The following is a 226,841-nucleotide window of genomic DNA, read 5'->3' on the forward strand; positions in this document are numbered from 1 at the left end:
GGCGCGTCGATCGTCGCCCGTGGCCCGCTCGAGAAATTCCCGTTCGAACACGAGCCGGACGCCGGCGTGTTCCACATCGTCGCGCCGTTCACCGGCGGCCGCTTCGAACCGACGCCGTACCCGCCGCGCAAGCTCGCGAACGGCACGCCGAGCGTCTGGCCGGCGCTCGACGGGATCGACGGCGTATTCGAACTCGCGCAGAACAAGCTGCGCTTCGACATCCACCGCGCACACTACAAGCGCGTCGCGCTGACGAAGGTCGCCGGCCGCATCGACGATCTCGGCAATCCGAGCCACTCGCCGCTCATCATCGACGGCCATGCGCAGGGCCCGCTCGCCGACCTGATCGACTACGCGGACAACAGCTCGCTCGGCACGATGAGCGGACATATCGGCCAGCGGATCGACGCGCAGGGGCCCGCGTCGCTCGGGCTCAAGATCACGATTCCGCAGCACGTCGCGCATCCGCACACGCACGTCGAAGGCGCGCTCGCATTCGGCGGCAACACGCTGACGACCAGCGGCGTGCCGCCGCTGTCCGCACTGCGCGGCAGCGTCCGGTTCACCGAGGCCGGCGCGTCGCTGCACGAACTCTCGGGGCGCTTCCTCGGCGGCCCGGTGCGCGCGAACGGCAACTTCCAGTCGCACGGGCCGTACACGGTGGACGTCGACGGCCGGCTCGCACTCGACGCCGCACGCGGCCTGAACCTGCACGGCCCGGCCGCCGCGCTGCTCGAGCACGTGGTCGGCGACGCGCCGTACAAGGTCGCCGTGCGCGGCGCGCCGGGCCGCCTGCCCGACATCAGCGCGCATTCCGACCTGACCGGCGTCGCGCTGAATTTCCCCGCGCCGTTCGCGAAGGCGGCCGGCACGCCGATGCCGTTCAGCTTCACGCTGCAGCCGGCGCCGCAGACGGACGGCAAGCGCCTCGAACACGCCGACCTGACGCTCGGCCCCGTGTCCGCGACCTACCTGCTCGACGCGACGCGCGGCCAGCCGCTGCGCGCGGTGCGCGGCGCGATGGGCATCCACCGGATGCCCGACATGCCGCAGGACGGCGTGAGCGCGGCCGTGGACGTCAACGAACTGGACGCCGACGCCTGGCTCGCGCTGGCCCATACGCTGAAGCCCGACACGCCGCGCTCGGCGGAGCCGCAGGCCGCGACGCGCGTCGATTTCGCGAGCTTCGTGCCGAAACGTTTCGCGCTCCACTTCGGCACGCTGAAGCTGCTCAAGCGCAACTGGGAAAACGTGATCATCGGCGCGTCGCACGTCGACGAGCTGTGGCAGGCGAACATCGCGTCGAACCAGGTGTCGGGCTACCTGTCGTGGGCGCCGGGCGGCGGCCACAACGGCGCGGGCGTGTTGAACGCGCGGCTCGCGAAGCTCGTGATCCCGGACAGCGCACAGCACGATCTCGTCGGCCGCGCGATGAACCTGCCGACGCCGACCGACCGCCCGATGCCGTCCATCGACCTGATCGTCGACCAGGTCGTCGCGCGCAACCACGACATCGGCCGCCTCGTCGTCAACGCGCGCAATATCGACGAAGCCGGCACGCCGGTCTGGCAGCTCGACAAGCTGGAGCTGTCGAACCCGGACGCGAAGCTGACGGCGACCGGCAACTGGCGCACGTCGCGCCGCGCGCTCGCCCGCGGCGCCGACGAGAGCGACGCACCGCGCCGCACCGTGTTCGACTTCAAGCTCGACATCGGCAACGCGGGCGCGCTGCTCGACCGCGTCGGCCTGCCGCGCACGCTGGCGGCCGGCCACGGCTCGGTGACCGGCAAGGTCGGCTGGCGCGGCGGCCCGACCGGGCTCGACTTCCCGTCGCTCGGCGGCCAGATCGCGATCGATCTCGAACACGGCCAGATCCTGAAGGTCGACCCGGGCGCGGCGAAGCTGCTCGGCGTGCTGAGCCTGCAGAGCCTCGCGCGCTTCCTGACGCTGAATTTCCGCGACGTGATCGGCAAGGGGCTGCCGTTCGACAAGATCACCGGCACCGGCCAGATCTCGAACGGGATCGCCCGCACCGACGACTTCTCGATGATGACGGGGCCCGCGAACGTCTCCGTGCGCGGCGCGGTCGATCTCGGCGCCGAGACGCAGGATCTGCATGCGCACGTCGCACCGAAGATCAGCGCGGGCGCCGCCGCGATCGGGGCAGCCATCATCAACCCGCTGCTCGGCGTCGGCGTGCTGGCCGCGAACTACGCGCTGTCGGAGACGCTGTCGCACGCGTTCGCGCTCGACTACGCGATCACCGGCTCGTGGGCGCACCCGCACATCGAGCGGGTGCGGGGCGATCAGGGTAAGATGAATCACGGTCCGGCCGATGCGGCGAATCACTGAGCCGCGAGTCGAATCGCGCGCGGTGCCGGGCCGCACCCCATTTATGACGCAACCGATCCTGCGATGACCGACCAGACCCGTTCCGCCACGCCCTTCCAGGTCGCCGCGCTGCAGATGGTGAGCACGCCGGACGTCGCGCGCAATCTCGCCGAAGCCCGCCGCCTGATCGCGGAAGCCGCCGGCGAAGGCGCGCAACTCGTGCTGCTGCCCGAGTATTTCTGCTTCATGGGCCACCGCGACACCGACAAGCTCGCGCTCGCCGAGCCCTACCAGGACGGCCCGATCCAGCGCTTCCTCGCGGACGCCGCGCGTCGCCACGGCGTCTGGGTGATCGGCGGCACGCTGCCGCTGAAGGCGCCGGAACCCGATCGCGTGCTCAACACGACGCTCGTGTTCGATCCGTCCGGCAACGAAGCCGCGCGCTACGACAAGATCCACCTGTTCAACTTCGAGAAAGGCGACGAGTCGTTCGACGAGGCGCGCACGATCCGCGCGGGCGATACGGTCGTCGCGTTCGACGCGCCGTTCGGGCGGGTCGGCCTGTCGGTCTGTTACGATCTCCGCTTTCCGGAGCTGTATCGCAGGATGGGCGATTGCACGCTGATCGTCGTCCCGTCGGCGTTTACGTATACAACGGGCCGCGCGCACTGGGAAACGCTGCTGCGCGCGCGGGCCGTCGAGAACCAGTGCTACGTGCTCGCGGCCGCGCAAGGCGGCAAGCACGAGAACGGCCGGCGTACCTGGGGCCACAGCATGCTGATCGACCCGTGGGGCGAGATCGTCGCGGTCCGCGACGTGGGCGCGAGCGTCGTGCTCGGCGCGATCGATCCGCAGCGCATCGCGGACGTGCGCCAGAGCCTGCCCGCGTGGCGGCACCGCGTGCTGACCTGAATCCGCCGCGCCGCTTGAAACGCCGCGCGGCCAACCCATCTGCCCAGAAGCACCCGACAACTTTTTGAGAAACCCCGATATCCGCATGAACATCATCGAACCCGGCATCCGCAACCTCGCGCTGGCGAAGGACATCCTGCTCACGCCGTACGGCCTCGACGAAAGCCTGCTCACGCGCACGATCGCCGACATCTTCACGCATCGCGTCGACTACGCGGACCTGTACTTCCAGGCGACCCGCAGCGAAGCGTGGAGCCTCGAGGAAGGCATCGTCAAATCGGGCAGCTTCAGCATCGACCAGGGCGTCGGCGTGCGCGCGGTCGCGGGCGACCGCACCGCGTTCGCGTATTCCGACGACCTGTCGCCGGAAGCGATCGCGCAAGCCGCGGCGGCCACCAAGGCAATCGCGGCGGCCGGCGGCGGCCGCCAGAAGATCAAGGCGGCATCGTCGCTGAAGGGCATCTCGGGCCGCGACCTTTACCTGCCGTCCGATCCGCTCGCGTCGCTCGACGCGACGGCCAAGGTCAAGCTGCTCGAGCGCATCGAGCAGATGGCACGCGGCCGCGACCCGCGCATCACGCAGGTGATGGCAGGCCTCGCCGGCGAATACGACGTCGTGCTGGTCGCCCGCAGCGACGGTGCGCTCGCGGCCGACATCCGCCCGCTCGTGCGCGTGTCGGTCACGGTGATCGCCGAGCAGAACGGCCGCCGCGAGATCGGCTCCGGCGGCGGCGGCGGCCGCTTCGACTACGGCTACTTCACCGACGACGTGCTGTCGCGCTACGTCGACGACGCCGTGCATGCGGCGCTCGTGAACCTCGACGCGCGCCCCGCGCCGGCCGGCGCGATGACGGTCGTGCTCGGGCCGGGCTGGCCGGGCGTGCTGCTGCACGAGGCGATCGGTCACGGCCTCGAGGGCGACTTCAACCGCAAGGGCTCGTCGGCATTCGCGGGCCGGATCGGCGAGCGCGTCGCCGCGAAGGGCGTGACCGTCGTCGACGACGGCACGCTGCCGAACCGCCGCGGCTCGCTGAACATCGACGACGAAGGCAACCCGACGCAGTGCACGACGCTGATCGAGGACGGCATCCTGAAGGGCTACATCCAGGACACGCTGAACGCGCGCCTGATGAAGATGCCGGTTACCGGCAACGCGCGCCGCGAGTCGTACGCGGCGCTGCCGATGCCGCGCATGACGAACACGTACATGCTGAACGGCGACAAGGATCCGCAGGAAATCATCGCATCGGTGAAGAACGGCCTGTACGCGGTGAACTTCGGCGGCGGCCAGGTCGACATCACGAACGGCAAGTTCGTGTTCTCGGCGTCCGAGGCGTACATGATCGAGAACGGCAAGATCACCTACCCGGTGAAGGGCGCGACGCTGATCGGCAGCGGCCCGGAATCGCTGAAGGACGTGAGCATGATCGGCAACGACATGTCGCTCGACTCGGGTGTCGGCGTGTGCGGCAAGGAAGGTCAGAGCGTGCCGGTCGGCGTCGGCCAGCCGACCCTGCGGATCGACAAGATGACGGTCGGCGGTACGGCATAACCGCATCGCGGCGCAGACATTCCGCGCATTTTGAAGAAAACGCGCGGAATGTCCGCATTTTCGGCGTGTCCCGGTTGCCAGCCGACCGGCGACCGGGTATAAATTCCGAATCAACTTTTTTGACGAACCGAATCTCCGTCATGTCCGCCAAGTTTTACTTTTACTTTTTTTGGTATCTCAGACCGCTGGCGGATCGAGAGGGTTGATGGCGCGTAAAGCGCAACCGAAATTCCCGAAAAAACCGCCGGCGAACCCGGCGGTTTTTTTTCGCCCTTCGCCACCCGGTCGCCGCCGCAGCGGTCCCGCGGCCCCGACCGACACCACTGAATTGCTTGAATTGATGAATCTGCCGCACGCGCACTCGCACTGACCGAACCGCGCCCGGAACCAAGGAGAAACAGCATGCCCCCGCACAACACCGACGACGTCCGCATTCGCGAACTCAAGGAACTGACGCCGCCCGCCCACCTGATCCGCGAATTCGCGTGCTCCGAAGCCGCGTCCGAGCTGATCTACAACTCGCGCCAGTCGATGCACCGCATCCTGCACGGGATGGACGACCGGCTGATCGTCGTGATCGGGCCGTGCTCGATCCACGACACGAAGGCGGCGATCGAATACGCGGGCCGGCTGGTGAAGGAGCGCGAGCGCTTCAAGGGCGAACTGGAAATCGTGATGCGCGTGTACTTCGAGAAGCCGCGCACGACGGTGGGCTGGAAGGGCCTCATCAACGATCCGCACCTCGACAACAGCTTCAAGATCAACGAAGGGCTGCGCACCGCGCGCGAGCTGCTGCTGCAGATCAACGAGATGGGGCTGCCGGCCGCGACCGAATACCTCGACATGATCAGCCCGCAGTACATCGCCGACCTGATCTCGTGGGGCGCGATCGGCGCGCGCACGACGGAATCGCAGGTGCACCGCGAGCTCGCGTCGGGGCTATCGTGCCCGGTCGGCTTCAAGAACGGCACCGACGGCAACGTGAAGATCGCGGTCGATGCGATCAAGGCCGCGTCGCAGCCGCACCATTTCCTGTCGGTGACGAAGGGCGGCCATTCGGCGATCGTGTCGACGGCGGGCAACGAGGACTGCCACGTGATCCTGCGCGGCGGCAAGGCGCCGAACTACGACGCGGACAGCGTGAACGCCGCGTGCGCGGACATCGGCAAGGCCGGCCTCGCCGCGCGCCTGATGATCGACGCGAGCCACGCGAACAGCTCGAAGAAGCACGAGAACCAGATCCCCGTCTGTGCCGACATCGGCCGCCAGATCGCGGCCGGCGACGCCCGCATCGTCGGCGTGATGATCGAGTCGCACCTCGTCGAGGGGCGCCAGGACCTGAAGGAAGGCTGCGAGCTGACCTACGGCCAGAGCATCACCGACGCGTGCATCGCATGGGACGACAGCGTGAAGGTGCTCGAAGGCCTCGCGGAATCGGTGAAGGCGCGCCGCGTCACGCGCGGCAGCGGGAACTGACGGACGCAAACAGGCTGGCCGCATGACCCCGCCTGTCGGCGGGTTGGCCGTGCGGCCAGCGTGCGGTCGTCATTTCGCTCTGCTAGACTAGCTAACGTTATCTAGCTAACCAGGGGAGCGACGATGCCGACCGTCAACATGCACGATGCCAAGTCGCGGCTCTCAAGCCTCGTCGAAGCGCTTGAATTGGGGCGCGAGTCCGAAATCGTGATCGCCCGCAATGGTCATCCAGTTGCGCGGATCGTTCCTTACGCGGCGCCGAAGCGAATCGGTGCCGCTCGTCAATTGCTTGCCGGGCTGAACATCCCGACAACCGTCGAGGCATTCAATGCCGGTGACGAATCGATCGCGGCCGACTTCGATGCCAGTTCGGAACAGGGGCTCGCACCGTGAAACTGCTGCTCGATACGCACATCGCACTCTGGGCGGCTGAAGGCGCACCTCAACTTTCGGCGACCGCCGCCGCGTTGATCGAGCATCCCGAGAACACGCTGTACGTCAGCGCCGCGTCCATCTGGGAAATCGCGATCAAATACCGCAAAGGCAATCTGCCCGTTCACCCACGTGATGCACGCTCGGCATTTCGGCTCGCCGGTTTTGCGGAGTTACCGATCAGCAGCGATCACGTCGAAGGTGTCGCCGCGTTGCCCGATTTTCCAGATCACGCCGATCCGTTCGACCGCGTAATGGTCGCGCAGGCGCTCCATGAAGGCATGCCGCTCGTCAGTGCCGATCCGAAAGTGTGGCGCTATCACGCGACGCTGATGCTGCGCGCCTGACGCCCTATGCGCTCAACAAAAAGCCCGGCTCGCGCCGGTTTTTTTCATTGGCCGGAGCCCCTCCACCCGCGCATCACTCGAGCGCGCCCGAACCGAAGATCTCGGTATTCACGCGTTCCGGCGCGACGCCCAGCGCGACGAGCGCGTCACGCTGCGCCTTCATGAACCCGATCGGGCCGCAGATGTAGTAGTCGGCGTCCGGCACCAGCGCGTATTGCTGCATGCGTTCCGGCGTGAGGCGTCCTTCCAGGTCGTGGTCGATGCCGGCGCGATCGTTCGGGCCAACCAGCTCGTACACTACCGTGCGCTTGACATTCGCATGGTCGCGCACCGTATCGTTCAGCCAGTCGCGGAACGCGTGCACCGCGCCCGAGCGGCAGGCATGGACGAACCGCACCTCGCGCCGGCTGCCCTCGGCGATCAGCGTCGACGCCATCGACATCATCGGCGTGATACCGACGCCGCCGGAGATCAGCACCACCGGCGTCTCGACGCCACGCTTCAGCGAGAAGTCGCCCATCGGCGCGGTCACTTCGACGATCGCGCCCTCTTCCACGCCGTCGTGCATCAGCGTCGACACCTTGCCGGCCGGAATGACTTCCGGCGTGCCGGCTTCACGCTTCACCGAGATGCGCAGCCACTTGCCGTGCGGCGCGTCGGACAGGCTGTACTGGCGCGGCTGATCGACGCCGAGGTCGCCGACGAAGCGCTTCACCGTGATGTACTGGCCGGGCTCGAACATCGGCGCCGCGCCGCCGTCGGCCGGCGTCAGGTAGAACGACGTGATCTCGTCGCTTTCGCGCACCTTGCGCTCGACCTTGAACGGACGGAACCCGCTCCACGCCGCGCCCGCGTACAGGTCGGCCTCGACGCCGATCAGGATCTGCGCGAGCTGGCCGTACGCGACGCGCCACGCCTCGAGGGTTTCGGCATCGACCGCGTCGCCCAGCACTTCGACGATCGACGCGAGCAGGTTCTCGCCGACGATCGGGTAATGCTCGGGGCGGATGTTCAGGCTCGCGTGCTTGTGCGCGATCCGGGTCACGGCGCCGCCCAGCGCGCCGAGGTTGTCGATGTTCGCCGCATACGCGTAGACGGCCTTCGCGAGCGTTTCCGGCTGGCTGCCCGTCTTCTGGTGCGTCTGGTTGAACAGGTTCTTCAGCTCCGGATGGCGCGCGAACATGCGCTGGTAGAAGTGCTTCGTGATCGTCGCGCCGTGCACGGCGAGGACAGGGGCAGTGGCCTTCACGCGAGCCATCTGGTCAGCGGTGATGTGGGTCATGTTCGTTCTCCGTTAAACATGCACACACAATACATCTTTAAAAATCGATGCTCCCCGGGCAAATTGTCGCAGTGCGTCAAAGGGGCAAACCGTCAGCGGACGCGGCCGCGCTCCCACAGCACGTCCGATCCGCCGTCGGTGCGGTTCAGCACGCGGGCCAGCACGAACAGCAGGTCCGACAGCCGGTTCACGTAGCGCCGCGGCGCGTCGTTGAGCGTCTCGGTGCGCCCGAGCGCGACGATCGAACGCTCCGCGCGGCGGCATACGGTTCGGCACACGTGCGCGAGCGACGCCTCGCGCGAGCCGGCCGGCAGGATGAATTCCTTCAGCGGCGGCAGCGTCGCGTTGTAGTCGGCGAGCCAGCGGTCGAGACGCGCGAGATGCGTGTCGTCGAGCACGGTATGGCCGGGAATGCACAGTTCGCCGCCGAGATCGAACAGGTCGTGCTGGATCGTCACGAGCGCCGTGCGGATCTCGTCCGGCAGCGTTTCGGCGAGCAGCACGCCGAGGTTCGAGTTCAGTTCGTCGACGTCGCCGATCGCGGCGATCCGCGTGTCGTCCTTGCCGATACGCCGGCCGTCGCCGAGCCCGGTGGTGCCATCGTCGCCCGTGCGCGTGGCGATCTTGCTCAAGCGGTTGCCCATGCGAATGTCCTCTCGTGCGTGGCCGCGACGCGGCCCGGTTGCGTTCGAACGCGATTATCGCAGCCCGCGGAGGCGGGCGCAGCGGGCGTTACAGCGTAGAATGGGCCGAAACCCTGCAGCACGGGAGCCGGGCCGGTGCCAACGCACTCACCCGGATCGACAAGGAGACGTACGTGAATCACCCTGCCCAGCCGGCCGCCACGCGCCGCCCCCTTCCCCCTGCCATGCTCGATGCGCTGCGCGCCGCCTTCGGCGAGCGCGTGTCGACCGCTGACGCCGTCCGCGCCCACCACGGCCGTGACGAATCGCCGTTCGACCCGCAACTGCCCGACGCCGTCGTGTTCGCGCACAGCGCGGACGACGTGCGCGAAGTCGTGTCGCTGTGCTCGCTGTACAGCGTCCCGCTGATCCCGTACGGCGCCGGCTCGTCGCTCGAGGGCCATCTGCTCGCGGTGCGCGGCGGCGTGTCGCTCGACCTGTCGGAAATGAACCGCGTGCTGTCGATCAACGCCGAAGACCTGACCGTGACGGTGGAACCGGGCATCACGCGCAAGGCGCTCAACGAAGCGCTGCGCGACACCGGCCTGTTCTTCCCGATCGACCCGGGCGCCGACGCGAGCATCGGCGGGATGACCGCCACGCGCGCGTCGGGCACCAACGCCGTGCGCTACGGCACGATGCGCGAGAACGTGCTCGGCCTGACCGCCGTGCTCGCCGACGGCCGCGTGGTAAAAACCGGCTCGCGCGCCCGCAAGTCGTCGGCCGGCTACGACCTCACGCGCCTGTTCGTCGGCTCCGAAGGCACGCTCGGCGTGATCACCGAGATCACGCTGCGCCTGCATCCGCTGCCCGAAGCCGTATCCGCCGCGATCTGCACGTTCCCGTCGATGGGCGACGCGGTGCGCACCGTGATCGAGACGATCCAGATCGGCGTGCCGATCGCGCGCGTCGAATTCGTCGACGCGCTCGCGGTGCGCTCGATCAACCGCCATTCGAACCTGACGCTCGCCGAAGCGCCGACGCTGTTCTTCGAATTCCACGGCACCGAGGCCGGCGTGAAGGAGCAGGCCGAGCTCGTGCAGGCGCTCGCCGGCCAGAACAACGGCCAGGGCTTCGAATGGGCGACCCGCCCCGAGGATCGCAGCCGTCTGTGGGCCGCCCGCCACAACGCGTATTTCGCGATGCTGCAGTTGAAACCCGGCTGCCGCGCGGTGACGACCGACGTGTGCGTGCCGATCTCGCAGCTCGCCGCGTGCGTCGAGGAAACCGAGGTCGACCTGCGCGCGTCGTCGCTGCCCTGCCCGATCGTCGGCCACGTCGGCGACGGCAATTTCCACGTCGCGATCCTGATCGATCCCGACAAGCCCGAGGAAATCGCCGAAGCCGAGCACATCAACGACCGGATCGTCGAACGCGCGCTGCGCCTCGGCGGCACCTGCACGGGCGAGCACGGCGTCGGGCTGCACAAGATGCGCTTCCTGCCGAAGGAGCACGGCGACAACGCGATCGACACGATGCGGGCGATCAAGCTCGCGCTCGATCCGCGCAACCTGATGAATCCGGGCAAGATTTTCACGTGCTGACACGGTGGCGCGATACCGCGCCGCCTGCTGCAGGAGACCCCATGAACGCTCCCGTCGAACTGTCGAGCGCGGCACGCGCGCAGCGCCAGCGCGAAGTCGTGCAGGCGCTGATGGCCGTGCTGCCGACGCACTGCCTGCTGTACCGCGACGAAGACACCGCGCCGTACGAATGCGACGGCCTGTCCGCGTACCGCCGCCTGCCGCTCGCGGTCGCGCTGCCCGAAACGGAATCGCAGGTGCAGCGGATCGTGCAGATCTGCCGCCGCATGGAAGTGCCGATCGTGCCGCGCGGCGCGGGCACGAGCCTGTCGGGCGGCGCGCTGCCGATCGCGCTCGGCGTCGTGCTGTCGCTGGCGCGCTTCACGCGCATCGTCGAAGTCGATCCTTACGCCCGCACGGCGACCGTGCAGCCCGGCGTGCGCAACCTTGCGATCTCGGAAGCCGCCGCGCCGTACGGCCTGTATTACGCGCCCGATCCGTCGTCGCAGATCGCGTGCACGATCGGCGGCAACGTCGCGGAGAATTCCGGCGGCGTCCACTGCCTGAAATACGGGCTGACCGTGCACAACGTGATGCGCGTGCGCGCGGTGACGATCGACGGCGAGATCGTCGAATTCGGCTCGCTCGCGCTCGACATGCCGGGCCTCGACCTGCTCGCCGTGATGATCGGCAGCGAAGGGATGTTCGCGATCGTCACCGAGGTCACGGTGAAACTGATCCCGAAACCGCAAACGGCCCAGCTCGTGATGGCGAGCTTCGACGACGTCGTCAAGGGCGGCGAGGCCGTCGCGGCGATCATCGCGTCGGGCATCATCCCGGCCGGGCTCGAAATGATGGACAAGCCGGCCACGCAGGCCGTCGAGTCCTTCACGCATGCCGGCTACGACCTCGACGCGAAGGCGATCCTGCTGTGCGAATCGGACGGTACGCCGGAAGAAGTCGCCGAAGAGATCGTGCGGATGACGGCCGTGCTGCGCGAGCATGGCGCGACACGCATTCAGGTATCGCGCAACGAGAGCGAGCGGCTGCGCTACTGGTCGGGCCGCAAGAACGCGTTCCCGGCCGCCGGCCGGATTTCGCCCGACTATTACTGCATGGACGGCACCGTGCCGCGCCGCGCGATCGGCCCGCTGCTCGCGCGTATCGAACAGCTCGAAACGCGCTACGGGCTGCGCTGCATCAACGTGTTCCATGCGGGCGACGGCAACATGCATCCGCTGATCCTGTACAACGCGAACGATCCGGACGAACTGCACCGCGCCGAGCAGTTCGGCGCGGAAATCCTCGAATGCTGCGTGGAATTCGGCGGCAGCGTGACGGGCGAGCACGGCGTCGGCATCGAGAAGCTCAATTCGATGTGCGTACAGTTCTCGCCGCAGGAGCGCGATGCGTTCTTCGCGGTCAAGCGCGCGTTCGATCCGGCGGGGCTGCTGAACCCGGACAAGGGCATCCCGACCCGCGCGCGCTGCGCCGAGTACGGTCGCCAGCACGTGCGCGGCGGGCTGCTGCCGCACCCCGACCTGCCGCGCTTCTGAGCCTCACCCTCGGTACGCGGCCCGTGCCGGCGGGCGGGTCGCGGCGGCGGGACGCGCCCGCGCGGCCCGCTCGCGCGACGGCGCAAGCTTGCGGCCTGCAATACGGGGCTTAGGGATAGTCGCGATGTGGATTCACGCCACCCCGGTACAATCGACCGAACAACAAGTCGAGGCAGCAACAGAACATGGAAGAGGACGACATCGTCGCCGGATGGGCCGAGCGTGTCCGCGCCGCCAGTGCCGACGGCCGGCCGCTGCGGATTCGCGGCGGCGGCACCAAGGACTGGTACGGCCAGGCGCTCGAGGGCGAAATACTCGACACGCGCGCGTTTCAGGGCGTGGTGTCGTACGACCCGGCCGAACTCGTCGTCACGGTCCGCGCGGGCACGCCGCTCGCGCAGCTTGAAACCGTCCTCGCCGAGTGCGGCCAGATGCTGCCGTTCGAGCCGCCGCATTTCGGCCGTGCGGCCACCGTCGGCGGCTGCGTCGCGGCCGGCCTGGCGGGCCCGCGACGCGCCACCTGCGGCGCGCCGCGCGATTTCGTGCTCGGCGTCACGCTGATGAACGGCCGCGGCGAAAAGCTGCGGTTCGGCGGTCAGGTCGTGAAGAACGTCGCCGGCTACGACGTGTCGCGGCTGATGGCCGGCGCGCTCGGCACGCTCGGGCTGATGCTCGACCTGTCGATCAAGGTGCTGCCGATGCCCGTCGCCGAAGTCACGCTGAAGTTCGAGATGACCGCGACCGACGCGGTGCGCAAGCTCAACGAATGGGGCGGCCATCCGCTGCCCGTCAGCGCGAGCGGCTGGCGCAACGGCACGCTCGTGCTGCGCCTGTCGGGCGCCGAAGCGGCCGTGAAAGCCGCGAAGACGCTGCTCGGCGGCGAAGTCGTCGACGCGGTCGAAGCCGAGCGCTTCTGGGCCGGCCTGCGCGAGCATACCGACCCGTTCTTCAACGGCATCCCGCCCGGCTACGCGCTGTGGCGCCTCGCGCTGCCGTCGATCACCGAACCGATGCACCTGCCCGGCACCCAGCTGATGGAATGGGGGGGCGCGCAGCGCTGGTGGATCACCGACGCCGACGCGCAGACCGTGCGAATGAGCGCGAAGCAGGCCGGCGGCCACGCGACGCTGTTCCGCGCGGGCGACGCGTACGACCGCAGCGCGGGCGTGTTCACGCCGCTCCCCGCCCCGATGATGAAAATCCACCGCGGGCTGAAGGCCGCGTTCGATCCCGCGCGCATCTTCAACCGCGGCCGGCTCTACCCGGACCTCTGAGCGATGCAAACGAACCTCGCCGATTTCATCCGCAATACGCCCGACGGCGACGAAGCCGACGCGATATTGCGCAAGTGCGTGCATTGCGGGTTCTGCACCGCGACCTGCCCGACCTACCAGTTGCTCGGCGACGAACTCGACGGCCCGCGCGGCCGGATCTACCTGATCAAGCAGATGGTCGAAGGCGCACCCGTCACGCGCAGCACGCAGCAGCACCTCGACCGTTGCCTCACGTGCCGCAGCTGCGAGACGACCTGCCCGTCCGGCGTCCAGTACGGCCGGCTCGTCGAGATCGGCCGCAAGCACGTCGAGGCGCAGGTGCAGCGCCCGGCGCAGCAGCGTCTCGTGCGCCGCCTGCTCGCGAGCCTGGTGCCGAACGAGGCGCTGTTCTCGCCGGTGATGCGGCTCGGCCAGCACGTGCGGCCGCTGCTGCCGAAGCGGCTGCGCGACAAGGTGCCGCCGCGCACGCGGCTGCTCGAATGGCCGCACCTCACGCATACGCGCAAGATGCTGATGCTCGGCGGCTGCGTGCAGCCGTCGATGCTGCCGAACATCAACATCGCGACCGCGCGCGTGCTGGACGCGCTCGGCATCGAGACGGTCGTCTCGCCCGACGCGGGCTGCTGCGGCGCGATCCGCCTGCACCTGAACTATCACGACGAAGCGCTCGACGACGCGCGCCGCAACATCGACGCGTGGTGGCCCCATGTCGAACAGGGTATCGAGGCGATCGTGATGAACGCGTCGGGCTGCGGCGCGACGGTGCTCGAATACGCGCACCTGCTGCGCGACGACCCGGCCTACGCGGAGAAAGCGCAGCGCATCGTGTCGCTCACGCGCGACATCTCCGACGTGCTGCTCGCGTTCGAGGCCGAGCTCGCGACGCTCGCGCGGCGGCGCGCGATCCATACGGTCGCGTACCACCCGCCGTGCACGCTGCAGCACGGCCAGCAATCGCGCGGCAAGGTCGAACGCCTGCTCGAGACGCTCGGCATCGACGTGCGGCTGCCGGCGGACAGCCATCTGTGCTGCGGGTCGGCCGGCACCTATTCGCTGACGCAGCCGTCGCTGTCGTACCGGTTGCGCAAGCAGAAGCTGCTGAAGCTGCAGGCGCTCGAACCGCAGATGATCGTCTCCGGCAACATCGGCTGCATCGCGCACCTGCAAAGCGGCACGCAGATTCCGGTCAGCCACTGGATCCAGCTCGTCGAGCATCTGCTGTACGGCTAGCGCGTGCGCATACGAATGACGGGGGACGCTGGGCGTCGCGCACGGCGTCCGTATAATGGGCGAATCGATGCGTCGCGTGCCGCGGCGCATCCGCACCATGCCCGCTTCCGTGCCTGCTTTCGTGCCCGTCATGTCCGATCTCGCCGCCCGTCTCGCCTCCGTTCATCGCCGCATCGCCGACGCCGCCCGCGCGGCCGGCCGCGATCCCGCCACCGTGTCGCTGCTCGCCGTGTCCAAGACGTTTCCCGCCGACGACGTGCGCGCCGCGCATGCGGCCGGGCAGCGTGCGTTCGGCGAAAACTACGTGCAGGAATCGATCGACAAGATCGACGCGCTCGCCGACCTGCGTGCGGACCTCGAATGGCATTTCATCGGGCCGCTGCAATCGAACAAGACGCGCCCCGTTGCCGAACGCTTCGACTGGGTCCATTCGGTCGACCGGCTGAAGATCGCGCAGCGCCTGTCGGAACAGCGCCCCGCGCACCTGCCGCCGCTCAACGTGTGCGTGCAGGTGAACATCAGCGGCGAGGCGTCGAAGAGCGGCGTTGCGCCGGCCGACGTGGCCGAGGTTGCGCGCGCGGTCGCCGCGCTGCCGTCGCTGCGGCTGCGCGGGCTGATGGCGATTCCCGAACCGGCCGGCGACACCGACGCGCAACGCGCGCCGCATCGTGCGCTGCGCGCGCTGTTCGACACGTTGCGCGCCGACGGCCTGCCGCTCGACACGTTGTCGATGGGCATGTCCGCCGATCTCGACGCGGCCGTGCTCGAAGGCGCGACGATCGTGCGCGTCGGCACCGCGATCTTCGGCGCGCGCGATTACTCGCACTGAACGCCACGCCCTTTTACGCCTTTCCGTTCACTCACTCGCTCAATCCGACATCATGAAAATCGCATTCATCGGCGGCGGCAACATGGCCGCGGCCCTGATCGGCGGCCTGATCAAGCGCGGCGTCGCCGCTGACGGCCTGTATGCCATCGACGTCAACGAAGAGGTGCGCACGCGCGCCGCCCAGCAGTTCGGCGTGCGCACCGGCGCGGCCATCGACGCGACGCTCGCCGACTACGACGCGGTCGTGCTCGCGGTGAAGCCGCAGGTACTGAAGGACGTCGCGCAGGCGCTCGCGCCGCACCTGAAGACGCAGCTCGTGATCAGCATCGCGGCCGGAATCCGCGGCAGCGATCTCGCGCGCTGGCTCGGCGACTACGCACGCGTCGTACGCACGATGCCGAACACGCCCGCGCTCGTCGGCATGGGCGTGACGGGCCTAGCGGCGCTGCCGGGCGTCGACGCGGCGGGCCGCGAACTCGCGTCGAACGTGCTGGGTGCAGTCGGTGAAATCGTGTGGTTCGACGACGAGTCGAAGCTCGACGCCGTCACGGCCATTTCGGGCAGCGGCCCGGCCTACGTGTTCTATTTCATCGAAGCGTTGCAGGAAGCCGCGCGCCAGCTCGGCATGAACGACGAACAGGGCCGTGCGCTCGCGGTCGCGACGTTCACGGGCGCCGCGCAACTCGCCGCGCAATCGGGCGAGCCGGCAAGCGTGCTGCGCGAGCGCGTGACGTCGAAGGGCGGCACGACGGCCGCCGCGCTCGCGTCGTTCGACGCGCAACACGTGAAGGATGCGATCGTGCGCGGTGCACTCGCGGCCGAAGCGCGCGCGAAGGAAATGGGCGACGAGCTCGGCCGCGCGTAAACGCGCCGGCGGTGCCGGCCCGGCGCGCGCTGCATGCGTTGGGCGCCCCGCCCCGTCATGCTGATGTGCATGAACAACAAAAAAGCGGCCCAGGCCGCTTTTTTGTTGGTACCGCGTTCCGCACCGCCTACCGCCTGCGGTGAGACCGCGACATTCAGCTCCCCGCGAGCAGGTAATGCACGGCGATCCCGGCGAACAGCACGCCGCCGAGCCAGTTGTTGTGCCGGAATGCCGCGAAGCACGGCATCCGCTCGCGGTCCTTGATCAGCGTGTAGTGATACAGCGCGCAACCGACCGCCGCCGCCCAGCCCGCCCAGTATGCGAGGCCGAAGCCGAGCGTCACGCCGATCCACACGTAGATGCCGAGCGTCACCGCGTAGCACAGCATCACGGCCGCGACGTCGAAGCGGCCGAACGTCAGCGCGGACGTGCGGATGCCGATCTTGATGTCGTCGTCGCGATCGACCATCGCGTATTCGGTGTCGTACGCGACCGACCAGAAAATGTTCGCGACCAGCATCACCCACGCGATCGTCGGCACCGTGTCCTGCACGGCCGCGAACGCCATCGGGATGCCGAAGCCGAATGCGATGCCCAGATAGGCCTGCGGAATCGCGAAGAAGCGCTTCATGAACGGATACGAGCCCGCGACGAACAGCGCGACGACGGACAGCTGCTTCGTCAGCGTGTTGAGCGGCAGGATCAGCAGGAACGAGATGAAGGCGAGCCCGACCGCGATCGCGATGGCTTCCCATGCACGGATCTTGCCCGACGTCAGCGGCCGGTCGGCCGTGCGCTTCACGTGGCGGTCGAAGTCGCGGTCGGCGTAGTCGTTCATCGCGCAACCGGCCGAGCGCATCAGCAGCGTGCCGAGCGAGAAGATCACGAGCAGCGGCCAGCGCGGATGGCCGTCGGACGCGATCCACAGCGCGTTGAGCGTCGGCCACAGCAGCAGCAGGCTGCCGATCGGCTTGTCCATCCGGACGAGCCGCAGATACAGGGGAAAGCGGGCAAGCATGGCGAAGCACCGGGAAGATAACCCCGGCATTTTAGAGCCGAGCGGTGCTTCGCGTCATGTCGGCGCCGCCCGCGGGCGATCGCGGCCGGACGCCGGCGCGCTGCCCGCGCCCGCTGCTCATGGCCGAGCCGCAACGCGCATCAATCAAGGGACAGAGCCGACGCACGCACGGATCCGCGCCGGGCGCCGGACTGGGTTCGGCCCGGCGGCGATGGATCAATCAGGGCCGGAGTCACGATGCGCAGGCTTCGGCCAGCCTGCCGCGCGTTGCGCGCCTATGCGAGCAGCGACCGCAGCATCCACGCGGTTTTTTCATGAATCTGCAGACGCTGCGTCAGCAGGTCGGCGGTCGGCTCGTCGCTCGCCGCATCGGCAAGCGGAAAGATCGCACGCGCGGTGCGCACGACGGCCTCGTGCCCTTCGACGAGCTGGCGGATCATGTCTTCCGCAGCCGGCACGCCCTTCGCTTCCGGCACCGACGACAGTTTCGCGAAATCGCCGAAGGTGCCCGGCGCGACGACGCCGAGCGTGCGAATGCGCTCGGCCACCGAATCGACCGCGAGCCACAGTTCGTTGTACTGCTCCTCGAACATCAGGTGCAGCGTGTTGAACATCGGCCCCGTGACGTTCCAGTGGAAATTGTGGGTCTTCAGGTACAGCGTGAACGTGTCGGCAAGCAGGTGCGACAGGCCCTCCGCGATCTTCTTGCGGTCCTTGTCGCTGATGCCGATGTTGATCTGGGCAGCTTGAGCTTTCCTGGCCATGTTCGGACTCCTTATTCAATGAAGCAGGGCAATGAAAGTGAATCGGGACTACCTGCCTATTGATACCACACCTGCCGCACGCGCGTGGCGAGCGAAACGCCGCGCTCAGGCGGCCGCGATCGCGTGCAGCGCCTGCGACACCAGTTCGGCCGCACCGCCGATGACGATGGCGGATCCGACAACGTATCGCGCGACCTCGCCCGGCGTCGCCAGGGCAGCACGCATGTTCTGCATCATTTGCGTCATGATCGTCACTCCTTCAACAAAACCCAGGGTCGGGAGAAACGGCCGGCCGGACGACCGGCCGTTTCCCGTTACTGCCTCACCGCACTACCGCGCGGCGACGCTTACGCGAGGTCGAAGCGGTCCAGGTTCATCACCTTGTTCCAGGCCGCGACGAAGTCGTGCGCGAACTTCTCCTTCGCATCCGCGCTGCCGTACACCTCGGCCAGCGCGCGCAGTTGCGCATGCGAGCCGAAGATCAGGTCGACGCGCGAGCCCGTCCACTTGACCTGGCCCGTTGCCCGATCGCGCCCTTCGAACACGTCGTTCGCGGCCGACACCGGCTTCCATTCCGTGCCCATGTCGAGCAGGTTCACGAAGAAGTCGTTCGTCAGCGCTTCCGGACGGTCGGTGAACACGCCCCGCTTCGCATCGCCGGCGTTCGCCCCCAGCACGCGCAGGCCACCGACGAGCACCGTCATCTCGGGCGCGGTCAGCGTCAGCAGTTGCGCCTTGTCGACCAGCAGCGCCTCGGCCGGCGTCTTGTACGCGCTCTTCAGGTAGTTGCGGAACCCGTCCGCCACCGGCTCGAGCACGGCCATCGCCTCGACATCGGTCTCTTCCTGCGACGCATCCGCACGGCCCGGTGCGAACGGCACCGTCACGGCGATACCCGCATTCTTCGCGGCCTGCTCGACGCCGGCCGCACCGGCCAGCACGATCAGGTCGGCGAGCGACACCTTCTTGCCGCCCGTCTGCGCATCGTTGAACGCCTTCTGCACGCCCTCGAGCGTCTCGAGCACCTTCGCGAGCTCAGCCGGACGGTTCACTTCCCAGTCCTTCTGCGGCGCCAGGCGGATCCGCGCACCGTTCGCGCCGCCGCGCTTGTCCGACCCGCGGAACGTCGCAGCCGACGCCCAGGCGGTCGACACGAGCTGCGACACCGACAGGCCCGTGGCCAGCACCTTCGCCTTCAGCGCCGCGACGTCGGCGTCGTCGATCAGCGGGTGATCGACGGCCGGGATCGGGTCCTGCCACAGCAGGTGTTCCGCCGGCACGTCCGGACCGAGATAGCGGGAACGCGGGCCCATGTCGCGGTGCGTGAGCTTGAACCACGCGCGTGCGAACGCGTCGGCGAACTCGGCCGGGTTCTCGTAGAAACGGCGCGAAATCTTCTCGTAGGCCGGATCGAAACGCAGCGACAGGTCGGTCGTCAACATCGTCGGGCGATGCTTCTTCGACGGGTCGAATGCATCCGGAATGACTTCGCCTGCGTCCTTCGCGACCCACTGGTGCGCGCCGGCCGGGCTCTTCGTGAGCTCCCACTCGTAGCTGAACAGGTGCTTGAAGAAGTCGTTGCTCCACTGCGTCGGCGTCGAGGTCCACGTGACTTCGAGGCCGCTCGTGATGGCATCCTTGCCCTTGCCCGTGCCGAACGTGCTCTTCCAGCCGAGCCCCTGCTCCTCGAGGCCCGCGGCTTCCGGCTCGGGGCCGACGTTCGACGCCGGACCGGCGCCGTGCGTCTTGCCGAACGTGTGGCCGCCCGCGATCAGCGCGACCGTCTCTTCGTCGTTCATCGCCATGCGCGCGAACGTCTCGCGGATGTCATGCGCGGCGGCGACCGGGTCGGGGTTGCCGTCCGGGCCTTCCGGGTTCACGTAGATGAGGCCCATCTGCACCGCGGCGAGCGGGCTTTCGAGCTCGCGCTTGCCGGAGTAGCGGCTGTTCGGGCCGCCGCTCAGTTCCAGCCAGATCTTTTCCGAACCCCAGTACACGTCGTCCGGTTCCCACGTATCGACGCGGCCGCCGGCGTAGCCGAAGGTCTTGAAGCCCATCGATTCGAGCGCGACGTTGCCGGTCAGGATCAGCAGGTCGGCCCACGAGATGTTGCGGCCGTACTTCTGCTTGATCGGCCACAGCAGGCGGCGCGCCTTGTCGAGACTGACGTTGTCCGGCCAGCTGTTGAGCGGCGCGAAGCGCTGCTGCCCGCCGCCCGCGCCGCCGCGGCCGTCGGCCGTGCGGTACGTGCCGGCGCTGTGCCAGGCCATGCGGACGAACAGGCCGCCATAGTGGCCGAAGTCGGCCGGCCACCAGTCCTGCGACGCCGTCATCAACGCGTGCAGGTCCTTCTTCACCGCCTCGAGGTCAAGCTGCTTGAACGCTTCGGCGTAGTCGAAATCCGGGTCCATCGGATCGGACAGCGCCGAATGCCGATGCAGGACGTTCAGGTTCAGCTGATTCGGCCACCAGTCCTTGTTCGTCGTGCCGCCACCAGCGGTGTGGTTGAACGGGCACTTCGTTTCGTTCGACATGCTTTTTCTCCTTGTCTTGCTCATAGGCCCCCACGTGCCAGGCGCGGTTCGTGGAGCATTGCGGGGGGATGAAACGGAACAGGCGGTTCCTCCTGTCGTACTACGGGACGTCGTGCGCGGCCTGCGACCCGCGTTCCCGCTGCGACGCGCCGCAGGCGGCGCGCTCGGGAACGCGGCTGCCGGCGGTCGTCGTGCCGGCGCGGCGGGCGGCTTTTCGGGTATCGGACATGCAATGCTCCCTCATGGCTCGGCGGCAGTTAGTCGGGGGCACACAGGACCGGCGTGCAGCGGCACTCATCCGCCATACACACGGTCCGCCAGGTACGCGAACGCAATCGGACGCAGGCTGCGAACCGCCGCCCTGGCGCGATGTACGACCGCGTCGCGCGACGGGATGTTCCGCTGCGCGTGCTGCAATACCGACCGCATCATGACATCCTCCTTTGACGCTTGCATTCAACGTGCCGACCGGTCGTCGACCTCACGCCGATCCATGGAGAAGATTCTATCTTCATCTATCGAATAATTGAATTTGATAAATTTCATCTATTCGATAGAGAAAAATAAACGGGGTCGCAAGACCCCGTTCATCATGCTGCCACACGCGCATGCGACGGCGTGCTCAGTTCATCGTCGCCGGCATGTCGAGCTTCGCGACACCCGGCAGCTCGCACGCGGAAATCGCGTCGCTGATTGCGTCGATCGCGGGCATCCGCGTGAAGCTCTTGCGCCACACGAGCACCACGCGGCGGTCGGGCACCGGCTCGTTGAACGGCACGTATGACAGCAGTTCGGCATCGGGGCCGTTCGCGCGCGGGCCGACCTCGGCGACCGACATCCGCGGCAGCACGGTGATGCCGACACCGCTTGCGACCATGTGGCGGATCGTCTCGAGCGACGAGCCCTCGAAGGTCTTCTGGATGCCGTCGGCCGTCTGCGAGAAGCGCATCAGCTCCGGGCACACGCCGAGCACGTGATCGCGGAAGCAGTGGCCGTTGCCGAGCAGCAGCATGGTTTCCTGCTTGAGATCCTCGGCATCGATTTCCTCGCGCTTCTCCCACGGATGGCCGGCGGGCAGCGCGACGACGAACGGTTCGTCGTACAGCGGGCGCACCATCAGGCCGGTTTCCGGAAACGGCAGCGCCATGATCGCCGCGTCGATTTCGCCCTGCTTGAGCAGTTCGAGCAGCTTCAGCGTGTAGTTTTCCTGCAGCATCAGCGGCATCTGCGGGACCCGCTGGATCATCTGCTTGACGAGCGTCGGCAGCAGATAGGGCCCGATCGTGTAGATCACCCCGAGGCGGAACGGGCCGACCAGCGGATCCTTGCCCTGCTTCGCGATCTCCTTGATCGCGAAGGTCTGCTCGAGCACGCGCTGCGCCTGCGTGACGATCTGGTCACCGATCGGCGTGACGCTCACTTCGCTCGCGCCGCGTTCGAAAATCTGCACGTTGAGCTCGTCTTCGAGCTTCTTGATCGCCACCGACAGCGTCGGCTGGCTCACGAAGCATGCTTCGGCCGCGCGGCCGAAATGCCGTTCGCGCGCGACCGCGACGATGTATTTCAATTCAGTCAGCGTCATTGTGGGTCAATCAGAGATATACAAGCGATAGGTTTAATTTATACACCCTGTGACACCGGTTCGCCAAGTTTCTCTGCATCGGAATGCGTCAAACGGCGGTTTTAAATCCGGCCCCGACCCGCGGATCAGGCCTTCAGATACTGCTCCCGCGCACCGAGCCAGCGCGCGAGATGCTGCGTGACGACCTCCGGATACGCGGCAATCAGCCGCGACGCGGCTTCCCGGGCCGGCTCGATCAGCCAGCCGTCGGTCTCGAGGTTCGCGAAGCGCAGCATTGCCGCACCCGACTGGCGTGCACCGAGGAATTCGCCGGGGCCGCGGATCTCGAGATCGCGCCGCGCGATCTCGAAGCCGTCGGTCGTCTCGCGCATCGTCTTCAGCCGCTCGCGGCCGGTGAGCGACAGCGGCCCCGTGTACAGCAGCACGCATACCGACGCCGCGGTGCCGCGCCCGACCCGGCCGCGCAGCTGGTGCAGCTGCGCGAGGCCGAAGCGCTCGGCGTGCTCGATCACCATCAGCGACGCGTTCGGCACGTCGACGCCGACCTCGATCACGGTCGTCGCGACGAGCAGCTGCACGTCGTTGCGCGTGAACGCTTCCATCACGGCCGCCTTGTCGGCCGGCGACAGCCGGCCGTGCACGAGCCCGACCTTCAGCTCCGGGAGCGCGGCGGCCAGCGTCTCGTAGGTCTCGACGGCCGTCTGCAACTGCAGCGTCTCGCTCTCCTCGATCAGCGGGCACACCCAGTACACCTGGCGCCCGGTCAGCGCGGCCTCGCGCACGCGGGCGATCACCTCCTCGCGCCGCGCATCGCCGACGAGGCGCGTCAGCACGGGCGTGCGGCCCGGCGGCAGCTCGTCGATCGTCGAGACTTCGAGATCGGCGTAATACGTCATCGCGAGCGTGCGCGGAATCGGCGTGGCCGACATCATCAACTGGTGCGGCTGGAAGTCGCGCGCGCCGTTGGCCGCATTCGCGGCCTTCGCACGCAGCGCGAGCCGCTGCTCGACGCCGAAACGGTGCTGTTCGTCGACGATCACAAGGCCGAGCCGCGCGAATTCGACCGTGTCCTGGATGATCGCGTGCGTGCCGATCACGAGCTGCGCGGTGCCGAGCGCGGCCGCCTCGATCGCCGCGCGCTTCTCCTTCGCCTTCAGGCTGCCCGCGAGCCACGCGACCGTGACGCCGAGCGGCTCGAGCCACGCGCGCAGCTTGCGCGCGTGCTGTTCCGCGAGGATTTCGGTGGGCGCCATCAGCGCGGCCTGGTAGCCGGCATCGATCGCCTGTGTGGCGGCCAGCGCCGCGACGACCGTCTTGCCGCTGCCGACGTCGCCCTGCAGCAGGCGCTGCATCGGGTGCGCAAGGGTAAGATCGTTCGCGATTTCGTCGACGACGCGCGCCTGCGCGCCCGTCAGCGTGAACGGCAGCGCGGCATAGAGCCGGGTCGTCAACGCATCGGCATCGCTCGCCGCGCGGCGCGGCATCGCGGGCGCCGCACGCGTGCGGCGCTCCTCGTGCGCGCGCTTGAGCGACAACTGCTGCGCGAGCAGTTCCTCGAACTTGATGCGCGTCCACGCCGGATGCGAGCCGTCCATCAGCGCGGCTTCGTCTGAATCGACGCGCGGGTGGTGCAGGATGCGCACCGCCTGCTCGAGCGTCGGCACGTCGAGCGGCTTCAGATAGTCGCGCTGGATCTCGGGCGGCAGCAGCTCGGGCAGCGGCGTGCGCTCGACCGCGTTCTCGATCGCCTTGCGCAGATACGCCTGCGACACGCCGGCCGTGCTCGGATAGACGGGCGTGAGCACTTGCGGCAGCGGCGCATCCGCTTCGACCACGCGCACCGCCGGATGCACCATCTCCATCCCGAAGAAGCCGCCGCGCACGTCGCCGCGCACGCGCAGCCGCTGGCCGACGGCCATCTGCTTGACCTGCGAGCCGTAGAAATTCAGGAAGCGCAGCACGAGCTGCTCGCCGTCGTCGTCCTGGATCTTCACGACCAGCTGGCGGCGCGGCCGGTACGCGACCTCGTTGTCGAACACGACACCTTCGGTCTGCGCGATGCCGCCCGGCAGCAGCTCGCCGATCGGCGTGAGCGTGGTTTCGTCCTCGTAGCGCATCGGCAGATGCAGCACGAGATCGATCGAGCGCGTGAGGCCGAGCTTCGCGAGCTTGTCGACGGTCTTCACGGGTTTATCGGCGGCGGGCTTCTTCTTGCGCTTCGCGCCGGCCGCGCCTGCCGCGTCGCTGTCAGCCGCGCCATCGGCATCGGGCGCCGCGGCGGCCGGCTGCGCGAGCCTGCCGTCGGCGCCGCGCTTCGGGCCGGCACGGCGCGGTGCGGCGCGCTCGGCGGAATCACGCTCGCCCGCGCGTGGCGCGGGCGGCGCGACATCTTCCGCGTCGAACGGATCGGCGGAATCGGCAACGGCTGCGAGGGAACGGCGTGGTGACACAGGCATCGGATCGTCTGGGTGCTTCGCAAGGCAAGTACAATAGCGGCTTTCACGTCGTCCGAACGAACGACGCCGGCCAGGCCGCGCATCCCGCCATCATAGCGGCTCGCGCGCCCGATTTACGCGTTTCCGCCCTGCCGGCGACGCCCGCCGGCCGCTTCGAACCAGCCCGCATGTTCACGCTTTCCGATTTCGATTTCAATCTGCCGCCCGAGCTGATTGCACAAACCGCGCTGCCCGATCGCACCGCGAGCCGCCTGCTCGAGGTCGACGGCACCGTCGCGCCCGCCCGCCTGGTCGACCGCCATTTCACCGCGCTGCCGTCGTGCATCGCGGCCGGCGACCTGCTCGTCTTCAACGATACCAAGGTGCTGAAGGCGCGTTTCTTCGGCCAGAAGGCCAGCGGCGGCAAGATCGAGGTGCTGATCGAGCGCGTGACCGGCACGCACACGGCGCTCGCGCAAATCCGCGCGAGCAAGTCGCCGGGCGCCGGCACGACGCTGCGGCTCGCCGATGCGTTCGACGTGACGGTGGGCGAGCGCGTCGATCCGTTCTTCACGCTGACCTTCCCCGCGCCGTGCCTCGACCTGATCGAGCAGTACGGCCGCCTGCCGCTGCCGCCCTATATCGAGCACGATCCGGATGCGACCGACGAGACGCGCTACCAGACCGTCTACGCGAGCAACCCGGGCGCGGTCGCCGCTCCCACGGCCGGGCTGCACTTCGACCAGCCGATGCTCGACCGGCTCGACGCGATGGGCGTCGAGCGCGCGACGCTGACGCTGCACGTCGGCGCCGGCACGTTCCAGCCGGTGCGCGTCGACAACATCGCCGAGCACAAGATGCACAGCGAGTGGTACGACCTGCCGCAGTCGCTCGTCGACAAGATCGCCGCGACCCGTGCGCGCGGCGGCAACGTGATCGCGGTCGGCACGACGTCGATGCGCGCGCTCGAAGCCGCGGCGCGCACGGCCGACGAAGCGGGCCGCCCGCTCGCGGCCACGCAGGCCGAGACCGACATCTTCATCACGCCCGGCTATCGTTTCCGCGTGGTCGACCGGCTCGTCACGAACTTCCACCTGCCGAAGTCGACGCTGCTGATGCTGGTGTCCGCGTTCGCGGGCGTCGAGACGATCCGCGCCGCGTACCGGCACGCGATCGCCGAGCGCTACCGCTTCTTCAGCTACGGCGACGCGATGCTGCTCACGCGGCGCGACGCGCCGGAGGCACCGGGCGCGTAAGCGCGGCACGGAGGCCGGCCGCCGTACCGAACGGCCAGGTTCCGCTTTCACGTTGTGCGTGCGATGCTCGCACGCACCCGCTTTCCCCGCCGCCGGATTCCCGGCGGCGTTTCCAACATGCGCCGGACTTGCGATCCAGAGTTAGCGCTTTAGCGGTTACTCTGGTCCCATGCAGAGCAGCCCGGTAGCAAGGAGCATCCCACGATGACCGAAGGTTCATCCCACGATACGCACGCTGATACGCACGCCCCCGTGCAGGACCGCCCGGCGAACGGGCTCGAATTCGAACTGCTGACGACCGACGGCCATGCGCGCCGCGGCCGCGTGAAGCTCAACCACGGCGTGGTCGAGACGCCGATCTTCATGCCGGTCGGCACGTACGGTACCGTGAAGGCGATCCAGCCGCGCGAGCTGCACGAGATCAAGGCCCAGATCATCCTCGGCAACACGTTCCACCTGTGGCTGCGCCCGGGCCTCGACACGATCGACGCGCACGGCGGCCTGCACGCCTTCATGGGCTGGAACAAGCCGATCCTGACCGACTCGGGCGGCTTCCAGGTGTTCTCGCTCGGCGACCTGCGCAAGATCACCGAGGACGGCGTGACGTTCGCGTCGCCGATCAACGGCGACAAGCTGTTCCTGTCGCCGGAAGTGTCGATGCAGATCCAGAAGGTGCTGAACTCCGACGTCGTGATGCAGTTCGACGAGTGCACGCCGTACGCGACCAACGGCGTGCCGACCACGCACAAGGAAGCGGCCGACTCGATGCGCATGTCGCTGCGCTGGGCGAAGCGCTCGCTCGACGAGTTCAACCGGCTCGGCAACCCGAACGCGCTGTTCGGGATCGTCCAGGGCGGGATGTTCGAGGATCTGCGCGACGAATCGCTCGCGGGCCTCGCGGAACTCGGCTTCCACGGCCTCGCGATCGGCGGGCTGTCGGTGGGCGAGCCGAAGGAAGACATGATGCGCGTGCTGCGCCACGTCGGCCCGAAGCTGCCGGCCAACAAGCCGCACTACCTGATGGGCGTGGGCACGCCGGAGGACCTGGTCGAGGGCGTCGCCAACGGCGTCGACATGTTCGACTGCGTGATGCCGACCCGCAACGCGCGCAACGGCTGGCTGTTCACGCGCTTCGGCGACGTGAAGATCCGCAACGCGACGCACAAGAACTCGCTGAAGCCGCTCGACGCGAGCTGCACGTGCTACACGTGCCAGAACTTCTCGCGCGGCTACCTGCATCACCTGCACCGCGTGGGCGAGATCCTCGGCGCCCAGCTCAACACGATCCACAACCTGCACTACTACCTGCAGCTGATGAGCGAGATCCGCGAAGCGATCGAGACCCACACGTTCGACGCGTTCCGCCAGCGCTTCGCGGAGGATCGCGCCAGAGGGGTCGACTGACGGGCGGTCGAGCCGCCCTTGATAAGACAAGCACTAAACGGATCGAAAATCTTTTGGGACTCGTCCTAAACAAGCGCGTCCCAACTGCCGCTCGGAACCGACAAACATTACAATCGCCTTTCCATTCAAGTCGCAACGGTACCGGTTCACGCTTTAACAGCTTGATCCGAAAGCGCATTTGCCGAGCCGTTTGCGCATGGGGCCGGTGGTAGAATAACCGGCTTATTTTTCGATCTTCCCCTACGGAGAGACCAACGTGCCGTTCATTTCCAACGCGTTCGCCCAAGGTGCCGGTGGCGCCGAATCGAGCCTGATGAGCTTCCTGCCGCTCATCCTGATGTTTGCCGTGCTCTACTTCATCATGATCCGTCCGCAGATGAAGCGTCAGAAGGAGCACCGCAACATGCTCGCGGCCATGGCCAAGGGCGACGAAGTCGTCACGAGCGGCGGCCTCGTGGGCAAGGTGACGAAGGTCACCGAAGGCTACATCGGCGTCGAAATCGCCGAAGGCACCGAAATCACCGTGCAGAAGGCCGCGGTCACGACCATTCTGCCGAAGGGCACGATCAAGTCGCTGTAAGCCCTTCACCGAGCGTCCGGCTCCCCGCGCCGTGCCCGCCTGAGAGAGCGGGCCGCCGCGGCGCCGGACGCGACGCTTTCACGCCAACCACCCGTTCGGCTCCCTCATGAATCGTTATCCACTCTGGAAATATGTCGTGATGGTCGTGGCGCTCGCCATCGGCCTTCTGTACACATTGCCCAACTTCTTCGGCGAATCGCCGGCGGTGCAGGTGTCGAGCGGCAAGGCCACGGTCAAGCTCGACTCGACCACGCTGACCCAGGTCGAATCGGCGCTCGCCTCCGCGCAGATCACGCCGGACGACGTCACCTTCGAGAACACGGCGACCAACGCGAACATCCGCGTGCGCCTGAAGGACACCGATACGCAGCTGCGCGTCAAGGACCTGCTGCAGAAGTCGCTGAACACCGACCCGAACGATCCGCAGTACGTCGTCGCGCTGAACCTGCAGAGCGCGTCGCCGCGCTGGCTGACCTCCCTGCACGCGCTGCCGATGTATCTCGGCCTCGACCTGCGTGGCGGCGTCCACTTCCTGCTCCAGGTCGACATGACGGGCGCGCTGACGAAGAAGCTCGATTCCGACGCGTCCGACGCGCGCACGCTGCTGCGCGACAAGAACATCCGCGACGGCGGCGTGAGCCGCGTCGACCAGTCCGTGGTCGTCAACTTCAGCGATGCGCAGACGGCGGAAGACGCCCGCAAGCTGCTCGCGCAGTCGATCACCGAACTGCAATGGGCGACCCAGCCCGGCGGCGGCGGCACGCAGGTCGTCGGCACGTTCACGCCGGCCGTGCAGAAGTCCGTCGAGGACGCCGCGCTCAAGCAGAACCTGACGACGCTCCACAACCGCGTGAACGAACTCGGCGTGTCCGAGCCGATTCTGCAGCAGCAAGGTAGCGACCGCATCGTCGTCGAACTGCCGGGCGTGCAGGACACCGCGAAGGCGAAGGACATCATCGGCCGCACCGCGACGCTCGAAGCGCGCCTCGCCGATCCGATCAACACGCACCCGAACCCGAACGACCCGGTGCCGCCGGGTGAAGAGCTGTTCACCCAGGGCAACCAGGCGCCGGTGCTGCTGAAGAAGGACGTGATCTTCACGGGCGACCGCATCATCGATGCCTCGGCCGGCTTCGACGATCACCAGCGTCCGTCGGTCAACATCCGCCTCGATTCGGCGGGTGGCCGCTCGGTGCGCGCGGTCTCGCGCGAGAACATCGGCAAGCCGATGGCGATGGTGCTGTTCGAGAAGGGCAAGGGCGAAGTGCTGACGGTCGCGACGATCCAGTCGGAACTCGGCGACCGCTTCCAGATCACGGGCCAGCCGACGCCGCAGGCCGCGGCCGACCTCGCGCTGCTGCTGCGCGCCGGTTCGCTCGCAGCGCCGATGGACATCATCGAGGAACGCACGATCGGCCCGAGCCTCGGCGCCGACAACATCAAGATGGGCATCCACTCGGTGATCTGGGGCTTCTGCGCGATCGCCGTGTTCATGATCGCGTACTACATGCTGTTCGGCGTGATCTCGGTGATCGGCCTGTCGGTGAACCTGCTGCTGCTCGTCGCCGTGCTGTCGCTGATGCAGGCGACGCTGACGCTGCCCGGTATCGCCGCGATCGCGCTCGCGCTCGGCATGGCGATCGACGCGAACGTGCTGATCAACGAGCGGGTGCGTGAAGAACTGCGCGCCGGCCAGCCGCCGCAGACCGCGATCCAGGCCGGCTACGCGCATGCGTGGGCGACGATTCTCGACTCGAACGTCACGACGCTGATCGCTGGCCTCGCGCTGCTCGCATTCGGCTCGGGCCCGGTTCGCGCGTTCGCGATCGTGCACTGCCTCGGTATCCTGACGTCGATGTTCTCCGCGGTGTTCTTCTCGCGCGGGATCGTCAACCTCTGGTACGGTGGCCGCAAGAAGCTGAAGTCGCTCGCGATCGGCCAGGTGTGGAAGCCGGAAGGCGCCGCTGCCGCCGCGTCGTTCACCGACGCCGACGAATCGACCGACACCGCACGCGCCGCGAAGCTCGCCGCCCCCGCGAAGGGCAACGCGCCGCGCGCCGGCAAGCCGCAGCTGCGCAACCGCGCGCAGCAGGGCGTGTCGCCGAAGAAACCGGGCTCGACCCAATAAGGCCCCGGAGAAGACCATGGAATTTTTCCGCATCCGTAAAGACATTCCGTTCATGCGGCACGCGCTGGTGTTCAACGTGATCTCGCTGGTCACGTTCCTCGCCGCCGTGTTCTTCCTGTTCCATCGCGGGCTGCACCTGTCCGTCGAATTCACCGGCGGGACGGTGATCGAGGTGCAGTACCAGCAGGCCGCTGAACTCGAACCGGTGCGTGCGACGCTCGGCAAGCTCGGCTATGCCGACGCGCAGGTGCAGAACTTCGGCACCTCGCGCAACGTGCTGATCCGCCTGCAGCTGAAGGAAGGCCTCACGTCCGCGCAGCAGAGCGACCAGGTGATGGGCGCGCTGAAGGCGCAGAACCCGGACGTCACGCTGCAGCGCGTCGAGTTCGTCGGCCCGCAGGTCGGCCGGGAGCTCGCGACCGACGGCCTGCTCGCGCTCGCCTGCGTCGTGATCGGCATCGTGATCTACCTGTCGTTCCGCTTCGAGTGGAAGTACGCGGTGGCCGGCATCATCGCCAACCTGCACGACATCGTGATCATTCTCGGCTTCTTCGCGTTCTTCCAGTGGGAGTTCTCGCTGGCGGTGCTCGCGGCGATCCTCGCGGTGCTCGGCTACTCGGTCAACGAGTCGGTCGTCATCTTCGACCGGATCCGCGAAACGTTCCGCCGCGAACGCAAGATGAACGTGCAGGAAGTGATCAACCACGCGATCACGACCACGATGTCGCGTACGATCATCACGCACACGTCGACCGAAATGATGGTGCTGTCGATGTTCTTCTTCGGCGGCCCGACGCTGCACTACTTCGCACTCGCGCTGACGGTCGGCATCATGTTCGGCATTTACTCGTCGGTGTTCGTCGCGGGCTCGCTCGCGATGTGGCTCGGCATCAAGCGCGAAGACCTGATCAAGGAAAAGAAGTCCGCGCACGATCCGGACGATCCGAACGCAGGCGCGCAGGTTTAAGCGCCACGCTGCTTCGGCACTGACGCAGAGCCGGCCCGGTTGGGCCGGCTTTTTTCATGCCCGCGCCACTGCCGCGCAGCGCGCCGCCCGCTCGCCCTGCCCCGTCACGCGGGTCGGCTACAATCGTGACCGTCCCGTCGCGCCGCCTGCCGGCCGTGCGTCAGCGGGACAGCGCCTTCGCCCTCCGTTCAAACGTGCGGTCCCGATGATGCCTCCCACGCGTATCGCTCTTCGCGTTGCCGTTTGCGCCGCCGTCACGGCCGCGCTCCTGCCGTGCGCGTCATCCGTCGGTGCGCAGCAGCCGGCGTCCACCCCGCCCGCTTCTGCCGCTTCTGCCGCTTCGCCCGCCGCCGCCCAGCAGCCCTCGCCCTGCCCGCCCGACTGGGAGCCGCAGATCTGCGAGCTCAAGGCAGCGGTGGAAATCCTGAAGCGGCAGCACCTGACCGACGTCGACATCGGCGCACTGCTCGACGCAACGACCCACGCGGGAATCAAGACGCTGCCGTACGCGCGTTTCTTCGACGCGAAGGAGGAGCAGGAGCGGCGCGACGACGAACGGCGTGCGCGCGACGGCACGCCCGGCATCGGCATCGTGTTCGAGACGCGGCCCGACGGGCTGCACGTCGTCGACGTGATTCCCGACGCGCCCGCGGAAAAAGCCGGCGTGCGCCCCGACGATCTCGTCGTCGCGATGAACGATACGAGCGTCGTCGGCATCGACCCCGCCGACCTGACCGGACTCGCCAAGGGCGATGCTGGCGTGCCGCTGAAGCTCACGGTCCAGCGTGGCCCGTCGCACGCGGTGCTCAGCTTCGCGCCCGTGCGGACGATCCTCAAGCCCCATCCGGCGATCGCGAAGCGGCTCGACGGCGACATCCTGTACACGCGGCTGTCGAGCTTCCCCGAACCGGCGGTCGGCGACTACATCGACGCGGTGCAGGCCGCGCGCCGCACGGGGCCGGCGGTGAAAGGCGTGATCCTCGACCTGCGCATCAACGGCGGCGGCGCGCTCAATGCGGCGATCGGCATCACCGCGCTGTTCGCGGGCCGCGACCGCACCGCGATGGTGACGGTCGAGCGCGGCGACGCCAACCGCCGCCGCTACACGACCAACTGGCCCGATTACGCATTACCGGTCATGCACGGCCAGGATCCGCTCGCGCCGTTGCAGGCGGACGACTGGTGGCGCACCGTGCCGCTCGTCGTGCTCGTCGACGGACAGAGCGCGTCGGCCGCCGAAGCGACCGCGGCGGCGCTGAAGGATCTCGGCCGCGCGAAGCTGCTCGGCATGCCGACCTACGGGAAGGGGCTTGCGCAGACGGGCGTCGACCTGATCGACGGCACGCGCCTGAATTTCACGTATGCGCGCAACCTGCGGCCGAACGGCTGCCCGATGGACGGCTACGGCGTCGTGCCGGACTGGCTCGTGCCGCCGCGCCGCGACTCGGACGTCGACGGCGTGCTGCTGTGGTACCGGGAAGCCGATCTCGCCCGCGCGCCGTATGCGGACCGGCTGGCGCCCGATCCGTTCGCGAAGGTGCGCAAGGAACGGCAGACGCTGCGCGAGCGGCGGGCGCTCGCGAAGATCGATACCGCGAAGAGCGCGGCGCTGCCGCAGCGCGAATTCGGCACGGCCACCGACTGGCAGCTCGCTCAGGCGCTCGCGGCGCTCGCCGGGCGCCCGGTGCGGACGGTCGAAGCCAGGCCGCAGCTGATGCCCGCGCAACCCGTGTGCGAGCGCGCCGGCAACTGATACGCGCCGCCCATCCCGTTACCGGAACCCGAACCGCTTGCGCAGCACGACCAGCGCCACGAGGCTCAGCACGGCCGCGAACATCAGGTAGAAGCTCGGCGCGGTCTTCATCCCGGTCGCCTTGATCAGCCACGCGATGATGAACGGCCCGAAGCCGCCGAAGATCGTCACCGCGACGTTGTACGCGAGCGACATCCCGGTCGTGCGCGTCTGCACCGGAAACACTTCGGACAGCAAACCCGGCAACGCCGCGAAGTAGCCCGTCATCAGGAACGCGAGCAGCACCTGCAGCGCGATCAGCGTGCCGAAGCCCGGATGGGCGACCAGGTACGCGAACGCCGGGTAGATCAGCACGAGGATGCCGACGGCCGGCGCGATCATCACGCGCACGCGGCCGTAGGTGTCCGACCAGTGGCCGACGAGCGGCGCGAACGCCATCTGGATCACGCCGACCACCAGGATCGCCGCGAACGCGGCCGACGGCGCGAGGCCGAGCTGCTTCACGCCGTAGGTCGGCATGAACAGCACGAGATAAGTCGCGACGGTGCCGAGCACGACCACGCCCATTGCGGCGACGAGGCGCGCCTTGTGCGACGCGAACGTGTCGCGCAGCGGGTTCGCGGTGCCTTCCGCCGCGAGGAATTCGGGCGTCTCGTCGACCTTCGTGCGGATGTAGTACGCGACCGGCCCGAGGAGCAGGCCGAAGAAGAACGGCACGCGCCAGCCCCACGACGCCATCTGCGCGGCCGTGAGCTGCGCGTTCAGCACGGTGCCGAAGCCGGCGGCGAGCAGCGTCGTGAGCCCCTGGCTCGCGACCTGCCAGCTCGCGAAGAAGCCGCGCCGGCCCGGCACGTGCTCGGCGAGGAACGCGGTCGCGCTGCCGAACTCGCCGCCGGCCGAGAAGCCCTGCATCAGCCGCGCGGCGACGAGGATCACCGGCGCCGCGACGCCGATCGTCTCGTACGTCGGCAGCACCGCGATGATCAGCGTGCCGCCCATCATCAGCAGGATCGACAGCGTGAGCGCGGCCTTGCGGCCCGCGCGGTCGGCATACGCGCCGAGCACGATCGCGCCGAGCGGGCGCATGAAGAACGACACGCCGAACGTGCCGAGCGTGAGCAGCAGCGACACGGTGTCGTTGCCGGCCGGGAAGAACAGCTTCGAGATCGTCACCGCGAAGAAACCGTAGACGACGAGGTCGAACCACTCGAGCGCATTGCCGATCGACGCGGCGACCACCGCGCGCCACACGCGCGGCGACGAGGCAATGGAGCTGGACTGCGTGACGGCATGCATCGGCGATCTCCTTGTCGTTGTACGTTCTGTTCGGGGCGGCCGCTCGCGCGCCGTCGGCCTGCCCGGCGCCGCATCCGGCGCTCGGGCGATTATAGGCGCGCAAATAAAAACCGCCGCGCCCCTGACGGGAACGCGGCGGCGGGCTCGCGACGGGCCGGCGCGAAGGCCGGCCCGGCCGGCGGGCTTACTGCTGCTTGAGCGCTTCGGCCGTGATCAGCAGCTTCGTCTTCATCTTGAAGCCGTACTGCTTGCCGTAGTCGAGGCCGAAATCGCTGCGGTCGAATTCGCCGACGGCATCGACGCCGCACACTTCACGCTTGAGCATCGGGTGCGGCATGCACTTGAACGAGTCGATCTTCAGCGTGACCGGCTTCGTGACGCCATGCAGCGTCAGGTTGCCGACCACCGATACCGGCTTGTCGCCGTCGAACTTGATCGCGCCCTTGTAGTTCGCCTGCGGGAACTTGGCGACGTCGAAGAACTCGGCCGTCTGCAGATGCTCGTCGAGCTTCGTGCTGCCGGTGTGGATCGACGCGATGTCGGTCGTCACGTCGACCGTCCCCGTCTTCGCCGCGCGGTCGAGCGTCACAGTGCCGCTCGACTTGTCGAACTTGCCGCGCCAGACCGACAGGCCGCCCATGTGGTCAGCCTCGAAGCTCGGGTACGTGTGGCTCGGGTCGAACTGGTACGTGACGCTTTCGGCGAATGCCGAGAACGACAGCGACGCTGCCAGCGCGCCTGCGGCGATGATCAGTTGCTTTTTCAAACCTTTTCTCCTTGGAACGGCGCCGCGCCCTCGCGCGGCATTCGGGTGAGGCGACAATCCGCCGCTTACTTGGTGGCGACGAGATGGAACTTGATCTGCACTTCGTCCGCGACGACCGACGTGTCCTTCCACTCGCCGGTGCCGACGTTGAACGCCGAGCGCTTGATCGGCAGCACGCCGTCGAAGGTCTGCGTCGCGCCGCTCTGCGTGACCGTGACGGGCACCGTGACGTTCTCGGACTTGCCCTTGATCGTCAGCTTGCCGGTCACGTTGTACTTGTTGCCGCCCGCCGGCGCGATCGCCGACGACACGAACGTGGCCTGCGGATACGCCTTCGCGTCGAACCAGTCCTTGCCGGCAACCTGGTCGTTGTACATCTTGTCGCCGAGGTCATAGCTGGCGACGTCGATCGTCATCTGGGCGCTGCCCTGCGCGGCTTTCGCCGGGTCGAACTTCACCTGCGCGGAAAACTTCTTGAACGTGCCTTCGGTCGGCACGTTCATCTGCTTCGACACGGCGGACACCTTGCTCTTCGCGAGATCGACATCGGCGAGCGCCGCGCCCGACGCGACAAGTGACACCGCGGCGAACGCGGTCAGCATGGAGCGGGAGAAAGATACTTTCATGGGATCCTTCATTTGGCAAAGGGAAGCATCCGCGACAGCAGGCCGTCGCGGTCCAACAACTGGTGCTTGAGCGCCGCGACCACGTGCAGCGAAACGAGCGCAAGCAGAATGTAATTCAATGACACGTGAAGCGTCTTGAAGGTTTCCTTCAGCACCGGATCGGGGTCGATCAGCCGCGGCAGCGGCACGATGCCGAGGTAGACCACCGGGATGTTCGACGCCGAGCTGTACAGGTAGCCCGTCACCGGAATCACGATCATCAGCAGGTACAGCAGGATGTGCACGCCGTGCGACGCCGCGCGCTGCCACGCCGGCGTGCCGCCCGGCAGCGCCGGCGGCACGTGGGTCGCCCGCCACAGCACGCGGACGACGACCAGCGCGAATATCGTCACGCCCATCCACTTGTGCCACGAGAAGTACTTCAGCTTGGTCGGCGTGAAGCCGGGGATGTCGGTCATCACCCAGCCCATCGCGAACGCGCAGACGATCAGCAGCGCGATCAGCCAGTGCAGCGCGATCGCCGTCTGCGTATAGCGTACCGGCGTGGCCGGCAGCGATTTCGATGCCATCTTGGATTCCTCAGTTCAGCGAACGGCCGCGCCGGAAATTCGTCCGACGCTTGTCAAGGGCGCCATGCTACCGCAACCTTTTGACGCGCGCGGACTCTGAAGACAGGCCCGCCAGCCGGCTGACAGCTTCCTGTCATGTTACCGATCGGTCACCGAACCCGCGATCGTTGACACGCCGAAAAAGGCCTTTTGGTAAGATTGGCGCGGGTTCCGGCCCCGTCGACGCGTTTCCCCAGCCGTCGCACCACTGCCTTTTCCATGCAACGAAACGACCTGATTGCCTGCCACGAGTGCGACGCACTGTTGCACAAACCGCGCCTGAGCGGACGTGAAATCGCGCGCTGCCCGCGCTGCGACGCGCTGCTCTATCGCAACAGCACCGCGCAGATCGAGCGGATCTGCGCGCTCGCGCTCGCGGCGCTGATCACGTTCACGATCGCGCAGGCGTTCCCGATCCTCGAAATGGACGTGAACGGCAACCGCGTGCAGACCACGCTGATCGGCGCGATCGATTCGCTGTGGCACCAGGACATGGCGATCGTCGGCGTGATGGTGTTCTGCTCGACCGTGCTGTTCCCGCTCGTCGAGATGGCCGCGCTGCTGTACCTGCTGCTGCCGATCCGGCGCGGCGTCGTACCGCCCGGCTTCAACCTGGTGCTGCGCGCGATCGAGCTCGTGCGGCCGTGGGGCATGATCGAGGTGTTCATGCTCGGCATCCTCGTGACGATCGTGAAGATGGTGAGTCTTGCAAGAGTGGTTCCCGAGGCCGCGCTGTTCGCGTTCGCCGCGCTCACGCTGATGATCGCCGTCGTGCTGATGTTCGATCCGCGCACGCTGTGGGACATCGCCGACGACCTGCGCGCGGGCCGCTCGCCCGGGCAGCCCGACGATGCCGCCCCGCTGCCGGAAGCCGCCCGCCGATGACGATCCCGACCGCCGCCCGCGAGGGCTACGCCAGCTGCCACGCATGCGGCCTCGTGCAGACGCTCGACCATCCGCACGCACACTGCGCGCGCTGCGGCAGCGCCCTTCACTTCCGCACGCCGAACAGCGTGATGCGCACATGGGCGCTGCTGCTCGCCGCCGCGATCCTCTACATTCCCGCGAACCTGCTGCCGATCATGCGCACCGCATCGATCGTCGGTTCGCAGGAAGACACGATCATGAGCGGCGTGATCTATTTCTGGGTTTCCGGCGACTGGCCGCTTGCCGTCGTCGTGTTCGTCGCAAGCATCCTCGTGCCGATGCTCAAGCTCGGCGTGCTGCTGATCCTCGTGATCAGCGCGCAGCGCCGCGCCGCCTGGCGCCCGCTGCAGCGCACGCGCCTGTTCCGGATCGTCGAACGCATCGGCCGCTGGTCGATGCTCGACATCTTCGTCGTGACGCTGACCGTCGCGCTCGTCCATTTTCGTTCGCTCGCCATCATCACGGCCGGCCCCGGCGCGCTCGCGTTCGGTTCCGTCGTGATCCTGACGATGCTCGCATCGATGCAGTTCGATCCCCGCCTGATCTGGGATCCAGTCGAAACCTCAGGGAATCACCATGAATAGTCCACAAGGCCCGCAGCACGACGCGCCCCGGCCGCCCGATCCGACGATCTCGACGAAAAGCGGCTGGCTGCCTTCGCTCGTCTGGCTCGTGCCGCTGATCGCCGCGCTGATCGGCATCGGCCTCGTGATCAAGTCCGTGCGCGAGCGCGGCCCGGAAATCACGATCAGCTTCCACAGCGCCGAAGGGCTCGAGCCCGGCAAGACCCAGGTCAAGTACAAGGACGTCGAGATCGGCATGGTCAAGACGATCAAGCTGTCGAAGGACCTGTCGCGCGTGCTCGTCCAGGTGCAGCTCAAGAAGGAGGCGGAGGATTTCGCGGTCAAGGGCTCGCGCTTCTGGATCGTGCGGCCGCGCGTCGGCGCGACCGGCGTGTCGGGACTCGGCACGCTGCTGTCGGGCGCGTACATCGGCGTCGACGCCGGGCGCTCGGAGGATACGCTGACCGACTTCACGGGCCTCGAGACGCCGCCCGCCGTCACGGGCGACCAGAAAGGCACGCAGTACGTGCTGCGCGGCGATTCGCTCGGCTCGATCGACATCGGCTCGCCGGTCTACTACCGCCGCGTGCAGGTCGGCCAGGTGGTCGGCTTCTCGCTCGACAAGGACGGCACGGGCGTCACGTTCAACGTATTCGTCAATGCTCCGTACGACCAATACGTCGGCGTGAATTCGCGCTGGTGGCAGGCAAGCGGCGTGGACCTGCGGCTCGACTCGAGCGGCCTGAAGCTGAATACGCAGTCGCTCGCGACGGTGATCCTCGGCGGCATCGCGTTCCAGACGCCGCCGAACCAGGGCTCCGGCGCGACGGCGCCGAACAACACGACGTTCCGCCTCGCGTCCGACGAGGGCGAAGCGATGCGCGACCCGGACGGCCAGCCGCTGCAGGTCGTGATGAACTTCAACCAGTCGCTGCGCGGGCTCGCGGTCGGCGCGACGGTCGACTTCCGCGGCATCGTGCTCGGCGAAGTGACGAATATCGGCATCGACTTCGATCCGAAGACGAAGAACTTCCTGATGCCGGTGACGATGAACGTGTATCCGGAACGCCTCGGCCGCCGCTTCCGTGAAGCGATCGAGAGCAAGGGCGAACCGGCCCGCCGCGAGATCGTCGAGCGGCTCGTCCAGCACGGGCTGCGCGGCCAGCTGCGCACCGGCAACCTGCTGACGAGCCAGCTGTACGTCGCGCTCGACTTCTTCCCGAAGGCGCCGGCCGTGAAGATCGACACGGCGCGCCAGCCGCTCGAGCTGCCGACCGTGCCGAACACGCTCGACGAGCTGCAGCTGCAGGTCGCCGACATCGCGAAGAAGCTCGACAAGGTGCCGTTCGACCAGATCGGCGCGAACCTGAACAGCGCGCTCGCGAACGCCGACAAGCTGTTCAAGCAGCTCGACACGCAGGTCGCGCCGGAAGCGCGCGACACGCTGTCGGCCGCGAAGCAGACCTTCTCGACCGCCGAAGCGACGCTGCAGCAGGATTCGCCGCTGCAGTCCGACGTGCGCGGCGCGCTGAAGGAGCTCACGCGCACGCTGCAATCGCTGAACGCGCTCGCCGACTATCTGGAGCGCCACCCCGAATCGCTGCTCAAGGGCAAGCCAGGAGATAAACAATGACGACCACACGCGTGAACGGTTTCGCGAGCGGCGCGGCGGCGGCTGTCGCCGCCCTCGCGCTCGCCGCGTGCAGCTCGCCGCCCGCGCGGTTCTACACGCTAAGCCCGCCCGATGCCGCGGCGCCGCTGCGCACCGCGCCGGCCAACCCGGCGTTCCTGATCGAGGTGCCGGCCGTGGGCGTGCCCGAGCAGGTCGCGAAGAACCAGCTGGTCGTGCAGAAGAACGCCGCGCAGGTCGACGTGCTCGAGCAGGAACGCTGGGCGTCGCCGCCCGCCGACGAGATCCGCCGCGCGCTGTCGGACGATCTCGCCGCGCAGCTCGGCACGATCGACGTCGCGAATTCCGCGACTCCGCCCGGCGTGCCCGTGTACCGGATCAGCGTGAACGTGCAGCGCTTCGAGTCGTGGCCCGGCAAACGCGCGGCGGTCGACGCCGTGTGGAGCGTGCGCTCGCTCGCCACGCAGGCCGTGATGACCTGCCGCACGAGCGTCGCGCAACCGGTCGCCGACGGCTACGACGCGCTCGTCGCCGGCCACCGGCGCGCGCTCGACGTGATCGCCACGCAAGCCGCGGCCGGCGTGCGCGCGATGGCCGCGCGCCGCGGCACGGCGACTGCCGCGGCGCCCGCTGCCGGCAGCAAGACGGCCGCCGCGCCGGTCGTGCCGTGCCCGACCAACCCGACCTCCGGCGGCGACGCCGGCGCGACGGGCAAGTCCGGCGCGTAAGCAGGCGGCGCGCAGGCGAGCGCTGAATGGCGTCTCGCCTGCGCGGTTTCGAGCGGCGGGATCGGGATCTTCGACGCGGCGCTGGCCGCCGTCGGCGTTGCGGCGCCGCCCGCCTCCCGTCACGCTCATCGGCCAAACGGCCAATTTGCACTGTTTGTCAAAGTCGGCCGGAACCGGCGCCATGCCACACGGTCCGCTTGCGTTTTCCGGCCCGATTGACGATCCTACGCACTTTCCGGCTCGCGCCGTTCGTCGTGCGCGCCAGCCAGCGGCGCCGGGCCGCGTTCGGCCCGACCGCCGTGCCTCCCGGCGCCTGCACGCGATCGGCGTGCACCGCAGCGGGGCAGCCGCATCGCGGGTCGCCGCGCCTCGTCCGGCAACCGGCCCCGTCTCACCCGTTCTCCCCGGCGCCGCGCCGTTTCCCCGGCCGGCAATCCGAACCCGCCCGCCGAGGGCTTTCGTTATTCCGTTTATGCTTCGTTCCCTGACGACCCTGATCAAGAAGTGGCGCGCGTCGCGCAATGCCGGTCACCAGCTCGATGCGCTGCTCGCGCACGCCGACGCCGAGGCGTCGTACGCCGAGCGCAGCGAATGGCTGATCGAGCTCGCGCACTGGCTGCGCCGCACCGGCGCGATGCAGGCCGCCCAGGACGCGCCGGCCGATCGCGACGCCGATGCGCGCGCGTATCCGGCCCATGCGCGGCTGCGCTACCTGTTCCACGTGCTCGATCGCAATCCCGCGTGGAAAACCCACGCCGCGCGTATCCTGCGCGGCATCCTGCGCGAGTGCGACGGCATCTCGCTCCTGTGCGACGCCGGCATGCCCGTGCACTCGGGCTTCTTCGGCGCGCTGTTCGAGCGGATCGACTCGTCGCTGATCCCGCCCGCGCCGAACCGCCGCGAGCTGTCGGCGCTCTTCACGCTGATGTTCCCGACGCCGGAAGACGCGCAGTGGATCGACGCGTTGCCCGACGATCTCCTCACGCGCCTCGCCGAACTGCTTTCGTTCGACGTCACCGACGAAGAGCGCCACGAGCCGGGCTCGTTCTCGCGCGACCTGCTGGCCGCGCTGCACAACCTGACCTGCCAGATCAGCTCGACCGGCCTGTCGCAGACGGTGCGCAGCCGGCTCTCCGACGACGATGCGCGCAAGCCGCTCGAAACGCAGCCGTTCTACCGCCTCACGCGCGCGATGCTCGCGGTCGAGACCGCGCACGCGGCCGTCGAGGACGGCGGCGACCCGAGCAAATTGCTGCACGAGGTGAACTACCTGCGCGTGCTGCTCGACGAATGCCGGATCGCCGTCGACGACGTGTTCTCGCACCTGTACCGCAACGGCGTATCGGTCGACATCGTGTTCCAGGTCGAACGGATGCGCATGCGCATCGTGCGCGCCGAGATGCTGCTGAACGCGTGGATGGCGCGCGACGACCTGCACGGCATGGCGCACCTGACGGCCGAGCTCGTCGACGCGAACCACAACAGCCAGAGCGTGTCGCACCTCGTGCGCAGCAACTTCTCGCTGTTCGCGCGCAAGCTCGTCGAGACCAACGCGGACACCGGCGAGCACTACATCTCGCGCGGCCGCGCCGAGTACCTGAAGATGCTGCGGATGGCCGCGGGCGGCGGGCTCGTCACGGTCGTGACCGTGTGCGTGAAGTTCGCGATCACGGGCGCGCACCTGCAGTCGATGCTCGAAGGGCTGCTCGCGGGCGTCAACTACGCGGCCAGTTTCATGCTGATGCACTTCCTGCACTTCACGCTCGCGACCAAGCAGCCCGCGATGACCGCGCCGACCCTCGCGCGCGAGCTCGACGACACCGGCCACGAGGAAGGCGTGAAGGCGTTCGTCGCGTCGGTGATCGCGCTGATCCGCACGCAGGCCGCCGCGATTTCCGGCAACGTACTCGTCGTGCTGCCGGTGTGCCTGCTGGTGCAGCTGTTCGCGAGCAACGTGATGCACGCGAACCTGATCTCGCCGGAGAAGGCGCACACGACCCTGCACTCGTTCTCGCTGCTCGGCCCGACGCCGCTCTACGCGGCGCTGACCGGCGTGCTGCTGTGGGCGTCGAGCCTGCTCGCGGGCTGGGCCGACAACTGGTTCGTGCTGCACCGGGTCGGCGACGCGCTCACGTACAACCGCCGGCTGCGCCTCACGCTCGGCAAGGCCGGTGCCGCGAAGCTCGCGCACTTCTGCCGGTCGAACGTGGCCGGCGTGGTCGCGAACGTCGGGCTCGGCCTGATGCTCGGCCTCGTTCCGGCGATCGTCACCGTGTTCATGTTCCCGTTCGAGGTGCGCCACGTGACGCTGTCGGCCGGCTCGATCGGCATCGCGCTCGGCGTGCTGGGCAAGGATGCGCTCGGCACGCCCGAGCTGTGGTGGGCCGGCGCCGGCGTGCTCAGCATGGCGATCCTCAACGTGCTCGTGAGCTTCGCGCTGGCGTTCACGATGGCCGTGCGCTCGCGCAGCCTGCGCCGGACCAAGGTGCGCGCGCTCGTCGGCGCGATCGTCCGCACCGTGCTGTCGAATCCGCTCGCGCTGTTCTGGCCGGGCAGCGGCCCAGCCGCGCGCGCCGGCCAGCCGGGCTCGCACTGAGCCTGCGGCGGCATGGCGGTGCCCGTCCGGGCGCCGCCGCGCGGCCTGCCGGCCCGCCTGCGCGGCGCCCCGGCCCGCGCCGCGGCACCGAAAGGCGACGCAACGGCGGCCCCGGCCGCCCGCGCCGCGTACAATAGTGGACTTTTGCACGTCCTCACCCGCCTTATGTCCTCGCCCACCCTGTACGAATTCTTCGCCCCCTGCCCGCGCGGCCTCGAAGCGGCGCTTGCCGCCGAGCTGGCCGAAATCGCCGGCCGCCACCTGAACGGCGCGCCGTTCACCGCGGGCGCGCAGGTGCCGGGCGGCGTCCACTTCAGCGGCGGCTGGGCCGCCGGCATGGCCGCGAACCTCCATTCGCGGATCGCGAGCCGGGTCCTGCTGAAGATCGCGCACCGCGCGTACCGCAACGAGCAGGACGTCTACGCGCTCGCGCTCGAGCAGCCGTGGGAGCGCTGGTTCGCGGCGACGCAGACGCTGCGCGTCGACATCACCGCGATCAAGTCCCCGCTGAAGAGCCTCGAATTCGCGACGTTGCGCGTGAAGGACGCGATCTGCGACCGGATGCGCGACAAGACCGGCGCGCGCCCGAGCATCGACACCGGGGCGCCGGACGTGCGCGTGTTCGCCTTCCTGACGGCGGGCGAGTGCACGCTGTATCTCGACACGTCGGGCGAGCCGCTGTTCAAGCGCGGCTGGCGTCTCGACAAGGGCGCGGCGCCGCTGCGCGAGAACCTCGCGGCCGGCATCCTGCGCCTGACGGGCTGGACGCCCGGCACGGCGCTGTACGACCCGATGTGCGGCAGCGGCACGTTCCTCGCGGAAGCCGCGCAGATCGCACTCGGCGTGGCGCCGGGCGTCGAGCGCCGGTTCGGCTTCGAGAAGCTCAAGCAGTACGACATCACCGCGTGGCAGGGGCTGAAGGTCCCGGCGCTGGACGCGAAGCGCGCGGCGCGCGGCAAACGCGGCGAAGCGCTCGGCGTGTACGGCAGCGACATCTCGGGCGACATGCTCGAGAAGGCGCGCGCGAACCTCGAGCGTGCGGGCGTGCCGTCGGTATGGCTCAAGCAGGTCGACGCGCGCGGGATGACGCCGCCGTGCGACGGCCCGGGCATCATCCTCGCGAACCCGCCGTACGGCGAGCGGATCGAGGTGCGCGGCCGCAGCGCGCGCGGCGAGGTGCGCGAGACGGGCCGCAACCGCGGCAACGACGACGCGTTCCGCCGCACCCACACCGACGCACCCGACAGCGAGTTCTTCAACGCGCTCGGCGATGCGCTGAAGCAGCGCTTCACCGGCTGGCAGGCGTTCCTGCTGACGTCCGACCGTTCGCTGCCGGGCCAGCTGCGGCTGCGCGAGTCGGCGAAGACGCCGCTGTTCAACGGCGCGCTCGAATGCCGGCTGTTCCGCTTCGACCTGATCGCCGGCAGCGTGAAGGCGCGCCCGGCCACGCCGGAAGGCGACGCGTAACCTGCATCATGATCGCCGCGGGGCCGCCGGTGCGGCCTTGCTGCGGCACCTGGAACGCCGCCGTTACCGCACCCGCGGCAACGGCGGCGTTTCGTTTCAATGCGTCGAGCACGTCCGGCGCCCCATCGTGAAGGGCAGTGCCTGCCCCGTCCCGAGCAGCGTCTTCAGGCTCGACCGCACGACCGGCCATCCGCCGCGAATCCCGCGATCCATCTCCGAGCCCGGCACCAGCCCGTCGTGCGTGACGGTCCGCTTTACCACGCCCTCGTGCGGCTCGACGAGACCGGTCACGCGCGACGCCTCCCCCTCCCCTGACGACGGCGTACGCCACGTGACGACCAGCCAGTGCGGCGGATCGTTCTCGCCCCCTTCGCCAACGATGTCGACCCGCGACGGATCGTCGTAGTCCCGATGCTCCCGGCGCTAGCCCGTCGCACAGTTCGGACAGCGTCTGCCCGCTTTTCGCGTGCAGCAAATCGAGCACCCGGCGGCGCGTGGCGTCGGCCAGCGCCTTGAAAACGAGATCCATGCCACTCCCGGGTCAATGGCCTTGTTACGCAACCACGCAGTTGCATGTCAGGGGTGACAACTCTACTGACAATACGGTGTCAGCAGGCCGCGATCACACTGCAATCCCGGCGCAATGCAAGGCTGGTTTCCGCACCGAACCCGAACAACAAACAACCCAACAAGGAGCTCGTCATGACGTCTGCAACCGCCAATGCCACGCTGGAGCGCGCGATCGCGTGGTTCGACATTCCGTCCCTCGATTTCGACCGGGCGATCCGCTTTTACGAAACCGTGCTGCAGACGACGCTGCAGCGCGCCGTCATCGGCGGCGTGCCGATGGCCACGTTCGACCGCGACGCCTCGAGCACGGGCGGCAGCATCGTGTTCGACCCGCAGCAGCTGAAGCCGAGCGCGAACGGCGTGCTCGTCTACCTGAACGCCGGCGAATCGGTCGTCGCGGCGCTCGAACGCGCGAAGCGCGCGGGCGGCGTCGTGCAGGGCTCGGTCGTCGAGCTGCCGAACAACTACGGCTACGTCGGCTACCTGATCGACACCGAAGGCAACCGCGTCGGCCTGCACGCGCCGAAATGCCACTGAACGCGGGGGCCGTCGGGCCGGCGCGGCGCTATCATCGCGAAGTCTCCACTGCCGTTGGAATCGAGGTGCCGTCATGACGCGCCGTGCCGACCGCCTGTTCCAGATCGCCGAGCTGCTGCGCGGCCGTCGTCTCACGACCGCGCAGCAACTGGCCGACTGGCTGTCGGTGTCGCCGCGCACCGTCTATCGCGACGTGCGCGACCTGCAACTGTCAGGGGTGCCGATCGAAGGCGAAGCCGGCATCGGCTACCGGCTGAACCGCAACGCGAGCCTGCCGCCGCTCACGTTCACGGCCGAGGAACTGGCCGCGCTCGCCACCGGCGCACGCATGCTCGAGACCTGGGGCGGTGCGCGCTTCGCGAGCGGGGCGCGCTCGGCGCTCGCGAAGATCGCATCGGCGATGCCGGCCGACAAGCGCACGGCGCTCGACCGCCTGCCCGTGTTCGCGCCGTCGTTCCACATCGACGAGACGTTTTGCGCGAAAGTCGACGCGATCCACCAGGCCATCGACACGCGCCACGTCGTCAGCTTCGGCTACCGCGACCGGCTCGGCGCGCATTCGCAACGCCGCGTGTGGCCGCTCGGGCTCGTCTACTGGGGCGGGCGCTGGACGATCGGCGCGTGGTGCGAGCTGCGCGACGATTTCCGCACCTTCGACATCGCGCGAATGGGCGACATCACCGTGCACGAGCAGTTTCCGGACATGGAAGGGCGGCGGATCGCCGACTACATGCGGATCGCGGAAGCGCCGATGCGCTGACGCAGCACGACGGCGGGCGCGTTGCGCGCCGCCGCTGTCCCTGTTCCGGGCCGCCAAGCGGCGCCCCGCCAACCCTACCCGCCGAACACCACCGTCCGCTTCGGCCGCTCGTCGACGTGCAGCGAAAACACGTCGGGGCGCGCGTAATGCCCGACCACGTCGAAGTCGTAGCGCGCCCGCACGAGTTCGTCGGTATCGATGCGTGCGGTCACGAGCCCGGCTTCGCCGATCAGCGGCTCCGTCAGCAGGTCGCCGAGCGGCCCGACGATCACGCTGCCGCCGCGAATCAGCGGCCGCTCCGGATCCCAGCCCGGCACGTCGATGCCGAGCGCGCGAGGCGACGGCTGCACCTGGCATGCGCTGACGACGAAGCAGCGCCCTTCGTGCGCGATATGCCGCATCGAGCTCTGCCAGACGTCGCGCTCGTCGACGGTCGGCGCGCACCAGATCTGCACGCCCTTCGCGTACATCGCGCAGCGCAGCAGCGGCATGTGGTTCTCCCAGCAGATCGCGGCGCCCGCGCGGCCCGCGGCCGTGTCGACGACCGGCAGCGTCGAGCCGTCGCCCTGCCCCCAGACCAGCCGCTCGGTGCCGGTCGGCATCAGCTTGCGGTGCTTCGCGACGAGCCCGTCGCGCGGATCGAAGAACAGCGCCGTGCAGTACAGCGTGCTGCCGCCGCGCTCGATCACGCCGACCACGAGGCTCGCGCCCGTGCGCTGCGACAGCGCCGCCAGCTCGTCGGTTTCCGGCCCCGGCACGTCGATCGCCTGCGCGGCGTAACGCGCATACGCGTCGCGGCCTTCGGGCAACCGGTAACCGAGCCGCGTGCCGAAGATCTCGCCTTTCGGATAGCCGCCTAGCACGGCCTCGGGCAGCACGACGAGCGACGCGCCGCTGTCGCGGATCGCGGTTTCGTAGCCGAGGATCGTGTCGAGCGTGGCGCGCGTGCCGGCGGGCGATGCGCCGATCTGCAGCGCGGCGATGACTGACGTGGACATGAAGGCGTCTCCGGTGAATGGGGTAACGCCATCTTTATCGATAAGATGTCATCGATCAAATCGATAGAACGATAAGTGTCATGAATGCAGATGATATCGCCGGCCTCGACCTGAACCTGCTGAAGGTGTTCGAGGCGCTGTACGAGGAAGGCGGCGCGAGCCGCGCGGCGCTGCGGCTCGGCCTCACGCAGTCGGCGGTGAGCGCGGCGCTCGCGCGGCTGCGTGTGATCTACGCCGATCCACTGTTCGTGCGCACCGGCCGCGGGCTCGCGCCGACGCCGCGCGCGGACGAACTCAAGCCGATCCTGTCCGACGCGCTCGACCGCTGCCGCGAAAGCCTCGCGATCGCGGCCGACGGCGGCGACCGCATCGGCCGCACGATCTCGATCGGGCTGTCGGACGACTTCGAGATCGCGCTCGGCCGCGCGCTGATCGACGCCGTCGCGCGGGAAGCCGCCGGCATCCGGCTGATCTTCCGGCAGACGCACAGCGGCATCGCCGGCGACGCGCTGCTGCGCCACGGTGTCGACCTTGCCATCGCATCCGGCGGCTTCTCGGCGAACGGGCTCAGCCGGCGCGCGGTCGCGACCGGCGGCTATGCGTGCCTGATCGACCCGGCCGCCAGCCCGAAGCCGCCGCGCACGCTGACGCTCGCCGATTTCCTGCGGCGCGACCACCTGCTCGTGTCGTCGGGCGGCGTGATCGGGATCGTCGACGAGGCGCTGGCGACGCTCGGCCACAAGCGGCGCGTCGCGGCGTCGACCACGCATTTCGCCGCGTTGCCGTACCTGCTCGCCGGTTCCGACGCCGTCGCGACGATTCCCGCGCATGCGGCGCGCGCGATCGCGCAATCCACCCCGCTGCGCGCGCTCGCCTGCCCGGTCGACTTGCCGCACTACCCGGTCGAAATCGGCTGGCGCACGAGCACGCAGCGCGACCCGGCGATCGTGCGCGTACGCGACACGATCGCCGCGTGCGTCGCCCATCGCGTCGCGCCGTGAAATCGGCAACCCAGACGAATTGAAAGGGTCTGATTCGTTTAGCGCAGCGACCGGCAGCGTTCGGGCGCAACCGGTAAAATGCCGAACCATGAAACCCGAAATCTGGACCCCGCATGTGACGGTCGCCGCGCTCGTCGAGCACGCCGGCCGCTTTCTCATGATCGAGGAAGAAACCTCGTCGGGCCTGCGCATCAACCAGCCGGCAGGCCATCTCGAAGCCGGCGAAACGCTGGCCGACGCCGTGATCCGAGAAACGCTCGAGGAAACCGCGCACCCGTTCACGCCCGACGCGCTCGTCGGCGTCTATCTCGCGCACTACGACCGCCCCGGCACCGCCGGCGCGACCTACCTGCGCTTCACGTTCTGCGGCACGGCCAGCGAGCCGATCGCAGGCCACGTGCTCGACGACGGCATCGTCCGCACGCTGTGGATGACCGCCGACGAGCTGCGCGCGTGCGGCGAGCGCCATCGCTCGCCCGCGGTGATGCGCTGCGTCGACGATTACCTCGCCGGGCGGCGCATTCCGCTCGATTTCGTGCACACGCATTCGGTCGCGCCGCGCCCCGAAGCATTCGAACGTCAGGCGGTCAACAAATGAGCAAGCGCCGTGTAGTGGTGGGTATGTCGGGCGGCGTCGATTCGTCGGTGACCGCATGGCTGCTGAAGGAACAGGGTTACGACGTGGTCGGCCTGTTCATGAAGAACTGGGAAGACGACGACGACGGCGAATACTGCTCGACGCGCCAGGACTGGATCGACGTCGTGTCGGTGGCCGACCTGATCGGCATCGACGTGGAAGCCGTCAACTTCGCGGCCGAATACAAGGACCGCGTGTTCGCCGAATTCCTGCGCGAATACTCGGCCGGCCGCACGCCGAACCCCGACGTGCTGTGCAACGCCGAGATCAAGTTCAAGGCGTTCCTCGATCACGCGATGTCGCTCGACGCGGAAATGATCGCGACCGGCCACTATGCGCGCGTGCGCGAGCGTGACGGGCGTTTCGAACTGCTGAAGGCCTTCGATCATACGAAAGACCAGTCGTACTTCCTGCACCGGCTGAACCAGGCGCAGCTGTCGAAGACGATGTTCCCGCTCGGCGAGATCCCGAAGACGAAGGTGCGCGAGATCGCCGCGCAGATCGGGCTGCCGAACGCGAAGAAGAAGGATTCGACCGGCATCTGCTTCATCGGCGAACGGCCGTTCCGCGATTTCCTGAACCGCTATCTGCCGACGAAACCCGGCCCGATGAAGACGCCGGACGGCAAGGTCGTCGGCGAGCATATCGGCCTCGCGTTCTACACGTTCGGCCAGCGCAAGGGCATCGGCCTCGGCGGCAGCAAGACCGGCAACGGCGATCCGTGGTTCGTCGCCGCGAAGGACATCGCGTCGAACACGCTGTACGTCGTGCAGGGCCACGATCATCCGTGGCTGCTGGCGCGCGAGCTGGTCGCCGGCAACGTGAGCTGGGTCGCCGGCGAACCGCCGGCCGAAGGTTTCGCGTGCGGTGCGAAGACGCGCTACCGGCAGGCCGACGCGGCGTGCGCATTCGGCGCCGCCACGCCCGGCCCGGCAGGCGAAGCGCGCTTCTCGCTTGCGTTCGACGACGCGCAGTGGGCCGTCACGCCCGGCCAGTCGGCCGTGCTGTACGACGGCGAGATCTGCCTCGGCGGCGGGATCATCGAATCCGCGCTGTCCGGCAACGTGCAGTCGAACGAAGCACCGGCCCTCGCGCTCGCCCGCTGACGCACTGCCGCCGGCGCCGCCGCGCAAGCGGGCGCCGGCCGGACGCGGCCCCGCCGCTCATCGCATGTTCCGTACCGACGCGTCGTAGCGCTCGCGCGCCGCGTCCAGCTCGGGAAAATGGCGCTCGGCCCAGCGGTCGAGCGCCACGAGCGTCTCCACGAGCGACCCCGCCACCGCCGTCAACCGGTACTCGACGTGTGCGCGCCGCGCCGCCACCGCGATGCGTTCGATCAGCCCGTTGCGCTCCAGCTCGCGCAGCGTCTGCGTCAGCACCTTCTGGGAAATCCCGCCGATACGCTTGAGCAGCTCGCCATTGCGCAGCGGCCGCTCGGCCAGCGCCGGCAGGATCAGCAGCGACCATTTGCCGGCGACCAGCGCGAGCGCATCGCGCGCCGAGCAGTCCGCCGCATAGACGTCGCCGGGAAATGCCATGGTTACCTCCGGGTGCGTGATTGCGCGGCCCCACCGCCGCCGGCCATCATCGTCGCACACTCCCGGAGCCCGCCATGCATGCGCTGATCGTCGTCGCCCATCCCGAACCGCAGTCGTTCAACGCCACCCTCGCCGGCGCGGCGGCCGACGCCTGGCGCGCGGGCGGCCATACCGCGACGGTCGCGAACCTGTACGCAGACGCGTTCGACCCGCGCGAAGCGCCGCACCATTACGCAGACCGGCTCGACACCGCCCGCTTCGACGCGCAGCGCGAGCAGCGCCATCACTGGGAACGCGGCACGCTCGCGCCCGAGATCGTGCATCACGGCGGCCTGCTGAAGCAAGCCGATGCGCTGATCCTGCAGTTCCCGCTGTGGTGGTTCGGCGCGCCCGCGATCCTGAAGGGCTGGATGGATCGCGTCTTCGTCTACGGCGGCCTTTACAGCAGCCGGCAGCGCCACGATCGCGGCGTGCTGCAAGGGCGGCGCGCGTTGCTGAGCGTCACGACCGGCTCGTCGGCCGCCGCCTGCGCGCCCGATGGCCGTGAAGGCGATACCCGTCTGCTGTTGTGGCCGATCATGTACGCGCTGCGCTACGTCGGCTTCGACGTGCTCGAACCGCACCTGATCCACGACGTCCGCGGCGGCCTCGCGGGCGATGCCGCGCGGCGGCAGGACGCGCGCCTCGCACGCTGCCTCGTCGACTACCGCACGCGGCTGCGCGACTGGCCCGCGTGGCCGCGCGTGCCGTTCAACCGCGACGAGGACTTCGACGACGACGCCCGGCTGAAGCCCGGCACCCCGGCGTACAGCCCGTTCATCCGCCCGGCCGAGGCCGGCCGGTAGCCGCCGGCTCGGCAACGCGAGCTTCACGACACCCGTAGTAGACTCTCGACCATCGTGGGCGCCGGCGGCGGCGGGTACGGCACGGGCAGCATGCCCGCCGGGCCTGCGCGATGCCTCGGGCGCCGACCTGCCGGCCGCCGCGCGATCCTGGCGACGTGACGGCCATCCAGACAATTACGATGGAGTCCCCATGTTTTCCCGACGCTATATCGCGATGTGGTGCGCGGTCCTGCTGTTCGTGGCCGTCGCGGCGCTCGCCGCCCGGCACACGATCGCGTGGCTGTGGCTCGTGATCCCGGCCGCCCTCGTCGCGCTCGGCCTGTACGACCTGAAGCAGGACCGCCACGCGATCCTGCGCAACTACCCGCTCTGGGGCCACTTCCGCTTCCTGTTCGAATTCATCCGACCTGAAATCCGCCAGTATTTCGTCGAGGACGACACCGACGAGAAGCCGTTCTCGCGCGCGCAGCGCAGCCTCGTCTACCAGCGCGCGAAGAACGTCGCCGACAACCGCCCGTACGGCACCGAGCTGAACGTGAAGGCCGTCGCGCACGAATGGATCAGCCACTCGCTCGCGCCGACGAAGCTGCCGAACCACGATTTCCGCATCCGCGTCGGCGCGAACCGTGCGCAACCGTACGACATTTCGATCTTCAACATCTCGGCGATGAGCTTCGGCTCGCTGTCCGCGAACGCGATTCGCTCGCTGAACCTCGGCGCGAAGAAAGGCGGTTTCGCGCACGACACGGGCGAAGGCTCGCTGTCGAAGTACCACCGCGAGAACGGCGGCGACATCATCTGGGAAATCGCGTCCGGCTACTTCGGCTGCCGCAACGACGACGGCACCTTCAACCCCGACAAGTTCGCGAAGCAGGCCGCCGATCCGCAGGTCAAGATGATCGAGGTGAAGCTGTCGCAGGGCGCGAAGCCCGGCCACGGCGGCGTGCTGCCGGCCGCGAAGATCACGCCGGAAATCGCCGAGACGCGCGGCGTGCCGATGGGCAAGGACTGCATCTCGCCCGCGACGCACTCGGAGTTCTCGACGCCGCGCGGGCTGCTCGAATTCGTCGAACGGCTGCGCACGCTGTCGGGCGGCAAGCCGACCGGCTTCAAGCTGTGCATCGGCCATCCGTGGGAATTCTTCGGGATCGCGAAGGCGATGCTCGAGACCGGCATCGTGCCGGACTTCATCGTCGTCGACGGCGCGGAAGGCGGCACGGGCGCGGCGCCGCTCGAATTCACCGACCACGTCGGCGTGCCGCTGCAGGAAGGGCTGCTGCTCGTGCACAACACGCTCGTCGGGATCGGCGTGCGCGATCGCGTGAAGCTCGGCGCGAGCGGCAAGATCATCACCGCGTTCGACATCGCGCGTACGCTCGCGATCGGCGCGGACTGGGTGAACTCGGCGCGCGGCTTCATGTTCGCGGTCGGCTGTATCCAGGCGCAGCACTGCCACACCGATCGCTGCCCGACCGGCGTCGCGACGCAGGACCCGGTGCGCCAGCGAGCGCTCGTCGTGCCCGACAAGGCCGAGCGCGTGTACAACTTCCACCGCAATACGCTGCATGCGTTGCAGGAACTCGTGCAGGCGGCCGGCCTCGCGCATCCGTCCGAGCTGCGCGCGCATCACATCGTGCAGCGGGTCGCGCCGCATGAAGTGCGGCTGATGTCGCAGTTGCTGAAGTACCTGAAGCCCGGCGCGCTGCTCGACGGCCAGACCTGCGGCTTCTCCCTGTACGACAAGTGGTGGCCGATTGCGCGCAGCGATTCGTTCACGCTCGGCGAAGCCGTGTACGCGTCGATCGAATGACGCGGGCCACCGCCCCCGCTACGGGGCGGCCCGGTAAAAAGAAAAGCGCCCCGCGGGGCGCTTTGCTTTTGTCTGCCGAATGCGTGAAACGCGTGAATGCGTCGCGTGCGGCTCAGTTTTGCGGCAGCGTATCGGCGAACGACGGCCGCTGCAGCAGCTTCGCGAAGTGCTTGTCGAGGTTCGGGTGGCGATCGCGCCAGTTGAGCTCCGGCATCCGGAAGTCGAGATAGCCGAGCGCGCAGCCGAGTGCGATGTCGGCGAGCGTGTAATGATTACCGACGCACCACGTCTTGCCGCCGAGGCCCTGCGACATCGCGACGAGGCCGTCGTCGATCTTGCGTTGCTGGCGCGCGATCCAGCCAGCGCTGCGCTGCGCCTCGTCACGCATCGTATGTTCGAGGCGAATCGCGACCGCCGCGTCGATCACGCCGTCGCCCAGCGCTTCCCAGCACCGCACCTCGAGGCGCTCGCGGCCCGACGGCGGAATCAGCTTGCCGACCGGCGACAGCGTATCGACGTATTCGCAGATCACGCGGGAATCGAACACCGCGGCACCATCCTCCATCACGAGGCACGGGACCTTGCCGAGCGGATTCGATGCATGAATATCCGTCTCCGGCGCCCACACGTTCTCGAGCTCCAGCTTGTAGTCGATCTTCTTTTCAGCCAGCACGATCCGCGCCTTGCGGACGTACGGGCTGCTGAGCGAACCGATTAATTTCATCATCTGCCTTTTTAAGGGAACCGCCGAGAGTATACGTTGTCGCCGATCATAACCGGCCGGCGTCGCGCGACAGAAAATCGCCCGGACGGCCTGTGGATGGTTTGCAACAACCGCCGCGCGGGCCTTCCGGAGCGGCTTCCCGCCCCCTCTCTCACGCACGGCGTCCCGCGGCGCTACAATCGCACGAATGAACGCGCCCCTCGATACCGCCATCGCCGTCGACGTCTACCGCCAGCGCCGTGAACGCGTGCTTGCCGCACTGCGTGCCGCCGGCGGCGGCGTCGCCATCGTCCCCACCGCGCCGGAAGTGCCGCGCAACCGCGATACGGACTATCCGTACCGGTTCGACAGCTACTTCCACTACCTGACGGGCTTCAGCGAACCGGATGCCGTGCTCGTGCTGAACGCGGCCGCACCGCACGGCGCGCCGGAGTCGATCCTGTTCTGCCGCGGCAAGAATGCCGACCGCGAAATCTGGGAAGGCTTCCATTACGGGCCCGAAGCCGCGCGCGACGCGTTCGGCTTCGACGCGGCGTTCGCGGTCGACGTAATCGATACCGAGATGCCGCGGCTGCTCGCCGACGCGGGCACCGTGCACTACCGGTTCGGCGCATCGGCCGACTTCGAGCGCCGGCTCGCGGGCTGGCTCGACGCGGTACGCGCGCTGGCGCGCACGGGCGTCGCCGCGCCGGACGCGATGCTCGACCTCACGCCGCTGCTCGACGACATGCGGCTCGTGAAGGACGAGCACGAGCTCGCGATCATGATGCGCGCCGCGCACATCTCCGCCCTGGCGCACCGCCGCGCGATGCAGGCGTGCCGCCCCGGTATCCGCGAATACGAACTCGAGGCCGAATTGCTGTATGTGTTCCGCAAGCACGGCGCGCAGTCGCCCGCGTACGGCTCGATCGTCGCGGCCGGCGCGAACGCGTGCGTACTGCACTACCCGGCCGGCAACGCGGCCGCGAAGGACGGCGACCTGATCCTGATCGACGCCGCGTGCGAACTCGACGGCTATGCGTCGGACATCACGCGCACATTCCCGGCCAACGGGCGTTTCTCGCCCGCGCAGCGCACGCTGTACGACATCGTGCTCGCCGCGCAGCAGGCCGCGATCGACGCGACGCGCGCCGGCGTGCCGTTCGAGGCGCCGCACGACGCCGCCGTGCGCGTGCTCGCGCAGGGGCTGCTCGACACCGGCATCCTCCCGAAAACGCGCTTCTCGACCGTCGACGACGTGATCGCCGAGCGCGCCTACGCACGCTTCTACATGCATCGCACCGGCCACTGGATCGGCATGGACGTGCACGATTGCGGCGATTACCGCGAGCGGCTCGCCGAGCGTGACGGCAACGGCGCGCTGCCGTGGCGCACGCTGAAAGCCGGCATGACGCTGACGATCGAGCCCGGCCTGTACGTGCGCGCCGCCGACGACGTGCCGCCCGAGTACTGGAACATCGGCATCCGCATCGAGGACGACGCGATCGTGCGCGAGCACGGCTGCGAGCTGATCACGCGCGGCGTGCCCGTCGCGGCGGACGAGATCGAAGCGCTGATGCGCGCGGGCGCATGACCGGCCGCCGCCGACCGTTACCTCCGTTTCACGAATCAAGATGACGACCGCCTCCTCCCCGGCCACGCCGGACTACGATCTCGCCATCGTCGGCGCGGGCCCCGTCGGGCTCGCGCTCGCCGGCTGGCTCGCGCGCCGCAGCGCCACGCAGCACGCATCGATCGCACTGATCGACGCACGCGAACCGGCCGCGAGCGCGAACGATCCGCGCGCGATCGCCGTGTCGCACGGCAGCCGCGTGCTGCTCGACACGCTCGCGTGGCCCGCCGACGCGACGCCGATCGAACATATCCACGTGTCGCAGCGCGGCCATTTCGGCCGCACGCTGATCGACCGCGACGAACACGACGTCGCCGCGCTCGGCTATGTCGTGCGTTACGGCTCGCTCGTGCAGGCGCTCGCGGGCGCCGTGCGCGGCACGCGCGTCGACTGGCTCACGTCGACCACCGCGCGTGCGCCGCAGCAGGATGCCGACGGCGTCACGCTGACGCTCGACGGCCCGCAGGGCGAGCGCACGCTGCGCGCACGCGTCGTCATCAATGCCGAAGGCGGGCTGTTCCACGAACAGCAGGCCGACGCCGGCAAACATCGCCGCGACTACGGGCAGACCGCGATCGTCGGCACGGTCACGGTATCCGCGCCGCGCCCGAACGTCGCGTGGGAACGCTTCACGCACGAAGGCCCGCTCGCGCTGCTGCCGCTCGGCGGGCCACGCCAGGCCGAGTACGCGCTCGTCTGGTGCTGCACGCCCGACGAAGCGGCGCGCCGCGCCGCGCTGCCCGACGATGCGTTCCTGCACGAGCTCGGCCGCGCATTCGGCGAACGCATGGGCGCCTTCGTCGCGATCGCGGGCCGCGCCTCGTTCCCGCTCGGCCTGACCGCCGCGCAATCGCTCGTCAACGGCCGCGTCGCGATCGTCGGCAATGCCGCGCAGACCCTGCACCCCGTCGCGGGCCAGGGGCTCAACCTCGGGCTGCGCGATGCGCATACGCTCGTCGACACGCTGTCCGCGCAAGGCTTCGAAGCCACCGCGCTCGCCACCTTCAACGCGCGCCGCGCACTCGACCGGCGCTTCACGATCGGCGCGACCGACACGCTGGCACGCCTGTTCACGATCGACTCCGGCCCGCTCCCGCTGCTGCGCGGCGCGGCGCTCACCGCGCTCGAGTTCGTGCCGCCGCTCAAGAAGGTGATCGCGCGCCAGATGATGTTCGGCCAGCGCAACTGACGCGCGGCGCGCCCAGTCGCGCCGCTCAAACCGGGTCAAATCGGCGGGGCATGGGAATACGGTAAAATGCGCGTTTCCCTCTGCCCTTTCCCTGCCCGCGCCCGCCGCGGGCGGTGCCATTGCGATGCCCGTTATCGGCCCTCACGTATTGCGTAACAACCTGTTCGTCGCCCCGATGGCCGGCGTGACGGATCGTCCGTTCCGCCAGCTCTGCAAGCGGCTGGGCGCCGGTTACGCCGTGTCCGAGATGGTCGCGTCCAACGCGCAGCTGTGGAAGAGCGCGAAGACGATGCGGCGCGCGAACCACGAAGGCGAGGTGGAACCGATTGCGGTCCAGATCGCCGGCGCCGATCCCGCGATGATGGCCGAAGCGGCCCGCTACAACGTCGACAACGGCGCGCAGATCATCGACATCAACATGGGCTGCCCGGCAAAGAAGGTCTGCAACGTCGCGGCCGGCTCCGCGCTGCTGCAGAACGAGCCGCTCGTGCAGCGCATCGTCGAGGCCGTCGTCGCGGCGGTCGGCACGGGGCCCGATGCGGTGCCCGTCACGCTGAAGATCCGCACCGGCTGGGATCGCGAGCACAAGAACGCGATCACGGTCGCGCGCCTGGCCGAAGCCGCCGGCATCTCGATGCTCACCGTGCACGGCCGCACGCGCGCCGACCTGTACCGCGGCGACGCCGAGTACGACACCATCGCGGCCGTGAAGGCGGCCGTGCGGATTCCGGTGGTCGCGAACGGCGACATCACGTCGCCCGCGAAGGCGAAGGCCGTGCTCGACGCCACCGGCGCCGACGCGCTGATGATCGGTCGTGCCGCGCAAGGTCGGCCCTGGCTGTTCCGCGAAATCGATCATTTCCTGCAAACCGGCGAGCTGCTGCCCCCGCCGCGGATCGACGAGATCCAGCACGTGATGAACGAACACCTGGAAGACCACTACGCTTTCTATGGTGAATTCACGGGAGTCCGTACTGCGCGCAAGCACATCGGCTGGTACACTCGCGGCCTTTCCGGTGCCAACGGGTTCCGGCACAGGATGAACACGCTCGATTCCACCCGCGAGCAGCTCGCCGCCGTCAATGCCTTCTTCGAGGCGCAAAAGGCGCTGTCGGACCACCTCGTCTACGTCGATGACGAAGAGGAAAACGGCCAGGGCGAGTCGGACGACCATAACCAGTTAGCAGCATGAGCAAGCACAACATCGAACAATGTGTCCGCGAGAGCCTGGACGTGTATTTCCGGGATCTAGACGGCTCCAATCCGCACGACGTCTATGAAATGGTGATGTCCTGCGTCGAAAAGCCGATGCTCGAGGTCGTGCTCGTACAGGCCGGCGGCAACCAGTCGCTCGCCGCGGAGTACCTCGGCATCAATCGCAATACGCTGCGCAAGAAGCTGCAGCAGCACGGCCTGCTGTAGGCGGCCGTCCCGTCCCCGTTTCCCTGGCTATTGGTGGTTCCATCATGATCAAGCAAGCGCTCATTTCCGTTTCCGACAAGACCGGCATCGTCGACTTCGCGAAGTCGCTGTCCGACCTCGGCGTCAAGCTGCTGTCGACGGGCGGCACCGCGAAACTCCTCGCCGACGCCGGCCTGCCCGTGACCGAAGTGGCTGATTACACGGGCTTCCCGGAAATGCTCGATGGGCGCGTGAAGACGCTCCACCCGAAGGTGCACGGCGGCATCCTCGCCCGCCGCGACCTGCCCGAGCACATGCAGGCGCTGGAACAGCACGGCATCCCGACGATCGACCTGCTCGTCGTGAACCTGTACCCGTTCGTCGCGACGATCGCGAAGGACGACTGCACGCTCGCCGACGCGATCGAGAACATCGACATCGGCGGCCCGACGATGCTGCGCTCGGCCGCGAAGAACCACCGCGACGTGACGGTCGTCGTCGATCCGGCCGATTACGCGGTCGTGCTCGATGAAATGAAGGCGAACGGCAATGCGGTCGGCTACGCGACCAACTTCCGCCTCGCGACGAAGGTGTTCGCGCACACCGCGCAATACGACGGCGCGATCACGAACTACCTGACGAGCCTGACCGACGAGCTGAAGCACGCGTCGCGCAACGCGTACCCGGCCACACTGAACCTGGCGTTCGACAAGGTGCAGGACCTGCGCTACGGCGAGAACCCGCACCAGAGCGCCGCGTTCTACCGCGACCTCGCGACGCCGGCCGGCGCGCTGGCGAACTACCGCCAGCTGCAGGGCAAGGAACTGTCGTACAACAACATCGCCGATTCCGACGCGGCGTGGGAATGCGTGAAGACGTTCGACGCACCGGCGTGCGTGATCATCAAGCACGCGAACCCGTGCGGCGTCGCGGTCGGCAACGATTCGGCCGACGCATACGCGAAGGCATTCCAGACCGACCCGACGTCGGCATTCGGCGGCATCATCGCGTTCAACCGCGAAGTCGACGAAGCGGCTGCCCAGGCTGTCGCGAAGCAATTCGTCGAAGTGCTGATCGCACCGTCGTTCTCCGACGCCGCGAAGCAGGTGTTCGCCGCGAAGCAGAACGTGCGCCTGCTCGAAATCGCGCTCGGCGAAGGTCATAACGCATTCGACCTGAAGCGCGTGGGCGGCGGCCTGCTCGTGCAGTCGCTCGATTCGCGCAACGTGCAACCGAGCGAGCTGCGCGTCGTCACGAAGCGCCAGCCGACCGCGAAGGAAATGGACGACCTGCTGTTCGCATGGCGCGTCGCGAAGTACGTGAAGTCGAACGCGATCGTGTTCTGCGGCAACGGCATGACGCTCGGCGTCGGCGCAGGCCAGATGAGCCGTGTCGACTCCGCGCGCATCGCGAGCATCAAGGCGCAGAACGCCGGCCTGACGCTGGCCGGTTCGGCAGTCGCATCGGATGCGTTCTTCCCGTTCCGCGACGGCCTCGACGTCGTCGTGGCAGCCGGCGCGACCTGCGTGATCCAGCCGGGCGGCTCGATGCGCGACGACGAAGTGATCGCGGCGGCCGACGAGCACGGCATCGCGATGGTCCTGACGGGCGTGCGCCACTTCCGTCACTGATCGCACGCGGCCCGCGCGGCCGCTGCACGACAACCCGGCGGCATCCCCCCGCCGGGTTTTTTATTGCGCGGCGCCTTCGCGCACGACCGGGCGACCGGCTTGCCGCACCAATCGTTGTAGTATCGCTGCATCACGCCACTCTCCTCACTCATGCGAATTCTCGGCATCGACCCCGGCCTGCGCGTCACCGGCTTCGGCGTCATCGACGTCAGCGGCCACCGGCTCGCCTATGTCACGAGCGGCGTGATCCGCACGCCGACGGCCGACCTGGCCACCCGGCTCGGCACGATCTTCCAGGGCGTCTCGACCATCGTGCGCGAACACGCACCCGACCAGGCCGCAATCGAAAAGGTGTTCGTCAACGTGAACCCGCAGTCGACGCTGCTGCTCGGCCAGGCACGCGGCGCCGCAATCTGCGGCCTCGTCGCGGGCGGCCTGCCAGTCGCGGAATACACGGCGCTGCAGCTCAAGCAGGCCGTGGTCGGCTACGGCCGCGCGACCAAGACGCAGATGCAGGAAATGGTCACGCGGCTGCTCAACCTCTCGGGACAACCGGGCTCCGACGCGGCCGACGCGCTCGGCATGGCGATCTGCCACGCGCACGGCGGCGATACGCTCAGCACGCTCGGCGGCCTCGCGCCGGCGCTCGCGAAGAAAGGGCTGCGCGTGCGGCGCGGGCGGCTGGTCGGCTGACACCGGCGCGCATCGCGGCCCGGCGCGCCGGCTCGACTGCGTTGCCCCCTTTGGCTGCGCCGGCCACCTTGACCGTTTTACCCGCACGCGGCACGCCCGCGACACGCGCCGCTTCGGCCTGACGGCCGCGCCGATCGGCATCGCGCCGCACGTGCGCTACACTCGCGCTTTCTTCCTCGCATCAAGCCATCCATGATCGGTCGCATCGCCGGCATCCTGCTCGAAAAGAACCCGCCCCACCTGCTCGTCGACTGCAACGGCGTCGGCTACGAGATCGACGTGCCGATGAGCACCTTCTACAACCTGCCGCAAACGGGCGAGCGCGTCGTGCTGCTCACGCAGCAGATCGTCCGCGAGGACGCGCACCTGCTGTACGGCTTCCTGACGCCGCAGGAGCGCACGACCTTCCGCGAGCTGCTGAAGATCACCGGCATCGGCGCGCGCATGGCGCTCGCCGTGCTGTCCGGCATGAGCGTGCAGGAGCTCGCGCAGGCCGTGACGATGCAGGACGCCGCGCGCCTCACGCGCCTGCCCGGCATCGGCAAGAAAACGGCCGAACGCCTGCTGCTCGAACTGAAGGGCAAGCTCGGCGCCGATCTCGGCGCGCTCGCCGGCGCCGCGTCGCCGTCCGACCACGCGACCGACATCCTCAACGCGCTGCTCGCGCTCGGCTATTCCGAAAAGGAAGGGCTTGCCGCGATCAAGAACGTGCCGGCCGGCACCGGCGTATCCGAAGGCATCAAGCTCGCACTGAAAGCGCTGTCGAAGGGGTAACGCCCGCCTGACGGGCCGCCAACCGGTGCGTTGAAGCCAGTGTCGCGCAACCGCGCAACGCTCGCCAGTCGGCCGTTCGGCCAGGTGGGCAGGACCGCGGCGCGCGGTACAATGGCCGCATGATTGAAACCGACAAACTCGCCACCGAGCAGCGGATCATCGCCGCCACGCCCGCCTCGTCGCACGAGGAGGTGTTCGAACGCGCGCTGCGGCCGCGCCAGCTCGACGACTACGTCGGCCAGGAAAAGGTGCGCGGCCAGCTCGAGATCTTCATCGAAGCCGCCAAGCGCCGCTCCGAGCCGCTCGACCACGTGCTGCTGTTCGGGCCGCCGGGCCTCGGCAAGACGACGCTCGCGCACATCATCGCGCGGGAGATGGGCGTGAACCTGCGCCAGACGTCGGGCCCCGTGCTCGAGCGCGCGGGCGATCTCGCCGCGCTGCTGACGAACCTCGAAGCGAACGACGTGCTGTTCATCGACGAGATCCACCGGCTGTCGCCGGTCGTCGAGGAAATCCTGTATCCGGCACTCGAGGATTACCAGATCGACATCATGATCGGCGAAGGGCCGGCCGCGCGCAGCGTGAAGCTCGACCTGCAGCCGTTCACGCTGGTCGGCGCCACCACCCGCGCCGGGATGCTCACCAACCCGCTGCGCGATCGTTTCGGCATCGTCGCGCGCCTCGAGTTCTACGATGCCGATCAACTGTCGCGCATCGTGCGGCGCTCGGCGTCGCTGCTGAACGCGCAGATCGATCCGAACGGCGCGCTCGAAATCGCGAAGCGTTCGCGCGGCACGCCGCGGATCGCGAACCGGCTGCTGCGCCGCGTGCGCGACTTCGCGGAAGTGAAGGCCGACGGCCAGATCACCGCGGCCGTCGCCGATGCCGCGCTCGCGATGCTCGACGTCGATCCGGTCGGCTTCGACCTGATGGACCGCAAGCTGCTCGAGGCGATCCTGTACAAGTTCGACGGCGGCCCGGTCGGTATCGACAACCTCGCGGCGGCGATCGGCGAAGAACGCGACACGATCGAAGACGTCCTCGAGCCGTACCTGATCCAGCAGGGCTTCCTGCAGCGCACGCCGCGCGGGCGCGTCGCGACGCTGCTCACGTATCGCCACTTCGGGCTTTCCGTGCCCGACACCGGCCGCACCGAACGCGGCGAGTGGGATACCCCCGACGGGAAGTAACCCGTCGCCGGAGCCGCCCCCGCCATGACGACGCCACCCGGATCCCGCCCCGTCGCACCCGCACCGGGCCCGCGCTGGGCCGAGCCGATCCGCAAGCGGCTCGTGGCCGGCGTCACGCACCTGACAGCGGGCGGCGGCGGCCCGTCACTCGACCTCTCTTCACCGCCGGGCGACCCTGGGCTGTTCGGTCCCGAGGCCATCTGCTGGCGTGTGCACGCCGACTTCACGTCGATGATGACGGGCGGCATCGCGGCGCTGCTGCTGCAGGCACTCCACCCGCTCGCGCTCGCGGGCGTCTGGGATCACTCGTCGTTCCGCACCGACATCCTCGGCCGCTTGCGACGCACCGCCACGTTCATCACCGGTACGACGTTCGGCAGTCGCGCGGACGCACTTGCGCTGATCGAGCGCGTGAAATCGATCCACGCACACATCTCGGGCACCGCGCCGGACGGCCGCCCGTATCGCGCCGACGATCCGGCGTTGCTGACCTGGGTGCATGTCGCGGAAGTGTCGAGTTTCCTCGCCGCGCACCTGCGCTATGTGAATCCCGCGCTGCCGGGCGAGTTGCAGGACCGCTACTACGCCGAAACGGCCTTGGTCGCCGAGCTGCTCGGCGCACACGAGGTGCCCCGTTCGCGTGCCGAGGTGGCCGCCTATCTCGCGCGCATGCAGCCCGAGCTCGAAGCCGGGCCGCGCACGTTCGACGTGATGTCCATCCTGCTGAACGTGCCGGTCGCGAAGCCCGCGCTGCGGCCCGCCGCGTCGCTGGTGATGCACGCGGGCATCGACCTGCTGCCGCCGTGGGCGCAACGCATGCTCGGCGTGTCGGCGTTCGCGCCGCTGCGCCGCGCGGTGGTGCGGCCCGGCATCCGGGTCGTCGCGCCCGTGCTGCGCTGGGCGCTCGTGAACGGCGCGTCAAAACGTGCGCGCCGCCGCGCCACTGCGACACCGCCCGACAGCACCCCGCCTGTCTGACGATTCGCTTCCTCTTATCATTTCAATTTACTGTCAAATACCTGTGACAAGCTGACGGGCTTGCACCCGTGCACGGTTGCACGGGCCAGACGTGCCGCCCGTCCGTGACCTGCGCGGTGTCCCGCCCACCCGACCGACACCCGATGCCCGCGATGCCACGCCTGCCGATCCGATTCGCCCTTGCCGCCAGCCTGTCCACCGTCTTCGCCCTCACCGCCTGCGGAGGCGACGATGTCACCGCCGTCGCGCGTTCGGACGCGCAAACGCCGTCCGGCGGCACCCCGACCACGCCTGCCCCGACGCCGCCCGCCACCGTCACGCCGCAACCGGGCAAGTGGAAGGCCGCGCGCGCGGGCGACCTGATCGACGTGACGCTGGGCGACCTCCATCCGACGCAAGGCGCGATCGGCTACGACCAGATCTATTACAAGCTCGGCCGCTATGAACTGCAGCCCGACAAGAAATTCGACGACTTCTGCGCGGACGAAGGCCTCGGCGGCGTCGCGTCAAGCGGCTACACGGCCAAGTCGGTGCTGCGCGAGCCCGCGAGCTACACGTGCACGACGACCGACGCGAACGCCCGCGACCGCTCGGTGCTGAACCCGGTCGTGATCGGCCCGAACGGCGATGCGCTGTACCTGACCGACGGCCACCACGGCCTGTCGACCTACTACGAGACGCCCGACGGCGGCCCCGCGCTGCACGTGCACGTCGTCGTCAAGGACAACCTCAGCGACTACTCGGGCGACGCGTTCTGGCAGCAGATGCAGAGCCGCGGCTATCTGCGCCTCAAGAATGGCGAAGGCAAGCCGATCACGACCGCGCAATTGCCGACCGGGCTCGGCCTGAAACTCGGCATGACGAACGACCGCTACCGCTCGCTCGTCTATTTCACGCGTGATATCGGCTACAGCAAGCCCGCACAAGCCACCGACTATCTCGAGTTCTACTGGGCCGACTGGCTGCGCGCGCAACCGGGCACGTTCGCGCTCGCCGGCTATGACCTGACGCGCGCCGGCACGACCGACCCGGATCCGGCGAAGGCCGACACCGGCTACCTGAACGCGGTCTGGAATGCGTCGACGCGCATGGTCGCGGCCACGGACCCGGTGATCGACGGCAAGACGGGCGCCGACCTCGGGCGCGCGGACGCGATCAACGGCGGGAAGAAATACAACAAGGGGGAATTCGACAAGCTGCGCCAGCCGATCACGGCGGACAAGCCCGGCAAGATCGCGTACGCGCTCGACTACAAGACGCGCCACGCGCTGCCGCAGTAAGCAGCCGGCACCACGCAGGAAGGAAGTCCCGGCCGGCGATGCCGGACGGGGCCTGCCGGCTCAGAGCACCTTGCGGTACCCGTCATCGTCGCTCGTGGCGTCCAGGTGCGACACGTCGGCCCACTGCACGACCTGCGCGCGGCCATCGACGTAATCGACGACGTTGATGCTCGTGTTGAGCAACTGATAATTGCGCGGCGCCGACAGCTCGATGCCGTTCGCGAAACGATAGACGCAGTCGAGCACGCCGCCATGCGCGACGCACGCGATCCGGCCACCCGGATGCTCGGCGACGATCGGTTCGAGCGCATGCAGCACGCGGTGGTAGAACTCGCGCTGCGACTCGCCGCCGTCCGGCGCGAAGCCGGGGTCGCGCGTCTGCCAGGCCGCGTAGGCGTCGGGGAACAACGTCTCGATCTCGGCGCTATCGTGCCCCTGAAACTGGCCGTACGAGCGCTCGCGCAGCCCTTCCCGCAGCCGGGGTGTAAGCCCGAGCGCGTCGGCGAACGGCTGCGCGGTCTGCTGCGCACGCAACAAGTCGCTCGAATAGATCGCGTCGAGCCGTGCACCGTCACGCGCGTCGCGCGCGAGCCGAGCGGCCAGCTTTTGTGCCTGCTCGAGGCCCGTTTCGGCCAGCGGGATATCGATATGACCCTGGATGCGCTTGATGCGATTCCAGGCCGTCTCGCCATGGCGGATGAAAAGAATCTGCGTGGTGGCCATCGCGGCGCGTCTCCGGGGAAGAATCAGGGCCGCACTTGCAGCCAGAAGGTCACGGGGCCGTCGTTGACGAGCGACACCTGCATGTCGGCGCCGAACTCGCCCGTCTCGACGACCGGATGGCGCGCCCGCGCGGCCGCCACGAAATAGTCGAACAGCCGCGCGCCTTCGTCGGGCGGCGCGGCCGGCGTGAAGCTCGGACGCAGCCCGCTGTTGGTATCGGCCGCCAGCGTGAACTGGGACACGAGCAGCAGGCCGCCCGCCCGGCCTTCGCCGTCGATATTCGACACCGGCAGGTTCATCTTGCCGGCGGCGTCGCTGAACACGCGGTAGCCGAGCATCTTCGCGAGCAGCTTGTCGGCCGCTGCGTCGGTGTCGCCGCGCTCCGCGCAGACCAGCGCGAGCAGGCCCGCGCCGATCTCGCCCGTCGTGCGATCGCCGACGCGCACGTCGGCGCGCTTCACGCGCTGGATCAGCGCGATCATGCCGTGAGCGTGACGCGTGCGAAGCGGCGCTTGCCGACCTGCACGACGAACTCGCCGGCTTCGACCTTCAGGCCCTTGTCCGACACGGTCGCGCCATCGATCTTCACGCCGCCCTGCTCGATGTTGCGCAGCGCCTCGCTCGTCGACGGCACGAGGCCGGCCTGCTTCAGCAGCTGGCCGATCGCGAGCGGCGCGCCCGCGAGCGTGACCGACGGAATGTCGTCCGGCACGCCGCCCTTCGCACGGTGGTTGAAGTCCTCGAGCGCACGCTCGGCGTCGGCCTGCGAGTGGAAGCGCGCGACGATTTCCTGCGCGAGCAGCACCTTGAAGTCGCGCGGGTTGCGGCCGCCTTCGATCTCGCGCTTGAAGCCGTCGATCTCGTCCATCGGACGGAACGACAGCAGCTCGAAGTAACGCCACATCAGCGTGTCCGAGATGCTCATCAGCTTGCCGAACATGTCGTTCGGCTGCTCGCTGATGCCGACGTAGTTGCCCTTCGACTTCGACATCTTCTCGACGCCGTCGAGGCCTTCGAGCAGCGGCATCGTGAGAATGCACTGCTGTTCCTGGCCGTACTGCTTCTGCAGTTCGCGGCCGACCAGCAGGTTGAACTTCTGGTCGGTGCCGCCGAGCTCGAGGTCGGCGTTCAGCGCGACCGAGTCGTAGCCCTGCATCAGCGGGTACAGGAATTCATGGATCGAGATCGGCACGCCGCCCTGGAAGCGCTTCGTGAAATCCTCGCGCTCGAGGATCCGCGCGACCGTGTAGCGCGACGCGAGCTTGATCATCCCGTCCGCGCCGAGCGGCATCGACCATTCGCTGTTGTAGCGGATTTCGGTCTTGTCGCGGTCGAGCACGAGCGCGGCCTGCTCGAAGTAGGTCTTCGCGTTCGACTCGATCTGTTCGCGCGTGAGCGGCGGGCGCGTCGCGTTGCGGCCCGACGGATCGCCGATCAGCGACGTGAAATCGCCGATCAGGAAAATGACCGTGTGGCCGAGGTCCTGCAGCTGGCGCATCTTGTTCAGCACGACCGTATGGCCGATGTGGATGTCGGGCGCGGTCGGGTCGAGGCCGAGCTTGATGCGAAGCGGCGTGCCCGTCGCCGCGCTGCGTGCGAGCTTCTGCGCGAACTCTTCCTCGACCAGCAGCTCGTCGACGCCGCGCTTCGTGACGGCGAGCGCATGCCGGACTTCGTCGGTGATCGGGAAAACAGGCTTGGAACTGGGTTCGGTGCTCATCGGTGCCAGGAAGAATGTCGCAAAAACAGGGATTTTCCCATAACTTGCGCGCTCATCGCTTAACGGCACGTCACGTTGCGCGGATAATCGGGCGCAAGGCGCGCGGCACCGGCCCGCGCCGCACGATCCAGGAGAACCCAACGTGCCGCAACGACAGCCGCAACATGCCCATCCGGCCGACGGCATCTACTTCGGGCTGATGTCGGGAACCAGCATGGACGGCGTCGATGGCGTCGCCGTGCGCTTCGAGGCCGGCCGTGCGCCGGTCGTGCTCGCGGAAGCGTTCGTCGGCTTCGCGCAATCGCTGCGCGACGCGCTGTTCGCGCTGCAGCAGCCCGGCCACGATGAAATCGACCGCGAATCGCTCGCGGCGAACGCGCTGGTCGCGCGCTATGCGGTGTGCTGCCACGAATTGCAGCGCACGGCCGGGCTGTCGCGTGACGAGATCCGCGCGATCGGCGTGCACGGCCAGACCGTGCGCCATCGCCCCGAGCGCGGCTATACGCGGCAGATCAACAACCCGGCGCTGCTCGCCGAGCTGACCCAGCTCGACGTGATCGCCGATTTCCGCAGCCGCGACGTCGCCGCGGGCGGCCATGGCGCACCGCTCGCGCCGGCCTTCCACGCGACGGTGTTCGGCGCGCCGGGTGAAACGCGTATCGTCTGCAATCTCGGCGGGATCAGCAACATCACGATCCTGCCCGGCGAAGGCGGCGACGTGCGCGGCTTCGACTGCGGCCCCGCGAACGCGCTGCTCGACGAATGGGCGACCCGCCATCTCGGCAAGCCGTACGACGACGGCGGCAAGTTCGCCGCGCGCGGCACCGTCCACGCGCCGCTGCTCGACGCGCTGCTCGACGAGCCGTATTTCGCCGCACCGCCGCCGAAAAGCACCGGGCGCGACCTGTTCAATCCGGCATGGCTCGACGCGAAGCTCAGCGCGTTCGCGCAGGTCACGCCGGAGGACGTGCAGGCGACCCTTACCGCGCTTACGGCCGTGTCGGTCGCACGCGAGATCGCGCAGCACGCAGCGGGCTGCAAGGCCGTGTTCGTCTGCGGCGGCGGCGCACGCAATCCGGTGCTGCTCGACGCCCTCCGGGACGCACTGCGCGAGGCCGGCGTGCCGGCCACGGTCGATACGACGGCCGCGCTCGGCGTGCCGCCGCAGCAGGTCGAGGCGCTCGCATTCGCGTGGCTCGCGTACCGCTTCACCGCCCGCCAGCCCGGCAATCTCGCGACCGTCACGGGCGCAGCCGGCAATCGCGTGCTGGGCGCGCTCTATCCGCGCTGACGCTGCGTCTGCCGCACGGCAAGCGCCGCATCGCCAACGCGAACGGGCATGAAAAAAACGGGGCATGAAGCCCCGTTTTTCATTCCGGCGAACCGGATCGGATTTGCCGTGTGCTCAGACCGAGAACGACGAGCCGCACCCGCAGGTGGTGCTCGCGTTCGGGTTCTTGATCACGAACTGGGCGCCGTTGAGGTCGTCCTTGTAGTCGATCTCGGCGCCGACCAGGTACTGGTAGCTCATCGAGTCGATCAGGAGCTGGACGCCGTTCTTGTTCATCACGGTGTCGTCCTCGTTGACTTCCTCGTCGAACGTGAAGCCATACTGGAAGCCGGAGCAGCCGCCGCCCTGCACGAACACGCGCAGCTTCAGGTCGGGATTGCCCTCTTCGTCGATCAGTTGCTTGACCTTGTCGGCCGCGGCGTCGGTGAAGACGAACGGAACCGGCATTTCGGCCGTCGTTGCTGCGGATTCGGTAACAGCGTTCATTGCGAACTCTCCAAAAAGCTTTAGCCGCTATTGTAGGGCCGATCAGAAGATCGTGCTGAAGTCCATGAAATCAATAGGTTCTTGTCGATTTCATCAAACACGCCCGCGCGGGCCGCGGCAGCACGCGCCTGGAAGCGGACATAAAAAAACCGCCAGCGCGAACGCTGGCGGTTTTTCCGGCGGACGCCGCCCGGGAGCGGCGAGGCCATGAAGCGGAATTAACGCTTCGAGAACTGCTTTGCGCGACGTGCCTTGCGCAGACCAACCTTCTTACGCTCGACTTCACGTGCATCGCGCGTGACGAAGCCTGCGTTCGACAGCGACGGCTTCAGCGTCGCATCGTAGTCGATCAGTGCACGGGTGATGCCGTGGCGCACTGCACCTGCCTGACCCGTTTCGCCGCCGCCGTTGACGTTGACCTTGATGTCGAACGTCTGGCCGTGGTTCGTGAGTTCCAGCGGTTGACGCACGATCATCAGCGACGTTTCGCGCGAGAAGTAGTCAGCGATGGGCTTGCCGTTGACGATGATGTCGCCCTTGCCAGCCTTGATGAAGACACGTGCGACTGCGCTCTTGCGGCGGCCCGTACCGTAGTTCCAGTTACCGATCATGTGGGCTCCCCTTAGATCTCGAGCGCCTTCGGCTGTTGCGCCGAATGCGGATGCGTAGCTTCAGCGTAGACCTTCAGCTTCTTGATCATCGCGTAGCCGAGCGGGCCCTTCGGCAGCATGCCCTTGACCGCTTTCTCGAGCGCGCGGCCCGGGAAGCGTTCTTGCATCTTGCCGAACGTCGTTTCATAGATACCGCCCGGGTAGCCCGAGTGACGGTAGTACTTCTTGTCCAGAGTCTTGTTGCCCGTGACCTTCAACTTGCTCGCGTTGATGATGATGATGAAATCACCAGTGTCGACGTGCGGGGTGAACTCAGGCTTGTGCTTGCCGCGCAGACGGCGTGCCACTTCGCTGGCAACACGGCCGAGAACCTTATCCGTCGCGTCAATCACGTACCATTCGCGCGTCACCTCATGGGCTTTTGCGGAAAACGTCTTCATGATCGATCCAAAAAAATTGCTTTGCCCGATGTGTTCTTCCTGCTTGTCTGTGTGCGCTTCGAGGCGCGGTGCAGGCTCTCCCTGTTCTTTTTCCGTGGGCATGAATGCGGAAAAGCCCTGAATTATAAAGGAAATACGGCAACGCGGTCAAAGGGAATCCACTCCCCGTGTCCACGGCGGCCGAAATGGGCCAAAATCCGTTCGTGCCCCAAGAAGCCAGGCGAACCGAGCGCCCGGGGAGGCACCCATCGACGCGCGGCACAGGACCCTCCCGCGCCAGACCGGCCGAATCTGGAAAACAACAAACAAGCATGATGAATCAACAACTTACGCCCTTCCTTGCGGCGGCCCTGCTCGCCGCCGCAGCGCCCGCCGTGGCCGCCCAGGCCGACTGCGAAGCCAAGCTCGACGCACTCGATACACGCATTGCCGAAGCCCGCGCCGCTCATGCCGAGGATCGCGTCGCCCGCCTGCGCGCGGTGCGCGAACGCGTCCGCCACTTCTGCGCACGCGGGCACGGCCACGCGTCGGCCGTCCACGTGCCCGCACCTGATGCGCGCTCAACCGGCACGCCGTCCGGTGGCGCGACGTCACAATCGGACGCAAAGCAACCTGCGTAACGATTCCGGGGATGCCGTGATGCCGGGGCGCGCAAGCCGCGCGCCGATGTTTGCATGGGACGAAAAAAAGCCCGAACGGCTGGTTCGGGCTTAATCCACCATAGGAGGAGGGTGGAGGAGACATTCGGAGGTTGCCGCAGCGCGACAACCAATGAGGCTCATTATACGAACGCGTCGCCGACTTCACAAGAAAATTTGCATTACGAAATCAAACACCATAATGCGGAATATTTCGCGTCGCGTTTGAAAATTCCATTTTCCCCTTTTAAATCAATCGCCTGATCCCACCGGGCAGGCTCGAAACCGCCCCGCTTCTAGAGCAAAACCCCTAAACCCGAGCGGGAATTGGCCGTCCGGCGCGTCGCTCGCGCGGCGCCGGCATTGCGCGTCGTGCAGCGCATCAGCCGACCGTTGCGCAGCGGGCTACAATGCCGGATCGAATCCGAATCAGGCAACGCTGGAGTGCAAGCATGGAATGCAAAGTAAGCTGGATGGGCCAGGACGGCATGGCGTTTTCCGCCGAGACCGGCAGCGGCCACCTCGTCACGATGGATGGCGCGCCCGAAGGCGGCGGCCACAACCTCGCGCCGCGCCCGATGGAAATGGTGCTGCTCGGCACCGGCGGCTGCACGGCCTATGACGTCGTGCTGATCCTGAAGAAGAGCCGCCAGGAAGTGAGCGGCTGCTCGGTCACGCTGAAGGCCGAGCGCGCGAGCGAAGATCCGAAGGTGTTCACGAAAGTGCACTTCCACTTCACCGTCACCGGGCGCAACCTGAACCCGTCCACGGTCGAACGCGCGATCAACCTGTCGCACGACAAGTATTGCTCCGCGTCGATCATGATCGCGAAGACGGCCGAACTCACGCATTCGTTCGACATCGTCGCCGGCTGAACGCACGGCGCGCGCGCATGAAAAAAGGGCCGGCGCTCCGTGGGGAGACGCCGGCCCTTTCGCATTCGAACCGCAAAGCAGGCCGATAAGCCGGATTCTGTGCACGCTGCGCGCCGAAGCGCGCAACGCGTGGCAGCCATTCCTCTAGGCGCGCCATTGCTGACGCGCTCAAGCTTCCTACCCGCAGACGAGACGGGGGCCCCGTCCTGCATCCGAAAATGCGCGCCTGCCTACTTGGAATTGCTCCGGGTGGAGGTTACCGTGCCGGCGAACGTCGCCGTCGCCGCGGTGCGCTCTTACCGCACCGTTTCACCCTTACCTGATCCCGGCTTGCGCCGGGCCATCGGCGGTTTGCTTTCTGTTGCCCTGTTCCGCGTGTCGCCACGGATGGCCGTTAGCCATCACCCTGCCCTGTGGAGTCCGGACTTTCCTCGCCCCCGCGCGCCCGAAGGCGGCGAGGCCGCGACTGCCTGGCCTGCTTTGCGACGCGCATTCTAGCACTGCGCGCCGCGGGCCGCATGGGGCCGGGTTCGTGCGACGGCGCGGTGGCTTACGCCAGCTTCCAGCCGATCGTCTCGCCGCCGCGCAGCGGCACGACGGGCGTATCGCCCGCGAAGATCTCGCGCGGCAGTTCCCACGACTCGCGACGCAGCGTGACCGTCTCGGCGCTGCGCGGCAGCCCGTAGAAATCGGCGCCGAAGAAGCTCGCGAAGCCTTCCAGCTTGTCGAGCGCGCCGGCGGTGTCGAACGCTTCCGCGTACAGTTCGAGCGCGTGCAGCGCCGTGTAGCAGCCCGCGCAGCCGCACGCGGTTTCCTTCGCGTCGCGCGCGTGCGGCGCGCTGTCGGTGCCCAGGAAAAAGCGCGGGTTGCCCGACGTCGCGGCCTCGACCAGCGCGACGCGATGCGTCTCGCGCTTCAGCACCGGCAGGCAGTAGTAGTGCGGGCGAATCCCGCCGACGAACAGCGCGTTGCGGTTGTACAGCAGGTGATGCGCGGTGATCGTCGCGCCGAGCAGGCCGGGCGCCGCGTCGGCGTCGCGCACGTAGTCGGCCGCATCCTTCGTCGTGATGTGCTCGAACACGACCTTCAGGCCCGGGAAATCGCGGCGCAGCGGCGTCATCACGCGGTCGATGAAGACCTTCTCGCGGTCGAACAGGTCGATCGACGCATCGGTCACCTCGCCGTGCACGAGCAGCGGCATGCCGGTTTCCTGCATCGCCTCGAGCGTCTTCGCGCATTTCGCGAGATCGGTGACGCCGTGGTCGGAATTCGTCGTCGCGCCCGCCGGATACAGCTTCACGCCGTGCACGAAGCCGCTTTCGCGCGCGCGGCGGATCTCGTCGGGCGGCGTGTTGTCGGTCAGGTACAGCGTCATCAGCGGTTCGAACGTCATTCCGGCCGGCAGCGCGGCCAGGATGCGCTCGCGATAGGCCTGCGCCTGCGCGGTGGTCGTGACCGGCGGCTTCAGGTTCGGCATGACGATCGCGCGGCCGAACTGGCGCGCGGTGTGCGGCAGCACGGCGGCCAGCATGTCGCCGTCTCGCAGGTGCAGGTGCCAGTCGTCGGGACGGGCGAGCGAGAGCGTCGCCGGGGAGGAAGCGTTCGAGGCAGTCATAGGAAGCGTCGTGAGGAACGGGCTGGCCCTCGGCGGGGCCGGAACGCGCGTGCGCGGGCCGACTGACGGCAAACCGCAACACGGGGCCTTCGGCCGGCGGAATCCGCTTTTTACCGCTCAGGGCTCGGTGATATGCTAGAAGCCGCATTGTACCGGGGTTCGCCCGGTTCGTTACCCCCCGCCTCAGCCTGCCGCCCCAAGTAAAATGTGCCAACTCTTAGGAATGAACTGCGCCGCGCCGACGGACGTCACATTCTCCTTCACAGGTTTCGCGGCCCGGGGCGGGCTCACCGATCACCACGCCGACGGCTGGGGCATCGCGTTCTTCGAAGACAAGGCCTGCCGTCTGTTCATCGATCACCAGGCATCCGCCACGTCGCCGATCGCCGAAATGGTGAAGCGCTACCCGATCAAGTCCAAGAACACGATCGCGCACATCCGCAAGGCGACGCAAGGCCACATCCTGCTCGAGAACAGCCATCCGTTCATGCGCGAGCTGTGGGGCCGGCACTGGATCTTCGCGCACAACGGCGACCTGCAGGACTACGCACCGGACATGGACGGCAGCGTCTACCATCCGGTCGGCACGACCGACAGCGAACAGGCGTTCTGCGTGCTGATGCAGGGGCTGCGCGAAGCGTTCCCCGGCGCGCAGCCGCCGTTGCCCGAACTGTTCGAACGCGTCGGCGAACTGACGCGCGGCATCACCGATCACGGCGTGTTCAACTTCCTGATGTCGAACGGCCAGGCGCTGTTCGCGCATTGCTCGACGCGGCTGCACTACCTCGTGCGGCGCTGGCCGTTCTCGACCGCGCACCTCGTCGACGAAGATCTCTCGATCGACTTCGCGAAATACACGACGCCCGAGGATCGCGTCGCGGTGATCGCGACGCAGCCGCTCACCGACAACGAAGTCTGGACCGCGTTCGAGCCGGGTGAGCTGATCATGTTCCAGTGCGGCGACGTCGCCGCGCGGATGCGGATCCCGGTGCCGGAACGCGTGCTCGAGAAGTTGCGCAATCCGTCGCTCGACGCGTCGGCATCGGCACCGCGCGACACGCGCGAGGTGCTCGCCACCGCCGCCGAAGTCGACTCCGACGACGCGATCGACTTCTGAGCCCGGCGCCCGCGCCCTCTTCCCTTCACGTTTTCGCCGCTGTGCGGCAAGTCGGCGGCGCGCCGCGTCCGATCGCGGCGGTGACTTGGTACGCAGGCGATTCGGCGACGTTCGCTATCGGCGTCAATGACCCTCCCCGCACCGATCTCCCTTCATCCGGACTAAAGTCCGGCATATCGAAGCGACGCCACACCATATTCGTTTAATTTAATTTATTTTCAAACGAAAGAAATTAAAAGGCGAAAAATAATATACGTCAGGCAAGCATATAATCCGGGCGGCGGCATTTTAACGCACCAATCTGGCGTAAAACGTGCGCCACCTCACCGAGCCGGCAATCGCTGACTCACATCGCCAGAATCCACCCGCCCCTTACCCGACAAGGCTTTCAGTTCGATTCGTCACACAATCCAGAAATACCGGATGAAATCGACATGATTGCCGCATTTGTTAGCTTCCCGACAATCCATCGCCTGCACGATCAATAGACTCCGCCCCATCCTCGGTGTAACGAATCGCGATTCGCGGAGAAACGGCCACGGCCGCCGCACCCCCATTCACGCCATTCTCCACCGCGGATTGCGATTTCACTGCACCACGGTGAAAACCACATCAAAACAAGAGATAGGGGCTTGTCGTGAATCATTCATTTCGATCGATATGGAACGAGGCCACCGGCTGCTGGATTGCGGCCGCGGAAACCGCACGGGCGCGCGGCAAGCGTTCGGGCGGCGCATCCGGCACGAGCCGCCGCGCCGCGCTCGCGGCGACGCACCGGGCATCGCTTCGCATCGCGGCAGTCGGCGCCGCGCTGGCCGCACTGTCGGCCGGCTCCGCGTACGCATCGACGTGCGGCAGCGGCGCGGCCATCGCGAGCGGCGGCACCTGCGCGCCCGGCAGTTTCAGCCCGACCGTCAACGACAACCTGGCAGGCTCCGCCACCGTCTCGGGCGGCGACACCGTCGGCGTGTCGGGCGCATGGACCGGTGCCGGCGGCGACCCGGGCTACACGCTTACGCCGATCGGCAGCACGACCATCGTGTCGGGCAACCCGAACCAGCCGCTGCTGTCGCTCGGCGGCAAGACGCGCAGCGTCAGCACACCCGACTCGATCACCGGCACCCACACGTCGGTCGCGACCTACGACTCGTCCGCGTTCGCCGCGTCGACGGCCGGCACGACCGCGGTACCCGTCTACCACGACGTGAACGGCGATCAGTATGTAAACGCGCGCATCGGCACCGTCGCCGCCACCGGCGGCACGCTCAACGTGTCGATCGGCAATGCGGCGAACGCGCCCGATGCAGCCGGCAACGCGATCGAGATGGCCGCGAAGCAGACCGACCTGACTTTCGCGGACGGCACGGGCGCCGCGAAAAGCACCGTCACCTGGAACTCACGCAACCAGATCCGGTTCACCACCGGCGACTACCTGGCGGACGGCGGCGCCATCGGCAGCCGCCAGCTCGACGTGCCGGCCTACGCGGGCACCTTCACCGCATTCGACGGCAGCACCTGGAAGGTCACCGACGCCGCATCGCTCGCCGCGTACAACGACTTTCTCGTGCGCTCGGTGCAAAGCGGCGCGCTCGGCTCGCAGGCCGCCTACGACAGCGCGTTCGGCCAGGCCGTCACGTTCTCGCAGCAATCCTTCCAGTATCAGAACAACGTGTCCCCGGGCGACAAGAACACGCTGCCGATCGGTTTCCTGTCGGCGATGCACGGCACGGGCGCGAACGCGACACTGCAGATCGGCAAGGACGGCCAGATCGACTTCCGCGGCGTCAACACGATCGACTCGAGCTCGGCCGTCCTCGCGGAAAACGGCGCGCACTTCATCAACGACGGGCGCCTGTCGGGCGACTTCACGCTGGTGCGCCTGCTGAGCGGCGCAAGCGGCGTCAACAACGGCGTGATCTCGTCCGGGTACGCGTCCGGCGACAACTTCGACACGAGCGGCAGCACGCCGCCGAACAACTTCAACTACCACGCGTACACCGAAGGCAACGGCGTATTTGCGAACGGCACGGGCACGTCGTTCGTCAACCACGGCGTGATGAACGTCGGCGCATGGACGCTGGACGGCAACCGGCCGGACCTGCAGAACTACGCGGTCGCCGTGACAGGCGGTGCAACCGCGTCGAACGCCGGCACGATCAACGTCGGCGTCAATGCGACGACGCTCGACAGCCAGGTGATCGGCGGCCTCGTCGATGGCGGCAGCTTCACGAACGAAGCGGGCGGCACGATCACCCTCGGCCGCTCGGCGCAGTACGCGCCCGGCGGAACGGCAAGCGACGTCGCACTCGCCGCGCACGCTTACGGCATCCTGCTCGGCAATTCCGGCACCGCGAGCAACCTCGGCACGATCGTGATCGGCTCGCAGACGCAGAACGGCGCCGCGCTGGCGAGCATCGGCTCGGCGTCCGGCACGCTGACCAACGCGGGCGCGATCGTCGTCAACGGCGCGGCCGCCGGCACGCCGCTCGCCAACGTCGGCATGCTCGCGGCCGACACGGCGGCGACCGTGACCAACACCGGCACCATCACGCTGAACGGCGTCAACGGCATCGGCATCATGGTGGTCGGCACCGGTGCGCAGGCAACGTCCGCGCTGTCGAGCGGCACGATCGACGTCGCCGGCGGCCTCGATCCGGCCTCCGGCACGCGTAACTACGGCGTGTGGGCCGAAGGGCCGAGCGCCACGGCCACGCTCAACGGTGCGCTCAACCTGACGGGCACCGGCGCAATCGGCGTGCATGCACGCTCGGGCGCGACGATCAACGTCGGCGCCAACGCCGTGCCGGCCTTCATGTCGGGCACCAGCCAGATCGGTTTCTACGCGTATGGCGCGGGCTCGAAGATCAACGTCGCCGCGCAGCACCTGAGCGTCGACACCGACGATTCGACGCTGTTCCGCGTCGCGGGCGGCGCGGCCTACACGGGCACGTCGACGGCCGGCGCGCTGACGACCGACGTCAACGGCCAGCGTGCGCACGGCGTGCTCGCGACCGACGCCGGCACCGTGCTGTCGACCGGCAACGCGATCTACAACGTCAACGGCGCGAACGGCATCGCGATCGCGGTCGAAGGCGGCGCGCAAGGCACGATCGACGCGGGCGCGACGATCAACCTGAACGCGGCCGGTGCGATCGCCGGCGTCGTCGACGGCCAGGCGCACGATCTCGCCGGCGCCAATGCCGGCACACCGGTCGCGACGTCGCTCACCAACCACGCCGCCGTCACGTCATCGACGGCCGGCGTCACCGGCTTCGTCGCGCAGAACCTCGGCACGCTCGAGAACCGCGACACGGTGCTGCTGACGGGCGCCGGCTCGACGGGCGTCGTGATCGGCGCGCTCGGCACGGTGAACAACGCGTCGACGATCCGCGTATCCAATGGCACCGGCGCGCTCGTGCAGGGTGCGTCGGCGACGCTCGCCAACGCCGGTTCGATCGAAGCCGACGACGGCATCGCGGGCGTCCACCTGACGGGCACCGGCGCATCGGTCGCGCTGTCGAGCGCCGGCACCGTGATCGCGAACGGCAGCGCCGACGGCGTGCTGATCGACTCGACCGTGACGGGCGGCGGGTTGGCAGCCGGCGCGACGTCGATCGCGGTTGGCGGCTCGGGCAAGGGGATCGACAACCAGGGCACCAACGCGACGATCGCGCTGGCCGGCACGCAGATTGGCACGACCGGCAGCGGTGCCGACGGCCTGTCGTCGACGGGCGCCGGCGCACGCATCGCGACCGATGCGGCGACCGTCGTCCGGACCAGCGGCGACAACGCACGCGGCTTCTTCGTGTCGGGGGCGGATTCGACGCTGGCGGCCAACGGCACGACCGTCGCGACGACCGGCGCGGGTTCGGCCGCGATCGTGACGACAGGCGGCGCGACCGCGCTGCTGTCGGGTGCGAAGATCACCACGTCGGGCGCGACGTCCGACGGCCTCGTCGCACAAAACGGCGGCCGCATCGGCGACACGGGCTCGACGATCGCCAGCGCCGCCGCCAACGGCGCCACCGCCGACAGCGGCGGCGTGCTCGCGCTGACCGGCACGACGCTCAAGGGTGCGACGGCCGGCGTGCTGACGTCCGATACGCTCGCAAACGGCGCGACGAGCTCGGTGCTCGTCGACGGCGGCAGCGTCGCGTCCGTCACCGGGCCGGCTTTCGCGGTGCGCGGCGGCACGGCCGACATCGCCGTGCGCAACGGCACGGTCGTGACGGCCGGCAACGGCACGCTGCTCGACCTGTCGAACGGCAGCCGCGCCACCTTCACCGCATCCGCCGTGAACCTGGCCGGCGACATCGTCTCCGACGCTTCGAGCACCGGCAACGTGTTCCTCGCAAACGGCACGACGCTGACCGGCAAGATCGATCCGGTCGCACTGACCGTCGACAACACCAGCACGTGGCGCATGACGGGCAGCTCGGTGCTGAGCAGCCTGAACAACGCGGGCCTCGTCGCATTCGCCGCACCGACCGGTTCGCCGACGCTCGCGGGCAGCTACAAGACGCTGACGACCGGCAGCTACGTCGGCAACGGCGGCACGATCGCGCTCAACACGTTCCTCGGCGCCGACGCCTCGCCGACCGATCGGGTGATCGTGAACGGCGGCGCCGCGAGCGGCACGACGGGCCTGAAGATCGCCAACACGGCCGGCACCGGCGCGCAGACGAAGGGCGACGGGATCCCGGTGGTCGTCACGGCCAACGGCGGCACGACCACCGCATCGGCGTTCCAGCTCGCGGGCCCCGTACAGGCGGGCGCGTACGAATACCGGCTCTATCGCGGCGGGCAAGCCGACGCGAACGGCTGGTACCTGCGGTCGCAACTCGATCCGTCGAACCCCGGCGACCCGATCCACCCGTCCGGCGGCGGTGACGGCGGCAACAACGGGAATGGCAACGGCGGCACGCTCGCGTATCGCCCCGGGGTCTCGGGCTATGCCCTCACGCCGCTGCTCAACGCCGACTACGGCTTCTCCACGCTCGGCAAACTGCACGAGCGCGTCGGCGACATCTACAACCTCGAAAAGCAGCAGCCGGGCAATCGCGACGGCGTGTGGGGGCGCATCGGCGGCCAGAGCCTCGACGCGAACGCGGGGCGCTTCGCGGCCGACGAGCGGACGTTCTTCGCGCAGTTCGGCAAGGACTGGACGCTCGACCAGGCACCGAACGGCGGCGGCAGCACGCATGCGGGCGTGACGGCCAGCATCGGCGTGTCGAACGCAAGCTTCAGCGACATGGCGCGCGCGGATACGGCCAACCTGTCGACGTCGACGGGTTCGGTCGAGATGCACGCGCAGAGCATCGGCGGCTACTGGACGAAGTACCTGTCCGACGGCACGTACTTCGACAGCGTCGGGCAGGTCACGCACTACGGCAACCGCTACCGCGACAGCTATGGCAACGAGGCGTCGCAGAACGGCTTCGGCATCGCGCTGTCGCAGGAAGTCGGCAAGCTGTTCGCGATCGGTGCGCTGCCGGTCGCGGTCGAGCCGCAGGCGCAGCTGATGTACCAGTACCTGAAGCTGAACGGGTTCAACGACAACGTCTCGGCAGTATCGGGTACGACGACGAACGCGCTGCGCGGCCGCGTCGGCGTGCGCATCTTCCGGCCGAACCTCCAGTCGGATTCGGGCGGCGGCGCTGCCACGCCGTACTTCACGGCCGACGTGCTGCACGACTTCCTGTCGCCGGGCCAGACCGTCGTCGGCGGCACGCCGTTCGCGACGCACCTCGGCCGCACGTGGTACGAACTCGGCGTCGGCGTGACCGCGGGCTTCGGCAAGTCGGGCGAGCTGTACGCGAACGCGAAGATCGCGCGCAACATCGGCGGCGACTACCGGCGCGGCATCGTCGGGCAGGTCGGCTACCGCTACAGCTGGTAACGGCGCTCACCCGCGTAGCGGTGGACGAAAAAAAACCGCCCGGCGCTCGGCCGGGCGGTTTTCGTATCGGCGCATCGGCAGCGCCGACGCGCGCGAACGCTCAGTGCAGGATCTTCGCGAGGAAGTCCTTCGCGCGCTCCGATTTCGGATTCGAGAAGAAATCGTCCTTGCGGTCGTCCTCGACGATCGCGCCCTTGTCCATGAAGATCACGCGATGGGCGACCTTCTTCGCGAAGCCCATCTCGTGCGTGACGACCATCATCGTCATCCCTTCCTGCGCAAGTTCGACCATCACGTCGAGCACTTCGTTGATCATCTCGGGGTCGAGCGCGGACGTCGGCTCGTCGAACAGCATCGCGATCGGATCCATCGACAGCGCGCGCGCGATCGCGACACGTTGCTGCTGGCCGCCCGACAGCTGGCCCGGGAACTTGTGCGCATGCGCCTTCAGGCCGACGCGCTCGAGCAGCTTCATGCCCTTCTCGTTCGCCTCGTCCTTGCCGCGGCCGAGCACCTTGACCTGCGCGAGCGTCAGGTTCTCGGTGATCGACAGGTGCGGGAACAGCTCGAAATGCTGGAACACCATCCCGACCTTCGAGCGCAGCTTCGACAGGTTCGTCTTCTTGTCGCCGACCGACTGGCCGTTCACGAGGATCTCGCCCTGCTGGAACGGCTCGAGGCCGTTCACGGTCTTGATCAGCGTGGATTTGCCCGAGCCCGACGGGCCGCACACGACGACCACTTCGCCTTTCTTGACCTCGGTCGTGCAGTCGGTGAGAACCTGAAACTGGCCGTACCACTTCGAAACGTTCTTGATGGAAATCATCTTGTGACCTTTTTCTGGAGACCCTTGACGAGTGCAGACGCCAACGAGCAAATCACGAAATAGCATGCGCCGGCGAACAGGACCATCTCGACGGTCGTGCCGTCGCGATCGCCGATGTTGGCCGCCGTGCGGAAGAAGTCCGCGAGACTGATCACGTACACGAGCGACGTATCCTGGAACAGGACGATCGCCTGCGTGAGCAGCAGCGGCACCATCGCGCGGAACGCCTGCGGCAGGATCACGAGGCGCATCGCCTGCGCGTAGTTCATGCCGAGCGCGAACGCGGCGTTCACCTGCCCGCGCGGCACCGCCTGGATGCCGGCGCGGATGATCTCGGAATAATACGCGGCTTCGAACAGCGAGAACGCGACCATCGCCGACGCGAGACGGATGTCGATCGTCGGCGACAACCCGAGCACGCCCTGCAGCAACTGCGGCACGATCAGGAAGAACCACAGCAGCACCATCACGAGCGGGATCGAGCGGAACACCGTCACGTACGCTTTCGCGAACCACGCGAGCGGCGTCACGCCCGACAGCCGCATCAGCGCGAGCAGCGTGCCCCAGACGATCCCGACCACGATCGCGATCAGCGTGATCTGGAACGTGACGACCGCCCCCGTCCACAGCGTCGGCAGCGCGCCGGGAATACTACTCCAGTCGAACTGATGCATCACTTGCCTCCGATATAGCCGGGCAGCCGCGTACGGCCTTCGATCCAGCGCATGAACGCCATCACGACGAGGTTGATGATCACGTAGGCGAGCGTCACCGCGATGAACGACTCATACGTCTGCGCGGTGTAGTCGACGAGCTGGCGCGCCTGCGCGGACAGGTCGAGCAGGCCGATCGTCGACGCGACGGCGGAGTTCTTGAAGATGTTCAGGAATTCCGACGTGAGCGGCGGCACGATGATCCGGTACGCAACGGGCAGCAGCACGTAGCGGTACGTCTGCCATTGCGTGAAACCCATCGCGAGGCCGGCGGCGCGCTGGCCCTTCGGCAGCGCGTTGATCCCCGAGCGCACCTGTTCGCACACGCGCGCCCCCGTGAACAGGCCGAGACAGATGATCGACGCGGTAAAGAACTGCGTGGCGGGCGGCAACTGCTTGATCCAGGTGCCGATCGACGCGGGCAGCAGCTCCGGTATCACGAGATACCAGACGAAGAACTGCACGATCAGCGGAATGTTCCGGAAGATCGACACGTACACGGTACCGATCGCGGACAACCATTTGTTCGGCACGGTGCGCAGCACGCCGAACAGCGAACCGACGATCAGCGCGATGACCCAGGCGACGAGCGACACTTCGATGGTCACCCAGAAGCCGGACATCAGCCATCCGAAATAAGTCGTCGGCTCGCCGGTCGATACGGGGCTCAGGAAGATGCCCCAGTTCCAGTGGTAAGACATGGGCAAGACTCCAGCAAAAAGAGACGGAAGAAGCGTGGCCTCTTCCGTCTCATTAGCGTCATTTCTGCATCAACGGCCCTGCGGTCAGTCGAGCGCCTTGTCGTTCGGGTTCGCGTACAGCTTCTTCATCGAATCGGACAGCGGGAAGTTCAGGTTCAGCCCCTTCGGCGGGATCGGGTTCTCGAACCACTTCGCGTAGATCTTCGCGGCTTCGCCCGACTTCTCGACTTGCGAGATCGCGTCGTCGACGACCTTCTTGAAGTCCGCATCGCCCTTGCGCATCATGCAGCCGTACGCTTCTTCCGATTGCGGCGTGCCGACGATCACCCACTCGCCCGGCTGCTTCGCCTTCGCGCGCTCGCCCGCGAGCAGCGCGTCATCCATCATGAACGCGACCGCGCGGCCCGATTCCAGCGTATTGAACGAATCGCCGTGATCCTTCGCGCTGATGATGTTCATGCCGAGCTGCTTGTCGTTGTTCATCTTGCGCAGCAGGCGCTCCGACGTCGTGCCGGCGGTGGTCACGACCGTCTTGCCCTTCAGGTCGGCGAAATCCTTGACGCCCGAATCCTTCTTCGTCATCAGGCGCGTGCCGATCACGAAGATCGTGTCGGAGAACGCAGCCTGTTGCTGGCGCTCGACGTTGTTGGTGGTCGAGCCGCACTCGATGTCGACCGTGCCGTTCTGCACGAGCGGGATGCGGTTCTGCGACGTGACCGGAATGTTCTTCACCTGCAGGTTCGGCAGGTTCAGCTTCTTCTTCACCGCGTCGACCACCTTCAGCTGGAATTCGCGCGAATAGCCGACCACCTGCTGGTTCTGGTCATAGTAGGAGAACGGAATCGACGATTCGCGGTGCCCCAGCGCGATCACGCCCGTGTCCTTGATCTTCTTCAGCGTGCCCGTCTCCTGAGCATGCGCGCCGCTTGCGAACGCGCAAAGCGCCGCGAACATCAGGACTGCCTTTTGGTATTTCATTTTGGTCATCTCCTTGGCTAAAACCCGCGCCAGTGTATCAAAGTAATATTTTTGAAAGTACTGGTTGTTTACCGCACTACGCATCGCGCTGCGCGAAGCCGTCCTCCCGGCTTCGGGCGCCCTTCCGGCGCCTGAATGCGCGCGCGGGCGATGCCGGATTCGGCACCGCCCGCGAGGGTTCATGCACGCAACCGGACGGATTGCGTCATGGATTGATCGTAGTCAACCGATCTGAAATCGGCAACCGCCGATCAGGGGTACAGGCCGCGCATTTCGCGCGCCATCAGGATGCGCTTGCACGCAACGATGAACGCTGCGGTACGCACCGACACCTTGTGCTCTTCCGCGACCGCCCACACGCCGGAGAACGCTTCGCGCATCACGCGTTCGAGACGATGGTTGATCTCGTCTTCCGTCCAGAAGAAGCTCGAGAAATCCTGCACCCATTCGAAGTACGACACGGTCACGCCACCCGCGTTCGCGATCACGTCCGGGATCACCAGCACGCCGTTCGCGGTCAGGATGTCGTCCGCCGCCGTCGTCGTCGGGCCGTTCGCGCCTTCGACGACGATCTTCGTGCGGATCTTCCCTGCGTTCTTCTCGGTGATCTGGTTTTCCAGTGCCGCCGGGATCAGGATGTCGGTTTCGACCGTCCAGAACTCGTCATTCGGCATCGGCTCCGCGCCTTCGAAGCCCGCGACGCCGCCCGTGCGTGCGACGTGGTCGAGCAGCTTGTTCGAATCGAGGCCGGCCGGCTGGTAGATCGTGCCCGTGTGATCCTGCACCGCGATCACCTTCGCACCCGCTTCCTGGAACAGCTTCGCCGCGATGCCGCCGACGTTGCCGAAGCCCTGCACCGCGATGCGTGCGCCTTCGATCTCGAGGCCCTTCTTCTTCGCCGCTTCGCTGCCGACGACGAACACGCCGCGGCCCGTTGCTTCCTTGCGGCCGAGCGAACCGCCGAGTGCGATCGGCTTGCCGGTCACGACGCCGGTCGACGTCTGGCCCTGGTTCATCGAGTACGTGTCCATCATCCACGCCATCACCTGTTCGTTGGTGTTGACGTCCGGCGCCGGGATGTCGGTGTTCGGGCCGATGATGATGCCGATTTCGCTGGTGTAGCGGCGCGTCACGCGCTCGAGCTCACCACGCGACAGCTTGCGCGGGTCGACGCGGATACCGCCCTTCGCGCCGCCGTACGGCACGTTCACGGCCGCGTTCTTGACCGACATCCATGCGGACAGTGCCATCACTTCCGACAGCGTCACGTCCTGGTGGTAACGCACGCCGCCCTTGCCCGGGCCGCGCGACACGTTGTGCTGCACGCGATAGCCTTCGAAGTGCGCGACGGTACCGTTATCGAGCTCGATCGGGCAGTCGACGATCAGGATGCGCTTCGGGCGCTTCAGCGTTTCGAGCCAGCGCGACAGCGAACCGAGATACGGCGCGACGCGGTCGACTTGCTGAAGGTAGTTGCCCCACGGGCCGAGATCGTCGGCGTGCAGGTAGGACGGGATGGACTGCAATTGCGAAGACATGGATGCTCCAACGGTCAACAGGTGCGCACATTGTCGAAAAACCCGTTTTTTTTATCCAATGCCGTTTGCTTATTCGATTATGCGTTTCTTGCATGATCGCGATTTTTCGCAAATCTGCGGTCGATTTGCGCAAGAACGCCCGCGATCGATCGTGCATCGCGTGCATGAAAAATCGTGTTTCCCGGAGGCGGGACGGCCGCGGGACAGCCGCCCGACAGGCATCGCAAGCTCGACGACGGCAGGCCGGCGGTTAACCGCCCACGGTTAACCCGCGGTTTCGCGCAGTTCGTCGCGCACGACGTCCCACAGCGCACGCACAAGCTTCTGTCGCGGATCGTCGCCCTGCAGTGCGAGCTTGTCGCAGTACAGCCGGATCTCCATGGTCAGCGTGAACGGGTACGCGCCACCGCGCACCGACCGGTCGAGCCGGATCAGGCGGCCGCCCGCGACCGCATCCTCGACCGCGCTGTGCGGCAGGAACGCGATCCCGTGGCCCGCGAGCGCCATCGCCTTCAGCCCTTCGGCCATGTCGGTCTCGTAGACGCGATCGAGGAACAGCGGTGTCGTCGCATTCGCGACGATGACTTCCGTCATCCGGCCGAGATACGCGTTCGGCGTATAGGACAGGTACGGCACGCGCGCGTCGGCCGTGCCGGGCAGCGTATAGCGCGGCCGCCCCGCGCGGCCCGGCGCCGAGAACGGGCTGATCGGCTCGCTGCCGAGGATCAGCATGTCGTAGCGCGCCGGATCGAGCGCGACCGGATGGCTCGGGTGGTGGTAGCCCATCACGAGATCGCAGCCGCCCTCGACGAGCGACAGCACCGCGTCGTGCACGTTCAGCGCGCGCAGCCGCGTGTGGACCTGGCCCATCTTCGCCTCGATCCGCTGCAGCCAGCGCGGGAAGTACGTGAGCGACAGCGTGTGCGGCACCGCGAACTCGATCGTCGGCACCGGCGCGCCGACGTGGCCGCGCAGCAGCGTGCGCGCCTCGTGCGCCTGCGACAGCATCGTCAGCGCCTGTTCGTAGAAGATCTGCCCGGCCTGCGTGAGCCGCGTCGGATAGACCGAACGATCGATCAGTTCGGTGGCGAGCCATGCCTCGAGCGCCTGGATGCGCCGCGAAAACGCCGGCTGCGACACGTGCCGCAGCTCGGCGGACCGGCTAAAGCTGCGCGTTTCCGCGAGCGAGACGAAGTCTTCGAGCCATTTCAGTTCCATGCAGGCGGGCGCGGCGGGCGGCGGTCGGGAAGAAGCCTGCATTCTACCGGCGGGCGGCCCCGGCCGGCGGTGCGCCGAGCGGCCCGGCGCCCCGCCGCGAACGGGCGCCGACGCGGTATCGGCACGCGACAGCGCCCGCCGGCCGCGCGCGGCCGGGATCGTCCCGCGCCGATGGTAAAATGCCGGATTCTCCCTCCCCTCGCTCGACCCGGCCCCAAGGCCCGCCCGATCATGTCCGACACTCGTCCCGATACGCTTTTTGCCCTCACCGCGCTTTCGCCCATCGACGGCCGCTACGCCAGCAAGACCGAAGCGCTGCGCGACTGGCTCTCCGAAGCCGCCTTCATGCGCCACCGCGTCACCGTCGAGGTGCACTGGCTGATCGCGCTGTCGCGCGCCGGCTTCGCGGAAGTCCCGCGCTTCTCCGACGCGTCCGAACAGTTCCTGCTGCAGCTCGCCGAGCGCTTCACCGCGCACGACGCCGCCCGCATCAAGGACATCGAGCGCGTGACGAACCACGACGTGAAGGCCGTCGAATACTGGCTGAAGGAATCGGTGAAGGGCCAGGAAGAACTCGAAAAGGCCAGCGAATTCATCCACTTCGCGTGCACGTCGGAAGACATCAACAACACGTCGCACGGCATGATGCTCGCCGGCGCGCGCGAACACGTGATCCTGCCGGCGCTGCGCACGGTCTACCAGCGCCTCGTCGCGCTCGCGCACGCGCACGCCGAGCAGCCGATGCTGTCGCGCACGCACGGCCAGCCGGCCAGCCCGACGACGCTCGGCAAGGAACTCGCGAACGTCGCGGCCCGCCTCGCCCGTGCGATCACGCGCATCGAGAAGGTCGAGATCCTCGGCAAGATGAACGGCGCGGTCGGCAACTTCAACGCGCATCTGTCGGCGTATCCGGAATTCGACTGGGAAGCGTTCTCGCGCGACGTGATCGAGAACCGCCTGAAGCTCACGTTCAACCCGTACACGATCCAGATCGAGCCGCACGACTACATGGCCGAGCTGTTCGACGCCGTGGCGCGCGCGAACACGATCCTGCTCGACCTCGACCGCGACGTGTGGGGCTACATCTCGGTCGGCTACTTCAAGCAGAAGACGAAGGCCGGTGAAATCGGCTCGTCGACGATGCCGCACAAGGTCAACCCGATCGACTTCGAGAACTCGGAAGGCAACCTCGGCCTCGCGAACGCGACGCTGCGCCACCTCGCCGACAAGCTGCCCGTGTCGCGCTGGCAGCGCGACCTGACCGACTCGACGGTGCTGCGCAACATGGGCGTCGCGCTCGGCTACTCGCTGCTCGCGTACGACTCGCTGATCCGCGGCCTCGACAAGCTCGAAGTGAACCCGCAGCGCCTGAACGAAGACCTCGACAACTGCTGGGAAGTGCTGGCCGAGCCGGTGCAGACGGTGATGCGCCGCTACGGCATCGAGAACCCGTACGAGCAGCTGAAGGAACTGACGCGCGGCAAGGGCATCACGCGCGAAGCGCTGCAGGAATTCGTCGGCACGCTCGCGATCCCGCAAGAGGCGAAGGATCTCCTGCTCGCGATGACGCCGGCGTCGTACATCGGCAAGGCCGTCGAACTCGCGAAGCGGATCGCGTAAGCGCCGCCGTCTGCGCACGTAAAAAAGCCCGATGCGAGCAATCGCATCGGGCTTTTTCGTTGGCTGCCGCGGCAGTATCAGAACGAGATCATCCGCCCCGGGTTGAGCGCGCTCATCACGCTCATCGCGGCCTTCGCGGCGGGAATCGCGATCGGCGACAACTGGCGGCCGAGCGGAATCGCGCGATGGTCGATGCCGGTCAGCATCGAGAAATCGTCGTTGCGTCCGACGAAATCGTCGCAGATCGCCTTGCCGATCCGCACCGTCTGCGCGACGCCGTGGCCGCTCCAGCCCTGCACCATGTACATCGGCACACGGCCGTCGGTCTTGCGGCTGTCGGTCGCGCCGTTCAGCGTGAAGTCGCTGACACCGCTCCAGCAGTAGTCGAGCGCGAACCGGCCGTCGTGCTGCGGGAACACCGTGTTCAGCCGCGTCAGCAGGTACGCGTTCACGTCGGGCTGCGCCCAGCAGGTGCCGGTGCCCTGCCCGCCGAACAGCAGGCGATTGCCGCCTACCGGCCGGTAATAGTCGATCTGGAACTGCGTGTCGTACACGGGCATGCCAGCCGGCATCAGCGTCGCGACGTCGACGTCCAGCGGCGCCGTCACGCTCACGTAGGTAAAGAACGGCACCGTGGTCGCCGCGCCGTCGTCGAGCAGCCGGAACGTCGTGTTGTGCAGCGCGAGCACGACGCCGCGGCGCGCGGTGATCGTGCCGCCCGGCGTCGTCGCGACGACGCCCGCCGGCGTCTCGTCGAGCTCGAGCACCTCGGTGCCCTCGAACAGCGCGCCGCCGTTCAGCCGGAAGCCGTGCACGAGGCCGCGCACCAGCGCGAGCGGATGAATCTGCCCGCCGATCGCGTCGATCGCCGCGCCGTGATACAGCCCCGAGCGCACGTATTCGTCATGCAGCTGATGGCGGCCGACGAGCGTCACGCCCGCGTCGCCGAGATGACGGCGCGCATCCGCGCCGTCCAGCAGCGCGCTCATGTGGCCCGGGTGGACCGCCGCGGTGATGTGGCCGCGCTTGCGATCGAGCTCGAGCGCATAACGTGCGCCGATCGCATCGATCAGGTCCATCGATTCGGCCGACGCAAAGCGCCACAGCCGCTTCGCGTCGTCGTGCGACAGGTAGTCGATCATGTCGGCGGCTTCCCAGCGCGCGAGGCCGGGCGTCAGTTGCCCGCCGTTGCGGCCCGATGCGGCCGAGCCGACGTGGTGCTTGTCGACGAGGATCGTGTCGACACCCGCTTCCGCGAGATGCAGCGCGGCCGATGCGCCGAGCAGGCCCGCGCCGATCACGAGCACGTCGCAGACGGCATCGTGCGCGAGCGGCGCGCTGTTCGTATGGCGTGACAGCGACGCCTCGTACCAGTTCGCCGAGTGCTCGCCGTCGTAGCGGGCCGGGTCGCACCAGTTCCAGTTGTCTTTTTCGATGTTCAGTTGCGTTGGTTCGAAACGCGATTCGCCCTGGATCAGGGGGGGGTTGTTGAAAGTCATGATTGCACTTGCATGGTAGGGCCGCCTGTCGATGAGCCTTCTGGCTTCGCGGGTGGGGCAGCCGGTTCCACATGGGTGTCAACGAGAAAAGGGGCGTGATGGCCCGTGTTGACGGCGGGCACGCTCGTGCCGCCTGGATCCCGGACTGTGCGAAAGCACGTATTGAAAGGTGCCGGGACACCCAATTTCTACACCGCAGAAATAATTCTACAGTGTAGAATAAGCTTTCGTCAAGTTTACAGCCGGTGCCGTACCGGCCCGCCAGCCCGCATCGATGAAAGACAAACCCGCCCAAGGCCCGCGCGGCCTCGACAAGGAGGCGATCGTCGCGGCCGCGCTCGCGCTGCTCGAAGACGTCGGCGAAGCCGCGTTCAGCGTGCGCAAGCTCGCGCAGTCGGTCGGCTGCGACCCGATGAGCGTGCTGTACCACTTCAAGTCGAAGGAAGGCCTGAGCCGCGCGATCGCGAACGCGCTGTCGCGCTCGCTCGTGCCGGTCGACGCCGCGCTGCCGTGGCGCGAACGGCTGCGCGACCTCGCACGCCAGTACCGCGCGCTCGCGCTGCGCTACCCGGCCGCGTTCGCGCTGCTGCAGCGGCACATGAGTACCGGGCCCGCCGATCTCGCACACATCGAGGCCGTGCATCGCGCGCTGGCCGACGCCGGCATCCCGCGCGCGGCGCTGCCGTCGGTGTGCGTCGGCTGGTATGCGAGCGTGATCGGCCTGGCCGCGGCCGAAGCCGGCGGCCTCACGCGCGCCGCGAACGATGTCGAGCTCGCGGAAATGGAAGCGCTGTCCGACGCCGCGCATCCGCTCGTCAAGGCGGCCGCCCCGCTCTATGCACAGCTCGATCCGGCCGCCGTGCACGACACGATGCTCGACGTGCTGCTCGACGGCATCGCGAAGCAGGCGCACGCGGCCTGACCCCGGCCTGCGCGCCGCCAACGAAAAAGGCGCCCGAAGGCGCCTTTTCCATGACGATTGCCGCGAACCGCGCTCAGTGCTGCTGCGCGATGCCGATCTTCAGCATGACCTGATCGACGATCTGCTCGGGCGTCAGCTCGATGCTGACCTCGATCGCTTCGTCCGGGCCCGGCTCCTCGAGCGTATCGAGCTGGCTCTTCAGCAGCGACGGATCGAAGAAATGGCCGGTGCGGCTCTTCAGGCGCTCGTGCAACACCTCGAACGAACCCTTCAGATACACGAACCGCACGTCGGTGTCGGTGCCGCGCAGCACGTCGCGGTACGACCGCTTCAGCGACGAGCACGTGAACACGGCCGTTTCGCCGGCACGCTGCTTTTCCTCGATGGCCGCGCGAATCGTGCGCAGCCACGGCCAGCGGTCGTCGTCGGTCAGCGGAATGCCGTTGTGCATCTTCTCCTTGTTCGCCGCGCTGTGAAACGCGTCGCCATCGGTATAGCTGCACGACAGGCGTTCCGCCAGCATTTCGCCGATCAGCGACTTGCCGGCGCCCGACACGCCCATTGCGATCAGAATCATTGACTACCCCTTGTTACAGAACCATGCTCAGCAGCAGTGTAAAGCCGAGGCCGAGCACCGAGATGATCGTTTCGAGCAACGACCAGGTCTTGAACGTCTGGCCGACCGTCATCCCGAAGTATTCCTTGATCAGCCAGAAGCCGCCGTCGTTCACGTGCGAGAAGATCAGCGAGCCCGAGCCCGTGGCAAGCACCAGCAGTTCCGGGCTGACCGCCGCGCCGGACGCCGCCGCGATCGGCGCGACGATGCCGCAGGCCGTCGTCATCGCGACCGTCGCCGAACCCGTCGCGAGACGCATCAGCGCGGCGACGAACCAGCCGAGCAGCAGCGGCGACAGGTGCGCGTGCTTCGCGGTTTCGACGATCTGCTGCGAAATCCCGCTGTCGCGCAGGACGCCGCCGAAGCCGCCACCCGCGCCGACGATCAGCGTGATGCCCGCGATCGGTGCCAGGCACTCGCCGCAGAACTTCTGGATCTGGTCGCGGTTGAAGCCCTGCAGCTTGCCGAACGTGAAGAAGCTCACGAGCACGGCGATCAGCAGCGCGACGTCCGAGTTGCCGGCAAAGCGCAGCAGGTTGTTCGGCAGCGACTTCGGCGTGAACACCAGGTCGGCCCAGCTGCCGACGAGCATCAGCACGACGGGCAGCAGGATCGTGAACAGCGTGATGCCGAAGCTCGGCAGTTCGCGCTTTTCACCGTTCGCACGCGAGTCGACGAACTGCGCGGCGAGCGGGTTGTTCTCCGGCAGCTTCACGAACTTCGAGATCGTCAGCGCGAACAGCGGGCCCGCGATGATCGCGGTCGGCACGCCGACGATCAGGCCGAACGCGATCGTCTTGCCGATATCGGCGCCGTATTGCTGAACGGCCAGCAGTGCGGCCGGGTGCGGCGGGATCAGCCCGTGCACGACGGACAGGCCGGCCACCATCGGCAGGCCGACGACGAGCAGCGACTTGCCGGTGCGCTTCGCGACGTTGAACGCGATCGGGATCAGCAGCACGAAGCCGACTTCGAAGAACACCGGCAGGCCGACGATGATCGCGACGAACATCATCGCCCAGTGGATGTTCTTTTCACCGAACCAGTCGATCAGCGTGGTCGCGATCCGTTCGGCGCCGCCCGATTCGGCCATCATCTTGCCGAGCATCGTGCCGAGGCCGACGACGATCGCGATGTGGCCGAGCGTACCGCCGGTGCCCGTCTCGAACGACTTGACGATCTTGTCCATCGGCATGCCGACGACCAGCCCGAGGCCGAGCGAAACGATGATCAGCACCAGGAACGGGTAGATCTTGAAGCGCGCGATCATCAGGATCAGCGCGGCAATCGCGATCAGCGTGAATACGAGCAGCATGCTGCCTTGGACAGCCCCCATGTGGCACTCCTCCTAGAATTGTTCGAACCGGGCGAGTTGTTGCGAGTATGCCCGGCTATGCAGGTCTCCGGAACACGGGGGGTACCCACCCCGTCAGGACGCTGAATTTTACTTATCTTTACGGTCCGCGGATAGAACCGGTTCCATCAGCAAAAACCCTCGGTAAAACAAGCACTAAGGCTCGCTTTCCGAGGGCTGAACCGTCATTCCGTACAAGTCTTAACGGGGAAGCTGGCTCGCGGCTTGCGCGAGGCGCGTGACTTCGGCCCAGTCCTGCGCGGCGAGCGCGGCTTTCGGCGTGAGCCACGAGCCGCCGACGCACACGACGTTCGGCAGTTTCAGGAAATTCGGTGCGGTTTCGACGGTGATGCCGCCGGTCGGGCAGAACTTCAGCGCCGGGAACGGGCCGTGGAACGCCTGCAGCATCGGCACGCCGCCCGCCTGCTGCGCGGGGAAGAACTTCACGATCTCGTAGCCGAATTCGAGCGCCTGGATGATGTCGCTCGGCGTCATCACGCCCGGCAGCAGCGGCAGGCCCGCGTCGAGCGACGCGAGGTGCAGTTCCTTCGTCAGGCCCGGCGACACGCCGAACTTCGCGCCCGCGCGCTTGGCCTGCTCGCAATGCTCGGGCTTCGTGATCGTGCCGACGCCGACGACGATGTCGTCCGCGAGCTGGCTGGCGCGCTGGATCGCTTCCAGGCCGGCCGGCGTGCGCAGCGTGATCTCGAGCACCTTCACGCCGCCTGCGTGCAGTGCACGCGACACGTGTTCGCCCTGCTCGACCGAGTCGAATGCGAGCACCGGGATGACCGGGCCCAGCTTCACGATTTCAGCAATCGTCTTCATTGAATTGGCTCCTTGAAATTCATGCGGCGACGTGGGCGGCCGTTTCGCCGACCAGCGCGCCGAAAACCGATGCGCCCTGCTCCGCCGGCGCGGCGGCCGCGCGGAACACGCCGAACAGTTCACGCCCGAAACCGACTTCGTTCTCGGCCTGGTGCAGCGGCTGCGCGACCGGGCGCGCCTGCCACTCGGCGGCGTCGACCTCGATGTCGAGCACGCCGGCTTCCGCGTCGATCACGAGCGTATCGCCCGTCTTCACCTTGCCGAGCGGGCCGGCGAGCAGCGCTTCCGGCGACACGTGGATCACGGCCGGCACCTTGCCCGACGCGCCCGACATACGGCCGTCGGTGACCAGCGCGACGTGGAAGCCCTGATCCTGCAGCACGCCGAGCAGCGGCGTCAAACGGTGCAGCTCGGGCATCCCGTTCGCGCGCGCGCCCTGGAAGCGCACCACCGCGACGAAATCGCGCTTCAGCTCGCCGCGATCGAATGCTTCCTGCACGGCTTCCTGCGAATCGAACACGATCGCGGGCGCCGTCACCTTGCGGTGCTCGGGCGCGACCGCCGAAATCTTGATCACGCCGCGGCCGAGGCGGCCCTGCATCAGGCGCAGGCCGCCGTCCGGCTGGAACGGGTCGCGGATGCCGCGCAGCACCTTCGTGTCGTGGCTCTCGGCCGCGCCGTCGACCCACGTCAGCTTGCCGTCGATCAGCTTCGGCTCCTTCGTGTAGTGCGCGAGACCCTTGCCGGCGACCGTCGTCACGTCCTCGTGCAGCAGCCCGCCTTCGAGCAGGGTGCGGACCAGGAAGGCCACGCCGCCCGCCGCGTGGAAATGGTTCACGTCGGCCTTGCCGTTCGGGTAGATCTTCGCGAGCAGCGGCACGACGGCCGACAGTTCGTCGAAATCGTTCCAGTCGATCAGGATGCCGGCCGCGCGCGCGATCGCGACGAGGTGCAGCGTGTGGTTGGTCGAGCCGCCCGTCGCGAGCAGCGCGACGATCCCGTTGACGATCGCCTTCTCGTCGATCACGTGGCCGATCGGCGTGTAGTGGCCGCGCTCGACGGTCAGGTCGAGCACGCGGCGCGCGGCCTCGGCGGTGAGCGCGGTGCGCAGCGGCGTGTGCGGGTGGACGAATGCCGAGCCCGGCAGGTGCAGCCCCATCAGCTCCATCAGCATCTGGTTGCTGTTCGCGGTGCCGTAGAACGTGCAGGTGCCGTGGCCGTGATACGCGGCCGATTCGGCTTCGAGGAGCGCGTCGCGGCCGACCTGGCCGGTCGCGAACTGCTGGCGGATCTTCGCCTTGTCGTCGTTCGACAGGCCGCTCGTCATCGGGCCGGCCGGCACGAAGATCGTCGGCAGGTGGCCGAACTGCAGCGCACCGATCAGCAGGCCCGGCACGATCTTGTCGCAGATGCCGAGGCAGAGCGCCGCGTCGAACATGTTGTGCGTGAGCGCGATCGCCGTGCCCATCGCGATCGCCTCGCGCGAGAACAGCGACAGCTCCATCCCCGGGTTGCCCTGCGTGACGCCGTCGCACATCGCCGGCACGCCGCCCGCGAACTGCGCGACCCCGCCGTTCTCGCGCGCGGCCGCCTTGATGATCTCGGGGAAATCCTTGTACGGCGCATGCGCGGACAGCATCTCGTTGTACGAGGACACGATGCCGATGTTCGGCTCGCGGATCGCCTTGATCGAGAACTTGTCGTTACCCTCGAGGCCGGCGAAGCCGTGCGCGAGGTTCGCGCACGACAGCGCGCCGCGCGCCGGGAACTTGCCCTGCGCGCCGTCGATGCGCTGCAGATAGGCGGAACGGGTCGATTGGCTGCGGGCGATCACGCGTTCGGTGACCTTCGCCAGAGTGGGGTGCAGCGACGTCATGCTGGGCGCTCCTGTATGCCGGCCGACACCGGCGGTTGGAATCGTGGGGACGGTCGAATGCATCGACAGAACGAAGCCAGTCTAGTAGAAAAACTACAAGCATGCAATGCGGATTCATCGCTCCGCAACCCTCATTCCCGCCACCAGCAAGGTGATACCTAGTGAAAACCCTAACTCTCCGCAATGAAAGCACTACGCCCGCGCTAGTATTTTCCTGTAGATTTTCTACAATTCGATTGCGATACACTCGCTCATCCGAACCCGATTTCCGCCTGCCGTCCCATGCTGCCCCGCATTGAAGCGATCCGCACCGAGTTGCGCCCGTCCGAGCGCAAGCTCGCCGACTACATCCTCGCCGCGCCGCGCGAGGTGCTCGACCTCGCGATGACCGAGCTGTCGACGCGCGCGGGCGTCAGCCAGCCGACGATCGCGCGCTTCTGCCAGGCGCTCGGCTGCAGCGGCTTTCGCGAATTCAAGATCCGGCTCGCGCAGAGCGTCGCGCCGGGCGTGTCGTCGGTCTATCGCGACGTCGAGCCCGACGAACCGGCGCCCGGCATCATCGGCAAGGTGTTCGACCGCACGATCGGCGCACTGATCGAGGTGCGCAACAGCCTGTCCGCCGGCAGCGTCGCCGAGGCGATCGGGCTGTTGTCGAACGCGTCGCGGATCGAGTTCTACGGCGCCGGCGGCTCCGGTATCGCCGCGCAGGACATCCAGCACAAGTTCTTCCGGCTCGGCGTGCCGAGCGTCGCGTATTCGGATCCGCACACGTTCTCGATGTCGTCGGCGCTGCTCGGCCCGCACGACGTCGTCGTCGCGATCTCGAACACCGGCCGCACGCGTGACATCGTCGACGCCGCACGCTCCGCGCTCGCGTGCGGCGCGAAGGTCGTCGCGATCACGCAGAGCCATTCGCCGCTCGCGAAGCTCGCGACGGTGAGTCTCGCGTCGAACGTGGCGGAGGAAACCGACGTGTTCTCGCCGATGACGTCGCGGATGTCGCATCTCGCGATCGGCGACATCCTCGCGGTCGGCGTCGCGCTGTCGCGCGGCCCCGCGCTGATGGAACGGGTCGGCCGTGCGAAGGAGGCGATCACGCGCCGCCGGATCGACGACGGCACGAAGGATTGAGCAGACGCCGCGCCGACCGCGCGCACGAACCGTAAACGACAAACGGCGCCCCGCGGGGCGCCGTTGCGCATCAGGCAGCGCCGGCAACCTCGCCGGCCATGCCGCTCAGAACGGCTTGATCACGACCAGCGCGACCGCCGCGAGCATGCCGAGCACCGGCAGCTCGTTGAACACGCGATACCACTTGTCGGTGCGGCGGTTCTCGCCGCGCTCGAACACCCGCAGCAGGTGCCCGCAATACGCGTGATAGACGATCAGCAGCAGCACGACCGTCACCTTCGCGTGAATCCAGCCCTGCCCCTGCCCGATACCGATCGACAGCCAGAGCCACAGCCCGCAGGCCAGCGCCGGCACCGCGATCATCGTCATGAAGCGGAACAGCTTGCGCGCCATCAGCAGCAGGCGACGCACGGCGGCCGGATCGGTTTCCATGGCCAGGTTCACGTAGATGCGCGGCAGGTAGAACAACCCTGCAAACCACGCGGCGATCAGAACGATATGGAACGTCTTGACCCAGAGCATCGCCATCGATTGTGTGCCTCGCTGTTTACTGGCGGCCTTCGCCGTGTCCGAGCACGACGTACTTCAGCGACGTCAGCCCTTCCAGGCCGACGGGGCCGCGTGCGTGCAGCTTGTCGTTCGAGATGCCGATTTCCGCGCCGAGGCCGAATTCGAAGCCGTCCGCGAAGCGCGTCGATGCGTTGACCATCACGCTCGCCGAATCGACCTCGCGCAGGAACCGCATCGCGCGGTCGTGATCCTCGGTGACGATCGCGTCCGTGTGGTGCGAGCCGTAGTGGTTGATGTGCTCGATCGCGGCGTCGAGGCCGTCGACGACCTTGATCGCGAGCACCGGCGCGAGATACTCGGTGTGCCAGTCTTCCTCGGTGGCGTCGACGAGCGGGCCGACGCCCGCATCGGCGAGCACCGCGCGCGCGGCCGCGTCGACGCGCAGTTCGACCTGCTTGTCGCGATACAGCTTGCCGAGCGGCGGCAGCAGCGTCGCCGCGATACCGCTCGCGACGAGCAGCGTCTCCATCGTGTTGCAGGTGCCGTAGCGATGCGTCTTCGCGTTGTCGCAGACGGTCAGCGCCTTGGCGAGATCGGCGCGATCGTCGACGTACACGTGGCAGATGCCGTCGAGGTGCTTGATCATCGGCACGCGCGCCTCGCTGATCAGGCGCTCGATCAGGCTCTTGCCGCCGCGCGGCACGATCACGTCGACGTATTCGGTCATCGTGATCAGCTTGCCGACCGCCGCGCGATCGGCCGTCGCGACGACCTGCACCGCGTCCTGCGGCAGGCCGGCGGCTTCGAGCCCTTCGCCGATCAGCCTCGCGAGCGCGGCGTTCGATTCGAGCGCTTCGGAGCCGCCGCGCAGAATCGTCGCGTTGCCCGACTTCAGGCACAGCGCGGCCGCGTCGATCGTCACGTTCGGGCGCGATTCGTAGATGATGCCGATCACGCCGAGCGGCACACGCATCTGGCCGACCTGGATGCCGCTCGGGCGGTACTTGAGGTTGCCGATCTCGCCGATCGGATCGGCCAGCGACGCCACCTGGCGCAAGCCTTCGACCATCGTCTTCAGCGCCTTGTCCGACAGTGTCAGGCGATCGACGAACGCGGCATCCAGCCCCTTTTCACGGGCACGGGCGACATCGCGCGCATTCGCGTCCTTCAGCGCCTGCGCGTCGCGTTCGATCGCGCGCGCCACGGCGTCGAGCGCCGCGTTCTTCGCGGCCGTGCTGGCGCGCGCCATCGCGCGGGAAGCGTGCCGGGCGCGACGGCCCAGGTCGGTCATGTACTGATCGATATCCATCGTGTGACTCGAGAAGCGCGCCGCGCAGGGCGGCATGAATTCGTGGGGAAGCGTGAGCGGCGGCGGCCGGAGGGCCGCGCCAGCTATCGAAACATTGTAAGCGGGTTGGGCAGCGCGCGCTGAAGGCCCGAACGGGACTTAGCGTCGCACGCGCCCCGCGGTCGGCGGTCGCTCGCCGCGGGCACCGGCCACCGTCATCGCGAGCTGGAACAGCCCGTCCCACGGATCGGGCGGCGGTTCGTCCTGCGTACGACGGCCCGGCGCGACGGCCGTAAGCCCCTTGACCTGACGGTCGAGCTTCGCGGCAAACGCGAGCGCCTTCTCGAGCACGGCTTCGGACACGCGATTCAGCGCGGGACCGATCAGCCGCTCGCGCGGCCCCCACACGCGGTTCTCGCGCAGCAGCGTTGCCAGCGGCTTGCCTGCCGTCGTGCCGCGCTTGATCCGCAGCAGCGTGCGCAATTCCTCGACGACGGCCCACATCACGAGCACGATCGCCTCGCCCTCGCCCTTCAACCCGTCGATCATCCGCGCGAGCCGCGCGGCGTCGCCGGCGAGCATCGCTTCGTTCAGCTTGAAGACGTCGTAACGCGCGACGTTCAGCACCGCGTCGTGCACCTGCTCGAACGACAGCGCTCCCTGCGGATACAGCAGCCCGAGCTTCTGGATTTCCTGGTGCGCGGCGAGCAGGTTGCCTTCGACGCGCTCGGCGATGAACTGCAGCGCGCGCCGCCCGTCCTCGCCGGGCGCGGCGCGCTGGCCCTGCAGCGCGAGGCGCTGGCCGATCCAGTTCGGCAGCTGCGCGCGGTCGACCGGATCGATCTTCAGCGCGACGCCGCCGTTCTGCAGCGCGGTGAACCACGCGGATTTCTGCGTGGCCGCGTCGAGACGCGGCAGCGTGACGAGCATCAGCGCGTCGGGGTTCGGCGTGGCCGCGAGCGTCTTCAGCGCATCGGCGCCTTCCTTGCCGGGCTTGCCCGACGGAATGCGCAGCTCGATCAGCTGGCGCTCGCCGAACAGCGACATCGCCTGGGTCGCGCCGAGCAGCACGCTCCAGTCGAAGCCGCGCTCGACCGTATGCACCGAACGCTCGGTGTAGCCGGCCGCGCGCGCGGTCGCACGAATGCGGTCGCACGCTTCCTGCGCGAGCAGCGGCTCGTCGCCGTAGACGGTATAGAGCCCGGCCAACCCCTTCGCGAGGTGCGGCTCCAGCGCATCAAGTCGCAGTTGCATCGATACGTGCGCCGTCGATCAGAGCGGCGGCGGCGGCAACGGCGCGCGCGGCGCGACGCCCGGCACCACGTCTTCCGGCGCCGGCGTCAGCGAATGGACGATCGCGAGACGCCGCATCAGCTGGTCGACCGCGTCGCTCTGCATATCGCCGTAAAGGATGTCGGCTTCCTGCGCCTTCGCGTTCGTGTACTGGTCGCTGTACGTCATCGCGCGGTTCAGCGCGATCGCGCTCGGCGGGATCAGCACGGTGCCGTCCTTGCTCGTCAACTGATAACGCAACGTATAGAAGAGCGCGTATTCCTGCGCCGAACCGTACTTGTTGAGCGTCAGCGTGTTCTGGCCACGCGATTCCCACATGGTCAGCACGGCATCGGCGTCATCCGCCGACTTGACGATCTTCGTGTCGCTGCCGGCCTCGACGAGGCGCACGAGGCGCGCCTCGACCGGCGCCGGCGCGCCGGCGATCAGCAGGTGCTTGAACGCGTAGTCCTGCTGGCCGCGCAACTGGAAGCCGCATGCCGACAGCGCAACCGCGCTGCCGACAGCGAGCATCAAAAACGATCTGCGGATCACCTTCGCTCCTTCTGGGTACGTCCGATGGCCGGCGGCCGTCAGACGACGATGTTCACGAGGCGGCCCGGCACGACGACGATCTTCTTCGCCGGCTTGCCGTCGCTGAACTTCGCGAACGCGTCGTCGGCCACTGCCGCGGCTTCGATCGCCTCGCGGCTCGCGTCCTTCGCCACCTTCAGCGCGCCGCGCACCTTGCCGTTCACCTGCAGCACGAGTTCGATCTCGGCCTGCTCGAGCGCGGCCTCGTCGACCTTCGGCCACGGTGCGTCGAGCAGCGGGCCGAATTCGTCCGCGTAGCCGAGCGCCTTCCACAGCTCGAACGTGACGTGCGGCACGACCGGGTACAGCACGCGCAGCAGCACGCCGTACGTTTCACGCAGCACGCCGGGCGTCGCGCCCTTCGCACCGTCGATCGCGTTCAGCATCTTCATCGCAGCGGACACGACCGTGTTGTACTGCAGGCGCTGGTAGTCGAAATCGGCCTGCTTCAGCACGCTGTAGATCTCGCGGCGCAGCGCCTTGTCGGCTTCGCCGAGCGCGGCCGCATCGAAGCCCGCGCGCGCGGCGAGCGCTTCGCGGTTCGTCGCACCGAAGCTCCACACGCGGCGCAGGAAGCGGCTCGCGCCTTCGACGCCCGCACCCGACCACTCGAGCTGCTGCTCGGGCGGCGCGGCGAACATCGTGAACAGGCGCGCGGTATCCGCGCCGTACTGGTCGATCAACAGCTGCGGATCGACACCGTTGTTCTTCGACTTCGACATCTTCTCGATGCCGCCGAGCACGACCGGCTGGCCGTCCGCGTTCAGCGTCGCGCCGACCGGGCGGCCCTTGTCGTCGTGCGTGACGGTCACGTCGAGCGGGTTGTACCAGGTCTTCTTGCCCGATGCGTCCTCGCGGTAGTACGTCTCGTTCAGCACCATGCCCTGCGTGAGCAGGTTCTTCGCCGGCTCGCCGAACTTCACGAGGCCGAGGTCGCGCATCACCTTGGTCCAGAAGCGCGAGTACAGCAGGTGCAGGATCGCGTGCTCGATGCCGCCGATGTACTGGTCCATCGGCATCCAGTAGTCGGTGCGCGCGTCGACCATCGTCTCGGCGTCCGGCGCCGTGTAGCGCGAGAAGTACCACGACGAATCGACGAAGGTGTCCATCGTGTCGGTTTCGCGCTTGGCGGCCGCACCGCACTTCGGGCACGTGCAGTTCAGGAACGCTTCCGACTTCGCGAGCGGGTTGCCCGAGCCGTCCGGCACGAGGTCTTCCGGCAGCACGACGGGCAGATCCTGCTCGGGCACCGGCACGTCGCCGCACGACGGGCAGTGGATGATCGGGATCGGCGTGCCCCAGTAGCGCTGGCGCGACACGCCCCAGTCGCGCAGGCGCCACGTGACCTGCTTGTCGCCGAAGCCGCCGGCGTTCAGGTCGGCCGCGACCGCGTCGACCGCTTCCGCGTAGCGCAGGCCGTCGTACTTGCCGCTGTTCACGCAGACCGCGATTTCCTTGTCGCCGTACCACTCCTGCCACGCGTCGAGCGAGTACTGCTGGCCTTCGGCCGCGATCACCTGCTTGATCGGCAGGTCGTATTTCTTCGCGAACGCGAAATCGCGCTCGTCGTGGCCCGGCACGCCCATCACCGCGCCTTCGCCATAGCTCATCAGCACGTAGTTGCCGATCCACACCTCGACCGGCTCGCCGGTGAGCGGGTGCGTGACCGAGAAGCCCGTCGCGACGCCCTTCTTCTCCATCGTCGCGACGTCGGCCTCGGCGACGCCGCCGCGCTTGCATTCGTCGATGAACGCGAGCAGCTCGGGCTTGTCCTGGGCAAGGCGCGTGGCCAGCGGATGCTCGGCCGCGATTGCGCAGAAGGTGACGCCCATGATCGTGTCGGCGCGCGTCGTGAACACGCGCAGCAGCTTCTTCTCGCCGTCGAGTTCGTACGGGAAGCCGAAGTTCACGCCGAAGCTCTTGCCGATCCAGTTCTGCTGCATGATCTTCACGCGCTCGGGCCAGCCGAGGCCGTCGAGGTCGTTCAGCAGCTCATCCGCGTACTGCGTGATGCGCAGGTAGTACATCGGGATCTCGCGCTTCTCGACGAGCGCGCCCGAGCGCCAGCCGCGGCCGTCGATCACCTGCTCGTTCGCGAGCACGGTCTGGTCGACCGGGTCCCAGTTCACGGTGCCCGTCTTCTTGTACGCGATGCCCTTCTCGAGCATCTTCAGGAACAGCCACTGGTTCCACTTGTAGTAGTCGGGCTTGCACGTCGCGATTTCGCGCGACCAGTCGATCGCGAGGCCCATCGACTGCATCTGGCGCTTCATGTAGTCGATGTTGTCGTAGGTCCACTTCGCGGGCGGCACGCCGTTCGCCATCGCGGCGTTCTCGGCCGGCATCCCGAACGCATCCCAGCCCATCGGCATCAGCGTGTTGTAGCCGTTCATCCGCAGATAGCGGTACATCACGTCGTTGATCGTGTAGTTGCGCACGTGACCCATGTGCAGCTTGCCGGACGGGTACGGCAGCATCGACACGCAGTAGAACTTCGGCTTCTGCGAATCTTCCTTCGTCTTGTAGGCATCGGCTGCGCGCCAGTCGCCCTGGGCGGCGGCTTCGACGTCGGCGGGTACGTATCTCTCGTGCATGGTGTGGTTCGGACTAGGCTTTAAGCGACGCGACGGCGCGCGCGCAGGAGTGGATCGAAAATCGTGCTTGCCCGGCGGACCTGCAGGTTCGCTGTTGCCGGACCTGTTCGCGGTTTCCGGGCATTTTCCGGGTAACCCGCAGCATGCCCGGGTAGCCTGGAAAATTCCGGGTTACCTGAAAAAAGCCTGCCAACCGGGAAAAACGTTGATTATACCGCCCGCGCCGGCCCATTCGACCGGTCTTGCGGCGTGCGGCCCGATCCCGCGGCCGGGACAGGCCCGCCGGCTCCGCTCAGCGGTTGGCCGGCGCGGCGGGCGTCGCCGCGGAACCGCCCGCCTGCGGCGGCACGTCGGTCACGAAGCCGATCCGCGTAAGGCCGGCGGCCTGCGCGGCGCCCATCACCTGCGCGATCACGTCGTAGCGGGTCGCACGCGATGCGCGCAGCCGCAGCTCGGGCGGCGCGCCGCCCGCGGCGGCGGCCCGGAAGCGCGCGGGCAGCGCGTCGAGCGCGACCGGTGCGTCGTCCCAGTACAGCTTGCCCGCGTCGTCGATCGACAAGGTGACGGATTGCGGCGTGTCGCGCGCGACGCTGGCCGCGACCTTCGGCAGGTCGAGCCGGATCGCGTGCGTCATCAGCGGCGCGGTGATGATGAAGATGACGAGCAGCACCAGCATCACGTCGATCAGCGGGGTCATGTTGATCTCCGCCATCGGCGCGGACGTCTTGTGGTGCTCGAGTCCGCCGAATGCCATGGTCGCTCCTCTACGGTCTGTTCACGCGTCAGGCTTCCTGCGCGCACACGAACACGTGCAGGTCGCGCGCGAAGCCGTCGAGTTCCTCGGCGAGCTGGCGCACGAGCCGCCCGAGGATGTTGTAGGCCAGCACCGCGGGAATCGCGACGACGAGCCCGAACGCGGTCATGATCAGCGCCTCGCCGACCGGCCCCGCGACGTTCTCGATCTGCGCCTGCCCGCTCGCGGCGATGCTGCCGAGCGCGTGGTAGATGCCCCACACGGTGCCGAGCAGCCCGACGAACGGCGCGGTGCTGCCGATCGACGCGAGCAGCACCTGGCCGAATTCGAGGCGCCGCTGCGAGCGCAGCATCGCGTGCCGCAACGCGCGCAGCACGCGTTCGCCGCGCTCGACGCGCGCGGCCAGGGCAGCCGGGTCGTGGTCGTGGGCCGCATCGCGCGCGGCTTCGGCGAGCGGCACGAACACGCGCTCGCGATCGGCGCCGGCGAGCACGGCGATGCCCGCGTCGAGCGACGGCGCGCGCCAGAACGCGGCGAGCGCGCGCGGCCCCTGCCGCTTCGCGCGGACCAGGAGCCAGGCTTTCATGAGGAGGAAGCACCAGCTGGCGACGGACATCGCCAGCAGCACATAGGCGACGGCATGCGTGATCGCATCGCCGCTTTCGAGGTAGTGGACAACGCCGGTGGGTATCGCCATCGGAGTTTCCCCGTGGTGTCAGCGCAGGCCGAGCACGTCCTGCATGTCGAACAGGCCGGCGCCGCGCGCCGACAGGAAGTGGACCGCGCGCAACGCGCCCTGCGCGTACGACACGCGGCTCGACGACTTGTGCGTGATCTCGATGCGCTCGCCGATCCCGGCGAACAGCACGGTGTGATCGCCGACGATGTCGCCGCCGCGCACCGCGGCAAAGCCGATCGACGACGGATCGCGCTCGCCCGTCACGCCGTGGCGGCCGTACACCGCGCAATCGTCGAGCGAGCGCCCGAGCGCGCCGGCGACGGCTTCGCCCATCATCAGCGCGGTGCCCGACGGCGCGTCGACCTTGTGGCGATGATGCGCCTCGATGATCTCGATGTCGTAGCCGTGCGAGAAATGCTTCGCCGCGAATTCGAGCAGCTTCAGCGTGACGTTCACGCCGACGCTCATGTTCGCCGCGAACACGATGCCGATCTTGCCCGCCGCGGCCTGCAGCTCGGCCTTCTGCTCGGCGGTGAAGCCGGTCGTGCCGATCACGAGCTTCACGTCGTGGCGCAGCGCGGCCTCGATATGGGCCATCGTGCCTTCCGGACGCGTGAAATCGATCAGGGTGTCGGCCTGCGCGAACACGGCGTCGAGGTCGGCGGTCAGCTTGACCCCGGTTTCCTTGCCGAGGAACGCGCCGGCGTCCTGGCCGAGGAACGGCGAATCGGCGCGGTCGAGCGCGCCGACGAGCTGCGCGTCGGCATCGTTGAGAACGGCTTCGATCAGCATCCGGCCCATTCGGCCCGATGCCCCGGCAATCGCAATCTTCATGGCTTTCTACACGACAGGTATAAAAGCGGGCGGCGCAGGCCGCCCTGTTTCCGCACGCCGGCTGCTTACTGCGCCGGCGCGGTGAGCGGCTGGTTCTGCAGGTTGTCCGAGCCTTGCGGGCCGACCGGCGTCGCCTCGTTCGACACGTTCGGCTGCGGCGGACGATGGAACTGGAACTGCGGCTGGATCGCCGGCGCGGCGCCCGGCGGCTGGCCGCCCGGCACCGGCGCGCCGCCCGAGGCCTTCGCGGCCGGCGTGAACCGGCGCGAACCCGAACCCTGCCCCGACACCTGGTTGGTCGCGCGGTTCGCCGCGCGGGCGGCCTGCGCGTTCGCATCCTGGTCGACCACCGCACCGGCCGCCGGCACGGCGGACGGGCTGGCAACCGCCTCCGGCGCCGGCGCGCTCGCGCTCGCTTGCGCGGCGCTCGCGGCGGCGGCAGCCTCGGCGGCCTTCTTCGCCGCTGCGGCCGCCTTCGCCTTCTTGCCGCCGCGGTCGCCGTCGATATCGGCCAGCAGGTCGAGTTCCGAAGGCAGGTTGTCCGCCCCCGTCCAGCTCGCCAGGCGATCGCCCGAGAACGTCACGACGAGATCGCGCTGCTGGACGACTGCCGTCGAGCCGCGCTTGAAGTAAAAGAGGTAGTCCCAACGGTCGGCGTGGAACATGTCGGCCAGCAGCGGGGTGCCGAGCAACGCGCGCACCTGCTCGCGCGACATGCCGACCTGCAACTGCGCGGCCTTCTCCTGCGACACGAAGTTGCCTTGCACGACGGTGATCCGGTAGGGGGTGATGCTCTGCGCGATGCGCTGCGTCACGCTGTCGTACGACGAACAACCAGCCAGCGCGGCAACGGCGGCGGCAGCGATGATGACACTCCGCATGCGGCTCCTCTGAAAGTGCGAAAGAGATTCTGGAATCATTTCCCTCACCGTGCAGGCCCGTGTGCAGGCCGCGCGTGTTTCTGGAACGGCGAAAAGCCGGTAACATTGAAGCCCTGCATTGTACTCTAGGGATGCCTAGCCATGACCAATCCGACGGATCTCAAGAATATCGGGCTAAAGGCCACCCTACCGCGCCTCAAGATTCTCGAGATCTTCCAGCAAAGCCCGGTGCGCCACCTGACGGCAGAAGACGTCTACCGGAACCTGCTCAACGAGCAGCTCGACATCGGGCTGGCCACCGTCTATCGCGTGCTGACGCAGTTCGAGCAGGCCGGCCTGCTCACGCGCAGCAACTTCGAATCCGGCAAGGCCGTGTTCGAACTGAACGAAGGCTCGCACCACGATCACCTCGTGTGCCTCGATTGCGGCCGTGTCGAGGAATTCTTCGACGCCGAGATCGAAGGCCGCCAGCAGGCGATCGCGAAGGAGCGCGGCTTCAAGCTCCAGGAGCACTCGCTCGCGATGTACGGTTCGTGCACGACCGAGAACTGCCCGCACCGCAAGCACTGATTCGCGCGCGTCGCGCACGCAGCACGGCCCGGCCGGCATCTCGCCGCCCGGGCCGTGTTCTTTTCGGGATGGCGGCGACGCACCGCCGCGCGGGTCGTGCGCCCAGGCTTTCGGAACCCCTTCGACACGCCCCCCGGCTGCCGTCAGGCAGCCGGGGGGCGTTGCCGTTGCGTCAGGCCGCGCAGGCCGGCTCGAACTCGAGCGCCCACGCGCGCTCGAGCGGGATCTCGTCGCAATTGGGCTGCGGCCCGCCGCGATCGACGATCACGAAATCGCTGACCGCGTCGAGCGCGAGCAGCGGATGGTGCCAGACGCCCTTCGCATAATTCACACCCTGCCAGCCTTGCGCGAGGAACGCGCGCATCGCGTCCGGCCGGAATTCGCCCGCGGGCGCGACGACGATCGCGTAGCGCGACACGGCCGCGAGCGGGATGAATGCCTGGCTGCCGTGCGGGTGGCGCTCCATCAGCGTGACCGCGACCGGCAGCGCGCGCGGCTGCGCGCGGAACACGCTGACGAGCGGACGGCCGCCGTCCGCGCATACGTCGATCGTCGCGAGATCGTGGAAGCGCTCGGTCGTGCCGCCGTTGATCGGAAAATGCCGCGCGCCTTCGAGCGCGATCACGTCGCCGAACGGCGCGAACGCTTCGCGCGTCAGGCGCTCGACGCGCAGGATCCGGGATTCGCTCATGCCGTTGCCCTCCTTCAAGCCGGCTCGCCCCACAGACGCAGGCGCGACACGCCGCCGTCCGGGAAGATGTTGAAACGCACGTGCGTGACGGGGCCGAGCGCGGCAAGCTGGTCGAACGTGTGCACGTGGTCCATCTGCAGCTTCTGCTCGCCGAGCAGTTCGGCCCAGAACATCGCCTGCGTGACGAGCGAATCGTCGGTGCCGCCCGCGACCCGCGCGGCCTGCAGCGAGCAGCGGTCGGGGAAATTGCCCTTGAAGAACGCGGTATCGACCTCGACGCGCCGGATGATGCCCGGCCGCGCGAGCGCGACGATCGCCCAGTCGTTGCCGGGCTCGCGGCGCCGCCGCGTTTCCCAGCCGTCGCCCATGTTCACGCCGCGCCCCGGCATCAGCATCTGCGACGCCGGGCCGAAGTGCTGGTTGTTCGCCGCCACCAGGTAGCCGCCGTTCTCGATCGCCGCGAGATCGACGAGCTCGCCGGCCGGCACCTGGCGCCAGTCGCGCTGCGGCTGGCCGTACACGCGCAGCCGGGCGAGGCCGCCGTCCGGGTACAGGTTCACGCGCAGGTGCGTATAGGGCTGCGCATCGTCGACACTCACGTAGTGATGCGAATTGCCCTGCAGCGTCGTCGCCGGGACGATCGGGCGCCATTGCGCGTCATCAGGCGGCGTGTCGCCCTCGGCGACGCACGCGTCGATCGACGCGGCCGGCGGGAAGTTGCCGGTGAAATGGCTCGTATCGAGGTCGACGCCGTGGATCACGCCCGGCCGCGCGAGCCGCACCACGCAGAAGTCGTGGCCGGTCGTGCGCTTGCGGCGCGTTTCCCAGCCGTCCATCCACTTGCCGTGGTCGTCGTACTTGCCGGGGATGAACACGGCCGGCTCGGGATTGAGCATGCGCTCCTTCGGCGCGAAGAATTCGTCGCTGGCAAAGAGCGCCTGCGCCCCGAGGCGCGGGTCGGCGAGGTTCATGTAGCGCCGCGTGAAGGCCGGCGCATTCGGATCGAGGATGGGGGCTGCCATGTCGTCTCCTGATGTGGGATCGCGTGCCGGCGCATCGAGGCGCCGGCCGCATGCATTCGGGTGCGCGGAACGACCAGGGGAAGCCGCCCCGCGCGGGGGTGCGCTCAGAGCGCGTGAGCCTGATCGCCGGCGACCGGTGCCGCGCGGCCTTCCTCTTCGGCCGGCACGTAGCGCAGCTCGCGATTCAGCACGCGGGTCGCGCGGGCACGATCGATGTCGTTCTCCCACACCGCGACGACCACCGTCGCGACGCAGTTGCCGATCAGGTTGGTCAGCGCGCGGGCGATGCCGACGAACCAGTCGACCGGCAGGATCAGCACGAGGCCGAGCACCGGAATCGCGGGGATCGCCGACAGCGTCGCCGCGAGGATCACGATCGCCGAGCCCGGGATCCCGTGCGCGCCCTTCGACGTGACGAGCGACACGAGCAGCACGACGATCAGGTCATGCGTCGACAGCGGCGTGTTGGTGGCCTGCGCGATGAACAGCACGGCGAGCGTCAGGTAGATCGAGAAGCCGTCGAGGTTGAACGAATAGCCGGTCGGGATCACGAGGCCGACCGTCGAATCCTTCACGCCCATGTATTCGAGCTTGCGCATCACCTGCGGCAGCACTGCGTCCGACGACGCCGTGCCGAGCACGATCGACAGTTCCTCGCGCAGGTAGCGGATCAGCTTGAACACCGAGAAGCCCGCGAGCCGCATCACGACGCCGAGCACGACCGTGACGAACACGAAGCAGCTCAGGTAGAACACCGCGACCAGGTAGCCGAGCTGCTTGAGCGACGCGACGCCGTACTTGCCGGTCGTGAACGCGATCGCGCCGAGCACGCCGAGCGGCGCGAGCTTGATGATGAAGCCGATGATCCGGAAGAACACGTGCGACAGTTCCTCGATCAGCGAGTTGACGCGCTGCGCCTTGTCGCCGAGCAGCGACAGCGCGGAGCCGAACAGCACCGCGAACACGAGGATCTGCAGGATGTCGCCCTTCGCGAACGCGTCGATCGCGGTCTCGGGGATGATCTTCATCAGGTAGCCGGCCGTGTCCTTCAGGCTTTCGGCGTTCTTCGCGTACGTCGCGAGCGACGATGCGTCGAGCGAGCGCAGGTCGATGTTCATCCCGACGCCCGGGCGCGTGAGCCACGCGAGCACGAGGCCGATGCCGAGCGCGAGCGTCGTCATGATCTCGAAGTAGATCACGGCCTTCAGGCCGACCCGGCCGACCTTCTTCAGGTCGCCCGCGTTGGCCATCCCGCTGACCACGACGCAGAACACGATCGGCCCGATCACCATCTTGATCAGCTTCAGGAAGCCGTCGCCGAGCGGTCGCAGCGACTCGGCGAAATGCGGGAAGAACGCGCCGAGCGCGATCCCTAGAATCAATGCGACGACTACCCGGCCAAACAGCGAATTGAGGAATTTCGACACGGCGCTCTCCCGATCCAACGGTTGCAGTTTCGTCTGTTCATACTGGTAAGACCAGTGATGTTATGGTGGATAGTAGGAAGCCGATATAGTCGCGTCAAGGACGGACAAAATAGGGATTTCCCGCCCCTGCCTGCCCTGGTTTCGATGCACCGTGAGGGGCGGATCGTGGCTTTCCCGTAGGCCGGCCATGCACCGCCCGCGTGCGGATTACAATGCCGGTCAGACCGGCCCAAGTTCACATCATGAAAAACGTTCCGCATACCGTGACCGACGCCGCCATCGCGACGATCCGCGACCGGATCGAGGCAGGCGTTTATCCGGTCGGCAGCCTGCTGCCGGCCCAGCGCCAGCTCTCCGAGGAGCTGGAGATCAGCCGCGCGTCGCTGCGCGAGGCGCTGTCGACGCTCGAGGCGCTCGGGATGCTGCGCATCCGCGCCGGCAAGGGCGTGTACGTCGAAAGCGCGCAGGCCACGGCCGCGCATGCATGGCGCTTCGCCGAGCAGTCGTCGCCGCCCGACACGTACCAGATGCGCTATGCGCTCGAAGGGTTCGCCGCGCGGATGGCCGCGCACGTCGTCAGCGACGACGACATCGCGTGGTTCGAGGACAACCTCGCCGACCTGCACGTCGCGCTCACCGAAAGTGCACTCGACGCGGCATCGCAGCTCGACTTCGACTTCCACATGCGGATCATCCACCTCGCCGGCAACGCGGCAATCGAATCGGTGCTGCGCAGCAGCGCGGACATCATGAAGGAAAGCCAGCGCATGCCGTTCTACCGGCGCGAGCTGCTGCTGTCGACGTGGCAGGAGCACCGCGCGATCGTCGACGCGCTGATCGCGCGCGATGCGGGCGCCGCCGGCATCGCGATCGAAACGCACATCGCGAACGCCGCGCAGCGCGCGGGCATCTTCTTCCCGACACCGCGCACATGACGTAGCCGGCGGCCCGTCACAAGGGCGAGCGGTTTCTCTCACGGCCGTCGCCTCGGGCAGTGCGACCAATGAAAAAGGCACGTCCGCAAACCGCGGCGTGCCTTTGTTGCATCGATGGCGCCGCGCGATCGGCGGCGCACGTTCGGTTCACGCGCGTTCGTCCGCGAAGTCGATCAGCACCTTCATCGCGCGCTGCCGGTCGCCGGCCAGTTCGAACGCGAGGTTCGCATCGCGCATCGGGAACACGCGCGTGACGGCCGGGCGCAGGTCGACGCGCCCCGCGTTGATCAACTGCACCGCGAGCGCGAATTCCGCATGAAAACGGAACGACCCGCAGATCGACAGTTCCTTCGCGACCACGACGTTCTGCGGCAGGCTGACATCGCCGCCCAGCCCGAGCTGCACGACGACCCCACGCGGACGCATCACGTCCAGCCCGTCACGCAGCGCGCGCGCATTGCCCGAACACTCGATCATCACGTCGAACGTGCCCTTGTCGGCGCCGTAGCGCTCGACCCAGCCGGCATCGGCCGCCGCATTAATCGTGCGGTCGGCGCCGAGCGCGCTCGCCACGGCCAGCGGCGCCTCGACGACGTCGGTCGCGACGATCTCCGCCGCGCCGTGCACGCGCGCCGCTGCCACCGCCAGCACGCCGATCGGCCCGCAGCCCGACACCAGCACGCGCTTGCCGAGCAGCGGGCCCGCGCGCGACACCGCATGCAGCCCGACCGCGAACGGTTCGGCGAGCGCCGCGAGCGACAGCGGCACGTGGTCGGCAACCTTCACGCACTGCACCGCGTCGCACACGAGCGCATTGCGGAACGCGCCCTGCACGTGCGGCATCCGCATCGCGCTGCCGTAGAAGCGCATGTCCAGGCACTGGTTCGGCAGCCCTTCGAGGCAATAGCGGCACGCGCCGCACGGCCGGCTCGGATTGACCGCGACACGATCGCCGACCTTCACCGACGTCACGTCCGGCGCGACTTCCGCAACCGTGCCGGCCACCTCGTGGCCGAGCACCATCGGCTGCTGCAGCCGGATCGCGCCGAAACCGCCGTGCCGGAAGTAATGGAGATCGGAGCCGCAGATGCCGCCCATCGCGACCTCGACGCGCACCTGGCCCGGGCCGATCTCGCCCGCGTCCTGCTCTTCGACCCGCAGGTCGTTCGGCCCGTGGATCACGACACACATGCAACGCATACGCATGACAGCCTCCTTGTCAGACGGCACTGGTCAAGCCGCCGTCGACGAACAGCGTCTGGCCGTTCACGAAATCGGATGCGGCCGACGCGAGGAAGATCGCCGCGCCGCACAGTTCGTCGACACGCCCCCAGCGGCCGGCCGGCGTGCGCTTGCACAGCCAGTCCGAGAACGCCGCGTCGTCCACCAGCGCGCGGTTGAGTTCGGTTTCGAAATAGCCGGGCGCGAGGCCGTTCGCCTGGATGCCGTGGCGCGCCCAGTCGGCGCACATCCCCTTCGTCAGCATCCGCACCGCGCCCTTGGTCGCCGCGTACGGCGCGATCGTCGGCCGTGCGAGCTCGCTCTGCACCGAGCAGATGTTGATGATCTTGCCGCGGCCGCGCGCGATCATGTGCCGCGCGACCGCCTGCGCGACGTTGAACACGCCGTCGAGGTTCACGCGCATCAGCGCATGCCAGTCGTCGGGGTCGAACGCATCGAGCGGTGCGCGGCGCTGGATGCCCGCATTGTTCACGAGGATGTCGATCGCGCCGACGCGCGCCTCGACATCGTCGATCGCCGCGCGCACCTGCGCGTGCTCGGCGACGTCGAATACCGCGTAGTCGGCCGTGAAGCCTTCCTCGCGCAGATGCTGCACGAGCGCTGCGGCCTTCTCCTCATTGCGATCGTTGATGACGATCGCCGCTCCCGCTTCGGCCAGCCCGCGGGCGAGCGTCAGCCCGATCCCGCGTCCGGAACCGGTAATCAATGCGCGGCGGCCGTCGAGGCGGAACCGTTCAAGCGCGTGGGTCATGCGTGTCTCCTCGTGCCAGTCGAGCCGGCGGCCCGTTGCGGCCGGTCTCGCGTTGACCGTATCTTCGGCTGCCGGCCGGGCGCGCGCCAATGGTCATTTTTGATCCGGTTATCATGAAACTTGATCACTGCCCTCGCCTGCCCGCCGCCCATGGAACTCAAGCAATTGCGCGCTTTCGTCACGCTCGCGGAAGAGCTGCATTTCGGGCGCGCCGCGCAGCGCCTGTTCATCGTGCAGCCTGCGCTGAGCATGCAGATCAAGGCGCTCGAGGAAGAACTCGGCGCGCGCCTGTTCGAGCGCGACCGGCACAAGGTCGAACTGAGCGATACGGGGCGCGTGTTCCTGCCCGAAGCGCGCGCCACGTTGCAGCAGGCCGCACGCGCGGAACAGCTGGCTCGGCTGTCGAGCCGCGGCGAGATCGGCACGCTGCGGATCGCGTTCGTGTCGTCGGTGCTGCCCGCGCTGCTGCCGGCCGTGCTGCGCACGATGCGCGAGCGCTATCCGCTGATCACGCTCGAACTGAAGGACCTGCCGACGCCCGACCAGATCGCCGCGCTGCGCGACCGGCGGATCGATTTCGGGATGATCCGGCTGCCGGCCGCGTATGCGGGCATCGACACGCGCGTGGTGCTCGAGGAAGGTTTCGTCGTCGCGCTGCCGCTCGACCACCCGCTCGCCGTGCACGATGCGATCGCGCCGGCCGCGCTGCGCGGCCAGCCCGCGTTCGTGCTCGCGCGCCGCTACGCGCCGGGCTTTCACGACGACATGCTGCTCGCGCTGAGCCGCGCGGGCACGACGCTCGAGATCGCGCAGGAGTTCGGGGAATTCACGACGATGCTCGCGCTCGTCGCGGCGGGGATGGGCATCGGGCTGATACCGGCGGAGGCCGCCAGCGCGCTGCCGCCGAACGTGCTCGCGCGGCCGCTCGACCTGGCCGGGCACCGCACCGGCATCGGCCTCGCGTGGACCGACCTCGACAGTCCGCTGAAGCGCGCGTTCGTCGCGGCGCTCGAGCAGGTGACGGCCGCATCGAGCCATAACGGCGGGCCATAAAAAAGCCCGGCCGGAAAAACCGGGCCGGGCTCGTTCGCCGCGCAGGCCGCCTTGCAGCGGCCGCGCAACGTGCGGGATTACTTCGCGTTCGCGAATGCGACAGCCGTATCCAGCATGCGGTTCGAGAAACCCCACTCGTTGTCGTACCAGCTCGACACCTTCACGAGGCGGCCCGACACCTTGGTCAGCGTGGCGTCGAACGTCGACGAAGCCGGGTTGTGGTTGAAGTCGATCGACACCAGCGGTGCGTCGTTGTAGCCGAGGATACCCTTCAGCGCGCCTTCCGATGCTTCCTTCATGATCGCGTTGACTTCCTCGACCGTCGTGTCGCGCTTCGCGATGAACGACAGGTCGACGATCGACACGTTGATCGTCGGGACGCGGATCGCGTAGCCGTCGAGCTTGCCGTTCAGTTCCGGCAGCACGAGGCCGACGGCCGAAGCAGCGCCCGTCTTCGTCGGGATCTGGCTGTGCGTGGCCGAACGCGCGCGGCGCAGGTCTTCGTGATAGACGTCCGTCAGCACCTGGTCGTTCGTGTACGCGTGGATCGTCGTCATCAGGCCGGTTTCGAGGCCGATCTTGTCGTTCAGCGGCTTGACGAGCGGCGCGAGGCAGTTCGTCGTGCACGATGCGTTCGAGATGACGGTGTGCTCGGCCTTCAGCACGTCGTGGTTCACGCCGTAGACGATCGTCGCGTCGACATCCTTGCCGCCCGGTGCCGAGATGATCACCTTCTTCGCGCCGCCCTTCAGGTGCGCGCTGGCCTTTTCCTTCGTCGTGAAGAAGCCCGTGCATTCCATCACGACGTCGACGCCCAGCTCGCCCCACGGCAGTTCGGCCGGGTTGCGGTTCGCCAGCACGCGGATCTTGTCGCCGTTCACGACGAGGTAGTCGCCGTCGACCGACACTTCACCCGGGAACTTGCCGTGCGCGGTGTCGTACTGGGTCAGGTGCGCGTTGGTCTTCGCATCGCCCAGATCGTTGATCGCGACGATCTCGATGTCGTGCTTCTTGCCGTTCTCGTAGAACGCGCGCAGCGTGTTGCGGCCGATGCGGCCGTAGCCGTTGATTGCGACGCGAATCGTCATGGTCTATCTCCTGATGGCTGAAAAAATTCGTTTCGTGCAGCTTCACGGTGCGACGCGCGCGAGGGGTGGCGCGCGTCGCGTCTGTCTCTTTAGGCCAGCACGGCCTTGGCGGTCTCGACGACGTGCTCGACGGTGAAGCCGAAGTACTTGAACAGCACGCCGGCCGGCGCCGATTCGCCGAACGTGTCGATCCCGACGACGCCGCCTTCGAGGCCGACGTACTTGTGCCAGAAGCTCGTCACGCCCGCTTCGATCGCGACGCGGCGCACGCCGTGCGGCAGCACGCGCTCACGGTATTCGGCGTCCTGGCGGTCGAACACGTTGGTCGACGGCATCGACACGACACGTGCCGCGATGCCTTGCTGCGCGAGCGGCTCGACGGCCTTCATCGCGAGTTCGACTTCCGAGCCCGTCGCGATCAGGATGATCTTGCGCGCGACGATCTCGTCGTCCCAGTCCTTCAGCACGTAGCCGCCCTTCTCGATGTTCGCGATCTGCGCATCGGTACGCGGGTTGAACGCCAGGTTCTGGCGGCTGAAGATCAGGCTCGACGGACGGTCGGCAGCGACCGCGTGGGTCCAGGCGACGGCCGTCTCGACCGTGTCGGCCGGACGCCATACGTCGTGGTTCGGGATCAGGCGCAGGCTCGACACGTGCTCGATCGACTGGTGCGTCGGGCCGTCTTCGCCGAGGCCGATCGAGTCGTGCGTGAACACGAAGATCGACGGCACCTTCATCAGCGCAGCCACGCGCAGCGCGTTGCGGCTGTAGTCGGAGAACGTCAGGAACGTGCCGCCGAACGGCTTGTGGCCGCCGTGCAGCGCGAGGCCGTTGATCGCGGCGCTCATGCCGAATTCGCGCACGCCGTAGTTGATGTGGTTGCCCAGCTGGACGCCCGGGCCTTCCGGATTCGCACGGACGGCCTTCGATGCCTTCCAGTTGGTCAGGTTCGAGCCGGTCAGGTCGGCCGAGCCGCCGAGCAGTTCGGGCAGGGCGGCAGCCAGGCCTTCGATCGCCTGCTGCGACGCCTTGCGGGTCGCCACCGTCTCGCCGCGCTCGTTCGCGCCGGCGATGATCGCCGCAGCCTTTTCAGCCCAGTCGGCCGGCAGCCGGTTGGCCATCCGGCGCTCGAATTCCGCGGCTTCTGCCGGGAACTTCGCGCGATAGGCCGCGAACGTCGCATCCCATTCGCTTTCCGCGCGCTTGCCGGCTTCCTTCGCGTCCCATGCCGCGTAGACTTCCTGCGGAATCACGAACGGCTCCCAGGTCCAGCCGAGCGCCGCGCGCGTCTTCGCGATTTCTTCCGCGCCGAGCGCCGCGCCGTGCACGTCGTGGCCGCCGGCCTTGGTCGCCGCGCCCTGGCCGATCACCGTCTTGCAGCAGATCAGCGTCGGCTTGTCCGACAGCTTCGCCTTCGCGATGGCTGCGTCGACCGCGTCGACGTCATGGCCGTTCACGTTCGGGATCACGTTCCAGCCGTACGCTTCGAAACGCTTCGGGGTGTCGTCGTGGAACCAGTTCACGACGTCGCCGTCGATCGAGATGCCGTTGTCGTCGTACAGCGCGATCAGCTTGTTCAGCTTCAGCGTGCCGGCGAGCGAGCACGCTTCGTGCGAGATGCCTTCCATCAGGCAGCCGTCGCCGAGGAACACGTACGTGTGGTGATCGACGATCTTCGCGCCGTCACGGTTGAACTCGTCGGCCATCAGCGCTTCGCCGAGCGCCATGCCGACCGCGTTCGCGAGACCCTGGCCGAGCGGGCCGGTGGTCGTCTCGACGCCCGGCGTGATGCCGTATTCCGGGTGGCCCGGCGTCTTCGAGTGCAGCTGGCGGAAATTCTTCAGCTCTTCGATCGGCAGGTCGTAGCCGGTCAGGTGCAGCAGCGAGTACAGCAGCATCGAGCCATGGCCGTTCGACAGCACGAAGCGGTCGCGGTCTGCCCAGTGCGGGTTCGTCGGGTTGTGCTTCAGATGGCGCGACCAGAGCGCGACGCCGATTTCGGCCATGCCCATCGGCATGCCGGGGTGGCCGGAGTTCGCTTGCTGGACGGCGTCCATTGCGAGCGCACGGATCGCATTGGCCATCAGGGTGGTGGAGGCGGGAGACGAAGTCGTCATGTCGAGTCCGGAGAACGAGTCGAGGAAACGGGGGCACGGCGGCATCCGGAAGCTCGAGCGTCAATCGTTCCCGGCGCGCGGTGCGGCGCCTGACGGACGCGAAGCGGACGGAGCCTACGGACGGGGCTGCAAAGCTCGTCATTTTAACAGATGGGCTGACATTTCCCTTGTCGGCGAGTAGTGTTCCGGCACGGTTTTCCGTCAAACCGCCCGCCTCCTATAATTCAGACGTCGGAACTGCCAGCCCTGAGTGGCCCGCCCGTGAGCACGACTCTCCTTTTCCACCCTACGCCCGACTCCGCCTACGGCTTCCCGAACGCCCGGCGGCTCGCGCACGTCGCGTCGCCGCACCAGCAGATCGAGGTCTGGGAAACCCCGCAGCTCGGCCGCCTGTTCACGCTGGACGGCCGGCCAATGACGTCGGTCGGCGACGAGTACGTCTATCACGAGTGCATGACGCACCCGGCCGCGCTCGCGCATCCGTCGCCGCGCAAGGCGCTCGTGCTCGGCGGCGGCGACGGCGGTGCGGCGCGCCAGTTGCTCAAGCACGCGTGCATCGCGCGGATCGTGATCGCGGAACTCGACGACGAGGTGGTCGGGATGGCGCGCCGTTATCTCGACGACGTGCACCAGGGTGCGCTCGACGACCCGCGCGTCGAGGTCGTGATCGGCGACGCCGCGCATTTCGTCGAGTCGACCGTCGAGCATTTCGATCTCGTCGTGTTCGACCTCACGCCGCCCGATTCGCCGGCGGCCGGCCTCTATACGCGCGCGTTCTATGCGCGGCTCAAGCGGATCCTGACGCCGTGCGGCGCGATCTCGATGCACCTCGGCTCGCCGGTGTTCCACGCGGCGCGCATCGCCGCGCTGCTCGACGATCTGCGCGCGAGCTTCGCGGTCGTCGATCCGTTGTCCGCGCACGTGCCGCTGTACGGCTCGCAGTGGCTGATGGCGATCGCGAGCGACACGCTCGACGCGGCCGCGCTGTTCGCGCACGACATCGACGAACGGCTCGCGGCCCGCCGCGTCCAGGGCTTGCGCTACTACGACGCGCGGCTGCATGCGTCCCTCTTTGCCCTGCCGCGCGCGCTGCGCGATACACTGGGCGTTCGCCGCTGAACGTCCGCGCGGCCGCCTCGCTTCCGTTTTTCCATCGCGCCCTGGCAGGATTCGCGATGCATGGCACCGGGGTGGAACGTCCTGGACGCCGCGCCGCCCCCTGAACGAACGCCCGGGCATGGAATCAGAACACGTGCCCAAGCGCCCCCACAGGAGATTTTCATGACCGATCCACGTCCGGCCAACGTGCCTTGGTTGACGCCCTACCTGGTCGTACGCAACGCGCGCGCGGCCATCGAATTCTTCAAGGCCGCATTCGACTTCACGGTACGCGACGTGCACGACGAAGACGGCGCGATCATGCACGTCGAGATGGCCTATCGCGGCCAGCTGATCGTGATGTTCGCGCCCGAAGGTGCATTCGGCTCGCCCGCGCGCACGCCGAAAAGTGCGAACGCCACCGCGCCGCAATCGTTCTACCTGTATGTCGACGACGTCGACGCCACCTGGCAGCGCGCGCTCGACGCGGGCGCGAAGTCGCTGAGCGCGCCGGAGGATCAGTTCTGGGGCGACCGGTTCGCACAGATCGAGGATCTCGACGGCTACCGATGGGCGCTCGGGCGCCGTCTCGACGCATGACCCCAACCGTTACACGCATGAACGAAGCCACCACCACCGCGGCCGTGCCGCGCTTTTTCGTCGACGCAGCCCTGCGCGCCGACGCCACGCTCGCGTTGCCGGCCGAAGTCGCGCGCCACGCACAGGTGCTGCGCCTGCAACCCGGCGACGTGCTCGCGCTGTTCGACGGCACCGGCGGCCAGTACCGCGCACGGCTCGTCGAGATCGACAAGCGCAGCGCACTCGCGCAGATCGACACGTTCGAACCGGCCGAGGCCGAGCCGCCCTATCGCGTGACGCTCGCGCAAGGCATCGCCGGCGGCGACAAGATGGACTGGGTGATCGAGAAGGCGGTCGAGCTCGGCGTGACGGCGGTCGTGCCGCTGTCGACCGCGCGCGGCGTCGTGAAGCTCGCCGGCGAGCGCGCGGACAAGCGCGTCGCGCACTGGCGCGGCGTCGTGCGCGCATCGTGCGAGCAATGCGGGCGCAACCGCGTGCCCGACGTCGCGCCGGTCGCCGGCTTCAACGCGTGGCTCGATACGCTGCCGGCGGCACCGGCCGACGGCGAACTGCGGCTGCTGCTGTCGCCGCGCGCGAGCATCCCGTTCGCGTCGCTGCCCGGCACGCCGCCCGCTGCAACCGTCACGCTGCTGATCGGGCCGGAAGGCGGGCTGTCGCCCGACGAGGAAAATGCGGCACGCGCGCGCGGGTTCACCGCGCTGTCGCTCGGGCCCCGCGTGCTGCGTACCGAGACGGCCGGCGCGGCCGTGCTCGCGGCGCTTGCGGCGCGCTGGGGCGGGTGGTGATGAGTAGTCGTGCCTGCGCAAGACGGCGCGACACGCCCTGACCGCACGCCGCCCGACCGCTGCGCGACAAGCGGCCGGCATCGCCGCGGAAATGCGGCCCGTTGCGATGCGGCGGTCTATCGCAACTTACTTGTCGCTCGACGAGCCATGCGGCATCGCTTCTGACAACGCATCGAGCACCGGCGTCAGCACGTCTTGCGGGCTGCCGGTCGTCCAGCCGCCGCCGAGGCTGTAGACATCGATCTTGCCCGTCACGGGGTACGTGACCGGCGCTGCGTCCAGCACCTTCGCCATGCCGGAGAAGATCTTCTGAAACGCGACAATGCGTGCAGCGTCGTTCTTCAGCCGACGACCGTCGCCAAGCTTTTCCGCCAACGCCTCTCCGCCGGCCCTTGCATCCGGGACGCGGCACGCAAACTCGACCGTCGCGATTGTCTCGCCCTCGCGAGCCGAGTTCGGTCGCTGCGACGACCCGGTTGCCTTGCACTCCGAGCGATTGAGCGCACGTAGATACGCTGCGACCGCCCCTTCGACGGATGGGCGCAGCGCAGCGCTCACCTTCGGCGGCATCGGCTCCAGCATCCCGTCGGCCATGTCCTTGCGCATCGAATCGCCCATCTTCGACAGAACGTCGACGTTGAGCGCGTCCTTGCCGCCGTAACTCGTGCGCACCGCATCGTTGAATTCGCGGGCTTTCGACACATCGCCGTTGACGAATGCGCCGATGTAAAGGTCGACGGTCTGCTCGGGCGTGAGCGGCGCCGCATGCGCGGCGCCCGCCACGACCAGCAGGGGCAGCACGACGGCGCGTGCGGAACGGGAAATATTCATGGGAAGACAGCCCTCTCTCGATGGTTTGTTGTATGCGCCCGATGCGGCCGCTGCCGCGACCGGGCCGATCGAGATTGTCTCGAAAAAAGGTGCCGGATGAAAGGACAATGTCAGCGGGCCACGCGCCGTTCCGGCCCGTCCGCATCACGCAAGCGCAAAAAAGCCCGCTCGAAGCGGGCTTCCGAAAGATGATTCGCCGAATCGGCCGCTGGCCGACGTGCGCTTACGCGAACGAGTAGAACACGCGGAACGCGACCTTGCGCTCGGCCCAGAATTCGGCCGCCTCGCGGAACACGTCGAGCAGCGTCTCCCGCCCTTCCTTGTCGAACTTCTGCGCGATCGGCAGCCCTTCGAGGACGATCACGAAACCGGGCTGCGCGCCGGCCTTCGCGACGAGGTCGGTCAGGGAGTCGTACAGCGCGTCGTAGTTCTTCCCGAAATGCTTCGGGAACAGGAACGACGTCGCGATCGTTTCCATCACTTCCTGCTTCGACTGCGCGGCGCCGCAAAACGCATACAGGAAATGCTGGCCGAGCCGGCCGGCTTCGTCGGCAAGATCCTGCACGCGGAACGCGCGGATCGACTGCACGAGATTGGGTCGCACGGTCGTGAAAAGGCTCATAGGCTCCTCGTTCGATGAAAGCCCGGGCTCGGCTTCCTGTTGCTCCGGCGTGCCGCCGGCCTGCGCCGCCGCGTGCAGTTGGATCACGCGCTGAAACAGATTGCCGTCGCCGGCCGCGAACAGTTCCGCCGCCGCCGTTTCGTGCGCGTAGATGGAGTCGCTCATGCCATTCGTCCCGAAGTCATTCAACAATACGTTTAAAACTGTTGTAGTGGTCGCCCGTGTAATAACAGTTGTCGATCCGGCGCAATGGCCCGCCGCAGACGATCCGGCGCGCTCCGCGATTGCGGGCACGCGGCGTCGGCACCGTGTACTCATGGTAGTAGCCGCGCTTCGCTTTCGGCAGGATCCGCTCGCGGTTGCCAAACACGACGCCGTCTTTCTCGTACGGATAGGGACCGCCGGCGCCGATCAGGCCCAGCGTAGTCACGGCCTCGCGCGGAAGACGAGCGGTCGGAATCGTATCGAGCCCGCTCGCCGCCACGTCGGCCGGAACGGCCTCCCGTGCGTAAGCGGCGGAAACCAGACTGCCCGTCGGCGTGCCGACGATACCCATCGCGAACATCGCGAAGACGGACGCGAGCGCGCCGTTGCGGAGCCACTTGCGTGCCATGAACCAGGGTTCCCGCTGTTAAATCAAGTAGTTGACGACCAACAAAGGCGTTAGCGTAGCGTTATTGGCCGCGCGAATCAATGTCCGTTTGGGAATCGAAAGGCCAGTGATACCCGGAATTGCGCATTTTTTACCGAAATCACACTACATTTATCTTGCATGAGCTAAAATGCGGGCGGCATCTCTGGCATGGCAAGACTCTGCCTCCTTGCCACGCCGGCTACGCTGAGTGGAGAGAGATGCTGATGTTGCTTGAGGGAAGCGCGTTTGCGCCCTGCCCGCGGCGTGCCCATTGCGGGCACGCCTCTTTTTGCTTTTGTTTACAATTTCGCCCGACGCGCCACGCCGGTTCGACCGGCCTGGCGCGTTCGTTCTGGCTCAGCGCGTGGCGTTCACGTCGGCGACCAGCAACGCCGCCATGTTGACGATGCGGCGAACGGTCGCCGATTCGGTCAGCACGTGCACCGGCTGCGCCGCACCCAGCAGGATCGGCCCGATCGCGATGTTGTTGCCCGCGGCCGTCTTCAGCAGGTTGTACGCGATGTTCGCGGCGTCGATGTTCGGCAGGATCAGCAGGTTCGCTTCGCCTTCCAGCGTCGATTCCGGCAGGATCTCCTTGCGCAGCGCCGCGTCGAGCGCGACGTCGCCGTGCATCTCGCCGTCCACCTTCAGCTCCGGCGCACGTTCCTGCAGGATCGTGAGCGTATCGCGCATCTTCTTCGCCGAAGGCGCGTTGCTCGTGCCGAAATTCGAGTGCGACAGCAGCGCGACCTTCGGCTCGATGCCGAAGCGGCGCACTTCTTCCGCGGCCATGATCGTGATCTCGGCCAGCTCTTCCGGGGTCGGATCGACGTTCACGTGCGTGTCGACGAGGAAAATCTGGCGGCCCGGCAGCACGAGGCCGTTCATCGCCGCATACACGCTGCAGCCCGGGCGCTTGCCGATCACCTGGTCGATGAAGTGCAGGTGGCGGTGCGTGGTGCTGATCGTGCCGCAGATCATCCCGTCCGCCTCGCCCTTCTTCACCAGCATCGAGCCGATCAGCGTCGTGCGGCGGCGCATCTCGACGCGCGCGAGCTGCTCGCTGATGCCCTTGCGCGCCATCATCTTGTAGTACGTCTGCCAGAAATCGCGGTAGCGCTCGTCGTGCTCGGTGTTGACGACCGTGAAATCGGTGCCCGGCGTCAGGCGCAGGCCGTAGCGATGGATGCGGTGCTCGATCACCGACGGGCGGCCGATCAGGATCGGCTTCGCGAGTTTTTCATCGACGATGATCTGTACGGCGCGCAACACGCGCTCTTCTTCGCCTTCCGCGAACACGACGCGCTTCTTCTCTTCCGGCGCGGCGCGCGCAATCTGGAAGATCGGCTTCATCGTCGTGCCGCTGTGGTACACGAACTGCTGCAGGTGCTGCTTGTACGCGTCCATGTCCTCGATCGGGCGCGTCGCGACGCCGCCGTCCATCGCGGCCTGCGCGACGGCCGGCGCGATCTTCACGATCAGGCGCGGATCGAACGGCTTCGGAATCAGGTATTCGGGCCCAAACGACAGGTCCTGGATGCCGTACGCGGTCGCGACGATGTCGCTCTGCTCGTGCTGCGCGAGCTCGGCGATCGCATTGACGGCCGCGATCTCCATTTCACGCGTGATCGTCGTCGCGCCGACGTCGAGCGCGCCGCGGAAGATGAACGGGAAGCACAGGACGTTGTTGACCTGGTTCGGGTAATCGGTGCGGCCCGTGGCCAGCACGGCGTCCGGCCGCACTTCGAGTGCGAGTTCCGGCAGGATTTCCGGCGTCGGGTTCGCGAGCGCGAGGATCAGCGGGCGCTCGGCCATGCCCTTCACCATCTCCTGCTTCAGCACGCCGGCAGCCGACAGGCCGAGGAAGATGTCCGCGCCGTCGATCACTTCGGCCAGCGTCCGGGCTTCCGTTTCGCGGGCGAAACGCTCCTTGTCCGGGTCCATCAGCTCGGTGCGGCCCTTGTAGACCACGCCCGCCAGGTCGGTCACGATGATGTTCTCGAGCGGCAGGCCGATGTCGACCAGCAGGTCGAGACACGCGAGCGCGGCCGCACCTGCGCCGGACGCAACGAGCTTGACCTTCTTGATGTCCTTGTTGACGACCTTCAGCCCGTTCGTGACGGCCGCGGCCACCACGATCGCGGTGCCGTGCTGGTCGTCGTGGAACACCGGAATCTTCATCCGCTTGCGCGCTTCGCGCTCGACGATGAAGCAGTCCGGCGCCTTGATGTCTTCCAGGTTGATCCCGCCGAAGGTCGGCTCCAGCGCGGCGATCACGTCCACCAGCTTGTGCGGGTCCGACTCGTTCAGCTCGATGTCGAACACGTCGATGCCCGCGAACTTCTTGAACAGCACCGCCTTGCCTTCCATCACCGGCTTCGACGCGAGCGGGCCGATGTTGCCGAGACCGAGCACCGCCGTGCCGTTCGTGACGACGCCGACCAAGTTGCTGCGCGCGGTGAAGCGTGCCGCGTTGAGCGGATTCTCGACGATCTCCTCGCACGCGTACGCCACACCCGGCGAGTACGCGAGCGCGAGGTCGCGCTGGTTGATCATCTGCTTGGTCGGGGCGATCGCGATTTTCCCGGGGGTCGGGAATTCGTGATAGTCGAGCGCGGCTTCGCGAAGTTTGGCTTTGGAGGAGGCTTGGGTAGACATGTGTCTCTTGGCGGGCGGATTAGAATAACTCTTCGACGGCATTGTAGCGCCAATCATCGGCCGCCAGACCGGCGATTCGGGTGCAACAGCCGCGACAAAATTGTACTGAACGGTGCAGGAACGCCGCCGCTCGCCTCGTACAATGCCGTTCCTTCCACCGTTTCGGATCCATCCGCCGTGCCAGCCGCCCTCTCCGAGTTTTCGCTGATCGAACGCTTCTTCACGCGCCGCGCCGCGCAGGGCGCCCGTGCGTCGACGCTCGGCATCGGCGACGACTGCGCGTTGATCGCGCCCCGATCCGGGAAATTGCTGGCCATTTCGACGGACATGCTGGTGGAAGGCCGCCACTTCTTCCCCGACGTCGCGCCCGACGCGCTCGGCCACAAGACACTCGCGGTCAACCTGTCCGACCTCGCGGCGATGGGCGCCGAGCCCCGCGCGTTCACGCTCGCGTGCGCGCTGCCGCGGGCCGACGCCGCATGGCTGGAAGCGTTCAGCAACGGGCTGTTCGCGCTCGCCGAGCGCTACGGCTGCGAGCTGATCGGCGGCGACACGACGAGCGGCCCGCTGAACCTGTGCGTGACCGTGTTCGGCGAAGTCGCGCCCGATGCGGTACTGCGGCGTGACGCCGCGCGCGACGGCGACGACGTCTGGGTGTCCGGCACGCTCGGCGATGCGCGCGCCGGTCTCGGCGTCGCGCGCGGCGAGTGGACGGCCGGCGCAAACGAAGCAGCCGCGTTCCGGCGCGCGCTCGAGTACCCCGAACCGCGCATCGCGCTCGGCCTCGCGCTCGCGGGCGTCGCGCACGCGGCGCTCGACCTCTCGGACGGCCTCGCCGGCGACCTGCAGCACATCCTGGCCCGCTCGAACGTGCGCGCCGAGATCGATGCCGACGCGGTGCCGCGCTCGGCCGCGCTCGCGACGCTGGCGCCCGACGTGCAGCGTCGCTGCACGCTGGCCGGCGGCGACGATTACGAACTGTGCTTCACCGCGCCGGCGGCGGCCCGCGCGGCGGTCGAGGCGGCGGGCGTGACGGCCGGCGTGGCGGTTACCCGAATCGGTACAATACGCGCGTTGTCCGCGCCGTCGGAGCAGCCCGCGATCACGTGGCGCGACGCTGCCGGTGCGCCCCTCGCTCTCACGTTGCACGGCTTCGACCACTTCCATGCAGACTGACCCGACGCCCGCGCACGCCGCGGCCGAGCCCGGCGCCGCATCCGGCGGCAACGCGCCGCGGCGCGCGACCGCGCGTTTCATGCTGTCGCACCCGGCGCACATCGTGTCGCTCGGCTTCGGCAGCGGGCTCGCGCCGATCATGCCCGGCACGTTCGGCTCGCTGTTCGGCTGGCTGACGTTCGTCGTGCTCAACCGCTACCTGACGGTGCCCGAATGGTGGGCGCTGATCGCGGCCGGCTTCGTGGTCGGCACGTGGCTGACCGGTTTCACCGCGAGGAAGATGGGCTCGGCCGATCCGGGCGCCGTCGTCTGGGACGAGATCGTCGCGATCTGGCTCGTGATGCTGCTCGTCACGCCCGCGACCTTCGTCGGCCAGTTGTGGGCGTTCGTCGCGTTCCGCTTCTTCGACATGCTCAAGCCGCCGCCGATCCGCTATTTCGACCGCCGCCTGAAAGGCGGGCTCGGCATCATGGTCGACGACCTGGTCGCCGCGTTCATGACGCTGCTCGTGATCGCCCTGTGGCGCTCCGTCGTCGGCTGACCGATTTTCCGACTTCCGTTTCCCGACGCGCATGCCAACCGATTCCGTCGTCCACCAGCTTGCGATCCGCGCAGGCAACAAGCTGCGTGACGAGCACCTGACGCTCGCCACCGCCGAATCCTGCACCGGCGGCATGATCGCCGCGGCGATCACCGATATCTCCGGCAGCAGCCAGTGGTTCGAGCGCGGCTTCGTCACGTACTCGAACCAGGCCAAGATCGAGATGATCGGCGTGCCGCCCGACCTGATCGACAAGCACGGCGCCGTCAGCGAGCCGGTCGCGCGCGCGATGGCCGAAGGCGCGCTGCGCAACAGCCGCGCGCAGGTCGCGCTGTCCGTCACCGGCATCGCGGGCCCCGCAGGCGGCAGCGAGAAGAAGCCGGTCGGCACCGTGTCGTTCGGCTGGAGCAACCGGCTGCATACCGACGTCGAAACGCTCGTGTTCAAGGGCGACCGCGAACAGATCCGCACGCAGGCCGCCGCGCATGCGCTGCGCGGGCTGCTGAAGCTGCTCGACGAACGCGAGGGCTGATCGGGCGGGAGGCGCGCGCCGCGCCCCCGCCTGCCCGCCTACTGGATCGCGTCGGGCTTCACGACGATCCAGTTCTTGTCCGCCGTCACCGGCAGGCCGAGCGACTTCTGCCGCGCGGCCGATTCGTCCGACCACGCGCGGATCTGCGCCATCTGCTTGTCCTTCTTGTTCACCCACACGCGCACGCCGCCGCGCGCGACGTCGGTCGCGTTCAGCAGCATGTAGCCGTCGGACGTCGGCGTGTCGCCCGCGACGAGCACCGGCTTCTTCCACTGGTCGATCCAGCCCACGATCGAGCCGAGCTTGCCTTCGTACCACGTCATCGGGTTCATCAGGAATGGCGTGATCACCAGGCTGCGATTCGCGGCTTCGTCGTACTGGCCGGCCTTGATCTGCAGCCGCGAGGTGGTCAGCGCGCCGGTCGCCGGGTTGCGCAGCAGCGTCGTCACGCCGATCACGTTCTGCGGCTTCACGTTGTAGCCGTACTTCGGGTCGGACAGCACGAGCCGCGCGAGCTCCTCGTGCGCGGCCGTCATCACGTAGACCTCGATCCCGTTCTCGCGCAGCGCGTTGTACAGCTCCTGCATCCCGCGGAAGAAACGCGGCGGGTTCACCGTGCCGTCGACCACCTTGTCGCCCTGCCAGTAGCGGATCGGGATCGGCTGGCCGTCGGCGAGCATCGCGTCGACGTGGCGCTTCAGGTCGGCCAGCGACTGCCCGGCGAACGCCTGCGCGATCCACGGGTAGCAGACCAGGTCGTCGATCTCGCACAGCCGGTAGTAATAGCTCGTCAGCGATTCCCGGTAGTCGGCGGAATCCTTGAACGGGATCAGCTTGAGCGACGGGTCGAGCGTGTCGCGCGTCAGCACGCCGCGACGCTCGAGGTACGGCAGCAGCGACTCCTCGAGGTCGTAGCGGTAGGTCGTGTTGTCGGCGTCGAACACCGCATAGTCGCCGCGGTGCGCGTGCGCGGCGATCATCTCGTTCAGCGCCTTCGCGCTATCGGCCGGCCAGTGCGAGAGATCCGCCGCATGGGCGAAGCTCATGCACAACGATGCGGCAAGCGCGCTCAGAAGACGTCGGGACAGCTTGGGCATGGCGTCGCTCCTTTCTTGACATTTTCGTTACGGATCGATGACAAGCGGCAGCATCGCGCGATTGGCACGCGGGGATGCGGTTCGGAAGCGACGGGAAGTTGTCCGCGTGCGCCAGTGCGGGCCGGCGGGCGGAAAAGCAGAAAGACGGGGGAAGCGTCGGGCTCGCGCGTGGGAGCCCGCCGGAACCGGCTGCCCGGACGGGCAACCGGTGCAACCGATCAACGATGCGCGTTGATCGTGTCGCGCGTCTTCTGCGCGGCGAGCGCCGCGGCTTCGGCGAAATCCTCGCCCTTGCTCGCGTACAGGATCGCACGCGACGAGTTGATCATCATGCCGGTGCCGTCGGCCGTGCGGCCTGCGTTGACGGTCGCCTGCACGTCGCCGCCCTGCGCGCCGATGCCGGGGATCAGCAGCGGCATGTCGCCGACGATCCCGCGCACGATCTCGATTTCCTTCGGGAATGTCGCGCCGACCACGAGGCCGAGCTGGCCGTTCTTCGCGTTCCACTTGTTCGCCGCGAGGTCGGCGACGACCTGGTACAGCGGCCGGCCGTTCGTGTCGAGGAACTGCAGGTCGGAGCCGCCCGGGTTCGACGTGCGGCACAGCACGATCACGCCCTTGCCTTCGTGCTCGAAGTACGGCTCGACCGAGTCGTAGCCCATGTACGGGTTCACGGTGACGGCATCTGCGCGGTAGCGCTCGAACGCTTCGCGCGCGTACTGCTCGGCCGTGCTGCCGATGTCGCCGCGCTTCGCGTCGAGGATCACCGGCAGGCCCGGATGCTGGAGGTGGATGTGCGCGATCAGCCGTTCGAGCTGGTCTTCCGCGCGATGCGCGGCGAAGTAGGCGATCTGCGGCTTGAACGCGCTCGCGTATTGCGCGGTCGCGTCGACGATCTGCCGGCAGAATTCGAAGATCGCATCGGGCTGGCCGTCGAACTGCACGGGAAAGCGCGACGGCTCGGGATCGAGGCCGACGCACAGCAGCGAATTCGTGCGCTGCCACGCGGCGCGCAGCGATTCGATGAAAGTAAGCGGGGAAGACATGGCGGGTACTCGCGGCAAACCGTTGGTAGACCGCGTATTTTACCCGCGTCGCCGGCGCGCCTCGCGCGAAGCCGCATTGCCGCGCGCATCGGTGCGCTCGACGGTGAACGCGAAACGCCGCGTGAGCCGCTCGCCGGGCGCGAGCAGCGTCATCCCGTGCACGGTCGCGCCGCCCGGCAGGTTCACCGCATTGATCGGATGATCGACCGGCTCGAAGCAGAAGAAATCCTCGCCGGGCGGCGTGTAGAGCACGTACGCGTCGGCGTCGGCCGCCACCGTCAGCGACAACCCGCGGCGCGGCCAGCTCACCGTCGCGTGGCCGCCCCAGCCGGTGAACGCATGATTGACGAGCGTGGCCGGCAGCGGATACGCGACGCCGAACTGCCACGCCGGCGGCACGCTCACGTGCCGCACCGGCAGGAAATCCGCGCCCGACAGCCACAGCCCGCCGGCAGCCGCGGCCAGTTCGGTCGCGGCATCGCGCACGAGGAACGGATGCACGCCGAGCCCGAACGGCAGCCGCGCACGCCCCGCGTTCTCGATCGTCAGCGCGATCGACAGCGTCGCGTCGTCGAGCTCGTACGACTGGATCGCGCGGAACGCATACGGCGCGCCGGCGGTGCGGTCGAGCGACAGTTGCAGCGACGTGCCGGTCGCATCGTCAACCTGCCACGGCGCGAGCCAGCCGTCGCCGTGGATCGGCAGCGGCTCGTCGCGGCGGTTGCGCGGCACCGCGACCTTGCGCCCGTCGCACTCGAAGCTCCCGTCGCCGATCCGGTTCGAGTAAGGCAGCAGCGGATAGCACGCGAGCTCGTTCGGGTCCGTCGCCGTCTCCGGGTGCTCGCAGCGGCGGAACACCGGCATCAGCGCGCCATTGTCGCCGCGCCAGTCGAAGCGCGCGATGCCGCCGCCCAGATGCGGCAGCACATCGAGCCGCAGCGATGCGTTCGACAGCGTGACGGCCGCCGCATGCGCGGCGCCGACGCCCTGCGCGAAGGCTGCCGTCTGCGGGCCGGGGCTGACCGGCTGCGCGGCGGCGGCCAGGCGCGCGCGGCGCGACTGGCTGGTGGACGACGATACGCTCGAGGACGTGGCGGTCATGGTGAACTCCTTTCCTTCGTCGAAGAAACGATGCGGGTCGTGCGAACGGTCAGGCCCAGCCGCCGTCGACGATCACGTCCTGCGCGGTGATCATCCGGCTGTCGTCGGCCGCGAGGAACAGCGCCATCCGCGCGAGATCGGCGGGCAGCAGTTCGGCATCGAGGCACTGGCCGGCCTTGATCGCCGCGCGGCCCGCGTCGTCGAGCCACAGCCGGCGCTGCTTGTCGGTCATCACCCAGCCGGGCACCAGCGAATTCACGCGGATGCCGAACGGGCCGAGGTCGCGCGCGAGGCCGCGCGTCAGCCCCTGCACGGCCGCCTTCGCCATCACGTAGACGGGATAGCCGCCGTTCTTCAGCATCCAGCTGATCGAGCCGAGATTGATGATCGCGCCGCCGCCCTGCCGCTTCATGTCGTCGATCACCGCCTGCGCGGCGAAGAACTGGTGGCGCAGGTTCACCGCGATGCCCGCGTCGAACGATGCGGGCGTCACGTCGCCGATCGCATGGCGCGTGTCGTTCGCCGCGTTGTTCACGAGCACCGCGATCGCGCCGATGCGCGCGCGGATCGCGTCGATCGCATGGCGCAGCGCGTCGATGTCGGTCAGGTCGCACGGGAGGAACAGCGGCGCATGGCGTACGTGCGCGAGGCGTTCCGCGAGCGCGGCGCCGGCCGCCGCGTCGAGGTCGACGAACGCGACGCGCGCGCCCTGTTCGGCGAAGTGCTCGACGAACGCCGCGCCGATGCCGGTCGCGCCGCCCGTGATCAGCACCGCGCGATCCTCGAGGCTCGGATACCGTGCATAGCGCGCGTGGCTCGCCGAGTGCGGGTCGTGCGCGGAAGTGTCGATGGTCATGCGGTTCGTCTCCGTGAGAGCGGATCGGGTCAGTCGCGGACGCCGCGGTTCTTCAGCTGGTCGAGCAGCACGGCCGCGAGCAGGATCGCGCCGCGCACGAGGTACTGGTAGAACGCGTCGATGTTCAGCAGGTTCATCACGTTCTCGACGGTGCCCATGATCAGCACGCCGATCACGACGCCCGAGATCGTCGCGCGGCCGCCCATCAGCGACACGCCGCCGAGCACGCACGCGGAGATCACGTTCAGCTCGAAGCCCTGCGCGGCGTTCGGCTGGCCCGACGTGATGCGCGAGGCGAGGATCACGCCCGCGAGCGCCGTCACCGCGCCCTGGATCAGGAAGATGTACACGCGCGTGCGCTCGACGTTGATCCCCGCGAGCCGCGAGGCTTCCGGGTTGCCGCCGATCGCGAGCGTGTTGCGGCCATAGACCGTCTGGTTCAGCAGCACGCCGAACGCGATGAAGCACAGCAGCGTGACCCAGATCGGCAGCGACACGCCGAAGAGCGTGAGCCCGCCGAGCGCGATGAACGTATCCGACGACACGCCGACCGCCTGCCCTTTCGACACGATGAAGCCGAGCCCGCGCACGATCTCCATCGTCGCGAGCGTCGTGATCAGCGCGTTGATGCGCAGGTACGCGATCACCGCGCCGTTCACGAAGCCGATCGCGGCGCCGGCCGCGACCGCCGCGATGATCGCGACGAACGTGTTGTCGGTCGCGTTCAGCACCATCGCGCACAGCACGCCCGAGAACGCGACGGTCGAGCCGATCGACAGGTCGAAGTCGCGCGACGCGAGGCAGAACATCATCGTGCACGCGACCATGCCGATCTGCGAGATCGACAGCGCGAGGCCGAGCATGTTGTCGATCGAGAAGAAGTGATCGACGGTCAGCGACATCGTGATGAACATCACCGCGAAGATCGCGATCAGGCTGTATTCGGTCAGATGCTGCCACCACTTCTGGCGGTCGCTCTGCTGCGGCACCAGCGCGTCGGCCGACGGCTTCACGGCGGCGCTGCCAAGGTTTTCGTTGACTTGCATGATTGAGTCTCCTGCTCCTGCATCGCACGGCCCGCGCCGTGCATGTCCGATTCGATTGTCGTGTGCTGCGTCAGGCTGCCTCGACGGCGCTCGTTTGCGGCAGCGCCAGGCTCAGCACTGCGTGCTCGTTCGCCTGTTCGCGCGGCAGCTCGCCCGCAATCCGGCCCTCGCGCATCACGACGATGCGGTCGGACACGCCGAGCACTTCCGGCAGCTCCGACGACACCATCACGATCGCGCAGCCGCGTTCCGCGAGCCGGTAGATCACGTCGTAGATCTCGTGCTTCGCGCCGACGTCGATCCCGCGCGTCGGCTCGTCGAGGATCACGACCTTCAGGTCGGGCTCCGCGAGCCAGCGCGACAGGATCGCCTTCTGCTGGTTGCCGCCCGACAGGAAGCGGATCTTCTGGCGCCGGTTCGGCGTCTTGATCTTGAGCCGCTGGATGAAACGGTCGGCCGTTTCGCTTTCGGCCTTGCGGTTGATGAAGAGCCCCGCGCGCAGCGAATGGCGGCGGCAGCTGATGTTGATGTTCTCCGCGACCGACGCGATCGCGATGATCCCCTCTTCCTTGCGGTCCTCGGGGCACAGCACGATGCCGTGGCGGATCGCGTCGCCGGTGCGCTTCACGTCGATGCGCGCGCCGTCGAGCGTCAGCACGCCTGCGCGCCGGTGATCCGCGCCGTACACGAGCCGCATCAGTTCGCTGCGGCCCGCGCCGACCAACCCGAAGAAACCGACGATCTCGCCCGCGCGCACCGAGAAGCTCGCCGGTTCGCGCAACGCCGGGCCGTCGATGCCTTCGGCCGCGAACCGCACGTCGCCGAGCTTGCGCGGCGCGTAATGGTAGATATCCGAAATCTCGCGCCCGACCATCTCGGCGACGAGCCGTTCGCGCGGCACGTCGCCGAGCGATTCGTGCGACGCAATCTTGCGCCCGTCGCGGAAGATCGTGCAGGCGTCGCACAGCCGGTAGATCTCGTCCATCCGGTGCGAGATGTAGATCAGCGCGCGGCCCTGCGCACGCAGGTCGTCGACGAGCTTGAACAGCACTTCGGTCTCGCGATGCGACAGCGAGCTGGTCGGTTCGTCGAGCGCAATCACGCGCGCATTGCGCATCAGCGCCTTGCAGATCTCGACCATCTGCCGCTGCGCGATCGACAGCCGCCCGAGCTTCGCATCGGGATCGAGATCGACGCCCATCGCCGCGAGCCGCTCGCGCACGAAACGCTTCGCCTCGCGCTTCCTCACCCAGCCGAACGCATTCGGCAGGCGGCCGAGCAGCAGGTTTTCCGCGACCGTCAGGTCGGGCACGTACTGCAGCTCCTGGTGAATCACCGCGATGCCGGCCGCGATCGACGCGGCCGCACTCGCGAACTGCACGGGCTGGCCGTCGACCAGCACGCTGCCCGCATCGGGCTGGTATTCGCCACCGAGAATCTTCAGCAGCGTCGACTTGCCCGCGCCGTTCTCGCCCATCAGGCCATGCACCTCGCCCGCGTGCACGTCGAACGAGATGCCGTCGAGTGCGCGCACGCCGGGAAAGACCTTGCCGATATTGTCAAAACGCAGTGCCGCTGACACGTCGTCTCCCTACTCTTGCAGATCCATCGATCGCCGGCTGCCGCGGGGCCGCCGCAGCCGGCAAGCCGCTTACTTCGACGCGAGCCCCATCTCGTCACGCACCTTCGACACGTTGTCGCGCGTCGCGAGCATGCCGGTCGTCAGCGTCAGCGCCGGCGGCGCCTTGCCCTGCGTGATCCACGTGTACATCAGGTCCGAGGTTTCCTCGCCGTGGCGCTTCGGGCTGATGATCACGGTGCCGTAGAAGCCCGTCGGCTGCGGCTTCTTGAACTCGTTCAGCGCCGAATCGGAACCGCCGATGCCGATGCCGATCATGTTGTCCGCCTTGAAGCCGCGCCCTTCCGCCGCGCGCACCGCGCCGAGCACCGCTTCGTCGTTCAGGCCGTACGCCACCCAGTGCTTGAACTGCGGATTCTTCGTGAGCGCGATGTTCGCCGCGTTGAAGGCGTTCTCGGTATCGGTCTTCGCCTGCGGCGCCGCGATCACGTTCGCCTTCGGGAAGCCGGCGGCCACCAGCGCGTCGGTCGCGCCGCTGGTGCGGTCATGCGCGGTCGGCAGCTGCTCGTAGGTGATGTCGATCGCGCCGACGTCCTTCATGTCCCAGCCGCGCTTCTTGATCTCGGCCGCGATGCCGTCGCCGACCTGCTTGCCGATGTTGTACGCGGAGATCCCCATGTGCGGGACCGCCTCGATCGGCTTGCCCGCGCCGTCGACGAGGCGGTCGTCCACCGTCATCATCTTCAGGTTGTGCGACTTCGCCTTCGCGACGATGCCCGGCCCGAGCTTCACGTCGGGCGTGCAGATGATGAAGCCCTGCGCCTTCTGCGCGGACAGGTTGTCGATCGCGCTCATCACCTTTTCGCCGGACGGCGCGCCGATCTTCACGAGCGTGAAGCCCTTCTGCTTCGCCGCGATTTCGGCGAACTTCCACTCGTCCTGGAACCACGGCTCTTCCGGCTGCTTCACGAGGAAGCCGATCTTGACCGGGTCGGCCGCGTGCGCGACCGGGCTGCCCATTACCACCGCGGCCGCGGCCGCCAGCGTTACGAACGTTCTGCGTTTCATCTCCAGTGTCTCCTTGTTTTCATCGAACAGGATGCAGCCGCTTGTTGGTTTCGACGCAGCGTGCGCGCGGCCGTCGCACGTGCGGTCTTTCGAATCGTTACGTCAATCGCGTCAGTCGTGATACAGCGCCGCGCGCCCGCCATCGACGGTGATGCACGCGGCATTGATGAACGGCGCCTCGTCGGACGCCAGGAACACGGCCGTCATCGCGACCTCCTCCGGCCGGCCGATCCGCTTCATCGGCTGCAGCGCGAGCGTGTCGGCGCGCGCGGCAGCCGGGTCGGGTTGCGCGTCCCACCAGTCGCGCGTGAGCTGCGTCTCGATGTAGCCCGGCGCGATCGCGTTCACGCGCACGTTGCGCGCCGCGTATTCGATGCCGAGCGCGCGTGTGAGACCGAGCACGCCATGCTTCGCGACCGGGTACGGAAAGCAGCCCGGGATGATCCTGAACGCGTGCGTCGACGCGATGTTCACGATGCTGCCGCGGCCGCGTTCGACCATTCCTTCCAGCGCCGCGCGGCAGCCGTGCCACACGCCATCGAGGTCGACTGCGAAGCAGCGTCGCCAGTCGTCGTCGGTCATCGTCAGCGGATCGGCGAACACGTTGATGCCCGCGTTGTTCACCAGCACGTCGAGCGGGCCGAACGCCGCCTCGGTCTGCGCCAGTGCGTCGCGCACCGCGTCCTGCCGCGCGACGTCCGCCTGCAGCGGCAGCACGCGCGCGCCGGCGATCTCGTGCGCAATCGCGGCGGCCGTGCGCTGCGCCTGCGGGAAGTCGAGATCGACGAGCGCGACCGCCGCCCCCTCGCGAACGAACGCGTGGGCGATCGCGGCGCCGATGCCCCGGCCCGCGCCCGTCACCATCGCGACCTTGTCCGCGAGGCGGCCCATCATGCGGCTCCGCCGCGCGCCACGCGCAAGCCGGCCTGGAACGCACGCGCGTTCGCCGCGGTCGCGTCGGCCGACTGGCCGGGGCGGTACAGCGCCGAGCCGAGCCCGAAACCGTTCGCACCGGCATTGAGGAACGGCGCCATGTTGTCGGGCGAGATGCCGCCGACCGGGATCAGCGGCACCGCGCGGTCGATCACCGCGCGCCACGCCTTCACGACCGGCACGCCAAGCTGCTCGGCCGGGAACATCTTCAGCACGTCGGCGCCGTTCGCGAGCGCAGCGAACGCTTCGGTCGGCGTCGCGACGCCCGGCGCACTCGCGAGGCCGCGCTCGCGTGCGCGGCGGATCACGGCCGCGTCGCTGTGCGGCATCACGATCAGCGCGCCGCCCGCGTCCTGCACGCGGTCGACGTACTCGGCGCGCAGCACGGTGCCCGCGCCGACGATCGCGTCGTCGGGCAGCGCACGCCGCAGCGCGGCGATGCTGTCGAACGGATCGGGCGAGTTGAGCGGCACCTCGACGATCCGGAAGCCGGCTTCATAGAGCGCACGGCCGTGGTCGGCCGCTTCGACGGGCGTGATCCCGCGCACGATCGCGATCAGCGGGCACGCGTCGAACGCACGCATCAGCGCGGCGTGGGGCGCGTAGGGTGCGGGCAGGGTCAGGTCGGACGGCATCGAAGGTTCCTCGGCAAACGGTTCATTGGTCGGCGCAGACGGGCTCGCCATCCGCGCGCACGAGCCCGGCGCGCGACGCGATCCGCCACAGGCCGCGGTCGGTCGCGTGTGCGACCACGCGGGCGGGCGGGTGGCCGAATTCCTGGAGCGCATCGGCGTAGCGCGCACACAAGCTGTCGTCGCCGATCAGCAGCAGCGGCTGGTCCGCGAGCGCGATGCCGCGCTCCGCGAGCATCGCGTCGAGCGCGTTGAGCTCATGGCCGATCAGCAGCCCGGACAGGTAGTCGCCCTGCGCATCGGGCGCGAGCCGGTCGGTCAGGCCGAGCGTACGCGTGCTGAAGATCGTCGCGAGCAGCCCCGTATGCTGCGCGCCGCGCGCGACCGAGACGCCGCGCACGAACGCCGCGCGATCGGGCGACGCGCCGGCGCGCATCGTGCGGCCGAGGATCGTGTGGTCGCGCAGCACCGCGAACAGCTCGCCCGTCATGAAGGTCTGGAAGCGCTCGATCAGACCGTCCCTCACCCACGCCCATTTCGCATGGGTGCCCGGCAAGCCGATCAGTACCCCTGAACGATCGGTGCCAAGCGTGGGATCGCTCGCGAGCGCACCGAATATCTGCGTTTCTTCACCGCGCATCACGTCGGGCAGTTCGCCCGTGGCGATGACGCCCGGCACGATCGAGATCGTCGTGCCGCGCGCCGTCGTCACCGTGGTGAGGCCCGCGACGAGCGCGTCGGCGCCGGCCGGCACCGCGACGTACGGTGCCTCGCGCCAGCCCTGCGCGCTGCCGACCATCCCGGCGGCAAGCACCGGCAGGCCCGGCGAGCGGTCGAGCCAGTCGCCGCACGCTTCCTCGAACACCGCGTCGAACGCGCGCGCGCCGCCGCCCGGCACATGCATGACGCCCGCCGCACGGCTGCGCGTGTCGATGAGCGCGCCGTGCGCGTCGTACAGGTAAGCGCGCAGCGACGTCGTGCCCCAGTCGAGCGCGATCAGCGACGGGGTGGCGGAGCTGGCATCCGGAACGGACCGGGTCGAAGTCGTCATCGTTTGATCCTGCGGGTACCCTGCGGCGGGCTCCAGCCCAGTTCCGCGGAAATGGCTCGCGCTTCGCGCTGCACGAGCGGAATCAGTTCGTCCATCCGGTCGTGCGGCATGTACGGAATCGTGCTCGCGACCGACACGGCCGCGACGATTGCGCCCGATGCGTCGCGGATCGGCGCCGCCACGCAGCGGATCGACGCCTCGTTCTCCTCGAGATCGAACGTATAGCCGCCGGCCGCGTAATGCGCCATGCGCTGCAGGAACGCGCTCGTCTCGGGCCGGTTGTCCGGCTTGAAATTGACGCCGGCAAGCGCCCGCCGGGCGGCCTCGAACAGCGCGCGCCACGTGTCGGGATCGGTGTCGAGCATCATCGCCTTGCCGATGCCGGTCGATGCGAGCGGCATCCGGTGGCCGACGCGCGAGCGCATCTCGAGGCCGCGCGTGCCGGGAATCTTGTCGATGTACAGCACGTCGTCGCCGTCGCGCACGCCGAGATGGATCGTGTCGAGCGTCGCTTCCGCGAGCGCTTCGAGGTGCGGGCGCGCCACCGCGGTGAGCGGCATCTGCTCGAGCGCGATCGTGCCGAGCTCGATCAGCTTCGGGCCGAGCAGGTAGCCGCCCTGCACCTGGCGCAGGTAGCGCGCCTGCACGAGGCTGCTGACGAGGCGGTGCGTGGTGCTGCGCGTCGTGCCGAGCGCGGCGCCGATCGCGCGCATGTCGCGCGCGCCGTTCGCGATCGCCTCGAGGATCGCAAGGCCGCGCAGTAGCGTCTGCGTACCGGCCTGCTGCGCGGCGAGATCGAGCGGCGTGCTGGTCGCGCCGATGCTGTCGGTCAGCGACGCATCGTCCGGCGTCGCACGCCGGGCGTCGAGTGCAAGGGTGTCGGGCATCTTGGTCATGGGGCGGGCTTCTTCAACGGAACCGGTGAAGCCGTTCGCACGATGCCGGCATGGCGTCCGGCGTCGCGACGAGGCGGCGGTCGATGCACCGAATAAAGCGCCCGGCGAACTTCATGGAAGGTGTCTCCGTGTGCGTCGGGCGCCGCGCGATGCGTGGGTCCGAAGCTGTGATGTGCTTCGGATTGTAGGAGCGCACGCACTCGTCTCCAATATTTGAGTGCGTTGCCCAGATAATGAGAATTCGGCGCGAATCCGCCCGTCTTCGACGTCATGGCGGCTTCATGTGCACGGGGGCGGAACCCGCCGTGCAGCAGGTTCCGCCCCCGTTTGTTCACCGCGCGCCGCGCTTACTGCTGGCTGCTCGTGCTGCGTGCCTGCATGTAGCGCTGGACGTCCGCGAACGACACGCGGCCGTTGCCGCCCGAGTCGATCTGCCGGAAGTGGTTCGCGACGTAGCCGAGGCCGGCCGCGCGTGCCTGCGACTCGGTGATCGAACCCGTGTTCTGCGCGTCGGCCGCGCTGAACTGCCGCGCGAGCTTGCGCACCACCTGCGCATGCAGCGCGGCGCCCGTCGTCTGCGTGCCGGCGGTCGGCTTGCGCGCGGCCGGCGGTACATACGGATCGCCGAGCTGCGCCTGGCGCGCGCGCACCGGCGCGGCGGCGTCGCTCGCCTGCGCGAACGCGGATACGGATGCTGCGGCGCCGACACAGGCGAGCGCCGCGGCAACGACGATGAAACGATTCTTCATATCAGGCTCCAGTCTGGAATGAGGTCGTCGACGGCAGGCGCGGCGCCACCGCGGGCGCGCGTCGCCTGCCTGGCGCAGCATCAGTGCGCGGCCGCGTTGTAGAAGGTCACGAGGTCGGCTTTCTCCTGCGGACGCGACGTATCGTCGAGATAGACCATGTGTCCGCCCTGATAGTCCTTGATCGTCAGGTTCGGTTGCGTCCCGAGCCGCGCGAGGTCGAGCTCGGTCTGGTAGAACGGCGTCGCGATGTCGTGATACCCGTTCAGCGACAACACCTTCAGTTGCGGATTCAGCGACAGCGCCGCGGCGAGATCGGGGATCGTGTCCGGCATCGCGAGGCCGTCGTGCGTCCAGTCCCACGTGTTGATCGCATTGCTGCTCACCGAGTAGGCCGACTGCGCGGTGTACTTCAGCTCGTTCGGCAGGTAGCTGCCGATCGTGTCGGTGAACGGCTTCGTGATGAACGTGCTCGACGGGTCGCCGCCGGATGCCAGCGGGCTCGACACCGGCACGTTCACGCGCGCGTCGTAGCGGCCGATCAGCGTGCCCGGGATCAGCGACAGCTGGAAGCTGTTGTCGAAGAAAGTCGGGATCACGTTGAAGTCCGCATTCCACAGCGACTGCTTCACGCCGGTCGAATTCACCATCGTCGTGACGAGGGTCGGCGGCGGTGGCGTATGGCTCGCCAGGTACGCGTTCACGGCCGGCGCGTAGCTGCCGGCCGTCAGCAGGCGCATCTGGTCCGCATACTGCGGCAGGCTCGACGGGTTCGGGTTGTCGAGCTGGTAGTACGCGCCGACCGTGCCGTACGACGGCACGAAACCCGCGCAACTCACCGGGCTCGACCCGTTGTTCGAGTTGCCGATGTAGTCGCTCGCCATGTCGCAGTTCACGTTGTAGTTCAGGATCGACGACTGCAGCACGATGCCGTCGAGCTTCACGCCGGCCGTCTCGAGCAGGTTCGCGAGCACGTCGGTGCGCGGCGTGCCGTACGACTCGCCGAACAGGTATTTCGGCGAATCGTTGCGCTGGTTCACGGTGAGGTAGCGCGTCACGAAATCGCGGAACGCGCCGCCGTCCTGGTCGACGCCCCAGAACGTCTGGTTCGTATTCGGCGCGATCGCTTCCGAGAAGCCGGTGCCGATCGCATCGACGAACACGAGGTCGGTCGTGTCGAGCAGGCTTTCCTGGTTGTCGACGAACGGGAACGTCGACGTATTCGCGTTCGGGTCGCCCGTCTGGATCCGGCGCGGGCCGAACGAGCCGAGGTGCAGCCACACCGATGCCGAACCGGGGCCGCCGTTGTACAGGAACGTGACGGGCCGCTTCGCCGCGGGCTGGTTGTCGGCCGTATAGGCGACATAGAAGAACGATGCTTCGGGCGCGCCGGTCTGCGGATTGCGCGCGACGAGGTGGCCGGCCGTGGCCGTGTAGCGGATCGTCTTGCCGTTGAGGGTGATCTGGTGATGCGTGACGGCGGCCTTTTCGACCGCGGCGGAGGCGTCGAGCGACGCGTTCGCGCTCGACGAATAACTGTTCGGATCGTTGTACGCCCTGTCCACCTGACTGGCGGGATCGGCTGAATTGTCGGCGCTGGCAGCAGAAGACGATGTCACGTCGTCGTTGCAGGCCGTCAGGATCAGCGAAGAAAACACCACTCCCAACAACAGCTTCGCTTTGCTTGCTGGCATCGTTGCTTTCCTTCTCTCGGATGTTTTTTGTGTCTAGCAGCCGGGTAAGCCACCCCCCGCCTCGATTGGGGCCGATAGGCCGAGGCGCTGGCCAATATACGCGAGGCCGTCAGCTTTGAAAAATTTTGAAATATTTGGCGGCCAGCCGGTGCGGCGCACACCTTTCAGAAATGCTTCGGTTTGCGAAACATTACATTTCACACACCTTTCACGGACTTTCGTGTTTATCCGGGGAGACTAAAAATCTCCGAATTTCGTGCCGTATCGGGCAACAAAATCACACGACGCCCGGTATTGCTCAGCAAAACGAAATAGACGGATTCGTCTAAAGGATGTGGCCCGAAATGATCGCGACATGAATGCGCTGCAGCGCACAACCGGCCCGTGGCGGGCGCACGGGCGACGAAACGGTCAATGCGACGGCGCGAGCGCGCCGTTCACTCCGATTGCGGCAGCGCGGCCGCCCCCATCCGGCGCGCGATGATCGCCGCGCGCTGCGCCTGGTACGCCGAGCCGCGATGCGCGTCGAACCAGCGCGGCTTCGGCAGCATCACCGCGAGACGCGCCGATTGCCACGCGCCGAGCCGGCTTGCGGGAATCTTGTAGTAATAGCGGGCGGCTGCTTCGGCGCCGTACACGCCGCGCCCCCACTCGACGGAATTCAGGTAGATCTCGAAGATCCGCTCCTTGTCGAGCACCGTTTCGAGCATCCACGTGATGATGAGCTCCTGCCCCTTGCGGATGTAGCTCTTCTCGCGCGACAGGAACAGGTTGCGTGCGAGCTGCTGCGTGATCGTCGAGCCGCCAGCGACGATCCGGCCGCGCGCCTTGTTCTTCTCCCACGCCTGCAGGATCGCGTCGACGTCGTAGCCGTTGTTGGTCGCGAAGGTCGAGTCTTCCGATGCGATCAGCGCGCGCTTCAGGTTGCGCGAGATCTGGTCGTACGGCACCCATTGATGCTGGATCTGCGCAGGCGGCTTGTCGCGCGACAGCCACCACGCGTCGGTACGCATGAACGCGGTCGACCCGGGGTTCACGAACGACCACAGCGCGATTTGCGCGAGATAGAACAGTTGCGTCGCGAGCCACGCCCCCGCGAACACCGATCCCGCATAGACGAACCAGCGCGTCGGGCTCACCGTCCGCGTGGGCTGCGTGCCGCTCACCGCCACCACGTGCCGCGCTCCGTTCAGCTCGCCGCGAGCGCCTGGCGCAGCGCGGCCAGCACCGGCGCGCCGTCCGGCCGCACACCGCGCCAGATGAAGAACGATTCGGCCGCCTGCTCGACGAGCATGCCGAGGCCGTCGGCCGTGCGCGCGCCGAGCGACGCCGCATGCTGCATGAACACCGTCGGCTGCGCGCCGTACATCATGTCGTACGCGAGCGTGCCCGCGCCGAACGCGGCCGCATCGCACTCCGGCAGCGCGGCATCGAGGCTGCCGGCCGTCGCGTTGATCACCACGTCGTACGGCTCCGCGCGCACGACGTCGGGGCCGCCGCCCGCGAGCGTGCAGCCCGCATCGTGCGCGGCCTGCATGAACTGGCCGACGAGCGCTTCGGCCTTGCTCGCGGTGCGGTTCACGATTCCGATCGACAGCGGTGCGCGGTCGAGCAGCGGCAGCACGACACCGCGCGCCGCGCCACCCGCGCCGAGCAGCAGGATGCGTGCGCCCGCCAGCGACACGCCGAGATTCGCTTCGATGTCGCGCACGAGGCCGACACCGTCGGTGTTGTCGCCGTGAATGCGGCCGTCGGCGTCGATGCGCAGCGTATTCACGGCACCCGCCGCCGCCGCGCGCGGCGACAGCGTGTCGGCGAGCGCATGCGCTTCGAGCTTGAACGGCACCGTCACGTTCGCGCCGCGACCGCCTTCGGCGACGAAGGCGCGCACGGCCGCGTCGAAACCGTCGAGCGGCGCGAGCCGGTGCGTGTATTCGACCGGCTCGCCCGTTTGCGCGGCGAATTGCGCGTGGATGAACGGCGACTTGCTGTGCGCCACCGGGTTGCCGAACACCACATAGCGGTCGGCGCCGCTCGTCGACGCAACCGCGGTCATGATGCGCGCCCCTCTTCGCCGGCGTTACCGTTCGCGGCTTCGCCGCCTTCACCGGCCGCCGCGCCATCCGCTTCCGCCAGTGCTTCGGCTTCGGTTTCGGCGGTTGCGTCTTCGGTGTCGATCAGCGTGTCGTCGCCGCCTTCGGCGTCATCCTCTTCCTCGGCCGCGTCACCGCTCGTCACGGTCGGCGCGTCGAGCACGTTCAGCAACCGCACCGACGCCTCGATCGTCAGCTCATCGAGCGCCATCACGTCGAGCAGCACGCGCGTGCCGCGCGCATGCACGCCGAGCCCCGGCACGTGCAGCAGCAGCGGAATTTCCTCGAGGCGCACGAGGTCGCCCTTCACGACGCTCGCGACGACCTGCTTCTTCTGTTCCTGCGCGAGCCAGCGCAGGCACCAGAAATACTCCATCCGGCGCTGGTAGTCGGCGTAGGCCGTGTAGGTGTCGTCGAAGCCCTGCACGACCGCGTACAGGTCGGCGTCCTTCGGCTTGAACGGCGCGGCGAGCTTCGCGGTGACGCCATGCTGCACGCATGCGAGCAGTTGCCACTGGTTCACGAGGTCGACGTAGCGGCGCAGCGGCGACGTGCTCCACGCGTACTGCGCCACGCCGAGGCCTTCGTGCGGCGCGGCGGTCGTCTGCATCCGCGTGCGCTTCGGGCCCGGCGCGCCGAAGCCGCGCTGCGAGCGGTAGATGCCCGGCACCGTGTGGTCGTGCAGGAAGGCGCCCCAGGTCGAGTTCGCGAGGATCGCAAGCTCCGACACGATCAGGTCGAGCGGCGACCCGCGACGGCGCGGCGTGATCGACACGTGCTCGCCGTCGACGTAGAAGTTGTAATCGGTGTTGCGCTGCACCTCGCGCTTCAGGCCGTAGCCCGCGCGCGCGACCTGGCGCTTCTCGAACAGCGCCTGTGCGAGCGGCCACAGCACGGCGATGTCGTCCTTGTGCGGATACTCGCCGGTGCCGGCCGCGAGCGTCTCTTCGTTGACGAGCTCGTCGAGGTGGTTGTGCCGCAGGTTACTCTTCACGAACACGAGCTCGGCGCGCGTTTCATTCGCGACGATCTCCTGGGTTTCGCGATTGACGATGATGTACAGCGACAGCGCCGGACGATAATCGCCTTCCTTCAGCGTGAACACGTCGACGACGTCGTCCGGCAGCATCGTGATCTTGTCGCCCGGCATGTAGACGGTCGACAGGCGCGTGCGCGCGATCGCGTCGACCGGGTCGCCGCGCACGATGCCGAGCGCCGGCGCCGCGATGTGCACGCCAATCCGCACGCGGCCGTCGGCCAGGTGCTCGACCGAGAACGCGTCGTCGATTTCGGTCGTCGTGATGTCGTCGATCGAGAACGCCTGGACGTCCGCACGCGGCAGGTCGTCCGGCAGCGGGCCGACCGTGACGGCCGGGAAGCCCGTGCCGTGCGGGAAGAATTCCGCGAGGAAGCGCGCCTCGTGCAGCGCACGCGGCGACGCGATACCGCCGCAGTCGAGCATCAACCGCGCCGGCGACACGCCGCGCGCACCGGCCGCCGCTTCCATCGCCTTGTATTCGATCGAGTTCTTGTCCGGCCGCGTCAGCAGCCCGAGCACCTTGCCCGCGAACGCCTCCGGCAGCTTGCCGGCCTTCAGTTCCTCTTCGTACTGCACCTGGACGAGCGCCTGCTGGCGCTTGCGCTCGAGCGATGCGAGCGCCATCTTGAGCTGCTCTTCCGGCGCGCGCTGGTACTGGCCGCGCCCCTTGCGGCGGAAGTAGACGGGCGAACCGTGCAGGCGCAACACGAGCGCCGCGCGCTCGACCGGGCCGTACGACGCGCCGAAATATTCCGCGGCCAGCGCCGTATAGGCAAACTCGTCGGCCGGCGCGCATTCCCACAGGAAATCCAGATCGATCTGCTGCGCGGCCGTGTCGGCCTCCTGCATCAGTTCGCTTGCGGCCGGCTTGTCGAATTCGATCAGCACGTCTTTCGCGCGCACCTTCGCCCGCCGCCCGCCGGGCAACTCGACCTGAAACGCGTCGCCCTGGCGCGACAGCACGCTGCCCGCCTTGAAACTGCCCGATTCCTCGAAGAAAACGTTCACTCAGTACTCTCGTTCAGACTGCCGGGCGCCGCATCGGCGGCGCCGCATGATGATGGGAATTCGATCGGCCCATGGCCGGTTTTAAGACGTCTTTCCGTCGCAAAACGCGAGAACGTCGTCGACATAGTCGGCAAATTCGCTGATCCCGTGATCGCTGCCTTCGATCACGCGCGTCTTCGCGCCCGGGTAATGCGCGAGCATCTCGCGGTAATCGAGCACTTCGTCGCCGGTCGCCGCGAACAGATAGTAGCGTTCGGCACGCGTGATCGCCGGCACGCGCAGCGCATCGAGCTCGTGCAGGTGACGGCGCTCGACGACGATCGTGCCGCCGCCGTGATACAGCGGCTGTTCGCCCAGATGCTGCTCGAGATCGCGCTGCGGCACGATGGCCGGATTCAGCAGCACGGCCTTCCAGCCGTGCTTTTCGGCCAGCCACGTCGCGTAATAGCCGCCGAGCGAGCTGCCGATGACGGTCACGTCGCGCGCACCGGCCACCTCGGCTTCCGCGACTGCAATCGCTTCGAGCGGTGACACCGACAGTGACGGGCACCGCCACTCGTCAATCCGGCCGAGTTCGGCCATGCGCGCAGCGAGCTGGCGCGACTTCTGCGATTCCGGCGACGACCGGAAGCCGTGCAGGTACAGGATCACGTGCGGCTCCCGAGCGCATCGAGCAGTTTCTGGTGCACGCCGCCGAAGCCGCCATTGCTCATCACGAGCACGTGGTCGCCCGGGCGGGCGGCTGCGACGACGGACTTCACCAGCAGGTGCAGATCGTCGAATGCGTGCGCCTTCTCGCCGAGCGGCGCCAGCGCTTCGGCCAGGTTCCAGCCGAGCGCGTCGCGCCCGGTCGGCGCGCCGTAGCCGAATATGAGATCGGCGTCGGCCAGGCTCGCCGGCAATTGCGACTTCATCACGCCCAGCTTCATCGTGTTCGAGCGCGGCTCGAGCACCGCGAGGATGCGGGCATTCTGACGGCCGATGCGGGCACGAAGGCCGGCGATCGTGGTGTCGATCGCGGTCGGATGGTGCGCGAAGTCGTCGTAGACGGTCACGCCGTCCACGCTGCCGCGCACTTCCATCCGGCGCTTCACGTTGCGGAACGACGCGAGGGATTCGGCCGCCTGCGCGGGCGGCACGCCGACGTGGCGCGCGGCCGCGATCGCCGCGAGCGCGTTCATCCGGTTGTGATCGCCCTGCACCTGCCACGCGACTTCGCCGACGCGTTCCGCGTGCGAATACACCGCGAAGCGCTCGTCGACCGGCACGCCGTCCTCGGCCGGCAGCGCCTGCCAGCCGCCGTCGACGCCGAAGCGCTCGACCTCGCTCCAGCAGCCGCGCGCCAGCACGCGCTCGAGCGCGTCCGAGCGGCCGTTCGTGACGATCCGGCCGACACCGGGCACGGTACGCACGAGATGGTGGAATTGCGTCTCGATCGCGGCGAGATCCGGGAAGATGTCGGCGTGATCGAATTCGAGATTGTTCAGCACCGCGGTGCGCGGCCGGTAGTGGACGAACTTCGAGCGCTTGTCGAAGAACGCCGTGTCGTATTCGTCGGCCTCGATCACGAAGAAGCTCGAATCGGTGAGCCGCGCCGACACGCCGAAGTTCAGCGGCACGCCGCCGATCAGGAAGCCCGGATTCAGGCCCGCGTCTTCCAGCAGCCACGCGAGCATCGACGACGTGGTCGTCTTGCCGTGCGTGCCCGCCACCGCGAGCACCCACTTGCCGGCCAGCACGTGCTCGCCGAGCCACTGCGGGCCCGACACGTACGGCAGGCCGCGATCCAGGATCGCCTCCATCAGCGGATTGCCGCGCGTGACGACGTTGCCGATCACGAACAGGTCCGGCTTCAGGTCGATCTGCTCGGCGCCGTAGCCCTCGATCAGCGTGATGCCCTGCGCCTCGAGCTGCGTGCTCATCGGCGGATAGACGCCCGCGTCGCAGCCCGTCACCGTGTGGCCCGCCTCGCGCGCGAGTACGGCGAGACCGCCCATGAAGGTGCCGCAGATGCCAAGAATGTGGATGTGCATAGATGAATGCTTTCGCGCCGCCGGGCGCCGTCGATTCGGAAAGGATGCGTGTGCGGCGCGGCGGACAGGCCGTGCGGCCGGCGACCGGCCAACGGCTTTTGCCGCGACACAAAGAACAGTATTGTAACTGACGGCCTGCCGTGCCCGGCGGCCCGAACGCTGCGCGCGGACGGTGCCGGCACGCCGGGCGGCAGGCCGCCGCACCTGCGCTCGGGCCCTGCGGCGATCGAGTATGATTGCCGGATCATGTCTCGTAAAACCCTTCTCGACCCGCGGCGCGTCCGCGAGGAAATCGCCCAGTCCGCCGCGCGCCTGATCGCGGAGGACGGCCTGGACTATGCCGGCGCAAAGCGCAAGGCCGCGCGCCAGTTGCTGGGCGATACGCGCGTTGCCGGCGAATGGCTGCCGGATAACGACCAGATCGAGGAAGAACTGCGCGAATACCTGGCCCTGTTCCAGAGCGACACGCAACCGGACGAACTGCGCCGCCTGCGCGAAATCGCGCTCGACTGGATGCGCCGGCTCGCCGAATTCCATCCTTATGTGACGGGCGCCGTGCTGAACGGCACGGCGAACGCGCATTCGGATATCCATTTGCAGGCATTCACCGACAACCCGAAGGACGTCGCGATCTACCTGCTGAACCAGAACGTCCAGTACGACGTCTCCGAGACGCGGCACTTCGCGGGCCGCGCCGACGTCGAGACGCTCAGTTTCCTGTGGCGCCCGCGGCGCGACGTCGATGCAATCGGCATCCACCTCGCGCTCTATGCGAGCGACGACCTGCGCGGTGCGGTCAAGGCCGACGCGCGCGGCCGGGTCGCCCGTGCCGATGCCGCTGCGCTGCGCGCGCTCGTCGAAGCAGGCAAGACCCCTTCCGAACCGGAATGATTCAACGATGATGATGAAACGCATGTTGGCGCTCGCGGTGGTCGCGGCCGCCGCCGTTGCCGGCGGGCTCGCCGCCGGCCATTGGTTCCGCGGCCCCGCCGACGACGGTGTCGCCGTCGCCGCGCCTGCTGCGAACGGCAGCCCCGTCGAACAGTTGTGGGCGGCGTCGCTGACGGGCACCGACGGCAAGCCGGCCACGTTGTCCGCGTTCAAGGGGCAGAAGGTCGTCGTCAATTTCTGGGCGTCATGGTGCGGCCCGTGCGTCGAGGAGATGCCCGAGCTCGTCGCGCTGTCGCACCAATACAAGCAGAAGGGCATCCGTTTCATCGGAATCGGCGTCGATTCCGAACAGAACGTGAAGAACTTTCTGCAGAAGGTGAAGGTCGATTACCCGGTATTCGTCAGCGGATATGCGGGCGCCGATCTGGCCCGCAATTTTGGAAATACGGCCGGCGCACTGCCGTTTACGGTCGTCATCGACGAAACCGGCAAGATCCGCGAGACAAAATTGGGACAAATCCAGCCGGCGGAGCTCAAAAAGACGCTCGACGCGCTGTAACCTGCCCGAACAGCGGCCCGCACGTTGGCGGCAATTTGCCCGTCGATCGCCGCAATTTCGCGTGAATTCGCCGACACTTTGGATGCGCGCCGGTAATTCTTGCAGGTCGCGCGCGCTCGGCCGTTCGGCAAAACTAGACAAATTTCTCTAAATAGCGCTAAAGTTCGCGCAATTCCGCAGAAATAGAAGCGACCATGACACGATTGCTGGTGCTGCACGGCCCTAACCTGAACCTTCTCGGCACCCGGGAACCGGAGGTGTACGGCCGCGTCACGCTCGCACAGATCGATCAGGCGCTTGCCGCGCGTGCCCGGGAAGCCGGCGCCGAACTGTCGTCGTTCCAGAGCAACCATGAAGGCGCGCTGGTCGACCGCATCCAGGCCGCGCGGGAGGAACAGACCGATTTCATCCTGATCAATCCGGCCGCGTACACGCACACGAGTGTCGCGATCCGGGACGCGATCGCCGGCGTTGGCATCCCGTTCGTCGAGGTTCACTTGTCGAACGTGCATCGCCGCGAAGCGTTCAGGCACCACTCCTACTTTTCCGACCAGGCCGAAGGCGTGATCTGCGGGCTCGGCTGGAAAGGTTATCTGTACGCGCTCGAGTACGCGCTGGACAAGCTGCAAGGCACGTCGCGCGGCTGATTTCGCGATCTAGATTCAGCGCCGGCCCCTAACCGGCGCTTTCACGTATTGAAAGGGGAATTCCCGATGGATCTTCGTAAGCTGAAAACTCTGATCGACCTCGTTTCCGAATCCGGCATCTCCGAGCTGGAAGTGACGGAAGGCGAAGGCAAGGTGCGCATCGTCAAGAACGCGCCCCCGGTCTACGTGCAGCCGACGGCTGGGTATGCCCCGCAAGTCAGCGCGCCCGCTCCGTCGGCCGTGCTGCCGACCGAAGGCGCTGCCGCGCCGGCCGCAGGCGGCGCAGCCGCTCCGGCTGTCCCGCAGGGCCACGTCGTGACGTCGCCGATGGTCGGCACGTTCTATCGCGCACCGTCGCCGGGCGCGGACCCGTTCGTCCAGGTGGGCGATACGGTCAAGGAAGGCCAGACTATCTGCATCATCGAAGCGATGAAGCTGCTCAACGAGATCGAGTCGGACAAAGCCGGCGTGATCAAGGAAATCCTCGTCGAGAACGGCCAGGCCGTCGAATACGGCCAGCCGCTTTTCGTGATCGGCTAAGTCCGCCGCGCGGCCTGCGGGCCGCGCGCCGCCGATGCCCGCCAGGCGCCGTTCGCGCGCCCCTCGAAGAGACGAATACTCGCTATGTTTGAAAAAATCCTCATTGCCAACCGCGGTGAAATCGCGCTGCGCATCCAGCGTGCGTGCCGTGAGCTCGGCGTCAAGACGGTGGTCGTCTACTCGGAAGCCGACAAGGAAGCCAAGTACGTGCGCCTCGCGGACGAAGCCGTCTGTATCGGCCCGGCCCCGTCGAACCTGAGCTACCTGAACATGCCGGCGCTGATCAGCGCCGCGGAAGTCACCGATGCCGAGGCGATCCACCCCGGCTACGGCTTCCTGTCGGAGAACGCCGATTTCGCGGAACGTGTCGAGCAGTCGGGCTTCACGTTCATCGGCCCGCGCCCCGAAACGATCCGCATGATGGGTGACAAGGTCACCGCGAAGCAGACGATGATCAAGACCGGCGTGCCGTGCGTGCCGGGCTCGGAAGGCGCGTTGCCGGACGATCCGAAGGAGATCGTCAAGATTGCGCGCGCGATCGGCTATCCGGTCATCATCAAGGCGGCGGGCGGCGGTGGCGGGCGCGGGATGCGCGTCGTGCACACCGAGGCCGCGCTCGTCAACGCGGTCAACATGACCCGCGAGGAAGCCGGCCGTGCGTTCGGCAACCCGCAGGTGTACATGGAGAAGTTCCTCGAGAACCCGCGCCACATCGAAATCCAGGTGCTGTCCGACGCGTACAAGAACGCGATCTGGCTCGGCGAGCGCGATTGCTCGATGCAGCGCCGCCACCAGAAGGTGATCGAGGAAGCGCCGGCACCCGGCATTCCGCGCCGCCTGATCGACCGCATCGGCGACCGCTGCGCGGACGCCTGCAAGAAGATGGGCTACCTCGGTGCGGGCACGTTCGAATTCCTGTACGAAAACGGCGAGTTCTACTTCATCGAGATGAACACGCGCGTGCAGGTCGAGCACCCGGTATCGGAGCTGATCACGGGCGTCGACATCGTGCAGGAACAGATCCGCATCGCGGCCGGCGAGAAGCTCACGCTGCGCCAGCGCGACATCCAGTTCCGCGGGCACGCGATCGAATGCCGGATCAACGCGGAAGATCCGTTCAAGTTCACGCCGTCGCCGGGCCGGATCACGTCGTGGCATACGCCGGGCGGCCCCGGCGTGCGCGTCGATTCGCACGCCTACAATGGCTATTTCGTGCCGCCGAACTATGATTCGATGATCGGCAAGCTGATCACCTACGGCGCGACGCGCGAGCAGGCGATCAGCCGGATGCGCATCGCGCTGTCGGAAATGGTCGTCGAAGGCATCCAGACCAACATCCCGCTGCACCGCGAGCTGATGATCGATTCGAAGTTCGTCGAAGGCGGCACCAGCATCCATTACCTCGAAAACCGGCTCGCCCAGAAGCAGCAGGTCGCACCGGAAGAAGCGTAAGCATGAGCTATCGCGAACTCGTCGTCGAACTGGCCCGTGAGCATGCGGAGGCGCTGTCCGACGCGCTGCTCGAACTCGGCGCGCTGTCGGTGTCGGTCGAAGATGCCGACGCCGACACGCCCGACGAACAGCCGCTCTTCGGCGAGCCGGGCCTCGTGCCCGACCGCACCGCGTGGCAGCACTCGCGCGTGGTCGCGCTGCTCGCGGCCGACCATGAGCCGGCCGTGCTGCTCGCGGCGGCCGCGAACGAGATCGGTGTCGCCGAGACGCCGGCATTCACCGTGCGCGAAGTCGAAGAGCAGGACTGGGTGCGTCTCACGCAATCGCAGTTCGAGCCGATCCCGATCGGCGAGCGGATCTGGGTCGTGCCGTCGTGGCACGATGCGCCCGATCCCGACGCGCTCATCCTCGAACTCGATCCGGGCCTCGCCTTCGGCACCGGCAGCCACCCGACCACGCGCCTGTGCATGGAATGGCTCGAGCAGTCGGTGCAGCCCGGCCAGTCGGTGCTCGACTACGGCTGCGGCTCGGGCATTCTCGCGATCCTCGCGAAGAAATGCGGGGCGAACCCCGTCATCGGCATCGACATCGATCCGCAAGCGGTCGAATCGGGGCGGCAGAACAGCGAACGCAACCATGCGGAAGTCACGTACGGGCTGCCCGATGCGTGCCCGGACGGTGAATTCGACATCGTCGTCGCGAACATCCTGTCGAATCCGCTGAAGCTGATGGCGTCGATGCTCGCATCGAAGGTCAAGCCGGGCGGGCGCATCGCGCTGTCGGGCGTGCTCGCGCGCCAGGCGGACGAAGTGGCGGCCGTCTACGCACGCTATGTCGACATCTCGGTCTGGCGTGAGCACGAAGGTTGGGTATGCCTCGCCGGAACCCGACGCGAAAGCCATTAGAATAGCGCTGTCCTTCACTCTGGCCAGCAGGCCGCCCGGCTCGACATGCTTCTTGCGACGCGCTGCCCTCATTGCGAAACCGTCTTCCGGCTGCAGCAGGAACAGCTCTCGCTGCACCAAGGGCTCGTGCGCTGCGGGCATTGCCACGAAGTCTTCAACGCATCCGAGTCGCTCGTTCCCGAGCACGCGCAGCAGCCCGAGCCGGTCCTGACCGAACCGGCTGCCGCGCAGGATGACGGTGATGCGCGTCATCCGGCCCCGCCTCGGCTGTTCGCCGCCGAAGCGCCGGCCGGGTCACCTTCCGACACCGATTACAAGCCCGAAGGCTGGGACATGTGGGCGCCGTGGCTCGATGCCGGCGTCGACCCGTCGCTGCAGCACAACGTGCGGACCGTGCGCACCGAGCCGCTGATCCCGCTTGCCCTTCCGTCCATCGAAGCCGGCGTCGTGCACCTGTCGGGTACGCCCGCACCGTTCGCGCCCTCCCCGGCCGAGCTGCCCACCTCCGCTGCCGTCGAACAACCGGCCGAATCGCTGCAGACGCAAACGCCGCAGGATGCCGAACCATCGGCCGCGCCCGTCGAACGCGACCCGCGTGAGCCCCGCTTCGTCGCGCACCTTCCGTCGGACGCAGAGACCGCTCGCGACGCCGCCGAACCCGTCGGAACCGCGCACTTCGCCGTGCAGGACGACGAACGCGGGCCGCGCGAACCGCGTTTTGCGGTCACGCCTGCGCCAGCCGTCACCGAAGCCGGGCCCGAGCCCGACTCCGGCACCGCCCGGCACGACGAGACGCCCGCCGCCACGACCCACGCGCCGGCCGCCCCCTTCCCCGCAGCGCTGACCGACGATGATCGTCCGCATTTCGCCGTCACGCGGGAAACCCGCGCGCCGCAGCGGCGCGGCATGCTCGGGGGCTTTTTCGGCGGCCTCGTCGCTGCCGTGCTCGCCGTGCTGCTCGTCGGGCAACTCGCATGGTGGCAGCGCGAACCGCTGATGATCTACTGGCCCGTCACGCAGGGCTGGTTCCGGCAGGCCTGCGCGCCGCTCGGCTGCACGGTTGCGCCGCCGCGCGCGATCGACGGCCTGCGGCTCGACGCGACCGACCTGCGCCAGCTCGACGGCCCGCGCGAGCTCGAGCTGAAGGTGCCGCTGACGAACCGCTACCGCGTCGCACTCGCCTACCCGTCGCTCGAGCTGACGCTGCTCGACGACACCAACCACGTGACCGTGCGCCGCGTACTCGCGCCGCGCGACTACGTGCGCCCGGGCACGCCTATCGACGCCGGGCTGCCGCCCGGCACGACGCAGACGATGATCGTCCGCGTCGAAACGAACGGTGCGCCCGCCTCGAATTTCCGCGTCCAGATTTTCTATCCGTGACGCGCCGCGGCGCGCGCCTGCGCGCCCGTCTCAACCCGCGCGCCCGAGCGGCGCGCTATTTCGGAGCACGAACATGAGCAAAGTTACGCTGGGTGGCAACCCGATCGATCTCGCCGGCACGTTCCCGGCCGTCGGCGCACAAGCCGCCGATTTCAAGCTGGTCGGCAAGGACCTCGCCGACCTGTCGCTCGCCAGCTTCGCGGGCAAGCGCAAGGTGCTGAACATCGTCCCGAGCCTCGACACGCCGACCTGCGCGACGTCGACCCGCAAGTTCAATGAAGCCGCATCGTCGCTCGACAACACGGTCGTCGTCGTCGTGTCCGCCGACCTGCCGTTCGCTGCGACGCGCTTCTGCACGACCGAAGGCCTCGAGAATGTCGTGACGGCTTCGACGTTCCGCACCGGCCGCGCGTTCGCGAACGCGTACGGCGTCGACGTGACGAGCGGCCCGCTGAACGGCCTGACCGCACGTGCGGTCGTCGTGCTCGACGCGCAGGACAAGGTAATCCACGCCGAACTCGTCGGCGAAATCAAGGACGAGCCGAACTACGATGCCGCGCTCGCCGCACTGAAGTAAGCTTTCTTTCGCTTTCCCCTGCCGCGCCGCGCCTTTCGCGCGGCGTTGTCGCGCAGGGCTCCTCATTTCTACAGGAACGCACACCTTGGCTACGTTGATTTGCGGCTCGATCGCCTACGATTCCATCATGACCTTCGAGGGGCGGTTCCGCGAGCACATCCTGCCCGACCAGGTGCACCTCATCAACCTGAGCTTCCTGGTGCCGACGATGCGCCGCGAATTCGGCGGCTGCGCGGGCAACATCGCGTACGCGCTGCACCTGCTCGGCGGCGATGCGCGCATCATGGGGACGATCGGCGCGCTCGACGCGCAGCCGTATCTCGACCGGCTCGACCAGCTCGGCCTGCGCCGCGACCACGTTCGCGTGCTGCCCGACACGTATACCGCGCAGGCGATGATCACGACCGATCTCGACAACAACCAGATCACGGCGTTCCACCCGGGCGCGATGATGCAGTCGCACCTGAACCACGCGGGCGACGCGCCGGGCATCAAGCTCGCGATCGTCGGCCCCGACGGCTTCGACGGGATGGTGCAGCACGTGGAAGAACTCGCCAAGGCCGGCGTGCCGTTCGTGTTCGATCCGGGCCAGGGCCTGCCGCTGTTCGACGGTGCGACGCTGCGCCGCAGCATTGAACTTGCGACCTTTGTAGCGGTCAACGACTACGAGGCCAAGCTGGTGAGCGACAAGACGGGATGGTCCGAAGATGAAATCGCCAGCCGGGTCGACGCCCTCGTCATCACGCGCGGCGAGCACGGCGCGACCATCCGCCACAAACAGGGCACGGAGCAGATTCCTGTCGTGCCGGCCGAGCAGATCTCCGATCCGACCGGCTGCGGCGATGCCTTCCGGGGTGGCTTGCTGTACGGCATCGAGCATGGCCTCGACTGGGCAACCACGGGCCGCCTCGCGAGCCTGATGGGCTCGATCAAGATCGCCCATCAGGGGCCCCAGACTTACGTACTGACGCGCGCCGAAATCGACGCACGCTTCGAGACTGCATTCGGTTACAGTCTCAAATGAATTTTGTGGGAGAGCAAAGATGTTGACGAAAAAGACCCTCACGCTCGCGGCCATGCTGACGGCCTCGCTGACGCTCACCGGTTGCTTCACCGCACCCGGTTCGGCGGATGTCTATAGCGTCGGCCAGGCGCAGCGCGAACAGACGGTCCGCATGGGCACCGTCGAAAGCGTCCGCGCGGTGCGCATCCAGTCCGACGGCGGCGGCAGCGCGATCGGCACGCTCGGCGGCGGCGCGCTCGGCGCAGTGGCAGGCAGCGCGATCGGCGGCGGCAAGGGGTCGATCCTGACCGCGATCGCCGGCGGCCTCGTCGGCGCGGTCGCGGGCAACGCGGTCGGCGAAAACCTCAGCACGGCGAACGGTGTCGAAATCACCGTGCGCCTCGACAACGGCGATCTGCGCTCGATCACGCAGGCTGCAAGCGGCGAAGCGTTCCGCGCCGGCGAACGCGTGCGACTGCTGTCGAGCGGCGGCGTCACGCGCGTCACGCACTAACAGGTACCTCAGCACGCGGCGCAAGCCGCGGTCGAACGCATGTGCGAAGCTGCACATGCGTTTTTTTTCGTCCGTGCTCGCCGCAGCCGGCTTGTGGGTGTCCGGGATGCGGGCACATCGGCAACGACGGACGAAAAAAATCCCGCCACCTGAGCCAGATGGCGGGACTGATTGAGTAGCGCTACTCAACCCACGGACACCACGTGAGTGTCCGGGTGGTGCAGGTCAGCCTCGATTACGGACGGCTGCCGGTCGGGAACGGCCATGCCGCTGCCGGGTTGAGCGCGGTCTTCACGCCCGATGCCGGCGCAACCGATGCGGTCGACGCGGTCGTTGCCGGCGCAGCCTTCTTCACGACGGCCTTCTTCGGAGCAGCAGCCTTCTTCGGAGCCGCGGCCTTCTTCGCCGGAGCCGGAGCGGCAGCCGGAGCAGCAGCGGCAGCCTTCTTCGCCGGAGCAGCGGCCTTCTTCGCAGGGGCAGCCTTCTTCGCAGCAGGCGCAGCCTTCTTCGCGGCAGCCTTCTTCGCAGGCGCAGCCTTCTTCGCAGCAGCCTTCTTCGCCGGCGCGGCCTTCTTCGCAGCAGCCTTCTTAGCCGGTGCGGCCTTCTTCGCAGCAACCTTCTTCACTGCGACTTTCTTGGCGGCAACCTTCTTCGCTGCGGCCTTCTTCGCCGGTGCTGCCTTCTTCGCGGCAACCTTCTTCACTGCGACCTTCTTGGCTGCAACCTTCTTCGTTGCGACCTTCTTCGCAGCAACCTTCTTCACTGCTGCCTTCTTCGCCGGTGCTGCCTTCTTCGCGGCAACCTTCTTCACCGCGACCTTCTTCGCAGCAACCTTCTTCACTGCAGCGGCCTTCTTCGCCGGAGCAGCAGCCTTCTTCGCAGCGACCTTCTTCACTGCGGCCTTCTTTGCAGCCGGTTTCTTCTTGGCAAGTGCCATGTTGTTCTCCTTCAGGTTCAGATGAGAGTCAGTTCAAACTACACCCTTCGTCAAAACCCGCTTCCCGCGGACGCTGTTCAGGACGTGCGCTTCGAAGCGGGCTATTCATCGGCGTACGCGGATACCACGCGCTTACGCTAATGAATACGGTATGGCGCGCGTGGCCACTCGGCCTCGCGCGCCAAATCAAGTCGGTAGCCGGCGCACCTCGCGCCGCTACCCCTAATCGCTTGATCAAGCGGACCGCCACACGGCCGCCCGCTTTTTCCGGAGGGAAGTTTGCCCATCCCACTGAAGGGTTCGCAAAGTGCCTGTCGTGTCGTCGTGCCGTTAAGGCACCGGGCATGCTTTGCATCAGGCGTTCTTGCTCCTAAACCTTGAGCCGGGGCCGAGAGGCCGCCGGCTGTTCCATCATGTGACGGGTTCGCTGCTGCGGGTTATTCCCAGGACAGCGCGCCGCCCGTCTGATACTCGATCACACGCGTCTCGAAGAAGTTGCGTTCCTTCTTCAGGTCGATCATCTCGCTCATCCACGGGAACGGGTTTTCCTCGTTCGGATAGAGCGGGTCAAGGCCGATCTGCTGGCAACGACGGTTGCTGATGAAGCGCAGATAGCTCTTGAACATCGACGCGTTCAAACCCAGCACGCCGCGCGGCATCGTGTCCTCGGCGTAGCGGTATTCGAGTTCGACAGCCTGCTTGAACAGCTCGCGGATCTCGGCGCGGAATTCGGCGGTCCAGAGATGCGGATTCTCGAGCTTGATCTGGTTGATCAGGTCGATGCCGAAATTGCAGTGCATCGACTCGTCGCGCAGGATGTACTGATATTGCTCTGCAGCACCCGTCATCTTGTTCTGGCGGCCGAGGGCGAGGATCTGCGTAAACCCGACATAGAAGAACAGGCCTTCCATGATGCAGGCGAACACGATCAGCGACTTCAGCAGCTTCTGATCCGCTTCGAGCGTGCCGGTCTTGAAGGCCGGATCCGTCAGCGTGTGGATGAACGGGATCAGGAATTCGTCCTTCGCGCGGATCGACGTGACCTCGTGGTACGCGTTGAAGATCTCGCCTTCGTCGAGACCGAGCGATTCGACAATGTATTGGTACGCGTGCGTGTGGATCGCCTCTTCGAACGCCTGGCGCAGCAGGAACTGCCGGCACTCGGGCGCCGTGATGTGGCGGTACGTGCCGAGCACGATGTTGTTCGCCGCGAGCGAATCGGCCGTCACGAAGAAGCCGAGGTTGCGCTTCACGATGCGGCGCTCGTCCTCGGTCAGACCGTTCGGGTCCTTCCACAGAGCGATGTCGCGGGACATGTTGATTTCCTGCGGCATCCAGTGGTTCGCGCAACCGGCCAGATACTTTTCCCACGCCCACTTGTACTTGAACGGCACCAGCTGATTGACGTCAGTCTGGCCGTTGATGATGCGCTTGTCGGCGACATTGACCCGCGCTTCCGAACCGCCGGCGGGAACAGCCGATGCTTGCGGGGGCACCGCAAGATCGCCTTCGAAAATGTCGCGGACCTGATGGGCGGCAGGCGTTGCAGCCTGCAGTCCGACAGCCGTTCCTGCGGAGGTGCGCATCGCGTTTTGCTGCGCTCCGCTCGCGGGAGTTACGGCAGTCTTCTCTTCATCCCAGTTGAGCATAAATTCTCACCATCAATTTAGAACGGTTTGTACCATCTTTTCCTGAGCGATAAAAGGGTTCGCTCACGAAAAATCCTTTTTTCGATTCGCGTTGCGACCTCGATACAACACTTTGAGCAACGCATCGTCGTTCATGCAGCGCGCGATGTGCGTCGCGCGTGTATCGCGAGGTGCGCTCGACGCATCGAACGCTGATCGAAACGCGACGTCGTCGGGGATGTTTCGATCGCTTGTCACTGCCTGCAACGCAGGTGCCGCGTTACAGATTCCTTATCATTTTTTTAGTTGAGAGCGGCGCACACTTCAACCTCGATCGGTCGTCGTGTGCGCCGCACTGACCTGCTTCCCAGGTCAGGCGCACTGCGTTACTGGCACGCTTCGCATTCGTCGAAGCCAGGATCGCCCGGACGCATCGTGCACACCGGACCATCTGCCTCGACCGGTGCGAGTGCCGGTGCCGCGTTGACCGCGCCCGACGACGCATCGCCGCCTGCCGCACCGAAGCCGCCGGCCGCGCCTTGCGCGCCGCCGCTGCTCGAGCCGCCGCCCGTCGGCACGGCGTTCAGCGCGCCGTGTGCGACCGTCGACTTCTCGACGTGCGTCGCCGCCATCGTGCGGAGGTAGTAGGTCGTCTTCAGGCCACGCAGCCATGCGAGCTTGTAGACCTCGTCGAGCTTCTTGCCCGACGCGCCGCCCATGTAGATGTTCAGCGACTGCGCCTGGTCGATCCACTTCTGGCGACGCGATGCCGCTTCGACCAGCCACGTCGGGTCGACTTCGAACGCGGTCGCGTAGATCGCGCGCAGGTCGGCCGGGATGCGGTCGATGCGCGACAGCATGCCGTCGAAGTACTTCAGGTCGGCGACCATCACTTCGTCCCACAGGCCGCGTTCCTTCAGGTCGCGCACCAGGTACTCGTTCACCACCGTGAATTCGCCCGACAGGTTCGACTTCACGTACAGGTTCTGGAAGGTCGGCTCGATACAGGCCGACACGCCGATGATGTTCGAGATCGTCGCCGTCGGCGCGATCGCGACGCAGTTCGAGTTGCGCATGCCGTGCGCAGCGATCCGCGAACGCAGCGACGTCCAGTCGAGCGATTCGGAGGTGTCGACTTCGACGTAGCCTCCGCGTGCTTCCGTCAGCAGCTTCAGCGTGTCCTGCGGGAGGATGCCGCGATCCCACAGCGAGCCGCGGTAGCTCGAGTAGCGGCCGCGCTCTTCGGCCAGCTCGGTCGACGCGTAGTACGCGTAGTAGCAGACCGCTTCCATCGAACGATCGGCGAACTCGACCGCCGCTTCCGACGCGTACGGCGTGCGCAGCAGATGCAGGCAGTCCTGGAAGCCCATGATGCCCATGCCGACCGGACGGTGCTTCAGGTTCGAGTTACGTGCCTTCGGCACCGCGTAGTAGTTGATGTCGATCACGTTGTCGAGCATGCGCATCGCGACGCTGATCGTGCGCTTCAGCTTGTCGTGGTCGAGCGCGTAGCTGCCGTCGGCCTGCTTCACCAGGTGGGCGACGAGGTTCACCGAGCCGAGGTTGCACACCGCGATTTCGGTGTCGCTCGTGTTCAGCGTGATTTCCGTGCACAGGTTCGACGAGTGGACGACGCCGACGTGCTGCTGCGGCGAGCGCACGTTGCACGGATCCTTGAACGTGATCCACGGGTGGCCCGTCTCGAACAGCATGCCGAGCATCTTGCGCCAGAGTTGCTGCGCCGGGATCTTCTTGAACAGCTTGATCTCGCCGCGCGCGACCTTGTCTTCGTAAGCCGTGTAAGCCTTCTCGAATTCCGCGCCGAACTTGTCGTGCAGGTCCGGGCAGGTCGACGGCGAGAACAGCGTCCAGTCCGCACCTTCCATCACGCGCTTCATGAACAGGTCGGGAATCCAGTTCGCCGTGTTCATGTCGTGCGTCCGGCGGCGATCGTCGCCCGTGTTCTTGCGCAGCTCCAGGAACTCCTCGATGTCGAGGTGCCACGATTCGAGGTACGCGCAGACCGCGCCCTTGCGCTTGCCGCCCTGGTTGACCGCGACGGCCGTGTCGTTCACGACCTTCAGGAACGGAACCACGCCTTGCGACTTGCCGTTCGTGCCCTTGATATGCGAGCCGAGTGCACGCACGCGCGTCCAGTCGTTGCCCAGGCCGCCGGCGAACTTCGACAGCAGCGCGTTTTCCTTCAGCGCTTCATAGATGCCGTCGAGATCGTCCGCGACGGTCGTCAGGTAGCACGACGACAGCTGCGAGCGGTGCGTGCCCGAGTTGAACAGCGTCGGCGTCGAGCTCATGAAGTCGAAGCTGGACAGCACGTTGTAGAACTCGATCGCGCGCGTTTCGCGGTCGATCTCGTTCAGCGACAGGCCCATCGCGACGCGCATGAAGAAGGCCTGCGGCATTTCGATGCGGGTGCCTTCGACGTGCAGGAAGTAGCGGTCGTACAGCGTCTGCAGGCCGAGGTAGCCGAACTGCAGGTCGCGGTTCGCGTCGAGCGCTTCGCCGAGGCGCTTCAGGTCGAACTGCAGCAGCTTGTCGTCGAGCAGGCCGGCGTCGACGCCGCGCTTCAGGAACTGCGGGAAGTATTCCGCGTAACGGGTCGACATCTCGGCCTGGACCACTTCCTCACCGAGGATCTCGCGACGGATCGTGTGCAGCAGGATGCGCGACGTGACCTGGCTGTATGCCGGATCCTTCTCGATCATCGTGCGCGCAGCCAGGATCGCCGAGTCGTAGACCTGGCTCATCGGCACGCCGTCGTACAGGTTCTTCACCGTTTCGGCGACGATCGGGTCAGGGTTAACCGCAGCGCCGAGGCCGTCGCATGCCGACACGATCAGCGCGCGCAGCGCATTCAGGTCGAGCGGGCGCGTGACGCCGTTGTCGACGACGTTGATGCCGGTGCTCGCCTCGCCGCCGGCTGCCGCTGCGTCCTCGCCCGCGTGCTGGCGCTCGAGGTGACGCTTCTCGCGATACAGCACGTACGCACGCGCGACGTTGTGCTCGCCGCCGCGCATCAGCGCGAGTTCGACCTGGTCCTGGATGTCTTCGATATGGAACGTACCGCCGTTCGGGCGGCTGCGCACGAGCGCGCGCACGACGTTGTGCGTCAGTTGCTCGACCTGCTCGCGCACGCGCGCCGATGCCGCGCCCTGCCCGCCATTGACGGCCAGGAAAGCCTTGGTCACCGCAATCGCGATCTTCGAAGGTTCGAACGAGACGACGCTGCCGTTGCGGCGGATCACCTTGTAGTCGGCGAACGTGGCCTGCGGCGCGAGCGCCTTCGCGCCCTGTTCGGTCCCGCCGAGCGGACGGCTCGAGGCGCTCTCGTACTGGGACGTCGCGTTGTCGGTGGTTTGCATGTGCAAAGCTCCTGGTGTTGGATGGTGCGGAGAGAACCGCGGATTAAAACGAACGCTGCGCAACGCGGTGCGCGAGCGGTAAGAGGCGAGCGATGCGCCGGGGAAGCCGGTTCGGTCGATGCGCGACAACCGGTCCGGTCGTGTGCTTCGTCATGTGTACCCTGCCCCGTCGATGTTCGCTGCGCTGATCGCGACGCCCGGACCGCCCGGCCTGACGCGCCGCCCTGAGAACCCTGTCCGCCGGCGTTGCCCGCCGGCCGGTGCCGCTCGGGTTTCCCCTGCGGCACACACTATATCTAGTGCAGAACTGCTCAACTGGCACCAAGTATAGTGGACATTCGGAGCACATCAAAATGGATAATTTGCGATGGAGGTATTGACATCACCCCCACCCCGCGCAGGCTCAGACGCGACAAGGCATTGGTCGGGAAAAAAAATTTCGCGCCCTCAAAAACCCTGCGATCAGTGCTGACGGAAAGGAAAGTATTCGGCGGAAAAACCGGCATCGCTCGCGAAGCGTTGCCAATCGAAATGCGGGCCCGGGTCGGTCTTGCGGCCCGGCGCGACGTCCGAGTGCCCTGCGAATGCGTCGACCGGGTAGCGTGCGGCGAGCGCGCGGGAGAGCGCGGCGAGCATCGCGTACTGCGCGTCGTCGAACGGCACGTCGTCCGCGCCCTCGAGCTCGATGCCGATCGAAAAGTCGTTGCAGCGCGCCCGGCCGAAGAACTCGGACGAGCCCGCATGCCACGCACGCTCGTCGCACGACACGAACTGCACGAGTTCGCCGTTGCGGCGGATCAGGAAGTGCGCGGACACGCGCACGCCGCGCAGGTGGCGCTGGTAATAGGGGTGCGCATCGCAGTCGAGACGATTCAGGAACAGCGCCTCGATCGCGTCACCGCCGAATTCGCCGGGCGGCAGGCTGATGTTGTGGACGACCACGAGCGTCGGCACCACGCCCGCGGGCCGCACCTCGAAGTTCGGCGACGGCGCATGGCGCGCTTCGCGCACCCAGCCGTGCGCGTCGACCGACAGCACCCGCACGTCGCTCATCGTGCGTCGCGACCGCTCGACCGCGCGGCGTGGCGCTGCGCGTGCTCGGTACTGCAGAAGTATTCACCGCCCGCGGCGACGGCGTCGCCCTTCGGCGCATGCACGCCGCATTCGGCACAGCGCACCATCGGCTCGGGCAGCGCCCGCGCGTCGACGTTCGGGCGCCCCGCACCCGCACCGCCGGCGCCGGCGCCGGGCGTGCCGTCGTAACCGGCGCCGCGGCCGGTGCGCGCCTGCGCGTGCTCCTGGGCCTGGCGCAGCTTGCGCGCGATCCACGAACCCGCGAAGAAGAGAAGAATCAGGAGAAGAATCTGTCGCATCGGAAACCTGCGTTCAAACCACGGAACGGTGCAGCAGCACCTCGAAAACGAACCGGCTGCCGACATACGCGAGCAGCAGCGCGGCGAACGACACGAGCACCCAGCGCGCGGCACCGCGGCCACGCCAGCCCGACGTCTTGCGGGCGACCAGCAGGCCGCCGAACATCAGCCACGACAGGATCGCGAATACCGTCTTGTGGTCGAGGCGCAGCGCGCGCGCGTCGACCTGCTCGCTGAACAGGATGCCCGACGCGAGCGTCAGCGTGAGCAGCACGAAGCCGGCACCGATCAGGCGGAACAGCAGCTTCTCGAGCGTGAGCAGCGGCGGCAGCGTCTCGAGCCAGCTCGCGATCCAGCCCGTCGAACCGTCGCGCCCGCCGCTCCGCAGCGACTGCAGGCGCCGCTCGACCATCAGCATCAGGACCGCGTGCAGCGCCGCGATCGCGAACAGGCCGTAGGCGATGTTCGCGATCAGGAAGTGCAGCTTGAACAGCGGTGCTGCGGCATAAGGAAGCACCCGCACGCCGCCGAACACGAGCGGCAGCAGCGACGCGCCGCACGCGAGCGGCAATACCAGCAGGCGCAGGCTGTCGAGCGGGAAGAAGAAGCTCTCGATCCAGTAGATGCCGGCGCCGAGCCAGAACATCGCGGACAGCGCGAACGCGAAGCCGAACACCATCGCGTCGTTCGGAAAGATCGTCATGTGGAGCAGCACGCCGTGCGCGACCAGCGCGGCGAACAGCAGCGCGCGGCCGGCCCCGCTCATCCCGGACGCGGCGGACGCGGGGACCGGCACGGCCGGCACGCTCGCGACGAGCGGCGTCGCGCCCTGGCGGTGCGTGCGCCAGCCTGCGACGGCGAGGCCGCCGTACAGGAATGCGGTGAGGGCATACAGTACAATATCCATGTTCGAAGTTTACACTAGGCCCCCTTCCCGCGACGGCTCCCTTTGTTCGGTTCCGCCGCGCCTTCGGGCCCCACTGTCCATCGCTCCCCATGCTCGACAATCTCACTCAACGGATGGCGCGCGTCGTCAAGACGCTGCGCGGCGAGGCCCGGCTTACCGAGGCGAACACCCAGGAGATGCTCCGCGAGGTGCGTCTCGCCCTGCTGGAGGCCGACGTTTCGCTGCCGGTCGTCCGCGAATTCATCGCCAAGGTCAAGGAAAAGGCGCTCGGCGAAGAAGTGATCAGCAGCCTGTCGCCGGGTCAGGCGCTGGTCGGCGTGGTCCAGAAGGAACTGACCGCCGTGATCGGCGGCGACTACGAAGGCAAGGCCGCCGAGCTGAACCTCGCGGTCACGCCGCCCGCCGTGATCCTGATGGCCGGCCTGCAGGGCGCGGGCAAGACCACGACCGCCGGCAAGCTCGCGAAGCTGCTGCGCGAGAAGTACAAGAAGAAGGTGCTGACCGTGTCGTGCGACGTGTATCGCCCGGCCGCGATCATGCAGCTGAAAACGGTGAGCGAACAGGTTGGCGCCGACTTCTTCCCGTCCACGCCGGACCAGAAACCCGTCGACATCGCGATTGCGGCCGTCGACTGGGCGAAGCGCCACTACCACGACGTGCTGATCGTCGATACGGCCGGCCGCCTCGGCATCGACGAGGCGATGATGCAGGAAATCGCCGCACTGCACGGCACGCTGAAGCCGGCCGAAACGCTGTTCGTCGTCGACGCGATGCTCGGCCAGGACGCGGTCAACACCGCGAAGGCGTTCAACGACACGCTGCCGCTCACCGGCGTCGTGCTGACCAAGCTCGACGGCGACTCGCGCGGCGGCGCCGCGCTGTCGGTGCGTCACGTCACGGGCAAGCCGATCAAGTTCGTCGGTGTCGCCGAGAAGCTCGACGGCCTCGAGGTGTTCCACCCCGACCGGATGGCGAACCGGATCCTCGGCATGGGCGACATCCTCGCGCTCGTCGAGGAGGCGCAGCGCGGCGTCGACGTGCAGGCCGCGCAGAAGCTCGCCGACAAGGTCAAGAAAGGCGGCGACTTCGACCTGAACGATTTCCGCGCGCAGATCTCGCAGATGAAGAACATGGGCGGCCTGTCGTCGCTGATGGATAAGCTCCCTGCGCAGTTCCAGCAGGCGGCGGCCGGCGCCGACATGGGCCAGGCCGAGAAGTCGATCCGCCGGATGGAAGGCATCATCAGCTCGATGACGCCGGCCGAGCGCGCGAAACCCGAGATCATCAAGGCGACGCGCAAGCGCCGCATTGCAGCCGGCGCGGGCGTGCCGGTGCAGGAAGTCAACCGGATGCTGAACCAGTACGACCAGATGCGTACGATGATGAAGAAGCTGAAGGGCGGCAACATGCAGAAGATGATGCGCGGCCTGAAGGGCATGATGCCCGGCATGCGCTGATTCCGCCCATCGGCCGGCGCGCGGGTTTTTGCTGTAGCGCGCGGCGGCCGTTCTGCTTCATTCTTATTTGTATACCGACTGCCCGCCAGAACACATGAACCGCGAAGAAGCCCTCCACATTTTCAACCACTCCGAAGAGATCGTCTCGGCGGACGCCGTCAACGCGTCGATCTCCAAGATGGCCGACGCGATCCGCGCCGAGATCGGCGACGCGTTCCCGCTCGTTCTCTCGGTGATGGGCGGCGCCGCGGTGTTTACCGGGATGCTGCTGCCGCATCTCGATTTCCCGCTGGAATTCGACTACATCCACCTGACCCGCTACCGCAACACGACGCAGGGCAGCCCTGAGATGCACTGGCGCGTCGCGCCGCGCGAATCGGTGAAGGACCGGATCGTGCTCGTGCTCGACGACATCCTCGACGAAGGCGAGACGATGGCCGCGATCCGCGACCGCATTCTCGACATGGGCGCCAAGCGCTTCATGTCGGCCGTGCTGTGCGAGAAGACGCTCGCGAAGGCCAAGCCGCTGCACCCCGACTTCTGCGGCTTCGCGGTACCGGACCGCTACGTGTTCGGCTGCGGGATGGATGCGAAGGGCTACTGGCGCAACCTGCCGACGATCCGTGCGCTGACCACGAACGTCTGAGCGCCCCGCTCCGCACTATATAAATAGAAAGCGGCGCTCCGGTTTCCCGGAGCGCCGCTTTTTTTGGGCGTGTTGGGTGTGCGCCGCCCCGCCCTACAGCTGGTGCACGAACGCGCGGACGCCGCCCAGCATCATCTCGACCGAAATCGCGACGAGCACGAGGCCCATCAGCCGCTCGAACGCCGCGACGGTCCGCTCGCCGATCCATTGCTGGATCCGCTCGGCCAGCACCAGCGTCACCGCGCAGACGATCATCGTGACCGTCAGCGCGCCGACCCACTCGAGCATCTTGCCGGGCCCCTGCGACGTCAGCAGCATCACCGTCGCGAGCGCGGACGGCCCGGCGAGCGCCGGAATCGCGAGCGGCACGATGAACGGCTCGCCGCCCGCACGCGGGTCGTTGCCGAGCGCGCCGTCCGGATGCGGAAAGATCATCCGCAGCGCGATCAGGAACAGCACGATCCCGCCGCCGAGCCGCAGCGACAGGTCGGTGAGGCTCATCATCCGCAGGAAACGGTCGCCGACCAGCATGAAGAACAGCAGGATCACGAACGCGATCCCCACTTCACGCAGGATCAGCTTCACGCGCCGCTCGCGCGGCACATCCCGCATCGCCGAAATGAACAGCGGGATATTGCCGAGCGGATCGGTGATCAGCACCAGGAGCACGGTGGCCGACAGGAAGGTGTATTCCACCGCGTTCCCCGGTCGGTGCGCTTAGCGTGCGAGCGCGGCGCGGATCTTCTCCGCGACCGTCGCCGCAGCCGCGTCGGCCGGCAGCAGCGTCGCTTCGGCGTCGCGGCGGCCCTGATACTCGATCTTGCCTTCCTTCAGGCCGCGCTCGCCGATCACCAGGCGATGCGGCACGCCGATCAATTCCCAGTCGGCGAACATCACGCCCGGGCGCTCGCCGCGATCGTCGAGGATCACGTCGATGCCGGCGGCGACGAGTTCCGCGTACAGCTTGTCGGCGGTCTCGCGCACCATGTCGCTGCGGTCATAGCCCATCGGGCACAGCACGACTTCGAACGGCGCAATCGACTCGGGCCAGATGATGCCGCGGTCGTCGAAGTTCTGCTCGATCGCCGCGCCGAGAATGCGGGTGACGCCGACGCCGTAGCAGCCCATCAGCATCGGCTGCGGCTTGCCCGACTCGTCGAGGAACGTCGCACCCATCGCTTCCGAATACTTGGTGCCGAGCTGGAACACGTGGCCGACTTCGATGCCGCGGCAGATGTCGATCACACCCTTGCCGTCCGGCGACGGGTCGCCCTTCTTCACGTTGCGCACGTCGGCGACGTCCGGCTCGGGCAGGTCGCGGCCCCAGTTCACGCCAGCGATGTGGTAGTCGACCTCGTTCGCGCCGACGACGAAGTCGCTCATGTTCGCGACCGTGCGGTCCGCGATCACCTTCACGGGCTTCTTCGTGCCGACCGGGCCGAGATAGCCCGGCGGCGTGCCGAACCACTCGACGATTTCCTGCTCGGTCGCGAAGCGGTGGTTCTTCAGGCCCGGCAGCTTCGACACCTTGATCTCGTTCAGGTCGTGATCGCCGCGCAGCATCACGAGCCAGATGGTCGGCTCGGCGCCTTCGTTGTCGGTCGCGAGCACGATCGACTTGATCGTGCGCTCGAGCGGGATGGCCAGCAGCTCGGCGACGGCTTCGCACTTCGCCTTGCCGGGCGTCGCGACCTTCTCCATCGCTTCGGCCGGCGCCGCGCGCTCGGGCGTCAGCGGCAGCGCTTCGGCCGCCTCGATGTTCGCCGCGAATTCGGACGTCGGGCAGTACGCGATCGCGTCTTCACCGGTGTCGGCGATCACGTGGAATTCGTGCGAGAAGTTGCCGCCGATCGAGCCGCTGTCGGCCGCGACCGCACGGAACTCGAGGCCGAGGCGCGTGAAGATGCGCACGTACGCGTCGTACATCTTGCGATACGACTCGTTCAGGCCGGCCGCATCCTTGTCGAACGAGTACGCGTCCTTCATGATGAATTCGCGGCCGCGCATCACGCCGAAGCGCGGACGGATCTCGTCGCGGAACTTCGTCTGGATCTGGTAGAAGTTCACCGGCATCTGCCGGTAGCTCTTGATCTGGTTGCGCGCGATGTCGGTGATGACTTCCTCGTGCGTCGGCCCGATCACGAAGTCGTTGTCCTTGCGGTCCTTGAAGCGCAGCAGCTCGGGGCCGTACTGCTCCCAGCGGCCCGATTCCTGCCACAGTTCGGCGGGTTGCACGGCCGGCATCAGCAACTCGATGGCGCCCGCCCGGTTCATTTCCTCGCGCACGATCGCCTCGACCTTGCGAATCGAACGCAGGCCGACCGGCAGGTAGTTATAGATGCCGCCGGCGACGCGACGGATCATGCCGGCGCGCACCATCAGCTTGTGGCTGACGATCTCTGCGTCGGCGGGTGCTTCTTTCAGGGTGCCGATAAAGAAACGGGAAGCTTTCATGCGGACGGTTCCAAAAACGGCGCCCCCAGGCGGGGCGCCCGAAAAAGTTTCAAGGTAAAAAGCTGCGCGCGACGAACGACGATGGCGCAGATGACGTAGCAGACTAATCAGGGACAATTCAGCCGGTGCCCCCCGCGCGGATTCGCTCCGTCACGGTGCGCAGCGCCCGTTATCTGTTTATAATCAAAGCAATTTTAAAGGATTCGAAGGTGGTTGTATGCTGGATCGTGAAGGCTTTCGCCCGAACGTCGGCATCATCCTCTTGAACGCGCGCAACGAGGTGTTTTGGGGCAAGCGGCTCCGCGAGCATTCCTGGCAGTTTCCTCAAGGTGGGATCAAGTACGGCGAGACCCCCATGCAGGCGATGTACCGGGAACTGCACGAGGAAACGGGCCTGCACCCGGAACACGTCAAGATAATCGGCCGCACACGCGACTGGTTGCGTTATGAGGTGCCTGACAAGTTCATTAAACGCGAAGTACGCGGTCATTACCGCGGCCAGAAGCAGATCTGGTTCCTGCTGCGGATGGTTGGACGCGATTGCGACATTTGCTTGCGCGCGACCGACCACCCGGAGTTCGATGCGTGGCGCTGGAACGAGTACTGGGTGCCGCTCGATGCGGTGATCGAGTTCAAGCGGGATGTCTATCAGTTGGCGCTGACGGAACTGTCGCGCTTCCTGCGCCGCCCGGCGCAGCGAGCCGAGAAGCCGCCGCGTGGGCCGCGTCTGTCGCGCTATCCGCGCGTCATTGGCGTACAGGCCCAGCAGACGCTGACGATTGTCGACACATCGGTAGTCTGTTCGGAGATCGAAGTGGAAGCGGGCACGCTCGACGAGATGCCGCCCCACGTGATCGTCGGCAAATGACGAATCGAACTGCATGACCGGGCGCGACCTTGGTGTCGCGCCCTTTTTTTACGAGGAATGCATATTGAAAGCGATTGCTCTCGCGCTCGCATCGATTGCCGCGGTAGCCACGCTGGCAGGTTGCGCGAATTCGAAGACGCCCACCAACAAGGATGACAGCGAGTTCGTGTATCTGCTGGACCGCCAGGGCACGTGGAAGGAAAACACGGTCGACTCGCTGCCGCCGCTGCCGCAGACGGGCGACCTGCTGCCGTTCAACGTATCGCAAAACACGCCGCTCAAGTTCTTCGTCGATGCGAAGTCGCTGGCGGTCGGCACCGATGGCGTCGTGCGCTACGCAGTCGTCATCACGAGCCCGGCCGGCGCGCGCAACGTGAACTACGAAGGCATCCGCTGCGACACCTACGAATGGCGCCAGTATGCCGGCCTGAATTCGGAACACGACGGCTGGGACCGCACGGTCGAGAACGACTGGCGGCGCATCGAGAACGGCGAACTGAATGCCTACCATTCGGCGCTCTATCAGGACTACTTCTGCGCGAACAAGATGCCGCAGGGCTCGACCCAGCAGATCCTGGAGAACATCCGGTTTCACCGCACCGCGATGAGCCAGTTGCGCTGACGGCGCGCGGCGCCCACCGCGCCTTCGTTCGTCGCATGAAAAAGCCCGCTTCACGCGGGCTTTTTCGTTTGACGGCAGGAACCGGCACGAATGGTCACACCAGCACCAGGTTGTCGCGGTGGATCAATTCGGGCTCCAGCATGTAGCCGAGCACGGATTCGATCTCGCCGCTCGGCTTGCGGTGAATCAGTTTAGTCTCTGCACTGCTGTAGTTCGTGAGCCCACGCGCCACTTCGCGCCCGTCGGGGCCGACACACGCGATGACTTCGCCGCGCGCGAACGCGCCCTGCACGTCGATCACGCCGATCGGCAGCAGGCTCTTGCCGCCGGCCGTCAGCTTCTCGACCGCGCCTGCGTCGATCACGACATGGCCGCGCACCTGAAGATGGTCGGCCATCCACTGCTTGCGTGCCGCCATCCGCGCGGTACGTGCGATCAGTTGCGTGCCGATCGCCTCACCGGCCGCCAGACGCACGAGCACGTCGGCCTCCCGGCCGCTCGCGATCACGGTGTTCGCGCCGCTGTGCGCGGCGCGCTTCGCCGCGAGGATCTTCGTCAGCATCCCGCCGCGGCCGAGGCTGGAGCCCGCGCCGCCGGCCATCGCCTCGAGCTCCGGCGCGCCCGCACTGGCTTCCGCAACGAGTGTCGCATTCGGATCCTTGCGCGGATCGGCCGTGAACAGCCCCGACTGGTCGGTCAGGATGATCAGCGCATCGCCTTCGATCAGGTTTGCAACGAGCGCGCCGAGCGTGTCGTTGTCGCCGAACTTGATTTCGTCGGTGACGACCGTGTCGTTCTCGTTGATGATCGGCACGACGCCAAGCCGCAACAGCGTCAGCATCGTCGAACGCGCATTCAGGTAACGCTCGCGGTCCGCCAGGTCGGCATGCGTCAGCAGGATCTGCGCGGTGCGGATGTCGTGCTCGGTGAAGCGGCTTTCATAGACCTGCGCGAGCCCCATCTGGCCGACTGCGGCGGCAGCCTGCAACTCGTCGATTTCTCGCGGTCGCTTGCTCCAGCCGAGCCGCTGCATCCCTTCCGCAATCGCGCCGGAACTGACGAGCACGACTTCCTTGCCCTGCGCGCGCAGTGCGGCGATCTGAGCCGCCCAACGGCCGATTGCCGCATGATCGAGCCCCTTGCCGTCGTTGGTCACGAGGCTGGAGCCCACCTTCACCACCAATCGCTTCGAATCCGCGATGATCGAACGCATCCTGCACTGTCTCCTGTATCTGCTGCCTTTCCGACCGGGCGCGATTGAACGCCGGCGCCGGGCGGCACGCCCGGCGCGTTCCGGAATCGCTCAGGCGTCGTCGCCCGGCGCTGCACCGCCCTTGGCAGGCGGCGCATCGCGGAAACGCACGTCTGCCGCGAGATCTTCCGCCTCCGCGGCGCGATGCGCGTCCGAATGTTCGGAGAGGTAGTCGTAGATCGCGTAGCACAGCGCTTCACACCCCTGGCCCGTCAGTGCCGAGATCTCGAACACGGGGCCGTCCCACTCGAAGCGCTCGAGGAAATCCGCGACCCGTGCCTTGCGCTCGTCTTCCGGCACCATGTCGAGCTTGTTGAGCACGAGCCAGCGCGGCTTCTCGTAGAGCGCCTCGTCGTACTTGCGCAACTCGCCGACGATCGCCGTCGCTTCCGCCACCGGATCGACGCTTTCGTCGAACGGCGCGAGATCGACCAGATGCAGCAGCACGCCGGTGCGCTGCAGGTGGCGCAGGAACTGATGGCCGAGGCCCGCGCCTTCGGCGGCGCCCTCGATCAGCCCCGGGATGTCGGCGATCACGAAGCTCTTGCTCGGACCGACGCGCACCACGCCGAGATTCGGCGCAAGCGTCGTGAACGGGTAGTCGGCAATCTTCGGCCGCGCGTTCGACACCGACGAGATGAACGTCGACTTGCCTGCGTTCGGCATGCCGAGCAGGCCGACATCGGCGAGCACCTTCAGCTCGAGCTTCAGCATGCGACGCTCGCCGGGCTTGCCGTCCGTCTTCTGGCGCGGCGCGCGGTTCGTGCTCGACTTGAAATGCAGGTTGCCGAGCCCGCCGGCACCGCCCTGCGCAAGCATCACCTGCTGGTCGTGTTCGGTCAGGTCGGCGATCAGCTCGCCGGTATCCATGTCGCTGATCATCGTGCCGACCGGCATGCGCAGCGTGACATCGTCGCCGCCCTTGCCGTAGCAATCCGATCCGCGCCCGTTTTCGCCGTTGCGCGCCAGGTGCTTCTTCGCGTAACGGTAGTCGATCAGCGTGTTGATGTTGCGGTCGGCGATCGCGTATACGCTACCGCCCCGGCCGCCGTCGCCGCCGTCCGGCCCGCCGAACGGGACGAATTTCTCGCGGCGCATCGACGCACTGCCATCGCCTCCGTCTCCGGCGATGACTTCGATTCGTGCTTCGTCAATGAACTTCATTCGTCACTCCGCCCAGTATTTCCGCTATTGTGCCGCGCGCCGGCGCGCTTGAACAATCTGCCGTTCGGCCGATCGTACGCCGGTTGCGCGATGGCCGCCCGGACACACACGCGCCCGGCGACCAAATAAAAAAAGGCCCCGCGAAGACTGCGGGGCCTTTCGGCTACGAAGCCCGTGGGTGCCTGAACTTAGGCAGCCGCCGGGACAACGATGACCAGATGCTTCTTGTCCGCGCCCTTCGTCGCGAACTTGACGTGACCGTCGACCAGCGCGAACAGGGTGTGATCCTTGCCCATGCCGACGTTCTCGCCTGCGTGCATGCGCGTACCGCGCTGACGCACGATGATGCCGCCGGCATTGATTGCCTGGCCGCCGTACACTTTCACGCCGAGACGTTTCGACTCGGAGTCGCGGCCGTTCCGGGAAGAGCCGCCTGCCTTTTTGTGTGCCATCTGATTGCTCCTTTACCGAGGCGCTTACGCGTTGATCGCGTCGATGCGCAGCTCAGTGTAGTTCTGGCGGTGGCCGCCGTGCTTTTGGTAGTGCTTCCGGCGACGCATCTTGAAGATGGTGACCTTGGCATGACGACCGTGCGACACAACGGTGGCCTTGACGGAAGCCCCACTGACCAGCGGCGTACCGAACTTAATCGATTCGCCTTCGCCCACTGCGAGAACCTGGTCGAGCGTGATTTCAGCGTCAATGTCAGCCGGTATCTGTTCTACTTTGAGTTTTTCGCCAACGGCAACCTTGTACTGCTTGCCGCCGGTTTTTATGACCGCGTACATTGAGAACCTCACTCTGGATCCAATTTTTCCGCACACCACGCGCGGAAAACACGTGATTATACATGGGGTTAGCACCCAAGTCAAAGCCGATCGACGATTGCCGCGCGCGGACCTCTACCGGACGGCCAAAATCGCGCCGCTGGTACGTCTGACAGACCGGCATATCGCGGATTCGACTTATAATCCGCGGCATCACCCAATTCCATCATCATGTCGTCGTCCACCGCCTCCCCCACCCTCAGCGCCGCCCATCTGCTCGCTCCGATCACCACCGACATGGAGCAGGTGAATCGCGTTATCCGGCAAAGCCTCGCGTCCGATGTGCTGCTGATCAACCAGATCGCCGAGTACATCATCGGCGCGGGCGGCAAGCGGCTGCGTCCGGCATTGCTGCTGCTCGTCGCCGGCGCGCTCGGCGAGACGTCGCACCAGCGGCACGTGCTGGCCGCCGTCGTCGAGTTCATCCACACGGCCACGCTGCTGCATGACGACGTCGTCGACGAATCCGAGTTGCGCCGCGGCCGCCAGACCGCCAATGCGCTGTTCGGCAACGCGGCGAGCGTGCTGGTAGGCGACTACCTCTATTCGCGCTCGTTCGAGATGATGGTCGGCGTCGGCAAGATGCGCGTGATGGAGATCCTGTCGGAAGCGACGACGATCATTTCCGAAGGCGAGGTGCTGCAGCTCCTCAACATGCACGATGCAGACGTCGACGAAACGCGCTACATGCAGGTGATCCGTTACAAGACGGCCAAGCTGTTCGAGGCCTCGGCACGTCTGGGCGCGGTACTCGCGGGCGCCGATGCGCCGACCGAGGCGGCCGCCGCCGAATACGGCCGCCGGATCGGCACCGCCTTCCAGATCATGGACGACTGGCTCGACTACGCGGGCACCGCCGAGGCAATGGGCAAGAATGCCGGCGACGATCTTCGCGAAGGCAAGCCGACGCTGCCGCTCATCTATCTGATCGAACGCGGCACGCCCGAACAGTCGGCGCTGGCACGCGAAGCGATCGAACAGGGCGGCACCGATCGCTTCGACACGATCTTCGAAGCGATCACGCGCTCGGGCGCACTGGATCACACGCTCGAATGCGCACGCCAGGAAGCGCAGGCGGCAGCCGCGGCGATTGCTGCGTTCCCGGACTCGATCTATAAGGAAAGCCTGCTCGGGTTGTGCTCATACTCGACGTCGCGGCAGTCGTAAACACGCCGCGAACGCGACGCGATGCCTTGTCCCGAAAATTTTCTTCATCAAAGTATTCCCTTTTAGAAAAAACATCGTTATAGTTACGTTCTTGCTTGTGACGACGCAGCGATTCTTAACGAAAGCAGCGAAGTCCGAAGAGCAAAAAATCGGGGTGTAGCTTAGCCTGGTAGAGCGCTACGTTCGGGACGTAGAGGCCGGAGGTTCGAATCCTCTCACCCCGACCAGATTTTTAAAAAACCGTGCACTTCGTGCACGGTTTTTTTTTACCCGGCCGCCGCAGGCTCCTCGTGTCGCGCACGACACATCGCGGTCGCCGGCCTCTGCTATATTTCTCCCATCCCAGTCCTTCACTGCCCTTCCAACGCGTGGACCAAATTCCCTTATGGGCGCAAATCGGCGCCGTCTTCCTGCTTCTCCTCTGTTCCAGCTTCTTTTCGATTTCCGAGACCGCGATGATGGCGCTCAACCGCCATCGGCTGAAGCATCTCGCCAGCCAGGGCGCACTCGGCGCGAAAACCACGCAAGGGCTGCTCACGCGCACTGACCTGCTGCTCAGCGTGATCCTGATCGGCAACAACCTGTTCAACACGATCATCCCGGTCCTGACGACGTCGCTCGCGCTGCATACGTTCGGCCGCAACAACCTCGCGCTATCGATCGCGACCGGCATCGTCGCGTTCCTGATCATCGTGTTCGCCGAAATCGCGCCGAAGATCGTCGGTGCGACGTTCCCCGAACGCATCGCGCTGCCCGCGAGCCTCGTGATCGCGCCGCTGATGCGCGTGTTCAAGCCCGTCGTCTGGTTCGTCAACGCCCTCGCGAACGGCGTGCTGTGGGTGCTGCGCATCAACACGAAGAAGGGTCGCGACCAGCGAATGTCGGCCGACGAGCTGCGGGCCATCGTGCTCGAGTCGAGCAGTTTCATGCCGACCAAGCACCGCAGCATCCTGCTCAACCTGTTCGACCTCGAGAACATCACGGTCGACGACGTGATGGTGCCGCGCCGCCAGATCGAGTCGCTCAATTTCTACGCGCCGCTCGACGACGTCCTGCATCAGCTCGAAACCTGCTATCACAACCGGCTCGTCGTCTACGAAGGCGACATCGACAAGGTGCTCGGCGTGTTGCACGTCCGCAAGACGCTGACCGCCCTGCACAACCAGGAATTCGACCGCGAGACGCTGCGCGCGCTGCTCGCCGAGCCGTACTACGTGCCGTCCGGCACGCCGGTGGTCCAGCAGCTCCAGTTTTTCCAGGAAACCCGGCAGCGGACCGCGCTCGTCGTCAACGAATACGGCGAGCTCGAAGGGCTCGTGACGCCCGAAGACATCATCGAGGAACTGATCGGCGAATTCACGACGTCGCTGCCGCGCAGCGAGCGCAAGGGCGGCTGGGACGAGAACGGCGAATGCATCGTCTCGGCGAGCATGCCGCTGCGCGAACTGAATCGCTGGCTGCACCTGAAGCTGCCGACCGACGGGCCGAAGACGCTGAACGGCCTGGTGCTCGAAATCCTCGAGGAAATTCCGGAAGACGACGTGTGCCTGAAAATCGGCGACGTCATGCTCGAGGTGATGCGCAGCGACGATCAGGCCGTGCGCACCGTCAAGCTCTTCAAGCCGCGCAGCTCGCGCACCGCACGCGTCACGTCGCGCTAGCCGAACGGCTGACTGCCGGCGCCGCCCGCGACGCGCGACCATCTGCGGGTCACGATCAACAGGCGGCCAGCGTGCCGGCTCACATGCATTTCCCTCCTTCCGGGGCGCCGCTGCGCACGCAGCCGCCCGCCCATTCCGATGCGTCGCCCGCTGCCGCACCGCGCGCGCTCGACGCGGCCCAGCTCGACGATGCGCCGGCCGTTCGGCTGCTGACGGACATGCTTCACGCGGCTCGCGTGCGCGACGCATCCGACATCCACGTCGAACCATTCGAAGCCGGCTGGCGCATTCGCCTGCGCATCGACGGCGTGCTGCACGAACACGCACGGCCGCCCCTTCATCTGCGCGACGCGCTCGTCACACGGATCAAGGTGCTCGCGCGCATGGACATCGCCGAGCGGCGGCTCCCGCAGGACGGCAGGCTGCGCATCGTGATCGACGGCGGTACGCGCGGCGACTACCGGGTCAGCTCGCTACCCACGTTGTTCGGTGAAAAGCTGGTGCTGCGGCGGCTCGAAACCATGCCGACCGACCTCACGCTCGCCCGCCTCGGCTTCGACGCACAGCAGGCAGCCGCGATGGAGGCCGCGATACGCGCCCCGCATGGCCTCGTACTCGTCACGGGTCCGACCGGCAGCGGCAAGACGCTGTCGCTCTACTGCGCGCTGCAGATGCTCGATCGCGACGCGCACAACGTCTGCACGGTCGAGGATCCCGCCGAGATCCAGCTCGACGGCATCAGCCAGGTCGGTGTCGCCGAAAAGGCCGGGCTCACGTTCGCGACGGCACTGCGCGCGCTCTTGCGGCAGGATCCGGACATCATCATGGTCGGCGAGATTCGCGATGCGGAGACGGCCGACGTCGCGATCAAGGCCGCGCAGACCGGCCATCTCGTGCTGTCGACGCTGCATACGAACGACGCACCGGCCGCCGTCGCGCGGCTGCTCGACATCGGCGTCGCACCGTACAACCTCGCGGCCGCGCTGCACCTCGTCACCGCGCAGCGCCTCGTCCGGCGGCTGTGCACCGCCTGCCGCGTGCACTCGGACGCACCGGTGCCCGTCCTGCGCGAAGCCGGCTGCGACCCGGCCGCCCTCGCAACCGGATGGCGGCCGTTCGTCGCGCGAGGCTGTCCGGCCTGTCACGGCATCGGCTATCGCGGCCGTGTCGGCCTGCATCAGACGATGCCGGTGTCGTCCCGGCTGGCGGAACGCATCGTCGCACGGGCAAGTGTCGGCGAACTCGCACAATGCGTGGCGGCCGAAGGCGTGCGCAGTCTGCGCGACGCGGCGTTCGCGCGCGTCCGTGACGGCACGACGAGCATCGCGGAAGCCCTCGCCGCGACGCCTGCCGCATGAGCATGCACACGCCGCCGCGCGAAACCCGCTTCGCGTGGCGCGGCCGCCGTCGCGACGGCACGTCGCGCCGCGGGATCGTCATCGCATTCGACGCCGCGAGCGCACGTGCCGCGCTCGCACGCGACGGCATCGCCGTACTGTCGCTCGATGTCCGCGGGGCGGCCCGGCCGCCCACGGCCAGCGCGCGGGACGTCACGCGCTTCACGCGCCAGCTCGCGAGCCTGCTGCAGGCTGGGTTGCCGCTCGCGCCGTCGCTCGAGATGCTCGCGCGTACGCGGCCACACGACGGCCTGCCGCGCATCGCAGCCGGGCTCGCCCGCGAGATCGTCGGCGGCCGGCGCTTCGCCGATGCACTCGCACGCTATCCCTCCCAGTTCGGCACGCTGTATCGCCAGCTGATCGAGGTCGGCGAAGCGTCCGGCTCGCTCGGCATCGTGCTGACGCGGGTCGCGGAACACCGCGAGCGCACCGACGCGCAGTGGCGCAAGCTGCGGGCCGCGCTCGCGTACCCGGCGGCCGTCATCCTGTTCGGGCTCGCGATCTCGGCCGCGCTGATGGTGTGGGTGGTACCGACGTTCCGCCAGATTTTCGACGGGTTCGGCGCCGCACTGCCGGCGCCAACCCGCGTGCTGCTCGCGCTGTCCTCCGCGCTATCGGCGTGGGGCGGTGGGCTCCTTGCCATTGGCGCGGCAGCCGGGCTGGCCGCGCATCACGCACTGCGGCGCTCGGCACCGCTGCGCCACGCTGTCGCGCGGCGGCTGCTGCATGCGCCGCTCGCGGGTAGCGCGCTGAGCCGGTACGCGGCCGCACGCTGGTGCCGCTCGCTGGCGACGCTGCTCGGCGCCGGCGTGCCGCTCGCCGACGCCTTCACCACCCTCGAGCGCACCGCCGGCCATCCGGTGTTCGAGCACGCCACTGCGCACATCGCAGCCCGCGTGCTGCACGGCGCACGCCTCGCGGACGCCATGCAGTCGGCCGGCTGCTTTCCGGACGACGTCGTGCAGCCGATCGCCGTCGCTGAGGAAACCGGTGCGCTCGACACGATGCTCGCCGACATCGCGGCGCTGTGCGAACGCCAGCTCGACGCGCGTCTCGATGCACTCGCCGCGCTCGGCGAACCGCTGATCGTGATCGTACTGGGCGCACTCGTCGGCGGCCTCGTGATCGCGATGTACCTGCCCATCCTTCAGCTCGGCAACGTGGTGTAGCATCGCAACCGATTCTGTCGCCTTTTAGTCCGAACCTTGAGCCTCATGACGCCAGCGCCCCTGTACTCCGTTACCGATTCGCCCGAGAGCACGCTGCTCGCGCTGGCGATGCTGCCGCCCGCGCTGCAGTATGCGTTCGCGGTCGTCGTCGGCCTTTGCGTCGGCAGCTTCCTGAACGTGGTCGTTCACCGGCTACCCGTGATGATGCAGCGTGCGTGGCGGGCCGAAATCGATGAAACGACCGGCAACGCGAGCGCTGCGCCCGACGACGGCTACCCGCCGCGCTACGATTTGTGGCGTCCGCGCAGCGCCTGCCCGCATTGCGGCCACGTGCTGCGCGCATGGGAAAACATCCCGCTCGTCAGCTTTCTGATGCTGCGCGGGCGCTGCCGGCGCTGCGGCCACGGGATCGGCATCGTATATCCACTCGTCGAGCTCGCGTGCGCGGTGCTCGCGGCCGGCTCGCTCGCGGTATTCGGCCCGACCGTCGCCGCGCTTGCCGCGTTCGCGCTGTGCGCCGCGCTGCTCGCGATGAGCGCGATCGATATCCGGACGGGCTACCTGCCCGACTCGATGACGCTGCCGCTCCTCTGGGCCGGGCTCGCGCTGAACCTCGGCGGCACGTTCACGTCGCTGCGCTCGGCGGTGATCGGGGCCATGGCCGGCTACCTGTTCCTGTGGGCGATCTACTGGCTGTTCAAATGGCTGCGCGGCATCGAGGGCATCGGTTTCGGCGACCTGAAGCTGCTCGCCGCGCTCGGCGCGTGGATGGGCTGGGCCGCCTTGCCGCAGGTCGTGCTGTTCGCCGCGGTGACGGGCGCGATCGTCGGGCTCATCGCGACCTGGCGCGGCCGCATGCGCTTCGAGGAGCCGATTCCGTTCGGCCCGTTCCTCGCGGCAGGCGGCGCCGCGACGCTGTTTTTCGGCACCCCGTTCTATTCGGCGCTCGGAGGCTGACATGTTCGCAATTGGACTCACCGGCGGCATCGGCAGCGGCAAGACGACCGTCGCCGACCTGTTCGGCGCCCGCGGCGCGTCACTGGTCGATACCGATCTGATCGCCCATCGCATCACCGCACCGGGCGGTCTCGCGATGCCCGCGATCCAACAGGCATTCGGCCGCGGCTTCGTTGCCGCCGACGGCTCGCTCGACCGTGCGAAGATGCGCGCACTGATCTTCAGCGACGACGCCGCGCTCCGGCGCCTCGAAGCGATCACGCATCCGCTGATCCGCGCCGAGACCGATCGCGAAGCACGCGAAGCGCAAGGCCCGTACGTGATGTTCGTCGTGCCGCTGCTCGTCGAGTCCGGCAACTGGAAGGCGCGCAGCGACCGCGTGCTCGTCGTCGATTGCCCGGTCGAAACGCAGATCGCACGCGTGATGCGGCGCAACGGCTTCACGCGCGAGCAGGTCGAAGCGATCATCGCGAAACAGGCAACGCGCGAAGCGCGCCTCGCGGCGGCCGACGACGTGATCGTCAACGACGCGACGACACCCGACACGCTCGCCGCACAGGTCGATGCACTGCACCAACGCTATCTCGCGTTTGCGGCCGCCGCGCGCTGAACCTCGCGCCCAATCGTGATGGTGTACGAAATTGGCGCGTTGCTAGGGTAGAGAGTGAGCATTAGAATGTCCTGCATTGTTTCAATCCCTACCCAAGAGGCGAGCGCGCTTGATTCTTTACGAGTATCCGTTCAACGAGCGAATTCGCACGCTGTTGCGCCTCGAAGATCTCTTCGAGCGCTTCGCGTTCTTTTTGGCTCAGGAGGACCCGCGTGAACACCACGTCGCGCTGACGACGCTGTTCGAAATCGCCGAGGTAACGGGCCGCGCGGACCTGAAATCGGATCTGATGAAGGAGCTCGAACGTCAGCGCCAGACGCTCGCCCCCTTTCGCGGCAATCCGGGCATCGAGCAGAATGCGCTCGAAGCCGTGCTCGGCGAAATCGAGCAGACTCTCGCGAACCTCGCGCAGATGCAGGGCAAGACCGGGCAGCACCTCGTCGACAACGAGTGGCTCGCCAGCATCCGCAGCCGTGCGGTGATTCCCGGCGGCACGTGCAAGTTCGACCTGCCGTCGTACTACGCATGGCAGCAGTGGCCCGCCGAGCAGCGGCGCCAGGACATCGCGAAGTGGATCCTGCCGATGCTGCCGCTGCGCGACGCGGTGACGATCGTGCTGCGGCTCGCGCGCGAATCGGGCCAGGCGTCGAAGGTCATGGCGATGCAGGGCAGCTACCAGCAGATGCTGTCCGGCCGCACCTACCAGTTGATGCAGGTGCGTGTGCCTCCGGAGTTGCGCGTCATTCCCGAAGCGAGCGCGAACAAATACATGCTGTGGGTACGGTTCACCATGCAGGACGGCGATGTGCGTCCGCGCGCGGTGGATATCGACGTGCCGTTCCATCTGACACTGTGCAATCTGTAACGGCCGCGGGCCGGATCGCTTTCGTATGACTACCGTTGTGAAATGCCCGTCGTGCGGCGCCGAAGTGCGCTGGACGCCCGAAAATCAGTTCCGCCCGTTCTGCTCGGCCCGCTGCAAGCAGCTCGACCTCGGCGCATGGGCCGCGGAAAAGTACCGGATCGGTGGATCCTCCGACGAGGGCCCCTCGTCGGAAGAAGACGGCACGGACGGCCGCCGCGACAGCTGAGCGGCGCGCGGCACCGCCTGCTAGTGATATGGCCCGCCTTTCCGGCAGGCCATCATGGCGTCAGTTCGACGCGGCTTCCTTCTCGAGCAGTTCGAGCACCGGCAGCGCGGCCGGCAACAGCGGCGCGACGGCGACCGGCAGTTGCTGCCACACGAACGCCTGCCCTTCCTTGCTGTGCGGCTCGCCCGTCCAGCCCGTCACCTTGCAGAAATACAGCCGCACGTACGCATGCGGATAATCGTGCTCGAGCGTGTGCCAGCGGTGGCTGGCCGTGACTTCGATGCCGAGTTCCTCGTGCAGTTCGCGCGCAAGCGCGTCCTCGACGCTTTCACCGGCCTCCAGCTTGCCGCCCGGAAACTCCCAGTAGCCTTCATACGGCTTGCCTTGCAGCCGCTGCGCGAGCAGGTAGCTTCCGTCCGGCTGCACCATCACGCCGACCGCGACTTCCGTCACCTTGCGGCCATCGGGTGCGCGCACCGCGCCTTGTGCGAGATCCGCGCTCATGCCTGCTCCTTGCGGCCCGACCAGTCACGCGCAAACTGCCACGCGACGCGTCCCGACCGCGAGCCGCGCTCGAGCGCCCACACGAGCGCATCGCCGCGTGCGGATTCGATCTCCGCATCCGGGCAGCCGAAATGACGCAGCCAGTGCCCGACGATGTCGAGGTAATCGTCCTGCTTGAACGGATAGAAGCTGACCCACAAGCCGAAGCGCTCCGACAGCGAGATCTTTTCCTCGACGACTTCGCCAGGGTGAATCTCGCCATCAGGGAGATGCTTGTACGACTCGTTGTCGCTCATGTACTCGGGCAGCAGATGGCGGCGGTTCGACGTCGCATAGATCAGCACATTGTCCGACTGCGCGGCGATCGAGCCGTCGAGCGCGACCTTCAGCGCCTTGTAGCCCGACTCGCCTTCCTCGAACGACAGGTCGTCGCAAAACACGATGAAGCGCTCGGGACGCTGCGAGATCAGGTCGACGATGTCGCCGAGATCGTGCAGGTCGTCCTTGTCGACTTCGATCAGGCGCAGGCCGTCGTTCGCATACGCGTTCAGGCACGCCTTGATCAGCGACGATTTGCCGGTACCGCGCGCGCCGGTCAGCAGCACGTTGTTGGCCGGCTTCTGCTGCACGAACTGCCGCGTGTTCTGTTCGATCAGCCCTTTCTGGCGATCGATGTTGTGCAGGTCGCCGAGCGTGATCGACGACACGGCCGGCACCGGCTGCAGATAGCCGCGCCCCTGGCGCTTGCGCCAGCGGAACGCGTGCGCGGCATTCCAGTCGACCGCGGCCGGCGCGGGCGGCAGCATCCCCTCGAGACGGCCGAGCAGCGCTTCGGCACGCGTCAGAAACTGTTCAAGCTTGTCCATGTCGTTCGAACGCTCCCGATCAGGAGCGGTAATCCGCGTTGATGCTCACGTAGTCGTGCGACAGGTCGCACGTCCAGATGGTGGCCTGCGCGTCGCCGCGGCCGAGCAGCACGCGAATCGTGATTTCGCTCTGCTTCATCACGCGCTGGCCGTCTTCTTCCTGGTAAGCCGGATTGCGGCCGCCCGCCTTCGCGACGAGAACGTCGTCGAGATAGAGGTCGATCTTGTCGACGTCCAGATCCGCGACGCCCGCATAGCCGATCGCCGCGAGAATCCGGCCAAGGTTGGGGTCGGATGCGTAGAAGGCCGTTTTCACGAGCGGCGAATGGCCGATCGCGTAAGCGATCTGGCGGCATTCCGCGACGTTCTTGCCGCCTTCGACCTGCACCGTCATGAATTTCGTCGCGCCTTCGCCATCGCGCACGATCAGTTGCGACAGCACCTGCGCGACTTCCGTCACCGCATCGCGCAGCGCCGCGTAGGCCGGCGAATCGGTCGCCGTGATCGCGGGCAGCGTGCTCTTGCCCGACGCGATAAGGATGAACGAGTCGTTCGTCGACGTGTCGCCGTCGATCGTGATGCAGTTGAACGAGCGATCCGCGACTTCCTTTACGAGCGTGTCGAGCACCGGCTGCGCGACGTTCGCGTCGAACGCGAGGAAGCCGAGCATCGTCGCCATGTTCGGCTTGATCATGCCCGCGCCCTTGCTGATGCCCGTCAGCGTGACCGTATGGCCGTCGATCGTCACCTGGCGCGACGTGGCCTTCGGCAGCGTGTCCGTCGTCATGATCGCCTGCGCGGCGTCGAACCAGTTCGCGGCCTTGCGGTTCGCGAGCGCGGCCGGCAGGCCGGCCTTCAGGCGATCGATCGGCAGCGGCTCGAGGATCACGCCGGTCGAAAACGGCAGCACCTGCGCCGGCTCGATGCCCGCAAGGCGCGCGAGTTCCGTGCAGGTTTCGCGTGCGTTCACGAGGCCCGGCTCGCCGGTGCCCGCGTTCGCATTGCCCGTATTCACGACGAGCGCGCGAATGCCCGCGCCGCCCGCGCGCACCTTCGCCAGGTGCTCGCGGCAGACGGTGACCGGCGCTGCGCAGAAACGGTTTTCAGTGAACACGCCCGCGACCGTCGCGCTTTCGTCGACGGAGATGACCAGCACGTCCTTGCGATTCGGCTTGCGGATGTTCGCTTCCGCCCAGCCGAGCGTGACGCCGGCGACGGGATGCAGTTGGGCGGGATCGATCGACGGAAAATTGACAGCCATGGGGCACACCTGCCGGATGGAAAATGCCGGCATGCGCCGGCATCGATTGGAAGAACCAGCGGCCACACGCGCGGGCCGCCGCAACTCACATCACTCACGCGAAGCTGCGAATGAAGCGGCACGCGCGATGCGCGCCGCCGTCGATCATGACAGCTTCCCGTGACATTGCTTGTACTTCTTGCCGCTGCCGCACGGGCACGGGTCGTTGCGGCCGACCTTCGGCATTTCGCCGCCGGGGCCGCTGTGCGTCATCGCGCTGCCGACCATGTCGGCCGTCGCCGTGGCCGCCACGGCAGCCGTGACGTTGGCCACCGGCGCACCGGCTTCCGCGTAATCGGCGTGCTGGTACTCGACGTTCTCGAGATGACCGCCACGCTCCTCGATCTGCTCGGCGGCCTGCTCGAGCTGTTCCGGCGACTGGATCTGCACGTTCATCACGACGCGCGTGACTTCCTGCTTGATCGCCTCGAGCATCGCGGCGAACAGTTCGAACGCTTCGCGCTTGTATTCCTGCTTCGGATTCTTCTGCGCGTAGCCGCGCAGGTGGATACCCTGGCGCAGGTGGTCGAGCGCCGCGAGGTGCTCGCGCCACAGACGGTCGACCGTCTGCAGCATCACCGAGCGCTCGAACGCGCTGAACGATTCGCGGCCGACCATCGCGACCTTCGCCTCGTACTGCTCGTCGGCGGCCGTCGTCACCGCGTCGAGGATCTCCTCGGCCGTGATCGACGAGGACTCGTTCACCATTTCCTGGATCGCGAGGTCGAGCTGCCATTCGTTGCGCAGCACTTCCTCGAGCTCGGGCACGTCCCACTGCTCTTCGATGCTGCCTTCCGGCACGAACTGGCGGACGACTTCGGTAATCACGCCGTGACGCATCGCGGTGATCGTCTCGGTGATGTCGTGCGCTTCGAGCAACTCGTTACGCTGCTGGTAGATCACCTTGCGCTGGTCGTTCGATACGTCGTCGTATTCGAGCAGCTGCTTGCGGATGTCGAAGTTGCGCGCTTCGACCTTGCGCTGCGCGGACTCGATCGAGCGCGTGACGATGCCGGCCTCGATCGCCTCGCCTTCCGGCATCTTCAGGCGATCCATGATCGAACGCACGCGGTCGCCCGCGAAGATGCGCAGCAGCGGATCGTCGAGCGACAGGTAGAAGCGCGACGAGCCCGGATCGCCCTGGCGGCCCGCACGGCCGCGCAGCTGGTTGTCGATCCGGCGCGATTCGTGGCGCTCGGTGCCGATGATGTGCAGGCCGCCCGCGGCCTTCACTTCCTCGTGCAGCGTTTCCCACTCGTCGTGCAGCTGCTGGATGCGGCGCGCCTTTTCGTCGGCCGGGATCGCTTCGTCGGCCTCGATGAACGCCGCCTGCTTCTCCGCATTGCCGCCGAGCACGATGTCGGTACCGCGGCCGGCCATGTTGGTCGCGATCGTGATGCGCTTCGGCCGGCCGGCTTCCGCGACGATCGCGGCTTCACGCTCGTGCTGCTTCGCGTTCAGCACCTCGTGCGGCAACCCGGCCTGCTTCAGCAGGTGCGACAGCAGCTCCGAGTTCTCGATCGACGTCGTGCCGACCAGCACCGGCTGACCGCGTTCGTAGCATTCGCGGATGTCGCGGATCACCGCGTCATAGCGCTCCTTGGCCGTCTTGTAGATCTGGTCCTGCTTGTCGATCCGCTTCGGCGGGCGGTTGGTCGGGATCACGACCGTTTCGAGGCCGTAGATCTCGTTGAATTCGTACGCTTCGGTGTCGGCGGTACCGGTCATGCCGGCCAGCTTCGCGTACATCCGGAAGTAGTTCTGGAACGTGATCGACGCGAGCGTCTGGTTCTCGCTCTGGATCTTCACGTGTTCCTTCGCCTCGACCGCCTGGTGCAGGCCGTCGGACCAGCGGCGGCCGGCCATCAGGCGGCCCGTGAATTCGTCGACGATGACCACTTCGCCGTTCTGCACGACGTAGTGCTGATCCTTGTGGAACAGCGTGTGCGCGCGCAGCGCCGCGTACACGTGGTGCATCAGCGTGATGTTCTGCGGCGCGTACAGGCTCTCGCCCTCGCCGATCAGGCCCCATTCGGCGAGCAGGCGCTCGGCCTTCTCGTGGCCCGATTCCGTCAGGAACACCTGGCGCGCCTTCTCGTCGAGCGTATAGTCGCCCGGCTTCTCGACGCCCGTGCCGTCGGCCTTCTCTTCGCCGATCTGGCGCTCGAGCAGCGGCGGCAGTGCGTTCATCCGCACGTACAGCTCGGTGTGATCCTCGGCCTGGCCCGAAATGATCAGCGGCGTACGCGCCTCGTCGATGAGGATCGAGTCCACTTCGTCGACGACCGCGAAATTCAGGGCCCGCTGCACGCGCGCGTCGGTCTCGTAGACCATGTTGTCGCGCAGGTAGTCGAAGCCGAATTCGTTGTTCGTGCCGTACGTGATGTCCGCCGCGTACGCCTGCTGCTTCTGGTCATGCTCCATGCCGGACAGGTTGATGCCGACCGACAGACCGAGGAAGTTGTAGAGGCGCGCCATCCATTCGGCGTCGCGCTGCGCGAGGTAATCGTTGACGGTCACCACGTGCACGCCGCGGCCTGCCAGCGCGTTCAGGTACACGGGCAGCGTCGCGACGAGCGTCTTGCCCTCGCCGGTGCGCATTTCCGCGATCTTGCCGTAGTGGAGCACCATGCCGCCGATCATCTGCACGTCGAAGTGCCGCATCTTCAGCACGCGACGGCTGGCCTCGCGGCAGACCGCGAAGGCCTCGGGCAGCAGCTTGTCGAGCGACTCGCCGGCCGCGACCCGCTGGCGGAATTCGTCCGTCTTGCCGCGCAACTGGTCGTCCGTCAGCTTCTCGATCTGCGTTTCGAGCGCATTGATCGTCGTGACGGTCTTTTGGTATTGCTTGACGAGCCGCTGGTTGCGGCTGCCAAAAATTTTCTGGAGAAAACCGGTTGTCATCGGATCGGATCCTGCGTCGCAGCACCGGCGCCCGGCGCGTGTTGCGCGCCCCGGCGCCCGAGCCTCGGCGGCTTAGCGAATTAGTGGACTCAAACGATGAATTTTAGCACGCGGGGACGCGTGCGCCCGTGTCTCGGCCGGACTGGCACTGCGCGCCGACCGCCGGGCCATCGGGGCGAAAGCCGCCCGTGCACGGGCCCGCACGGGTACAATCGGCGTCAACGTCCGCGCGCGTGCGCGCCCGAAGAATGTCTCGATGAACCGATTTTCCAAGCGTTTCGGCCCGCTCGCCCCGTATCGCCCGCAACCCGTGTCCGAAGTGCTCGGCCGCACCGATGCGTTTGCGGCGCTGCGCGCCGGCGTCGAACAGATCGCGTCGCTGCAGCGCGACCTTGCCGCGCTCCTGCCCGACTATCTGGCGAATCACGTCGAACCGGGCTTCATCAAGGATGGCACCCTGACCCTCTTTGCTGCGCACAACGCGTTGGCCGCTCGTCTGCGACAGGTCGAACCGCGGTTGCTCGGCGATCTGCAAAAACGCGGCTGGCCGGTCTCGACGCTACGCGTACGCGTGCGCCCGAAGGATGCGCCGGAGCCACCCCACGTGAAGCAGGCGCGGATGACGTCGGTCGGCGCGGCCGCGTTGCGCGACCTGGCAGATCATCTCGAACCGTCACCGCTGCAGGACGCGCTCGCGCGGATGGCGGCCCGGCATGGCGCGAAGCCGCGCTGACGGCGCGCGCCGCCGGCAGCGCCAGGTGGCCTGGCCAATAAAAAAGCAGCCCGAAGGCTGTAATGCCGTTCAGTTAAGGTCTTTCCGAAGATATCGAACGGCATAACGAGCCGGAAGGGATTTGACGGCCCGATCGCATTTACGATCGGGCCGTTTTACGTTGATGAGCAGTTTGAGGTGCTCACGTAGTCGTTTCAGAACGGCGGGGAGCTTTGCCAATGCTGGCGTACGCGCGGCCCACATCATCTCGTGCTGGATAAGGTGGAAGGAGCGCACGAAACTGAGTTCGGTTGGCTCGCACTTGGCCTCGAAGGCAGCGCAGGCCATTTCGCGACGGATCAGGTTGTAGGCGATCAAAGCGCCCCAGATTTCCTGATAAAGGCCTTCGACAGTCCGGCTGCGTAGCGTCAGTGCGCTGCCAAGCATGGATTGCTTGAGCTCGCGATAGCTGGTTTCAACCTGCCAGCGACGTTCGTAGCAGGCATTCAAATCCGCCACCTTGAATCGACGTCGATCGGTCAGCGAAGTCAGCAGCACCCGCTCACGGCCCGCCGCATCAAGCACGCGAATCGCGCGAGCCATCCACCATTCAGGCAACTCCGGGCACTTCTGCCGCGCCTGCGGTGAAACACGCATTCGCACCAAGGCATCCTCGGATTTGCCAGACACGACTTCCCAGCGCGTATTGGATTTGGCGGGAATCAGGAAGTGGCGATTACGTTCGCCTGCGCTCAGGCCGCACAGGATCTCGGCGGATAGAAAGCCCTTGTCGAAGACCGTCAGCGAATGATCCGGAATCTGTTCCAGCAATTGCTTGGCATACAGCATCTCATTCGTGTCGTAGCGACCAAACGCAATGTTTGCAACGAGGTGAGTCGGAAGCGAGCTCAGGGTCACGGCTCGCACCTGCGGATAGCTCGCCACCTTGCCGCTGGCATAGCCCTGAGCGCCGAAGTGTTCGCGATTGGCCGGACTGTCTGGCGTGCGTAACGTGGTGCCATCCATGGCCCACAAGCTCAACCCCTTGAAGGCGTGGCGTGCCGCGTCTTGCTGGCACCAGGCTTGCGCGGTTCGCTCGAACAACCACGCCATGGGCGCATCACCCAATCGCTGCCGAGCCTGAGCGATGGCGCTCTTGCTGACGAACGTCGCTTCGTTGGGCAACACCAGATCCAGGCTATCGACCACCTCACTGATGGACCAGTGGCGGTAGATCGCCAGCGCGATGACCAACCACACGACTTGTTCGGCCGGTAAGCGCCGGCGACGAATGCTGGCCGTGCCCGTGGCATCAATGGCTTGCTCGATCCACTCCTGCGGCAGATGCTCGCCCAGCCGACTTAGGTCGGCGGGCGCTGCATCCAACAGGAAGGTCAGGTGGTCGCTTAGCATCGCGACCAAAGTTAACAGCTTGCCGCCCCGTTTACAACTCCAAACCCCGAAAACAAAAATGCCGTTCAGGTCTTAACTGAACGGCATTAGCCCGAAGGCTGCTTTTTTATTGCTTGCGCCAAACGCAGGTCACGCGAAGGCCGTCTGCATGTCGAACGCGAAGCCCTTCGGTGCGGCTTGCGGATCGTCGAACGTGACGATCTCGTACGCATCTTCGTTCGCGAGCAGTTCGCGCAGCAGCGCGTTGTTCAGCCCGTGGCCCGACTTGTACGCCGTGTACGACGCCAGCAGCGGATGGCCGATCACGTACAGGTCGCCGATCGCGTCGAGCATCTTGTGCTTCACGAACTCGTCGTCATAGCGCAGCCCGTCGTTGTTCAGGATGCGGTACTCGTCGAGCACGATCGCGTTTTCCATGCTGCCGCCACGGGCGAGACCCATCTCGCGCAGCATCTCGGCTTCATGGGCGAAACCGAACGTGCGTGCCCGCGCAATCTCGCGCACGTACGACGTATTCGCGAAATCGACCTCGAGCTCCTGGCCGGTCTTGTCGACGGCCGGGTGACGGAAGTCGATCGAGAATTTCAGCTTGAAACCGAAGTACGGATCGAGACGCGCGAACTTGTCGCCATCACGGATTTCGACCGTCTTCTTCACCTTGACGAAGCGCTTCGGTGCGTTCTGCTCCTCGATCCCGGCGGACTGGATCAGGAACACGAAGGTCGCCGCGCTGCCGTCCATGATCGGGATTTCCTCGGCCGTCACGTCGACATAGAGGTTGTCGATACCGAGGCCGGCACATGCCGACATCAGGTGCTCGACGGTCGACACGCGCACGCCATCCTTCTGCAACACCGACGCGAGCCGCGTATCGCCGATCGACGTCGCCGCAGCGGGAATGTCGACGGGCGTGGGAAGGTCGACGCGCGAGAAGACGATGCCCGTGCCGGGTGCGGCAGGACGGAGCGTCAGCTCGATCTTGCGGCCCGAGTGGACACCGATACCCACGGTCTTCACGATGGATTTGATGGTGCGCTGCTTCAGCATGATGTTCTTCGTCGTGATTGAAGATATCAATCAGGAGTTATATTCGATAGGGGAGATTATAGCGTAATTCCCTATTCAGCGTCGTTTGAAACTGCGTATCAATCTGTTTCGACCGTTTACCCGCGCCGATACGGGACGGGCCGATGCCCGGAACGGAGGCGTTTCCGGTCATCGGCCCGTGTTACAACTGCCCTGAGGCCGGTGAGCAGCGTTGCCGGAAGGCAACGGCGCACCGCACGATCAGGACGTCAACGTCGCGAGAACACTCGCCGCATCGCTCACTTCGAATTTGCCCGGCGCCTCGACGGCCAGCGTCTTGACCACACCGCCGTCAATCACCATCGCGTAGCGCAGGGAACGAATTCCCATGCCACGCGCCGACAAATCCTGCGTCAGCCCCAGCGCATGAGTGAAAGCAGCGCTGCCGTCCGCCATCATGCGCACCTTGCCCGCGGTGTGCAGATCACGTCCCCATGCGCCCATCACGAATGCGTCGTTGACGGACACGCACCAGATCTCGTCGATGCCCGCCGCGCGCAACTGCTCGGCGTGTTCGACGTAGCCCGGCACATGCTGCGCCGAGCAGGTCGGCGTGAAAGCGCCCGGCAATCCGAAGATCACCACCCGCTTTCCCGCAACCTGGTCGCGCACGCTGTAGGCGTTCGGCCCCAGCGTGCACCCTTCGCGCGCGTCGTCGATGTACTCGAACAATTGCGCGTCGGGCAGCGCGTCGCCCACTTGAATCATGGCTGGTCCCTCATAGCGATACGGTTTTTCAGCGTGTCGCGGACAGCACGGTCCATCCCGCCCCGCTTGAGCGGAGAGGGCACGTTTCCCGGCCCGGCGTCGCAGCCGACGCGGCCTGTCGTGGTCCGTAGCATCCGTCACGCCGGCGTTACCGCGGCAGATTCGCCGCGGCTTCGCCTGTGTGTGCGTCAGTCAGCCTGCTTGCGCAGGAAAGCCGGGATGTCGTACGTGTCGACACCCTTCTCCTGCAGCGCCTGCACGTGCGATGCCGCGGTTTCGCGCGAATTGCGCCACACCGCCGGCGTGTCGAGCGCGCCGTAGTCTGCCGTGCTGACGTGATGCGTCGGCGTATAACCGTGCGACACCGCGCTGACCGGCTGGTTGTCGGTACCCGTGCGCAGCAGCGTCATCGGTGCCGATTGCTGCTTCTTCGCCGCACGACCCAGACCCGTTGCCACGACCGTCACGCGCAGCGCATCGCCCATTGCGTCGTCGTACACCGCACCGAAGATCACCGTCGCATCTTCCGCCGCGTAGCTCTTGATCGTGTTCATCACTTCGCGCGTTTCCGACAGACGCAGCGAACGGCTCGACGTGATGTTGACCAGCACGCCGCGCGCGCCCGACAGATCGACGCCTTCGAGCAGCGGGCTCGCCACGGCCTGTTCCGCCGCGAGGCGTGCGCGATCGACGCCGGCGACCGTCGCCGTGCCCATCATCGCCTTGCCCTGCTCGCCCATCACCGTCTTCACGTCTTCGAAGTCGACGTTCACGAGGCCATCGACATTGATGATTTCAGCGATGCCTGCGACTGCGTTGTTCAACACGTCGTCCGCGCACTGGAAGCACTTGTCCATCTCGGCGTCGTCGCCCATCACGTCGAACAGCTTGTCGTTCAGAACGACGATCAGCGAGTCGACGTGATCCTCCAGTTGCTGCGAACCGGCTTCAGCGACGCGCATGCGCTTGCCGCCTTCGAACTCGAACGGCTTGCTGACGACACCGACCGTCAGGATGCCCATCTCCTTCGCGATCTGCGCGACCACCGGTGCCGCGCCCGTGCCCGTGCCACCGCCCATGCCGGCCGTGATGAACACCATGTGCGCGCCGCGCAGTGCGTCGGCGATGCGCTCACGCGCTTCTTCCGCTGCCGCACGACCCATTTCCGGCTTCGCACCGGCGCCCAGACCCGTGTTGCCGAGCTGGATCACCGACGATGCGCGCGAACGCGACAGCGCCTGCGCATCCGTGTTCATCACGATGAAGTCGACGCCCTGCACGCCGCGGTTGATCATGTGCTGGACGGCATTGCCGCCAGCGCCGCCAACGCCGACCACCTTGATGATGGTGCCGTTGGTCTCGGTTTCCAGCATTTCGAATTCCATTGTTGCCTCCGTCAAGAGAATGACTGCTACTCGGCCGTTATTCGGCAGGAGATCGGGCAACCCCCTGTCGCGCGCCAGCCGCCGGCACCAGCGCGAATTTCGATTCGGTTCGATTCGTCAGAAGTTGCTCAGGAACCATTCCTTCATCCGCGAGAACACTTGCCCCGCGTTGCCGGACTGCACGGCGACCTTGCGGCCGCGCATGCGCTGGGCACTGCCTTCGACGAGCAGCCCCATCGCCGTCGAGTAGCGCGGATTGCGCACGACGTCGGAGAGGCCGCCTGCATATTCCGGCGCGCCGATGCGCACCGGTTTCAGGAAAATGTCTTCGCCGAGCTCGACCATGCCGGGCATCATCGATGCACCGCCGGTAATGACCACGCCGGAGCTCAGCAGTTCTTCGTAACCGGATTCGCGCACGACCTGCTGCACGAGCGAGAACAGTTCCTCGACGCGCGGCTCGATCACCGCGGCCAGCGCCTGGCGCGACAGCGTGCGCGGGCCGCGTTCGCCGAGGCCCGGCACTTCGACCATTTCGTCCGGATCGGCGAGCGCCTGCTTCGCGATCCCGTAGCCGACCTTGATGTCTTCCGCATCCGGCGTCGGCGTGCGCAGCGCCATCGCGATGTCGCTCGTGATCTGGTCGCCGGCGATCGGAATCACCGCGGTGTGGCGGATCGCGCCTTCGGCGAAGATCGCGATGTCCGTCGTGCCGCCGCCGATGTCGACCAGCACCACGCCGAGATCCTTCTCGTCTTCCGTCAGCACGGCCAGCGACGACGCGAGCGGCTGCAGGATCAGGTCGTTCACTTCGAGCCCGCAGCGGCGCACGCACTTGACGATGTTCTGCGCGGCACTCACCGCGCCCGTCACGATGTGCACCTTCACTTCCAGCCGGATGCCGCTCATGCCGATCGGCTCGCGCACGTCTTCCTGGCCGTCGATGATGAATTCCTGCGTGAGGATGTGCAGCACCTGCTGGTCGGTCGGGATGTTGATCGCCTTCGCGGTCTCGATCACGCGCGCGACGTCGGTCTGCGTGACTTCCTTGTCCTTGATCGCGACCATCCCGCTCGAGTTGAAGCTGCGGATGTGGCTGCCCGCGATCCCCGTGAACACGTTGGTGATCTTGCAGTCGGCCATCAGCTCGGCTTCCTCGAGCGCGCGCTGGATCGACTGCACGGTGGCCTCGATGTTGACCACCACACCTTTCTTCAGACCCTTCGACTCGCTCTGGCCGAGGCCGATCACCTCGTAGTGGCCTTCGCCCTTCAGCTCGGCGACGATGGCCACCACCTTCGACGTGCCGATGTCGAGGGAAACCAGCAGATCCTTGTAGTCTTTGCTCATAAAGTGCTCTTGCGTGTGATCTCTCGTTACTTCTTGCGCTTGTCGGTATCGGTCAGGAACCGCATGCCTGCCGCGCGAATCGCGAATCCGTTCGGATAGCGCAGGTCCGCGTACTCGATGTCGTTGCCCCAGCGCTCCGTGACAGCCGGCCATGCGGCGACCAGGCGCTGGCTCCGGTCATGCAGCGACTCGCTGTTGCGTTCCTTGCCCAGCTCGACCTGCATGCCGTTCGACAGCTTCACCGTCCACGCGTACCGCGCCGACAGCGTCACTTCTTCCGGCGCCGCCTTCAGCGGCGCAAACCATTTCCCGAAGTCGCGATACCGCGTGACGACTTCCTTCGCACTGCCCTCCGGGCCGTCGAACGCCGGCAGTTCCTGCTCCAGCTCGCCCTGGTTCGCGGTGAACAGCTCGCCATCGACGCTCACGAGCTGGTCGCTGCCCCAGGTCCCGAGCGGTTTGTACTCCTCGAGCGTGACAGCCAGCGCATTCGGCCACACCCGGCGCACGCTCGCATGGCGCACCCAGGGCATCTGCTCGAACGCGGCGCGCGCGGCGTCGAGATCGACCGTGAAGAAATTGCCCTTCAGCCGGCCTGCCACGCCCGCGCGCACCGTCGGTGAATTGATGTGCTCGGTGTCGCCGTCGATCCGGATTTCCCGCAGCGCGAACGTCGGGCGCTGGATCAGCCAGTAGCAGCCGGCCGCCGCCAACACGAGCAGCAGCAGCGCGTACAGCGCGCTGGCGGCAAGGTTGAGTTGGCGAACGTTGTTCCACATACGTCGTTCCGTTCCTGCGTCAGTCGTTGAGCGTGAGCGACAGCACCTTCACGACCAGCTCCGAATAGCTGATGCCGACCGCGCGCGCGGCCTTCGGCGGCAGCGAGTGGTCGGTCATGCCCGGCGCGGTGTTCACTTCCAGGAAGTACGCGTTGCCGTCGGCGTCGAGCATGAAATCCGCGCGGCCCCAGTCGGTGCAGCCGAGCACGTCGAACGCCCGGCGCGCGACGCGCTTGAGCTCCGCTTCCTTGTCGGCGGGCAGCCCGCACGGAATCAGGTATTGCGTGTCGTCGGCGACGTACTTCGCGTGATAGTCGTAGAACTCGCCGGCCGGCACGATCTTGATCACCGGCAGGTCGAGATCGCCGGCGATGCAGGCGGTGTACTCGCCGCCGCCTTCGATGCTCTTCTCGACGATCACGATCGGGTCGTGCTTGGCGGCCTCCGCGAGCGCAGCCGGCAGCGCATCGGCCGTCTTCACCTTCAGCACCGCGACGCTCGAGCCTTCGCTCGCCGGCTTCACGAACAGCGGCAGGCCGAGCTTCGCGACGATGTCCGTCGCGCGCGCCGCGAGGTCGTCGCCGCGCAGCACCGTCTCGAACGGCGGCGTCGGCACGCCCGTCTGCTGCCACACGAGCTTCGTGCGGAACTTGTCGAGGCCGAGCGCCGACCCGAGCACGCCGCTGCCCGTGTAGCGAATGCCGTAGAAATCGAGCGCGCCCTGGATCTGGCCGTTCTCGCCGTAGCCGCCGTGCAGGGCGTTGAACACGCGCACGAAGCCTTCATCCTTCAGCGCCGCCAGCGGGCGCTCGGCGGGGTCGAACGGGTGCGCGTCGATGCCCGCGTCGCGCAGGCCCTGCAGCACGAGCTTGCCCGACGTGAGCGACACCTCGCGCTCCGAGGACTCGCCGCCGAACAACACCGCCACCTTGCCGAAACGTTTCGGATCAATCCCGCTCATGTCATGCCTTCTGTTGAGTGTGCTGCGCAACCTTCGCCGGCACGCCGCCGATCGAACCCGCGCCCATCGTGATCACCACGTCGCCGTTCTGAGCGACCTTCGCCAATGCGTCCGGCACGTCGTCGACCGTCGCGACGAATACCGGGTCAACCTTCCCCACCGCGCGCAGCGCGCGCGACAGCGCGTCACCGCTGGCGGTCGAGATCGCCGCCTCGCCCGCCGCGTAGACTTCCGTCAGCACCAGCGCGTCGACCGTCGACAGCACGTTGACGAAATCGTCGAAGCAGTCGCGGGTGCGCGTGTAACGGTGCGGCTGGAACGCCAGCACGAGGCGGCGGCCCGGGAACGCGCCGCGCGCGGCCGCGATCGTCGCGGCCATCTCGACCGGGTGATGGCCGTAGTCGTCGATCAGCGTGTACTGGCCGCCGTCCGCGGTCGGCACGTCGCCGTAGCGCTGGAAGCGCCGGCCGACGCCGTTGAATTCCGCGAGCGCCAGCTGGATCGCGTCGTCCGACACGCCGAGATCGGTCGCGATCGCAATCGCCGCGAGCGCGTTCTGCACGTTGTGCAGGCCGGGCATGTTCAGCACGACCGCGAGCGGCGCGCGCCCTTCGCGGATCACCGTGAAATGCATGCGGCCGTCGCGTGCGTCGATGTCTTCCGCGCGCACCTGCGCGTCCGGCGACAGCCCGTAGCGCACGACCGGCTTCGAAATGAACGGGATGATCTGCCGCACGTTCGGATCGTCGACGCACACGACCGCGCTGCCGTAGAACGGCAGGCGCTGCGTGAATTCGATGAACGCCTGCTTGAGCCGCGCGAAATCGTGGCCGTAGGTGTCCATGTGGTCGGCGTCGATGTTCGTGATGACTTCGATCACCGGATACAGGTTCAGGAACGACGCGTCCGACTCGTCGGCCTCGGCGACGATGAAGTCGCCCGTGCCGAGCCGTGCGTTCGCGCCGGCGCTGATCAGGCGCCCGCCGATCACGAAGGTCGGATCGAGCCCGCCCGCCGCCAGCACGCTCGCGACGAGGCTCGTCGTCGTGGTCTTGCCGTGGGTGCCGGCGATTGCGATGCCCTGCTTCAGGCGCATCAGCTCCGCCAGCATCACCGCACGCTGCACGATCGGCACGCGCTTCGCGCGCGCGGCCAGCACTTCCGGGTTGTCCGAACGCACGGCCGTCGACACGACGACCGCGTTCGCGCCCTCGATGTTCGCCGCGTCGTGGCCGATCGCGATCCGCGCGCCGAGCCCCTGGAGACGATCGGTCACCGCGTTGCGCGACAGGTCCGAGCCGCTGACCTCGTAACCGAGGTTGACGAGCACTTCAGCGATGCCGCTCATGCCCGCGCCGCCGATCCCGACGAAATGAATGTGTTTGACGATGTGTTTCATTGCAGTGTTTCCAAGTTCGCGCCGGCCGCCTTCGCGCACACGCGCGCGACTTCGTCGGTGGCCTCGGGCTTCGCCAGCGAGCGCGAACGCTCCGCCATGTCCGCGAGCGATGCACGCGACTGGCCGCGCAGCCAGTCGGCAAGCAGTTCCGCCGACAGGTCGCGTTGTTGCACCAGCACGGCCGCGCCCGCATCGGCGAGGAACGCGGCGTTGCTCGTCTGGTGATCGTCGACCGCGTACGGGAACGGCACGAACAGCGCCGCCACGCCCACCGCCGCGATCTCCGACACCGTCATCGCCCCCGACCGGCAGATCACGAGATCCGCCGCCGCATACGCAGCCGCCATGTCGTCGATGAACGGCACGAGCCGCACGTCCTCGCCGGCCGCGAAACCGGCCGCTTCGTAATTCGCCTTCAATGCTTCGATGTGCTTCGCGCCGGCCTGGTGCACGATGCGCGGGCGTTCGCCCGGCGCCAGCATCGCCAGCGCGCGCGGCACGACTTCGTTCAGCGCGGCCGCCCCGAGGCTGCCGCCGACGACCAGCACGTTCAGCGGGCCGCTGCGCGATGCATAGCGTGCTTTGGGCGCTTGCGTGCCGGCAAGTTCCGCGCGAATCGGGTTACCCGTCCATTCCGCGTGCGGCAGCGCACCGGGGAACGCGACGAGCACGCGTTTCGCGAATTTCGCGAGCACCTTGTTCGTCAGGCCCGCGATCGAATTCTGTTCATGCAGCACGAGCGGACGGCCCGACAGCGCGGTCATCACGCCCGCCGGGAACGTGATGTAGCCGCCCATCCCGAGCACGACGTCGGGCCGTACGCGGCGCAGCGCGGCGAGGCTCTGTCCGCATGCGCGCAGCAGGTTGAACGGCAGCGTCAGCTTGGTCTTCAAACCCTTGCCGCGCAGCCCGCCGAACCGCACGTATTCCATCGGAATGCCGTGCTTCGGCACGAGCGTCGCTTCCATCCCGGCCGGATTGCCGAGCCACACGACGCGCCAGCCCGCCGCTTCCATCCGGTGCGCGACCGCGAGCCCCGGGAACACGTGGCCCCCGGTGCCGCCTGCCATCACCATCAGCGTGCGTTGCGACGCGGTCATACCTTGCCTCCGCGCATCAGCACCCGGTTTTCGTAGTCCACCCGCAGCAGCACCGCGAGCGCGACGCAGTTCAGCAGAATGCCCGAGCCGCCGTAGCTCACGAGCGGCAGCGTCAGACCCTTGGTCGGCAGCAGCCCGAGGTTCACGCCCATGTTGATGAAGGTCTGCGCGCCGAACCAGATGCCGATACCCTTCGCCATCAGGCCCGCGAACGTGCGATCGAGTGCGAGCGCCTGGCGGCCGATCTCGAACGCGCGGCGCACGATCCAGTAGAACAGCAGGATCACGACCAGCACGCCGACGAAACCGAGCTCCTCGCCGATTACCGCGAGGATGAAGTCGGTATGCGCTTCCGGCAGGTAGTTCAGCTTCTCGACGCTGCCGCCGAGGCCGACGCCGAACCATTCGCCGCGGCCGAACGCGATCAGCGAGTGCGTGAGCTGGTACGCCTTGCCCTGCGCGTAGCGCTCGTCCCACGGATCGAGGTACGCGAAAATCCGCTCGCGACGCCACGGCGACAGCCACACCAGCATCGTGAAGGTGCCGATCGCGGTGGCGACCAGGCCGCCGAACAGCTTGCCGTTCACGCCGCCGAGGAACAGCACGCCCATCGCGATCGCCGCGACCACCATGAACGCGCCCATGTCCGGCTCGAGCAGCAGCAGCGCACCGACCAGGCCGACCGCGAACGCCATCGGCAGGAAGCCCTTGGCGAAGCTCTGCATGTATTCCTGCTTGCGCACCGTGTAGTTCGCCGCGTAGATCGTCACCGCGAGCTTCATGATTTCCGACGGCTGCATGTTCGTGATGCCGAGCGGAATCCAGCGGCGCGCACCGTTCACGCCCTTGCCGACGTGCGGGATCAGCACGATCACGAGGCCGACGAGCGCGATCAGGAAGAGTTGCGGCGCGTATTTGTCCCACGTCGACACCGGCACGCGGAACGCGACCACCGCCGCGACGAACGCGACGGCGAGCGAGATGCAGTGGCGCATCAGGAACGCGTAATCGTGATAGGACGCGTATTTCGGCGAATCGGGCATCGCGATCGACGCCGAATACACCATCACGACGCCGAGCCCGAGCAGCGCGATCGCGACCCACAGCAGCGAGTAGTCGAAGTCGAGCATCCGCGAACGGCTCGGGCGCACGCCGTTGACGACGCTCGCGAGGCCGCCCGTCGCGGCGCGAGTGGCCGACGCGACGCGGCCGCCCGCGGCATTGCCGCCGGTGTCGCGACGATCGTTGAAACGGGAGACGAGGCGATCGGACCAGCTCATGGCGTCGCTCCTTTGTCGATGGCGATTTCGTCGACCGCCGCGCGGAACACATCCGCGCGATGGGCGTAGTTCCTGAACATGTCGAGGCTCGCGCAGGCAGGCGACAGCAGCACCGCATCGCCCGGCTCCGCGAGGTCGGCCGCCGCGTGCACCGCTCCTTCGAGCGTCGTGTGGTCGGCGAGCGGCACGCCCGTTTCGGCGAGCGTGTCGCGGAGCGCCGGCGCGTCGCGGCCGATCAGCATCACCGCGCGGCACCAGCGCGCGACCGGCGCGACCAGCGGTGCGAAATCCTGCCCCTTGCCGTCACCGCCCGCGATCAGCACGATCTTCTGCGCCAGCCCGTCGAGCGCCGCAACCGTCGCGCCGACGTTCGTGCCCTTGCTGTCGTCGACGTAGTCCACGTCGTCGATCGTCGCGATCACTTCGACGCGATGCGCTTCGCCGCGGTACTCGCGCAGCGCGTGCAGCAGCGGCGCGGCCGGCAGGTCGATCGCGCGGGCGAGCGCGAACGCGGCCAGCGCATTCGCCGCGTTGTGCAGCCCGCGGATGCGCAGCGCGTCGGCCGGCATCAGGCGCTTCTGCGCGATGTCGGGCGTATGCGCGGCATCGCGCTTGCGCCGACGGGTCGTCGTCGCGGTTTCGTCCGGTGCGTCGCGATCGACCGCTTCGACCAGCCACGCGATGCCGTTGTCGCGCGACAGCCCGTAGTCACCGTCCTGCACCGGTTCGTTCAGGCCGAACGTGACCGTGCGCGGCGCGTCGGCCGCGCCGGCTGCCGGGGCGAACTTCATCACCGCCGCATCGTCGCGGTTCAGCACGCGCGTCGTCGTTGCACCGAAGATCCGGCCCTTTGCCTGCGCGTACGCGTCGAAGCTGCCGTGCCAGTCGAGGTGGTCCTGCGTGATGTTGAGGATCGCGGCCGCATCGGGCGCGAACGTGCGCGCGGTCTCGAGCTGGAAGCTCGACAGTTCGAGCACCCACACGTCGGGCAGCGCGGTTTCGTCGATCGCGCTGGCGAGCCGGTCGAGCATCGCCGGGCTGATATTGCCCGCGACGGCGACCTTCTTGCCCGAGCGCTGGCACAGCAGGCCGGTGAGGCTCGTCGTCGTGGTCTTGCCGTTGGTGCCGGTGATGGCGAGCACCTTCGGCTGGTAGCCGCTCGTGCCGAGCGCGCGCAGCGCCTGCGCGAAGAATTCCAGCTCGCCCCACACCGCGATGCCCTGCTCGTTCGCGGCCGCGACCAGCGACGCGAGTGCCGGTTCGAGCGGCGACAGCCCGGGGCTCAGCCCGACGAGCTCGACACCGCCGTCGAGCAGCGCAGGCGTGAACGCCCCGCCGACGAATTCCGCATCGATGCCTTCGGCCTGCAGCGCGGCAAGGTTCGGCGGCGCCTCGCGGGTATCGGCAATACGCAGCCGGCACCCGTGCCTCGCGCACCATCGCGCGATCGCGAGACCCGATTCCCCGAGCCCCAGTACGAGCACCATCGGCCGTTGCCGATCTCCAAACATCTCGCCAGACATCCTTGTTACCTTTCCTTTACCGCAGCTTGAGGGTGGTCAGACCGAACAGGCACAGCATCAGCGTGATGATCCAGAAACGCACGACCACCTGCGTTTCCTTCCAGCCGGACAATTCGAAATGGTGATGCAGCGGCGCCATCTTCAGCAGGCGCCGCCCTTCGCCGTAGCGCTTTTTCGTGTACTTGAACCACGAAACCTGCAGCATCACCGACAGCGTTTCCGCGACGAAGATGCCGCCCATGATGAACAGCACGATTTCCTGGCGCACGATCACCGCGACCGTGCCGAGCGCGCCGCCGAGCGCCAGCGCGCCGACGTCACCCATGAACACCTGCGCGGGGTGCGTGTTGTACCAGAGGAACGCGAGCCCTGCCCCACCCATCGCGGAACAGAAGATCAGCAGTTCGCCCGCGCCCGGAATGTGCGGGAACAGCAGGTATTTTGAATAGACCGCGCTGCCCATCACGTACGCGAACACACCCAGCGACGCACCGACCAGCACGACCGGCATGATCACGAGACCGTCGAGGCCGTCGGTCAGGTTCACCGCGTTGCTCGCGCCGACGATCACGAAGTACGTCAGCACGATAAAGCCCCACACGCCGAGCGGGTAGCTGATCGACTTCAGGAACGGCAGCATCAGGTCGGCGCGTGCCGGCAGCCCCATCGACAGGCCGCTCCTCACCCATGCCATGAACAGGTCGAACACCCGCACGTTGTTCGCCTCGGACACGCTGAAGGCGAGGTAGACGGCCGCGAACAGCCCGATCACCGATTGCCAGAAATACTTCTCGCGCGACGACATCCCGCGCGGGTCCTTGTGGACGACCTTGCGGTAATCGTCGACCCACCCGATCACGCCGAAACCGAACGTGACGAGCATCACGATCCAGATGAAACGGTTGGTCAGGTCGCCCCACAGCAGCGTTGCGACCGCGATGCCGATCAGGATCAGCACGCCGCCCATCGTCGGCGTGCCGGACTTGACCAGATGCGTCTGCGGACCGTCCTTGCGCACGGCCTGACCGACCTTCATTTGCGTCAGCTTGCGGATCACCCACGGTCCGCACACGAGCCCGATCCCAAGCGCGGTGATGGTGGCCATCACCGCACGGAACGTGAGGTACGTGAACAAGCGCAAAAAGCTTGCGTCTCCTTGCAGCCATTGCGCCAGCGCCAGCAGCATGCTTCCTTCCTTCTACTCAGTGTGCAGCGGGCGCCGTGCCCGCTGCGGGTTGGTTCGTCAGCGCGTCGACCACGCGCTCCATCTTCATGTACCGCGAGCCCTTCACGAGCAGCGTCGCCTGCGCGCCGTAACCCGCCGCGAGCAATGCGCCGACCAGCGCGTCGACGTCGTCGAAATGGCGGGCCGTGTCGCCGTACGCGGTGCAGGCATCGCGCGACGCGTCGCCGAGCGCGAACAGCGCGTCGATCCCGCGCTCGCGCGCATAGGCACCGACTTCGCGATGGAAGGCCGGGCCTTCGTCGCCGACCTCGCCCATGTCGCCAATCACCAGCACGCGCGGCGCCGGTTGCGCGGCGAGCACGTCGATCGCGGCACGCATCGAATCGGGATTCGCGTTGTACGTATCGTCGACGACCGTTGCGCCCGCGAGGCTGCCTGCGATCGCCTGTTTCACCTGCAGCCGGCCCTTGACCGGTTCGAACGATTCGAGCCCCTGCTTGATCGCCGACAGCGCGACGCCGGCGCCCAGCGCCGCCGCCGTGGCGGCCAGCGCGTTGCGCGCGTTGTGCTCGCCGAGCGCGCGCAGCCGCACCGTGACGGCGCCCGCGGGCGTGTCGATCGCGAGTTCGCCGCCGTGCAGGCGGCCCGTGACCTGCGCGTCGTTCTGCCGTTCGGCATCGTGCAGCGCGAAATCGAGGATCCGGTTACCGGTTGCCGCAACGCGCCAGATGCCCGCGTATGCGTCATCGGCCGGGAACACCGCGACGCCGTCCGGCGGCAGCGCGTGAATCACGGCCGCGTGCTCGAGCGCGACGGCTTCGACCGTCGCCATGAACTCCTGGTGCTCGCGCTGCGCGTTGTTGACGAGCGCGACCGTCGGCGCTGTGAGGCGCGCAAGGACTTCCGTCTCGCCCGGGTGATTCATCCCGATCTCGATCACCGCGAGACGATGCGCGGCCGACAGGCGCAGCAGCGTCAGCGGCAGGCCGACATCGTTGTTCAGGTTGCCGGCCGTCGCGAGCCGCGCGTCGGCGCCGACCGCCGCCGCGAAGATCGACGCGATCATTTCCTTGACGGTCGTCTTGCCGTTGCTGCCCGTCACTGCGACGAGCGGCAGCGCGAATCGTTGGCGCCAGCCATGCGCAAGCGCGCCGAGCGCAGCACGCGTTTCACCGCCTTCGATCACCGGCATCGTGACGCCCGCCGGCACGTGCGCGACCAGCGCCGCGGCAGCACCGCGCGCGGCGACATCGCCGAGGAAGTCGTGCGCATCGAAGCGCTCGCCTTTCAGTGCGACGAACAGGTCGCCGGGACCGGCCGTGCGGCTGTCCGTCGACACCCGGTCGAACGTGACGCCCGCGTCGCCGTGGACGGTCGCGCCGGGGATCAGCCGAGCGGCTTCGCCGAGACTGAGCATCGTCATTCGGCGCCTCCCTTGCCGTGCGTCGCGCGCGCTGCGAGCGCGAGCCGCGCGTGATCCTGGTCGGAGAACGTACGCTTCTTGCCCATGATTTCCTGCGTGGCCTCGTGGCCCTTGCCGGCCAGCACGACGACATCCTCGCGTGCCGCGCCGCGCACGGCCTGCAGGATCGCGCTCGCGCGATCCTCGATACGGCGTGCGTGATCGGGCGCGGTCATGCCCGCGACGATCTGGTCGATGATGCGCTGCGGATCCTCGCTGCGCGGGTTGTCGCTCGTGACGACGGTTTCGTCGGCGAGCCGCTCCGCGATCGCGCCCATCAGCGGGCGCTTCGTCGCATCGCGATCGCCGCCGCAGCCGAACATGCAGACGAGCCGGCCGCCGCGCGCCGTGGCGATCGGGCGCAGCGCGTCGAGCGTCTTTTCGAGCGCGTCGGGCGTGTGTGCGTAGTCGATCACGACCAGCGGTTCGTCGTTCTGCAGCCGGCCGCCGAGCCGCTGCATCCGGCCGTTGACAGACTCGAGCCGTGCGATCTCGGCGAGCGCCGCGTCGAACGGCACGTCGGCCGCAAGCAGCGAGCCGAGCACGGCCAGCAGGTTGCTGACGTTGAACGTGCCGAGCGTGCCGACCTCGACGTCCGCGTCGCCCCACGACGATCGCAGGCGGAACGCCGTGCCGGTCGCGGTGGCGCGCACGTCGAGCGCGACCAGTTCGCGATCGGCGTCCGGCACCGGTGCATCACCGATCCCGTACGCGATCGTACGCACGCGACCGGCCAGTTTCTCGAGCAGGCGCCGACCTGCTGCGTCGTCGCGGTTGACGACCGCCGCGCGCAGGCCGCGCCATGCGAACAGCTTCGCCTTCGCGGCTTCGTACGCGTCGAACGTGCCGTGATAGTCGAGGTGATCCTGCGTGAGGTTCGTAAACACCGCGATGTCGAAAGCCGTCCCGTTCACGCGCCCCTGGTGCAGCGCGTGCGACGACACCTCCATCGCCACGGCCTTCGCGCCCGCGTCGCGCAATTGCGCGAGGCTGCGCTGCAGTTGCGGCGCGTCGGGCGTCGTGAAACCGGTCGGCACGAGCTGGCCGGGCATCCCGGTGCCGAGCGTGCCGATCACCGCGCACGGCTGGTGCAGCGCCGTCAGCGCGGTGGCGATCCACTGCGTGCACGAGGTCTTGCCGTTCGTGCCGGTCACCCCCACCGCGAGCAGGTTGTCGCTCGGATCGCCGTACCAGCCGCTGGCGATCTCGCCGGCGAGCTGGTCGAACGCCGGCACGGCCAGTGCGACAGGCACCGCCGGCGCAGCGGCCAGCCCTTCCGGCTGATACAGCACGGCAGCCGCACCGCGCGCGACGGCTTCGGCCATGAATGCGCGGTTGTCGGCCCCGTCGACCGCATACGCAAAAAACACGTCGCCCGCCTCGAGGCTGCGCGTGTCGGCATGCAGTTGCGCTGCAGGGGCCACATGCTGACGCAGCCACGCAAGCGCGGCTGCGATCTGCTGATGCGCCGGATGGGAACTGCGAGCGGCGCTCATCGAACAACTCCTGGTGAATTACGCGTCGTGCTGGACACGATCATATGCTTCGCACCGCTCCCCGCGGGCAGCTTTTGCGGCCCCGTCGCGGAAGGTGCTGCCGGCGAATCGTCAGACACGACGAGCTGCTTGATCGGCATGTTCGGCGGCACGTTCAGCGCACGCATCGTGTCGCCGGCGATCGCCGAGAATACGGGGCCGGACACCTGGCCGCCAAAGTGGCTGCCGGCGGTCGGCTCGTCGACCGACACCGCGACGACGATGCGCGGATTCGGCATCGGCGCCATCCCGACGAACGAGGCGCGGTACTTGCGCGTGTAGCCGTGGCCTTCATGCTTGTACGCGGTACCGCTCTTGCCGCCGACGCGATAGCCCGGCACGGCCGCATCCGGCGACGTGCCGCCCGGCGCCACCACCGTCTCGAGCATCGCGCGCACTTCGCGCGCGGTGGTCGGGTTGAACACCTGCGTGCCGACGACCGGCTGGTTGGGGTCGGTCTTGAAAATGGTCACGGGCATCAGCTCGCCGTCATGCGCGATCGCCGTGTAGGCGCGCGCGAGCTGGAACAGCGACACCGACAGGCCGTAGCCGTACGACATCGTCGCCTGCTCGATGCGGCGCCAGCTCTTCCATGGACGCAGGCGGCCGGCCACCGCGCCCGGGAACCCGACCTTCGGCGCCTGGCCGAGGCCGATGCTCGTATACATATTCCACATTTCCTCGGGCCGCATCGTCATCGCGATCTTCGTCGCGCCGATGTTGCTCGACTTCTGGATCACGCCGCCGACCGTCAGCGTGCCGAAACCCGCGTCGTCGGTGATCGGTGCGCCATCGAGCACGAAATGCCCGTTGCCCGTCTCGACGAGCGTGTTCGGCGTCACGCGGTGCAGGTCGAGCGCGAGCGACACCGTAAACGGCTTCATGATCGAGCCCGGCTCGAACACGTCGGTCATGATCCGGTTGCGCAACTGCTCGCCCGTCATGCGCGAGCGGTCGTTCGGGTTGTACGTCGGGTAGTTGACGAGTGCGAGCACCTCGCCGGTGCGCACGTCGACGACCATCGCCGCGCCGGCCTTCGCCTTGAACTTCTCGACGGCGGACTTCAGGTTCGCGTACGCGATGTACTGGATCTTGCTGTCGATCGACAGGTCGACGTCGGTGCCGTTGTGCGGCGGGATCTGCTCGGCGACGTCCTCGACGATGTGCCCCATCCGGTCCTTGATCACGCGACGCATGCCCGACGTGCCGGACAGCATCTTCTGGTCGCCCAGCTCGACGCCTTCCTGCCCTTCGTCCTCGACGTTCGTGAAGCCGATCAGGTGAGCGGTGATCTCGCCTTCCGGATAGAAGCGCTTGTATTCGTTGCGCTGATAGATACCGGGAATGTCGAGCGCGGCGACCTTGTCCGCCACGTCGATCGGCACCTGGCGCTTGACGTAGACGAAACCCTTGTCTTCCGACAGCTTCACGCGCAGTTCCTTCGACGTCATGCCGAGGAGCTTGCCGAGCTGATTGACCTTGTCGGCATCGAGATCGTCCGGCACCGCGTCGGGAATCGCCCAGATCGCGCGCACGGGCAGGCTCGTCGCGAGCACGAGCCCGTTACGATCGAGAATCTTGCCGCGCGTCGCCGGCAGATCGATCGTGCGCTGATAGCGGCTTTCGCCCTGCTTCCGATAGAACGCGTTGCCGGGCCCCTGGATCCAGAACGCGCGTGCGGCCAGCGCGACGAACGCCATGAACAGCAGAAACACGACGAGCTTCGAGCGCCACATCGGCAGATGCACACCGAGCACGGGGCTCGACGAGAACTTCACGTTATGGCGCTGCGGGGACGGCTTCATCGCGCGCCTCCCTTGCCCTTGCCGGCCGTGTCCGCCGAAGCCGGGATCGGCGCATCGATCGCCTTCGCGGCGCCCGGCGGAAGCGTCAGGTATTGCGTGCGGCCGGTCGTGATCGGCTGCATCTTCAGTGAATCGTTCGCGAGCTGCTCGATGCGCGAGGTCTTCGACAGCGCGCTCTGCTGATATTGAAGCTGCGCGTAGTCCTGCTGGAGCTGACGCTCCTGCGACTGCGCACGCTGCAGCTGGATGAAGATCTGGCGCTGCTGGTTCGTCGAATTGACGACCGACAGCGCGCAACCCATCACGATGATCAGCAGGAAGATGTTGAAGCGGCTCATGGCGTGACGCGCTCCGCAATGCGCATCACGGCGGAGCGGGCGCGCGGATTCGCTGCAACTTCCGCTTCACTCGGAAACTGGCGGCTGATGATCTTGAGCGGCGGGCTCGGGAGGTCGACGGCGCGGATCGGCAGGCGACGATCGACCGCAGGCGCACTCGCGTGCGCCTGCATGAATCGCTTGACGATCCGGTCCTCGAGTGAATGAAAGCTGATGACCACCAGCCGCCCCCCTTGCTCCAGCAACGACAATGCCGCGTCTAGTACGACTTGCAGGTCCGCAAGCTCTTGATTGACGTGAATCCGTATAGCCTGAAAGGTGCGGGTTGCCGGATCCTTGCCCTTCTCACGGGTTTTGACGACGTGACCCACGATTTGGGCAAGCTCGCCCGTGGTGTCGAGAGGCCCAAGACGGTCGGACTCTGCCCGGCGAGCAACAAGCGCCTTTGCAATCTGAAAAGCAAACCGTTCTTCCCCATAATCCCGTATCACCTCCGTCAATTCCTGCACCGAAGCCCGTGCGAGCCATTCCGCCGCCGACTCGCCGCGCGTCGGATCCATCCGCATGTCCAGCGGACCATCGGCGCGGAAGCTGAAGCCGCGCGCCGGATCGTCCACCTGCGGCGAGGACACGCCCAGGTCGAGCAACACCCCCGACACCTTCTCGACGCCGCGCGCCGCAAGCGCGTCGCGCATCGATGCAAAGCTGTCATGCACGATCGAGAAGCGCGCATCCTCGATGCCCTGCGCCGTCTCGATCGCTCTCGGATCCTTGTCGAACGCGATCAGCCGCCCGCCCGGCGCCAGCCGCGCGAGCACCGCACGGCTATGGCCGCCGCGCCCGAACGTACCGTCGACATAAATGCCGTCCGGTCGCGTCACGAGCGATTCGACCGCTTCGTCCAACAACACGGTCCGATGCTGCAATTCGTTTCCCATCGCGGGCGTCTCCGTCACCGCAATCAGAACGTGAAATTCTTCAGCGCGTCGGGCATGCCCTGCGCCATCGCTGCCTGCTCCTTCGCGTTGTAGGTCTGCGAATCCCACAGCTCGAAGTGACTACCCATTCCCAACAACATGACTTCCTTTTCCAGTCCGGCTGCCATGCGCAGCTCGGGCGATACGAGAATCCGGCCCGCGCTGTCGAGATCGACATCCATCGCATTGCCGAGAAAAATGCGCCGCCACCAGTGCGCGTCCATCGGCAGCGCGGCGATCTTGGCGCGGAATACTTCCCATTCGGGGCGCGGAAACAGCAACAGGCAGCCGTCCGGGTGCTTGGTCACAGTCACCCGTCCTTCTGCCTGTCCTTGCAGCGCTTCGCGATAGCGAGCCGGCACCGACATCCGCCCTTTCGCATCGAGCGTCAGCGCCGACGCCCCTTGGAACACTTTCCGCTCTCCCGTTCAGGGCACCGAAGCACCCGCTACATGCTGAGAATTTAGCCGGAATAGCCCGCCAAATCACACAAAAATACACTTTCTCACACTGTCTCCCACTTTAGAGGAAGGGTGTGGCACGGTCAAGGGAGCGGCCCGCTTTTTTGACGAATTTTGTTAGTTAGAACAAGGACTTACGCGCACATGCTCATGCGGCCCCTCATTCTAAAAACCGTTATAAATGAATGAGCTAGTGCAACTTGTGAAGGTGATACGTGAGAAAGACGGGCCAGACGGGTGTGCGGACGGGGCTTTCGGGGGCGGGAAAACGCGGAATAAACGGGCGGTATCAGCGGTGGGGAACCGGGGCGACGTCATGCATCGCCCCGGTGAGAATCTCACAGATAGTACGCAGTGCTCGTCATGACTTTCGACGCGGCGCGCATCAGCATCCGTGCGGGCAGCGGCAGTTCGATCCCGCCTGCGTCGGCCGCGGCCTTGCCGTGCTTCACCTCGTCGATACGCATCTGGTCGACGATCGCGCGCGACGCGGTATCGGCCGCCGGCAACTCGGACATGTGGCCTTCGAGATGGCTCTCGACCTGCCGTTCGGTCTCTGCCATGAAGCCGAGGCTGACCTTGTCGCCGAGCGCGCCGGCCGCCACGCCGATTGCGAGCGAACCCGCATACCAGAGCGGGTTCAGCAGGCTCGGGCGCGAGTCGAGTTCTTTCAGGCGATGCGCGGTCCACGCGAGGTGATCCTCCTCCTCGCGTGCCGCCTCCTCGAACATCGCCTTCGCCGACGCCGTGCGCGCGGTGAGTTTCTGCGCCTGGTACAGCGCCTGTGCGCAGACCTCCCCGACGTGGTTCACGCGCATCAGCCCGGCGGCATGCGTACGCTCCGCAGGCGTCAGTTCGACGGCCGGCGCCTCCGCCGGCGCGGGCACCGGCCGGCTCATCCGGCTAATGCCGGTCAGCGATCGCAGGCCGCGATCGAATTCGCTGATCAGTTCATCCAACACCATCCTGTTCTCCTGGCTGCAGGTGCTGCCGCGAGCGGCAAAGGCACGAGTCCGCTGCGTAACCGACTTGATTATTCAGCGGAAATTGCGGTTAACCCGTGATTTTAACCATTGTTGCATAAAGGAAACATGGCGACCTTGAGCTGCGGCATTTCGCTTTGTGGCAAAAAACGGTTTTGCTACATTACGTGCGACTTCTTGCGAAGTTGATGGGGCCCGTCAACAGAACATAACTATCCGCCCCGCCAGAAAAATTCAGTGAATTTTGGAGATCCGTTAATGAAAAAGTCGCTTCTCGCGCTCGTCGCGCTGGGCGCGTTCGCTGGCGCTGCCCACGCGCAAAGCAGCGTGACGCTTTACGGCATCATCGATGAAGGCCTGCTCTTCAACAACAACGCGGGCGGCAAGCACCTGTACAGCATGGCCAGCGGCGTGATGCAAGGCAGCCGCTTCGGCCTGCGCGGCACCGAAGACCTCGGTGGTGGCCTGAAGGCGATCTTCACCCTCGAAAACGGTTTCGACGTGAACAGCGGCAAGCTCGGTCAGGGCGGCCTGATGTTCGGTCGTCAAGCTTACGTGGGCCTGTCGAGCCAGTACGGTACGGTCACGCTGGGTCGTCAATACGACTCCGTCGTCGACTTCGTCGGCCCGCTCGAGGCAGGCGACCAGTGGGGCGGCTACATCGCCGCTCACCCGGGTGACCTCGACAACTTCAACAACGCGTATCGCGTGAACAACGCGGTCAAGTTCACGAGCAACACGTACGGCGGCTTCTCGTTCGGCGGCTTGTACAGCTTCGGCGGTCAGGCAGGCCAGTTCTCGAAGAACCAGGTCTGGTCGCTCGGCGCAGGCTACAACAACGGCCCGCTGGTCTTGGGCGTCGGTTACTTGAACGCACGTACGCCGAACCAGTTCGGCGGCATGTTCAACAACGGCTCGGCGTCGTCGTCGGTCTCGTCGCCGATCTACGGCGCGTACGCGAACAACGCGAACACGTACCAGGTCATCGGTGCAGGCGGCGCCTACACGTTCGGCGCAGCGACGATCGGCGCGACGTACTCGAACACGAAGTTCAAGGGCTTCTCCGCGGGCCCGTTCGTGAACCAGACCGCGACGTTCAACAACGGCGAAATCAACTTCAAGTATCAGCTGACCCCGGCGCTGATTCTCGGCGCTGCGTACGACTACACGCAAGGCAGCAAGATCGACGGCAACTCGGCAGCCAAGTACCACCAAGGCTCGCTGGGCGTCGACTACTTCCTGTCGAAGCGTACGGACGTGTACGCAATCGGCGTGTACCAGCACGCATCGGGCAACGTGCTCGACTCGAACGGCGACGTCCTGAAGGCGACGGCAGCGATCAACGGTCTCGCAGGTTCGAGCTCGGCCAACCAGGTCGCAGCACGCGTCGGCATCCGCCACAAGTTCTAATCAGCTTGCCTGGCAAGCCGCAGCATATTGAAGGCGCCTTCGGGCGCCTTTTTCTTTTCCGGTCGGGGCAGCCGCGAAGCCTGAGCGTGGCGAATCGTACCGCCTGCGACAAACCGGTTTCGGGGGTGCCGTGCCGCCCCTGCGGCATCGAAACGTGCTGCCGCCACCGCAAGCCCACTCCGGCAGCCGCGTCGCTCGAAAACAGCCTCGCCGGAGCCACGCCACAAACCAAAAAGCCCGGCACAAGCCGGGCTTCCCTTTCGTTCGACCGCGCCGTTACGCGCGTCCGTCGCGCAGTTCGCGCCGCAGGATCTTGCCGACGTTCGTTTTCGGCAGCTCCGTACGGAACTCGACCAGCTTCGGCCGCTTGTAGCCGGTGAGCCGCTCCTTGCAGTAGGCGAGGATGTCCTTGTCGGTGAGCGCCGGGTCCTTCTTCACGACGAACAACTTCACGGCTTCGCCGGAATGCTCGTCGGGCACGCCGACCGCCGCCACCTCGAACACGCCCGGATGCGACGCCACCACGTCCTCGACTTCGTTCGGGTACACGTTGAAGCCCGACACGAGGATCATGTCCTTCTTCCGGTCGACGATCTTCACGTAACCTCGCGCATCCATCACGCCGACGTCGCCCGTCTTGAAGAAGCCGTCCGCGAACATGACCTTCGCGGTTTCGTCCGGCCGGTTCCAGTAGCCGGCCATCACCTGCGGCCCGCGGATGCAGATCTCGCCGGGTTCGCCGAGCGCGACGTCGTTGCCGGCGTCGTCGCGAATCGCCACTTCGGTCGACGGCAGCGGCAAGCCGATCGTCCCGCTGTACTCGGTCGCCGTCACGGGGTTGCAGGTCGCCACCGGCGACGTTTCGGACAACCCGTAACCTTCGATGATTGCCGTATGGGTCTTTTCATACCAGCGTTTCGCGACGCCTTCCTGGATCGCCATGCCGCCGCCGTTGGCGATCACGAGCTTCGACAGGTCGAGCTGATTGAATTCCGGGTGGTTCAGCAGTGCGTTGTACAGCGTATTGACTGCCGGGATCGTCGAGATCTGGTAGCCCTTCAGCTCCTTGATCATCCCGGCGATGTCGCGCGGGTTCGGGATCAGGATACCCATGCCACCCGTACGCATCGTCAGGAAGCCGCAGACGGTCAGCGCGAACACGTGATACAGCGGCAGCGCGACAACCGTCACGAACTGTTTCACGTCGGGGAATTTCTCATGCGCCGGATGATGCCAGGCGCCCGCCTGCAACACGTTCGACACGATGTTCCTATGCAGTAGCGTCGCCCCCTTCGCCACGCCGGTCGTACCGCCCGTATATTGCAGGAACGCGACGTCATCGGGGCCGATCTTCTGCGCCTTGAATGCCTGGCGCGCCCCTTCCGACAGTGCGGCCTTGAAGCGCGTGAACGACGGCAGCTGCCAGGCAGGCACCATCTTCTTGACGTTGCGCACGACGTAGTTGACGAGCCATCCCTTGATGCCCAGCAGATCGCCCATCGATGCGACGACGACGTGCTTGACGCCCGTATTCGCGATGACGGCCTGCAGCGTCGACGCAAAATTCTCGAGGATGACGATCGCCTCCGCACCGCTGTCCTTCAGCTGATGCTCGAGCTCGCGCGGCGTATAGAGCGGATTGACGTTGACGACGGTGTAGCCCGCGCGCAGCACCGCAGCGATCGCCACGGGGTACTGCAGCACGTTCGGCATCATGATCGCGACGCGCGCCCCGCGCGCAAGCCCGCGCGATTGCAGCCACGCGCCGAACTGGCGCGACAGCTTGTCGAGTTCGCCGTACGTGATGCCCTTGCCCATGCAGACGAATGCCGTGCGGTCGCGATACTGCCGGAAGCTTTCGTCGAGCAGGTCGGGAACAGAGGGGTAAGGAGACGCGTCAATTTCGGCTGGAACGCCGGGTGGGTACGATTTCAGCCAAATTTTGTCCATACCGCGCGTCTCCTCACTGATTTTCGAATGGTCGTGCTAAAACGCATCGTAACGGCTCGCTCGTTCCGAGACAACAGGGTTAGATGTCCACTTCGAACTTCCGTGGAAATTCGTCTGATCATACGGGGATATCCGATCAAACGCGCTCAACTTCCACGAGGCAGTCGTAGAACGTCGCCGAATTCCCGAGATCGGTAAGTGCCTGGCTCGTCACTTCGTTCGCGTTTCTGCCGTCCGGCGACAGTTTCTTCCACCAGATCGACAGCCCGACGACGAGCCCTGCGCGCGCTCGATCGGTAACTCTCGCGAGCGCCTGCATCGATCCGCGGTCGTTGAAGATGCGAACGACGTCACCTTCCGCGATCCCGCGCGCATCGGCGTCAGACGGGTGGATGTCGAGATGCGGCTCGCCTTCGGTATGACGCAGGCTGTCGACGTTCACGAACGTACTGTTCAGGAAGTGGCGAGCCGGCGGCGAGATCATCGCGAGCGGATAGCGTGCGGCGAGCTCCGGCGCGGCCTCGGCCGACTCGAACGGCGGCAGGTAGTCGGGCACGGGATCCGCGCCCATCTGCTCGAGTCGGGGGCTGTAGAACTCACACTTGCCGGACGGCGTGCGGAAACCACCGTTTGCGAACGGCGCCTCCGGCAGCTTGAGCTTCAACCAGCCATCGCGCTTGAGCGTATCCCAATCGCTGTCGAGCACCGGATCGTCCCAGCGGAGCGCCGCGCGCGCGACCTCTTCGTCGCTGTGATAAAGCGCCGGTTCATCGAGCCCCATGCTTCGCGCGATGCCGCGGAAGATCTCCGTATTCGGCCGAGCCTCTCCCACCGGAGGAATCGACGGCAGGTTCGCCATCACGTAGGTGTGACCGTACGATTTGTGGATGTCCAGATGCTCGAGCTGGGTGGTGGCCGGCAACACAATGTCGGCGAAATCGACGGTATCTGTCTTGAAATGCTCGAGAACGACCGTGAACAGATCCTCACGCGCGAACCCTGCCGCGACCTTCGATGAATCCGGCGCGACCGCCACCGGATTCGAATTGTAGACGATCACCGCTTCGACCTTTGGCCCGAAGGTGGCGTCGCCCGGGTGCAGCAGCGCGTCGCCGATTGCGTTCATGTTGATGATGCGGGGCAGTTTGTGCGGCCAGCCCGGCATCAAATCCGGGCGAAGCAGCGCAGCCTGGTTCACCGGCGCGGATTCCGACGACGAGAGCAACAGCCCGCCGGCCCGGTCCCGCCAGGCGCCCGTGAGTGCTGGCAGGCTTGCGATCGCGCGTACGGCGTTGCCACCGCCGCGAACGCGCTGCATGCCGTAGTTGAGTCGGATCGATGCCTTGCGGGTGGCACCGTAACAACGTGCAAGGTCGATCAGTTCCGACGCGTCGATCCCGCAGATCTGCGCAACGCGTTCCGGCGGATAGGACATCGCCCGCTTCTTGAGCGCGTCGAAGCCGAGCGTATGGCTGGCGATGTAATCGTGGTCGAGCAGGTCTTCGGTTATTAGCACGTGCATCATGCCGAGTGCGAACGCGCCGTCGGTACCAGGCTTCACCGCGATGTGCTGATGACACTTCTCGGCTGTCAGCGAACGATACGGATCGATGGCGACAAGACGTGCGCCTCGGCGCTTCGCTTCCTGCGCACGCGTCCAGAAGTGCAGGCTCGACGCGATCGGGTTTGCTCCCCAAATCAGAATCAGCTCGCTTTCCTCGAAATGCTCGAGGTGCATGCCGAGACTGCCGCCATAGGTGTAACGCAACCCCGCTGCACCGGCCGCCGCGCAAATCGTGCGCTCGAGCCGCGAGGCGCCGAGCTTGTGGAAGAATCGCTGGGCGATGCCCTCCCCCTGCACGAGCCCCATCGTCCCTGCGTAGCTGTACGGCATGATCGCTTCCGGCGCGTGCGCCGCGATTTCACCGATACGACGGCCGATCTCATCGAACGCCTCGTCCCAGCTGATGGGTATGAAATGCCCCTCCCCCTTGGCACCGACGCGCTTGAGCGGGACGGTGAGGCGGTCGGGGTGATGAACGCGATCGGCGTATCGACTGACTTTCGTACACAACACGCCTTGTGTCGGCGGATGGTCGGGATCGCCCGTGACCTTGATCGCCTTGCCGTTTTCGACGGTCACACGCATTGCGCACGTGTCCGGACAATCATGCGGGCAAACGGCCCTAGCTACCTGAATGGCGGCGTTCATCGTTTTGTGTGCAGAGATGGGGATTCGCAAATTTTACGTGGACACGCCGAATTAAGCGTTCATTTCGTACGGTGTCTGAGGTATTTGGCCGAAACGCGATGGGGGAATCGGTTCAGTTTCGGTGGTTCGGTGCGTCGTCCGCGGGGGATTTGCGTGGCGACCCGACACTCGTTGTCGACGATGGCAAGCTGATCACGTACGAGTGTGCTGCCCCAGGTGCGGGAGAGAGAAATTGCAGCTTTGATCGGAGATGGCAGCAATAGGCCAAAGGATCGCGGATGATACTGGCCGATTGGCGTGCCGGGAGCTGCGAGCTCTCGGGAACGGCAGGCGTCTGAATCGACACATTCGGCGCGTGGATATGGCCAGGCCGTCCACTCCGCGCCCCATGCATTTCTGCCGCTTAAATGCAAAAACCCCCGCCTTTCGGGCGGGGGTTCTTGGCTTAGGGAGCCTGACGATTACCTACTTTCACACGGGAATCCGCACTATCATCGGCGTAGAGTCGTTTCACGGTCCTGTTCGGGATGGGAAGGGGTGGGACCGACTCGCTATGGTCATCAGGCAAAGAGGGTTGTTGTGCTGGCTTCGCAGCAAAACCAATCCGGGAAGAAGCAGTAATCTTGAGTTGTGTGTATCACACACGAGAATCCAACTTGTCGCTTGGGATCGCAGCTCGTGCAGGGCACGGCGCCGATCTACAAGGCAGACTTGTTATAGGATCAAGCCTTACGGGCAATTAGTATCAGTTAGCTGAACGCATTACTGCGCTTACACACCTGACCTATCAACGTCCTGGTCTCGAACGACCCTTCAAGGGGATCTAGTCCCCAGGGATATCTCATCTTAAGGCGAGTTTCCCGCTTAGATGCTTTCAGCGGTTATCTCTTCCGAACATAGCTACCCGGCGATGCCACTGGCGTGACAACCGGTACACCAGAGGTTCGTCCACTCCGGTCCTCTCGTACTAGGAGCAGCCCCCTTCAAATATCCAACGCCCACGGCAGATAGGGACCAAACTGTCTCACGACGTTTTAAACCCAGCTCACGTACCTCTTTAAATGGCGAACAGCCATACCCTTGGGACCGGCTACAGCCCCAGGATGAGATGAGCCGACATCGAGGTGCCAAACACCGCCGTCGATATGAACTCTTGGGCGGTATCAGCCTGTTATCCCCAGAGTACCTTTTATCCGTTGAGCGATGGCCCTTCCATACAGAACCACCGGATCACTATGACCTGCTTTCGCACCTGCTCGACTTGTCGGTCTCGCAGTTAAGCACGCTTATGCCATTGCACTATCAGCACGATTTCCGACCGTACCTAGCGTACCTTCGTACTCCTCCGTTACGCTTTGGGAGGAGACCGCCCCAGTCAAACTGCCTACCATGCACTGTCCCCGACCCGGATCACGGGCCAAGGTTAGAACCTCAAACAAACCAGGGTGGTATTTCAAGGACGGCTCCACCGAAACTAGCGTTCCGGTTTCATAGCCTCCCACCTATCCTACACAGATCGGTTCAAAGTCCAATGCAAAGCTACAGTAAAGGTTCATGGGGTCTTTCCGTCTAGCCGCGGGTAGATTGCATCATCACAAACACTTCAACTTCGCTGAGTCTCGGGAGGAGACAGTGTGGCCATCGTTACGCCATTCGTGCAGGTCGGAACTTACCCGACAAGGAATTTCGCTACCTTAGGACCGTTATAGTTACGGCCGCCGTTTACCGGGACTTCAATCAAGAGCTTGCACCCCATCATTTAATCTTCCGGCACCGGGCAGGCGTCACACCCTATACGTCCACTTTCGTGTTTGCAGAGTGCTGTGTTTTTATTAAACAGTCGCAGCCACCAGTTTATTGCAACCCCTTCACCCTCCTGGCGCAGGCCAGTCAAGCTACAAGGGCGTACCTTATCCCGAAGTTACGGTACCAATTTGCCGAGTTCCTTCTCCCGAGTTCTCTCAAGCGCCTTAGAATACTCATCTCGCCCACCTGTGTCGGTTTGCGGTACGGTCATCGTTAGACTGAAGCTTAGAGGCTTTTCTTGGAACCACTTCCAATTGCTTCGCTCCCTAAGGAGCTCGCGCCACACCCTTGAATTACGCGCCCGGATTTGCCTAAGCGCCTTCTCCAATGCAGCGACCGGGACTTCCAACACCCGGACAACCTTCCGCGATCCGTCCCCCCATCGCATCTAACAATGGTGCAGGAATATTGACCTGCTTCCCATCAGCTACGCATTTCTGCCTCGCCTTAGGGGCCGACTCACCCTACGCCGATGAACGTTGCGTAGGAAACCTTGGGCTTACGGCGAGGGGGCCTTTCACCCCCTTTATCGCTACTCATGTCAGCATTCGCACTTCCGATACCTCCAGCACGCTTTTCAACGCACCTTCGCAGGCTTACGGAACGCTCTCCTACCATGCGTGCAAAGCACGCATCCGCAGCTTCGGTATATAGCTTAGCCCCGTTACATCTTCCGCGCAGGACGACTCGATCAGTGAGCTATTACGCTTTCTTTAAAGGGTGGCTGCTTCTAAGCCAACCTCCTGACTGTTTTAGCCTTCCCACTTCGTTTCCCACTTAGCTATATTTGGGGACCTTAGCTGGCGGTCTGGGTTGTTTCCCTCTTGACACCGGACGTTAGCACCCGATGTCTGTCTCCCGTGATTGCACTCTTCGGTATTCGGAGTTTGCTATGGCGGGGTAATCTGCAATAGACCCCCCAACCATGACAGTGCTCTACCCCCGAAGGTGAGACACGAGGCACTACCTAAATAGTTTTCGGAGAGAACCAGCTATTTCCAAGTTTGTTTAGCCTTTCACCCCTATCCACAGCTCATCCCCTAACTTTTCAACGTTAGTGGGTTCGGACCTCCAGTACGTGTTACCGCACCTTCATCCTGGCCATGGATAGATCACTTGGTTTCGGGTCTACGCCCAGCAACTGAACGCCCTATTCGGACTCGCTTTCGCTACGCCTGCCCTATACGGTTAAGCTTGCTACTGAACGTAAGTCGCTGACCCATTATACAAAAGGTACGCCGTCACCCCTTTCGAGGCTCCGACTGTTTGTATGCATGCGGTTTCAGGATCTATTTCACTCCCCTCCCGGGGTTCTTTTCGCCTTTCCCTCACGGTACTGGTTCACTATCGGTCGATCACGAGTATTTAGCCTTGGAGGATGGTCCCCCCATCTTCAGACAGGATTTCACGTGTCCCGCCCTACTTGTCGCACACCTAGTTCTTTCATACTGTTTTCGCCTACAGGGCTATCACCTGCTATGGCCGCACTTTCCAGAGCGTTCGGCTAACAATACAAATAAAGAGTGCAAGGCTCATCCCATTTCGCTCGCCACTACTTTGGGAATCTCGGTTGATTTCTTTTCCTGCGGTTACTTAGATGTTTCAGTTCACCGCGTTCGCTTCACATGGCCTATGTATTCAGCCATGGATACTCCAAAAGGAGTGGGTTTCCCCATTCGGACATCTACGGATCAAAGCTTGTTTGCCAGCTCCCCGTAGCTTTTCGCAGGCTACCGCGTCCTTCATCGCCTGTGATCGCCAAGGCATCCACCACATGCACTTGTTCGCTTGACCCTATAACGAGTCTGTCTCGCGACAGTCGCTACAGGTTGAGTTCTCGCGTTGTGCCGTATTCCAATTTAAGTCGAACATAGAGTTCGAATCATCTTGAGATACATCGATACAATCACAACCCGGATAGTTTCCACGTCCATCTCAAGACGCTTCCGCTATCCAAATTACTTGCTTCTTCCAGATTGTTAAAGAACGACAGCCGATATCTGTTGATATCCTCTGACTGGCTCAATCGCCAATGACAAAGATTCGACTCAAGTCGAATGCTTGTCATTGAAGATTGGTGGAGGCAGACGGGATCGAACCGACGACCCCCTGCTTGCAAAGCAGGTGCTCTCCCAGCTGAGCTATGCCCCCATGAGTACAGATTTGCCTCAGGTACCTACCGCCAGACAAGACAATGGTGGGTCTGGTTGGATTCGAACCAACGACCCCCGCCTTATCAAGACGGTGCTCTAACCGACTGAGCTACAGACCCCTGAGTCTGTCTTTAAATTTACAGCCGATAAGCGTGAGCGCTCAACTTGGCGAGAAGCTCTGGAAAGGAGGTGATCCAGCCGCACCTTCCGATACGGCTACCTTGTTACGACTTCACCCCAGTCATGAATCCTACCGTGGTGACCGTCCTCCTTGCGGTTAGACTAGCCACTTCTGGTAAAACCCACTCCCATGGTGTGACGGGCGGTGTGTACAAGACCCGGGAACGTATTCACCGCGGCATGCTGATCCGCGATTACTAGCGATTCCAGCTTCATGCACTCGAGTTGCAGAGTGCAATCCGGACTACGATCGGTTTTCTGGGATTAGCTCCCCCTCGCGGGTTGGCAACCCTCTGTTCCGACCATTGTATGACGTGTGAAGCCCTACCCATAAGGGCCATGAGGACTTGACGTCATCCCCACCTTCCTCCGGTTTGTCACCGGCAGTCTCCTTAGAGTGCTCTTGCGTAGCAACTAAGGACAAGGGTTGCGCTCGTTGCGGGACTTAACCCAACATCTCACGACACGAGCTGACGACAGCCATGCAGCACCTGTGCGCCGGTTCTCTTTCGAGCACTCCCACCTCTCAGCGGGATTCCGACCATGTCAAGGGTAGGTAAGGTTTTTCGCGTTGCATCGAATTAATCCACATCATCCACCGCTTGTGCGGGTCCCCGTCAATTCCTTTGAGTTTTAATCTTGCGACCGTACTCCCCAGGCGGTCAACTTCACGCGTTAGCTACGTTACTAAGGAAATGAATCCCCAACAACTAGTTGACATCGTTTAGGGCGTGGACTACCAGGGTATCTAATCCTGTTTGCTCCCCACGCTTTCGTGCATGAGCGTCAGTATTGGCCCAGGGGGCTGCCTTCGCCATCGGTATTCCTCCACATCTCTACGCATTTCACTGCTACACGTGGAATTCTACCCCCCTCTGCCATACTCTAGCCTGCCAGTCACCAATGCAGTTCCCAGGTTGAGCCCGGGGATTTCACATCGGTCTTAGCAAACCGCCTGCGCACGCTTTACGCCCAGTAATTCCGATTAACGCTCGCACCCTACGTATTACCGCGGCTGCTGGCACGTAGTTAGCCGGTGCTTATTCTTCCGGTACCGTCATCCCCCGACTGTATTAGAGTCAAGGATTTCTTTCCGGACAAAAGTGCTTTACAACCCGAAGGCCTTCTTCACACACGCGGCATTGCTGGATCAGGCTTTCGCCCATTGTCCAAAATTCCCCACTGCTGCCTCCCGTAGGAGTCTGGGCCGTGTCTCAGTCCCAGTGTGGCTGGTCGTCCTCTCAGACCAGCTACTGATCGTCGCCTTGGTAGGCCTTTACCCCACCAACTAGCTAATCAGCCATCGGCCAACCCTATAGCGCGAGGCCCGAAGGTCCCCCGCTTTCATCCGTAGATCGTATGCGGTATTAATCCGGCTTTCGCCGGGCTATCCCCCACTACAGGACATGTTCCGATGTATTACTCACCCGTTCGCCACTCGCCACCAGGTGCAAGCACCCGTGCTGCCGTTCGACTTGCATGTGTAAGGCATGCCGCCAGCGTTCAATCTGAGCCAGGATCAAACTCTTCAGTTTAAACCTGTTACTGTTTTCGGTTCAGTTAAGAACCGGTCGCTCACTCAAAGCTGACAGGTAAATGAATTACTTCATAAACCTGACTTACTTTAGTGTGAGACTCTTGATACTTTCGCTATCTGATCCGAGGATCAGCTCGCTTTCATCAAGCGCCCACACTTATCGGCTGTTAATTTTTAAAGAGCATTCTGCGAGGAACTTCGTGCTTCCCGGCAGCGCTGCGTTTTCAGCAGCAGAGAAGCGAGATTATGAACCGTGTTTCGCAGTTCGTCAACAACTTTTTAACACCATCGTTGCGACTGCGGGGCTCAACCTCCAGGCTAGCTGCGCGCTCCAGACTCCGGCACACCACCCGCCCTGCTTCCCTTCTCCCGCGCCGCGTTTCCGTTAGCGCGAAAGAGGCGTGATTCTAAGCACCCACCCCCGTCTACGCAAGCCCTTTGTGAAAATATTTTGAAAAAGCCCCCGTGCGCTACCGCGCACGGGGGCTTCGGGCTTGGCGGGCCAAGCAATCATGCCGGCAATCGATACTGACCAACCTCCCGCCGCCTACCCTGACAGCACGATCAGCGGTGCTTGAACACCGGCTTCCGCTTTTCGACGAATGCCGCCATCCCCTCCTTCTGGTCCTCAGTCGCGAACAGCGAATGGAATAGCCGACGTTCGAAATGGACGCCTTCGGCCAGCGTCGTCTCGTACGCACGGTTCACCGACTCCTTGACCATCATGACCGCCGGCAGCGAAAACTCGGCGATCGTCGCCGCGGCGGCAAGCGCCTCGTCGAGCAGCGTGTCGGCCGGCAGCACGCGCGACACGAGCCCCGCGCGCTCCGCTTCGGCTGCGTCCATGAAACGGGCAGTCAGGCACATGTCCATCGCCTTCGCTTTCGATACCGCGCGCGGCAAGCGCTGCGTGCCGCCCGCACCCGGCATGACACCCAGCTTGATTTCCGGCTGGCCGAACTTGGCCGTGTCCGCCGCAAAGATGATGTCGCACATCATGGCCAGCTCGCAGCCACCACCCAATGCAAAGCCCGAAACCGCGGCAATGATCGGCTTGCGGATCTCACGGACCGTCTCCCAGTTGCGCGTGATGTAGTCGCCCCGGTAGACATCCATATAGGAGTAGGTCGCCATCATGCCGATGTCGGCGCCCGCCGCGAACGCCTTCTCGCTCCCGGTCACGACGATCGCGCCGATGCCATCGTCCGCATCGAACGCCTTCAGCGCGGCCCCCAGTTCATCCATCAGTGCATCGTTCAGCGCATTCAGCGCCTTCGGACGGTTCAGCGTAACCAGCCCGACACGCCCCCGGGTCTCCACCAGGATGTTCTCGTAAGCCATCTATTTCTCCTCGATCAATGAAATGAGAAACGCCTCGCACATGCGAATAGTTTGATGCTACCATTCTCCGACCAACCGGTCGGTTAATTAATCGATCCAACCCCTCTCAACGTCCATCAGGCCGCAGCCATGACCCATGCACTGTTCACGAAGCACGAAGACACGCTGAAACACGCACTCGCCGCCATCGAGAGCCGCGGGTACTGGAGCCCGTTCGCCGAAATGCCGAGCCCCAAAGTGTACGGGGAAAGCGCGAACGCAGATGGCGAGGCCGCGTTCAAGTCGCATCTCGACAAGACGTTCGCGATCGACCAGCCGGTATCAGGAGAAACGGTCGGCGCAGAGCGCTCGCCGTACGGTATTGCACTGGGCCTCCGGTATCCGAAGTCGACGCCCGACGAGCTGATCGCTGCCGCTGCCGCAGCACAGCGCTCATGGCGCGAAGCCGGCCCGAGCGCCTGGATCGGCGTCAGTCTCGAAATCCTCGCGCGCCTGAATCGCGCCAGCTTCGAAATCGCCTACAGCGTGATGCACACCACGGGGCAGGCATTCATGATGGCGTTCCAGGCCGGCGGCCCGCACGCACAAGATCGCGCGCTCGAGGCAGTCGCCTATGCATGGGATGAACTGCGCCGCATCCCGGCCGACGCACACTGGGAAAAGCCGCAAGGCAAGAACCCGCCGCTCGCGATGCACAAGCGCTACACGATCGTCCCGCGCGGCACCGGGCTCGTGCTCGGCTGCTGCACCTTCCCGACCTGGAACGGCTATCCCGGCCTGTTCGCCGATCTCGCAACCGGCAACACCGTGATCGTCAAGCCGCATCCGGGCGCGATCCTGCCGCTCGCCATCACCGTCCGGATCGCTCGCGACGTGCTGCGCGAAGCCGGTTTCGATCCGAACGTCGTCACGCTCCTCGCGACCGAACCCAACGACGGCGCACTCGTCCAGGATCTCGCGCTGCGCCCCGAGATCAAGCTGATCGACTTCACCGGCAGCACGCAAAACGGCACGTGGCTCGAACGCCATGCCCATCAGGCACAGGTCTATACAGAGAAGGCTGGCGTCAACCAGATCGTGATCGACTCGACCGACGACCTGAAGGCCGCTGCCAAGAACATCGCGTTTTCGCTGGCGCTGTACTCCGGCCAGATGTGCACGGCACCGCAGAACATCTACGTGCCGCGCGACGGCATCCGGACGGCGGACGGCCATGCGAGCTTCGACGAGGTCGCACAGGCCATCGCCGTTGCCGTGCAAAAACTCACCGGCGACCCGGCACGCTCGGTCGAACTGATCGGCGCCATCCAGAACGAAAGCGTGACCGCGCGCATCGACAACGCACGCAAGCTCGGCCGCGTGCTCGCCGACAGCCTGACCCTCCAGCACCCTGCGTTCCCTGATGCCCGCGTGCGCACGCCGCTCGTGCTGCAACTCGACGTGGCCGATCGCGAGAAATTCACGCAGGAGTGGTTCGGCCCGATCTCGTTCGTGATCGCGACCGACTCGACCGCGCAGTCGCTCGACCTCGCCGGGGAAATCGCGGCGGAACATGGCGCGCTGACCCTCTCCGTCTACAGCACCGACGACGGGATCGTCGACGCCGCCCACGATGCGGCGGTACGCGGTGGCGTCGCACTGTCGATCAACCTGACGGGCGGCGTGTTCGTGAACCAGTCGGCAGCGTTCTCGGATTTCCACGGCACGGGCGCGAATCCGGCAGCCAACGCGGCGCTGGCCGACCCGGCGTTCGTCGCCAACCGGTTCCGCGTAGTGCAAAGCCGTGTCCATGTTGCGCCGAAAGCAGCACCCGTGGAAGCCGGCCAACCGGCATAACCCGAATGGCCGACGTGCAAACGCCGCCACGTTCTCTACCATGAACGAATCCGCCACCCGGCGGGTTCGTTGCTCATCGATACGCCCATGACAGACGCCTTTATCTGCGACGCGATTCGCACTCCCATTGGCCGCTACGGCGGCGCCCTGAAAGACGTCCGCGCCGACGACCTCGGTGCAGTGCCGCTCAAGGCGCTCGTCGAGCGCAACCGTGACGTCGACTGGACGGCAATCGACGATGTGATCTACGGCTGCGCAAACCAGGCCGGCGAGGACAACCGCAACGTCGCCCGCATGTCGGCGTTGCTCGCGGGCCTGCCGACCGACGTGCCCGGCACGACGCTGAACCGGCTGTGCGGCTCCGGGATGGATGCGGTCGGTACAGCCGCGCGCGCGATCAAGGCCGGCGAGGCGCGTCTGATGATCGCGGGCGGCGTCGAGAGCATGACGCGTGCGCCGTTCGTGATGGGCAAGGCCCCGAGCGCGTTCGCACGCCAGGCCGACATCTTCGACACGACGATCGGCTGGCGCTTCATCAATCCCCTGATGAAACAACTTTATGGCGTCGATTCGATGCCCGAGACGGCCGAAAACGTCGCGGTCGACTACAACATCAGCCGCGCCGACCAGGATCTGTTCGCGCTGCGCAGCCAGCAAAAGGCCGCGCGTGCGCAGCAGGACGGTACGCTCGCCGACGAAATCGTTGCCGTCACGGTTCCGCAGAAGAAAGGCGATCCGCTGGTCGTGTCGCGCGACGAGCATCCGCGCGAGACATCGCTCGAAGCGCTCGCGAAGCTGAAGGGCGTCGTGCGTCCGGACGGCTCGGTGACGGCCGGCAACGCCTCGGGCGTCAACGACGGTGCGTGCGCGCTGCTGCTCGCCAATGCGCAGGCAGCCGACCAGTACGGCCTGCGCCGCCGCGCACGCGTCATCGGCATGGCGACAGCCGGCGTCGCGCCGCGCGTGATGGGCATCGGCCCCGCGCCGGCCACGCAAAAACTGCTGCACCAACTCGGCATGACCATCGATCAATTCGACGTGATCGAGCTGAACGAGGCGTTCGCGTCCCAAGGTCTCGCGGTGCTGCGCATGCTCGGCGTCGCCGACGACGATCCGCGCGTGAACCCGAACGGCGGCGCGATTGCACTGGGCCATCCGCTCGGCGCATCGGGCGCCCGGCTCGTGACCACGGCGCTCCACCAACTCGAGCGTACGGGCGGCCGCTTTGCGCTCTGTACGATGTGCATCGGCGTCGGCCAGGGCATCGCACTCGCGATCGAACGGGTGTAACCCACGCACGGCGCGCCTATAACGAAGTCATGAAGGAGACACTGCATGTCCTATCAGGCGATTCAGCTGGAAATCGATCAGGCCTCGAACGTAGCCACGATTACCCTCAACCGCCCCGACAAGCTGAACAGCTTTACGCGGGCGATGCATCGCGAGTTGCAGTCGGCGCTCGATGATGTCGAGGCGGCCGGTGCGCGCGCGCTGATCCTGACAGGTGCGGGGCGCGGCTTCTGCGCGGGCCAGGACCTGGCTGATCTCGACTTCACGCCGGGCGCGTCCACCGATCTCGGCGCGCTGATCGACGAGCACTTCAATCCACTGATCCGCCGCCTGCAGCATCTGCCGATTCCGGTGATCGCCGCCGTCAACGGCACCGCGGCCGGCGCCGGTGCGAATCTCGCGCTCGCCTGCGATCTCGTGTTCGCCGCCCGCTCGAGCAGCTTCATCCAGGCCTTCGTCAAGATCGGTCTCGTGCCCGATTCGGGCGGTACGTGGTTCCTGCCGCAACGCGTCGGCATGGCACGCGCGCTGGGGCTCGCGCTGACCGGCGACAAGCTCGGCGCCGAACAGGCCGAGCAATGGGGCTTGATCTGGCGCGCGGTCGACGACGACGCGCTCGCTGCGTCAGCCCGCCAGCTCGCCACCCAGCTCGCGCAGCAGCCGACGCTCGCGATCGCATCGATCAAGCAATCGATGCGTGCCAGTGTCACGAACACGCTCGACCAGCAACTCGACATGGAACGCGACCTGCAGCGCAGGCTCGGCCAGTCGCACGACTACGCGGAAGGCGTGAAGGCATTCATCGAGAAGCGCGCGCCGCGCTTCGAGGGGCGTTGACATGACGAACGCCACTGCCACGCTCGACCCCGATGCGCTCGCCCGCGCCACCGCGCGGGCCATGTACGACGCCGACGCATGCAGCCGTGCGTTCGGGATGGAAATCGCCGAAGTACGCGCCGGCTACGCGCGCCTGCAGATGCGCGTGCGGCCCGAATTCCTGAACGGGCATCAGACCTGCCATGGCGGGATCATCTTCACGCTGGCCGATTCGACGTTCGCGTTCGCGTGTAACTCGTACAACGTGAATACCGTCGCGGCCGGCTGCTCGATCGAATTCCTGCGCCCCGTGCACGGCGATGACGTGCTGACGGCCGAGGCGATCGAGCAGGCGCGCGCCGGCCGCCAAGGCATCTACGACATCCGCGTCACGAACCAGACCGGCGAAACCGTCGCGATGTTTCGCGGCAAATCCGCCCAGATCAAGGGCACGGTCATCCCGGAAGACCGCTGACGTCGACGGCTCGCACATAACAAACACTGGAGACATGCATGACTACCCCGCTACCGCTCGAGCCGATCGAGACCGCCTCACGCGACGAGCTGACCGCGCTGCAGCTCGAGCGCCTCAAGTGGTCGCTCCGGCATGCGTATGACCACTCCCCCGTCTATCGTCGCAAGTTCGACGACGCGGGTGTCCACCCGGACGACCTGAAAACGCTCGCCGACCTGTCGCGCTTCCCGTTCACGACGAAGAGCGACCTGCGCGACAGTTACCCGTTCGGGATGTTCGCGGTGCCGCAGGACCAGATCTCGCGCATTCATGCGTCGTCGGGCACGACCGGCAAGCCGACGGTCGTCGGCTATACGGCCGGCGACATCGACACTTGGGCGAATCTCGTCGCGCGCTCGATCCGCGCCGCCGGTGCGCGCCGCGGCGACAAGGTGCACGTCAGCTACGGCTATGGCCTGTTCACGGGCGGGCTTGGCGCGCACTACGGCGCCGAACGCGCAGGGCTGACCGTGATCCCGTTCGGTGGCGGCCAGACCGAGAAGCAGGTGCAGCTGATTCAGGATTTCCGACCCGACATCATCATGGTGACGCCGAGCTACATGCTGTCGATCGCCGACGAAATCGAGCGCCAAGGTCTCGATCCCGTGCAGAGTTCGCTGCGCATCGGCATCTTCGGCGCGGAACCCTGGACCAACGACATGCGCGTCGCGATCGAGCAGCGGATGGGCATCGATGCGGTCGACATTTACGGGCTGTCCGAAGTGATGGGCCCCGGCGTCGCATCCGAATGCGTCGAGACTAAGGACGGCCCGACCATCTGGGAAGACCACTTCTACCCGGAAATCATCGATCCCGAAACCGGCGAAGTGCTTCCGGACGGCGAACTCGGCGAGCTCGTATTCACGTCGCTGACGAAGGAGGCGCTGCCGATCGTCCGCTACCGGACCCGCGACCTCACGCGGCTGTTGCCCGGCACTGCCCGCACGATGCGCCGGATGGAGAAAATCACCGGGCGCTCGGACGACATGATGATCGTGCGCGGCGTCAACGTGTTCCCGACGCAAATCGAGGAGCAGTTGCTCAAGCAGCGCGCGCTCGCGCCACACTATCAGATCGTGCTGACGAAGGAAGGTCCGCTCGACGTGATGACGCTCAATGTCGAGCCTTGCCCCGAGACAGCACCCGATACGGCGGCGATCCATGCGGCAATACAGGCGCTCGCCTACGACATCAAGTCGCTGATCGGCGTGACGGCCGTGATCAACGTGCTGCCCGTGAACGGGATCGAGCGGTCAGTCGGCAAGGCGCGACGCGTCGTCGACAAGCGCAGGGGCTGACGAAAGTCGCTGCGCGTCAATCACGCGCGGTGAATCCGTGGCTGCAAATGAAACAGCCCGATCGGCCAACACCGATCGGGCTGTTTCATTCCGGGATGCATTTGGGCATCCGCCGACGCAACAAGCGCATCACGAAATCTGACACAGCGCGTCCGCCCTCACAATCCGAGCGACGTGCCCCACGCACACCGCCGCTTCCACGAATGCCGCGTCTACCGCATCGGCGATGACCCGAGAAACCCCAGCCACCCGCGCCGCGTCACATCACGAATTCGGGAACAGCAGCCACATCCGGCCGACCTGCTTCATCCGCCCGGCCTGATCGCCTGCATCGTCGCCGAGCCCCCAGAAATAGTCAGCCCGCACGCCGCCCTTGATCGCGGAGCCCGTATCCTGCGCGAAAACAAGCCGGTTCATCGGCGTATTCGTCAGCGGGCGCGTCGTCTGCAGGAACACGGGCGTGCCAAGCGGGATCGACGACGGATCGACGGCGATCGAGCGCTCCGGCGTCAGCGGCACGCCCAGCGCGCCGATCGGGCCGTCCGCGCCGCCGTGCGGTGCATCTTCCTTGGTCGGCATGTCGCGGAAGAACACGAACCGCGGGTTCGTGTCGAGCAACGCGTCGACGCGCGTCGGGTTCGCCTTCGCCCACGCCTTGATGCCCTGCATCGTCGCTTGGGCGGGCGTCAGCTCGCCGCGATCGAGCAGCCACTTGCCGATCGAGCGGTACGGCTGGTTGTTGGTGCCGCCGAAGCCGACCCGCATCACCGAACCGTCGTCGAGCAGCACACGCCCCGAGCCCTGCACCTGCAGGAAGAACGCTTCGATCGGGTCGTCGACCCACACGAGTTCGTTGCCGTTCAGGATGCCGGCGCGTTCGAGCTGCGCGCGTGCCGGCAACGCGGCGCCCGGGCGATAACCGGCCGGCCAGCGGTAGAGCGCGTACTGATACGGACCGCGACGCACGCGCGAACCATGCAGCAGCGGCTCGTAATAGCCGGTCACGAGCCCGTCGAGCGTACCGTCGGTGTTCGCAAGCTGGAACGGCGTGAAATACGTTTCGAAGAACGTGCGTGCACTGCTGACGTCGAGCTCGTCGAGCCGGTCGGCGGCCGCGCAGGCGCGTGTCCAGGCCGGCTGGCGCGCGAGCCGCACGCAGTTCTGTCGCAGCGCGGCGGTTGCGCCGAGCAGCGAATCGTCCTGCCAGCCCGGCACCTGTTGCCACGCGACCGGCGTGAGCCGCTTCGCGGCGACCTGTCCCGGCACGATCGCCGCGCCGGTCGGCGGCTTCAGCGACGACGTCCGCGTCGGCGCGCCACCGCACGCCGCCAGCAGCGCCGCCGCGGCAGCCGCCGCGACCCACCCGGCCACCCGGGGCCCAAACCACATACAATGTCCGTTCTTGATGGAAACCGCCATGTCA

203 protein-coding genes, 3 tRNA genes, 3 rRNA genes, 1 other RNA gene and 1 pseudogene (2 of these 211 running past the window's edge) are annotated in these 226,841 nt (G+C 66.7%); 89 read left to right on the forward strand and 122 right to left on the reverse strand.

The window, feature by feature from the left end; genetic code table 11:
* The 3 genes from CFB34_RS20750 to tldD all read left to right on the forward strand — a co-directional run.
* Positions 1-2,352, forward strand: partial view of an AsmA-like C-terminal region-containing protein gene (locus CFB34_RS20750; RefSeq protein WP_089439275.1) — the 3' portion only. It extends 1,848 nt beyond the left edge of the window; only the last 2,352 of its 4,200 coding nucleotides appear in the window; the start codon falls outside the window, past its left edge; its stop codon occupies positions 2,350-2,352.
* A gap of 63 nt (positions 2,353-2,415) precedes the next feature.
* Complete coding sequence (locus tag CFB34_RS20755) at positions 2,416-3,243, forward strand: carbon-nitrogen hydrolase family protein (RefSeq protein ID WP_089439274.1); 828 nt, start codon at positions 2,416-2,418, stop codon at positions 3,241-3,243.
* A gap of 85 nt (positions 3,244-3,328) precedes the next feature.
* Positions 3,329-4,795 carry a metalloprotease TldD gene (gene tldD, locus CFB34_RS20760; RefSeq protein WP_089439273.1) on the forward strand — a complete coding sequence of 489 codons (1,467 nt, stop codon included), beginning with the start codon at positions 3,329-3,331 and terminating at the stop codon, positions 4,793-4,795.
* 110 nt (positions 4,796-4,905) lie between these two features.
* Here the strand turns inward: tldD and CFB34_RS20765 are convergent, their stop codons facing one another.
* Positions 4,906-5,199 (reverse strand): hypothetical protein, encoded by a 294-nt coding sequence (locus CFB34_RS20765; protein ID WP_179243614.1) that lies wholly within the window; start codon positions 5,197-5,199, stop codon positions 4,906-4,908.
* On the opposite strand from CFB34_RS20765, the gene aroG reads away from it, so the two are divergent.
* From aroG to CFB34_RS20780, 3 genes are all read left to right on the forward strand, one after another.
* Positions 5,198-6,271, forward strand: a complete 1,074-nt coding sequence (gene aroG, locus CFB34_RS20770) for a 3-deoxy-7-phosphoheptulonate synthase AroG (RefSeq protein WP_089424547.1) — start codon at positions 5,198-5,200, stop codon at positions 6,269-6,271. The two genes, CFB34_RS20765 and aroG, sit on opposite strands and share 2 nt — an antisense overlap.
* A gap of 123 nt (positions 6,272-6,394) precedes the next feature.
* Positions 6,395-6,664, forward strand: coding sequence for a type II toxin-antitoxin system Phd/YefM family antitoxin (locus tag CFB34_RS20775; RefSeq protein WP_089439272.1), 270 nt, complete (start codon positions 6,395-6,397; stop codon positions 6,662-6,664).
* Positions 6,661-7,050 carry a type II toxin-antitoxin system VapC family toxin gene (locus CFB34_RS20780; RefSeq protein ID WP_011351011.1) on the forward strand — a complete coding sequence of 130 codons (390 nt, stop codon included), beginning with the start codon at positions 6,661-6,663 and terminating at the stop codon, positions 7,048-7,050. Before CFB34_RS20775 ends, CFB34_RS20780 begins: the two co-directional genes overlap by 4 nt.
* Positions 7,051-7,123: 73 nt before the next feature.
* Here the strand turns inward: CFB34_RS20780 and hmpA are convergent, their stop codons facing one another.
* Together hmpA and CFB34_RS20790 are read right to left on the reverse strand one after the other, a co-directional pair.
* Positions 7,124-8,332, reverse strand: coding sequence for an NO-inducible flavohemoprotein (gene hmpA / locus CFB34_RS20785; RefSeq protein ID WP_089439271.1), 1,209 nt, complete (start codon positions 8,330-8,332; stop codon positions 7,124-7,126).
* Between the two features lie 92 nt (positions 8,333-8,424).
* On the reverse strand, positions 8,425-8,976 hold the full coding sequence (locus tag CFB34_RS20790) for a cob(I)yrinic acid a,c-diamide adenosyltransferase (RefSeq protein WP_089439270.1): 552 nt from the start codon (positions 8,974-8,976) through the stop codon (positions 8,425-8,427).
* Positions 8,977-9,149: 173 nt separating this feature from the next.
* Between CFB34_RS20790 and CFB34_RS20795 the strand changes: the two genes are divergently transcribed.
* The 6 genes from CFB34_RS20795 (at position 9,150) to proC (ending at position 16,292) form a co-directional block, all read left to right on the forward strand.
* On the forward strand, positions 9,150-10,559 hold the full coding sequence (locus CFB34_RS20795; RefSeq protein ID WP_047851128.1) for an FAD-linked oxidase C-terminal domain-containing protein: 1,410 nt from the start codon (positions 9,150-9,152) through the stop codon (positions 10,557-10,559).
* A 41-nt stretch (positions 10,560-10,600) separates the two neighbouring features.
* Positions 10,601-12,094 (forward strand): FAD-linked oxidase C-terminal domain-containing protein, encoded by a 1,494-nt coding sequence (locus CFB34_RS20800; protein ID WP_069247182.1) that lies wholly within the window; start codon positions 10,601-10,603, stop codon positions 12,092-12,094.
* 185 nt (positions 12,095-12,279) lie between these two features.
* On the forward strand, positions 12,280-13,368 hold the full coding sequence (glcE, locus tag CFB34_RS20805; protein WP_089439269.1) for a glycolate oxidase subunit GlcE: 1,089 nt from the start codon (positions 12,280-12,282) through the stop codon (positions 13,366-13,368).
* A gap of 3 nt (positions 13,369-13,371) precedes the next feature.
* Positions 13,372-14,598, forward strand: a complete 1,227-nt coding sequence (gene glcF / locus CFB34_RS20810) for a glycolate oxidase subunit GlcF (RefSeq protein WP_089439268.1) — start codon at positions 13,372-13,374, stop codon at positions 14,596-14,598.
* 130 nt (positions 14,599-14,728) lie between these two features.
* Positions 14,729-15,427, forward strand: coding sequence for a YggS family pyridoxal phosphate-dependent enzyme (locus CFB34_RS20815; protein ID WP_089440350.1), 699 nt, complete (start codon positions 14,729-14,731; stop codon positions 15,425-15,427).
* Between the two features lie 52 nt (positions 15,428-15,479).
* The gene (gene proC, locus CFB34_RS20820; RefSeq protein WP_089439267.1) at positions 15,480-16,292 is read left to right on the forward strand and encodes a pyrroline-5-carboxylate reductase; all 813 of its coding nucleotides are present in this window, start codon (positions 15,480-15,482) and stop codon (positions 16,290-16,292) included.
* A gap of 154 nt (positions 16,293-16,446) precedes the next feature.
* Here the strand turns inward: proC and ubiA are convergent, their stop codons facing one another.
* The 7 genes from ubiA to recG form a co-directional block, all read right to left on the reverse strand.
* Positions 16,447-17,310: a 4-hydroxybenzoate octaprenyltransferase gene (gene ubiA, locus CFB34_RS20825; protein ID WP_089424539.1), complete on the reverse strand. Its 864-nt coding sequence runs from the start codon at positions 17,308-17,310 to the stop codon at positions 16,447-16,449.
* 275 nt (positions 17,311-17,585) lie between these two features.
* Positions 17,586-18,074 (reverse strand): non-specific DNA-binding protein DpsA, encoded by a 489-nt coding sequence (gene dpsA, locus CFB34_RS20830; protein WP_089439266.1) that lies wholly within the window; start codon positions 18,072-18,074, stop codon positions 17,586-17,588.
* A gap of 105 nt (positions 18,075-18,179) precedes the next feature.
* Complete coding sequence (locus CFB34_RS20835) at positions 18,180-18,320, reverse strand: hypothetical protein (protein WP_179243613.1); 141 nt, start codon at positions 18,318-18,320, stop codon at positions 18,180-18,182.
* Positions 18,321-18,421: 101 nt separating this feature from the next.
* Entirely contained in the window at positions 18,422-20,608 is a 2,187-nt protein-coding gene (gene katG, locus CFB34_RS20840) for a catalase/peroxidase HPI (RefSeq protein WP_089439265.1), read from the reverse strand.
* A gap of 100 nt (positions 20,609-20,708) precedes the next feature.
* Positions 20,709-20,837 carry a hypothetical protein gene (locus tag CFB34_RS39070; RefSeq protein ID WP_256979853.1) on the reverse strand — a complete coding sequence of 43 codons (129 nt, stop codon included), beginning with the start codon at positions 20,835-20,837 and terminating at the stop codon, positions 20,709-20,711.
* Between the two features lie 393 nt (positions 20,838-21,230).
* Positions 21,231-22,190 carry a hydrogen peroxide-inducible genes activator gene (locus CFB34_RS20845; RefSeq protein ID WP_043189592.1) on the reverse strand — a complete coding sequence of 320 codons (960 nt, stop codon included), beginning with the start codon at positions 22,188-22,190 and terminating at the stop codon, positions 21,231-21,233.
* A 125-nt stretch (positions 22,191-22,315) separates the two neighbouring features.
* Positions 22,316-24,646 carry an ATP-dependent DNA helicase RecG gene (gene recG, locus CFB34_RS20850; protein ID WP_089439264.1) on the reverse strand — a complete coding sequence of 777 codons (2,331 nt, stop codon included), beginning with the start codon at positions 24,644-24,646 and terminating at the stop codon, positions 22,316-22,318.
* A 167-nt stretch (positions 24,647-24,813) separates the two neighbouring features.
* Between recG and queA the strand changes: the two genes are divergently transcribed.
* From queA to CFB34_RS20880, 6 genes are all read left to right on the forward strand, one after another.
* The gene (gene queA, locus CFB34_RS20855) at positions 24,814-25,881 is read left to right on the forward strand and encodes a tRNA preQ1(34) S-adenosylmethionine ribosyltransferase-isomerase QueA (protein ID WP_089439263.1); all 1,068 of its coding nucleotides are present in this window, start codon (positions 24,814-24,816) and stop codon (positions 25,879-25,881) included.
* A 204-nt stretch (positions 25,882-26,085) separates the two neighbouring features.
* Positions 26,086-27,285, forward strand: a complete 1,200-nt coding sequence (gene tgt / locus CFB34_RS20860) for a tRNA guanosine(34) transglycosylase Tgt (protein WP_089424534.1) — start codon at positions 26,086-26,088, stop codon at positions 27,283-27,285.
* Positions 27,286-27,541: 256 nt separating this feature from the next.
* On the forward strand, positions 27,542-27,865 hold the full coding sequence (gene yajC, locus CFB34_RS20865) for a preprotein translocase subunit YajC (RefSeq protein WP_006476868.1): 324 nt from the start codon (positions 27,542-27,544) through the stop codon (positions 27,863-27,865).
* A gap of 106 nt (positions 27,866-27,971) precedes the next feature.
* Entirely contained in the window at positions 27,972-29,993 is a 2,022-nt protein-coding gene (secD, locus tag CFB34_RS20870; RefSeq protein WP_089439262.1) for a protein translocase subunit SecD, read from the forward strand.
* A 16-nt stretch (positions 29,994-30,009) separates the two neighbouring features.
* Positions 30,010-30,960, forward strand: coding sequence for a protein translocase subunit SecF (secF, locus tag CFB34_RS20875; RefSeq protein ID WP_089439261.1), 951 nt, complete (start codon positions 30,010-30,012; stop codon positions 30,958-30,960).
* 205 nt (positions 30,961-31,165) lie between these two features.
* Positions 31,166-32,713, forward strand: a complete 1,548-nt coding sequence (locus CFB34_RS20880; protein ID WP_179243612.1) for a S41 family peptidase — start codon at positions 31,166-31,168, stop codon at positions 32,711-32,713.
* 18 nt (positions 32,714-32,731) lie between these two features.
* On the opposite strand, the gene CFB34_RS20885 is transcribed toward CFB34_RS20880, so the two are convergent.
* The 4 genes from CFB34_RS20885 to CFB34_RS20900 form a co-directional block, all read right to left on the reverse strand.
* A complete protein-coding gene (locus tag CFB34_RS20885) occupies positions 32,732-34,009 on the reverse strand; it encodes an MFS transporter (RefSeq protein ID WP_046544968.1) in 1,278 nt (425 codons plus the stop codon).
* Between the two features lie 184 nt (positions 34,010-34,193).
* Entirely contained in the window at positions 34,194-34,775 is a 582-nt protein-coding gene (locus CFB34_RS20890; protein ID WP_089439259.1) for a YceI family protein, read from the reverse strand.
* A 65-nt stretch (positions 34,776-34,840) separates the two neighbouring features.
* Positions 34,841-35,401, reverse strand: coding sequence for a YceI family protein (locus CFB34_RS20895; RefSeq protein ID WP_089439258.1), 561 nt, complete (start codon positions 35,399-35,401; stop codon positions 34,841-34,843).
* An 8-nt stretch (positions 35,402-35,409) separates the two neighbouring features.
* Positions 35,410-35,970, reverse strand: a complete 561-nt coding sequence (locus CFB34_RS20900) for a cytochrome b (RefSeq protein ID WP_089439257.1) — start codon at positions 35,968-35,970, stop codon at positions 35,410-35,412.
* 258 nt (positions 35,971-36,228) lie between these two features.
* Between CFB34_RS20900 and CFB34_RS20905 the strand changes: the two genes are divergently transcribed.
* The 6 genes from CFB34_RS20905 (at position 36,229) to CFB34_RS20930 (ending at position 43,920) form a co-directional block, all read left to right on the forward strand.
* Positions 36,229-36,894, forward strand: a complete 666-nt coding sequence (locus CFB34_RS20905; RefSeq protein WP_089439256.1) for a paraquat-inducible protein A — start codon at positions 36,229-36,231, stop codon at positions 36,892-36,894.
* Positions 36,891-37,520: a paraquat-inducible protein A gene (locus CFB34_RS20910; protein WP_089439255.1), complete on the forward strand. Its 630-nt coding sequence runs from the start codon at positions 36,891-36,893 to the stop codon at positions 37,518-37,520. The genes CFB34_RS20905 and CFB34_RS20910 overlap by 4 nt, the downstream gene beginning before the upstream one ends.
* Complete coding sequence (locus CFB34_RS20915) at positions 37,513-39,132, forward strand: MlaD family protein (RefSeq protein WP_089439254.1); 1,620 nt, start codon at positions 37,513-37,515, stop codon at positions 39,130-39,132. The genes CFB34_RS20910 and CFB34_RS20915 overlap by 8 nt, the downstream gene beginning before the upstream one ends.
* Entirely contained in the window at positions 39,129-39,857 is a 729-nt protein-coding gene (locus tag CFB34_RS20920) for a PqiC family protein (protein ID WP_089439253.1), read from the forward strand. The genes CFB34_RS20915 and CFB34_RS20920 overlap by 4 nt, the downstream gene beginning before the upstream one ends.
* Before the next feature lie 472 nt (positions 39,858-40,329).
* Positions 40,330-42,453 (forward strand): site-specific recombinase, encoded by a 2,124-nt coding sequence (locus tag CFB34_RS20925; RefSeq protein ID WP_089439252.1) that lies wholly within the window; start codon positions 40,330-40,332, stop codon positions 42,451-42,453.
* Between the two features lie 165 nt (positions 42,454-42,618).
* Complete coding sequence (locus CFB34_RS20930) at positions 42,619-43,920, forward strand: class I SAM-dependent RNA methyltransferase (RefSeq protein WP_039361417.1); 1,302 nt, start codon at positions 42,619-42,621, stop codon at positions 43,918-43,920.
* A 96-nt stretch (positions 43,921-44,016) separates the two neighbouring features.
* Here CFB34_RS20930 and CFB34_RS20935 read toward each other — a convergent pair whose 3' ends face one another.
* Both CFB34_RS20935 and CFB34_RS20940 read right to left on the reverse strand, forming a co-directional pair.
* Complete coding sequence (locus CFB34_RS20935) at positions 44,017-44,301, reverse strand: SRPBCC domain-containing protein (RefSeq protein WP_256979862.1); 285 nt, start codon at positions 44,299-44,301, stop codon at positions 44,017-44,019.
* Between the two features lie 43 nt (positions 44,302-44,344).
* A pseudogene (locus CFB34_RS20940) lies at positions 44,345-44,449 on the reverse strand (helix-turn-helix domain-containing protein); the annotation flags it as partial.
* A gap of 173 nt (positions 44,450-44,622) precedes the next feature.
* On the opposite strand from CFB34_RS20940, the gene CFB34_RS20945 reads away from it, so the two are divergent.
* Complete coding sequence (locus CFB34_RS20945; RefSeq protein ID WP_089439251.1) at positions 44,623-45,027, forward strand: glyoxalase; 405 nt, start codon at positions 44,623-44,625, stop codon at positions 45,025-45,027.
* A 73-nt stretch (positions 45,028-45,100) separates the two neighbouring features.
* Complete coding sequence (locus tag CFB34_RS20950) at positions 45,101-45,787, forward strand: YafY family protein (RefSeq protein ID WP_069746174.1); 687 nt, start codon at positions 45,101-45,103, stop codon at positions 45,785-45,787.
* 74 nt (positions 45,788-45,861) lie between these two features.
* Here CFB34_RS20950 and CFB34_RS20955 read toward each other — a convergent pair whose 3' ends face one another.
* Positions 45,862-46,785 carry a carbon-nitrogen hydrolase family protein gene (locus tag CFB34_RS20955; protein ID WP_089439250.1) on the reverse strand — a complete coding sequence of 308 codons (924 nt, stop codon included), beginning with the start codon at positions 46,783-46,785 and terminating at the stop codon, positions 45,862-45,864.
* A gap of 80 nt (positions 46,786-46,865) precedes the next feature.
* On the opposite strand from CFB34_RS20955, the gene CFB34_RS20960 reads away from it, so the two are divergent.
* The 3 genes from CFB34_RS20960 (at position 46,866) to mnmA (ending at position 49,529) form a co-directional block, all read left to right on the forward strand.
* Positions 46,866-47,786 (forward strand): LysR family transcriptional regulator, encoded by a 921-nt coding sequence (locus CFB34_RS20960; protein WP_089439249.1) that lies wholly within the window; start codon positions 46,866-46,868, stop codon positions 47,784-47,786.
* Positions 47,787-47,874: 88 nt separating this feature from the next.
* A complete protein-coding gene (locus CFB34_RS20965) occupies positions 47,875-48,384 on the forward strand; it encodes an NUDIX hydrolase (protein ID WP_089439248.1) in 510 nt (169 codons plus the stop codon).
* Positions 48,381-49,529 carry a tRNA 2-thiouridine(34) synthase MnmA gene (gene mnmA, locus CFB34_RS20970; protein WP_089439247.1) on the forward strand — a complete coding sequence of 383 codons (1,149 nt, stop codon included), beginning with the start codon at positions 48,381-48,383 and terminating at the stop codon, positions 49,527-49,529. The genes CFB34_RS20965 and mnmA overlap by 4 nt, the downstream gene beginning before the upstream one ends.
* Positions 49,530-49,586: 57 nt before the next feature.
* On the opposite strand, the gene CFB34_RS20975 is transcribed toward mnmA, so the two are convergent.
* The gene (locus CFB34_RS20975; protein WP_089424511.1) at positions 49,587-49,961 is read right to left on the reverse strand and encodes a helix-turn-helix domain-containing protein; all 375 of its coding nucleotides are present in this window, start codon (positions 49,959-49,961) and stop codon (positions 49,587-49,589) included.
* Between the two features lie 74 nt (positions 49,962-50,035).
* On the opposite strand from CFB34_RS20975, the gene CFB34_RS20980 reads away from it, so the two are divergent.
* Positions 50,036-50,806, forward strand: a complete 771-nt coding sequence (locus CFB34_RS20980) for an NAD(P)H-dependent oxidoreductase (protein WP_089439246.1) — start codon at positions 50,036-50,038, stop codon at positions 50,804-50,806.
* A 190-nt stretch (positions 50,807-50,996) separates the two neighbouring features.
* Positions 50,997-52,616, forward strand: a complete 1,620-nt coding sequence (locus CFB34_RS20985; protein ID WP_039361434.1) for an FMN-binding glutamate synthase family protein — start codon at positions 50,997-50,999, stop codon at positions 52,614-52,616.
* A 112-nt stretch (positions 52,617-52,728) separates the two neighbouring features.
* Here CFB34_RS20985 and CFB34_RS20990 read toward each other — a convergent pair whose 3' ends face one another.
* Positions 52,729-53,343 (reverse strand): glutathione S-transferase N-terminal domain-containing protein, encoded by a 615-nt coding sequence (locus CFB34_RS20990; protein WP_089439245.1) that lies wholly within the window; start codon positions 53,341-53,343, stop codon positions 52,729-52,731.
* A 184-nt stretch (positions 53,344-53,527) separates the two neighbouring features.
* On the opposite strand from CFB34_RS20990, the gene CFB34_RS20995 reads away from it, so the two are divergent.
* The 10 genes from CFB34_RS20995 to CFB34_RS21040 all read left to right on the forward strand — a co-directional run bounded on the left by CFB34_RS20995 (position 53,528) and on the right by CFB34_RS21040 (position 64,088).
* Positions 53,528-54,913, forward strand: coding sequence for an aminopeptidase P N-terminal domain-containing protein (locus tag CFB34_RS20995; protein ID WP_089439244.1), 1,386 nt, complete (start codon positions 53,528-53,530; stop codon positions 54,911-54,913).
* Positions 54,914-54,953: 40 nt separating this feature from the next.
* Positions 54,954-56,141, forward strand: a complete 1,188-nt coding sequence (locus CFB34_RS21000; RefSeq protein ID WP_089439243.1) for a UbiH/UbiF/VisC/COQ6 family ubiquinone biosynthesis hydroxylase — start codon at positions 54,954-54,956, stop codon at positions 56,139-56,141.
* Between the two features lie 124 nt (positions 56,142-56,265).
* Positions 56,266-57,333, forward strand: coding sequence for a tRNA dihydrouridine synthase DusB (gene dusB / locus CFB34_RS21005; protein WP_006497523.1), 1,068 nt, complete (start codon positions 56,266-56,268; stop codon positions 57,331-57,333).
* Positions 57,330-57,563 (forward strand): Fis family transcriptional regulator, encoded by a 234-nt coding sequence (locus CFB34_RS21010; RefSeq protein WP_006476892.1) that lies wholly within the window; start codon positions 57,330-57,332, stop codon positions 57,561-57,563. Before dusB ends, CFB34_RS21010 begins: the two co-directional genes overlap by 4 nt.
* A 44-nt stretch (positions 57,564-57,607) precedes the next feature.
* The gene (gene purH, locus CFB34_RS21015) at positions 57,608-59,173 is read left to right on the forward strand and encodes a bifunctional phosphoribosylaminoimidazolecarboxamide formyltransferase/IMP cyclohydrolase (RefSeq protein ID WP_089430608.1); all 1,566 of its coding nucleotides are present in this window, start codon (positions 57,608-57,610) and stop codon (positions 59,171-59,173) included.
* 150 nt (positions 59,174-59,323) lie between these two features.
* Entirely contained in the window at positions 59,324-59,866 is a 543-nt protein-coding gene (gene ruvC, locus CFB34_RS21020; protein WP_039361444.1) for a crossover junction endodeoxyribonuclease RuvC, read from the forward strand.
* A gap of 192 nt (positions 59,867-60,058) precedes the next feature.
* Positions 60,059-60,640 carry a Holliday junction branch migration protein RuvA gene (gene ruvA, locus CFB34_RS21025; protein WP_089439242.1) on the forward strand — a complete coding sequence of 194 codons (582 nt, stop codon included), beginning with the start codon at positions 60,059-60,061 and terminating at the stop codon, positions 60,638-60,640.
* Positions 60,641-60,759: 119 nt separating this feature from the next.
* On the forward strand, positions 60,760-61,830 hold the full coding sequence (gene ruvB / locus CFB34_RS21030; protein ID WP_089430607.1) for a Holliday junction branch migration DNA helicase RuvB: 1,071 nt from the start codon (positions 60,760-60,762) through the stop codon (positions 61,828-61,830).
* Between the two features lie 24 nt (positions 61,831-61,854).
* The gene (locus tag CFB34_RS21035) at positions 61,855-62,808 is read left to right on the forward strand and encodes an oxygenase MpaB family protein (RefSeq protein WP_089439241.1); all 954 of its coding nucleotides are present in this window, start codon (positions 61,855-61,857) and stop codon (positions 62,806-62,808) included.
* Positions 62,809-62,960: 152 nt separating this feature from the next.
* Positions 62,961-64,088, forward strand: coding sequence for a ParB/Srx family N-terminal domain-containing protein (locus CFB34_RS21040; protein ID WP_089440348.1), 1,128 nt, complete (start codon positions 62,961-62,963; stop codon positions 64,086-64,088).
* A 60-nt stretch (positions 64,089-64,148) separates the two neighbouring features.
* Here CFB34_RS21040 and CFB34_RS21045 read toward each other — a convergent pair whose 3' ends face one another.
* From CFB34_RS21045 to tyrS, 3 genes are read right to left on the reverse strand one after another with little or no spacing between them, the layout of a single operon-like run.
* Positions 64,149-64,811 carry a histidine phosphatase family protein gene (locus CFB34_RS21045; protein WP_089439240.1) on the reverse strand — a complete coding sequence of 221 codons (663 nt, stop codon included), beginning with the start codon at positions 64,809-64,811 and terminating at the stop codon, positions 64,149-64,151.
* Positions 64,812-64,834: 23 nt separating this feature from the next.
* Positions 64,835-65,293 (reverse strand): D-aminoacyl-tRNA deacylase, encoded by a 459-nt coding sequence (gene dtd / locus CFB34_RS21050; RefSeq protein ID WP_011350959.1) that lies wholly within the window; start codon positions 65,291-65,293, stop codon positions 64,835-64,837.
* Positions 65,290-66,531, reverse strand: a complete 1,242-nt coding sequence (gene tyrS / locus CFB34_RS21055; RefSeq protein ID WP_089439239.1) for a tyrosine--tRNA ligase — start codon at positions 66,529-66,531, stop codon at positions 65,290-65,292. Before tyrS ends, dtd begins: the two co-directional genes overlap by 4 nt.
* Before the next feature lie 142 nt (positions 66,532-66,673).
* Between tyrS and CFB34_RS21060 the strand changes: the two genes are divergently transcribed.
* Positions 66,674-67,822: an anhydro-N-acetylmuramic acid kinase gene (locus CFB34_RS21060; RefSeq protein ID WP_089439238.1), complete on the forward strand. Its 1,149-nt coding sequence runs from the start codon at positions 66,674-66,676 to the stop codon at positions 67,820-67,822.
* Between the two features lie 114 nt (positions 67,823-67,936).
* Here CFB34_RS21060 and erpA read toward each other — a convergent pair whose 3' ends face one another.
* The 4 genes from erpA to rplM are packed head-to-tail and all read right to left on the reverse strand — an operon-like array spanning position 67,937 to position 69,359.
* On the reverse strand, positions 67,937-68,308 hold the full coding sequence (gene erpA / locus CFB34_RS21065) for an iron-sulfur cluster insertion protein ErpA (RefSeq protein WP_011350956.1): 372 nt from the start codon (positions 68,306-68,308) through the stop codon (positions 67,937-67,939).
* Positions 68,309-68,328: 20 nt separating this feature from the next.
* A complete protein-coding gene (locus CFB34_RS21070; protein ID WP_166893546.1) occupies positions 68,329-68,517 on the reverse strand; it encodes a hypothetical protein in 189 nt (62 codons plus the stop codon).
* A 9-nt stretch (positions 68,518-68,526) separates the two neighbouring features.
* A complete protein-coding gene (gene rpsI, locus CFB34_RS21075; RefSeq protein ID WP_011883283.1) occupies positions 68,527-68,919 on the reverse strand; it encodes a 30S ribosomal protein S9 in 393 nt (130 codons plus the stop codon).
* A gap of 11 nt (positions 68,920-68,930) precedes the next feature.
* The gene (gene rplM / locus CFB34_RS21080; protein WP_009687896.1) at positions 68,931-69,359 is read right to left on the reverse strand and encodes a 50S ribosomal protein L13; all 429 of its coding nucleotides are present in this window, start codon (positions 69,357-69,359) and stop codon (positions 68,931-68,933) included.
* 311 nt (positions 69,360-69,670) lie between these two features.
* Here rplM and CFB34_RS21085 point away from each other — a divergent pair, with 311 nt between their 5' ends.
* Positions 69,671-69,979 carry a DUF1090 family protein gene (locus CFB34_RS21085; protein ID WP_089439237.1) on the forward strand — a complete coding sequence of 103 codons (309 nt, stop codon included), beginning with the start codon at positions 69,671-69,673 and terminating at the stop codon, positions 69,977-69,979.
* Between the two features lie 428 nt (positions 69,980-70,407).
* Positions 70,408-70,872, forward strand: coding sequence for an OsmC family protein (locus tag CFB34_RS21090; RefSeq protein WP_172625585.1), 465 nt, complete (start codon positions 70,408-70,410; stop codon positions 70,870-70,872).
* A gap of 70 nt (positions 70,873-70,942) precedes the next feature.
* Here the strand turns inward: CFB34_RS21090 and rnpB are convergent.
* Positions 70,943-71,354: RNase P RNA component class A (gene rnpB, locus CFB34_RS21095), an RNA gene on the reverse strand.
* A 68-nt stretch (positions 71,355-71,422) separates the two neighbouring features.
* Entirely contained in the window at positions 71,423-72,487 is a 1,065-nt protein-coding gene (gene pyrC / locus CFB34_RS21100; RefSeq protein WP_089439236.1) for a dihydroorotase, read from the reverse strand.
* Positions 72,488-72,692: 205 nt separating this feature from the next.
* On the opposite strand from pyrC, the gene CFB34_RS21105 reads away from it, so the two are divergent.
* Positions 72,693-73,604: a class II glutamine amidotransferase gene (locus CFB34_RS21105; RefSeq protein WP_039361465.1), complete on the forward strand. Its 912-nt coding sequence runs from the start codon at positions 72,693-72,695 to the stop codon at positions 73,602-73,604.
* A 637-nt stretch (positions 73,605-74,241) separates the two neighbouring features.
* Positions 74,242-79,503, forward strand: coding sequence for an autotransporter outer membrane beta-barrel domain-containing protein (locus CFB34_RS21110; RefSeq protein ID WP_089439235.1), 5,262 nt, complete (start codon positions 74,242-74,244; stop codon positions 79,501-79,503).
* A 100-nt stretch (positions 79,504-79,603) separates the two neighbouring features.
* Here the strand turns inward: CFB34_RS21110 and CFB34_RS21115 are convergent, their stop codons facing one another.
* From CFB34_RS21115 to CFB34_RS21140, 6 genes are all read right to left on the reverse strand, one after another.
* Positions 79,604-80,329, reverse strand: a complete 726-nt coding sequence (locus CFB34_RS21115; protein WP_089439234.1) for an amino acid ABC transporter ATP-binding protein — start codon at positions 80,327-80,329, stop codon at positions 79,604-79,606.
* A complete protein-coding gene (gltK, locus tag CFB34_RS21120) occupies positions 80,326-81,003 on the reverse strand; it encodes a glutamate/aspartate ABC transporter permease GltK (protein ID WP_089439233.1) in 678 nt (225 codons plus the stop codon). The genes CFB34_RS21115 and gltK overlap by 4 nt, the downstream gene beginning before the upstream one ends.
* A complete protein-coding gene (locus CFB34_RS21125; RefSeq protein ID WP_039361471.1) occupies positions 81,003-81,743 on the reverse strand; it encodes an amino acid ABC transporter permease in 741 nt (246 codons plus the stop codon). Before CFB34_RS21125 ends, gltK begins: the two co-directional genes overlap by 1 nt.
* 84 nt (positions 81,744-81,827) lie before the next feature.
* Positions 81,828-82,721, reverse strand: a complete 894-nt coding sequence (locus CFB34_RS21130) for a glutamate/aspartate ABC transporter substrate-binding protein (protein ID WP_179243611.1) — start codon at positions 82,719-82,721, stop codon at positions 81,828-81,830.
* 251 nt (positions 82,722-82,972) lie between these two features.
* Positions 82,973-84,259, reverse strand: a complete 1,287-nt coding sequence (locus CFB34_RS21135; RefSeq protein WP_089439231.1) for a Glu/Leu/Phe/Val dehydrogenase — start codon at positions 84,257-84,259, stop codon at positions 82,973-82,975.
* A 264-nt stretch (positions 84,260-84,523) separates the two neighbouring features.
* Positions 84,524-85,477 carry a LysR substrate-binding domain-containing protein gene (locus CFB34_RS21140; RefSeq protein ID WP_011350944.1) on the reverse strand — a complete coding sequence of 318 codons (954 nt, stop codon included), beginning with the start codon at positions 85,475-85,477 and terminating at the stop codon, positions 84,524-84,526.
* A 231-nt stretch (positions 85,478-85,708) separates the two neighbouring features.
* Here CFB34_RS21140 and purB point away from each other — a divergent pair, with 231 nt between their 5' ends.
* Positions 85,709-87,097: an adenylosuccinate lyase gene (gene purB, locus CFB34_RS21145; RefSeq protein WP_089439230.1), complete on the forward strand. Its 1,389-nt coding sequence runs from the start codon at positions 85,709-85,711 to the stop codon at positions 87,095-87,097.
* Positions 87,098-87,174: 77 nt separating this feature from the next.
* Here the strand turns inward: purB and CFB34_RS21150 are convergent, their stop codons facing one another.
* Complete coding sequence (locus CFB34_RS21150) at positions 87,175-88,596, reverse strand: FAD-dependent oxidoreductase (protein WP_089439229.1); 1,422 nt, start codon at positions 88,594-88,596, stop codon at positions 87,175-87,177.
* Between the two features lie 274 nt (positions 88,597-88,870).
* Between CFB34_RS21150 and CFB34_RS21155 the strand changes: the two genes are divergently transcribed.
* Positions 88,871-89,518, forward strand: coding sequence for a TetR/AcrR family transcriptional regulator C-terminal domain-containing protein (locus CFB34_RS21155; protein ID WP_089439228.1), 648 nt, complete (start codon positions 88,871-88,873; stop codon positions 89,516-89,518).
* 73 nt (positions 89,519-89,591) lie between these two features.
* Here the strand turns inward: CFB34_RS21155 and CFB34_RS21160 are convergent, their stop codons facing one another.
* The 4 genes from CFB34_RS21160 to edd form a co-directional block, all read right to left on the reverse strand.
* Positions 89,592-90,095 (reverse strand): gluconokinase, encoded by a 504-nt coding sequence (locus CFB34_RS21160; RefSeq protein ID WP_047851621.1) that lies wholly within the window; start codon positions 90,093-90,095, stop codon positions 89,592-89,594.
* Between the two features lie 13 nt (positions 90,096-90,108).
* Positions 90,109-91,470, reverse strand: a complete 1,362-nt coding sequence (locus tag CFB34_RS21165) for a GntP family permease (RefSeq protein ID WP_089439227.1) — start codon at positions 91,468-91,470, stop codon at positions 90,109-90,111.
* 219 nt (positions 91,471-91,689) lie between these two features.
* A complete protein-coding gene (eda, locus tag CFB34_RS21170) occupies positions 91,690-92,316 on the reverse strand; it encodes a bifunctional 4-hydroxy-2-oxoglutarate aldolase/2-dehydro-3-deoxy-phosphogluconate aldolase (protein ID WP_011350938.1) in 627 nt (208 codons plus the stop codon).
* Between the two features lie 19 nt (positions 92,317-92,335).
* A complete protein-coding gene (gene edd / locus CFB34_RS21175) occupies positions 92,336-94,192 on the reverse strand; it encodes a phosphogluconate dehydratase (protein ID WP_089439226.1) in 1,857 nt (618 codons plus the stop codon).
* 282 nt (positions 94,193-94,474) lie between these two features.
* On the opposite strand from edd, the gene CFB34_RS21180 reads away from it, so the two are divergent.
* Positions 94,475-95,323, forward strand: coding sequence for a MurR/RpiR family transcriptional regulator (locus CFB34_RS21180; RefSeq protein ID WP_039361495.1), 849 nt, complete (start codon positions 94,475-94,477; stop codon positions 95,321-95,323).
* A gap of 105 nt (positions 95,324-95,428) precedes the next feature.
* Here the strand turns inward: CFB34_RS21180 and CFB34_RS21185 are convergent, their stop codons facing one another.
* The 9 genes from CFB34_RS21185 to CFB34_RS21225 all read right to left on the reverse strand — a co-directional run bounded on the left by CFB34_RS21185 (position 95,429) and on the right by CFB34_RS21225 (position 104,729).
* Positions 95,429-95,851: a CopD family protein gene (locus tag CFB34_RS21185; RefSeq protein WP_011350935.1), complete on the reverse strand. Its 423-nt coding sequence runs from the start codon at positions 95,849-95,851 to the stop codon at positions 95,429-95,431.
* 19 nt (positions 95,852-95,870) lie between these two features.
* Positions 95,871-97,142: a glutamate-5-semialdehyde dehydrogenase gene (locus CFB34_RS21190; RefSeq protein WP_089439225.1), complete on the reverse strand. Its 1,272-nt coding sequence runs from the start codon at positions 97,140-97,142 to the stop codon at positions 95,871-95,873.
* 138 nt (positions 97,143-97,280) lie between these two features.
* Positions 97,281-98,375 (reverse strand): DNA polymerase III subunit delta, encoded by a 1,095-nt coding sequence (holA, locus tag CFB34_RS21195; RefSeq protein WP_089439224.1) that lies wholly within the window; start codon positions 98,373-98,375, stop codon positions 97,281-97,283.
* A gap of 18 nt (positions 98,376-98,393) precedes the next feature.
* Positions 98,394-98,948 (reverse strand): LPS assembly lipoprotein LptE, encoded by a 555-nt coding sequence (gene lptE, locus CFB34_RS21200; RefSeq protein WP_089439223.1) that lies wholly within the window; start codon positions 98,946-98,948, stop codon positions 98,394-98,396.
* Positions 98,949-98,986: 38 nt separating this feature from the next.
* Entirely contained in the window at positions 98,987-101,581 is a 2,595-nt protein-coding gene (leuS, locus tag CFB34_RS21205) for a leucine--tRNA ligase (protein WP_089439222.1), read from the reverse strand.
* A 292-nt stretch (positions 101,582-101,873) separates the two neighbouring features.
* On the reverse strand, positions 101,874-102,335 hold the full coding sequence (locus CFB34_RS21210; RefSeq protein WP_089439221.1) for a biopolymer transporter ExbD: 462 nt from the start codon (positions 102,333-102,335) through the stop codon (positions 101,874-101,876).
* A 28-nt stretch (positions 102,336-102,363) separates the two neighbouring features.
* Positions 102,364-103,032: a MotA/TolQ/ExbB proton channel family protein gene (locus CFB34_RS21215; protein WP_089439220.1), complete on the reverse strand. Its 669-nt coding sequence runs from the start codon at positions 103,030-103,032 to the stop codon at positions 102,364-102,366.
* Between the two features lie 18 nt (positions 103,033-103,050).
* A complete protein-coding gene (gene dapB / locus CFB34_RS21220) occupies positions 103,051-103,848 on the reverse strand; it encodes a 4-hydroxy-tetrahydrodipicolinate reductase (protein WP_089424479.1) in 798 nt (265 codons plus the stop codon).
* Positions 103,849-103,913: 65 nt separating this feature from the next.
* Positions 103,914-104,729, reverse strand: coding sequence for an outer membrane protein assembly factor BamE (locus tag CFB34_RS21225; RefSeq protein ID WP_089439219.1), 816 nt, complete (start codon positions 104,727-104,729; stop codon positions 103,914-103,916).
* 141 nt (positions 104,730-104,870) lie between these two features.
* Here CFB34_RS21225 and fur point away from each other — a divergent pair, with 141 nt between their 5' ends.
* Positions 104,871-105,299 carry a ferric iron uptake transcriptional regulator gene (fur, locus tag CFB34_RS21230; RefSeq protein ID WP_043191276.1) on the forward strand — a complete coding sequence of 143 codons (429 nt, stop codon included), beginning with the start codon at positions 104,871-104,873 and terminating at the stop codon, positions 105,297-105,299.
* A gap of 172 nt (positions 105,300-105,471) precedes the next feature.
* Here fur and CFB34_RS21235 read toward each other — a convergent pair whose 3' ends face one another.
* The 3 genes from CFB34_RS21235 to CFB34_RS21245 all read right to left on the reverse strand — a co-directional run bounded on the left by CFB34_RS21235 (position 105,472) and on the right by CFB34_RS21245 (position 108,439).
* Positions 105,472-105,990 (reverse strand): ureidoglycolate lyase, encoded by a 519-nt coding sequence (locus CFB34_RS21235; RefSeq protein WP_089439218.1) that lies wholly within the window; start codon positions 105,988-105,990, stop codon positions 105,472-105,474.
* Between the two features lie 14 nt (positions 105,991-106,004).
* The gene (alc, locus tag CFB34_RS21240; protein WP_089439217.1) at positions 106,005-107,012 is read right to left on the reverse strand and encodes an allantoicase; all 1,008 of its coding nucleotides are present in this window, start codon (positions 107,010-107,012) and stop codon (positions 106,005-106,007) included.
* A gap of 104 nt (positions 107,013-107,116) precedes the next feature.
* Positions 107,117-108,439 (reverse strand): C4-dicarboxylate transporter DctA, encoded by a 1,323-nt coding sequence (locus CFB34_RS21245; protein ID WP_089440347.1) that lies wholly within the window; start codon positions 108,437-108,439, stop codon positions 107,117-107,119.
* 212 nt (positions 108,440-108,651) lie between these two features.
* Here CFB34_RS21245 and CFB34_RS21250 point away from each other — a divergent pair, with 212 nt between their 5' ends.
* Complete coding sequence (locus CFB34_RS21250; RefSeq protein ID WP_089439216.1) at positions 108,652-109,374, forward strand: FCD domain-containing protein; 723 nt, start codon at positions 108,652-108,654, stop codon at positions 109,372-109,374.
* A 147-nt stretch (positions 109,375-109,521) separates the two neighbouring features.
* Here CFB34_RS21250 and CFB34_RS21255 read toward each other — a convergent pair whose 3' ends face one another.
* Together CFB34_RS21255 and CFB34_RS21260 are read right to left on the reverse strand one after the other, a co-directional pair.
* Positions 109,522-110,580, reverse strand: coding sequence for an L-idonate 5-dehydrogenase (locus tag CFB34_RS21255; protein ID WP_089439215.1), 1,059 nt, complete (start codon positions 110,578-110,580; stop codon positions 109,522-109,524).
* Between the two features lie 13 nt (positions 110,581-110,593).
* Entirely contained in the window at positions 110,594-111,367 is a 774-nt protein-coding gene (locus CFB34_RS21260) for an SDR family NAD(P)-dependent oxidoreductase (protein WP_089439214.1), read from the reverse strand.
* Positions 111,368-111,517: 150 nt separating this feature from the next.
* Between CFB34_RS21260 and CFB34_RS21265 the strand changes: the two genes are divergently transcribed.
* Positions 111,518-112,420, forward strand: a complete 903-nt coding sequence (locus tag CFB34_RS21265; RefSeq protein ID WP_089439213.1) for a LysR family transcriptional regulator — start codon at positions 111,518-111,520, stop codon at positions 112,418-112,420.
* Between the two features lie 77 nt (positions 112,421-112,497).
* Here the strand turns inward: CFB34_RS21265 and gap are convergent, their stop codons facing one another.
* Positions 112,498-113,508 (reverse strand): type I glyceraldehyde-3-phosphate dehydrogenase, encoded by a 1,011-nt coding sequence (gene gap, locus CFB34_RS21270; RefSeq protein WP_059500962.1) that lies wholly within the window; start codon positions 113,506-113,508, stop codon positions 112,498-112,500.
* Between the two features lie 89 nt (positions 113,509-113,597).
* On the reverse strand, positions 113,598-115,670 hold the full coding sequence (tkt, locus tag CFB34_RS21275; protein ID WP_089439212.1) for a transketolase: 2,073 nt from the start codon (positions 115,668-115,670) through the stop codon (positions 113,598-113,600).
* A 216-nt stretch (positions 115,671-115,886) separates the two neighbouring features.
* Between tkt and speE the strand changes: the two genes are divergently transcribed.
* From speE to CFB34_RS21290, 3 genes are all read left to right on the forward strand, one after another.
* Positions 115,887-116,744 carry a polyamine aminopropyltransferase gene (speE, locus tag CFB34_RS21280; protein WP_089439211.1) on the forward strand — a complete coding sequence of 286 codons (858 nt, stop codon included), beginning with the start codon at positions 115,887-115,889 and terminating at the stop codon, positions 116,742-116,744.
* Positions 116,745-116,906: 162 nt separating this feature from the next.
* Positions 116,907-117,323, forward strand: a complete 417-nt coding sequence (locus CFB34_RS21285) for a VOC family protein (RefSeq protein WP_089439210.1) — start codon at positions 116,907-116,909, stop codon at positions 117,321-117,323.
* Between the two features lie 17 nt (positions 117,324-117,340).
* Positions 117,341-118,108, forward strand: a complete 768-nt coding sequence (locus tag CFB34_RS21290) for a 16S rRNA (uracil(1498)-N(3))-methyltransferase (protein ID WP_089439209.1) — start codon at positions 117,341-117,343, stop codon at positions 118,106-118,108.
* Between the two features lie 126 nt (positions 118,109-118,234).
* Here the strand turns inward: CFB34_RS21290 and CFB34_RS21295 are convergent, their stop codons facing one another.
* The 4 genes from CFB34_RS21295 to CFB34_RS21310 form a co-directional block, all read right to left on the reverse strand.
* Positions 118,235-118,939 carry a hypothetical protein gene (locus CFB34_RS21295; RefSeq protein WP_089439208.1) on the reverse strand — a complete coding sequence of 235 codons (705 nt, stop codon included), beginning with the start codon at positions 118,937-118,939 and terminating at the stop codon, positions 118,235-118,237.
* 223 nt (positions 118,940-119,162) lie between these two features.
* Positions 119,163-119,726 carry a barstar family protein gene (locus CFB34_RS21300; protein WP_089439207.1) on the reverse strand — a complete coding sequence of 188 codons (564 nt, stop codon included), beginning with the start codon at positions 119,724-119,726 and terminating at the stop codon, positions 119,163-119,165.
* 16 nt (positions 119,727-119,742) lie between these two features.
* Positions 119,743-120,174 (reverse strand): ribonuclease, encoded by a 432-nt coding sequence (locus tag CFB34_RS21305; protein ID WP_031398890.1) that lies wholly within the window; start codon positions 120,172-120,174, stop codon positions 119,743-119,745.
* 378 nt (positions 120,175-120,552) lie between these two features.
* Positions 120,553-122,895: an NADP-dependent malic enzyme gene (locus tag CFB34_RS21310; RefSeq protein ID WP_278190120.1), complete on the reverse strand. Its 2,343-nt coding sequence runs from the start codon at positions 122,893-122,895 to the stop codon at positions 120,553-120,555.
* 135 nt (positions 122,896-123,030) lie between these two features.
* Between CFB34_RS21310 and thiL the strand changes: the two genes are divergently transcribed.
* From thiL to CFB34_RS21325, 3 genes are read left to right on the forward strand one after another with little or no spacing between them, the layout of a single operon-like run.
* A complete protein-coding gene (gene thiL, locus CFB34_RS21315; RefSeq protein ID WP_089439205.1) occupies positions 123,031-124,029 on the forward strand; it encodes a thiamine-phosphate kinase in 999 nt (332 codons plus the stop codon).
* Entirely contained in the window at positions 124,019-124,570 is a 552-nt protein-coding gene (locus CFB34_RS21320; protein ID WP_089439204.1) for a phosphatidylglycerophosphatase A, read from the forward strand. The genes thiL and CFB34_RS21320 overlap by 11 nt, the downstream gene beginning before the upstream one ends.
* A 31-nt stretch (positions 124,571-124,601) precedes the next feature.
* Positions 124,602-125,102, forward strand: coding sequence for a CinA family protein (locus CFB34_RS21325; protein ID WP_034186407.1), 501 nt, complete (start codon positions 124,602-124,604; stop codon positions 125,100-125,102).
* A 38-nt stretch (positions 125,103-125,140) separates the two neighbouring features.
* On the opposite strand, the gene CFB34_RS21330 is transcribed toward CFB34_RS21325, so the two are convergent.
* From CFB34_RS21330 to mpl, 18 genes are all read right to left on the reverse strand, one after another.
* Positions 125,141-126,199 carry a phosphorylcholine phosphatase gene (locus tag CFB34_RS21330; RefSeq protein WP_089439203.1) on the reverse strand — a complete coding sequence of 353 codons (1,059 nt, stop codon included), beginning with the start codon at positions 126,197-126,199 and terminating at the stop codon, positions 125,141-125,143.
* A 218-nt stretch (positions 126,200-126,417) separates the two neighbouring features.
* Positions 126,418-127,245, reverse strand: coding sequence for an orotidine-5'-phosphate decarboxylase (gene pyrF, locus CFB34_RS21335; RefSeq protein ID WP_011350899.1), 828 nt, complete (start codon positions 127,243-127,245; stop codon positions 126,418-126,420).
* A gap of 39 nt (positions 127,246-127,284) precedes the next feature.
* Entirely contained in the window at positions 127,285-128,346 is a 1,062-nt protein-coding gene (locus tag CFB34_RS21340) for an aldose 1-epimerase (RefSeq protein WP_089439202.1), read from the reverse strand.
* Between the two features lie 49 nt (positions 128,347-128,395).
* A complete protein-coding gene (locus tag CFB34_RS21345) occupies positions 128,396-129,202 on the reverse strand; it encodes an SDR family oxidoreductase (protein WP_089439201.1) in 807 nt (268 codons plus the stop codon).
* A 29-nt stretch (positions 129,203-129,231) separates the two neighbouring features.
* A complete protein-coding gene (gene araH / locus CFB34_RS21350) occupies positions 129,232-130,248 on the reverse strand; it encodes an L-arabinose ABC transporter permease AraH (protein ID WP_089439200.1) in 1,017 nt (338 codons plus the stop codon).
* A 70-nt stretch (positions 130,249-130,318) separates the two neighbouring features.
* Positions 130,319-131,830: an L-arabinose ABC transporter ATP-binding protein AraG gene (gene araG, locus CFB34_RS21355; RefSeq protein WP_089439199.1), complete on the reverse strand. Its 1,512-nt coding sequence runs from the start codon at positions 131,828-131,830 to the stop codon at positions 130,319-130,321.
* 69 nt (positions 131,831-131,899) lie between these two features.
* The gene (locus tag CFB34_RS21360; protein WP_039353007.1) at positions 131,900-132,895 is read right to left on the reverse strand and encodes an arabinose ABC transporter substrate-binding protein; all 996 of its coding nucleotides are present in this window, start codon (positions 132,893-132,895) and stop codon (positions 131,900-131,902) included.
* Positions 132,896-133,006: 111 nt separating this feature from the next.
* Complete coding sequence (locus tag CFB34_RS21365) at positions 133,007-133,786, reverse strand: SDR family oxidoreductase (RefSeq protein WP_089439198.1); 780 nt, start codon at positions 133,784-133,786, stop codon at positions 133,007-133,009.
* On the reverse strand, positions 133,786-134,463 hold the full coding sequence (locus CFB34_RS21370) for a 2-dehydro-3-deoxy-6-phosphogalactonate aldolase (RefSeq protein WP_089439197.1): 678 nt from the start codon (positions 134,461-134,463) through the stop codon (positions 133,786-133,788). The genes CFB34_RS21365 and CFB34_RS21370 overlap by 1 nt, the downstream gene beginning before the upstream one ends.
* Before the next feature lie 22 nt (positions 134,464-134,485).
* Positions 134,486-135,511, reverse strand: coding sequence for a 2-dehydro-3-deoxygalactonokinase (locus CFB34_RS21375; protein WP_089439196.1), 1,026 nt, complete (start codon positions 135,509-135,511; stop codon positions 134,486-134,488).
* Positions 135,508-136,407, reverse strand: a complete 900-nt coding sequence (locus tag CFB34_RS21380) for an IclR family transcriptional regulator (RefSeq protein ID WP_089439195.1) — start codon at positions 136,405-136,407, stop codon at positions 135,508-135,510. Before CFB34_RS21380 ends, CFB34_RS21375 begins: the two co-directional genes overlap by 4 nt.
* A gap of 347 nt (positions 136,408-136,754) precedes the next feature.
* Complete coding sequence (locus tag CFB34_RS21385; RefSeq protein WP_046544902.1) at positions 136,755-137,156, reverse strand: EF-hand domain-containing protein; 402 nt, start codon at positions 137,154-137,156, stop codon at positions 136,755-136,757.
* Between the two features lie 80 nt (positions 137,157-137,236).
* The gene (locus CFB34_RS21390; RefSeq protein ID WP_089439194.1) at positions 137,237-138,847 is read right to left on the reverse strand and encodes a peptidase S10; all 1,611 of its coding nucleotides are present in this window, start codon (positions 138,845-138,847) and stop codon (positions 137,237-137,239) included.
* A 437-nt stretch (positions 138,848-139,284) separates the two neighbouring features.
* Positions 139,285-140,022 (reverse strand): monofunctional biosynthetic peptidoglycan transglycosylase, encoded by a 738-nt coding sequence (gene mtgA / locus CFB34_RS21395; protein ID WP_089439193.1) that lies wholly within the window; start codon positions 140,020-140,022, stop codon positions 139,285-139,287.
* A gap of 14 nt (positions 140,023-140,036) precedes the next feature.
* Positions 140,037-140,903, reverse strand: coding sequence for a shikimate dehydrogenase (gene aroE, locus CFB34_RS21400; protein WP_089439192.1), 867 nt, complete (start codon positions 140,901-140,903; stop codon positions 140,037-140,039).
* Positions 140,900-142,987, reverse strand: a complete 2,088-nt coding sequence (locus CFB34_RS21405; protein ID WP_089430583.1) for an RNB domain-containing ribonuclease — start codon at positions 142,985-142,987, stop codon at positions 140,900-140,902. Before CFB34_RS21405 ends, aroE begins: the two co-directional genes overlap by 4 nt.
* A gap of 81 nt (positions 142,988-143,068) precedes the next feature.
* Positions 143,069-143,638: a YqiA/YcfP family alpha/beta fold hydrolase gene (locus tag CFB34_RS21410; protein WP_089424450.1), complete on the reverse strand. Its 570-nt coding sequence runs from the start codon at positions 143,636-143,638 to the stop codon at positions 143,069-143,071.
* Positions 143,635-145,020, reverse strand: a complete 1,386-nt coding sequence (gene mpl, locus CFB34_RS21415; protein WP_089439191.1) for a UDP-N-acetylmuramate:L-alanyl-gamma-D-glutamyl-meso-diaminopimelate ligase — start codon at positions 145,018-145,020, stop codon at positions 143,635-143,637. The genes CFB34_RS21410 and mpl overlap by 4 nt, the downstream gene beginning before the upstream one ends.
* A gap of 246 nt (positions 145,021-145,266) precedes the next feature.
* On the opposite strand from mpl, the gene CFB34_RS21420 reads away from it, so the two are divergent.
* The 10 genes from CFB34_RS21420 to CFB34_RS21465 all read left to right on the forward strand — a co-directional run bounded on the left by CFB34_RS21420 (position 145,267) and on the right by CFB34_RS21465 (position 153,491).
* Positions 145,267-145,911, forward strand: a complete 645-nt coding sequence (locus tag CFB34_RS21420) for a hypothetical protein (RefSeq protein WP_039353186.1) — start codon at positions 145,267-145,269, stop codon at positions 145,909-145,911.
* 7 nt (positions 145,912-145,918) lie between these two features.
* Positions 145,919-146,470, forward strand: coding sequence for a TlpA disulfide reductase family protein (locus tag CFB34_RS21425; protein WP_089439190.1), 552 nt, complete (start codon positions 145,919-145,921; stop codon positions 146,468-146,470).
* Between the two features lie 194 nt (positions 146,471-146,664).
* The gene (gene aroQ, locus CFB34_RS21430; protein WP_011350880.1) at positions 146,665-147,117 is read left to right on the forward strand and encodes a type II 3-dehydroquinate dehydratase; all 453 of its coding nucleotides are present in this window, start codon (positions 146,665-146,667) and stop codon (positions 147,115-147,117) included.
* Positions 147,118-147,183: 66 nt separating this feature from the next.
* Positions 147,184-147,657, forward strand: coding sequence for an acetyl-CoA carboxylase biotin carboxyl carrier protein (gene accB, locus CFB34_RS21435; RefSeq protein ID WP_089439189.1), 474 nt, complete (start codon positions 147,184-147,186; stop codon positions 147,655-147,657).
* Positions 147,658-147,741: 84 nt separating this feature from the next.
* On the forward strand, positions 147,742-149,109 hold the full coding sequence (accC, locus tag CFB34_RS21440) for an acetyl-CoA carboxylase biotin carboxylase subunit (RefSeq protein WP_021161890.1): 1,368 nt from the start codon (positions 147,742-147,744) through the stop codon (positions 149,107-149,109).
* 2 nt (positions 149,110-149,111) lie between these two features.
* Positions 149,112-150,014 carry a 50S ribosomal protein L11 methyltransferase gene (gene prmA / locus CFB34_RS21445; protein WP_089439188.1) on the forward strand — a complete coding sequence of 301 codons (903 nt, stop codon included), beginning with the start codon at positions 149,112-149,114 and terminating at the stop codon, positions 150,012-150,014.
* Between the two features lie 45 nt (positions 150,015-150,059).
* Positions 150,060-151,397 (forward strand): zinc-ribbon and DUF3426 domain-containing protein, encoded by a 1,338-nt coding sequence (locus tag CFB34_RS21450; protein WP_089439187.1) that lies wholly within the window; start codon positions 150,060-150,062, stop codon positions 151,395-151,397.
* A 73-nt stretch (positions 151,398-151,470) separates the two neighbouring features.
* Positions 151,471-151,974, forward strand: coding sequence for a thiol peroxidase (tpx, locus tag CFB34_RS21455; RefSeq protein ID WP_027783488.1), 504 nt, complete (start codon positions 151,471-151,473; stop codon positions 151,972-151,974).
* Positions 151,975-152,059: 85 nt separating this feature from the next.
* Complete coding sequence (locus CFB34_RS21460) at positions 152,060-152,998, forward strand: carbohydrate kinase family protein (protein ID WP_089439186.1); 939 nt, start codon at positions 152,060-152,062, stop codon at positions 152,996-152,998.
* Positions 152,999-153,017: 19 nt separating this feature from the next.
* Positions 153,018-153,491, forward strand: a complete 474-nt coding sequence (locus CFB34_RS21465) for a glycine zipper 2TM domain-containing protein (protein ID WP_021161893.1) — start codon at positions 153,018-153,020, stop codon at positions 153,489-153,491.
* Between the two features lie 235 nt (positions 153,492-153,726).
* Here the strand turns inward: CFB34_RS21465 and CFB34_RS21470 are convergent, their stop codons facing one another.
* The 7 genes from CFB34_RS21470 to ccsA form a co-directional block, all read right to left on the reverse strand.
* Positions 153,727-154,428: a histone H1-like DNA-binding protein gene (locus CFB34_RS21470; protein WP_089439185.1), complete on the reverse strand. Its 702-nt coding sequence runs from the start codon at positions 154,426-154,428 to the stop codon at positions 153,727-153,729.
* 28 nt (positions 154,429-154,456) lie between these two features.
* Entirely contained in the window at positions 154,457-154,783 is a 327-nt protein-coding gene (locus tag CFB34_RS21475; RefSeq protein WP_089439184.1) for a hypothetical protein, read from the reverse strand.
* 82 nt (positions 154,784-154,865) lie between these two features.
* Positions 154,866-156,077 (reverse strand): ribonucleotide-diphosphate reductase subunit beta, encoded by a 1,212-nt coding sequence (locus CFB34_RS21480; protein WP_039353057.1) that lies wholly within the window; start codon positions 156,075-156,077, stop codon positions 154,866-154,868.
* Positions 156,078-156,442: 365 nt separating this feature from the next.
* Positions 156,443-159,436 (reverse strand): ribonucleoside-diphosphate reductase subunit alpha, encoded by a 2,994-nt coding sequence (locus tag CFB34_RS21485; RefSeq protein WP_089439183.1) that lies wholly within the window; start codon positions 159,434-159,436, stop codon positions 156,443-156,445.
* Positions 159,437-159,898: 462 nt separating this feature from the next.
* A complete protein-coding gene (gene ampD, locus CFB34_RS21490; protein ID WP_089439181.1) occupies positions 159,899-160,489 on the reverse strand; it encodes a 1,6-anhydro-N-acetylmuramyl-L-alanine amidase AmpD in 591 nt (196 codons plus the stop codon).
* Positions 160,486-160,809 (reverse strand): PP0621 family protein, encoded by a 324-nt coding sequence (locus CFB34_RS21495; RefSeq protein WP_089439180.1) that lies wholly within the window; start codon positions 160,807-160,809, stop codon positions 160,486-160,488. Before CFB34_RS21495 ends, ampD begins: the two co-directional genes overlap by 4 nt.
* A gap of 13 nt (positions 160,810-160,822) precedes the next feature.
* Entirely contained in the window at positions 160,823-161,716 is an 894-nt protein-coding gene (gene ccsA / locus CFB34_RS21500; RefSeq protein ID WP_027783481.1) for a cytochrome c biogenesis protein CcsA, read from the reverse strand.
* Between the two features lie 89 nt (positions 161,717-161,805).
* On the opposite strand from ccsA, the gene ffh reads away from it, so the two are divergent.
* Positions 161,806-163,173 carry a signal recognition particle protein gene (ffh, locus tag CFB34_RS21505; protein ID WP_089424440.1) on the forward strand — a complete coding sequence of 456 codons (1,368 nt, stop codon included), beginning with the start codon at positions 161,806-161,808 and terminating at the stop codon, positions 163,171-163,173.
* Positions 163,174-163,267: 94 nt separating this feature from the next.
* The gene (locus CFB34_RS21510; protein ID WP_089424439.1) at positions 163,268-163,819 is read left to right on the forward strand and encodes a hypoxanthine-guanine phosphoribosyltransferase; all 552 of its coding nucleotides are present in this window, start codon (positions 163,268-163,270) and stop codon (positions 163,817-163,819) included.
* Between the two features lie 93 nt (positions 163,820-163,912).
* Here CFB34_RS21510 and CFB34_RS21515 read toward each other — a convergent pair whose 3' ends face one another.
* Together CFB34_RS21515 and CFB34_RS21520 are read right to left on the reverse strand one after the other, a co-directional pair.
* Positions 163,913-164,515 carry a MarC family protein gene (locus CFB34_RS21515; protein WP_011350864.1) on the reverse strand — a complete coding sequence of 201 codons (603 nt, stop codon included), beginning with the start codon at positions 164,513-164,515 and terminating at the stop codon, positions 163,913-163,915.
* 21 nt (positions 164,516-164,536) lie between these two features.
* Entirely contained in the window at positions 164,537-166,273 is a 1,737-nt protein-coding gene (locus CFB34_RS21520) for a proline--tRNA ligase (RefSeq protein ID WP_089439179.1), read from the reverse strand.
* 217 nt (positions 166,274-166,490) lie between these two features.
* On the opposite strand from CFB34_RS21520, the gene CFB34_RS21525 reads away from it, so the two are divergent.
* The gene (locus CFB34_RS21525) at positions 166,491-167,141 is read left to right on the forward strand and encodes an RNA pyrophosphohydrolase (RefSeq protein WP_089439178.1); all 651 of its coding nucleotides are present in this window, start codon (positions 166,491-166,493) and stop codon (positions 167,139-167,141) included.
* A gap of 13 nt (positions 167,142-167,154) precedes the next feature.
* Positions 167,155-167,763: a CNP1-like family protein gene (locus tag CFB34_RS21530; RefSeq protein WP_089424437.1), complete on the forward strand. Its 609-nt coding sequence runs from the start codon at positions 167,155-167,157 to the stop codon at positions 167,761-167,763.
* Positions 167,764-167,857: 94 nt separating this feature from the next.
* On the opposite strand, the gene proB is transcribed toward CFB34_RS21530, so the two are convergent.
* The 4 genes from proB to rplU all read right to left on the reverse strand — a co-directional run bounded on the left by proB (position 167,858) and on the right by rplU (position 170,967).
* Positions 167,858-168,976 (reverse strand): glutamate 5-kinase, encoded by a 1,119-nt coding sequence (gene proB / locus CFB34_RS21535; RefSeq protein WP_089439177.1) that lies wholly within the window; start codon positions 168,974-168,976, stop codon positions 167,858-167,860.
* 90 nt (positions 168,977-169,066) lie between these two features.
* Positions 169,067-170,179 carry a GTPase ObgE gene (gene obgE, locus CFB34_RS21540; RefSeq protein WP_089439176.1) on the reverse strand — a complete coding sequence of 371 codons (1,113 nt, stop codon included), beginning with the start codon at positions 170,177-170,179 and terminating at the stop codon, positions 169,067-169,069.
* Between the two features lie 188 nt (positions 170,180-170,367).
* A complete protein-coding gene (rpmA, locus tag CFB34_RS21545) occupies positions 170,368-170,631 on the reverse strand; it encodes a 50S ribosomal protein L27 (protein ID WP_006476999.1) in 264 nt (87 codons plus the stop codon).
* Positions 170,632-170,655: 24 nt separating this feature from the next.
* Positions 170,656-170,967 (reverse strand): 50S ribosomal protein L21, encoded by a 312-nt coding sequence (gene rplU / locus CFB34_RS21550; protein WP_006025184.1) that lies wholly within the window; start codon positions 170,965-170,967, stop codon positions 170,656-170,658.
* Positions 170,968-171,177: 210 nt separating this feature from the next.
* On the opposite strand from rplU, the gene CFB34_RS21555 reads away from it, so the two are divergent.
* The 9 genes from CFB34_RS21555 to CFB34_RS21595 all read left to right on the forward strand — a co-directional run bounded on the left by CFB34_RS21555 (position 171,178) and on the right by CFB34_RS21595 (position 179,058).
* Complete coding sequence (locus CFB34_RS21555) at positions 171,178-172,173, forward strand: polyprenyl synthetase family protein (RefSeq protein ID WP_089424435.1); 996 nt, start codon at positions 171,178-171,180, stop codon at positions 172,171-172,173.
* 150 nt (positions 172,174-172,323) lie between these two features.
* Positions 172,324-172,400 (forward strand) — tRNA-Pro (locus tag CFB34_RS21560).
* A gap of 141 nt (positions 172,401-172,541) precedes the next feature.
* Positions 172,542-173,834: an HlyC/CorC family transporter gene (locus CFB34_RS21565; protein WP_179243610.1), complete on the forward strand. Its 1,293-nt coding sequence runs from the start codon at positions 172,542-172,544 to the stop codon at positions 173,832-173,834.
* An 83-nt stretch (positions 173,835-173,917) separates the two neighbouring features.
* The gene (locus CFB34_RS21570) at positions 173,918-175,192 is read left to right on the forward strand and encodes an ATPase, T2SS/T4P/T4SS family (RefSeq protein ID WP_089439175.1); all 1,275 of its coding nucleotides are present in this window, start codon (positions 173,918-173,920) and stop codon (positions 175,190-175,192) included.
* Complete coding sequence (locus CFB34_RS21575; RefSeq protein WP_089439174.1) at positions 175,189-176,400, forward strand: type II secretion system F family protein; 1,212 nt, start codon at positions 175,189-175,191, stop codon at positions 176,398-176,400. The genes CFB34_RS21570 and CFB34_RS21575 overlap by 4 nt, the downstream gene beginning before the upstream one ends.
* Positions 176,401-176,445: 45 nt before the next feature.
* Positions 176,446-177,357: an A24 family peptidase gene (locus tag CFB34_RS21580; RefSeq protein ID WP_089439173.1), complete on the forward strand. Its 912-nt coding sequence runs from the start codon at positions 176,446-176,448 to the stop codon at positions 177,355-177,357.
* A gap of 1 nt (position 177,358) precedes the next feature.
* Positions 177,359-177,967, forward strand: coding sequence for a dephospho-CoA kinase (gene coaE / locus CFB34_RS21585; RefSeq protein WP_089439172.1), 609 nt, complete (start codon positions 177,359-177,361; stop codon positions 177,965-177,967).
* A 109-nt stretch (positions 177,968-178,076) separates the two neighbouring features.
* Positions 178,077-178,832 carry a cell division protein ZapD gene (zapD, locus tag CFB34_RS21590; protein ID WP_039353119.1) on the forward strand — a complete coding sequence of 252 codons (756 nt, stop codon included), beginning with the start codon at positions 178,077-178,079 and terminating at the stop codon, positions 178,830-178,832.
* Positions 178,833-178,857: 25 nt separating this feature from the next.
* Complete coding sequence (locus tag CFB34_RS21595) at positions 178,858-179,058, forward strand: DNA gyrase inhibitor YacG (RefSeq protein ID WP_027788444.1); 201 nt, start codon at positions 178,858-178,860, stop codon at positions 179,056-179,058.
* A gap of 60 nt (positions 179,059-179,118) precedes the next feature.
* Here the strand turns inward: CFB34_RS21595 and CFB34_RS21600 are convergent, their stop codons facing one another.
* The 4 genes from CFB34_RS21600 to secA all read right to left on the reverse strand — a co-directional run bounded on the left by CFB34_RS21600 (position 179,119) and on the right by secA (position 184,632).
* Positions 179,119-179,562 carry an NUDIX domain-containing protein gene (locus CFB34_RS21600; RefSeq protein WP_039353126.1) on the reverse strand — a complete coding sequence of 148 codons (444 nt, stop codon included), beginning with the start codon at positions 179,560-179,562 and terminating at the stop codon, positions 179,119-179,121.
* Positions 179,559-180,428: an ATP-binding protein gene (locus CFB34_RS21605; protein ID WP_089439171.1), complete on the reverse strand. Its 870-nt coding sequence runs from the start codon at positions 180,426-180,428 to the stop codon at positions 179,559-179,561. Before CFB34_RS21605 ends, CFB34_RS21600 begins: the two co-directional genes overlap by 4 nt.
* Positions 180,429-180,447: 19 nt before the next feature.
* On the reverse strand, positions 180,448-181,689 hold the full coding sequence (argJ, locus tag CFB34_RS21610; protein WP_089439170.1) for a bifunctional glutamate N-acetyltransferase/amino-acid acetyltransferase ArgJ: 1,242 nt from the start codon (positions 181,687-181,689) through the stop codon (positions 180,448-180,450).
* A 144-nt stretch (positions 181,690-181,833) separates the two neighbouring features.
* Positions 181,834-184,632 (reverse strand): preprotein translocase subunit SecA, encoded by a 2,799-nt coding sequence (secA, locus tag CFB34_RS21620; RefSeq protein ID WP_089439169.1) that lies wholly within the window; start codon positions 184,630-184,632, stop codon positions 181,834-181,836.
* Between the two features lie 256 nt (positions 184,633-184,888).
* Here secA and CFB34_RS21625 point away from each other — a divergent pair, with 256 nt between their 5' ends.
* Positions 184,889-185,365, forward strand: a complete 477-nt coding sequence (locus CFB34_RS21625) for a DUF721 domain-containing protein (protein WP_039353137.1) — start codon at positions 184,889-184,891, stop codon at positions 185,363-185,365.
* A 69-nt stretch (positions 185,366-185,434) separates the two neighbouring features.
* Here the strand turns inward: CFB34_RS21625 and CFB34_RS21630 are convergent, their stop codons facing one another.
* The 19 genes from CFB34_RS21630 to coq7 all read right to left on the reverse strand — a co-directional run bounded on the left by CFB34_RS21630 (position 185,435) and on the right by coq7 (position 207,057).
* Positions 185,435-186,757, reverse strand: a complete 1,323-nt coding sequence (locus CFB34_RS21630; RefSeq protein WP_089439146.1) for an IS4 family transposase — start codon at positions 186,755-186,757, stop codon at positions 185,435-185,437.
* Positions 186,758-186,886: 129 nt separating this feature from the next.
* Positions 186,887-187,804, reverse strand: a complete 918-nt coding sequence (gene lpxC, locus CFB34_RS21635; RefSeq protein WP_011350845.1) for a UDP-3-O-acyl-N-acetylglucosamine deacetylase — start codon at positions 187,802-187,804, stop codon at positions 186,887-186,889.
* Positions 187,805-188,044: 240 nt separating this feature from the next.
* The gene (locus CFB34_RS21640; RefSeq protein ID WP_011350844.1) at positions 188,045-188,551 is read right to left on the reverse strand and encodes a peroxiredoxin; all 507 of its coding nucleotides are present in this window, start codon (positions 188,549-188,551) and stop codon (positions 188,045-188,047) included.
* A 188-nt stretch (positions 188,552-188,739) separates the two neighbouring features.
* Entirely contained in the window at positions 188,740-189,936 is a 1,197-nt protein-coding gene (gene ftsZ, locus CFB34_RS21645) for a cell division protein FtsZ (RefSeq protein ID WP_089439168.1), read from the reverse strand.
* 117 nt (positions 189,937-190,053) lie between these two features.
* On the reverse strand, positions 190,054-191,286 hold the full coding sequence (gene ftsA, locus CFB34_RS21650) for a cell division protein FtsA (RefSeq protein WP_006487138.1): 1,233 nt from the start codon (positions 191,284-191,286) through the stop codon (positions 190,054-190,056).
* 26 nt (positions 191,287-191,312) lie between these two features.
* A complete protein-coding gene (locus tag CFB34_RS21655; protein WP_089439167.1) occupies positions 191,313-192,065 on the reverse strand; it encodes a cell division protein FtsQ/DivIB in 753 nt (250 codons plus the stop codon).
* Between the two features lie 19 nt (positions 192,066-192,084).
* Positions 192,085-193,026 (reverse strand): D-alanine--D-alanine ligase, encoded by a 942-nt coding sequence (locus CFB34_RS21660; protein ID WP_089439166.1) that lies wholly within the window; start codon positions 193,024-193,026, stop codon positions 192,085-192,087.
* 1 nt (position 193,027) lies between these two features.
* Entirely contained in the window at positions 193,028-194,425 is a 1,398-nt protein-coding gene (gene murC, locus CFB34_RS21665; RefSeq protein WP_089439165.1) for a UDP-N-acetylmuramate--L-alanine ligase, read from the reverse strand.
* The gene (gene murG, locus CFB34_RS21670) at positions 194,422-195,525 is read right to left on the reverse strand and encodes an undecaprenyldiphospho-muramoylpentapeptide beta-N-acetylglucosaminyltransferase (RefSeq protein WP_089439164.1); all 1,104 of its coding nucleotides are present in this window, start codon (positions 195,523-195,525) and stop codon (positions 194,422-194,424) included. Before murG ends, murC begins: the two co-directional genes overlap by 4 nt.
* Positions 195,522-196,805, reverse strand: a complete 1,284-nt coding sequence (gene ftsW / locus CFB34_RS21675; protein WP_089439163.1) for a putative lipid II flippase FtsW — start codon at positions 196,803-196,805, stop codon at positions 195,522-195,524. The genes murG and ftsW overlap by 4 nt, the downstream gene beginning before the upstream one ends.
* Positions 196,802-198,316, reverse strand: a complete 1,515-nt coding sequence (gene murD / locus CFB34_RS21680) for a UDP-N-acetylmuramoyl-L-alanine--D-glutamate ligase (RefSeq protein WP_089439162.1) — start codon at positions 198,314-198,316, stop codon at positions 196,802-196,804. The genes ftsW and murD overlap by 4 nt, the downstream gene beginning before the upstream one ends.
* 28 nt (positions 198,317-198,344) lie before the next feature.
* Positions 198,345-199,514 carry a phospho-N-acetylmuramoyl-pentapeptide-transferase gene (gene mraY / locus CFB34_RS21685; RefSeq protein ID WP_006477019.1) on the reverse strand — a complete coding sequence of 390 codons (1,170 nt, stop codon included), beginning with the start codon at positions 199,512-199,514 and terminating at the stop codon, positions 198,345-198,347.
* A gap of 16 nt (positions 199,515-199,530) precedes the next feature.
* Positions 199,531-200,937: a UDP-N-acetylmuramoyl-tripeptide--D-alanyl-D-alanine ligase gene (gene murF, locus CFB34_RS21690; protein ID WP_089439161.1), complete on the reverse strand. Its 1,407-nt coding sequence runs from the start codon at positions 200,935-200,937 to the stop codon at positions 199,531-199,533.
* Complete coding sequence (locus CFB34_RS21695) at positions 200,934-202,472, reverse strand: UDP-N-acetylmuramoyl-L-alanyl-D-glutamate--2,6-diaminopimelate ligase (protein ID WP_089439160.1); 1,539 nt, start codon at positions 202,470-202,472, stop codon at positions 200,934-200,936. Before CFB34_RS21695 ends, murF begins: the two co-directional genes overlap by 4 nt.
* On the reverse strand, positions 202,469-204,316 hold the full coding sequence (locus tag CFB34_RS21700) for a penicillin-binding protein 2 (RefSeq protein WP_089439159.1): 1,848 nt from the start codon (positions 204,314-204,316) through the stop codon (positions 202,469-202,471). Before CFB34_RS21700 ends, CFB34_RS21695 begins: the two co-directional genes overlap by 4 nt.
* Complete coding sequence (ftsL, locus tag CFB34_RS21705) at positions 204,313-204,654, reverse strand: cell division protein FtsL (RefSeq protein WP_009694564.1); 342 nt, start codon at positions 204,652-204,654, stop codon at positions 204,313-204,315. Before ftsL ends, CFB34_RS21700 begins: the two co-directional genes overlap by 4 nt.
* Positions 204,651-205,592, reverse strand: a complete 942-nt coding sequence (rsmH, locus tag CFB34_RS21710; RefSeq protein WP_011350832.1) for a 16S rRNA (cytosine(1402)-N(4))-methyltransferase RsmH — start codon at positions 205,590-205,592, stop codon at positions 204,651-204,653. Before rsmH ends, ftsL begins: the two co-directional genes overlap by 4 nt.
* A 23-nt stretch (positions 205,593-205,615) precedes the next feature.
* Positions 205,616-206,044 carry a division/cell wall cluster transcriptional repressor MraZ gene (gene mraZ, locus CFB34_RS21715; protein WP_006487094.1) on the reverse strand — a complete coding sequence of 143 codons (429 nt, stop codon included), beginning with the start codon at positions 206,042-206,044 and terminating at the stop codon, positions 205,616-205,618.
* A gap of 386 nt (positions 206,045-206,430) precedes the next feature.
* Positions 206,431-207,057 (reverse strand): 2-polyprenyl-3-methyl-6-methoxy-1,4-benzoquinone monooxygenase, encoded by a 627-nt coding sequence (coq7, locus tag CFB34_RS21720; protein ID WP_089424416.1) that lies wholly within the window; start codon positions 207,055-207,057, stop codon positions 206,431-206,433.
* A gap of 276 nt (positions 207,058-207,333) precedes the next feature.
* Between coq7 and CFB34_RS21725 the strand changes: the two genes are divergently transcribed.
* Entirely contained in the window at positions 207,334-208,485 is a 1,152-nt protein-coding gene (locus tag CFB34_RS21725) for a porin (protein WP_089439158.1), read from the forward strand.
* 276 nt (positions 208,486-208,761) lie between these two features.
* Here CFB34_RS21725 and CFB34_RS21730 read toward each other — a convergent pair whose 3' ends face one another.
* From CFB34_RS21730 to CFB34_RS21765, 8 genes are all read right to left on the reverse strand, one after another.
* On the reverse strand, positions 208,762-210,435 hold the full coding sequence (locus CFB34_RS21730) for a long-chain fatty acid--CoA ligase (RefSeq protein WP_089439157.1): 1,674 nt from the start codon (positions 210,433-210,435) through the stop codon (positions 208,762-208,764).
* 136 nt (positions 210,436-210,571) lie between these two features.
* On the reverse strand, positions 210,572-212,647 hold the full coding sequence (locus tag CFB34_RS21735) for a molybdopterin oxidoreductase family protein (RefSeq protein ID WP_089439156.1): 2,076 nt from the start codon (positions 212,645-212,647) through the stop codon (positions 210,572-210,574).
* Positions 212,648-213,099: 452 nt separating this feature from the next.
* A 5S ribosomal RNA gene (gene rrf / locus CFB34_RS21740) occupies positions 213,100-213,212 on the reverse strand.
* A gap of 153 nt (positions 213,213-213,365) precedes the next feature.
* Positions 213,366-216,247, reverse strand: a 23S ribosomal RNA gene (locus tag CFB34_RS21745).
* A 281-nt stretch (positions 216,248-216,528) separates the two neighbouring features.
* Positions 216,529-216,604 (reverse strand) — tRNA-Ala (locus tag CFB34_RS21750).
* A gap of 44 nt (positions 216,605-216,648) precedes the next feature.
* Positions 216,649-216,725: transfer RNA gene (locus CFB34_RS21755), tRNA-Ile, on the reverse strand.
* Between the two features lie 63 nt (positions 216,726-216,788).
* Positions 216,789-218,321, reverse strand: a 16S ribosomal RNA gene (locus CFB34_RS21760).
* The 16S, 23S and 5S rRNA genes sit together here with 2 tRNA genes alongside, the layout of an rRNA operon.
* A gap of 566 nt (positions 218,322-218,887) precedes the next feature.
* Complete coding sequence (locus tag CFB34_RS21765) at positions 218,888-219,664, reverse strand: enoyl-CoA hydratase (protein WP_069247041.1); 777 nt, start codon at positions 219,662-219,664, stop codon at positions 218,888-218,890.
* Positions 219,665-219,793: 129 nt separating this feature from the next.
* Here CFB34_RS21765 and paaN point away from each other — a divergent pair, with 129 nt between their 5' ends.
* The 5 genes from paaN (at position 219,794) to paaK (ending at position 225,418) form a co-directional block, all read left to right on the forward strand.
* The gene (paaN, locus tag CFB34_RS21770; RefSeq protein ID WP_089439144.1) at positions 219,794-221,500 is read left to right on the forward strand and encodes a phenylacetic acid degradation protein PaaN; all 1,707 of its coding nucleotides are present in this window, start codon (positions 219,794-219,796) and stop codon (positions 221,498-221,500) included.
* A gap of 87 nt (positions 221,501-221,587) precedes the next feature.
* Positions 221,588-222,790 (forward strand): 3-oxoadipyl-CoA thiolase, encoded by a 1,203-nt coding sequence (pcaF, locus tag CFB34_RS21775; protein ID WP_089439143.1) that lies wholly within the window; start codon positions 221,588-221,590, stop codon positions 222,788-222,790.
* Between the two features lie 45 nt (positions 222,791-222,835).
* Entirely contained in the window at positions 222,836-223,627 is a 792-nt protein-coding gene (gene paaG, locus CFB34_RS21780; protein ID WP_089439142.1) for a 2-(1,2-epoxy-1,2-dihydrophenyl)acetyl-CoA isomerase PaaG, read from the forward strand.
* Between the two features lies 1 nt (position 223,628).
* Complete coding sequence (paaI, locus tag CFB34_RS21785) at positions 223,629-224,081, forward strand: hydroxyphenylacetyl-CoA thioesterase PaaI (RefSeq protein ID WP_071335534.1); 453 nt, start codon at positions 223,629-223,631, stop codon at positions 224,079-224,081.
* A 38-nt stretch (positions 224,082-224,119) separates the two neighbouring features.
* Positions 224,120-225,418 (forward strand): phenylacetate--CoA ligase PaaK, encoded by a 1,299-nt coding sequence (gene paaK, locus CFB34_RS21790; RefSeq protein WP_089439141.1) that lies wholly within the window; start codon positions 224,120-224,122, stop codon positions 225,416-225,418.
* 264 nt (positions 225,419-225,682) lie between these two features.
* Here paaK and CFB34_RS21795 read toward each other — a convergent pair whose 3' ends face one another.
* Positions 225,683-226,807 carry an MltA domain-containing protein gene (locus tag CFB34_RS21795; RefSeq protein WP_242808690.1) on the reverse strand — a complete coding sequence of 375 codons (1,125 nt, stop codon included), beginning with the start codon at positions 226,805-226,807 and terminating at the stop codon, positions 225,683-225,685.
* A 28-nt stretch (positions 226,808-226,835) separates the two neighbouring features.
* Here CFB34_RS21795 and CFB34_RS39075 point away from each other — a divergent pair, with 28 nt between their 5' ends.
* On the forward strand, positions 226,836-226,841 hold the beginning of the coding sequence (locus tag CFB34_RS39075) for a hypothetical protein (protein ID WP_256940834.1). 126 nt of this gene lie beyond the right edge of the window; 6 of the gene's 132 nt are visible here — the first part of the coding sequence; the start codon lies at positions 226,836-226,838; the stop codon falls past the right edge of the window.

This window comes from Burkholderia sp. HI4860 (assembly GCF_002223045.2).
Lineage (GTDB): Bacteria > Pseudomonadota > Gammaproteobacteria > Burkholderiales > Burkholderiaceae > Burkholderia.

Excerpts from the sequence above, each read along its gene's own strand:
- CFB34_RS21135 (WP_089439231.1), bottom strand. The coding sequence starts at position 84,259 with ATGTCTTCGCAATTGCAGTCCATCCCGTCCTACCTGCACGCCGACGAT.
- CFB34_RS21495 (WP_089439180.1), bottom strand. The coding sequence starts at position 160,809 with ATGCGACAGATTCTTCTCCTGATTCTTCTCTTCTTCGCGGGTTCGTGG.
- rplM (WP_009687896.1), bottom strand. The coding sequence starts at position 69,359 with ATGAAGACGTTTTCCGCAAAAGCCCATGAGGTGACGCGCGAATGGTAC.
- CFB34_RS20995 (WP_089439244.1), top strand. The coding sequence starts at position 53,528 with ATGAACGCGCCCCTCGATACCGCCATCGCCGTCGACGTCTACCGCCAG.
- CFB34_RS21070 (WP_166893546.1), bottom strand. The coding sequence starts at position 68,517 with ATGGCCTCGCCGCTCCCGGGCGGCGTCCGCCGGAAAAACCGCCAGCGT.
- CFB34_RS21130 (WP_179243611.1), bottom strand. The coding sequence starts at position 82,721 with ATGAAATACCAAAAGGCAGTCCTGATGTTCGCGGCGCTTTGCGCGTTC.
- rplU (WP_006025184.1), bottom strand. The coding sequence starts at position 170,967 with ATGTACGCGGTCATAAAAACCGGCGGCAAGCAGTACAAGGTTGCCGTT.
- CFB34_RS20775 (WP_089439272.1), top strand. The coding sequence starts at position 6,395 with ATGCCGACCGTCAACATGCACGATGCCAAGTCGCGGCTCTCAAGCCTC.
- CFB34_RS20925 (WP_089439252.1), top strand. The coding sequence starts at position 40,330 with ATGCTTCGTTCCCTGACGACCCTGATCAAGAAGTGGCGCGCGTCGCGC.
- CFB34_RS21345 (WP_089439201.1), bottom strand. The coding sequence starts at position 129,202 with ATGACCATCGACACTTCCGCGCACGACCCGCACTCGGCGAGCCACGCG.
- CFB34_RS21180 (WP_039361495.1), top strand. The coding sequence starts at position 94,475 with ATGCTGCCCCGCATTGAAGCGATCCGCACCGAGTTGCGCCCGTCCGAG.
- CFB34_RS21655 (WP_089439167.1), bottom strand. The coding sequence starts at position 192,065 with ATGTGGAACAACGTTCGCCAACTCAACCTTGCCGCCAGCGCGCTGTAC.
- CFB34_RS21605 (WP_089439171.1), bottom strand. The coding sequence starts at position 180,428 with ATGGACAAGCTTGAACAGTTTCTGACGCGTGCCGAAGCGCTGCTCGGC.
- coaE (WP_089439172.1), top strand. The coding sequence starts at position 177,359 with ATGTTCGCAATTGGACTCACCGGCGGCATCGGCAGCGGCAAGACGACC.
- CFB34_RS20880 (WP_179243612.1), top strand. The coding sequence starts at position 31,166 with ATGATGCCTCCCACGCGTATCGCTCTTCGCGTTGCCGTTTGCGCCGCC.
- CFB34_RS21340 (WP_089439202.1), bottom strand. The coding sequence starts at position 128,346 with ATGACCGCCACGTCCTCGAGCGTATCGTCGTCCACCAGCCAGTCGCGC.
- queA (WP_089439263.1), top strand. The coding sequence starts at position 24,814 with ATGTTCACGCTTTCCGATTTCGATTTCAATCTGCCGCCCGAGCTGATT.
- CFB34_RS21090 (WP_172625585.1), top strand. The coding sequence starts at position 70,408 with ATGCCGGATCGAATCCGAATCAGGCAACGCTGGAGTGCAAGCATGGAA.
- CFB34_RS20800 (WP_069247182.1), top strand. The coding sequence starts at position 10,601 with ATGAACGCTCCCGTCGAACTGTCGAGCGCGGCACGCGCGCAGCGCCAG.
- CFB34_RS21140 (WP_011350944.1), bottom strand. The coding sequence starts at position 85,477 with ATGGAACTGAAATGGCTCGAAGACTTCGTCTCGCTCGCGGAAACGCGC.
- ccsA (WP_027783481.1), bottom strand. The coding sequence starts at position 161,716 with ATGGATATTGTACTGTATGCCCTCACCGCATTCCTGTACGGCGGCCTC.
- CFB34_RS21185 (WP_011350935.1), bottom strand. The coding sequence starts at position 95,851 with ATGGCGATGCTCTGGGTCAAGACGTTCCATATCGTTCTGATCGCCGCG.
- recG (WP_089439264.1), bottom strand. The coding sequence starts at position 24,646 with ATGCCTGTGTCACCACGCCGTTCCCTCGCAGCCGTTGCCGATTCCGCC.
- CFB34_RS21600 (WP_039353126.1), bottom strand. The coding sequence starts at position 179,562 with ATGAGCGCGGATCTCGCACAAGGCGCGGTGCGCGCACCCGATGGCCGC.
- CFB34_RS21330 (WP_089439203.1), bottom strand. The coding sequence starts at position 126,199 with ATGCCCAAGCTGTCCCGACGTCTTCTGAGCGCGCTTGCCGCATCGTTG.
- CFB34_RS21360 (WP_039353007.1), bottom strand. The coding sequence starts at position 132,895 with ATGAAACGCAGAACGTTCGTAACGCTGGCGGCCGCGGCCGCGGTGGTA.
- CFB34_RS21255 (WP_089439215.1), bottom strand. The coding sequence starts at position 110,580 with ATGCGTATGCGTTGCATGTGTGTCGTGATCCACGGGCCGAACGACCTG.
- CFB34_RS21115 (WP_089439234.1), bottom strand. The coding sequence starts at position 80,329 with ATGATTTCCATCAAGAACGTTTCGAAGTGGTACGGCCAGTTTCAGGTT.
- CFB34_RS21625 (WP_039353137.1), top strand. The coding sequence starts at position 184,889 with ATGAACCGATTTTCCAAGCGTTTCGGCCCGCTCGCCCCGTATCGCCCG.
- CFB34_RS20895 (WP_089439258.1), bottom strand. The coding sequence starts at position 35,401 with ATGAAAGTATCTTTCTCCCGCTCCATGCTGACCGCGTTCGCCGCGGTG.
- pyrC (WP_089439236.1), bottom strand. The coding sequence starts at position 72,487 with ATGACTGCCTCGAACGCTTCCTCCCCGGCGACGCTCTCGCTCGCCCGT.
- CFB34_RS20835 (WP_179243613.1), bottom strand. The coding sequence starts at position 18,320 with ATGACGCAAATGATGCAGAACATGCGTGCTGCCCTGGCGACGCCGGGC.
- CFB34_RS21125 (WP_039361471.1), bottom strand. The coding sequence starts at position 81,743 with ATGTCTTACCACTGGAACTGGGGCATCTTCCTGAGCCCCGTATCGACC.
- rpsI (WP_011883283.1), bottom strand. The coding sequence starts at position 68,919 with ATGATCGGTAACTGGAACTACGGTACGGGCCGCCGCAAGAGCGCAGTC.
- paaK (WP_089439141.1), top strand. The coding sequence starts at position 224,120 with ATGACTACCCCGCTACCGCTCGAGCCGATCGAGACCGCCTCACGCGAC.
- CFB34_RS21035 (WP_089439241.1), top strand. The coding sequence starts at position 61,855 with ATGACGACGCCACCCGGATCCCGCCCCGTCGCACCCGCACCGGGCCCG.
- CFB34_RS20945 (WP_089439251.1), top strand. The coding sequence starts at position 44,623 with ATGACGTCTGCAACCGCCAATGCCACGCTGGAGCGCGCGATCGCGTGG.
- rpmA (WP_006476999.1), bottom strand. The coding sequence starts at position 170,631 with ATGGCACACAAAAAGGCAGGCGGCTCTTCCCGGAACGGCCGCGACTCC.
- CFB34_RS21320 (WP_089439204.1), top strand. The coding sequence starts at position 124,019 with ATGCAGACTGACCCGACGCCCGCGCACGCCGCGGCCGAGCCCGGCGCC.
- CFB34_RS21735 (WP_089439156.1), bottom strand. The coding sequence starts at position 212,647 with ATGAACGCCGCCATTCAGGTAGCTAGGGCCGTTTGCCCGCATGATTGT.
- CFB34_RS21485 (WP_089439183.1), bottom strand. The coding sequence starts at position 159,436 with ATGCAAACCACCGACAACGCGACGTCCCAGTACGAGAGCGCCTCGAGC.
- lpxC (WP_011350845.1), bottom strand. The coding sequence starts at position 187,804 with ATGCTGAAGCAGCGCACCATCAAATCCATCGTGAAGACCGTGGGTATC.
- CFB34_RS21575 (WP_089439174.1), top strand. The coding sequence starts at position 175,189 with ATGAGCATGCACACGCCGCCGCGCGAAACCCGCTTCGCGTGGCGCGGC.
- CFB34_RS21305 (WP_031398890.1), bottom strand. The coding sequence starts at position 120,174 with ATGGCACGCAAGTGGCTCCGCAACGGCGCGCTCGCGTCCGTCTTCGCG.
- CFB34_RS21225 (WP_089439219.1), bottom strand. The coding sequence starts at position 104,729 with ATGCGGAGTGTCATCATCGCTGCCGCCGCCGTTGCCGCGCTGGCTGGT.
- CFB34_RS21630 (WP_089439146.1), bottom strand. The coding sequence starts at position 186,757 with ATGCTAAGCGACCACCTGACCTTCCTGTTGGATGCAGCGCCCGCCGAC.
- secD (WP_089439262.1), top strand. The coding sequence starts at position 27,972 with ATGAATCGTTATCCACTCTGGAAATATGTCGTGATGGTCGTGGCGCTC.
- CFB34_RS20920 (WP_089439253.1), top strand. The coding sequence starts at position 39,129 with ATGACGACCACACGCGTGAACGGTTTCGCGAGCGGCGCGGCGGCGGCT.
- mnmA (WP_089439247.1), top strand. The coding sequence starts at position 48,381 with ATGAGCAAGCGCCGTGTAGTGGTGGGTATGTCGGGCGGCGTCGATTCG.
- alc (WP_089439217.1), bottom strand. The coding sequence starts at position 107,012 with ATGGCAGCCCCCATCCTCGATCCGAATGCGCCGGCCTTCACGCGGCGC.
- CFB34_RS21260 (WP_089439214.1), bottom strand. The coding sequence starts at position 111,367 with ATGACCCACGCGCTTGAACGGTTCCGCCTCGACGGCCGCCGCGCATTG.
- CFB34_RS21215 (WP_089439220.1), bottom strand. The coding sequence starts at position 103,032 with ATGGCGATACCCACCGGCGTTGTCCACTACCTCGAAAGCGGCGATGCG.
- CFB34_RS21150 (WP_089439229.1), bottom strand. The coding sequence starts at position 88,596 with ATGACTTTCAACAACCCCCCCCTGATCCAGGGCGAATCGCGTTTCGAA.
- CFB34_RS21375 (WP_089439196.1), bottom strand. The coding sequence starts at position 135,511 with ATGACGACTTCGACCCGGTCCGTTCCGGATGCCAGCTCCGCCACCCCG.
- dpsA (WP_089439266.1), bottom strand. The coding sequence starts at position 18,074 with ATGGCCAGGAAAGCTCAAGCTGCCCAGATCAACATCGGCATCAGCGAC.
- CFB34_RS21525 (WP_089439178.1), top strand. The coding sequence starts at position 166,491 with ATGCTGGATCGTGAAGGCTTTCGCCCGAACGTCGGCATCATCCTCTTG.
- araH (WP_089439200.1), bottom strand. The coding sequence starts at position 130,248 with ATGCAAGTCAACGAAAACCTTGGCAGCGCCGCCGTGAAGCCGTCGGCC.
- CFB34_RS21010 (WP_006476892.1), top strand. The coding sequence starts at position 57,330 with ATGAGCAAGCACAACATCGAACAATGTGTCCGCGAGAGCCTGGACGTG.
- CFB34_RS21595 (WP_027788444.1), top strand. The coding sequence starts at position 178,858 with ATGACTACCGTTGTGAAATGCCCGTCGTGCGGCGCCGAAGTGCGCTGG.
- CFB34_RS20990 (WP_089439245.1), bottom strand. The coding sequence starts at position 53,343 with ATGATGAAATTAATCGGTTCGCTCAGCAGCCCGTACGTCCGCAAGGCG.
- tldD (WP_089439273.1), top strand. The coding sequence starts at position 3,329 with ATGAACATCATCGAACCCGGCATCCGCAACCTCGCGCTGGCGAAGGAC.
- accC (WP_021161890.1), top strand. The coding sequence starts at position 147,742 with ATGTTTGAAAAAATCCTCATTGCCAACCGCGGTGAAATCGCGCTGCGC.
- CFB34_RS21580 (WP_089439173.1), top strand. The coding sequence starts at position 176,446 with ATGACGCCAGCGCCCCTGTACTCCGTTACCGATTCGCCCGAGAGCACG.
- CFB34_RS21105 (WP_039361465.1), top strand. The coding sequence starts at position 72,693 with ATGTGCCAACTCTTAGGAATGAACTGCGCCGCGCCGACGGACGTCACA.
- CFB34_RS21450 (WP_089439187.1), top strand. The coding sequence starts at position 150,060 with ATGCTTCTTGCGACGCGCTGCCCTCATTGCGAAACCGTCTTCCGGCTG.
- CFB34_RS20980 (WP_089439246.1), top strand. The coding sequence starts at position 50,036 with ATGCATGCGCTGATCGTCGTCGCCCATCCCGAACCGCAGTCGTTCAAC.
- CFB34_RS20985 (WP_039361434.1), top strand. The coding sequence starts at position 50,997 with ATGTTTTCCCGACGCTATATCGCGATGTGGTGCGCGGTCCTGCTGTTC.
- rsmH (WP_011350832.1), bottom strand. The coding sequence starts at position 205,592 with ATGGGAAACGAATTGCAGCATCGGACCGTGTTGTTGGACGAAGCGGTC.
- CFB34_RS21555 (WP_089424435.1), top strand. The coding sequence starts at position 171,178 with ATGTCGTCGTCCACCGCCTCCCCCACCCTCAGCGCCGCCCATCTGCTC.
- katG (WP_089439265.1), bottom strand. The coding sequence starts at position 20,608 with ATGTCGAACGAAACGAAGTGCCCGTTCAACCACACCGCTGGTGGCGGC.
- CFB34_RS21725 (WP_089439158.1), top strand. The coding sequence starts at position 207,334 with ATGAAAAAGTCGCTTCTCGCGCTCGTCGCGCTGGGCGCGTTCGCTGGC.
- obgE (WP_089439176.1), bottom strand. The coding sequence starts at position 170,179 with ATGAAGTTCATTGACGAAGCACGAATCGAAGTCATCGCCGGAGACGGA.
- prmA (WP_089439188.1), top strand. The coding sequence starts at position 149,112 with ATGAGCTATCGCGAACTCGTCGTCGAACTGGCCCGTGAGCATGCGGAG.
- CFB34_RS20900 (WP_089439257.1), bottom strand. The coding sequence starts at position 35,970 with ATGGCATCGAAATCGCTGCCGGCCACGCCGGTACGCTATACGCAGACG.
- CFB34_RS21250 (WP_089439216.1), top strand. The coding sequence starts at position 108,652 with ATGCCGGTCAGACCGGCCCAAGTTCACATCATGAAAAACGTTCCGCAT.
- CFB34_RS21465 (WP_021161893.1), top strand. The coding sequence starts at position 153,018 with ATGTTGACGAAAAAGACCCTCACGCTCGCGGCCATGCTGACGGCCTCG.
- paaG (WP_089439142.1), top strand. The coding sequence starts at position 222,836 with ATGTCCTATCAGGCGATTCAGCTGGAAATCGATCAGGCCTCGAACGTA.
- CFB34_RS21530 (WP_089424437.1), top strand. The coding sequence starts at position 167,155 with ATGACCGGGCGCGACCTTGGTGTCGCGCCCTTTTTTTACGAGGAATGC.
- CFB34_RS21155 (WP_089439228.1), top strand. The coding sequence starts at position 88,871 with ATGAAAGACAAACCCGCCCAAGGCCCGCGCGGCCTCGACAAGGAGGCG.
- CFB34_RS21165 (WP_089439227.1), bottom strand. The coding sequence starts at position 91,470 with ATGGGGGCTGTCCAAGGCAGCATGCTGCTCGTATTCACGCTGATCGCG.
- tgt (WP_089424534.1), top strand. The coding sequence starts at position 26,086 with ATGACCGAAGGTTCATCCCACGATACGCACGCTGATACGCACGCCCCC.
- erpA (WP_011350956.1), bottom strand. The coding sequence starts at position 68,308 with ATGAACGCTGTTACCGAATCCGCAGCAACGACGGCCGAAATGCCGGTT.
- ampD (WP_089439181.1), bottom strand. The coding sequence starts at position 160,489 with ATGAGCGACGTGCGGGTGCTGTCGGTCGACGCGCACGGCTGGGTGCGC.
- CFB34_RS21040 (WP_089440348.1), top strand. The coding sequence starts at position 62,961 with ATGCCACGCCTGCCGATCCGATTCGCCCTTGCCGCCAGCCTGTCCACC.
- CFB34_RS21190 (WP_089439225.1), bottom strand. The coding sequence starts at position 97,142 with ATGGATATCGATCAGTACATGACCGACCTGGGCCGTCGCGCCCGGCAC.
- CFB34_RS21425 (WP_089439190.1), top strand. The coding sequence starts at position 145,919 with ATGATGATGAAACGCATGTTGGCGCTCGCGGTGGTCGCGGCCGCCGCC.
- glcF (WP_089439268.1), top strand. The coding sequence starts at position 13,372 with ATGCAAACGAACCTCGCCGATTTCATCCGCAATACGCCCGACGGCGAC.
- CFB34_RS20930 (WP_039361417.1), top strand. The coding sequence starts at position 42,619 with ATGTCCTCGCCCACCCTGTACGAATTCTTCGCCCCCTGCCCGCGCGGC.
- CFB34_RS20755 (WP_089439274.1), top strand. The coding sequence starts at position 2,416 with ATGACCGACCAGACCCGTTCCGCCACGCCCTTCCAGGTCGCCGCGCTG.
- CFB34_RS21480 (WP_039353057.1), bottom strand. The coding sequence starts at position 156,077 with ATGCTCAACTGGGATGAAGAGAAGACTGCCGTAACTCCCGCGAGCGGA.
- CFB34_RS20815 (WP_089440350.1), top strand. The coding sequence starts at position 14,729 with ATGTCCGATCTCGCCGCCCGTCTCGCCTCCGTTCATCGCCGCATCGCC.
- pcaF (WP_089439143.1), top strand. The coding sequence starts at position 221,588 with ATGACAGACGCCTTTATCTGCGACGCGATTCGCACTCCCATTGGCCGC.
- gap (WP_059500962.1), bottom strand. The coding sequence starts at position 113,508 with ATGACGATTCGCGTCGCAATCAACGGCTACGGCCGCATCGGCCGCAAC.
- CFB34_RS21765 (WP_069247041.1), bottom strand. The coding sequence starts at position 219,664 with ATGGCTTACGAGAACATCCTGGTGGAGACCCGGGGGCGTGTCGGGCTG.
- dusB (WP_006497523.1), top strand. The coding sequence starts at position 56,266 with ATGCCCGTTATCGGCCCTCACGTATTGCGTAACAACCTGTTCGTCGCC.
- murD (WP_089439162.1), bottom strand. The coding sequence starts at position 198,316 with ATGTTTGGAGATCGGCAACGGCCGATGGTGCTCGTACTGGGGCTCGGG.
- secA (WP_089439169.1), bottom strand. The coding sequence starts at position 184,632 with ATGACAACCGGTTTTCTCCAGAAAATTTTTGGCAGCCGCAACCAGCGG.
- tpx (WP_027783488.1), top strand. The coding sequence starts at position 151,471 with ATGAGCAAAGTTACGCTGGGTGGCAACCCGATCGATCTCGCCGGCACG.
- CFB34_RS21045 (WP_089439240.1), bottom strand. The coding sequence starts at position 64,811 with ATGGCCACCACGCAGATTCTTTTCATCCGCCATGGCGAGACGGCCTGG.
- edd (WP_089439226.1), bottom strand. The coding sequence starts at position 94,192 with ATGACGTCGCTGCACCCCACTCTGGCGAAGGTCACCGAACGCGTGATC.
- argJ (WP_089439170.1), bottom strand. The coding sequence starts at position 181,689 with ATGGCTGTCAATTTTCCGTCGATCGATCCCGCCCAACTGCATCCCGTC.
- paaN (WP_089439144.1), top strand. The coding sequence starts at position 219,794 with ATGACCCATGCACTGTTCACGAAGCACGAAGACACGCTGAAACACGCA.
- CFB34_RS21795 (WP_242808690.1), bottom strand. The coding sequence starts at position 226,807 with ATGTGGTTTGGGCCCCGGGTGGCCGGGTGGGTCGCGGCGGCTGCCGCG.
- coq7 (WP_089424416.1), bottom strand. The coding sequence starts at position 207,057 with ATGGTGTTGGATGAACTGATCAGCGAATTCGATCGCGGCCTGCGATCG.
- purB (WP_089439230.1), top strand. The coding sequence starts at position 85,709 with ATGTCCGACACTCGTCCCGATACGCTTTTTGCCCTCACCGCGCTTTCG.
- mpl (WP_089439191.1), bottom strand. The coding sequence starts at position 145,020 with ATGCACATCCACATTCTTGGCATCTGCGGCACCTTCATGGGCGGTCTC.
- CFB34_RS21285 (WP_089439210.1), top strand. The coding sequence starts at position 116,907 with ATGACCGATCCACGTCCGGCCAACGTGCCTTGGTTGACGCCCTACCTG.
- tyrS (WP_089439239.1), bottom strand. The coding sequence starts at position 66,531 with ATGAGCACCGAACCCAGTTCCAAGCCTGTTTTCCCGATCACCGACGAA.
- CFB34_RS21475 (WP_089439184.1), bottom strand. The coding sequence starts at position 154,783 with ATGCAAAGCATGCCCGGTGCCTTAACGGCACGACGACACGACAGGCAC.
- purH (WP_089430608.1), top strand. The coding sequence starts at position 57,608 with ATGATCAAGCAAGCGCTCATTTCCGTTTCCGACAAGACCGGCATCGTC.
- ruvA (WP_089439242.1), top strand. The coding sequence starts at position 60,059 with ATGATCGGTCGCATCGCCGGCATCCTGCTCGAAAAGAACCCGCCCCAC.
- holA (WP_089439224.1), bottom strand. The coding sequence starts at position 98,375 with ATGCAACTGCGACTTGATGCGCTGGAGCCGCACCTCGCGAAGGGGTTG.
- CFB34_RS20905 (WP_089439256.1), top strand. The coding sequence starts at position 36,229 with ATGCAACGAAACGACCTGATTGCCTGCCACGAGTGCGACGCACTGTTG.
- proC (WP_089439267.1), top strand. The coding sequence starts at position 15,480 with ATGAAAATCGCATTCATCGGCGGCGGCAACATGGCCGCGGCCCTGATC.
- proB (WP_089439177.1), bottom strand. The coding sequence starts at position 168,976 with ATGCGTTCGATCATCGCGGATTCGAAGCGATTGGTGGTGAAGGTGGGC.
- pyrF (WP_011350899.1), bottom strand. The coding sequence starts at position 127,245 with ATGTCTTCCCCGCTTACTTTCATCGAATCGCTGCGCGCCGCGTGGCAG.
- CFB34_RS20965 (WP_089439248.1), top strand. The coding sequence starts at position 47,875 with ATGAAACCCGAAATCTGGACCCCGCATGTGACGGTCGCCGCGCTCGTC.
- CFB34_RS20845 (WP_043189592.1), bottom strand. The coding sequence starts at position 22,190 with ATGACGCTGACTGAATTGAAATACATCGTCGCGGTCGCGCGCGAACGG.
- eda (WP_011350938.1), bottom strand. The coding sequence starts at position 92,316 with ATGAAGACGATTGCTGAAATCGTGAAGCTGGGCCCGGTCATCCCGGTG.
- CFB34_RS20955 (WP_089439250.1), bottom strand. The coding sequence starts at position 46,785 with ATGTCCACGTCAGTCATCGCCGCGCTGCAGATCGGCGCATCGCCCGCC.
- CFB34_RS21265 (WP_089439213.1), top strand. The coding sequence starts at position 111,518 with ATGGAACTCAAGCAATTGCGCGCTTTCGTCACGCTCGCGGAAGAGCTG.
- CFB34_RS21420 (WP_039353186.1), top strand. The coding sequence starts at position 145,267 with ATGTCTCGTAAAACCCTTCTCGACCCGCGGCGCGTCCGCGAGGAAATC.
- CFB34_RS21730 (WP_089439157.1), bottom strand. The coding sequence starts at position 210,435 with ATGGACAAAATTTGGCTGAAATCGTACCCACCCGGCGTTCCAGCCGAA.
- glcE (WP_089439269.1), top strand. The coding sequence starts at position 12,280 with ATGGAAGAGGACGACATCGTCGCCGGATGGGCCGAGCGTGTCCGCGCC.
- tkt (WP_089439212.1), bottom strand. The coding sequence starts at position 115,670 with ATGCCGCCGTGCCCCCGTTTCCTCGACTCGTTCTCCGGACTCGACATG.
- CFB34_RS21700 (WP_089439159.1), bottom strand. The coding sequence starts at position 204,316 with ATGAAGCCGTCCCCGCAGCGCCATAACGTGAAGTTCTCGTCGAGCCCC.
- CFB34_RS20910 (WP_089439255.1), top strand. The coding sequence starts at position 36,891 with ATGACGATCCCGACCGCCGCCCGCGAGGGCTACGCCAGCTGCCACGCA.
- CFB34_RS21390 (WP_089439194.1), bottom strand. The coding sequence starts at position 138,847 with ATGCCAGCAAGCAAAGCGAAGCTGTTGTTGGGAGTGGTGTTTTCTTCG.
- ubiA (WP_089424539.1), bottom strand. The coding sequence starts at position 17,310 with ATGCTTGCCCGCTTTCCCCTGTATCTGCGGCTCGTCCGGATGGACAAG.
- CFB34_RS21210 (WP_089439221.1), bottom strand. The coding sequence starts at position 102,335 with ATGGCATTCGGCGGACTCGAGCACCACAAGACGTCCGCGCCGATGGCG.
- ftsL (WP_009694564.1), bottom strand. The coding sequence starts at position 204,654 with ATGAGCCGCTTCAACATCTTCCTGCTGATCATCGTGATGGGTTGCGCG.
- CFB34_RS20975 (WP_089424511.1), bottom strand. The coding sequence starts at position 49,961 with ATGGCATTTCCCGGCGACGTCTATGCGGCGGACTGCTCGGCGCGCGAT.
- CFB34_RS21570 (WP_089439175.1), top strand. The coding sequence starts at position 173,918 with ATGCATTTCCCTCCTTCCGGGGCGCCGCTGCGCACGCAGCCGCCCGCC.
- CFB34_RS21385 (WP_046544902.1), bottom strand. The coding sequence starts at position 137,156 with ATGAAGAATCGTTTCATCGTCGTTGCCGCGGCGCTCGCCTGTGTCGGC.
- CFB34_RS21510 (WP_089424439.1), top strand. The coding sequence starts at position 163,268 with ATGAACCGCGAAGAAGCCCTCCACATTTTCAACCACTCCGAAGAGATC.
- murC (WP_089439165.1), bottom strand. The coding sequence starts at position 194,425 with ATGAAACACATCGTCAAACACATTCATTTCGTCGGGATCGGCGGCGCG.
- murG (WP_089439164.1), bottom strand. The coding sequence starts at position 195,525 with ATGACCGCGTCGCAACGCACGCTGATGGTGATGGCAGGCGGCACCGGG.
- secF (WP_089439261.1), top strand. The coding sequence starts at position 30,010 with ATGGAATTTTTCCGCATCCGTAAAGACATTCCGTTCATGCGGCACGCG.
- ftsW (WP_089439163.1), bottom strand. The coding sequence starts at position 196,805 with ATGAGCTGGTCCGATCGCCTCGTCTCCCGTTTCAACGATCGTCGCGAC.
- fur (WP_043191276.1), top strand. The coding sequence starts at position 104,871 with ATGACCAATCCGACGGATCTCAAGAATATCGGGCTAAAGGCCACCCTA.
- ftsZ (WP_089439168.1), bottom strand. The coding sequence starts at position 189,936 with ATGGAATTCGAAATGCTGGAAACCGAGACCAACGGCACCATCATCAAG.
- aroG (WP_089424547.1), top strand. The coding sequence starts at position 5,198 with ATGCCCCCGCACAACACCGACGACGTCCGCATTCGCGAACTCAAGGAA.
- CFB34_RS21520 (WP_089439179.1), bottom strand. The coding sequence starts at position 166,273 with ATGAAAGCTTCCCGTTTCTTTATCGGCACCCTGAAAGAAGCACCCGCC.
- CFB34_RS21235 (WP_089439218.1), bottom strand. The coding sequence starts at position 105,990 with ATGAGCGAATCCCGGATCCTGCGCGTCGAGCGCCTGACGCGCGAAGCG.
- ffh (WP_089424440.1), top strand. The coding sequence starts at position 161,806 with ATGCTCGACAATCTCACTCAACGGATGGCGCGCGTCGTCAAGACGCTG.
- hmpA (WP_089439271.1), bottom strand. The coding sequence starts at position 8,332 with ATGACCCACATCACCGCTGACCAGATGGCTCGCGTGAAGGCCACTGCC.
- dtd (WP_011350959.1), bottom strand. The coding sequence starts at position 65,293 with ATGATCGCGCTGATCCAGCGCGTGAAGCGCGCCGACGTGCGCGTCGGC.
- CFB34_RS39070 (WP_256979853.1), bottom strand. The coding sequence starts at position 20,837 with ATGTCCGATACCCGAAAAGCCGCCCGCCGCGCCGGCACGACGACCGCC.
- murF (WP_089439161.1), bottom strand. The coding sequence starts at position 200,937 with ATGACGATGCTCAGTCTCGGCGAAGCCGCTCGGCTGATCCCCGGCGCG.
- CFB34_RS21640 (WP_011350844.1), bottom strand. The coding sequence starts at position 188,551 with ATGATTCAAGTGGGCGACGCGCTGCCCGACGCGCAATTGTTCGAGTAC.
- ruvB (WP_089430607.1), top strand. The coding sequence starts at position 60,760 with ATGATTGAAACCGACAAACTCGCCACCGAGCAGCGGATCATCGCCGCC.
- CFB34_RS20950 (WP_069746174.1), top strand. The coding sequence starts at position 45,101 with ATGACGCGCCGTGCCGACCGCCTGTTCCAGATCGCCGAGCTGCTGCGC.
- CFB34_RS20960 (WP_089439249.1), top strand. The coding sequence starts at position 46,866 with ATGAATGCAGATGATATCGCCGGCCTCGACCTGAACCTGCTGAAGGTG.
- CFB34_RS20885 (WP_046544968.1), bottom strand. The coding sequence starts at position 34,009 with ATGCATGCCGTCACGCAGTCCAGCTCCATTGCCTCGTCGCCGCGCGTG.
- CFB34_RS21365 (WP_089439198.1), bottom strand. The coding sequence starts at position 133,786 with ATGGGCCGCCTCGCGGACAAGGTCGCGATGGTGACGGGCGCGGGCCGG.
- CFB34_RS21660 (WP_089439166.1), bottom strand. The coding sequence starts at position 193,026 with ATGAGCGGGATTGATCCGAAACGTTTCGGCAAGGTGGCGGTGTTGTTC.
- leuS (WP_089439222.1), bottom strand. The coding sequence starts at position 101,581 with ATGCACGAGAGATACGTACCCGCCGACGTCGAAGCCGCCGCCCAGGGC.
- accB (WP_089439189.1), top strand. The coding sequence starts at position 147,184 with ATGGATCTTCGTAAGCTGAAAACTCTGATCGACCTCGTTTCCGAATCC.
- CFB34_RS21085 (WP_089439237.1), top strand. The coding sequence starts at position 69,671 with ATGATGAATCAACAACTTACGCCCTTCCTTGCGGCGGCCCTGCTCGCC.
- ftsA (WP_006487138.1), bottom strand. The coding sequence starts at position 191,286 with ATGAGCAAAGACTACAAGGATCTGCTGGTTTCCCTCGACATCGGCACG.
- aroQ (WP_011350880.1), top strand. The coding sequence starts at position 146,665 with ATGACACGATTGCTGGTGCTGCACGGCCCTAACCTGAACCTTCTCGGC.
- CFB34_RS20915 (WP_089439254.1), top strand. The coding sequence starts at position 37,513 with ATGAATAGTCCACAAGGCCCGCAGCACGACGCGCCCCGGCCGCCCGAT.
- paaI (WP_071335534.1), top strand. The coding sequence starts at position 223,629 with ATGACGAACGCCACTGCCACGCTCGACCCCGATGCGCTCGCCCGCGCC.
- CFB34_RS21300 (WP_089439207.1), bottom strand. The coding sequence starts at position 119,726 with ATGAGCGACTCCATCTACGCGCACGAAACGGCGGCGGCGGAACTGTTC.
- aroE (WP_089439192.1), bottom strand. The coding sequence starts at position 140,903 with ATGACCGCGGTTGCGTCGACGAGCGGCGCCGACCGCTATGTGGTGTTC.
- CFB34_RS21000 (WP_089439243.1), top strand. The coding sequence starts at position 54,954 with ATGACGACCGCCTCCTCCCCGGCCACGCCGGACTACGATCTCGCCATC.
- CFB34_RS21380 (WP_089439195.1), bottom strand. The coding sequence starts at position 136,407 with ATGACCAAGATGCCCGACACCCTTGCACTCGACGCCCGGCGTGCGACG.
- gltK (WP_089439233.1), bottom strand. The coding sequence starts at position 81,003 with ATGCATCAGTTCGACTGGAGTAGTATTCCCGGCGCGCTGCCGACGCTG.
- CFB34_RS20765 (WP_179243614.1), bottom strand. The coding sequence starts at position 5,199 with ATGCTGTTTCTCCTTGGTTCCGGGCGCGGTTCGGTCAGTGCGAGTGCG.
- CFB34_RS21310 (WP_278190120.1), bottom strand. The coding sequence starts at position 122,895 with ATGCCGTCGAAGAGTTATTCTAATCCGCCCGCCAAGAGACACATGTCT.
- CFB34_RS21160 (WP_047851621.1), bottom strand. The coding sequence starts at position 90,095 with ATGATTCTGATCGCAATGGGCGTGTCGGGCGCCGGCAAGTCGCTGATC.
- CFB34_RS21325 (WP_034186407.1), top strand. The coding sequence starts at position 124,602 with ATGCCAACCGATTCCGTCGTCCACCAGCTTGCGATCCGCGCAGGCAAC.
- dapB (WP_089424479.1), bottom strand. The coding sequence starts at position 103,848 with ATGAAGATTGCGATTGCCGGGGCATCGGGCCGAATGGGCCGGATGCTG.
- CFB34_RS20790 (WP_089439270.1), bottom strand. The coding sequence starts at position 8,976 with ATGGGCAACCGCTTGAGCAAGATCGCCACGCGCACGGGCGACGATGGC.
- CFB34_RS21470 (WP_089439185.1), bottom strand. The coding sequence starts at position 154,428 with ATGGCACTTGCCAAGAAGAAACCGGCTGCAAAGAAGGCCGCAGTGAAG.
- CFB34_RS21695 (WP_089439160.1), bottom strand. The coding sequence starts at position 202,472 with ATGAGCGCCGCTCGCAGTTCCCATCCGGCGCATCAGCAGATCGCAGCC.
- CFB34_RS21370 (WP_089439197.1), bottom strand. The coding sequence starts at position 134,463 with ATGCCGTCCGACCTGACCCTGCCCGCACCCTACGCGCCCCACGCCGCG.
- ruvC (WP_039361444.1), top strand. The coding sequence starts at position 59,324 with ATGCGAATTCTCGGCATCGACCCCGGCCTGCGCGTCACCGGCTTCGGC.
- CFB34_RS21295 (WP_089439208.1), bottom strand. The coding sequence starts at position 118,939 with ATGAATATTTCCCGTTCCGCACGCGCCGTCGTGCTGCCCCTGCTGGTC.
- CFB34_RS21290 (WP_089439209.1), top strand. The coding sequence starts at position 117,341 with ATGAACGAAGCCACCACCACCGCGGCCGTGCCGCGCTTTTTCGTCGAC.
- mraY (WP_006477019.1), bottom strand. The coding sequence starts at position 199,514 with ATGCTGCTGGCGCTGGCGCAATGGCTGCAAGGAGACGCAAGCTTTTTG.